The sequence below is a fragment of the Streptomyces sp. NPDC048600 genome, assembly GCF_055587025.1.
Genome location: NZ_JBVJGZ010000002.1, coordinates 124,609 through 351,867, shown reverse-complemented (window position 1 = coordinate 351,867; position 227,259 = coordinate 124,609). Strand labels below are relative to the sequence as shown.

General features: G+C 71.8%; 208 protein-coding genes, 8 tRNA genes and 1 pseudogene (1 of these 217 only partly in view). 147 read left to right on the top strand and 70 right to left on the bottom strand.

The features are described from left to right. Together ACZ6SQ_RS03770 and ACZ6SQ_RS03765 are read right to left on the bottom strand one after the other, a co-directional pair. Positions 1-330, bottom strand: the 5' end (the start) of a protein-coding gene (locus ACZ6SQ_RS03770) for a serine-threonine protein kinase (RefSeq protein ID WP_469556419.1). It extends 975 nt beyond the left edge of the window; the window shows 330 of its 1,305 coding nt (coding positions 1-330); the start codon lies at positions 328-330; its stop codon lies off the left edge, out of view. An 81-nt stretch (positions 331-411) separates the two neighbouring features. Next, positions 412-1,650 (bottom strand): exo-beta-N-acetylmuramidase NamZ family protein, encoded by a 1,239-nt coding sequence (locus tag ACZ6SQ_RS03765; RefSeq protein ID WP_469556417.1) that lies wholly within the window; start codon positions 1,648-1,650, stop codon positions 412-414. Positions 1,651-1,858: 208 nt separating this feature from the next. On the opposite strand from ACZ6SQ_RS03765, the gene ACZ6SQ_RS03760 reads away from it, so the two are divergent. Further along, positions 1,859-2,623: an SDR family oxidoreductase gene (locus ACZ6SQ_RS03760; protein WP_469556414.1), complete on the top strand. Its 765-nt coding sequence runs from the start codon at positions 1,859-1,861 to the stop codon at positions 2,621-2,623. Between the two features lie 86 nt (positions 2,624-2,709). Further along, on the top strand, positions 2,710-3,303 hold the full coding sequence (locus tag ACZ6SQ_RS03755) for a TetR/AcrR family transcriptional regulator (protein WP_386377035.1): 594 nt from the start codon (positions 2,710-2,712) through the stop codon (positions 3,301-3,303). Positions 3,304-3,429: 126 nt separating this feature from the next. Here the strand turns inward: ACZ6SQ_RS03755 and ACZ6SQ_RS03750 are convergent, their stop codons facing one another. The 7 genes from ACZ6SQ_RS03750 to ACZ6SQ_RS03720 form a co-directional block, all read right to left on the bottom strand. Next, on the bottom strand, positions 3,430-4,644 hold the full coding sequence (locus ACZ6SQ_RS03750) for an acyl-CoA dehydrogenase family protein (protein WP_469556411.1): 1,215 nt from the start codon (positions 4,642-4,644) through the stop codon (positions 3,430-3,432). 6 nt (positions 4,645-4,650) lie between these two features. Next, complete coding sequence (locus ACZ6SQ_RS03745) at positions 4,651-5,670, bottom strand: phosphotransferase family protein (RefSeq protein ID WP_469556408.1); 1,020 nt, start codon at positions 5,668-5,670, stop codon at positions 4,651-4,653. Between the two features lie 165 nt (positions 5,671-5,835). Beyond that, positions 5,836-6,132 (bottom strand): hypothetical protein, encoded by a 297-nt coding sequence (locus ACZ6SQ_RS03740; protein ID WP_469556405.1) that lies wholly within the window; start codon positions 6,130-6,132, stop codon positions 5,836-5,838. Positions 6,133-6,370: 238 nt separating this feature from the next. Then, entirely contained in the window at positions 6,371-6,691 is a 321-nt protein-coding gene (locus tag ACZ6SQ_RS03735; RefSeq protein ID WP_469556403.1) for a DUF202 domain-containing protein, read from the bottom strand. After that, positions 6,688-7,080, bottom strand: a complete 393-nt coding sequence (locus ACZ6SQ_RS03730) for a YidH family protein (RefSeq protein WP_389326000.1) — start codon at positions 7,078-7,080, stop codon at positions 6,688-6,690. Before ACZ6SQ_RS03730 ends, ACZ6SQ_RS03735 begins: the two co-directional genes overlap by 4 nt. Positions 7,081-7,192: 112 nt before the next feature. Next, positions 7,193-7,717, bottom strand: coding sequence for an NUDIX domain-containing protein (locus tag ACZ6SQ_RS03725; RefSeq protein WP_469556399.1), 525 nt, complete (start codon positions 7,715-7,717; stop codon positions 7,193-7,195). Between the two features lie 43 nt (positions 7,718-7,760). Further along, on the bottom strand, positions 7,761-8,660 hold the full coding sequence (locus ACZ6SQ_RS03720) for a DMT family transporter (protein ID WP_469556396.1): 900 nt from the start codon (positions 8,658-8,660) through the stop codon (positions 7,761-7,763). Positions 8,661-9,161: 501 nt separating this feature from the next. Between ACZ6SQ_RS03720 and ACZ6SQ_RS03715 the strand changes: the two genes are divergently transcribed. From ACZ6SQ_RS03715 to ACZ6SQ_RS03700, 4 genes are all read left to right on the top strand, one after another. Then, positions 9,162-10,112 carry a hypothetical protein gene (locus tag ACZ6SQ_RS03715; protein ID WP_469556393.1) on the top strand — a complete coding sequence of 317 codons (951 nt, stop codon included), beginning with the start codon at positions 9,162-9,164 and terminating at the stop codon, positions 10,110-10,112. Between the two features lie 79 nt (positions 10,113-10,191). Beyond that, positions 10,192-11,736: an APC family permease gene (locus ACZ6SQ_RS03710; RefSeq protein WP_469556390.1), complete on the top strand. Its 1,545-nt coding sequence runs from the start codon at positions 10,192-10,194 to the stop codon at positions 11,734-11,736. Between the two features lie 77 nt (positions 11,737-11,813). Then, positions 11,814-12,674, top strand: a complete 861-nt coding sequence (locus ACZ6SQ_RS03705; protein ID WP_469556388.1) for a molybdopterin-dependent oxidoreductase — start codon at positions 11,814-11,816, stop codon at positions 12,672-12,674. Then, on the top strand, positions 12,658-13,272 hold the full coding sequence (locus ACZ6SQ_RS03700) for a cytochrome b/b6 domain-containing protein (protein ID WP_469556385.1): 615 nt from the start codon (positions 12,658-12,660) through the stop codon (positions 13,270-13,272). Before ACZ6SQ_RS03705 ends, ACZ6SQ_RS03700 begins: the two co-directional genes overlap by 17 nt. A gap of 161 nt (positions 13,273-13,433) precedes the next feature. On the opposite strand, the gene ACZ6SQ_RS03695 is transcribed toward ACZ6SQ_RS03700, so the two are convergent. Then, the gene (locus ACZ6SQ_RS03695; protein WP_469556382.1) at positions 13,434-14,831 is read right to left on the bottom strand and encodes a GntP family permease; all 1,398 of its coding nucleotides are present in this window, start codon (positions 14,829-14,831) and stop codon (positions 13,434-13,436) included. A gap of 117 nt (positions 14,832-14,948) precedes the next feature. Beyond that, positions 14,949-15,467, bottom strand: a complete 519-nt coding sequence (locus tag ACZ6SQ_RS03690; protein ID WP_469556380.1) for a gluconokinase — start codon at positions 15,465-15,467, stop codon at positions 14,949-14,951. A gap of 139 nt (positions 15,468-15,606) precedes the next feature. Between ACZ6SQ_RS03690 and ACZ6SQ_RS03685 the strand changes: the two genes are divergently transcribed. Further along, a complete protein-coding gene (locus tag ACZ6SQ_RS03685) occupies positions 15,607-16,308 on the top strand; it encodes a FadR/GntR family transcriptional regulator (RefSeq protein WP_469556376.1) in 702 nt (233 codons plus the stop codon). Between the two features lie 65 nt (positions 16,309-16,373). Here ACZ6SQ_RS03685 and ACZ6SQ_RS03680 read toward each other — a convergent pair whose 3' ends face one another. The 4 genes from ACZ6SQ_RS03680 to ACZ6SQ_RS03665 form a co-directional block, all read right to left on the bottom strand. Then, positions 16,374-16,787: a YchJ family protein gene (locus ACZ6SQ_RS03680; RefSeq protein ID WP_469556374.1), complete on the bottom strand. Its 414-nt coding sequence runs from the start codon at positions 16,785-16,787 to the stop codon at positions 16,374-16,376. A 2-nt stretch (positions 16,788-16,789) separates the two neighbouring features. Further along, positions 16,790-18,163, bottom strand: a complete 1,374-nt coding sequence (locus ACZ6SQ_RS03675) for a M1 family metallopeptidase (RefSeq protein ID WP_469556372.1) — start codon at positions 18,161-18,163, stop codon at positions 16,790-16,792. A gap of 68 nt (positions 18,164-18,231) precedes the next feature. Further along, on the bottom strand, positions 18,232-22,089 hold the full coding sequence (locus ACZ6SQ_RS03670; RefSeq protein WP_469556369.1) for a Pls/PosA family non-ribosomal peptide synthetase: 3,858 nt from the start codon (positions 22,087-22,089) through the stop codon (positions 18,232-18,234). Between the two features lie 269 nt (positions 22,090-22,358). Beyond that, positions 22,359-22,443: transfer RNA gene (locus ACZ6SQ_RS03665), tRNA-Leu, on the bottom strand. A gap of 253 nt (positions 22,444-22,696) precedes the next feature. Here ACZ6SQ_RS03665 and ACZ6SQ_RS03660 point away from each other — a divergent pair. The 3 genes from ACZ6SQ_RS03660 (at position 22,697) to ACZ6SQ_RS03650 (ending at position 25,307) form a co-directional block, all read left to right on the top strand. After that, complete coding sequence (locus ACZ6SQ_RS03660; protein ID WP_469556366.1) at positions 22,697-24,022, top strand: M20/M25/M40 family metallo-hydrolase; 1,326 nt, start codon at positions 22,697-22,699, stop codon at positions 24,020-24,022. A gap of 157 nt (positions 24,023-24,179) precedes the next feature. Next, the gene (gene chpH / locus ACZ6SQ_RS03655) at positions 24,180-24,413 is read left to right on the top strand and encodes a chaplin ChpH (protein WP_469556363.1); all 234 of its coding nucleotides are present in this window, start codon (positions 24,180-24,182) and stop codon (positions 24,411-24,413) included. A 111-nt stretch (positions 24,414-24,524) separates the two neighbouring features. Next, positions 24,525-25,307 (top strand): chaplin, encoded by a 783-nt coding sequence (locus ACZ6SQ_RS03650; protein WP_469556360.1) that lies wholly within the window; start codon positions 24,525-24,527, stop codon positions 25,305-25,307. Between the two features lie 62 nt (positions 25,308-25,369). Here ACZ6SQ_RS03650 and ACZ6SQ_RS03645 read toward each other — a convergent pair whose 3' ends face one another. Continuing rightward, positions 25,370-25,558 (bottom strand): DUF5703 family protein, encoded by a 189-nt coding sequence (locus tag ACZ6SQ_RS03645; protein ID WP_386377056.1) that lies wholly within the window; start codon positions 25,556-25,558, stop codon positions 25,370-25,372. 47 nt (positions 25,559-25,605) lie between these two features. Between ACZ6SQ_RS03645 and ACZ6SQ_RS03640 the strand changes: the two genes are divergently transcribed. Next, complete coding sequence (locus ACZ6SQ_RS03640) at positions 25,606-26,394, top strand: hypothetical protein (RefSeq protein WP_469556356.1); 789 nt, start codon at positions 25,606-25,608, stop codon at positions 26,392-26,394. A gap of 161 nt (positions 26,395-26,555) precedes the next feature. Here ACZ6SQ_RS03640 and ACZ6SQ_RS03635 read toward each other — a convergent pair whose 3' ends face one another. Both ACZ6SQ_RS03635 and ACZ6SQ_RS03630 read right to left on the bottom strand, forming a co-directional pair. Next, on the bottom strand, positions 26,556-28,913 hold the full coding sequence (locus ACZ6SQ_RS03635; protein WP_469556353.1) for a helix-hairpin-helix domain-containing protein: 2,358 nt from the start codon (positions 28,911-28,913) through the stop codon (positions 26,556-26,558). Then, positions 28,910-29,896: an aldo/keto reductase gene (locus ACZ6SQ_RS03630; protein ID WP_386377060.1), complete on the bottom strand. Its 987-nt coding sequence runs from the start codon at positions 29,894-29,896 to the stop codon at positions 28,910-28,912. Before ACZ6SQ_RS03630 ends, ACZ6SQ_RS03635 begins: the two co-directional genes overlap by 4 nt. A gap of 185 nt (positions 29,897-30,081) precedes the next feature. On the opposite strand from ACZ6SQ_RS03630, the gene ACZ6SQ_RS03625 reads away from it, so the two are divergent. Both ACZ6SQ_RS03625 and ACZ6SQ_RS03620 read left to right on the top strand, forming a co-directional pair. After that, on the top strand, positions 30,082-31,137 hold the full coding sequence (locus ACZ6SQ_RS03625; RefSeq protein ID WP_469556350.1) for an LLM class F420-dependent oxidoreductase: 1,056 nt from the start codon (positions 30,082-30,084) through the stop codon (positions 31,135-31,137). A gap of 215 nt (positions 31,138-31,352) precedes the next feature. Then, positions 31,353-32,141 (top strand): ferritin-like domain-containing protein, encoded by a 789-nt coding sequence (locus ACZ6SQ_RS03620; RefSeq protein WP_469556349.1) that lies wholly within the window; start codon positions 31,353-31,355, stop codon positions 32,139-32,141. Between the two features lie 7 nt (positions 32,142-32,148). Here the strand turns inward: ACZ6SQ_RS03620 and corA are convergent, their stop codons facing one another. Further along, on the bottom strand, positions 32,149-33,144 hold the full coding sequence (gene corA / locus ACZ6SQ_RS03615) for a magnesium/cobalt transporter CorA (RefSeq protein WP_469556345.1): 996 nt from the start codon (positions 33,142-33,144) through the stop codon (positions 32,149-32,151). Between the two features lie 62 nt (positions 33,145-33,206). Here corA and ACZ6SQ_RS03610 point away from each other — a divergent pair, with 62 nt between their 5' ends. The 5 genes from ACZ6SQ_RS03610 to ACZ6SQ_RS03590 all read left to right on the top strand — a co-directional run bounded on the left by ACZ6SQ_RS03610 (position 33,207) and on the right by ACZ6SQ_RS03590 (position 37,836). Then, positions 33,207-33,893: a histidine phosphatase family protein gene (locus tag ACZ6SQ_RS03610; protein ID WP_469556342.1), complete on the top strand. Its 687-nt coding sequence runs from the start codon at positions 33,207-33,209 to the stop codon at positions 33,891-33,893. A 71-nt stretch (positions 33,894-33,964) separates the two neighbouring features. Then, on the top strand, positions 33,965-34,555 hold the full coding sequence (locus ACZ6SQ_RS03605; protein WP_469556340.1) for a DUF3090 domain-containing protein: 591 nt from the start codon (positions 33,965-33,967) through the stop codon (positions 34,553-34,555). Beyond that, positions 34,519-35,346, top strand: coding sequence for an SCO1664 family protein (locus ACZ6SQ_RS03600; RefSeq protein ID WP_469556338.1), 828 nt, complete (start codon positions 34,519-34,521; stop codon positions 35,344-35,346). Before ACZ6SQ_RS03605 ends, ACZ6SQ_RS03600 begins: the two co-directional genes overlap by 37 nt. A 93-nt stretch (positions 35,347-35,439) precedes the next feature. Next, complete coding sequence (gene mshC, locus ACZ6SQ_RS03595) at positions 35,440-36,669, top strand: cysteine--1-D-myo-inosityl 2-amino-2-deoxy-alpha-D-glucopyranoside ligase (RefSeq protein WP_469556335.1); 1,230 nt, start codon at positions 35,440-35,442, stop codon at positions 36,667-36,669. 207 nt (positions 36,670-36,876) lie between these two features. Next, positions 36,877-37,836: a twin-arginine translocation signal domain-containing protein gene (locus ACZ6SQ_RS03590; protein WP_469556333.1), complete on the top strand. Its 960-nt coding sequence runs from the start codon at positions 36,877-36,879 to the stop codon at positions 37,834-37,836. A 45-nt stretch (positions 37,837-37,881) separates the two neighbouring features. Here ACZ6SQ_RS03590 and ACZ6SQ_RS03585 read toward each other — a convergent pair whose 3' ends face one another. From ACZ6SQ_RS03585 to ACZ6SQ_RS03565, 5 genes are all read right to left on the bottom strand, one after another. Further along, positions 37,882-38,853 carry a PAC2 family protein gene (locus ACZ6SQ_RS03585; protein WP_469556330.1) on the bottom strand — a complete coding sequence of 324 codons (972 nt, stop codon included), beginning with the start codon at positions 38,851-38,853 and terminating at the stop codon, positions 37,882-37,884. 262 nt (positions 38,854-39,115) lie between these two features. Further along, a complete protein-coding gene (locus tag ACZ6SQ_RS03580; protein WP_469556327.1) occupies positions 39,116-40,732 on the bottom strand; it encodes a glycerol-3-phosphate dehydrogenase/oxidase in 1,617 nt (538 codons plus the stop codon). An 8-nt stretch (positions 40,733-40,740) separates the two neighbouring features. Continuing rightward, positions 40,741-42,276, bottom strand: coding sequence for a glycerol kinase GlpK (glpK, locus tag ACZ6SQ_RS03575; protein ID WP_469556325.1), 1,536 nt, complete (start codon positions 42,274-42,276; stop codon positions 40,741-40,743). Positions 42,277-42,393: 117 nt separating this feature from the next. Continuing rightward, positions 42,394-43,188, bottom strand: coding sequence for an MIP/aquaporin family protein (locus ACZ6SQ_RS03570; RefSeq protein ID WP_469556321.1), 795 nt, complete (start codon positions 43,186-43,188; stop codon positions 42,394-42,396). A 597-nt stretch (positions 43,189-43,785) separates the two neighbouring features. Next, the gene (locus tag ACZ6SQ_RS03565; protein ID WP_469556616.1) at positions 43,786-44,550 is read right to left on the bottom strand and encodes an IclR family transcriptional regulator; all 765 of its coding nucleotides are present in this window, start codon (positions 44,548-44,550) and stop codon (positions 43,786-43,788) included. A gap of 460 nt (positions 44,551-45,010) precedes the next feature. Between ACZ6SQ_RS03565 and metH the strand changes: the two genes are divergently transcribed. The 4 genes from metH (at position 45,011) to ACZ6SQ_RS03545 (ending at position 53,313) form a co-directional block, all read left to right on the top strand. Continuing rightward, on the top strand, positions 45,011-48,526 hold the full coding sequence (gene metH / locus ACZ6SQ_RS03560) for a methionine synthase (RefSeq protein ID WP_469556319.1): 3,516 nt from the start codon (positions 45,011-45,013) through the stop codon (positions 48,524-48,526). Between the two features lie 324 nt (positions 48,527-48,850). Then, on the top strand, positions 48,851-49,552 hold the full coding sequence (locus ACZ6SQ_RS03555; RefSeq protein WP_386377077.1) for an HAD family hydrolase: 702 nt from the start codon (positions 48,851-48,853) through the stop codon (positions 49,550-49,552). 472 nt (positions 49,553-50,024) lie between these two features. Continuing rightward, on the top strand, positions 50,025-51,629 hold the full coding sequence (locus ACZ6SQ_RS03550; protein ID WP_469556316.1) for an ABC transporter substrate-binding protein: 1,605 nt from the start codon (positions 50,025-50,027) through the stop codon (positions 51,627-51,629). Positions 51,630-51,726: 97 nt separating this feature from the next. Next, positions 51,727-53,313 carry an ABC transporter substrate-binding protein gene (locus ACZ6SQ_RS03545; protein ID WP_469556314.1) on the top strand — a complete coding sequence of 529 codons (1,587 nt, stop codon included), beginning with the start codon at positions 51,727-51,729 and terminating at the stop codon, positions 53,311-53,313. A 246-nt stretch (positions 53,314-53,559) separates the two neighbouring features. On the opposite strand, the gene ACZ6SQ_RS03540 is transcribed toward ACZ6SQ_RS03545, so the two are convergent. Both ACZ6SQ_RS03540 and ACZ6SQ_RS03535 read right to left on the bottom strand, forming a co-directional pair. Further along, a complete protein-coding gene (locus tag ACZ6SQ_RS03540; RefSeq protein WP_356689794.1) occupies positions 53,560-54,234 on the bottom strand; it encodes a response regulator transcription factor in 675 nt (224 codons plus the stop codon). A gap of 14 nt (positions 54,235-54,248) precedes the next feature. Further along, complete coding sequence (locus ACZ6SQ_RS03535) at positions 54,249-55,055, bottom strand: RecB family exonuclease (protein ID WP_469556310.1); 807 nt, start codon at positions 55,053-55,055, stop codon at positions 54,249-54,251. Between ACZ6SQ_RS03535 and ACZ6SQ_RS03530 the strand changes: the two genes are divergently transcribed. The 4 genes from ACZ6SQ_RS03530 to ACZ6SQ_RS03515 all read left to right on the top strand — a co-directional run bounded on the left by ACZ6SQ_RS03530 (position 55,054) and on the right by ACZ6SQ_RS03515 (position 58,833). Continuing rightward, a complete protein-coding gene (locus ACZ6SQ_RS03530; protein WP_469556307.1) occupies positions 55,054-55,209 on the top strand; it encodes a hypothetical protein in 156 nt (51 codons plus the stop codon). The two genes, ACZ6SQ_RS03535 and ACZ6SQ_RS03530, sit on opposite strands and share 2 nt — an antisense overlap. A 203-nt stretch (positions 55,210-55,412) precedes the next feature. Continuing rightward, the gene (locus ACZ6SQ_RS03525) at positions 55,413-57,077 is read left to right on the top strand and encodes a site-2 protease family protein (protein ID WP_469556304.1); all 1,665 of its coding nucleotides are present in this window, start codon (positions 55,413-55,415) and stop codon (positions 57,075-57,077) included. Between the two features lie 61 nt (positions 57,078-57,138). Next, positions 57,139-58,044 carry a tRNA (adenine-N1)-methyltransferase gene (locus ACZ6SQ_RS03520; protein WP_469556303.1) on the top strand — a complete coding sequence of 302 codons (906 nt, stop codon included), beginning with the start codon at positions 57,139-57,141 and terminating at the stop codon, positions 58,042-58,044. 213 nt (positions 58,045-58,257) lie between these two features. Continuing rightward, positions 58,258-58,833 (top strand): hypothetical protein, encoded by a 576-nt coding sequence (locus ACZ6SQ_RS03515; RefSeq protein WP_469556301.1) that lies wholly within the window; start codon positions 58,258-58,260, stop codon positions 58,831-58,833. A gap of 58 nt (positions 58,834-58,891) precedes the next feature. Here the strand turns inward: ACZ6SQ_RS03515 and ACZ6SQ_RS03510 are convergent, their stop codons facing one another. Next, entirely contained in the window at positions 58,892-59,197 is a 306-nt protein-coding gene (locus ACZ6SQ_RS03510) for a ferredoxin (protein ID WP_389325904.1), read from the bottom strand. 246 nt (positions 59,198-59,443) lie between these two features. Between ACZ6SQ_RS03510 and arc the strand changes: the two genes are divergently transcribed. The 6 genes from arc to prcA all read left to right on the top strand — a co-directional run bounded on the left by arc (position 59,444) and on the right by prcA (position 65,624). After that, positions 59,444-61,210 carry a proteasome ATPase gene (arc, locus tag ACZ6SQ_RS03505; RefSeq protein WP_386377086.1) on the top strand — a complete coding sequence of 589 codons (1,767 nt, stop codon included), beginning with the start codon at positions 59,444-59,446 and terminating at the stop codon, positions 61,208-61,210. Positions 61,211-61,442: 232 nt separating this feature from the next. Then, a complete protein-coding gene (gene dop / locus ACZ6SQ_RS03500; protein WP_469556297.1) occupies positions 61,443-62,954 on the top strand; it encodes a depupylase/deamidase Dop in 1,512 nt (503 codons plus the stop codon). 197 nt (positions 62,955-63,151) lie between these two features. After that, entirely contained in the window at positions 63,152-63,370 is a 219-nt protein-coding gene (locus tag ACZ6SQ_RS03495) for a ubiquitin-like protein Pup (RefSeq protein WP_031486664.1), read from the top strand. 43 nt (positions 63,371-63,413) lie between these two features. After that, a complete protein-coding gene (locus ACZ6SQ_RS03490; protein WP_469556294.1) occupies positions 63,414-64,019 on the top strand; it encodes an endonuclease VII domain-containing protein in 606 nt (201 codons plus the stop codon). Further along, positions 63,971-64,816: a proteasome subunit beta gene (gene prcB / locus ACZ6SQ_RS03485; protein ID WP_469556290.1), complete on the top strand. Its 846-nt coding sequence runs from the start codon at positions 63,971-63,973 to the stop codon at positions 64,814-64,816. The genes ACZ6SQ_RS03490 and prcB overlap by 49 nt, the downstream gene beginning before the upstream one ends. Positions 64,817-64,874: 58 nt before the next feature. Further along, the gene (gene prcA, locus ACZ6SQ_RS03480; RefSeq protein WP_469556289.1) at positions 64,875-65,624 is read left to right on the top strand and encodes a proteasome subunit alpha; all 750 of its coding nucleotides are present in this window, start codon (positions 64,875-64,877) and stop codon (positions 65,622-65,624) included. Between the two features lie 143 nt (positions 65,625-65,767). Here prcA and ACZ6SQ_RS03475 read toward each other — a convergent pair whose 3' ends face one another. Continuing rightward, on the bottom strand, positions 65,768-66,784 hold the full coding sequence (locus ACZ6SQ_RS03475) for a LacI family DNA-binding transcriptional regulator (RefSeq protein ID WP_469556286.1): 1,017 nt from the start codon (positions 66,782-66,784) through the stop codon (positions 65,768-65,770). Between the two features lie 140 nt (positions 66,785-66,924). Here ACZ6SQ_RS03475 and ACZ6SQ_RS03470 point away from each other — a divergent pair, with 140 nt between their 5' ends. The 11 genes from ACZ6SQ_RS03470 (at position 66,925) to ACZ6SQ_RS03420 (ending at position 78,751) form a co-directional block, all read left to right on the top strand. Further along, the gene (locus ACZ6SQ_RS03470; protein WP_469556283.1) at positions 66,925-68,184 is read left to right on the top strand and encodes an MFS transporter; all 1,260 of its coding nucleotides are present in this window, start codon (positions 66,925-66,927) and stop codon (positions 68,182-68,184) included. Positions 68,185-68,193: 9 nt separating this feature from the next. After that, positions 68,194-69,555 (top strand): Pup--protein ligase, encoded by a 1,362-nt coding sequence (gene pafA, locus ACZ6SQ_RS03465; protein ID WP_386377093.1) that lies wholly within the window; start codon positions 68,194-68,196, stop codon positions 69,553-69,555. Between the two features lie 128 nt (positions 69,556-69,683). Then, a complete protein-coding gene (locus tag ACZ6SQ_RS03460; RefSeq protein ID WP_469556282.1) occupies positions 69,684-70,688 on the top strand; it encodes an FKBP-type peptidyl-prolyl cis-trans isomerase in 1,005 nt (334 codons plus the stop codon). An 88-nt stretch (positions 70,689-70,776) separates the two neighbouring features. Next, the gene (locus ACZ6SQ_RS03455) at positions 70,777-71,148 is read left to right on the top strand and encodes an FKBP-type peptidyl-prolyl cis-trans isomerase (protein ID WP_386377095.1); all 372 of its coding nucleotides are present in this window, start codon (positions 70,777-70,779) and stop codon (positions 71,146-71,148) included. A 188-nt stretch (positions 71,149-71,336) separates the two neighbouring features. Further along, entirely contained in the window at positions 71,337-72,314 is a 978-nt protein-coding gene (locus ACZ6SQ_RS03450) for a helix-turn-helix transcriptional regulator (RefSeq protein ID WP_469556279.1), read from the top strand. Positions 72,315-72,332: 18 nt separating this feature from the next. Further along, positions 72,333-73,430, top strand: coding sequence for a helix-turn-helix transcriptional regulator (locus ACZ6SQ_RS03445; protein WP_469556278.1), 1,098 nt, complete (start codon positions 72,333-72,335; stop codon positions 73,428-73,430). After that, a complete protein-coding gene (locus ACZ6SQ_RS03440; RefSeq protein WP_469556277.1) occupies positions 73,427-73,717 on the top strand; it encodes a hypothetical protein in 291 nt (96 codons plus the stop codon). The genes ACZ6SQ_RS03445 and ACZ6SQ_RS03440 overlap by 4 nt, the downstream gene beginning before the upstream one ends. Positions 73,718-73,877: 160 nt before the next feature. Continuing rightward, positions 73,878-74,072 (top strand): hypothetical protein, encoded by a 195-nt coding sequence (locus ACZ6SQ_RS03435; protein WP_469556275.1) that lies wholly within the window; start codon positions 73,878-73,880, stop codon positions 74,070-74,072. Between the two features lie 258 nt (positions 74,073-74,330). Beyond that, the gene (gene tatA / locus ACZ6SQ_RS03430; protein WP_389325872.1) at positions 74,331-74,618 is read left to right on the top strand and encodes a Sec-independent protein translocase subunit TatA; all 288 of its coding nucleotides are present in this window, start codon (positions 74,331-74,333) and stop codon (positions 74,616-74,618) included. A gap of 47 nt (positions 74,619-74,665) precedes the next feature. Beyond that, positions 74,666-75,610: a twin-arginine translocase subunit TatC gene (gene tatC / locus ACZ6SQ_RS03425; protein WP_469556271.1), complete on the top strand. Its 945-nt coding sequence runs from the start codon at positions 74,666-74,668 to the stop codon at positions 75,608-75,610. 291 nt (positions 75,611-75,901) lie between these two features. Then, positions 75,902-78,751 (top strand): DEAD/DEAH box helicase, encoded by a 2,850-nt coding sequence (locus tag ACZ6SQ_RS03420; RefSeq protein WP_469556269.1) that lies wholly within the window; start codon positions 75,902-75,904, stop codon positions 78,749-78,751. A gap of 57 nt (positions 78,752-78,808) precedes the next feature. Here the strand turns inward: ACZ6SQ_RS03420 and atzF are convergent. The 4 genes and pseudogenes from atzF to ACZ6SQ_RS03400 form a co-directional block, all read right to left on the bottom strand. Beyond that, positions 78,809-80,062 (bottom strand): annotated as a pseudogene (gene atzF, locus ACZ6SQ_RS03415) (allophanate hydrolase); the annotation flags it as partial. A 13-nt stretch (positions 80,063-80,075) separates the two neighbouring features. Further along, positions 80,076-83,591 carry a 5-oxoprolinase/urea amidolyase family protein gene (locus ACZ6SQ_RS03410; protein ID WP_469556265.1) on the bottom strand — a complete coding sequence of 1,172 codons (3,516 nt, stop codon included), beginning with the start codon at positions 83,589-83,591 and terminating at the stop codon, positions 80,076-80,078. After that, positions 83,588-84,256 carry an urea amidolyase associated protein UAAP2 gene (locus ACZ6SQ_RS03405; protein WP_469556263.1) on the bottom strand — a complete coding sequence of 223 codons (669 nt, stop codon included), beginning with the start codon at positions 84,254-84,256 and terminating at the stop codon, positions 83,588-83,590. Before ACZ6SQ_RS03405 ends, ACZ6SQ_RS03410 begins: the two co-directional genes overlap by 4 nt. After that, positions 84,253-85,077 (bottom strand): urea amidolyase associated protein UAAP1, encoded by an 825-nt coding sequence (locus ACZ6SQ_RS03400; RefSeq protein WP_469556261.1) that lies wholly within the window; start codon positions 85,075-85,077, stop codon positions 84,253-84,255. Before ACZ6SQ_RS03400 ends, ACZ6SQ_RS03405 begins: the two co-directional genes overlap by 4 nt. Before the next feature lie 244 nt (positions 85,078-85,321). Between ACZ6SQ_RS03400 and ACZ6SQ_RS03395 the strand changes: the two genes are divergently transcribed. The 6 genes from ACZ6SQ_RS03395 to ACZ6SQ_RS03370 all read left to right on the top strand — a co-directional run bounded on the left by ACZ6SQ_RS03395 (position 85,322) and on the right by ACZ6SQ_RS03370 (position 91,198). Continuing rightward, a complete protein-coding gene (locus tag ACZ6SQ_RS03395; protein WP_469556258.1) occupies positions 85,322-85,948 on the top strand; it encodes a TetR/AcrR family transcriptional regulator in 627 nt (208 codons plus the stop codon). A gap of 492 nt (positions 85,949-86,440) precedes the next feature. Then, positions 86,441-88,069 carry a sensor histidine kinase gene (locus ACZ6SQ_RS03390; protein ID WP_469556256.1) on the top strand — a complete coding sequence of 543 codons (1,629 nt, stop codon included), beginning with the start codon at positions 86,441-86,443 and terminating at the stop codon, positions 88,067-88,069. Further along, positions 88,066-88,473, top strand: a complete 408-nt coding sequence (locus ACZ6SQ_RS03385; protein WP_469556255.1) for a roadblock/LC7 domain-containing protein — start codon at positions 88,066-88,068, stop codon at positions 88,471-88,473. The genes ACZ6SQ_RS03390 and ACZ6SQ_RS03385 overlap by 4 nt, the downstream gene beginning before the upstream one ends. After that, positions 88,470-88,877 carry a DUF742 domain-containing protein gene (locus ACZ6SQ_RS03380; RefSeq protein ID WP_469556252.1) on the top strand — a complete coding sequence of 136 codons (408 nt, stop codon included), beginning with the start codon at positions 88,470-88,472 and terminating at the stop codon, positions 88,875-88,877. Before ACZ6SQ_RS03385 ends, ACZ6SQ_RS03380 begins: the two co-directional genes overlap by 4 nt. Further along, positions 88,858-89,478, top strand: coding sequence for a GTP-binding protein (locus ACZ6SQ_RS03375; RefSeq protein WP_469556250.1), 621 nt, complete (start codon positions 88,858-88,860; stop codon positions 89,476-89,478). Before ACZ6SQ_RS03380 ends, ACZ6SQ_RS03375 begins: the two co-directional genes overlap by 20 nt. Before the next feature lie 175 nt (positions 89,479-89,653). After that, positions 89,654-91,198: a cytochrome P450 gene (locus tag ACZ6SQ_RS03370; protein WP_469556249.1), complete on the top strand. Its 1,545-nt coding sequence runs from the start codon at positions 89,654-89,656 to the stop codon at positions 91,196-91,198. Positions 91,199-91,270: 72 nt separating this feature from the next. Here ACZ6SQ_RS03370 and ACZ6SQ_RS03365 read toward each other — a convergent pair whose 3' ends face one another. Next, positions 91,271-92,221 (bottom strand): pseudouridine synthase, encoded by a 951-nt coding sequence (locus tag ACZ6SQ_RS03365; RefSeq protein ID WP_469556247.1) that lies wholly within the window; start codon positions 92,219-92,221, stop codon positions 91,271-91,273. A 125-nt stretch (positions 92,222-92,346) separates the two neighbouring features. Here ACZ6SQ_RS03365 and ACZ6SQ_RS03360 point away from each other — a divergent pair, with 125 nt between their 5' ends. Then, a complete protein-coding gene (locus ACZ6SQ_RS03360; protein ID WP_469556243.1) occupies positions 92,347-92,928 on the top strand; it encodes a GNAT family N-acetyltransferase in 582 nt (193 codons plus the stop codon). A 26-nt stretch (positions 92,929-92,954) separates the two neighbouring features. On the opposite strand, the gene ACZ6SQ_RS03355 is transcribed toward ACZ6SQ_RS03360, so the two are convergent. The 3 genes from ACZ6SQ_RS03355 to ACZ6SQ_RS03345 form a co-directional block, all read right to left on the bottom strand. Continuing rightward, positions 92,955-94,526 (bottom strand): amino acid permease, encoded by a 1,572-nt coding sequence (locus ACZ6SQ_RS03355; protein WP_469556240.1) that lies wholly within the window; start codon positions 94,524-94,526, stop codon positions 92,955-92,957. Between the two features lie 436 nt (positions 94,527-94,962). Continuing rightward, on the bottom strand, positions 94,963-95,808 hold the full coding sequence (locus ACZ6SQ_RS03350; protein WP_469556237.1) for a siderophore-interacting protein: 846 nt from the start codon (positions 95,806-95,808) through the stop codon (positions 94,963-94,965). A gap of 98 nt (positions 95,809-95,906) precedes the next feature. Further along, the gene (locus ACZ6SQ_RS03345; protein WP_469556615.1) at positions 95,907-96,836 is read right to left on the bottom strand and encodes a 5'-3' exonuclease; all 930 of its coding nucleotides are present in this window, start codon (positions 96,834-96,836) and stop codon (positions 95,907-95,909) included. Between the two features lie 425 nt (positions 96,837-97,261). Here ACZ6SQ_RS03345 and ACZ6SQ_RS03340 point away from each other — a divergent pair, with 425 nt between their 5' ends. Continuing rightward, on the top strand, positions 97,262-97,828 hold the full coding sequence (locus ACZ6SQ_RS03340) for a helix-turn-helix domain-containing protein (protein ID WP_469556234.1): 567 nt from the start codon (positions 97,262-97,264) through the stop codon (positions 97,826-97,828). Next, a complete protein-coding gene (locus tag ACZ6SQ_RS03335) occupies positions 97,828-98,547 on the top strand; it encodes a helical backbone metal receptor (RefSeq protein WP_469556232.1) in 720 nt (239 codons plus the stop codon). The genes ACZ6SQ_RS03340 and ACZ6SQ_RS03335 overlap by 1 nt, the downstream gene beginning before the upstream one ends. Here the strand turns inward: ACZ6SQ_RS03335 and ACZ6SQ_RS03330 are convergent. Beyond that, positions 98,474-99,649, bottom strand: a complete 1,176-nt coding sequence (locus ACZ6SQ_RS03330; RefSeq protein ID WP_469556229.1) for a TDT family transporter — start codon at positions 99,647-99,649, stop codon at positions 98,474-98,476. The two genes, ACZ6SQ_RS03335 and ACZ6SQ_RS03330, sit on opposite strands and share 74 nt — an antisense overlap. 71 nt (positions 99,650-99,720) lie before the next feature. On the opposite strand from ACZ6SQ_RS03330, the gene ACZ6SQ_RS03325 reads away from it, so the two are divergent. Then, a complete protein-coding gene (locus ACZ6SQ_RS03325) occupies positions 99,721-100,656 on the top strand; it encodes a LysR family transcriptional regulator (RefSeq protein WP_386377120.1) in 936 nt (311 codons plus the stop codon). A 411-nt stretch (positions 100,657-101,067) separates the two neighbouring features. On the opposite strand, the gene ACZ6SQ_RS03320 is transcribed toward ACZ6SQ_RS03325, so the two are convergent. Together ACZ6SQ_RS03320 and ACZ6SQ_RS03315 are read right to left on the bottom strand one after the other, a co-directional pair. Continuing rightward, a complete protein-coding gene (locus ACZ6SQ_RS03320) occupies positions 101,068-101,754 on the bottom strand; it encodes a gamma-glutamyl-gamma-aminobutyrate hydrolase family protein (protein WP_469556227.1) in 687 nt (228 codons plus the stop codon). 55 nt (positions 101,755-101,809) lie between these two features. Beyond that, entirely contained in the window at positions 101,810-102,541 is a 732-nt protein-coding gene (locus tag ACZ6SQ_RS03315) for a FadR/GntR family transcriptional regulator (protein WP_469556225.1), read from the bottom strand. An 84-nt stretch (positions 102,542-102,625) separates the two neighbouring features. On the opposite strand from ACZ6SQ_RS03315, the gene ACZ6SQ_RS03310 reads away from it, so the two are divergent. Genes ACZ6SQ_RS03310 through ACZ6SQ_RS03295 form a run of 4 tightly spaced genes read left to right on the top strand, consistent with a single transcriptional unit; the run spans position 102,626 to position 107,081 of the window. After that, entirely contained in the window at positions 102,626-103,984 is a 1,359-nt protein-coding gene (locus ACZ6SQ_RS03310) for a glutamine synthetase family protein (protein ID WP_469556223.1), read from the top strand. Positions 103,985-104,001: 17 nt separating this feature from the next. Further along, on the top strand, positions 104,002-105,369 hold the full coding sequence (locus ACZ6SQ_RS03305) for an aldehyde dehydrogenase family protein (protein ID WP_469556220.1): 1,368 nt from the start codon (positions 104,002-104,004) through the stop codon (positions 105,367-105,369). Then, a complete protein-coding gene (locus tag ACZ6SQ_RS03300) occupies positions 105,366-106,157 on the top strand; it encodes a 3-oxoacyl-ACP reductase (RefSeq protein ID WP_386377127.1) in 792 nt (263 codons plus the stop codon). Before ACZ6SQ_RS03305 ends, ACZ6SQ_RS03300 begins: the two co-directional genes overlap by 4 nt. A gap of 27 nt (positions 106,158-106,184) precedes the next feature. Then, positions 106,185-107,081, top strand: a complete 897-nt coding sequence (locus ACZ6SQ_RS03295) for a DUF2510 domain-containing protein (RefSeq protein WP_469556613.1) — start codon at positions 106,185-106,187, stop codon at positions 107,079-107,081. 16 nt (positions 107,082-107,097) lie between these two features. Here ACZ6SQ_RS03295 and ACZ6SQ_RS03290 read toward each other — a convergent pair whose 3' ends face one another. Continuing rightward, the gene (locus ACZ6SQ_RS03290; protein ID WP_469556217.1) at positions 107,098-108,300 is read right to left on the bottom strand and encodes an amino acid deaminase/aldolase; all 1,203 of its coding nucleotides are present in this window, start codon (positions 108,298-108,300) and stop codon (positions 107,098-107,100) included. Between the two features lie 269 nt (positions 108,301-108,569). Here ACZ6SQ_RS03290 and ACZ6SQ_RS03285 point away from each other — a divergent pair, with 269 nt between their 5' ends. Beyond that, entirely contained in the window at positions 108,570-109,829 is a 1,260-nt protein-coding gene (locus tag ACZ6SQ_RS03285) for a hypothetical protein (protein WP_469556215.1), read from the top strand. Further along, on the top strand, positions 109,826-110,995 hold the full coding sequence (gene mycP / locus ACZ6SQ_RS03280; RefSeq protein WP_469556211.1) for a type VII secretion-associated serine protease mycosin: 1,170 nt from the start codon (positions 109,826-109,828) through the stop codon (positions 110,993-110,995). Before ACZ6SQ_RS03285 ends, mycP begins: the two co-directional genes overlap by 4 nt. Positions 110,996-111,208: 213 nt before the next feature. Here the strand turns inward: mycP and ACZ6SQ_RS03275 are convergent, their stop codons facing one another. Then, on the bottom strand, positions 111,209-112,150 hold the full coding sequence (locus tag ACZ6SQ_RS03275; RefSeq protein ID WP_469556209.1) for a serine hydrolase: 942 nt from the start codon (positions 112,148-112,150) through the stop codon (positions 111,209-111,211). Positions 112,151-112,260: 110 nt separating this feature from the next. On the opposite strand from ACZ6SQ_RS03275, the gene ACZ6SQ_RS03270 reads away from it, so the two are divergent. Then, positions 112,261-112,992: an SseB family protein gene (locus tag ACZ6SQ_RS03270; RefSeq protein WP_469556206.1), complete on the top strand. Its 732-nt coding sequence runs from the start codon at positions 112,261-112,263 to the stop codon at positions 112,990-112,992. A gap of 61 nt (positions 112,993-113,053) precedes the next feature. Here ACZ6SQ_RS03270 and ACZ6SQ_RS03265 read toward each other — a convergent pair whose 3' ends face one another. Further along, positions 113,054-113,410: a DUF1844 domain-containing protein gene (locus tag ACZ6SQ_RS03265; RefSeq protein ID WP_386377133.1), complete on the bottom strand. Its 357-nt coding sequence runs from the start codon at positions 113,408-113,410 to the stop codon at positions 113,054-113,056. 364 nt (positions 113,411-113,774) lie between these two features. On the opposite strand from ACZ6SQ_RS03265, the gene infC reads away from it, so the two are divergent. The 10 genes from infC (at position 113,775) to ACZ6SQ_RS03215 (ending at position 124,754) form a co-directional block, all read left to right on the top strand. After that, positions 113,775-114,440, top strand: coding sequence for a translation initiation factor IF-3 (gene infC / locus ACZ6SQ_RS03260; protein WP_389326266.1), 666 nt, complete (start codon positions 113,775-113,777; stop codon positions 114,438-114,440). Positions 114,441-114,551: 111 nt separating this feature from the next. Continuing rightward, on the top strand, positions 114,552-114,746 hold the full coding sequence (rpmI, locus tag ACZ6SQ_RS03255; RefSeq protein ID WP_004933563.1) for a 50S ribosomal protein L35: 195 nt from the start codon (positions 114,552-114,554) through the stop codon (positions 114,744-114,746). 101 nt (positions 114,747-114,847) lie between these two features. Further along, positions 114,848-115,231, top strand: coding sequence for a 50S ribosomal protein L20 (rplT, locus tag ACZ6SQ_RS03250; RefSeq protein WP_363120294.1), 384 nt, complete (start codon positions 114,848-114,850; stop codon positions 115,229-115,231). Between the two features lie 191 nt (positions 115,232-115,422). Beyond that, the gene (locus ACZ6SQ_RS03245) at positions 115,423-116,271 is read left to right on the top strand and encodes a TrmH family RNA methyltransferase (RefSeq protein WP_469556202.1); all 849 of its coding nucleotides are present in this window, start codon (positions 115,423-115,425) and stop codon (positions 116,269-116,271) included. A 94-nt stretch (positions 116,272-116,365) separates the two neighbouring features. Then, positions 116,366-117,517, top strand: a complete 1,152-nt coding sequence (locus tag ACZ6SQ_RS03240) for a sensor histidine kinase (protein ID WP_469556201.1) — start codon at positions 116,366-116,368, stop codon at positions 117,515-117,517. A 137-nt stretch (positions 117,518-117,654) separates the two neighbouring features. Beyond that, positions 117,655-118,776, top strand: a complete 1,122-nt coding sequence (gene pheS / locus ACZ6SQ_RS03235) for a phenylalanine--tRNA ligase subunit alpha (protein ID WP_469556199.1) — start codon at positions 117,655-117,657, stop codon at positions 118,774-118,776. Next, the gene (gene pheT, locus ACZ6SQ_RS03230) at positions 118,776-121,289 is read left to right on the top strand and encodes a phenylalanine--tRNA ligase subunit beta (protein WP_469556197.1); all 2,514 of its coding nucleotides are present in this window, start codon (positions 118,776-118,778) and stop codon (positions 121,287-121,289) included. The genes pheS and pheT overlap by 1 nt, the downstream gene beginning before the upstream one ends. Positions 121,290-121,439: 150 nt before the next feature. Further along, positions 121,440-122,471 (top strand): PP2C family protein-serine/threonine phosphatase, encoded by a 1,032-nt coding sequence (locus ACZ6SQ_RS03225; RefSeq protein ID WP_469556194.1) that lies wholly within the window; start codon positions 121,440-121,442, stop codon positions 122,469-122,471. Positions 122,472-122,738: 267 nt separating this feature from the next. Next, positions 122,739-124,079 carry a transcriptional regulator gene (locus ACZ6SQ_RS03220; RefSeq protein ID WP_469556192.1) on the top strand — a complete coding sequence of 447 codons (1,341 nt, stop codon included), beginning with the start codon at positions 122,739-122,741 and terminating at the stop codon, positions 124,077-124,079. Between the two features lie 129 nt (positions 124,080-124,208). Then, positions 124,209-124,754 carry an NUDIX hydrolase gene (locus ACZ6SQ_RS03215; RefSeq protein ID WP_469556191.1) on the top strand — a complete coding sequence of 182 codons (546 nt, stop codon included), beginning with the start codon at positions 124,209-124,211 and terminating at the stop codon, positions 124,752-124,754. A gap of 113 nt (positions 124,755-124,867) precedes the next feature. Here the strand turns inward: ACZ6SQ_RS03215 and ACZ6SQ_RS03210 are convergent, their stop codons facing one another. Beyond that, positions 124,868-125,728: a 3-hydroxybutyryl-CoA dehydrogenase gene (locus ACZ6SQ_RS03210; protein WP_469556189.1), complete on the bottom strand. Its 861-nt coding sequence runs from the start codon at positions 125,726-125,728 to the stop codon at positions 124,868-124,870. 169 nt (positions 125,729-125,897) lie between these two features. Here ACZ6SQ_RS03210 and ACZ6SQ_RS03205 point away from each other — a divergent pair, with 169 nt between their 5' ends. Further along, entirely contained in the window at positions 125,898-127,136 is a 1,239-nt protein-coding gene (locus ACZ6SQ_RS03205) for a glycoside hydrolase family 10-like protein (protein ID WP_469556188.1), read from the top strand. Positions 127,137-127,146: 10 nt separating this feature from the next. Here ACZ6SQ_RS03205 and ACZ6SQ_RS03200 read toward each other — a convergent pair whose 3' ends face one another. Both ACZ6SQ_RS03200 and ACZ6SQ_RS03195 read right to left on the bottom strand, forming a co-directional pair. Next, a complete protein-coding gene (locus tag ACZ6SQ_RS03200; RefSeq protein ID WP_469556186.1) occupies positions 127,147-127,347 on the bottom strand; it encodes a DUF1918 domain-containing protein in 201 nt (66 codons plus the stop codon). A gap of 87 nt (positions 127,348-127,434) precedes the next feature. Continuing rightward, positions 127,435-128,349 carry a DMT family transporter gene (locus tag ACZ6SQ_RS03195; RefSeq protein WP_469556184.1) on the bottom strand — a complete coding sequence of 305 codons (915 nt, stop codon included), beginning with the start codon at positions 128,347-128,349 and terminating at the stop codon, positions 127,435-127,437. Here ACZ6SQ_RS03195 and ACZ6SQ_RS03190 point away from each other — a divergent pair. The 3 genes from ACZ6SQ_RS03190 to ACZ6SQ_RS03180 all read left to right on the top strand — a co-directional run bounded on the left by ACZ6SQ_RS03190 (position 128,348) and on the right by ACZ6SQ_RS03180 (position 130,976). Further along, entirely contained in the window at positions 128,348-129,808 is a 1,461-nt protein-coding gene (locus ACZ6SQ_RS03190; RefSeq protein ID WP_469556183.1) for an aminotransferase-like domain-containing protein, read from the top strand. The genes ACZ6SQ_RS03195 and ACZ6SQ_RS03190 overlap by 2 nt on opposite strands. Positions 129,809-129,874: 66 nt before the next feature. Then, positions 129,875-130,315 carry a GNAT family N-acetyltransferase gene (locus tag ACZ6SQ_RS03185; RefSeq protein WP_469556181.1) on the top strand — a complete coding sequence of 147 codons (441 nt, stop codon included), beginning with the start codon at positions 129,875-129,877 and terminating at the stop codon, positions 130,313-130,315. A 73-nt stretch (positions 130,316-130,388) separates the two neighbouring features. Then, positions 130,389-130,976 carry a histidine phosphatase family protein gene (locus ACZ6SQ_RS03180; RefSeq protein ID WP_386377146.1) on the top strand — a complete coding sequence of 196 codons (588 nt, stop codon included), beginning with the start codon at positions 130,389-130,391 and terminating at the stop codon, positions 130,974-130,976. On the opposite strand, the gene ACZ6SQ_RS03175 is transcribed toward ACZ6SQ_RS03180, so the two are convergent. Then, entirely contained in the window at positions 130,958-131,401 is a 444-nt protein-coding gene (locus ACZ6SQ_RS03175) for a DUF6314 family protein (protein ID WP_469556178.1), read from the bottom strand. The two genes, ACZ6SQ_RS03180 and ACZ6SQ_RS03175, sit on opposite strands and share 19 nt — an antisense overlap. A gap of 316 nt (positions 131,402-131,717) precedes the next feature. Here ACZ6SQ_RS03175 and argC point away from each other — a divergent pair, with 316 nt between their 5' ends. The 5 genes from argC (at position 131,718) to ACZ6SQ_RS03150 (ending at position 136,625) form a co-directional block, all read left to right on the top strand. Next, the gene (argC, locus tag ACZ6SQ_RS03170) at positions 131,718-132,746 is read left to right on the top strand and encodes an N-acetyl-gamma-glutamyl-phosphate reductase (RefSeq protein ID WP_469556177.1); all 1,029 of its coding nucleotides are present in this window, start codon (positions 131,718-131,720) and stop codon (positions 132,744-132,746) included. A gap of 88 nt (positions 132,747-132,834) precedes the next feature. Beyond that, positions 132,835-133,986, top strand: coding sequence for a bifunctional glutamate N-acetyltransferase/amino-acid acetyltransferase ArgJ (argJ, locus tag ACZ6SQ_RS03165; protein WP_469556175.1), 1,152 nt, complete (start codon positions 132,835-132,837; stop codon positions 133,984-133,986). Continuing rightward, positions 133,983-134,888, top strand: coding sequence for an acetylglutamate kinase (argB, locus tag ACZ6SQ_RS03160; RefSeq protein ID WP_386377150.1), 906 nt, complete (start codon positions 133,983-133,985; stop codon positions 134,886-134,888). Before argJ ends, argB begins: the two co-directional genes overlap by 4 nt. Continuing rightward, entirely contained in the window at positions 134,885-136,078 is a 1,194-nt protein-coding gene (locus tag ACZ6SQ_RS03155; RefSeq protein WP_469556174.1) for an acetylornithine transaminase, read from the top strand. The genes argB and ACZ6SQ_RS03155 overlap by 4 nt, the downstream gene beginning before the upstream one ends. Positions 136,079-136,085: 7 nt before the next feature. Beyond that, positions 136,086-136,625 carry an arginine repressor gene (locus tag ACZ6SQ_RS03150; RefSeq protein ID WP_469556172.1) on the top strand — a complete coding sequence of 180 codons (540 nt, stop codon included), beginning with the start codon at positions 136,086-136,088 and terminating at the stop codon, positions 136,623-136,625. A gap of 46 nt (positions 136,626-136,671) precedes the next feature. Here ACZ6SQ_RS03150 and ACZ6SQ_RS03145 read toward each other — a convergent pair whose 3' ends face one another. The 4 genes from ACZ6SQ_RS03145 to ACZ6SQ_RS03130 form a co-directional block, all read right to left on the bottom strand. Further along, a complete protein-coding gene (locus ACZ6SQ_RS03145) occupies positions 136,672-137,409 on the bottom strand; it encodes an FAD:protein FMN transferase (protein WP_469556169.1) in 738 nt (245 codons plus the stop codon). Between the two features lie 49 nt (positions 137,410-137,458). Continuing rightward, positions 137,459-137,947, bottom strand: a complete 489-nt coding sequence (locus ACZ6SQ_RS03140; protein WP_469556166.1) for an FMN-binding protein — start codon at positions 137,945-137,947, stop codon at positions 137,459-137,461. A 28-nt stretch (positions 137,948-137,975) separates the two neighbouring features. Continuing rightward, a complete protein-coding gene (locus ACZ6SQ_RS03135) occupies positions 137,976-139,358 on the bottom strand; it encodes a ferredoxin reductase family protein (RefSeq protein ID WP_386377157.1) in 1,383 nt (460 codons plus the stop codon). Positions 139,359-139,477: 119 nt separating this feature from the next. After that, complete coding sequence (locus ACZ6SQ_RS03130) at positions 139,478-140,065, bottom strand: pyridoxamine 5'-phosphate oxidase family protein (protein ID WP_469556162.1); 588 nt, start codon at positions 140,063-140,065, stop codon at positions 139,478-139,480. Between the two features lie 149 nt (positions 140,066-140,214). Between ACZ6SQ_RS03130 and argH the strand changes: the two genes are divergently transcribed. From argH to ACZ6SQ_RS03110, 4 genes are all read left to right on the top strand, one after another. After that, entirely contained in the window at positions 140,215-141,651 is a 1,437-nt protein-coding gene (gene argH, locus ACZ6SQ_RS03125) for an argininosuccinate lyase (RefSeq protein WP_469556160.1), read from the top strand. 417 nt (positions 141,652-142,068) lie between these two features. After that, complete coding sequence (locus ACZ6SQ_RS03120) at positions 142,069-143,040, top strand: aldo/keto reductase (RefSeq protein ID WP_469556157.1); 972 nt, start codon at positions 142,069-142,071, stop codon at positions 143,038-143,040. Between the two features lie 118 nt (positions 143,041-143,158). Continuing rightward, positions 143,159-143,710, top strand: a complete 552-nt coding sequence (locus ACZ6SQ_RS03115; protein WP_469556155.1) for a TetR/AcrR family transcriptional regulator — start codon at positions 143,159-143,161, stop codon at positions 143,708-143,710. Further along, a complete protein-coding gene (locus ACZ6SQ_RS03110) occupies positions 143,707-145,230 on the top strand; it encodes an MFS transporter (RefSeq protein ID WP_469556152.1) in 1,524 nt (507 codons plus the stop codon). The genes ACZ6SQ_RS03115 and ACZ6SQ_RS03110 overlap by 4 nt, the downstream gene beginning before the upstream one ends. A 331-nt stretch (positions 145,231-145,561) precedes the next feature. Here ACZ6SQ_RS03110 and ACZ6SQ_RS03105 read toward each other — a convergent pair whose 3' ends face one another. Beyond that, positions 145,562-146,233, bottom strand: coding sequence for a lysophospholipid acyltransferase family protein (locus ACZ6SQ_RS03105; protein ID WP_386377164.1), 672 nt, complete (start codon positions 146,231-146,233; stop codon positions 145,562-145,564). Positions 146,234-146,609: 376 nt separating this feature from the next. On the opposite strand from ACZ6SQ_RS03105, the gene ACZ6SQ_RS03100 reads away from it, so the two are divergent. The 3 genes from ACZ6SQ_RS03100 to ACZ6SQ_RS03090 all read left to right on the top strand — a co-directional run bounded on the left by ACZ6SQ_RS03100 (position 146,610) and on the right by ACZ6SQ_RS03090 (position 148,906). Next, a complete protein-coding gene (locus ACZ6SQ_RS03100) occupies positions 146,610-147,782 on the top strand; it encodes a glycerophosphodiester phosphodiesterase (protein WP_469556148.1) in 1,173 nt (390 codons plus the stop codon). 76 nt (positions 147,783-147,858) lie between these two features. After that, positions 147,859-148,365, top strand: coding sequence for an RNA polymerase sigma factor (locus ACZ6SQ_RS03095; protein WP_469556145.1), 507 nt, complete (start codon positions 147,859-147,861; stop codon positions 148,363-148,365). 43 nt (positions 148,366-148,408) lie between these two features. Further along, positions 148,409-148,906, top strand: coding sequence for a GNAT family N-acetyltransferase (locus ACZ6SQ_RS03090; protein WP_469556144.1), 498 nt, complete (start codon positions 148,409-148,411; stop codon positions 148,904-148,906). A gap of 66 nt (positions 148,907-148,972) precedes the next feature. Here the strand turns inward: ACZ6SQ_RS03090 and ACZ6SQ_RS03085 are convergent, their stop codons facing one another. After that, positions 148,973-149,413, bottom strand: a complete 441-nt coding sequence (locus ACZ6SQ_RS03085; protein WP_469556141.1) for a hypothetical protein — start codon at positions 149,411-149,413, stop codon at positions 148,973-148,975. 1 nt (position 149,414) lies between these two features. Further along, positions 149,415-149,774 (bottom strand): hypothetical protein, encoded by a 360-nt coding sequence (locus ACZ6SQ_RS03080; RefSeq protein ID WP_386377169.1) that lies wholly within the window; start codon positions 149,772-149,774, stop codon positions 149,415-149,417. Between the two features lie 93 nt (positions 149,775-149,867). Here ACZ6SQ_RS03080 and ACZ6SQ_RS03075 point away from each other — a divergent pair, with 93 nt between their 5' ends. The 9 genes from ACZ6SQ_RS03075 (at position 149,868) to ACZ6SQ_RS03035 (ending at position 162,166) form a co-directional block, all read left to right on the top strand. Then, entirely contained in the window at positions 149,868-150,515 is a 648-nt protein-coding gene (locus ACZ6SQ_RS03075) for an HAD-IA family hydrolase (RefSeq protein WP_469556138.1), read from the top strand. 419 nt (positions 150,516-150,934) lie between these two features. Beyond that, entirely contained in the window at positions 150,935-151,978 is a 1,044-nt protein-coding gene (locus ACZ6SQ_RS03070) for a methionine ABC transporter ATP-binding protein (protein WP_469556137.1), read from the top strand. Then, positions 151,975-152,712 carry a methionine ABC transporter permease gene (locus ACZ6SQ_RS03065; RefSeq protein WP_469556134.1) on the top strand — a complete coding sequence of 246 codons (738 nt, stop codon included), beginning with the start codon at positions 151,975-151,977 and terminating at the stop codon, positions 152,710-152,712. The genes ACZ6SQ_RS03070 and ACZ6SQ_RS03065 overlap by 4 nt, the downstream gene beginning before the upstream one ends. A gap of 89 nt (positions 152,713-152,801) precedes the next feature. Further along, positions 152,802-153,632, top strand: coding sequence for a MetQ/NlpA family ABC transporter substrate-binding protein (locus ACZ6SQ_RS03060; protein WP_469556131.1), 831 nt, complete (start codon positions 152,802-152,804; stop codon positions 153,630-153,632). Positions 153,633-153,802: 170 nt separating this feature from the next. Then, positions 153,803-154,441: a GNAT family N-acetyltransferase gene (locus ACZ6SQ_RS03055; protein ID WP_469556130.1), complete on the top strand. Its 639-nt coding sequence runs from the start codon at positions 153,803-153,805 to the stop codon at positions 154,439-154,441. 131 nt (positions 154,442-154,572) lie between these two features. Beyond that, positions 154,573-155,793 carry a precorrin-6y C5,15-methyltransferase (decarboxylating) subunit CbiE gene (cbiE, locus tag ACZ6SQ_RS03050; protein WP_469556128.1) on the top strand — a complete coding sequence of 407 codons (1,221 nt, stop codon included), beginning with the start codon at positions 154,573-154,575 and terminating at the stop codon, positions 155,791-155,793. A gap of 347 nt (positions 155,794-156,140) precedes the next feature. Next, positions 156,141-159,806, top strand: a complete 3,666-nt coding sequence (cobT, locus tag ACZ6SQ_RS03045; protein ID WP_469556123.1) for a nicotinate-nucleotide--dimethylbenzimidazole phosphoribosyltransferase — start codon at positions 156,141-156,143, stop codon at positions 159,804-159,806. Positions 159,807-160,050: 244 nt separating this feature from the next. Continuing rightward, a complete protein-coding gene (gene cobA, locus ACZ6SQ_RS03040; protein WP_469556121.1) occupies positions 160,051-161,277 on the top strand; it encodes a uroporphyrinogen-III C-methyltransferase in 1,227 nt (408 codons plus the stop codon). Positions 161,278-161,347: 70 nt separating this feature from the next. Further along, entirely contained in the window at positions 161,348-162,166 is an 819-nt protein-coding gene (locus ACZ6SQ_RS03035) for a TrmH family RNA methyltransferase (protein ID WP_386377179.1), read from the top strand. A gap of 103 nt (positions 162,167-162,269) precedes the next feature. Here ACZ6SQ_RS03035 and ACZ6SQ_RS03030 read toward each other — a convergent pair whose 3' ends face one another. Continuing rightward, the gene (locus ACZ6SQ_RS03030; RefSeq protein ID WP_469556118.1) at positions 162,270-163,718 is read right to left on the bottom strand and encodes a serine/threonine-protein kinase; all 1,449 of its coding nucleotides are present in this window, start codon (positions 163,716-163,718) and stop codon (positions 162,270-162,272) included. A 196-nt stretch (positions 163,719-163,914) separates the two neighbouring features. Here ACZ6SQ_RS03030 and ACZ6SQ_RS03025 point away from each other — a divergent pair, with 196 nt between their 5' ends. The 4 genes from ACZ6SQ_RS03025 (at position 163,915) to ACZ6SQ_RS03010 (ending at position 166,081) form a co-directional block, all read left to right on the top strand. Then, on the top strand, positions 163,915-164,190 hold the full coding sequence (locus ACZ6SQ_RS03025) for a hypothetical protein (protein WP_386377181.1): 276 nt from the start codon (positions 163,915-163,917) through the stop codon (positions 164,188-164,190). Between the two features lie 197 nt (positions 164,191-164,387). Further along, positions 164,388-164,594 (top strand): hypothetical protein, encoded by a 207-nt coding sequence (locus ACZ6SQ_RS03020; RefSeq protein ID WP_386377182.1) that lies wholly within the window; start codon positions 164,388-164,390, stop codon positions 164,592-164,594. A 183-nt stretch (positions 164,595-164,777) separates the two neighbouring features. Further along, entirely contained in the window at positions 164,778-165,713 is a 936-nt protein-coding gene (locus ACZ6SQ_RS03015; RefSeq protein ID WP_469556115.1) for a phosphotransferase family protein, read from the top strand. An 80-nt stretch (positions 165,714-165,793) separates the two neighbouring features. Then, positions 165,794-166,081, top strand: coding sequence for a TFIIB-type zinc ribbon-containing protein (locus ACZ6SQ_RS03010; protein WP_469556113.1), 288 nt, complete (start codon positions 165,794-165,796; stop codon positions 166,079-166,081). A 61-nt stretch (positions 166,082-166,142) separates the two neighbouring features. On the opposite strand, the gene ACZ6SQ_RS03005 is transcribed toward ACZ6SQ_RS03010, so the two are convergent. The 5 genes from ACZ6SQ_RS03005 to ACZ6SQ_RS02985 all read right to left on the bottom strand — a co-directional run bounded on the left by ACZ6SQ_RS03005 (position 166,143) and on the right by ACZ6SQ_RS02985 (position 166,613). Next, positions 166,143-166,214: transfer RNA gene (locus ACZ6SQ_RS03005), tRNA-Val, on the bottom strand. Between the two features lie 35 nt (positions 166,215-166,249). Next, a tRNA-Val gene (locus tag ACZ6SQ_RS03000) sits at positions 166,250-166,321 on the bottom strand. Between the two features lie 34 nt (positions 166,322-166,355). Further along, positions 166,356-166,427: transfer RNA gene (locus ACZ6SQ_RS02995), tRNA-Val, on the bottom strand. A gap of 1 nt (position 166,428) precedes the next feature. Next, positions 166,429-166,502 (bottom strand) — tRNA-Cys (locus ACZ6SQ_RS02990). A 38-nt stretch (positions 166,503-166,540) separates the two neighbouring features. Beyond that, a tRNA-Gly gene (locus ACZ6SQ_RS02985) sits at positions 166,541-166,613 on the bottom strand. Positions 166,614-166,791: 178 nt separating this feature from the next. Between ACZ6SQ_RS02985 and ACZ6SQ_RS02980 the strand changes: the two genes are divergently transcribed. The 3 genes from ACZ6SQ_RS02980 (at position 166,792) to ACZ6SQ_RS02970 (ending at position 169,754) form a co-directional block, all read left to right on the top strand. Further along, positions 166,792-167,832 (top strand): chorismate-binding protein, encoded by a 1,041-nt coding sequence (locus ACZ6SQ_RS02980; RefSeq protein ID WP_469556111.1) that lies wholly within the window; start codon positions 166,792-166,794, stop codon positions 167,830-167,832. Between the two features lie 3 nt (positions 167,833-167,835). After that, positions 167,836-168,657 carry an aminotransferase class IV gene (locus tag ACZ6SQ_RS02975; protein WP_469556109.1) on the top strand — a complete coding sequence of 274 codons (822 nt, stop codon included), beginning with the start codon at positions 167,836-167,838 and terminating at the stop codon, positions 168,655-168,657. Between the two features lie 272 nt (positions 168,658-168,929). Further along, positions 168,930-169,754: a GNAT family N-acetyltransferase gene (locus tag ACZ6SQ_RS02970; protein ID WP_469556108.1), complete on the top strand. Its 825-nt coding sequence runs from the start codon at positions 168,930-168,932 to the stop codon at positions 169,752-169,754. A gap of 61 nt (positions 169,755-169,815) precedes the next feature. Here the strand turns inward: ACZ6SQ_RS02970 and ACZ6SQ_RS02965 are convergent, their stop codons facing one another. Then, complete coding sequence (locus ACZ6SQ_RS02965) at positions 169,816-170,343, bottom strand: DsbA family protein (protein ID WP_469556106.1); 528 nt, start codon at positions 170,341-170,343, stop codon at positions 169,816-169,818. A 251-nt stretch (positions 170,344-170,594) separates the two neighbouring features. On the opposite strand from ACZ6SQ_RS02965, the gene ACZ6SQ_RS02960 reads away from it, so the two are divergent. Both ACZ6SQ_RS02960 and ACZ6SQ_RS02955 read left to right on the top strand, forming a co-directional pair. Further along, positions 170,595-171,032 (top strand): hypothetical protein, encoded by a 438-nt coding sequence (locus ACZ6SQ_RS02960; protein ID WP_386377259.1) that lies wholly within the window; start codon positions 170,595-170,597, stop codon positions 171,030-171,032. A 167-nt stretch (positions 171,033-171,199) separates the two neighbouring features. Beyond that, on the top strand, positions 171,200-171,352 hold the full coding sequence (locus ACZ6SQ_RS02955) for a hypothetical protein (RefSeq protein ID WP_356689695.1): 153 nt from the start codon (positions 171,200-171,202) through the stop codon (positions 171,350-171,352). A 138-nt stretch (positions 171,353-171,490) separates the two neighbouring features. On the opposite strand, the gene ACZ6SQ_RS02950 is transcribed toward ACZ6SQ_RS02955, so the two are convergent. Together ACZ6SQ_RS02950 and ACZ6SQ_RS02945 are read right to left on the bottom strand one after the other, a co-directional pair. Next, positions 171,491-172,051 carry a CGNR zinc finger domain-containing protein gene (locus tag ACZ6SQ_RS02950; RefSeq protein ID WP_469556102.1) on the bottom strand — a complete coding sequence of 187 codons (561 nt, stop codon included), beginning with the start codon at positions 172,049-172,051 and terminating at the stop codon, positions 171,491-171,493. A 299-nt stretch (positions 172,052-172,350) separates the two neighbouring features. Then, complete coding sequence (locus ACZ6SQ_RS02945; protein ID WP_004002642.1) at positions 172,351-172,764, bottom strand: SsgA family sporulation/cell division regulator; 414 nt, start codon at positions 172,762-172,764, stop codon at positions 172,351-172,353. A gap of 191 nt (positions 172,765-172,955) precedes the next feature. Here ACZ6SQ_RS02945 and ACZ6SQ_RS02940 point away from each other — a divergent pair, with 191 nt between their 5' ends. From ACZ6SQ_RS02940 to ACZ6SQ_RS02930, 3 genes are all read left to right on the top strand, one after another. Continuing rightward, positions 172,956-173,411: a TIGR02611 family protein gene (locus tag ACZ6SQ_RS02940; protein WP_469556099.1), complete on the top strand. Its 456-nt coding sequence runs from the start codon at positions 172,956-172,958 to the stop codon at positions 173,409-173,411. A 75-nt stretch (positions 173,412-173,486) separates the two neighbouring features. Further along, positions 173,487-173,558, top strand: a tRNA-Val gene (locus ACZ6SQ_RS02935). A 584-nt stretch (positions 173,559-174,142) separates the two neighbouring features. Then, a complete protein-coding gene (locus tag ACZ6SQ_RS02930; protein WP_469556098.1) occupies positions 174,143-174,502 on the top strand; it encodes an extracellular solute-binding protein in 360 nt (119 codons plus the stop codon). A 93-nt stretch (positions 174,503-174,595) separates the two neighbouring features. On the opposite strand, the gene ACZ6SQ_RS02925 is transcribed toward ACZ6SQ_RS02930, so the two are convergent. Then, the gene (locus ACZ6SQ_RS02925) at positions 174,596-176,926 is read right to left on the bottom strand and encodes an SCO7613 C-terminal domain-containing membrane protein (protein WP_469556094.1); all 2,331 of its coding nucleotides are present in this window, start codon (positions 176,924-176,926) and stop codon (positions 174,596-174,598) included. Positions 176,927-177,022: 96 nt separating this feature from the next. Between ACZ6SQ_RS02925 and ACZ6SQ_RS02920 the strand changes: the two genes are divergently transcribed. Next, positions 177,023-177,469, top strand: coding sequence for an SRPBCC family protein (locus ACZ6SQ_RS02920; RefSeq protein ID WP_469556092.1), 447 nt, complete (start codon positions 177,023-177,025; stop codon positions 177,467-177,469). Positions 177,470-177,508: 39 nt separating this feature from the next. After that, a tRNA-Val gene (locus tag ACZ6SQ_RS02915) sits at positions 177,509-177,580 on the top strand. A gap of 87 nt (positions 177,581-177,667) precedes the next feature. Here ACZ6SQ_RS02915 and ACZ6SQ_RS02910 read toward each other — a convergent pair. Beyond that, entirely contained in the window at positions 177,668-178,393 is a 726-nt protein-coding gene (locus ACZ6SQ_RS02910) for an exonuclease domain-containing protein (protein ID WP_469556089.1), read from the bottom strand. Positions 178,394-178,561: 168 nt separating this feature from the next. Between ACZ6SQ_RS02910 and ACZ6SQ_RS02905 the strand changes: the two genes are divergently transcribed. The 3 genes from ACZ6SQ_RS02905 to thrS all read left to right on the top strand — a co-directional run bounded on the left by ACZ6SQ_RS02905 (position 178,562) and on the right by thrS (position 182,405). After that, positions 178,562-179,128 (top strand): DUF4365 domain-containing protein, encoded by a 567-nt coding sequence (locus ACZ6SQ_RS02905; protein ID WP_469556086.1) that lies wholly within the window; start codon positions 178,562-178,564, stop codon positions 179,126-179,128. After that, the gene (locus ACZ6SQ_RS02900) at positions 179,125-180,336 is read left to right on the top strand and encodes a hypothetical protein (RefSeq protein WP_469556083.1); all 1,212 of its coding nucleotides are present in this window, start codon (positions 179,125-179,127) and stop codon (positions 180,334-180,336) included. The genes ACZ6SQ_RS02905 and ACZ6SQ_RS02900 overlap by 4 nt, the downstream gene beginning before the upstream one ends. A 92-nt stretch (positions 180,337-180,428) precedes the next feature. After that, entirely contained in the window at positions 180,429-182,405 is a 1,977-nt protein-coding gene (thrS, locus tag ACZ6SQ_RS02895; RefSeq protein WP_469556080.1) for a threonine--tRNA ligase, read from the top strand. A gap of 100 nt (positions 182,406-182,505) precedes the next feature. Here the strand turns inward: thrS and ACZ6SQ_RS02890 are convergent, their stop codons facing one another. Beyond that, entirely contained in the window at positions 182,506-183,162 is a 657-nt protein-coding gene (locus tag ACZ6SQ_RS02890; RefSeq protein WP_469556077.1) for a potassium channel family protein, read from the bottom strand. Between the two features lie 67 nt (positions 183,163-183,229). Here ACZ6SQ_RS02890 and ACZ6SQ_RS02885 point away from each other — a divergent pair, with 67 nt between their 5' ends. Continuing rightward, positions 183,230-183,787: an HIT family protein gene (locus ACZ6SQ_RS02885; protein WP_469556075.1), complete on the top strand. Its 558-nt coding sequence runs from the start codon at positions 183,230-183,232 to the stop codon at positions 183,785-183,787. Positions 183,788-183,849: 62 nt separating this feature from the next. Here ACZ6SQ_RS02885 and ACZ6SQ_RS02880 read toward each other — a convergent pair whose 3' ends face one another. Next, positions 183,850-185,511 (bottom strand): hypothetical protein, encoded by a 1,662-nt coding sequence (locus tag ACZ6SQ_RS02880; protein ID WP_469556073.1) that lies wholly within the window; start codon positions 185,509-185,511, stop codon positions 183,850-183,852. 188 nt (positions 185,512-185,699) lie between these two features. Further along, the gene (locus ACZ6SQ_RS02875) at positions 185,700-187,898 is read right to left on the bottom strand and encodes an elongation factor G-like protein EF-G2 (protein ID WP_469556070.1); all 2,199 of its coding nucleotides are present in this window, start codon (positions 187,896-187,898) and stop codon (positions 185,700-185,702) included. A 291-nt stretch (positions 187,899-188,189) separates the two neighbouring features. On the opposite strand from ACZ6SQ_RS02875, the gene pgsA reads away from it, so the two are divergent. The 15 genes from pgsA (at position 188,190) to ACZ6SQ_RS02800 (ending at position 203,835) form a co-directional block, all read left to right on the top strand. Next, positions 188,190-188,876, top strand: coding sequence for a phosphatidylinositol phosphate synthase (pgsA, locus tag ACZ6SQ_RS02870; RefSeq protein ID WP_469556067.1), 687 nt, complete (start codon positions 188,190-188,192; stop codon positions 188,874-188,876). Next, positions 188,873-189,814 (top strand): phosphatidylinositol mannoside acyltransferase, encoded by a 942-nt coding sequence (locus tag ACZ6SQ_RS02865; protein ID WP_469556064.1) that lies wholly within the window; start codon positions 188,873-188,875, stop codon positions 189,812-189,814. The genes pgsA and ACZ6SQ_RS02865 overlap by 4 nt, the downstream gene beginning before the upstream one ends. Next, positions 189,811-190,983, top strand: coding sequence for a glycosyltransferase family 4 protein (locus ACZ6SQ_RS02860; protein WP_469556062.1), 1,173 nt, complete (start codon positions 189,811-189,813; stop codon positions 190,981-190,983). The genes ACZ6SQ_RS02865 and ACZ6SQ_RS02860 overlap by 4 nt, the downstream gene beginning before the upstream one ends. A gap of 325 nt (positions 190,984-191,308) precedes the next feature. Continuing rightward, the gene (locus ACZ6SQ_RS02855) at positions 191,309-191,851 is read left to right on the top strand and encodes a LemA family protein (protein ID WP_389325614.1); all 543 of its coding nucleotides are present in this window, start codon (positions 191,309-191,311) and stop codon (positions 191,849-191,851) included. Positions 191,852-191,993: 142 nt separating this feature from the next. Continuing rightward, positions 191,994-192,899, top strand: coding sequence for a pyridoxal 5'-phosphate synthase lyase subunit PdxS (gene pdxS, locus ACZ6SQ_RS02850; protein WP_386377207.1), 906 nt, complete (start codon positions 191,994-191,996; stop codon positions 192,897-192,899). Positions 192,900-192,912: 13 nt separating this feature from the next. After that, complete coding sequence (gene pdxT, locus ACZ6SQ_RS02845; protein WP_469556060.1) at positions 192,913-193,518, top strand: pyridoxal 5'-phosphate synthase glutaminase subunit PdxT; 606 nt, start codon at positions 192,913-192,915, stop codon at positions 193,516-193,518. A gap of 48 nt (positions 193,519-193,566) precedes the next feature. Further along, complete coding sequence (locus ACZ6SQ_RS02840; protein WP_386377209.1) at positions 193,567-194,319, top strand: YebC/PmpR family DNA-binding transcriptional regulator; 753 nt, start codon at positions 193,567-193,569, stop codon at positions 194,317-194,319. Positions 194,320-194,520: 201 nt separating this feature from the next. Continuing rightward, on the top strand, positions 194,521-195,060 hold the full coding sequence (gene ruvC / locus ACZ6SQ_RS02835) for a crossover junction endodeoxyribonuclease RuvC (protein ID WP_469556057.1): 540 nt from the start codon (positions 194,521-194,523) through the stop codon (positions 195,058-195,060). After that, positions 195,057-195,662: a Holliday junction branch migration protein RuvA gene (gene ruvA, locus ACZ6SQ_RS02830; RefSeq protein WP_469556055.1), complete on the top strand. Its 606-nt coding sequence runs from the start codon at positions 195,057-195,059 to the stop codon at positions 195,660-195,662. The genes ruvC and ruvA overlap by 4 nt, the downstream gene beginning before the upstream one ends. Positions 195,663-195,775: 113 nt before the next feature. Next, positions 195,776-196,846, top strand: coding sequence for a Holliday junction branch migration DNA helicase RuvB (ruvB, locus tag ACZ6SQ_RS02825; RefSeq protein ID WP_469556052.1), 1,071 nt, complete (start codon positions 195,776-195,778; stop codon positions 196,844-196,846). A gap of 219 nt (positions 196,847-197,065) precedes the next feature. Next, positions 197,066-197,554 carry a preprotein translocase subunit YajC gene (gene yajC / locus ACZ6SQ_RS02820; RefSeq protein WP_389325595.1) on the top strand — a complete coding sequence of 163 codons (489 nt, stop codon included), beginning with the start codon at positions 197,066-197,068 and terminating at the stop codon, positions 197,552-197,554. Positions 197,555-197,682: 128 nt separating this feature from the next. Further along, positions 197,683-199,419 carry a protein translocase subunit SecD gene (gene secD / locus ACZ6SQ_RS02815; protein WP_469556048.1) on the top strand — a complete coding sequence of 579 codons (1,737 nt, stop codon included), beginning with the start codon at positions 197,683-197,685 and terminating at the stop codon, positions 199,417-199,419. 1 nt (position 199,420) lies between these two features. Next, positions 199,421-200,527 carry a protein translocase subunit SecF gene (secF, locus tag ACZ6SQ_RS02810; protein ID WP_469556045.1) on the top strand — a complete coding sequence of 369 codons (1,107 nt, stop codon included), beginning with the start codon at positions 199,421-199,423 and terminating at the stop codon, positions 200,525-200,527. Continuing rightward, positions 200,524-201,063 (top strand): adenine phosphoribosyltransferase, encoded by a 540-nt coding sequence (locus ACZ6SQ_RS02805; RefSeq protein WP_469556042.1) that lies wholly within the window; start codon positions 200,524-200,526, stop codon positions 201,061-201,063. Before secF ends, ACZ6SQ_RS02805 begins: the two co-directional genes overlap by 4 nt. A gap of 240 nt (positions 201,064-201,303) precedes the next feature. Further along, a complete protein-coding gene (locus tag ACZ6SQ_RS02800) occupies positions 201,304-203,835 on the top strand; it encodes a RelA/SpoT family protein (RefSeq protein WP_469556041.1) in 2,532 nt (843 codons plus the stop codon). A gap of 85 nt (positions 203,836-203,920) precedes the next feature. Here ACZ6SQ_RS02800 and ACZ6SQ_RS02795 read toward each other — a convergent pair whose 3' ends face one another. Together ACZ6SQ_RS02795 and ACZ6SQ_RS02790 are read right to left on the bottom strand one after the other, a co-directional pair. Continuing rightward, positions 203,921-205,150 (bottom strand): DUF349 domain-containing protein, encoded by a 1,230-nt coding sequence (locus tag ACZ6SQ_RS02795; protein WP_469556038.1) that lies wholly within the window; start codon positions 205,148-205,150, stop codon positions 203,921-203,923. Between the two features lie 134 nt (positions 205,151-205,284). Then, positions 205,285-206,100, bottom strand: coding sequence for a peptidylprolyl isomerase (locus ACZ6SQ_RS02790; RefSeq protein ID WP_469556035.1), 816 nt, complete (start codon positions 206,098-206,100; stop codon positions 205,285-205,287). A gap of 139 nt (positions 206,101-206,239) precedes the next feature. Between ACZ6SQ_RS02790 and ACZ6SQ_RS02785 the strand changes: the two genes are divergently transcribed. The 5 genes from ACZ6SQ_RS02785 (at position 206,240) to rpsD (ending at position 211,429) form a co-directional block, all read left to right on the top strand. Next, complete coding sequence (locus ACZ6SQ_RS02785; RefSeq protein ID WP_469556032.1) at positions 206,240-206,947, top strand: MBL fold metallo-hydrolase; 708 nt, start codon at positions 206,240-206,242, stop codon at positions 206,945-206,947. A 13-nt stretch (positions 206,948-206,960) separates the two neighbouring features. Beyond that, positions 206,961-208,223 (top strand): histidine--tRNA ligase, encoded by a 1,263-nt coding sequence (gene hisS, locus ACZ6SQ_RS02780; RefSeq protein WP_469556029.1) that lies wholly within the window; start codon positions 206,961-206,963, stop codon positions 208,221-208,223. 242 nt (positions 208,224-208,465) lie between these two features. Further along, positions 208,466-209,122 carry a vitamin K epoxide reductase family protein gene (locus ACZ6SQ_RS02775; protein WP_469556027.1) on the top strand — a complete coding sequence of 219 codons (657 nt, stop codon included), beginning with the start codon at positions 208,466-208,468 and terminating at the stop codon, positions 209,120-209,122. Between the two features lie 44 nt (positions 209,123-209,166). Beyond that, positions 209,167-210,522 carry a replication-associated recombination protein A gene (locus ACZ6SQ_RS02770; protein WP_469556024.1) on the top strand — a complete coding sequence of 452 codons (1,356 nt, stop codon included), beginning with the start codon at positions 209,167-209,169 and terminating at the stop codon, positions 210,520-210,522. 292 nt (positions 210,523-210,814) lie between these two features. Beyond that, entirely contained in the window at positions 210,815-211,429 is a 615-nt protein-coding gene (gene rpsD / locus ACZ6SQ_RS02765) for a 30S ribosomal protein S4 (protein ID WP_015661793.1), read from the top strand. A gap of 33 nt (positions 211,430-211,462) precedes the next feature. On the opposite strand, the gene ACZ6SQ_RS02760 is transcribed toward rpsD, so the two are convergent. After that, entirely contained in the window at positions 211,463-213,649 is a 2,187-nt protein-coding gene (locus tag ACZ6SQ_RS02760) for an ATP-binding protein (RefSeq protein WP_469556020.1), read from the bottom strand. 172 nt (positions 213,650-213,821) lie between these two features. Here ACZ6SQ_RS02760 and ACZ6SQ_RS02755 point away from each other — a divergent pair, with 172 nt between their 5' ends. The 14 genes from ACZ6SQ_RS02755 (at position 213,822) to nusB (ending at position 227,065) form a co-directional block, all read left to right on the top strand. Continuing rightward, complete coding sequence (locus tag ACZ6SQ_RS02755) at positions 213,822-214,268, top strand: DUF948 domain-containing protein (protein WP_386377225.1); 447 nt, start codon at positions 213,822-213,824, stop codon at positions 214,266-214,268. Positions 214,269-214,277: 9 nt separating this feature from the next. Further along, on the top strand, positions 214,278-214,631 hold the full coding sequence (locus ACZ6SQ_RS02750) for a hypothetical protein (RefSeq protein WP_469556018.1): 354 nt from the start codon (positions 214,278-214,280) through the stop codon (positions 214,629-214,631). Next, positions 214,631-217,303, top strand: coding sequence for an alanine--tRNA ligase (gene alaS, locus ACZ6SQ_RS02745; protein ID WP_469556016.1), 2,673 nt, complete (start codon positions 214,631-214,633; stop codon positions 217,301-217,303). Before ACZ6SQ_RS02750 ends, alaS begins: the two co-directional genes overlap by 1 nt. Then, positions 217,303-217,767 (top strand): Holliday junction resolvase RuvX, encoded by a 465-nt coding sequence (gene ruvX / locus ACZ6SQ_RS02740; RefSeq protein ID WP_386377228.1) that lies wholly within the window; start codon positions 217,303-217,305, stop codon positions 217,765-217,767. Before alaS ends, ruvX begins: the two co-directional genes overlap by 1 nt. Positions 217,768-217,889: 122 nt before the next feature. Beyond that, complete coding sequence (gene mltG / locus ACZ6SQ_RS02735; RefSeq protein ID WP_469556013.1) at positions 217,890-219,539, top strand: endolytic transglycosylase MltG; 1,650 nt, start codon at positions 217,890-217,892, stop codon at positions 219,537-219,539. Then, positions 219,539-220,375: a shikimate dehydrogenase gene (locus tag ACZ6SQ_RS02730; protein ID WP_469556011.1), complete on the top strand. Its 837-nt coding sequence runs from the start codon at positions 219,539-219,541 to the stop codon at positions 220,373-220,375. Before mltG ends, ACZ6SQ_RS02730 begins: the two co-directional genes overlap by 1 nt. A gap of 49 nt (positions 220,376-220,424) precedes the next feature. Further along, complete coding sequence (locus tag ACZ6SQ_RS02725; protein ID WP_469556007.1) at positions 220,425-220,823, top strand: hypothetical protein; 399 nt, start codon at positions 220,425-220,427, stop codon at positions 220,821-220,823. Between the two features lie 184 nt (positions 220,824-221,007). Further along, the gene (gene aroC / locus ACZ6SQ_RS02720) at positions 221,008-222,192 is read left to right on the top strand and encodes a chorismate synthase (RefSeq protein WP_469556006.1); all 1,185 of its coding nucleotides are present in this window, start codon (positions 221,008-221,010) and stop codon (positions 222,190-222,192) included. Continuing rightward, the gene (locus tag ACZ6SQ_RS02715; protein WP_469556003.1) at positions 222,189-222,704 is read left to right on the top strand and encodes a shikimate kinase; all 516 of its coding nucleotides are present in this window, start codon (positions 222,189-222,191) and stop codon (positions 222,702-222,704) included. The genes aroC and ACZ6SQ_RS02715 overlap by 4 nt, the downstream gene beginning before the upstream one ends. Continuing rightward, entirely contained in the window at positions 222,701-223,783 is a 1,083-nt protein-coding gene (aroB, locus tag ACZ6SQ_RS02710) for a 3-dehydroquinate synthase (RefSeq protein ID WP_469556000.1), read from the top strand. Before ACZ6SQ_RS02715 ends, aroB begins: the two co-directional genes overlap by 4 nt. Before the next feature lie 151 nt (positions 223,784-223,934). Continuing rightward, on the top strand, positions 223,935-224,741 hold the full coding sequence (locus ACZ6SQ_RS02705; RefSeq protein ID WP_469555998.1) for a Pro-rich N-terminal domain-containing protein: 807 nt from the start codon (positions 223,935-223,937) through the stop codon (positions 224,739-224,741). 170 nt (positions 224,742-224,911) lie between these two features. Then, on the top strand, positions 224,912-226,018 hold the full coding sequence (locus tag ACZ6SQ_RS02700; RefSeq protein ID WP_469555997.1) for an aminopeptidase P family protein: 1,107 nt from the start codon (positions 224,912-224,914) through the stop codon (positions 226,016-226,018). Positions 226,019-226,067: 49 nt separating this feature from the next. Next, the gene (efp, locus tag ACZ6SQ_RS02695) at positions 226,068-226,634 is read left to right on the top strand and encodes an elongation factor P (protein ID WP_330456698.1); all 567 of its coding nucleotides are present in this window, start codon (positions 226,068-226,070) and stop codon (positions 226,632-226,634) included. 2 nt (positions 226,635-226,636) lie between these two features. After that, positions 226,637-227,065, top strand: a complete 429-nt coding sequence (gene nusB / locus ACZ6SQ_RS02690; protein WP_386377243.1) for a transcription antitermination factor NusB — start codon at positions 226,637-226,639, stop codon at positions 227,063-227,065. Positions 227,066-227,259 lie beyond the last annotated feature (194 nt).

Below are 227,259 nucleotides of genomic sequence, written 5' to 3'. Positions count from 1 at the left end.
GTCGAGTCCGCCGGCCGCGGCCGGGGAGGCGAGCGCGCGCGGGAAGTCCGGGATCGGCTCGTCCGAGAACCGCATCGACGGCCACACCACGCCCGCGTACCCGAGCACCGCCCCCGGGGCGAGGGCGGGAAACGGCTCCAGGAAACGGCTGTAGAGCCCGGTCGCCGTCGAACGGTCGTTGTTCCAGCCGTGCGCGACGAGCACCAGGTCGGTGACGCCGCGCCGCGCCACCTCGGCGAGGAACCGCTCCCGGCGGCGCGGGTCGGCGTCACCGTCCGCGTCGAAGGTGAGCTCCCAGTAGGGAGCCACACTCATTTCCACAGCTGCCATGACAAGCCCCTTCGTGCCCCGGACCACGCGCGGTGTGGCGCATCGTCCTGCCGGCAGGGGCGCTTGGCCATACGCCGGGGCTCACCGGTACAGCAGATACTCCCGCCGCACCCGCCGGAAGGCCGCCAGTTCCTCCTGCCAGCCCGCCACCACCTCGTCGGTGTCGGCCCCCGCGTCGATCGCGGTGCGCACCCAGGTGGAGCCGGTGAGCTTGTCGATCCAGTTGTCGGGGCGCCAGGCGAATCCGCTCCAGGCCCGCCTGGCCGTCACCAGCAGCGCGATCCCGGTGCGGACGGGGTCGTAGGCGGCCCGGTCGTGGACGTGGAGCTGCACCCCGCCGACCGTCCTGCCCTGGAACTTGGAGAAGGTCGGCGCGAAGTAGGCCTCCCGGAACCGTACGCCGGGCAGCTCCAGTTCGTTCGCGGCGGCGGCCCAGCGCCCGTCCAGGCCCTCCGCGCCGAGGAGTTCGAACGGCCGGGTGGTGCCGCGCCCCTCGGAGAGGTTGGTGCCCTCGAACAGGCAGGTTCCCGAGTACACCAGCGCGGTGTCCGGGGTCGGCATGTTCGGGCTCGGCGGCACCCAGGGCAGCCCGGAGGCGTCGTGGAACTCCGACCGCCGCCAGCCGGTCATCTCCACGGTGTCCAGCGGCACCGGCTCGGCGAGGAACTCCCCGTTGAACAGCAGTGCCAGCTCGGCGACGGTCATCCCGTGGGCCTGCGCGATCGGCTCGCGTCCGACGAAGGTGGCGAACTCCCTGTGCAGCACCGGGCCTTCGGCGGACCGCCCGGTGACCGGGTTGGGCCGGTCCAGCACGACGAACCGTTTCCCCGCGAGGCGGGCCGCCTCCATGCAGTCGTAGAGCGTCCAGATGTAGGTGTAGAAGCGCGCGCCCACGTCCTGGATGTCGAAGACGACCGTGTCCACGCCGGAGGCGGTGAAGACGTCGGCCAGCGGGCGGCCGCTCTTGAGGTAGGTGTCGTAGACCGGCAGTCCGGTCGCGGGGTCGTCGTAGCGGCCCTCGGAGCCGCCCGCCTGCGCGGTGCCGCGGAAGCCGTGCTCCGGGCCGAAGACGGCGGTGAGGTCCACCCGGTCGTCGGTGTGCATGACGTCGACGATGTGCGTCGCGTCCCGGGTGATGCCGGTGGGGTTGGTGACGACCCCGACTTTCTGGCCCGCCACTGCGGCGTACCCGTCGGCGGCCAGGCGCTCGAACCCGGTGCGCAGCCGGCGCCCGCCGCCCGCGGGGGCGGCCGCGGCGGGGGCCGTCGACGCCGCCAGCGCGGCGGTGGTGGCGAGCAGGCTTCGTCGGGACAGCTTCATGCGGTGACCTCCGTGATCCCAGCGGGTGTCATGCCCACGCACGCTAGCGCGGGGCCCGGCCGCACGGAACGAGGCCGACCGGGGACGTCCCCCGAAAGCCGCCTCTTCCTCTCGACATACCGACTGGTTAGTCTGGCGCTGCGCAGTGCCGCGCGCCCCGCAGTCGCGCGCCGCCGTCCCCGGTGGCGCGGTGTGCCGAAGGAGACCGATGGTGGAAGCCGTGCAGGATGCCCGAGTGGTCGTCACCGGGGCGGGAGGAGGCATCGGAGCCGCCCTCGCGCGCCGCTTCGCGGCCGAGGGGGCCCGCGTCGTCGTCAACGACCTCGACGCGGACAAGGCCGCGGCCGTGGCCGCCGAGATCGGCGGCGTCGCCGTCCCCGGCGACGCCTCGCTGATCATCGAGGAGGCCCGGTCCGCGCTCGGCGGCGCCGTGGACATCTACTGCGCCAACGCCGGCGTCGCCTCGGGCGGCACCGAGACGGCCGAGGACGCGGTGTGGGACCTCGCCTGGGACGTCAACGTCATGGCCCATGTCCGCGCGGCCCGCGCCCTGCTCCCGCAGTGGCTGGAGCGCGGCGAGGGCCGTTTCGTCTCCACCGTCTCCGCCGCCGGACTGCTCACCATGATCGGCGCCGCCCCCTACAGCGTCACCAAGCACGGCGCCTACGCCTTCGCCGAGTGGCTCTCGCTCACCTACCGCCACCGCGGCCTGAAGGTCCACGCCATCTGCCCGCAGGGCGTGCGCACCGACATGCTCGACGCCAGCGGCAGCGCGGGCGACCTGGTGCTCGTGCCCACCGCCATCGAGCCGGACGACGTCGCCGAGGCCCTCTTCAAGGGCATCGCGGACGACCGCTTCCTCATCCTGCCGCACCCCGAGGTGGCCGCTTTCTACGAGGCCCGCGCCACCGATCCCGACCGCTGGCTGGGCGGCATGAACCGGGTCCAGCGGGCATGGGAGTCCGGCGCCTGACGCGTCCGTGGGAAGATCTCCCGTCAGGAAGCACTTCCCGCGGCGGTCACCGCCCCGGGGCATGAACGGAAAGGCAGGTGGCGGCAGTGGCCAGGACGACGGACGGGGACGGTACGCCCGTCCCGCAGCGGCTCCTGGCCGCCGCCACCCGCCTCTTCGCCGACCAGGGGTACGACCGCACCTCCGTGCAGGAGATCGTGGAGGCGGCCGGCGTCACCAAGGGCGCGCTCTACCACTACTTCGGCTCCAAGGACGACCTCCTGCACGAGGTGTACGCGCGCCTGCTGCGCGTCCAGCAGGAGCGCCTGGACGCCTTCGCGAACGCCGACGAGCCGATCGAGAAGCGGGTGCGCGACGCGGCCGCCGACGTGGTGGTCACCACCATCGAGAACCTCGACGACGCGATGATCTTCTTCCGGTCCATGCACCAGCTCAGCCCGGAGAAGAACAAGCAGGTCCGCGCCGAGCGGCGGCGCTACCACGAACGCTTCCGCGCCCTGATCGAGGAGGGCCAGGAGGCGGGCGTCTTCACCACGGCCAACCCGGCCGACCTGGTGGTCGACTACCACTTCGGCTCGATCCACCACCTGTCGACCTGGTACCGCCCCGACGGCCCGATGAGCCCCCAGCAGGTCGCCGACCACCTGGCCGACCTGCTGCTGAGGGCACTGCGGCCGTAACAGGCCACCACGAGGCGTACGGGCGGCTGTCCACCCCGCGAGGCGCACGAGGAAGGGGCGACCGCCACCCGCGGTCGCCCCTTCCGCTGCCCCCGCCCGCCCCCGGACGGGGGAGTCCCGGTACGCCTACAGGTACTTCTTCAGCTCCCGCCGCGCCAGCGACCGCTGGTGCACCTCGTCCGGCCCGTCGGCGAGCATCAGCGTGCGGGCCGCCGCGTACAGCTCCGCCAGCGGGAAGTCCTGGCTCACCCCGCCCGCGCCGTGCAGCTGGATCGCCCGGTCGACGATGTCCACCACCGCGCGCGGCGTGGCGATCTTGATGGACTGGATCTCCGTGTGCGCGCCCTTGTTGCCCACGGTGTCCATCAGCCAGGCCGTCTTCAGCACCAGCAGCCGCAGCTGCTCGACCGCCACCCGCGCGTCGGCGATCCAGTTGTGCACCACGCCCTGCTGCGCCAGCGCCTTGCCGAACGCCGTACGCGACACGGCCCGTCGGCACATCAGCTCGATCGCCCGCTCCGCCATGCCGATCAGCCGCATGCAGTGGTGGATGCGGCCCGGGCCGAGCCGGGCCTGGGCGATGGCGAAACCGCCGCCCTCCTCGCCGATCAGGTTGGACACCGGCACGCGCGCGTGGTCGAAGACCACCTCGGCGTGACCGCCGTGGTAGTGGTCCTCGTAGCCGAACACCTTCATGGCCCGGGTGATCGTGACACCTGGCGTGTCGCGCGGCACGAGCACCATCGACTGCTGGCGGCGGATGTCCGGCCCGTCCGGGTCGGTCTTGCCCATCACGATGAAGATCTGGCAGTCCGGGTTCATCGCCCCGGAGATGTACCACTTGCGGCCCGTGACGACATACTCGTCGCCGTCCCGCTCTATGTGCGTGGTGATGTTGGTGGCGTCCGAGGAGGCCACCTCCGGCTCGGTCATCGCGAACGCCGAGCGGATCTCACCGGCCAGCAGCGGCTCCAGCCACTGCTTCTTCTGCTCCTCGCTGCCGAACTGGGCCAGCACCTCCATGTTGCCGGTGTCCGGCGCCGCGCAGTTCAGCGCGGTCGGCGCCAGGTGCGGGGAGCGGCCGGTGATCTCGGCGAGCGGCGCGTACTGGAGGTTCGTCAGCCCCGCGCCGTGCTCGGCGTCCGGCAGGAACAGGTTCCACAGCCCCTGGCGGCGCGCCTCGGCCTTCAGCTCCTCCACGACCGGCGGGTTGTCCCACGGCGAGGCGAGCGCGGCGCGCTGCTCCTCGGCCACCGCCTCGGCCGGGTGGACGTGCTCGTCCATGAAAGCCAGCAACCTGGCGCGCAGCTCCTCGGTGCGCGCGTCGAACGCGAAGTCCATGTCCCGTCAGCCTTCCTGGAGAGTGGTCAGACCGTGCTGGATGAAGACCGGCACCAGCTCGCCGATGCGGTCGAAGCCACGCCCGACCGTCTGGCCGAGCGTGTAGCGGTAGTGGATGCCCTCGAGGATCACGGCGAGCTTGAACCAGGCGAAGGCGGTGTACCAGGCGACCGAGGAGACGTCCCGGCCGGAGCGGGCGGCGTACCGCTCGATCAGCTCGGCGGGGGAGGGGTGCCCGGGGGCCGTGGCGGTGGTGCTGACCGGCGAGTCCGGCACCTCCAGCGGCGCGCTGTACATCACCAGCAGACCGAGGTCGGTGAGCGGGTCGCCGAGCGTCGACATCTCCCAGTCGAGGATCGCCTCGATCCTGTCGCCGGCGCCGATCAGGACGTTGTCCAGCCGGTAGTCGCCGTGCACGACGGTCGGCGCGGGGGAGGAGGGCAGCGAGCGGCCGAGGGCGGCGTGCAGCTCGTCGATGCCGGGCAGGTCGCGGTTGCGGGAGGCGTCCAGCTGCTTGCCCCAGCGGCGCAGCTGCCGGTCCAGGAAGCCCTCGGGCCGCCCGAAGTCGGCCAGGCCCACCTCGGCCGGGTCCACGGCGTGCAGCTCGACGAGGGTGTCCACCAGCGACAGCACCGCGTCACGGGTGCGCTCCGGGCCGAGCGGCGCCAGCTGGTCGGCGGTGCGGTACGGGGTCCCGGCCACGAAGTCCATGACGTAGAACGGCGCCCCGAGCACGTCCTCGTCCTCGCACAGCAGCACGGGGGCCGGCACCGGCACATCGGTCGGGTGCAGCGCGCTGATCACCCGGAACTCGCGCTTCATGTCGTGCGCGGTGGCCAGGACATGGCCGAGCGGGGGCCGCCGGACGACCCACTGCGAGGTGCCGTCCGCCACCTTGTACGTCAGGTTCGACCGTCCACCCTCGATCAGCCGGCCGGTGAGGGCGCCCTGCACGAGGCCGGGCCGCTCGCGGTCGAGCAGGCCGCGCAGCCGGTCGAGGTCGAGCCCGGGCGGATGGTCGGTCATCGTCGCTCCTACATGCCTGTCAACGGGTTGCGATTCATGATGCCGACTGGTCGGTATGCCGTCCAGAGCGGAGAGCCAACGTGATCGGTGCCACGACGGGCCGACGGCTCCCCGCGCGCCCGCGCGAGGAGCCGTCGACGGTGTGTCCGGGCCGGCCGGGGCCGGTCAGTGGTCGTCCCAGTGGCCGTCGTGGGCCGCGTGGCGATGGCCGTCGTGCAGATAGTCGAGGTGGTCGCCGTGCGTGACCGCGGTGTGCCCGCAGTTCTCGCCGTGCTGGTGGTCGTGCCCGTTGTGGGCCCTGTGCCCGGCGGGCTCGCACTCGTCCCAGTGGCCGCCGTGCTCCCGGTGCAGATGCCCGTCGTGGGCGTAGTCGACGTGGTCGCCGTGCGGCACCTCGGTGTGCCCGCAGTCGGGGCCGTGGGTGTGGCTGTGGGTGCTGTGTTCCTGATGCAGGGTGGTCATCTCGCCAGCCTTCGAATGTCGGATGCGCGAAATGGAACATATCGGACAGGCTGTCTGCGTGCCTCCCGCGTGGCCCGGAGTGTCGGAGCCGTGAAGGTCATCGGCCACAGCCGCTTCGGCGGACCCGAGGTCCTGGAGTACACCGCCGTCCGCGACCCCAGGGCCGGACCGACTCGGTGCTCGTGAAGGTGCGGGCCGCCGCCCCGTCTCGGGGCGGGCGAGACTTCCGAAACCCGCCCTAGAAGACCAGGGCCGTGGCGCAGGCCGCCAGGGCCACCGTGCACAGTGTCGCCGCGGTGGCCTGGCGGGCGGTGAGGGCACGCGGCCGGCCGGGCGCCGACAGGGCCCGGATCCGGTCGTGGGCGACCAGCAGGAAGCCCAGCCAGAGCAGACAGCACAGCGCGCACGCGAGGGCGGAGACCACCGTGACACCGCCGTGCAGGGTCGTGCGCACCGCGAGCACGGCCGCCACCGTGGAGGACAGCGTCGTACGCCGCCACGCGAGCCGGGTCCGCTCGGGCTGGAGCCCGGGGTCGCGCTCCGGGGCGGCCCCGCTCATCCTTCCCACCCGAGCAGCACCACGACGACCATGACCAGGGCCACGAACGCGACGACCAGGCTCAGCAGTGCCGGGAAGCGCGACGAGGGCAGGTCCTCGCCCTGCCGCATGGCCCGCTCGCAGCGCACCCAGTGGTTCACCGCGCGCAGCGAGCACAGCACGCCCGCCGCCAGCAGCGCGAGCGCGAGGCCGACCCGCCACCCCCACCGCAGGTCGGGCAGGAACTGGTCCACCGCGAACCCGCCGCCGATCAGCGCGAGCGCCGTGCGAAGCCAGGCCAGAAAGGTGCGCTCGTTGGCCAGCGAGAACCGGTAGTCGGGGGTGTCGCCCTCCGCGCGGATCCGCTCGGGCGCGAACCACATCCGGACGTTTCGCACGAGTTCGATCACGCGACGGACCCTATCCGGTACAGGGCCGGTCGGTGTCGCCCGTGGTGCCCGGCCGCGCGCGCCCGGCACAGGGGGCGTGCCTCGGGGGTCCCGACCGCCCGCGAGGGGCGCCCTAGCCCGCGGCCCGCCCCGTCGCCCGGAACTCCGCCAGCCGCTCGTACGCCGTGAGCCCGTCCGGCACCCACTCCCACTCGCCGAGCCGTGCCCGCAGCTCCTCCTCGGTGAGGAACTCGTGCCAGGCGACCTCCTCGGTCTGCGGCCGCACCGGCAGCTCGCACCGGACCTCGTACACGGCCGACCACCAGCTCTGCCCGGCCCCGTTGTCGTAGAGGAACTTGAACAGGAACGCGGGCCGCGGCAGGCCGCTCACGCCGAGCTCCTCCTCGGCCTCGCGCAGGGCGGCCTCGTCGTAGGGCTCGCCGGTGCCGACGACACCGCCGACGAACATGTCGTACAGGGAGGGGAAGACCAGCTTGGTCGCGGTGCGGCGGTGGACGAAGATCCGGCCCTCGGCGTCCCGTGCCTGGATGAACACGCACCGGTGGCGCAGCCCCTGCGCGTAGACCTCCCCGCGCGGGAGCCGGCCGATGACCCGGTCGTGTTCGTCGACGACGTCGAGGATCTCGTCAGCGCTCATGGGAGCCATCCAACCAGCAGTCGGCGCCGGTGACGCGAGGTGCCTACCGCGTCTGGAGGGCCACCCGTCCCGGCACCGCGGCCGCCGCCATGCCCCGGGGCATCGCGGGGTGCATGCCGAGCAGCACGATCCCCGCGACCACGGCGGTGAGACCGGCCGCCTCCCAGGCCAGCGCGCCCGCGTCGGCGCGCAGCCGGTCGCCGAGGAAGCCCACGCCGCAGATGATGCCGGCCAGCGGCTGGGCCGCGGTCAGCGCGGGCAGGGAGGCCCGCAGCGAAGCCGTCTCGAAGGCGCTCTGGACGAGCAGCAGTCCGGTGAAGCCCAGCAGCAGCACGGCGTAGGGCTGCCAGCCGGTGAGCAGCTCGGCGAAGCCGCCGGCGGAGAAGCGTTCGCCGCTGACGCGGGTGAGCGCGTCCTGGACGCCGTAGAGCAGTCCGGCGGCCAGGGCCAGCAGCGTGGGGGCGGAGCCGGCGCGGGAGCGCTTGGCGTACGCCGTGAGCAGCAGGGCCAGGCCCACCATGGGACCGATGATCAGCCAGGGGCGCAGCGGGTCGGCGACGGCGCTGCCGCCGGTCGGCTCGCCCGCCACGATGAACGCGCTCACCCCGCCCGCGAGGAGGGCCAGCCCCGCCCAGCCCTGGCGGCCGAGAGGCTGCTTGGTCTGGCGGCGGGACAGGGCGAGGGCGAATAGGAGGTTGGTGGCCAGCAGCGGTTCGACGAAGGAGATCTCGCCCTGGCCGAGCGCCGCCGCGCCGAGCGCCATGCCCACGACCATCAGGGCGATGCCGCCGAGCCAGCGCGGCACCCGCATCAGGTCGAGCAGCAGCCGGGGGGAGAGGAAGTCGCCGCGCGGGGCGTGCTGGGCGGCGTTCTGCTGGAGGACGAACCCGAATCCCAGGCAGCAGGCGGCACCGACGGCGAGAAGCAGAACCAGAAGCGACACGCTGGGAGTACCTCGGGATCTTCCGGCCGGACCGGGGGAGGGCGCGGACGGATAGGGGCCCGGAAGCCGGGACCGGCTCCGGCGGCGCCGGGGAGCGGCCCGGGTCAGTGCCCGGGACGGGCGCCTCGCGCACGGTCGCGGCGGGCGCCCTGCGCACGGAAGCGACGCACCCGGGGGCTCCGGTGGCGGCGCGTCCGTACGACCCATGGTCAGGGGAGGAAGCGGACCGCGCTATGACGTACGTCACACCAGCACCCTGCGAAATGCGCCGGAATCGCACCCTCCATGCGGTCCCAAGCGTCACAACTGCCCCACTGGTCACGCCAGTTGAACCGTGTCACATGGAGTCGCCACTTGACGATGACCGTGGCTCCGGGTTGGCTGTGCGTGATCGGCTGATGACGGGGCTGACCACCGCGCCGTCAGCGGTCTCCGGCATACCTGGCTCTGCCCCACCCGGCTCTGCGCATCATCGTCATCACCGTCTGAGGATGTCCCTCGGTGTCACCACCCCCGCCTCCCCTGGGCCGCGCCCGCAAGCGCTCGCCCCAGACCTTCGACGCGGCGCTCGACGACACCGACCTCGCGGCCGCGCGCGCCGCCCTCTCCCAGGGCCGCTGGCAGGTCGCCCGCAGCCTGCTCGCCCACACGGGTGACGACTGGGACCGCCGCGGCCATCGCGTCGCCGTCCTCGCCGCCGACAAGTACAGCGCCGCCTGGGCCCGCGAGTGGCGGCTCGCCGAGCCCGAGTCCGCCGACGCCCGTGTGCTGCTCGCCGTGTCGCTGGTGCAGCGCGCCCTGGCCGGCAAGGAGAAGCCGGACAGCGCCCGCGAGGCCTGCCGGACCGCGGCGGGGCTGCTGCCCGGCGACCCCACCCCGTGGCTCGGGCTGCTCATGCTGGAGCGCGAACGCGGCGGCGACCAGGACGCGGCCCGGGCCTTCGACGAGGTCCGCCACCGGCACGCCGAGCACCATCACGCCCACCACCTGATGGTCGCCCGGCTCGCCGAGGCCCGTGCCGGGGCCGGACCCGACCCGCTGCACGAGGTCTACGACTTCGCCAACTGGGCCGCCGAGCAGGCCCCCGCCGACTCGCCGCTCGCCATCCTCCCGGTCGTCGCGCACGCCGAGCGCTACCGCGTGCTCGCCGCCGCCGGCCACGAGAGCGCCGACCCGGCCGCCTCCGGCCACTGGGTCGGCCGCCGGGCCCGGCAGGTGATGAAGGCCGCCTTCGACTGGTGGCTGGAGTGGGAGCACGAGGACCACCCGCGCCGCCTGGTCGACCTCAACTTCCTCGCCCACGCCAAGTCCTGCGAGGGCCGCGGCGCCGAGGCTGCCGCCCTGTTCCACCGCATCGGGGAGTACATGACCCCGCAGCCCTGGTCCTACCCGGACCGCGACCCGCACGCCGCCTTCCGCGCCGCGCGCGCCCTCGCGCTCGGCACGGGCTGAATCACCCCGCACGCCCCGGAACCCCCATGCACCGGTCCCCCCGAACGGTCCCACCGGTCCCCGAAAGGACACACCCCCGATGACAACGGGCAGTTCGAGAACCAACGCCCCCGGCAGCGCCGAGGGCATCAGCACGTTCAAGGGCCAGGAGCGCGCCCTGCGCGCCGACCGCCTCGGCACGGGCGGCCTGCTGCTGTCCGTCCTCGCGGCCACCGCCCCGCTCATGGTGGTCGCGGGTGTCATGCCCACGGCATTCGCGGTGATGGGCGTCGTCGGACAGCCGCTGCTCTTCGTCGTCCTCGGCGTCACCCTGGTGCTGTTCAGCGTCGGATACGCCGAGATGAGCCGGCACGTCCACAACGCCGGCGCCTTCTACGCCTACATCTCCCGCGGCCTCGGCCCCACCACCGGAGCGGCCGCCTCCTTCCTCGCCCTCGTCGCCTACAGCACCCTCCAGGTCGGCATCTTCGGCATCTTCGGCTTCGAGGTCTCCGGCCTGCTCGCCACCTACGCCGACGCCGAGGTCGCCTGGTGGATACCGGCACTGCTGGCCGCCGCCGCGGTCGGCGCGCTCGGCTGGCTGAAGATCGACGTCAACGCGCGGCTGCTGGGTGTGCTGCTGCTGATCGAGGTGGCCCTCGTCGTCATCTTCGACATCGCCGTGGTCGCCGACCCCGGCCCGCAGGGCCTGTCGCTGCACGCCTTCGACCCGGACACCCTCACCGGCGCCGGGCTGGGCACCGCGCTGTGCTTCTGCATCGCCGCCTTCCTCGGGTTCGAGCAGGCCCCCGTGTACGCCGAGGAGACCAGCCGCCCGCACGTGCTCGTGCCGCGCGTGATGTTCCTCGCCGTCGGCTTCGTCGCGGTGTTCTTCGCGCTCAGCTCCTGGGCGCTGACCGTCGCCACCGGGCCCGACCGGATCGTGCCGGCCTCGCAGGAGCAGAGCGCCGGCCTGATGTTCTTCCTCAGCGAGTCCCGGCTCGGCGGCACCTTCACCGACGTCATGCACGTGCTGTTCGTGACCGGGATGTTCGCCGCCATGCTCAGCTTCCACAACGTCGTCGCCCGCTACGCCTTCGCCATGGGCCGCGAGGGCCTCCTCCCGGCCGCCTTCGGCCGTACCACCGGCAGCCACGGCGCGCCCGGCACCGGCTCCCTGCTCCAGACGGTCGTCTCGCTGCTCGTCGTCGCGGGCTTCGCCGTCGCCGACGACGGTCCGGTCGGCGACCCCACCGCGCCCGTCCTCCACCTCTTCACCTGGGCCGGCAACACCGGCGCGCTCGGCGTGATCCTGCTGATGGCCACGGCGTCCTTCTCCGTGGTCGCGTTCTTCGTCCGCCGCGGTGCCGCGGGCGCCCAGGGCTGGCGGCTGGCCGCCTCCGCGGTGGCCGGTGTCGCCCTGCTGGTGATCGCCGGTTACACGGTCAAGGACATCGACGTCCTGATCGGCGCGGGCCCCGGCTCCTCGGTGAGCTGGATCCTGCCCGGCATCGTCGTCCTCGCCGTCGTCGTGGGCCTGGCGCACGGCCTGTACCTGCGCTCCCGCGACCCCGAGGCCCACGCCCGCATCGGACTCGGCAACGAGGCGTTCCAGCTGGACAAGGCGGCGGAGTCGGCGAACTGACACCGGACACCTTTCAGAACTCTGACGAGCACCCGCGCACCCTGGCCCCAGGGGGTCGCGGGTGCTCGAATGAGAAGGTGAACCCCGAACGACCCGAGCCGGAGGAACGACCCGAGCCCGCGCCGGACGACCGGCCCGGAACGGAGTCCCGCCGGCCCCCCGCGCCCGAAGCCCTCCCCGGCCCCGAAGCCGTCCCGGGCGCTGAAGCCGCCCCCGGCCCCGCCCCGGAGGACCCGCCCGGCAAGCCCGTCGGCCGCAGGGTCTTCCTCGGCACCCTCGGCCTGGGCGTCCTCGGCGTCGTCGCCGCGCCCCCGCTGCAACGCGCGCTGGAGTCCTTCCTCGGCAGCGCGGCCGACCGGGACCCCACCGGACTGACCGGACTCCTCCCCAACGGCGGCGGCTTCCGCTACTACTCGGTCGCCTCCTCCGTCCCCCGCAAGGACGCCACCGACTACCGCCTCACCGTCGACGGCCTGGTCGACCGCCCCGCCACCTACACCCTGTCCGACCTCCGGGCCATGCCGCAGACCAGGCTCGTCCGCGACGTCCAGTGCGTCACCGGCTGGCGGGTCCCGCACACGCCCTTCGAAGGCGTACGGCTGTCCGCGCTGCTGGACGCGGCCGGGGTGCGCCCGACGGCCCGCGCGATCCGCTTCACCTGTTTCGACGGCACCTACTCGGAGAGCCTCACCCTCTCCCAGGCCCGCCGCGCCGACGTGCTCGTCGCCCTGCGCATGCAGGACGAGGACCTCGGCCACGCCCACGGCGGCCCGGCCCGCCTCTACGTGGCGCCGATGTACTTCTACAAGTCCGCCAAGTGGCTCTCCGGCATCACCGTCACCGACCGGGTACGCCCCGGCTACTGGGAGGAACGCGGCTACGACGTGGACGCCTGGGTCGGCCGTTCGAACGGACGTGACGATGCCCCCACGACCTGACGCGCCGGCCCGGCTGCCGCGCTTCACCCCGGCCGAACGCTGGGTCCACCGCACCACGGCCGTCCTGATGGGCGTCTGTGTGGCCACGGCCGCCTGCCTCTACATCCCCGAGCTCGCCCAGCTGGTGGGCCGCCGCGCCCTGGTGGTCCGGCTGCACGAGTTCTCGGGCCTCGCCCTGCCGGTCCCGCTGCTCGCCGGGCTCGCCTCCCGCGCCCTGCGGGCCGATCTCGGCCGCATGAACCGCTTCGGCCCGCACGACCGGCTCTGGCTGCGCGCGGTGCTGCGCCGCGACAGGCGTCCCTCGGCCCGCCCCTCGGCGAAGTTCAACGCGGGGCAGAAGATCTACGCCGCCTGGATCGCGGGCGCCACCCTGGTGATGCTGGGGACCGGCCTGCTGATGTGGTTCACCCACCTCACCCCGCTGCGCTGGCGGACCAGCGCGACCTTCGTCCACGACTGGCTCGCGCTCACCGTCGGCGTCGTTCTCGCCGGTCACATCGGCATGGCCCTGGCCGACCCGGAGGCCCGCCGCGGTCTGCGCACCGGGCGCGTCAGCCGCGAGTGGGCCGAGCGCGAACACCCGCTGTGGCGCCCCTGATCCGGAGGGCCCGAAGCCGCCCTCGCCTGGCCCGGAGCACCCGGAGGGCCCGAAGCCGCCCCCCGCCCCCGCCCGCGGACCCGGTCCGCCCGGACACGCCGAAGCCGTCGTACTCCACACCTGGAGTACGACGGCTTCCTCTCGGTTCGTCCCGGGCGCCGCTAGATGATCAGCGACAACAGCAGCACCATCGCTCCGGCCACGACCGAGATGATCGTCTCCATCACCGACCACGTCTTGATCGTCTGCCCGACGTTCAGGCCGAAGTACTCCTTCACCAGCCAGAAGCCGGCGTCGTTGACATGGCTGAAGAACAGCGAGCCCGCGCCGATCGCGAGGACCAGCAGAGCGGTGTGGGCGGTGGACATGTCGGCCGCGAGCGGGGCGACGAGACCGGCCGCGGAGACGGTCGCCACGGTCGCCGAGCCCGTCGCGAGACGGATGGCGACGGCGATGAGCCAGGCCAGCAGCAGGGCCGGGACGGACCAGTCCTCGGAGATCTCCAGGATCATCTGGCCGACACCGGAGTCGATCAGGGTCTGCTTGAAACCACCGCCCGCGCCGACGATCAGCAGGATGCCCGCGATCGGGACGAGGCCCTTCTCGACCGTCTGCGACAGCCGCTCCTTGCTGAAGCCGGCCGCCCGGCCCAGCGTGAAGAAGCCGAGCAGCACCGAGGCGAGCAGCGCGATCAGCGGGGAGCCGACCACGTCGAAGACGCGCTGCACACCGTGCTCGGGGTCGTCCACCACGATGTCGACCAGCGCCTTGGACAGCATCAGCACGACGGGCAGCAGGATCGTCGCCAGCGTGACACCGAAGCCGGGGCGGCGCTCCAGCTCCTCGGAGGCGCGCTGCGGGATCATCCGGTCGGGCGCCGGGACGTCGACCCAGCGCGCGGCGAACCGGGAGAACACCGGACCGGCGATGATCACGGTCGGGATCGCCACCAGCACACCGAGCGCGAGGGTCACACCGAGGTTGGCGCCCACCGCGTCGATCGCGATCAGCGGACCGGGGTGCGGCGGGACCAGGCCGTGCATGACCGACAGACCGGCCAGCGCAGGGATGCCGATGCGCATCAGGGAGTAGTTGCCGCGCTTGGCGACCATCAGCACGACCGGGATCAGCAGCACGACGCCGACCTCGAAGAACAGCGGCAGTCCGATCACCGAGGCGATGAGCACCATCGCCCACGGCATCGACCGGCCGCCCGCCCTGGCGAGGATCGTGTCGACGATCTGGTCCGCGCCGCCGGAGTCGGCCAGCAGCTTGCCGAGGATCGCGCCCAGGGCGATCAGCACCCCCACACCGGCGACGGTGGTGCCGAGGCCGGTGGTGAAACTGACGATCACCTTGTCCAGCGGTGCCCCGGCGAACGCGCCCAGCGCGAGCGAGCCGACGGTCAGGGCCAGGAAGGCGTGGAGCTTGTACTTGGTGATGAGCAGGACGATGACGGCGATGCCCGCCAGCACGGCGATGCCCAGCTGGACATGTCCGGCCGAGGTGATCGGCTCGACGGTGTCCGCTGCCAGCATCTCGACGCTGAGTCTGGTCACGGGGTTCCCTTGCAGATACGGGGACAGGGAAGGGGTATGTGGAGAAGGTCCGAAAAACGGTGACGCCGAGGTCACCGGGAGGTGCGGGCGCCGCGGGGACCACGGCACCGGACGGGGCTACGGCAGGGGACTGGGCAGACCGTCCAGGGCCCGGGCGGCCCGCTCGGCGATCTCCTCCGGGCCGCCGGTCACGTCCACGGCCACTCCCGCCTCGTCGGCCTGGAGCGGCTGGAGCGTGGCGAACTGGGAGTCCAGCAGCGCGGTCGGCATGAAGTGGCCGCGGCGGTGCGCCATACGGTCCTCGATCAGCGCCCGGTCGCCCGTGAGGTGCACGAACACGACCCCGGGCGCGGCCGCCCGGAGCCGGTCACGGTAGGACCGCTTGAGCGCGGAACTGCTGACCACGCCGCCGAGCCCGGCCCGGTCGTGGGCCCAGGCACCGATGGCGTCCAGCCACGGCCGGCGGTCCGTGTCGTCCAGCGGGACACCGGCCGACATCTTGTCGATGTTGGCCTGCGGGTGGAAGTCGTCGCCCTCGGCGTAGGGGACACCGAGCCGGGCGGCGAGCAGGGGACCGATGGTGGTCTTGCCCGTTCCGGCTACGCCCATGACCACGACTACATGGGGGGTACGCATGGCTGTCTCCCTCGACACGAGATGCCGACCTCCGGCGTCGGCGTCGCCCTATGAAACCCATTAGGTACGACGAATTCAAGAAGGTGTGACAAATAAGTCTGACTTTTTGTTCCCCTGGGGACCCCCGTACCCTGTGTCCATGACCACACCGGGCCGCGGACTGCACGGCCGTGTACTGGACACCCTCGGCCCCGAGATCACCGCCGGCGTCTATCCGGCGGGCAGTGTGCTGCGCACCGACGAACTCGCCCAGCGCTTCGACGTCTCCCGTTCCGTGATGCGCGAGGCGGTCCGGGTCCTGGAGTCGATGCACCTGGTGGAGTCCCGCCGCCGCGTCGGCGTCACCGTGCAGGCCGAGTGCGAGTGGAACGTCTACGACCCCGAGGTCATCCGCTGGCGGCTGGCCGGCGCCGACCGCCCGCGCCAGCTGCGCTCGCTCACCGTGCTGCGCTGCGCCGTGGAACCCGTCGCGGCGCGCCTAGCCGCCCTCCAGGCCACCGCCGAACAGTGCGCGGAGCTCACCGAGTGCGCCCTCGGCATGGTCGCCACCTCACGCGGCCACCAGCTGGAGGGCTATCTCCTCCACGACATCGCCTTCCACCGGGTCGTCCTCACGGCCTCCGGCAACGAGATGTTCGCCCGCCTCGGCGACGTGGTCGCCGAGGTCCTCACCGGCCGGACCCAGCACGACGTCATGTTCGAGGACCCCGACCCCGCGGCCGTCACCCTGCACGTCCAGGTCGCCGAGGCCGTCCGCGCCCGCGAGGCCGACCGCGCGGAGGAACTCACCCGGGAGATCACCGTCGGCGCCCTGCGGGAACTGGACGTACTCGCTCCCTGAACGCGGCAGCCGGGCACGCACATCCAGGACCGCGTGCCCCCGCGCCGGGGGCCCGCCCGGCCCGCTCAGTCCAGGAACTCCCCGTCCACGTACACCCACGCCCCCTCGACCCGCTCGAACCGGCTGCGCTCGTGCAGCGACCCGCCCTCGAACGACGCCCGGAACGTCACCGTCCCCGTGCTGTGGAACGCCGACCCGTTCTCCGCCCCCAGGATCTCCAGCCCCGTCCAGCGCATCCCCGGATCCAGGCCGAGCGCCGCGGGCCGCGTCCGCGGATGCCAGGTCCGCAGCAGATACCCCTCGTCCAGCCGCACGAACGCGCAGTAGCGCGAACGCATCAGCGCCTCGGCACTCGGCGCCGCGGCGAGCCCGGAGTGGAAGCGGCCGCAGCAGGCCTCGTACGCCTCCGGCAGCCCGCACGGACACGAGACGGTCCGCGCGGACGTGGAACGGCCCCTGCGACGGGCGGACTTGCTCATGCTCAGGCTCCAGCGCTCGGCGGGTACGACGGCATCGACGGCACCCCGGGACCCGGGGCGGGCAGCGGCGGCAGAGCCGTACCGTGCACCCACGCGTCGAACAGGTCGTCCAGCGGCTCCACCGCGTACCGGGCCACATGCGCCCGCAGCGTCGCGCTCGTCACCGCCCCGCCCCGGTGCAGGGACACCCAGCCGCGCAGCATCCGGAAGAACGCGTCGTCGCCCAGCGCGCAGCGCAGAGCGTGCACCACCAGCCCGCCGCGCTCGTAGAGCCGGTCGTCGAACATCAGCTTGCGGCCCGGGTCGGCCAGCCTCAGATCCTGCGGCAGCCCCGACAGCAACCGGTGCGCGACGGAGGCCAGTTGCTGCGCCGTGCGGCCGCCGGAGCGCTCCGACCACAGCCACTCCGCGTACTTGGCGAAGCCCTCGTTCAGCCAGATGTGCCGCCAGTCCGCGATCGACACGCTGTTGCCGAACCACTGATGCGCCAGCTCGTGCGCGATCAGCCGCTCCGAACCCCGCGCCCCGTCCACATGGTTGGCGCCGAACAAGGACAACCCCTGCGCCTCCACGGGCACATCGAGCTCCTCCTCCGTCACCACGACCGCGTACTCGTCGAACGGGTAGGGCCCGAACAGCTCCTGGAACAGCTCCATCATCAGCGGCTGCCGCGCGAAGTCCCGGGAGAACTCCGGCAGCAGCTGCGCCGGGATGTGCCCGTGCTGCGGCACCCCGCCGGGCCCCGGATCACCCAGGATCACCGTCTGGTACTTGCCGATCGACAGCCCCACCAGATAGCTCGACGTCGCCGCCGCCTGCTCGTACACCCAGGTCGTCGTCGACGCCCTCGCCGTACGCGTCAGCAGCCGGCCGCCCGCCACCACCGAGTACGCCGACGGCGTGGTGATCGAGATCTGGTACGAGGCCTTGTCCGCGGGCCGGTCGTTGCACGGGTACCAGGACGGCGCCCCGACCGGCTGGCTCGCCACCAGCGCCCCGTCCGCCAGCTCCTCCCAGCCGAGGCCGCCCCACGGGCTGGCCACCGGCTTCGGGTTGCCCGACCAGTGCACCTCCACCGTGAACGCCGCCCCGGCCCGCACCGGCTTCGACGGCCGCACCCGCAGCCGCCCGCCACGATGCGTGTAGTGCGGCTGACGGCCGTCCACCCGCACCCGGCCGATCTTGAAGTCCGCCAGATTCAGCTGGAACTCGGCGAGCTGCGCACGCCCCGCTATGGCGTTGATCCGGGCCGTGCCGGACAGACGGTTGGGGCCGGGCCGGTAGTCCACCGCGAGTTCATAGCGATGCACCCGGTACCGGGGATCACCGTTGCCCGGGAAGTACGGGTCCTGGCCCGCCGTCTGCTGAACTGCCACTGCCGCGTCTGCTCCCTGCGCCTTGCTCGTACGAGGTCCATCGTCCCCGTGCGCGGCGCAGGCCGCACCTACCGACGCCATGACTCGATCGGATTGCCCAGCCAGCGGGTGTCGTCGGGAACCGACTCCGCCGCCATCATCAGCGACGCCGGGCCCAGCGTGGCACGGGCGCCGACCGTGGAGCCGGGCAGGACGATCCCGCCAGGACCCAGCGTCGCGCCCGCACGGAGGACCACAGTATCCGTCCGCAAGATCCGGTCGTGGAAGAGGTGCGTCTGGAGCACACAGCCCCGATTGACCGTGGCACCGTCGCCCAGGGTCACCAGATCCGTCTCGGGCAGCCAGTAGCTCTCCAGCCACACACCCCGCCCGATCCGCGCGCCCAGCCCCCGCAGCCACACTGTCAGCACCGGCGTCCCCGGCACCGCCCCGGCCAGCCACGGCACCGCCAGCACCTCGACGAACGTGTCCGCCAGCTCGTTGCGCCACACGAACCCGCACCACAGCGGATGCTCACCCGCGCGGTGCCGGCCCACCAGCAGCCACTTGGCCACCACCGACCCCAGCCCCGCCGCCGCACCCGCGCCCAGCAGCACCGGACCCGACAGCAGCGGCGCCCACGGCCCCAGCGCGCACAGCGCGGCCACCGTCAGCACGGCCAGCCCCGCCGAGCAGAACACCGGCAGCAGCCGGCACAGCTCCACCAGCCCCCGCGCCCAGCGCAGCCGCGCCGGCGGCTCGTACGTCCGGCTCTGGTCACCCGCGTCCGCGCTGCGCGGCAGCTTCACCGGCGGCAGACCCAGATACGACGTGCCCCGCTTCGCCTTCTTCGGCGTCGCCGACAGCACGCCCACCAGACCGCCCTCCGGCACACTGCGGCCCGGCGCGGTCATCCCCGAGTTGCCCAGGAACGCCCGCCGCCCGATCTCCGCCCGCCCGATCCGCATCCAGCCGCGCCCCAGCTCGTACGGCGCGGTCAGTGTGTCGTCCGCCAGGAACGCGCCCTCGCCGACCGTGGTCAGGCTCGGCAGCGCCAGCACGGTCGACACCTCCGCGCCCCGCCCGATCCGCATCCCCAGCAGCCGCAGCCACACCGGCGTGACCAGCCCGGCGTACAGCGGGAACAGCGTCTCGCGCGCCCGGTCCATCAGCTGCGTGACCGTCCAGGCCTGCCAGCCGACCTTGCTGTGCGTCGGATGCACGCCCTCGCGCAGCCCCAGACTCAGCAGCCGCACCCCCACCAGGATCAGCAGCGCGTACGTCACCCCGTACGCCAGCGTCGCCGGAACCAGCGCCAGGGCGGCGCCCCGCAGCGGCTCCCCGGACGTCACGAACAGGCTCGCCACCGCCAGCGCCACCGCACCCGACAGCACCGGCAGCAGCCCCAGCACCAGCCCCGACACCCCGTACACGGCCCGCCAGACCGGGCCACGCGCCGGACGCTCCTTCGGCCAGTTCCGCTTGGCCTTGCCCAGCTTCACCGCGGGCGCGCCCGCCCAGCGCTGCCCGGTCGGGATCGCCCCGTCGACCGCGGAACCCGGCGCCACCTCGGCCCGCTTGCCCACCCGGGCGCCCGGGAACAGCAGACTGCGCGTACCGACCGTGGCGTGCGCGCCCACCTTCACCGCGCCGATCACCAGCCGGTCCCCGTCCAGCCAGTGACCGGACAGGTCCACCTCCGACTCCACCGCCGCGCCCCGGCCCAGTTTGAGCAGCCCGGTGACCGGCGGCAGCGAGTGCAGATCCACGTCCTGCCCGATCCGCGCGCCCAGCGCCCGCGCGTACCGCAGCAGCCACGCCCCGGTCAGCGAGGTCGCCCCGCTGAACTCGGCCAGCCGCTCCGCCGCCCACAGCCGCAGATGCACCGAGCCGCCGCGCCGGTAGCGGCCCGGCCGCACCCCGCGCAGCAGCAGCCGCGCCCCGCCCGCGGCGATCGCCAGCCGCCCGGGCGGGCTGAACAGCACGACAGCCAGAGGCCCCAGCAGCCACCACGACGCCGTCGGCAGGAACCCGTAGGCGGGCATCAGGTTCCCCGCCACCGCCAGCGGCACCCACCAGCGCAGCCCGAGCAGCGTGAACAGCGGCAGCAGCACCAGCAGCTGCACGGCCTGCGCACGCCGGGCCACCGGCGCCACCTCACGGCCCTCACGGTCGTCCTGCGCCGACTCCTCCAGTCGCCGCGCCAGCTTGCGCAGCACCGGCTGCTGATAGATGTCCAGCACGGCCGCGCCCGGGAAACGGGTACGCAGCCGCGTCACCAGCTGAGCCGCGCCCAGGCTGCTGCCGCCCAGCGCGAAGAAGTCGTCCCGGGCACTGCCCACCGGGATGCCGAGGACCTCGGTCCACTGCCCGGCCAGCCACGCCTCGGTGCCGTACAGCTCCTCGGCGGCCCGGCCACCGGTCTCCAGGCCCTCCAGCGGCCACGGCAGCGCGGCCCGGTCCACCTTGCCCGACGTCCGGGTCGGCAGATCCTCCACCGGCGCCAGCAGCGGCACCAGCGCGGCCGGCAGCGCCGCCCGCAGCCGCTCCACGGCCGCCGCGTGGTCCCAGCCGTCCTGCGTCACGACATACCCGACGAGCAGCTGGTTGCCGCCGCCCGCGGTCCGCACCGCCGCCGCGGCCCCGGCCACGCCCGGCAGCGCCTGGAGCGCCGCGTCCACCTCGCCCAGCTCGATCCGCCGGCCGCCCAGCTTGATCTGCTCGTCCGCGCGCCCGAGGAAGACCAGCCCCTGCGGCTCGGCCCTGACCAGGTCACCGCTGCGGTACGCCCGCTCCCAGCCCAGCGAGGCGAGCGGCGCGTACTTCTCCGCGTCCTTCCCGGCGTCCAGATACCGGGCGAGCCCGACCCCGCCGATCACCAGCTGACCGCTGTCGCCCATCGCCACCGGCTGCCCGGCCTCGTCGACGACCGCCAGCTCGTAGCCGTTCAGCGGCAGCCCGATCCGTACCGGACCCACGCCGCTCATCAGCGACGCGCACGCCACCACGGTCGCCTCGGTCGGCCCGTAGGTGTTCCAGACCTCACGGCCCTCCGTCACCAGCCGCTGCGCCAGCTCGGGCGGGCACGCCTCCCCGCCGAAGATCAGCAGCCGTACGTCGTCCAGCGTCTCCGGCTCCCACAGCGCGGCCAGGGTCGGCACCGTGGAGACGACGGTGATGTCCTGCTCGGCGAGCCAGGGCCCGAGGTCGGCGCCGCTGCGCACCCGCGAGCGCGGCACCGGAACCAGGCACGCCCCGTACCGCCAGGCCAGCCACATCTCCTCGCAGGAGGCGTCGAAGGCCACGGACAGCCCGGCCATCACCCGGTCGCCGGGTCCGATCGGCTCGTCGGCCAGGAACAGGGCGGCCTCGGCGTCGACGAACGCGGCCGCGTTCTCGTGCGTGACGGCGACGCCCTTGGGCTTGCCGGTGGAGCCGGAGGTGAAGATGATCCACGCGTCGTGCGCGACGGTGGGCCGCGCGGCGGGCACCTCGGAGCGGCCGTGCACGGTCAGCTCGTGCCCGGCCCCGATCACGGCCCGGACCTCCGCCTCCCCGAACACCAGCTCGGCCCGCTCGTCCGGGTCCTCGGCGTCCACCGGGACATAGGCGGCACCGGCGGCCAGCACGGCCAGGATCGCCACGTACAGATCGTTCGTCCCGGACGGCACCCGCACGCCCACCCGGTCGCCGAGACCGACACCCGCCGCGCCGAGGGAACGCCGCAGCCGCTCGACCTCCGCGGCCAGCGCCCGGTACGTCAGCCGTGTCCGGCCGTCGTCCAGCGCGAACTCGTCGGGAAAGGAGCGCACAGAGGCGTCGAGGATGTCGACGAGGGTGCGGGGAGAGGCCGCCGGGCCTCCGGAGAAGCGTGCCGTGTCACCGAAGCGTTCGCGGATCTCTACGTCGAGCAGATCGAGAGCGCTGCTCTCGTGAGTGGCTGCCATCGGTCCTCGCGTCTCGTTCCCGGAGACCTCCGGGGCGCTGGCGGGCCCGCAGGTCTGCCTGGGGTTGTCCGGCTCCAGCAACGTAACAAGCCGGAAATTTTAGTACGAAGCTAAGTTGAACGAGGGGTGAAGACCACTGGGCGGGACCGTTCGGGCGACGAGGGCGTGCGATCGTCAGGGCCCTGACCTGCTGCTCCGTCACACAACGAGAGATGCCCCACACAACGCGTGAGGGCCGTGACCAAAGGTCACGGCCCTCATCGCCGAAGTGTCCGAGGGGGGACTTGAACCCCCACGCCCGATAAAGGGCACTAGCACCTCAAGCTAGCGCGTCTGCCATTCCGCCACCCGGACAAGGTGTGTGTCGTGCGGGGTTTCCCCCGCGGCGACGTCGTAAACATTACCAGGCTTTCCGGGGTGGCCGATCACGGGTGCGGGTGCGCGCACCCACGGCCCGTCCGCCGCCTTCCCGCCCGCCGGACGCCGTCTCCCGCGAGGGCCCCCACGGCGTGAACGGAGTGTGTCGGGCCGGCACCGGTCTTGGGGCAAGGGCGGCGGAGAGGGAGGATGAGGGGGACCACCAGCAGCGACAGCGAGAGGATCCAGCGTGAGCCAGACGGGCAAGGCCGGCGGCGTCACAGGCGAGGACGAGGTCGTCGACCTCTGCCGCGAGCTGATCCGGATCGACACCAGCAACTACGGCGACCACTCCGGCCCCGGCGAGCGCAAGGCGGCCGAGTACGTCGCGGAGAAACTCGCGGAGGTGGGCCTCGAACCGCGCATCATCGAGTCGCACCCGGGCCGCGCCTCCACGGTCGCCCGTATCGAGGGCGAGGACCCCTCCCGGCCGGCCCTGCTCATCCACGGCCACACCGACGTCGTCCCGGCCAACGCCGCCGACTGGACCCACCACCCCTTCTCCGGCGAGATCGCCGACGGCTGCGTCTGGGGCCGCGGCGCCGTCGACATGAAGGACATGGACGCGATGACCCTCGCGGTCGTCCGCGACCGGCTGCGCAGCGGCCGCAGGCCCCCGCGCGACATCGTCCTCGCCTTCCTCGCCGACGAGGAGGCCGGCGGCACCTACGGCGCCCGCCACCTCGTCGACAAGCACCCCGACCTGTTCGAGGGCGTCACCGAGGCGATCGGCGAGGTCGGCGGCTTCTCCTTCACCGTCAACGAGAAGCTGCGCCTCTACCTCGTCGAGACCGCCCAGAAGGGCATGCACTGGATGCGGCTCACCGTGGACGGCACCGCCGGACACGGCTCGATGACCAACGACGACAACGCCATCACCGAACTCTGCGAGGCCGTCGGCCGGCTCGGCCGGCACAAGTGGCCCGTTCGCGTCACCAAGACCGTGCGGTCCTTCCTCGACGAGCTCTCCGACGCCCTCGGCACCGAACTCGACCCCGAGAACATGGACGAGACCCTCGCCAAGCTCGGCGGCATCGCCAAGATGGTCGGCGCCACCCTGCGCAACTCGGCCGCCCCCACCATGCTCGGCGCCGGCTACAAGGTCAACGTCATCCCCGGCCAGGCCACCGCCCATGTCGACGGCCGCTTCCTGCCCGGCTACGAGGAGGAGTTCCTCGCCGACCTCGACCGCATCCTCGGCCCGCGCGTCAGGCGCGAGGACGTGCACGGCGACAAGGCCCTGGAGACCGACTTCGACGGCCGGCTCGTCGACGCCATGCAGACCGCCCTGAGCGCCGAGGACCCCATCGCCCGCGCCGTGCCCTACATGCTGTCCGGCGGCACCGACGCCAAGTCCTTCGACGACCTCGGCATCCGCTGCTTCGGCTTCGCGCCGCTCCAGCTGCCGCCGGAGCTGGACTTCGCCGGAATGTTCCACGGCGTGGACGAGCGGGTGCCCGTGGAGGGCCTGAAGTTCGGCGTACGTGTGCTCGACCGCTTCCTCGACGCGTCCTGATCAACCCCTCGGAAAACGGCACTTGAGAATTCGGCCGCATGTGCAGAGATGACCAGGAAGGGTGAATGCGCTCATAGGGTCGTAGCCCTAATCACGCCCCCTCGTTACTGGTGATGCGATCCGCATTTTGGTATCGCTTTGCCAACAAGGAGGAATAATGATCAAGAAGGTCGTCGCTGCTGCGGCTGCCACTGGTGGGCTGGTTCTCGCGGGTGCGGGCCTCGCCGTCGCCGACTCGGGAGCCCAGGGTGTCGCCGCGCACTCCCCGGGTGTCGCGTCCGGCAACGTCGTTCAGGTCCCGGTCCACATCCCCGTGAACGTCTGCGGCAACACGATCTCGGTGATCGGGCTGCTGAACCCCGCCTTCGGCAACACCTGCGTCAACCAGTGACGTCCACCCGCTGAGGGGCGTCCACCCCGTCGGCCCCGGAGCGCCCTTCCCGCGCTCCGGGGCCGTCCGGTCTTTTCCGCGGCTTTTGCATGAAAGGCAGGGAATCAGTACATGCGACAGGTCACCCGCAAGGGCCTCATGACCATGGCGGCGGCGACCGGTGTGATCGCCGCCGCCGGCGCACCCGCCGCGCACGCCGGCTCCGGCGCGAGCGGCACGGCGTCCAATTCGCCGGGCGTGCTGTCCGGCAACTCCGTCCAGGCGCCGGTGCACGTCCCGGTGAACGTCTGCGGCAACACCGTCGACGTCGTCGGAGCGCTCAACCCGGCGATGGGCAACTCGTGCGCGAACCACAGCGGTTCGCAGGGCGGCCAGGGCAGCGGCACCCACGGCGGCAGCCACGCGGGCGGCGGTCACCAGGGCGGCCACGGCCACTCCGGCGGCTCGGGCGCGCACGGCGGCACCAGCCACTCGCCCGGCGTGGGCTCCGGCAACAACGTCCAGGCACCCGTCGACGCCCCCGTGAACCTCTGCGGCAACAGCGTCGACATCATCGGCATCGCCAACCCCGCCATGGGCAACGAGTGCGCCTCCGACGGCGGTTACGGCACCCCGCCCGACGACGGCTACGGCACGCCGCCCTCTCCGCCCGAGGACCGCAACATCCCGCCGTCCCCCGGCCACCCCCCGACGACCCCGGGTGAGCACCCGCCCACCCCCGGTCACCGCACCCCGGAGGCCGCACCGCCCCCGGGTCACTCGGTACCGCAGCCGCACGGCGGCCAGCTCGCCGCCACCGGCGCCGAACTGCCCATGGGTGCCGCCGCGGCCATCGGGTTCTCGGCCGTACTCGGCGGCGCCGTCCTCTACCGCAGGAAGCGCGTAGCGGCGTAACACACCTCACAGACGGATCGGGCCCCGCAGCTGCGGGGCCCGATCCGTTTCCGCCGATTTTCTCACCAGGTGGCGCGCACCTGGCGGATGATCCGCCGCCGCAACCGCACCCTGCGGCTGCCGTCACGCATCAGGCTCAGGCGGTCCAACTCCCAGTGTCCGTACTCCGCATGGTCGGTCAGCAGACGTGCCGCGTCCTTGCGGGAGACCCCGCGCGGTACGTACACGTCGACAAATTCGTATTCCGGCATCGCATCTATTGTGCGGGCTGGGGTCCGGTACGGATAGCGTCTGCACTATGTCTGATGCTGCGCAGCCCACCGCTGCCGAGGTACGCGCCGCCGCCGAGGCGGTCAAGACCGCGCTCGACCGCCACCTGGCCGCGGTCGAACGCCGGTCGGGGGACGAAGACCCGGCCGTCTACGAGGCGTTCAACCAGCTGGCCGCGGCCGCCGAGGCCTACGACGAGCTGCTCTACGACCGCTACGACGAGGTCACGCCCTTCGAGATCCCCGGTGCCGACTCCGCGCAGTCCTACACGGGCCCCGAGGAGCCGAACGCGATCAGCGTGCTCATCCGCCGCGACTACGCCGTGGTGGAGCCGCAGCGGCTGCTGGCCCAGGCCGAGCGGGTCGAGGCCGCGGACTACGACGACGGCGCGGATGCCGCCGCCACCGTCCCGGGCGCGCTCACCGTCCTCTTCGGCGAGTACGAGCCGGACGAGATCGCCAGCCGCCACAAGGAGTTCGGCCTGGAGGAGGGCGACTCCACGCTGTGGCTGACCGCCTCCGACGAGCCGGCCGACCCGGGCGAGTGGCTGGAGACACCGTTCGACCACGTCGACCCCGAGCAGGTGATCTGCCGCTTCGACGTCAGCGCGGTCTTCGACGAGGAGGACGACGAAGACGGCGAGGGCGGGGAGCTCGGCGAGGACGGCGAGCTCGACGACGAGCTGGACGACGAGGAAGACGTCACGGACGGCGAGGACGGGGAGGACCCCGAGGAGGACGAGATCGACGAGGCCGAGGACTACGAGTTCGATGCCCGCGGCGCGGACGAGCTGGAGCGACTGGAAGCGGACCGCTGAGGCAGGGCCGGACCGGCGGTGACGCCTGACGGCGTGGTGATGTGACGGCGGCGGCCGCGGGGCGTGGACACCCCGCGACCGCCGCCGTCGTCGTCCTGAAGAGGCCGGGTGAATCTCCGGAGTCCCGTTGACGGCCCTCCCGGACGCCTCTCCCGGGCGTCTCAGTCCCGGTCCGCCGCCCGGGGCGTGAGCAGAGCCGTCAGACGGGTCGTGCGGGGCTTCGCGGGGAGTTCCGCGACCGCGCGCGGCAGGGCCTGCTCCACGCCCTGGACCACGGACAGATGGCGGTCGGCCCGGCCGAACGCCGTGTACACCCAGGGCCGGCTGAGGGCCTGGACCGCGTCGCCCGGCAGCACCACGACGGCCGCGGGCCAGCGGCCTCCGACGGCCTGGTGCGCGGTGAGCGCCCACCCGTGCCGCACAGCTCCCTCGACCCGGTCCCTGGGGACGACGACGGCCTCGCCCGCGCAGGACAGATGCAGCCCGTCCGCGTCGGCGTTCACCACATGCCCGGGCAGGGTGCGGCCGGGGGCGGGGGAGTAGGCGATCCGGTCACCGGGGTCGAAGCCGCCGAACCGTCCGGGGCCGGGGTTGAGCCGCTCCTTGAGGGCCGCGTTGAGCGCGCGGGTGCCCGCCGCGCCGCCGTGGCCCGGGGTGATCACGACCGTCTGCTCGACGGGCACGCCGAACGCCCGGGGCACGGAGTCGGCGACCAGCTGCACGGTGCGGTGCACGGCCTCGCCGGCGTTCCGCACGGGCACGATGACGATCTCCTTGCCGGGTGCCTCGACCTGGTTCAGCTCGCCGATGCCGATGCCGGACACCAGCTCGCCGAGCGGACCCGGGTCGGGCCGGCGCGAGGCGACCTGGGGGCAGACCCGCGCGCCGAGCAGATCGGCGAAGACCCGCCCGGGGCCCGCGGACCACAGCACACCGGGGTCACCGCTCAGCACCAGCCGCGCCCCGTCGGGCAGGGACTCGGCGATCAGGGCCGCGGTCTCGACGTCCAGCTGAGGAGCGTCGAGCACGACGAGGAGGTCGAGGTCCAGCGCTCCGTCCGTGTCGCGGCCCGGGCCCTCGGCGCCGGACAGCAGCCCGGCCAGGGTGGCGACACCGGATCCGGCCGTGTCGAGGGCGCCGGGCAGCGCGCCGAAACGACCGCGCCCGACCGGGCTGTGGGCCGCCGCCCAGGCGCGCAGGCCGAGGCCCCGGACCGCGCCGAGCAGAGCCGCCGGTTCGGCGAGGGAGGCGTCGCCGCCGGTGTGCAGGACCAGTCCGTGGCCGCCGGCCGCGCGGATCAGCTCGGCGGCGGAACCCTGGGCGGAGGCCGCGGCCCGCTCCCACTCCTCGGCCGAACCGTCCTGCTTGGGAGCGGAGTTGATCAGCCGGGACAGACCGTCGGCGAGGCTCTCCTCCGCGAGCGCGTACCGCTCGAGGCCGACCAGCACCCGGACCGGGCGGCTGTCCTCGCCGTCCTCGTCGCTGTCCTCGTTGCCGTCGTCGTCGGCGGCCTCTGCCCGGCGGTCGGCGGCCGGGCCGGCCCCGGGTTCGTCGAGGGCGTCCTGGAAGGCCAGGGCGTCGCCCTCCGTCAGGGCGTTCTGCACGGCCCCGTCCGGGTCGGGGACACCTCGCTGGGCCAGGGCTGCGGTGAGCGCGGGGAGCTCCAGGGCGGTGTGCCCGGCCAGGGCGGCCTGTTCGAGCAGCCAGCCGGTGACGGCCCGGCCGCGCCGCTCGTCGTCCGGCCCGCACTCGGCGCCGAGCAGGGCACGCGCGAACCCGTCTGCCTGCTCGGGCCGCACCCCGGCCACCCGCAGCAACTGCCAGGGGTCCTCGCCCAGCTGCTCCGCGGCGGACTCCCCGAGCGCGGCCGCGACCTGGGCGGCGAGGGCCTCGGGTGCCCCGCCGCGGCTCAGCACGGCCCGTACGGCCTCGACCGTCTCCGGCGCCGGGGCGCCCGACGCGGGGCCGGGGGAGACCGGGACCGGCTGCGGCCGTCGCACCGGCTCGGGTGCCGCCGGGCGGCGGGGCGGTTCGGGCGTGGCGAACACGGTGGCCGTCGGCGCGGCACCGCCCTCGACCGCACGCACGGCGGCGAGCAGATCGGCGGCCCTGCCGCTCAGCTTGGCCCCACTGTCGATGGGACCCTGCCGCTCGGCCCTGCGCCGTTCGATCCGCTCCCGCTCCACCCGCTGTGCGGCCAGCTCGGCCTGCGCCTCGGACACATCGGAGGCCGCGCCTTCGCCGGACGCGCCGTCACCGCCCTCGGCAGCCGCACCGCCCTCGTCCGCCCCGGCCCCCTCGCCGGCCCCCTCCGATTCCTCAGCGCCCTCCGAGTCCCCAGGGCCTTCCGCGCCCTCGGCACCCCCGGCACCCTCCGCACCCTCGGCGCTCACGGAATCCTCCGCGCCTTCGGCCGGCACCCCGGAGCCCTCCACCGCCCCGTCCGTCTCCGCCGCCGCGGCGGACGGTGTGTCCGGCGCGGCGGTGTCCCCGGTGGTGGTCTCCGGCTCCGTGCTCACAGCGTGCTCCAGTCGTGATCGGGATAGCGGTGCACGGGCGCCGACACATCGTCGAGCGCCCGGCAGATCTCGTCAGGAAGACTAAGGGCCTCCACTGACAATGCCGCCGTGAGCTGCTGCGCGTTGCGCGCGCCGACGATCGGGGCCGCCACCCCGGGCCGGTCGCGCACCCAGGCGAGGGCCACCTGCAGAGGCGTCACGGCGAGCCCGTCCGCCGCGGTCGTCACGGCGTCCACGATCCGGCTCGCGGTGTCGTCGAGATACGGCTCGACGAACGGGGCCAGATGCTCCGAGGCGCCCCGCGAGTCCGGCGGCAGCGCGTCCCCCCGGTACTTCCCGGTCAGCACCCCGCGCCCGAGCGGCGAGGAGGGCAGCAGCCCGATGCCCAGGTCCAGCGCGGCCGGCAGCACCTCGCGCTCGATGCCGCGCTGAAGGAGGGAGTACTCCATCTGCGTACTGGCGAGCCGGGTCCGGGTGCCGGGAGCGGCCAGCTGCCAGGTCGCGGCCTTGGCCAGCTGCCACCCGCAGAAGTTGGACACCCCGGCGTACCGCGCGCGGCCGCTGCTGACGGCGAGGTCGAGCGCCTGGAGGGTCTCCTCCAGCGGGGTGGAGGAGTCGAAGGCGTGGACGTGCCAGACGTCGACGAAGTCGGTGCCCAGCCGGGTCAGCGAGGCGTCGAGCGCGGCGAGCAGATGACCGCGCGAGCCGTCGAACCGGCGGTACGGGTCCGGCACGCTGCCTGCCTTGGTGGAGATCACCAGGTCCCGGCGCGGCACCAGCCCTTCCATCAGGCGCCCGAGCAGATATTCGGCCTCCCCGTCGCCGTAGACGTCCGCCGTGTCGACCAGGGTCCCGCCGGCCTCCCAGAAGGTCTTCAAGAGGTCAGCCGCGTCGTGCTCGTCGGTGTCCCTGCCCCAGGTCAGGGTGCCGAGACCGATACGGGACACACGCAGGCCGGTGCGGCCGAGATGCCTCTGCTCCATGGACGCCGAGAGTACTGGCCAGAGCCTTCCACGTGGGGGCCTGTGGACAACGGGTTTCGATGATCGTCACGGCACCCGCCCGCGGGGCCCCGGCATGCCGCCGCGCGTGCCCCTGCCCCCGCCTGCGCGGGTGGGCTACTGTCTCCGGAACAGGGACGTTACTGATCAGTAAAAGGGGATCTGGCATGCAGCTCGGGATCAACCTCGGCTACTGGGGTGCCGGAATGGACTCCGACAATCTCGCCGTCGCCAAGGAGGCCGACAAGCTCGGCTACGCCGTCTGCTGGGCCGCCGAGGCCTACGGCTCCGACGCCGCCACCGTGCTCACCTGGGTCGCCGCCCAGACCGAGCGGATCGACGTCGGCTCGGCCATCTTCCAGATCCCCGCCCGGCAGCCCGCGATGACCGCGATGACCGCCGCCACCCTCGACTCCCTCTCCGGCGGTCGCTTCCGCCTCGGCCTCGGCGTCTCCGGCCCCCAGGTCTCCGAGGGCTGGTACGGCGTCAAGTTCGACAAGCCGCTCTCCCGCACCCGCGAGTACGTCGAGATCGTCCGCAAGGCCATGACCCGCGAGCGCCTCTCCTTCGAGGGCGAGCATTGGACGCTGCCGCTGCCCGGCGGCCCCGGCAAGCCGATCAAGCTGACCGTGCACCCCGAGCGCGAGCACATCCCGCTGTACATCGCCGCGATCGGCCCGAAGAACCTGGAGCAGACCGGCGAGATCGCCGACGGCGCCCTGCTGATCTTCCCCTCCGCCGACCACATCGAGGACACCGCGATCCGCCACCTGCGCGCCGGACGCGAGAAGGCCGGCAAGACCCTCGAAGGCTTCGACGTCTGCCCGACCCTGCCCCTCGCCGTCGGCGAGGACAAGGACGTCCCGCTGCTCGCCGACTTCTTCCGCCCCTACACCGCCCTCTACGTCGGCGGCATGGGCAGCCGCAAGCAGAACTTCTACAACCACCTCGCCCAGCGCATGGGATACGAGCAGGCGGCCGCCGAGATCCAGGACAAGTACCTGTCCGGCGACAAGCAGGGCGCCGCGGCCGCCGTACCGCACGACCTGATCGACCGCACCACGCTGCTCGGCTCCGTCGACCGCATCGCCGACCGCATGAAGGCCTACGCCGCCGCCGGGGTCACCACCCTCACCGTCACGCCCGCCGGCTTCACCCTCGACGACCGGCTCACCGCCCTGCGGGCCGGCGTCGAGGCCATGGAGCGCGCGGGACTCGCGTAGGGAGAGATTTCAGCGGCCGTGGTGGGGGCTCGGGGGTCTTCCCCGCCACGGCCGTCACGCAGCACAACGCGCCGGACCACGCCCGGGTTACGCCCTCGGCGCGTCCTCCTTTTGGCGCAGTTGTCCTACACACCTGTTGCGACCACCCTGACGGCGCATTTGACTCGTTCTTCGCGGGCTTCGCGGAACCCGCGGAGAGCAGAGAGGTGCCTCAGATGCTTTCGGCCAAGAGTCTTTTCCAGGAGATCCTCGACAACGACGAATCGTTCCGGCTGTTCTGCTCCATCGCCGCCAGCGGCGAGTCGCAGGGCGGCTGGGAGAACGCCCGCATCGCCGCCCTCGTCCCGGCGAGCGAACGCGGCCTGGCCCCCAAGATCACCCGGCACGGCGCCGACGAGGACAAGCACGGCCGGATCTTCAACGCCCTGCTGAAGAAGCGCGGCCTCCAGCCCGTCGCCGTACCCCCGGAGACCGACTACACGATGCTGCTGGAACGCAACGGCATCGGTCTCGCCCACGACAAGCTCAAGCGCGACGAACCGCTCACCGTCCAGGACATCGTCACCTACCTCTCCCACAGCCGCGTCACCGAACAGCGCGCCGCCGAGCAGATGGACCTGCTGCGCAAGCACTTCGCCGACCACCCCGACATCGGCCGCGCCGTCAAGATGATCTCCGGCGACGAGGACAACCACCTCGCCTACTGCCACGAGGAACTCCTGCGCTACGCCCACGCCGGCCACGGCCGCGCCATCCAGCGCACCCTGCGCGAGTGCGCCCTCGCCGAGATCCGCGTCTACCGCGACGTCAGCCTCGCCGTCATGGACCACATGGGCCGCATCCTCGGCTGGCCGAGGGCCAAGTCGGCCGTCCTCGCCGCCGGCATCCACGCCGACTACGCCTGGGAACGGTTCGCCGGCTGGCGCCGCATGGTCTCCCTGACGATGCCCGAACGCCGCGACGCCCTCGGCGGACCAGCCACCACCGCCCCCGAGTTCGCCTGACCGGCCCCTACAGCCAGCCCCGCCGCTTGAACAGCCGGTACAGACCCACCTCCAGGGCGGCCATCAGCGCGATCAGCGCCGGATACGACCACACCCAGTGCAGCTCCGGCATGTGATCGAAGTTCATGCCGTAGATCCCCGCGATCATCGTCGGGACCGCAGCCATGGCCGCCCACGCGGAGATCTTCCGCATGTCGTCGTTCTGCCGCACGCTCGTCTGCGCCAGATGCGCCGACAGGATGTCCGACACCAGCCGGTCCAGGCTCTCCACCGACTCGTTCACCCGCGTCAGATGGTCCCCCACGTCCCGGAAGTACGGCTGCGCCTTCTGATTGACGAACGGCACCGCCAGCCCGAACGGACCCGTCCCCGCCAGCTTGACCAGCGGCAGCGCCAGCGGACCCGTCGCCCGCCGGAACTCCAGCACCTGCCGCTTGAAGGTGTAGATCCGCGACGCCGTGTGCCGCGTCCCGCCCCGCTCCGGCGAGAACACCTCCGCCTCCAGCCCGCCCAGGTCCGTCTGCAACTCGTCCGCGACCTCCAGATAGTGGTCGACGGTCGCGTCGGTGATCGCGTACAGCACCGCCGTAGGACCCTTCGCCAGCATCTCCGGCTCCTCCTCCAGCCGGTGCCGGACCGCAGCCAGCGGTGAACCCTCGCCGTGCCGCACGGTGACCACGAAGCAGTCGCCGAGGAAGACCATGACCTCGCCGGAGGTGACCGTGTCGCTGTCCGGCTCGTACACGACCGGCTTCAGCACCAGGAACAGCGAGTCGTCGTACACCTCCAGCTTCGGCCGCTGATGCGCCGACAGGGCGTCCTCGACCGCCAGCGGATGCAGCGCGAACTCCTCCGTGACCAGGTCGAACTCCCGCTCGGTCGGCTCGTGCAGCCCGATCCAGATGAAACCGCCCGCCGCCCGCGCCTCGTCCAGCGCGTCGGACAGGTCCTCGGGGGCCTTCGTCCGCCTCCCGTGCCGGTAAATCGCGCAGTCCACGATCACGGAGCGAATTCTCCTCCCCGGCGCCCGCCGCCGCACCCCCCGCTGCGCCTACGCTGGGCCGCATGCCCACGCTGCTCCTGGTCCGGCACGGACGCTCCACCGCCAACACCGCGGGACTCCTCGCCGGCTGGACGCCCGGCGTCGCCCTCGACGAACGCGGACTCGCCCAGGCCGCCGCCCTGCCCGCCCGCCTCGCCGAACTCCCCCTCCACGAGATCGTCACCAGCCCCCTGCAACGCTGCCAGGAGACGATCCAGCCCCTCCTCACCGCCCGCGGCGGCCGCACCGCCCACACCGACGACCGCATCGGCGAATGCCACTACGGCGACTGGTCCGGCCGCAAACTCGCCGAACTCAAGGACGAACCCCTCATGGAGGTCGTCCAGGCCCACCCCACCGCGGCCGCCTTCCCCGGCGGCGAGTCGATGCGCGCCATGCAGCACCGCGCCGCCGAAGCCGTACGCGAGTGGAACGCGCGCGTGGAGCGCGACCACGGCCCCGACGCCGTCTATCTCATGTGCTCGCACGGCGACATCATCAAGTCGCTCGTCGCCGACGCACTCGGACTTCATCTCGACCTCTTCCAACGGATCTCTGTCGAACCGTGTTCCATCACCGCGATCCGTTACACCCGGCTCAGGCCGTTTCTCGTGCGCCTCGGCGACACCGGCGACTTCGCCTCCCTCGCGCCGCGCGAGGAACCCCCGAGCGACCAGGCCACCGTCGGGGGCGGCGCGGGCGCACCGTGATCGTCGGCCGCAGTAGGGTGAAGCGGTCGCAGTAGCACCCCGCCCGCCCACCACGATCCTTGGAGCTGGACGTGTCCCGTCAGGTGTTCCTCTACGACCCCCCGGACCGCTTCGTGGCCGGCACGGTCGGACTGCCAGGGCGCCGTACGTTCTTCCTCCAGGCCACCGCCGGCTCCCGGGTGACCAGCGTGGCCCTGGAGAAGACCCAGGTCGCCGCGCTCGCCGAACGCATGGACGAACTGCTCGACGAGGTCGTACGCCGCAGCGGGGGCAGCGCCTCCGTCCCCGCCATGGCCCCCACCGAGATCTCCGACACCGGGCCGCTGGACACCCCCATCGAGGAGGAGTTCCGCGTCGGCACCATGGCCCTCGCCTGGGACGGCGAGGAACAGCGCATGATCGTCGAGGCGCAGGCCCTCGTCGAGCTCGAGGCCGACACCGACGAGGACCTCGCCGAGGCCGAGGAGAGACTCCTCCAGGACGAGGAGAACGGCCCCCCGATGCTCCGGGTACGCCTCACCGGAACACAGGCCCGAGCCTTCGCCAAGCGCGCCCTCGACGTCGTCAACGCCGGCCGGCCGCCCTGCCCGCTGTGCAGCCTGCCGCTCGACCCGGAAGGACACGTATGTCCGCGCCAGAACGGATACCGCCGCGGAGCATGACACCGGCGGACCTGCTCGCCGAGGGCGAGCTGACCGTGCGCGGACGCCTGCGCGAGGCCTCCAACGCGGCCCTGTACTGCACCGTCACCCACGACGGCGGGGAAGCCGCCTGCGTCTACAAACCCGTCGCCGGGGAACGCCCCCTGTGGGACTTCCCCGACGGCACCCTGGCCCAGCGCGAGCTCGCCGCCTACGAGGTCTCCGAGGCCACCGGCTGGCACCTGGTCCCGCCCACCGTCCTGCGCGACGGCCCCTACGGCCGGGGCATGGTCCAGCTCTGGATCGAGGCACCCGAAGGCGGCACGGCCCCCGAACTGCTCGCCCTGGTCGACGGCGAGGAACCGGGACCCGGCTGGAAGGCCATCGGCCTCGCCGACGTCGGCGAGGACCGCACCGCCCTGCTCGTGCACGCCGACGACGAACGGCTGCGCCGCCTCGCCGTCCTCGACGCCGTGATCAACAACGCCGACCGCAAGGGCGGCCACCTCCTCCCCACCGGCGACGGCCACCTCTACGGCATCGACCACGGCGTCTCCTTCCACGCCGAGAACAAGCTGCGCACCCTGCTGTGGGGCTGGGCCGGCGAACCCCTCACCGAGGAGGCCGTCACCGTCCTGAAAGGGCTCGAGAAGGCCCTCACGCCCGACGGACCCCTCACCCTGCGCCTCACCCCGTTGATCACCCCCGCCGAGATCGACGCCACCCGCGCACGGGTCGACGCCCTCCTGGCCTCCGGAAGGCACCCCGAGCCCACGGGGGAGTGGCCGGCCATACCGTGGCCGCCGGTGTGAGCACACGGCGCGGCCCGGGACAAGACCGCCTTCTCGGCCAACCTGGCGTCATCCGGTTCGTATCCGGAACTCCAGTCCGGTTAGTCTCAAGGCATGCATGCCTGGCCCGCTTCCGAGGTCCCCGCCCTGCCTGGTCAGGGCCGCGACCTGAGGATCCACGACACCGCGACCGGTGAGCTCGTCACCCTGGAGCCCGGTCCCGTCGCCCGCATCTACGTCTGCGGCATCACGCCGTACGACGCCACCCACATGGGGCACGCGGCGACCTACAACGCGTTCGACCTCGTCCAGCGGGTCTGGCTGGACACCAAGCGGCAGGTTCACTACGTCCAGAACGTCACCGACGTCGACGACCCGCTCCTGGAGCGGGCCCTGCGCGACGACGTCGACTGGGTCGCCCTCGCCGAGAAGGAGACGGCCCTCTTCCGCGAGGACATGACCGCCCTGCGGATGCTGCCGCCGCGGCACTACATAGGCGCGGTCGAGGCCATACCCGGCATCGTCCCGCTGGTCGAACGCCTGCGTGACATGGGCGCCACCTACGAGCTCGACGGCGACTTCTACTTCTCCGTCGAGGCCGACCCCCACTTCGGGCAGGTCTCGAACCTCGACGCCGCCGCCATGCGGCTGCTGTCCGCAGAGCGCGGCGGCGACCCCGACCGTCCCGGAAAGAAGAACCCGCTCGACCCGATGCTGTGGATGACCGCCCGCGAGGGCGAGCCCAGCTGGGACGGCGCCTCTCTCGGCCGCGGCCGCCCCGGCTGGCACATCGAGTGCGTCGCCATCGCCCTCGACCACCTCGGCATGGGCTTCGACGTCCAGGGCGGCGGCTCCGACCTCGCCTTCCCGCACCACGAGATGGGCGCCTCCCACGCCCAGGTGCTCACCGGCGAGTTCCCCATGGCCAAGGCCTACGTCCACGCCGGCATGGTCGCCCTGCACGGCGAGAAGATGTCCAAGTCCAAGGGCAACCTCGTCTTCGTCTCGGCCCTGCGCCGCGAGGGCGTCGACCCGGCCGCCATCCGGCTCAGCCTCCTCGCCCACCACTACCGCGCCGACTGGGAGTGGACCGACCAGGTCCTCCAGGACGCCGTCGACCGCCTCGGCCGCTGGCGCGCCGCCGTCTCCCGGCCCGACGGCCCGGCCGCCGACGCCCTCGTCGAGGAGATCCGCGAGGCCCTCGCGAACGACCTCGACGCCCCGGCCGCGCTCGCCGCCGTCGACCGCTGGGTCGCCCTCCAGGAGGAGCGCGGCGGCACCGACATCGGTGCGCCCGGCGTCGTCTCCCGCGCGGTGGACGCCCTGCTGGGCGTGGCCCTGTAGGCACCCCGGTACCGAGAACGAGAATAGGGGCGCTTCCTCCCGTCCGGGGGAAGCGCCCCTCATCTTTTCCCCTGCTCCCCTCCCCTTCCCCCGAATGCTGTCGGAACGCTGTCGGGGGCGGCGGCCCGGCGGCCGCTGTGATGGAGTGGGCGGGTAGTTGACCGTCGGACCGGACAACTGCCGGTCCCTCTCGCGGAAGGACGACCCGTGGCCCTCACGCACGGTTCCTTCGCACAACGTCACCTCACCCGCCGCGGACTCCTCACCGCCGGCGCCGCCGCGGCGGGAGCCGCCGTCGTCGGCACCCCCGCCCACGCGGCCCCCTGGCCGACCGTCGTCCCCCTGCCCGACGGATTCCGCCCCGAAGGCATCACCATCGCCGGCCGCCACGCCTACCTCGGCTCCCTCGGCGACGGCTCCATCTACAGGGCCGACCTGCGCACCGGCCGGGGCGGGATCATCGCGCCCGGCCCCGGCACGTCGGCGGTCGGCCTGAAGATCGACGGCAGGGGCCGGCTCTTCGTCTGCGGCCGCGGCCAGGGCGCCCGGGTCGTCGCCACACGCACCGGCGAGACCATCGCGACCTACGCACTGGCCGACCGGACACCGAGCTTCGTCAACGACGTGTACCTCACCCGGCGCGCCGCCTGGTTCAGCGACTCCTACCAGCCCACCCTGTACGTCCTGCCGCTCGGCCCGGCGGGCGCGCTGCCGGACGCGGACGACGTCGTCCGGCTCCCCCTGGGCGGCGACTGGCGCCAGACACCCGGCGAGGTCGTCAACGCCAACGGCATCACCAGCACCCCGGACGGTTCCGCACTGCTGGTCGTACAGGCCGGGGTGGGCGTCCTGCACCGCGTCGACCCACGCACCGGCGTCACCCGGCTGGTGGACCTCGGGAACGCGGCCCCCCTCACCAACGGCGACGGCCTGCTGCGCATCGGCCGCACCCTCTACGTCGTGCAGAACCGGCAGAACGCCATCGACGTGTTCACCCTCGCCCCCGACGGCGGCAGCGGCGTCTTCCGGCGCCGCATCACCGACCCCCGCTTCGACGTGCCGTCCACCGTGGCCGCGCACGGGGGCCGCCTCTATCTGCCCAACGCCCGCTTCACGACCCCGCCGACGCCCGGGACGACGTACGACGTGATCGCCGTGCCCGACTGACACGCACGAGGGGGCGGTGCTCAGCGCACCGCCCCCTGCTGGATGTCACTCCTCCGCCGTGTCCCCGTCGTCCGCACCGGGCTTCGGTGGCTTCGGCGGCCGGGTCCGCTCACCGGAGCTGTCCCGGCGGTAGGGCGAGCCCTCACCGTCCGTGGCGTGACCGCCCGGCGAGCCACCGCCGTCCCGGCGCCGCAGATACCGCTCGAACTCCCGGGCGATCGCCTCGCCCGACGCCTCCGGCAGATCCGCGGTGTCCCGCGCCTCCTCCAGCGTCTGCACGTACTCGGCGACCTCGCTGTCCTCGGCGGCCAGCTGGTCCACCCCCGTCTGCCAGGCGCGCGCGTCCTCGGGCAGCTCGCCCAGCGGGATACGCACGTCGATCAGGTCCTCCAGACGGTTCAGCAGCGCCAGCGTCGCCTTCGGGTTCGGCGGCTGCGACACGTAGTGCGGCACCGCCGCCCACAGCGACACCGCGGGCACCCCCGCGTGCGTGCACGCCTCCTGGAGCACACCCACGATGCCCGTCGGGCCCTCGTACTTGGTCTCCTCGAGATCCATCCGGCGGGCCAGGTCCGGGTCGGACGTGGTGCCGCTGATCGGGACGGGACGGGTGTGCGGGGTGTCGCCCAGCAGGGCGCCCAGGATCACCACCAGCTCCACGCCGAGTTCGTGCGCGAAGCCGAGCAGTTCGTTGCAGAACGAGCGCCACCGCATGGACGGTTCGATACCGCGCACCAGCACCAGGTCACGCGGTTTGTCACCGCCGACCCGCACGACCGACAACCTTGTCGTCGGCCAAGTGATCTTGCGCACACCGGCGTCCATGAACACCGTGGGGCGGTTCACCTGGAAGTCGTAGTAGTCCTCGGCGTCCAGCGCCGCGAACACCTCGCCCTTCCACTCCCGTTCCAGATGCGCGACCGCGGTGGAGGCCGCGTCGCCGGCGTCGTTCCAGCCCTCGAACGCTGCCACCATGACTGGGTCGATCAGCTCGGGAACTCCCTCCAGCTCGATCACCCAGCGCCTCCTTCCGACGTGCCCTCGCTTGACGTCCCAACCTTACGGCGTTCGGCAGGGGCGCCCGCAGCCCCCTTGCACGGGGGAGTGAACGGATCACTGCCCCGATCACCACTCCCGGACACCCCGGAACGATCACAGGATCCCCATCGCGCCCCACCCCGCGCACACCGCCGCAAACGGCGAGGAGGCGGCTCCGTGCGGGGAGCCGCCTCCTTCCTTGCGTAGGACCGTCCAGCCGTCGGACCCTCTTCGTCCGGCCCTACTTCTTGTCGAGCAGGTCCTGGACCCCGCCACGCACCTCGTCCGTGGCCAGGCCACGGATGGTCAGCGTGGTGCGGCGACGCAGCACGTCGTCCGCGGTCTCGGCCCACTCGTGGTCACGAGCCCAGACGACCTGCGCCCAGATCTCCGGCGCGTCCGGGTGGACACGCGCGGCCAGCTCGGGATTCTCGTTCGCGATACGGGCGATGTCGAAGGCCAGCGAACCGTAGTGCGTGGCCAGATGACGGGCGGTGTCCGCCCCCATCCGCGGGCCCGGCGCCGGACGGTCCGTCAGCAGCCGGTGGGCCACCGCCCGCGGGTTGGCGACACCCGGCAGCGGCAGCTTCTTCGGCAGCGAGGAGATCGGCTCGAAGTCCTCGCCCAGCGGACGGCCCGGCAGCGACTCCAGCTTCTGCATGACCGTACGGCCGATGTGACGGAACGTCGTCCACTTGCCGCCCGCGATGGACAGCATCCCGCCCCGGCCCTCGGTCACCACCGTCTCGCGCTTGGCCTTCGCGGTGTCACCGGGACCGCCAGGAAGCACCCGGAGACCCGCGAAGGAGTAGGTGATCAGATCGCGGTCGAGCTGCTGGTCGCGGATGGAGAACGCGGCCTCGTCCAGGATCTGGGCTATGTCCTTGTCGTTGACCGCGACCTCGCCCGGGTCGCCCTCGTACTCCTCGTCGGTCGTGCCGAGCAGCAGCATGTCCTCCCAGGGAAGGGCGAAGGTGATGCGGTACTTGTCGATCGGCGTGGCCAGCGCGGCCTTCCACGGCGCGGTGCGCTTCAGGACCAGATGCGCGCCCTTCGACAGTCGGATCGACGGCGCGGCATTCGGGTCCTCCATGCGACGCAGGTGATCGACCCACGGGCCGGTCGCGTTCAGCACCAGCCGCGCGCCGACACCGAACTCGTCGCCGGACAGCCGGTCCCTGAGCTCCGCGCCGGTCACCCGGCCCTTGGTGAAGCGCAGGCCGGTGACCTCGGCGTGGTTGAGCACGACCGCGCCCGCGTCGACGGCCGCGCGGACCGTCATCAGCGCCATGCGCGAGTCGTTCATCTGGTCGTCGCCGTACACCGCGACGGCCTTGAGGTTCTCGGTACGCAGCTCCGGCACGTCCTGCGCCGCCTTCGCGGGGGACAGGAGGTGGCCGACGCCGTCACCGAACGCGGAGAGCGCGGAGTAGGCGAAGACGCCCGCCCCGAGCTTCGCGGCGCCGTGCGGCCCGCCCTTGTACACGGGGAGGTAGAACGTGAGCGGGTTCGCCAGGTGAGGGGCCACCTGACGGGAGACCGCACGGCGCTCGAAGTGGTTCTCCGCCACCAGCTTCACCGCGCCGGTCTGCAGGTAGCGCAGACCGCCGTGGAGAAGCTTGGAGGAGGCGGAGGAGGTGGCGCCGGCGAAGTCGCCGGCGTCGACCAGAGCCACCCTGAGGCCGGACTGCGCGGCGTGCCAGGCGGTGGAGATGCCCAGGATGCCGCCGCCGATGACGAGAAGGTCGTACGACGCCTTGGAGAGTTGCTCCCGGGTCTCGGCGCGGCTCGGGCGGGAGCCGGAGGCCGGGCGCGTTCCCAGGGCAGGCACGGACTGCAGGGTGGACTGCGTGGTCATGGGGTTTCTTACTCCTCGTCCTCGATCCAGCCCATGGTCCGCTCGACGGCCTTGAGCCAGGTCTTGTACTCACGGTCGCGGGAATCCGCGTCCATGCGGGGGGTCCACTCGGCGGCCCGGCGCCAGTTGGCGCGCAGGTCGTCGGTGCTGGTCCAGAAGCCGACGGCGAGACCGGCGGCGTAGGCGGCGCCGAGGCAGGTGGTCTCGGCGACCATGGGGCGCACCACGGGTGCGTCCAGGAAGTCCGAGAGCGTCTGCATCAGCAGGTTGTTGGAGGTCATGCCGCCGTCGACCTTGAGGGCGGCAAGTTCGACGCCGGAGTCCTTCGTCATGGCGTCGGTGATCTCACGGGTCTGCCAGGCGGTGGCCTCCAGGACGGCACGCGCCAGGTGCGCCTTGGTGACGTACCGGGTCAGACCGGCGATGACACCGCGGGCGTCGGAGCGCCAGTGCGGGGCGAACAGGCCGGAGAAGGCCGGCACGAAGTACGCGCCGCCGTTGTCCTCCACCGAGAGCGCGAGCGTCTCGATCTCGGCGGCCGTGGAGATCAGGCCCATCTGGTCGCGCATCCACTGCACCAGCGAACCGGTGACGGCGATCGAGCCCTCCAGGGCGTAGACCGGAGCCTGGTCGCCGATCCGGTAGCCGACGGTGGTCAGCAGGCCGGAGTAGGAGTTGATGATCTTCTCGCCGGTGTTCATCAGCATGAACGTGCCGGTGCCGTACGTGGACTTGGCCTCGCCCTCGGCGAAACAGGTCTGGCCGAACAGGGCCGCCTGCTGGTCGCCCAGCGCGGAGGCGACCGGGATGCCGCCGAGCAGGTCGCCCAGCTTGCCGCCGGTGATCTCGCCGTAGATCTCGGCGGAGGAGCGGATCTCCGGCAGCATCGCCAGCGGCACGCCGATCGACTCGGCGATCTTCTCGTCCCACTCCAGCGTGTGCAGGTTCATCAGCATGGTGCGGGAGGCGTTGGTGACGTCGGTGTAGTGCTTGCCGCCGTCGACACCACCGGTCAGGTTCCAGATGACCCAGGTGTCCATGGTGCCGAAGAGGATGTCTCCGGCCTCGGCGCGCTCGCGCAGGCCCTCGACGTTGTCCAGCAGCCAGCGGGCCTTCGGACCGGCGAAGTAGGAGGCCAGCGGCAGACCGGTCTCGCGGCGGAAGCGGTCCTGGCCGACGTTGCGGCCCAGATCCTTGCAGAGTGCGTCGGTGCGGGTGTCCTGCCAGACGATGGCGTTGTGGACGGGCTCACCGGTGTTCTTGTCCCACAGCACGGTGGTCTCGCGCTGGTTGGTGATACCGATGGCCTTGATGTCGTCGCGGGTGATGCCGGCCTTCTCGACGGCTCCGGCGACGACCTCCTGGACGTTCGTCCAGATCTCGTTGGCGTCGTGCTCGACCCAGCCCGGCTTCGGGAAGATCTGCTCGTGCTCCTTCTGGTCGACGGAGACGATACGGCCGTCCCGGTCGAAGACGATGCAGCGGCTGGAGGTCGTGCCCTGGTCGATGGCGGCGATGAAGGGGCCGGCGTGTGCGTCGGTCACTGTGTACTCCTGGGAGTCCTTGGATACGGGGCTGTACGTACGGCGCGTGCTGTCGAGCTCGAAGTGCTTGTTCTCGAATGTGCTTGTCGAAGAAGCCTGGCTCTTGCAGCGGCCCTTTTAGGCGAAGGCGACGTTGTAGATGCCTGCGGCGATCGCCGCGCCGATCAGCGGACCGACGACGGGGATCCAGGCGTAGCCCCAGTCCGAGCCGCCCTTGTTGGGCAGGGGAAGCAGGGCGTGCACGATGCGCGGACCGAGGTCACGGGCCGGGTTGATGGCGTAGCCGGTCGGGCCGCCCAGCGACAGACCGATACCGACGACCACCAGGGCGACGATCAGAGCGCCGAGGACGCCGAGGCCGTTGCCGTTGTCGTTCAGGCCCTGCGTGAGGATGGCGAGCACCAGCACGACCGTGCCGATGATCTCGGTGGCGAGGTTCTGCACCACGTTCCGGATCTCGGGACCGGTGGAGAACACGCCCAGGACCGGGCCCGCGCCCTTCTCCTGGGCCTCGACGGCCTTGGTGGCCGTGGCCTGAGCACCCGGACCGCCGACGATCTCCTTGTCGGTCAGGTGCGCCTGGAACTGGCCGTAGTAGGCGACCCAGACCAGGGTGGCGCCGATCATGGCGCCGAGGAGCTGGCCGCCGATGTAGAGGGCGACGTTGTCCCAGACGTTGTCCTTGATCGCGAGTGCGAGCGTGACCGCCGGGTTGAGGTGCGCTCCGGAGAGCGGCGCCGAGGTGTAGACCGCCGTCAGGACGGCGAAGCCCCACCCGAAGGTGATGGCCAGCCAGCCGGCGTTACGGGCCTTGGAGGCCTTCAGCGTCACGGCGGCGCACACGCCACCGCCGAGCAGGATGAGTATGGCGGTACCGATGGTCTCGCCGATGAAGATGTCGGAGCTGGACACCCGCGACTCCTTTGTCCTTCGTCCAGGGAAGCAGCACCCCGAGTCCCTTCGGGAGTTGCTGCGCCCTCGGGGGTGAGAGCTGTGCAGTGCCGGTCCCTTGGCGTTGTCACACCTTAGCGCGTATTGCCGGTAGGTGTTCGACAATGCCGACCGATGGACGGGAGTCTTGTCCGGCGCCACACCTGCGTCAAGGGTTCCGTTATCGAAAACTCGATCGTTATTGATCGACTGGACTTATCGATCTTGTGTTGGTGTCTGGGTAGGTTCGGGCTCAATGCCTGATTTGAGCCGGATTTCAGGGTAGGCCGAAGGCCGGTATCCCGTATCGGGGTACCGGTGGCAGGGGTTGTCGCAAAGGGTGTTCCGGAGGGGGCCGCAGGGGCCGCGGCGGGGGCCGTGACCGGCCCTGTGTGCGGCTCGGGCGGCCACGGGTGGGGCCGCGCGTCCGCGCGCTGCTCAAGAGCCGCCCACGGCGTTCGGCACCTCGCTCAAGGGCAGGCCGCGCCGCTCAGTGGCGACCGACGCCGGCCGGCGCACCGGCCGGGCAGGGCAGGGCGGCCCGCGCCGCCCCGCCCGGGCGCACCGCGGGCGCGCGGCTCAGAAGCGGCCCGCGCCCAGGTCCCGCGACACCGCGCGGGCACAGTCCCGTACCGCCGCGATCAGCTCGGGGCGCAGCTCACCGTCGCGCGCCAGGCGCTCCACCGCGCCCGTGATGCCCACCGCGCCCACCGGCATCCGCCGCCGGTCGTGGATGGGCGCGGCCACGGACGCCACGCCCTCCCAGGTCTCCTCCACGTCCGCCGCGTAGCCACGCGCGCGTGAGATGTCGAGGATCTGCTCGAAGGCGTCCAGCTCGCACACCGTGCGGTCCGTGAAGGCCTTGCGGTCCGCCTCGATCGCCTCGCTGTGGGCCACCGGGTCGTACGCCGACAGCACCTTGCCCAGAGCCGTGGAGTGCAGCGGCTGCATGGCCCCGATCTCCAGCACTTGACGGCTGTCGTCCGGACGGAAGACGTGGTGCACGATCAGCACGCCCTGCTGGTGCAGGACCCCCAGATAGACGCTCTCGCCGCTGGAACGGGCCAGGTCGTCCGTCCACACCAGCGCCCGCGCCCGCAACTCGTGCACATCCAGATAGGTCGTGCCCAGGCGCAGCAGTTCCGCGCCCAGCTGATAGCGGCCCGACGCCTCGTCCTGCTCCACGAAGCCCTCCAGCTGGAGGGTGCGCAGGATGCCGTGCGCGGTCCCCTTGGCGAGGCCCAGCGAGGAGGCGATGTCCGACAGGCCCAGCCGTCGCTCGCCGCCCGCGAGCAGACGCAGCATCGCCGCAGCCCGCTCGAGCGACTGGATGTTCCGTGCCATCGCCGTCCTGCCTCCGTCCCCTTCGACCGCCGAGCGGTCACGCTCCCGGTCGTTCACCGGCGCCACCGTCGTGGTCCGGCGTCCTCGCCGCTCGACACTGTCCATCGTTCGGCAATGTCGAACACTACCGGTCGATGCCAACCCACCGCTAATGTTCGGCAGCAACTCGCTCGCCGCTCGTATGCCACTCGCGCGCCACTCGGATGCCGCATGGCGCGCGGTTCGGGCTCCGCTCGGTCGCCACATGGTGAGCCACACCCACCCCGCCCGTCACCTGCGGGGTCCGCATCAACCGGAGCGAACCCCGGCGCGCGCCCACTCGTCCGGGTGGTGGACGCCCCTGACCACGCCCGTCCGGTCCCGGCTACCCTGGCGGCGTGCGCCTTCCTCGGGAAGCTCCCCATGGGCTTCACCACAAGGGGCGCAAAGCCGACAGCCGTCGCACCCGAGGGAGCCCTTCATGGCCTCTGTGCCGCCGACCCCTTCCGCCGACAGCCGGACCCGCGCGTCCGCGCTCCGCCAGGCACTCGCCACCCGTGTGGTGGTCGCCGACGGAGCCATGGGCACGATGCTCCAGGCCCAGGACCCGACCCTGGAGGACTTCCAGAACCTCGAGGGCTGCAACGAGGTCCTCAACGTCACCCGCCCCGACATCGTGCGCTCCGTCCACGAGGCGTACTTCGGGGCCGGCGTCGACTGCGTCGAGACCAACACCTTCGGCGCCAACCTCAGCGCGCTGGGCGAGTACGACATCGCCGACCGCATCGAGGAACTCTCCGAGGCCGGAGCGCGCATCGCCCGCGAGACCGCCGACGACTTCACCGCGCGCACCGGACAGCAGCGCTGGGTCCTCGGCTCCATCGGCCCCGGCACCAAGCTGCCCACGCTCGGCCACACCACCTTCACCGCGATCCGCGACGCCTACCAGAAGAACGCCGAGGGACTCCTCGCCGGCGGCGCGGACGCCCTGCTCGTCGAGACCACGCAGGACCTCCTGCAGACCAAGGCCTCCGTCGTCGCCGCCCGCCGCGCCATGGCCACCGCCGGCTACGACGTGCCGCTGATCGTCTCCGTCACCGTCGAGACCACCGGCACCATGCTGCTCGGCTCCGAGATCGGCGCCGCCCTGACGGCCCTGGAGCCGCTCGGCATCGACATGATCGGCCTGAACTGCGCCACCGGCCCCGCCGAGATGAGCGAGCACCTGCGCTATCTCGCCCGCAACGCCCGCATCCCGCTGTCCTGCATGCCCAACGCCGGCCTGCCCGTGCTCACCTCCGACGGCGCCCACTACCCGCTCACCGCGCCCGAGCTCGCCGACGCGCAGGAGAACTTCGTCCGCGACTACGGCCTCTCCCTGATCGGCGGCTGCTGCGGCACCACCCCCGAGCACCTGCGCCAGGTCGTCGAACGCGTCCGCGACCTCACCCCCGCCGAGCGCAGCCCCCGCCCCGAGGCCGGCGCCGCCTCCCTCTACCAGACCGTGCCCTTCCGCCAGGACACCTCCTACCTGGCCATCGGCGAGCGCACCAACGCCAACGGCTCCAAGAAGTTCCGCGAGGCCATGCTGGAGGCCCGCTGGGACGACTGTGTCGAGATGGCCCGCGAACAGATCCGCGAAGGCGCGCACATGCTCGACCTGTGTGTCGACTACGTGGGCCGCGACGGCGTCGCCGACATGGAGGAACTCGCCGGCCGCTTCGCCACCGCCTCCACCCTGCCCATCGTGCTCGACTCCACCGAGGTCGACGTCATCGAGGCCGGCCTGCAGAAGCTCGGCGGCCGCGCCGTGATCAACTCGGTGAACTACGAGGACGGCGACGGCCCCGAGTCCCGCTTCGCCAAGGTCACCGCGCTGGCGCGGGAGCACGGCGCCGCGCTGATCGCCCTCACCATCGACGAGGAGGGCCAGGCCCGCACCCCCGAGAAGAAGGTCGAGATCGCCGAACGGCTCATCGACGACCTCACCGGGAACTGGGGCATCCGCGAGGAAGACATCCTCATCGACACCCTGACCTTCACGATCTGCACCGGTCAGGAGGAGTCCCGCCGCGACGGCATCGCCACCATCGACGCGATCCGCGAGCTCAAGCGCCGCCACCCCGACGTGCAGACCACCCTCGGCCTGTCCAACATCTCCTTCGGCCTCAACCCGGCCGCCCGCATCCTGCTGAACTCCGTCTTCCTCGACGAGTGCGTCAAGGCGGGCCTGGACTCCGCGATCGTCCACGCCTCCAAGATCCTGCCGATCGCCCGCTTCAGCGAGGAAGAGGTCCGCACCGCCCTCGACCTGATCCACGACCGCCGCAGCGAGGGCTACGACCCGCTCCAGAAGCTGATGGCCCTCTTCGATGGCGCCACCGCCAAGTCCCTCAAGGCCGGCAAGGCCGAGGAACTCGCCGCGCTCCCGCTCGAGGAGCGCCTCAAGCGGCGCATCATCGACGGCGAGAAGAACGGCCTGGAAGCCGACCTCGACACGGCCCTGCAGACCCGCCCGGCGCTCGACATCGTCAACGAGACCCTCCTGGACGGCATGAAGGTCGTCGGCGAACTCTTCGGCTCCGGCCAGATGCAGCTGCCCTTCGTCCTGCAGTCCGCCGAGGTCATGAAGACCGCCGTCGCCCACCTCGAACCGCACATGGAGAAGACCGACGAGGCCGGCAAGGGCACCATCGTCCTCGCCACCGTCCGCGGCGACGTCCACGACATCGGCAAGAACCTCGTCGACATCATCCTGTCCAACAACGGCTACAACGTCGTCAACCTGGGCATCAAGCAGCCGGTCTCCGCGATCCTGGACGCCGCCGAGGAACACCGCGCCGACGTCATCGGCATGAGCGGCCTCCTGGTCAAGTCCACCGTGATCATGAAGGAGAACCTGGAGGAGCTCAACGCCCGCGGCCTCGCCGCCGACTACCCCGTCATCCTCGGCGGCGCCGCCCTCACCCGGGCCTACGTCGAGCAGGACCTGCACGAGATCTACGAGGGCGAGGTCCGCTACGCCCGCGACGCCTTCGAGGGCCTGCGCCTGATGGACGCCCTCATCGGCGTCAAGCGCGGCCTGCCGGGCGCCAAGCTGCCCGAGCTCAAGCAGCGCCGGGTCCGCGCCACCGCCGCCGCGGCCGTCGAGGAGCGCCCCGAGGAGGGCCACGTCCGCTCCGACGTCGCCGTCGACAACCCCGTCCCCACCCCGCCCTTCTGGGGCACTCGCGTCGTCAAGGGCATCCAGCTCAAGGAGTACGCCTCCTGGCTCGACGAGGGCGCCCTGTTCAAGGGCCAGTGGGGCCTGAAGCAGGCCCGCACCGGCGAGGGACCCACCTACGAGGAGCTCGTCGAGACCGAGGGCCGCCCGCGGCTGCGCGGCCTCCTGGACCGGCTCCAGACCGAGAACCTGCTGGAGGCGGCCGTCGTCCACGGCTACTTCCCGTGCGTCTCAAAGGACGACGACCTGATCATCCTGGACGAGCAGGGCAACGAGCGCACCCGCTTCACGTTCCCCCGCCAGCGCCGCGGCCGCCGGCTGTGTCTGGCCGACTTCTTCCGCCCGGAGGAGTCCGGCGAGACGGACGTCGTCGGCCTCCAGGTGGTCACCGTCGGCTCCCGCATCGGCGAGGAGACCGCCAGGCTCTTCGAGTCCAACTCCTACCGCGACTACCTCGAACTGCACGGCCTGTCCGTCCAGCTCGCCGAGGCGCTCGCCGAGTACTGGCACGCCCGCGTGCGCTCGGAGCTCGGCTTCGCGGGGGAGGACCCGACCGAGATCGAGGGCATGTTCGAGCTGAAGTACCGGGGCGCCCGCTTCTCCCTCGGCTACGGCGCCTGCCCCGACCTGGAGGACCGCGCCAAGATCGCCGACCTGCTCCAGCCCGAGCGCATCGGCGTCCAGCTGTCCGAGGAGTTCCAGCTGCACCCCGAGCAGTCCACCGATGCGATCGTCATCCACCACCCGGAGGCGAAGTACTTCAACGCCCGCTGAGGCCGTCCGGGGCCTGCCTCCGGCTGCTGAGCCTGTCCGGCGCCCGCCTCCGGCCGGTGAGGCCGTCCCGGCGCCCGCCGCCGGCCGGTGAGGCCGTCCCGGCGCCTGCCTCCGGCCGGTGAGCCCGTCCCGGCACCCGCCTCCGGCCGCCCCACAGGGCGGCCGGAGGCGCGCCACAGCGCCCCCAGGCGTACCGGCGGAGTGCCCTCCACACACGCCGATTAAACGAGGCACTCGCCGCATACGAGACGTACACTGGTCGGTCCGAGCAGGCCGGTTCCCGCAGGGGAACCGGCCTGCTGCTCCCTCAAGGAGGTACGCCGGATGACCACCACGGTCCCCGCACTCGGCACCCGCACGGCGGAAGGCTCTGCCCTCCAGGCCGTGCTCCTCGACATGGACGGCACCCTGGTGGACACCGAGGGGTTCTGGTGGGACGTCGAGGTCGAGGTGTTCGCCGGCCTCGGCCACACCCTCGACGACTCCTGGCGCCATGTCGTGGTCGGCGGACCGATGACCCGCAGCGCCGGGTTCCTCATCGAGGCGACCGGCGCGGACATCACCCTCGCCGAGCTGAGCGTCCGGCTCAACGAGGGCTTCGAGGACCGCATCTCCCGCGCCCTGCCGCTGATGCCCGGCGCCGCCCGGCTGCTCGCCGAGCTCGCCGCGCACGAGATCCCCACCGCCCTGGTGTCCGCCTCCCACCGGCGCATCATCGACCGGGTGCTGGCCTCGCTCGGCCCCCAGCACTTCCACCTCAGCATCGCCGGGGACGAGGTCCCGCGGACCAAGCCGCACCCCGAGCCGTATCTGTTCGCCGCCGCCGGCCTCGGTGCGGACCCGGCCAGATGCGCCGTCGTCGAGGACACCGCGACCGGCGTCGCCGCCGCCGAGGCGGCCGGCTGCCATGTCGTGGCCGTACCCTCCGTGGCCCCCATCGCCCCGGCCGCCCGCCGCACGGTCGTCGGCTCTCTCGAAGAGGTCGACCTGGCCTTCCTGCGCGGACTGCTCACCCCGGCGGCCTGACCGCCCGGGCAGGGCCCCGCGACCCGCCGCACACACCCGGTCGCACCCCGTCGCGAACGGTCGCAAAGGCGAATTCGCCGGACCCCGCAAACCCGCTCCCACCTGGGGGTCGACTCCGGCCGGATGGCCGAAATCCAGCTGATGTGAACGCCGTTGTCGATGTGAGGTTCGCCACCCCGGAGCCCCTCGACAGTGTGTTTGTCGTGTGCCGTCCGCCCCGATTTCCGCCCCAGTGACGGGCCCTTGTGTCCGGATTGGGGAGGCCTTGTGTGAAACCTTCCACTGTCGGGTTTTCGGTGTGTCCACTCCCGGTTTCGCAGCGTGATGGACAGCCCTCTCCGGCGACCGCGAACCCCCGCGCGGGCGCGCATTAATCTCGTCGCGAGAACATCACCCCCTTTTCCCGTGATCCCCGCGACACCACCCCTTGCTCGCGCGCAGCACGGAACTACAGCAGTGGAGTACCACCAGCATGAACCGCAAGACTTTGGTGCTGCCGGCCGTCATCGGCCTGCTCGCGCCGGTCCTCGCCGCCTGCGGCGGGACCGACGGTGCGGGTGACGGCGGCGGCTCGATCGCCGTCGGCACCACCGACCGGTTCATCGCGACCGACGACGCCCCCGCCCCCCTGGACCCCGCCTACGCCTACGACGTCGGCAGCTGGAACATCCTGCGCCAGACCGTGCAGACCCTGATGATCCAGCCCCGCGGCGAGGGCGAGCCCGTCCCGGAGGCCGCCGAGAGCTGCTCCTTCACCGACACCGGCAACGAGCGCTACGTCTGCACGCTCCGCGAGGACCTCAGCTTCGCCGACGGCAGCCCCGTCACCGCCAAGGACGTCAAGTACTCCATCGACCGGGCCCGGTCCATCAAGGCCGACTCCGGTGTCTTCGCCCTCCTCTCCGCGATCGACACCGTCGAGACCCAGGGCGACCGCGAGGTGATCTTCCACCTCAACAGCGCCGACGCCACCTTCCCGTACAAGCTGTCCACCCCCGTCGCCGGCATCGTCAACCCCGCCGACTACGACAAGGGCAAGCTCCGCGACGGCTTCGACGTGAACGGCTCCGGCCCCTACACGCTCAAGGCCGAGGTCGAGAACGGCGAGATGGTCAAGGCCGTGTTCAGCAAGAACGCCCACTACAAGGGCGCTCTCACCCTGAACAACGACAAGATCGAGATGAACTCCTTCAAGGACGCCTCCGCCATGGACGGCGCACTGAAGGGCGGTGACATCGACGTCATGACCCGCAGCATGACCCCCGAGCAGATCCAGCAGCTCAGCGTCGACCCGGGCGAGAACACCGAGCTGTTCGACATGCCCGGCCTGGAGATCCGCTACCTCGCCTTCAACACCGACGCCCCCAGCGTCCGCGACAAGGCCGTGCGCCAGGCCATGGCCCAGGTCATCAACCGCAGCGAACTGGTCTCCAAGGTCTACGGCGTCCAGGCCGAGCCCCTCTACTCGCTCGTCCCGGCCACCATCACCGGCCACTCCAACTCGTTCTTCAACAAGTACGGAGACCCCAGCGTCAGCAAGGCGGAGAACCTCCTCGCCGACGCCGACGTCAGCACCCCGGTGAAGCTGACCATGCACTACACCACCGACCACTACGGCGCCGCCACCAAGCGGGAGTTCGAAGTCCTGAGCAAGCAGCTGAACGACAGCGGCCTGTTCGACGTCTCCATCAAGGGGACCCCTTGGGACAGCTTCGTCCCCGCCCAGCGCAAGGGCTCCTACGACGTCTACGGCATGGGCTGGTTCCCCGACTTCCCCGACGCCGACAACTACATCGCGCCGTTCCTCGACGCCGACAACTTCCTCAAGTCCCCCTACACCAACAGCATCATCCGCAAGACCCTCATCCCGGAGAGCCGCCGCGAGGCCGACCGGGGCTCCGCCGCGACGAGCCTGACCGAGATCCAGGACATCGTCGCCGAGGACGTCCCCGTGCTGCCGCTGTGGCAGGGCAAGCAGTACCTCGCCACCAGCGACGACATCTCCGGCACCGCGTACGTACTCAACTCCTCCTCGACCCTTCAGCTGTGGGAGCTCAGCCGCGGTATGAGCGGCTGACGCACTCGCGAACCCCGGGGCCGGGACGGCGGCCCCGGGGATCCGGACCGGGACGCCGGTCCGGAACAATCCGCGAACGACGACAAGGCACAAGCACGTGAACATGCGCAACCACTGGCCGGTCCTGCCCATCGTGGCGGGTCTGGCCTCCGGCCTGCTGACCGGCTGCGGCTCGGACTCCGGTGACTCCGGCGACTCCGGCTCCACCGTGGTCATGGGGATGTCCGACGACGTCGTCGCCACCGACCCGGCCTCCGGCTACGACCCCGGCTCGTGGCTGCTGTTCAACAACGTCTTCCAGTCCCTGCTCAGCTTCCCCAACGGCGGCACCACGCCCGAGCCGGAACTCGCGGACACCTGCGACTTCTCCGACAACCAGGCCACCGTCTACAAGTGCACCCTCAAGGACGGCCTGAAGTTCAGCAACGGCGACAGCCTCACCTCCGAGGACGTCAAGTTCTCCTTCGACCGCCTGCTGAAGATCAACGACGACGCCGGCCCCGCGGTCATGTTCCCCGGCCTCGACACCATCGAGACCCCGGACGACAAGACCGTCGTCTTCCACCTCAAGGCCCCCGACGCCACCTTCCCCAGCAAGATCGCCTCCGGCGCCGGCTCCGTCGTCAACCACCGCGAGTACGACGACGGCAAACTCCGCGAGGACGGCAAGGCCAGCGGCTCCGGCCCCTACAAGCTCGAGTCCTACGGCGACGACGAAGCCGTCTTCACCGTCAACGAGAACTACAAGGGCACCGCCGACGTCCAGAACTCCGGCATCACCCTCAAGTTCTTCCACAGCGACCAGAAGGCCCTCAAGGCCGCCCTCCAGAAGGGCGAGATCGACATCGCCTACCGAGGCCTCAGCGCCGGCGACATCGCCGACATCGAAGCCTCCTCCGACGGCACCGGCATCGAGGTCGTCGAGGGCAGCAGCGCCGAGGTCCAGCACCTGGTCTTCAACATGGACGACCCGGTCGCCGGACAGCTCCCCGTCCGCAAGGCCATCGCCCTGCTCATCGACCGCGACGCCCTCATCAGCGACGTCTACGAGGGCACCGCCACCCCGCTCTACTCGATCATCCCCGCGGGCATCGACGGCCACAACACCGCCTTCTTCGACACCTACGGCGCCCGCCCCTCCCGCGACCGCGCCGAGGCGGTACTGCGCGAGGGCGGCATCACCGACAAGGTCAAGCTGACCCTGTGGTCCACCCCGTCGCGCTACGGCCCCGCCACGGACCAGGAGTTCAAGGCGATCGCCGAACAGCTCAACAGCAGCGGCCTGTTCGACGCCGAGGTCAAGTCCGTCGACTTCGAGCAGTACGAGAAGGACATAGCCGCGGGCAAGTACGGCGTCTACGTCAAGGGCTGGGTGCCCGACTACCCCGACGCCGACAACTTCACCTCGCTGTTCTTCGGTGAGGGCAACGTCCTCGACAACAACTACACCAACAAGACCATCACCGGCACGCTCATCCCGCGCACCTCCGGCGAGAGCAACCGCGCCGCCACCGAGAACGACTTCGACGAGCTCCAGCGGATCGTCGCCGACGAGATCCCCCTGCTGCCCGTCTGGCAGGCCAAGCAGTACGCCGTCGTCGCCGACGGTGTCTACGGCCTCGAGTACTGCCTCGACGCCTCCACGGTCTTCCGCTTCTGGGAACTCAACAAGTCCAAGTCCTGAAAAACCTCGAAGGGCGCCCCTCTCACACAAGAGGGGCGCCCTTCGCGTTTCCAGGGCAACGTGACTGCAACGCCCGAGCGCCGCCGACCTGCAACGTCCTAGGGGCGTGGGGCTGCACCACTCAGGGCCGCCGAACTGCAACGCCCCAGGGGCGCGGGGAACCGCGCGACAAGCCGAACACAACCCGCACCGGCCCCCTCACAGAACGCCCCTCACAGAACAGCTGCCAAACCGCCGGAGGCACCGTCACTGCTGGGCACCAGGCCGCACCAGCCCGCTCTCGTACGCGTACACCGCCGCCTGCACCCGGTCACGCAGCCCCAGCTTGGTCAGCACATGCCCGACATGCGTCTTCACCGTCGTCTCGCTGACGAACAGATCCGCCGCGATCTCCGCGTTCGACAGCCCCCGCGCCACCAGCTTCAGCACCTCCACCTCACGCTCGGTCAGCGTGTGCAGCGTGTCCGGCACCGGCTCGTCACCGGACGGCAGATGCGTGGCGTACTTGTCCAGCAGCCGCCGCGTGATGCTCGGCGCCAGCATCGCCTCGCCCGCGGCCACCACCCGGATCGCCTGCACCAGCTCATTCGCCGGGGCGTCCTTCAGCAGGAACCCACTGGCCCCCGCCCGCAGCGCCTCCACCACGTACTCGTCGAGATCGAAGGTCGTCAGCACCAGCACCTTCGCCGGGCCGTCCCGCCCCGGCCCGGTGATCTGCCGGGTCGCCTCCACACCGTCCATCCGCGGCATGCGGATGTCCATCAGAACCACATCGGGCTGAAGGGCCCGCACCTGATCGAGGGCTTGGAGCCCGTCTCCGGCCTCGCCGACGACCGCGATGTCCTGCTCCGCCTCCAGGATCATCCGGAAGCCCGTACGCAGCAGAGGCTGGTCGTCGACCAGTAGGACGCGGATGGCCACGTAAGTCTCCTTCGCTAGTCCGGCCCCATTCTGCCCTGCTCCACCACGGCCGACTCGGCCGCCCTCACCGGCAGCGGATACGGCGGGGGAGTACCCCCGAACTCCGGACAACGCGCCTGGTGATCGCACCAGCCGCACAACTTCGTCGGCCGCGGCCGCCAGTCCCCCGACTCCGTCGCCAGCCGGATCGCCTCCCACAGCGCCAGCAGCTTGCGCTCCACCCGCTCCAGATCCGCGAGCACCGGGTCGTACGTCAGCACGTCACCGCTGCCGAGATACACCAGCTGCAACCGCCGCGGCACCACGTTCTTCAGCCGCCACACCACCAGCGCGTAGAACTTCATCTGGAACAGCGCGCCCTCCGCGTACTCCGGCCGCGGCGCCTTGCCCGTCTTGTAGTCGACGATCCGCACGTCACCCGTGGGCGCCACGTCGACCCGGTCGATGATCCCGCGCAGCCTGAGCCCCGACTCCAGCTCCGCCTCGACGAACAGCTCCCGCTCCGCCGGCTCCAGCCGCGTCGGATCCTCCAGCGTGAACCACCGCTCCACCAGCTGCTCGGCCTCGCCCAGCCACCGCGCGAGCCGTTCGCCCTCCGGATCGTCGGAGAACAGCTCCACCACCTCCGGCCGCGACTCCCGCAGCCGGTCCCACTGCCCCGGGATCAGCGACTTGGCGCGCGGCGCCGTCCGCTCCGCCGCAGGCGCGTCGAACAGCCGCTCCAGCACGGCATGCACCAGCGTCCCCCTGGTCGCCGCCTCGCTCGGCTTCTCCGGCAGCCGGTCGATCACCCGGAACCGGTACAGCAGCGGACACTGCATGAAATCGCTCGCCCGTGAAGGAGACAGGGAAGCGGGCGCCGACACCGAGGCAGCCGGAACCGAGGCAACCGGCATGGGGCCGGCCACCGGCTCCCCGCCGCCCACCGTCGACCCGGCCTGTTCCGCACTCTCGCTGCTGCTCTCCATGCCGTAGAACTTTACGGCCCGCCACTGACAGTCACCCAGCCCCGGGAGCGGGCGGCCGAGTGCGCCGGTTGTGAAGGCCCCGCGGGCCGGCTGTGACGGGGGAGGGCGACTGGGGGTGCCGGGGCGGAACGTCCCGGGCGAGCCGCATACCATCGACCCCAGACCCTTCCGCCCGGCAGGCGCGGAAGACGCTTCGAACGAGGGGACAGCGTGGACGAGAGCGGCGGGAGCGGCCGGCCGCGGCCGGACGACACCGAGACGGCCGAGCACCAGCCGAACCACACGACCCCGCCTTCCACCCCCACGGACCCCGTCGACCCCGAGCCGACGGAGCCCGCGCCCCCGCCTGCCACGAACGCCCCCGACGGCGAGACGACGGAGCCGCCGGAGCCGACGGAGCCGACGTCACAGAGGCCCCGCCAGGAACCGGCCGGCCAGGAACCCGCCCCGCGTCCCGAGGCCCCCGAACCGACGACCGAGCCCGAGCCCCGGCCGGAGACCCCCGCAGCCGCGAGCGCGAGGCCCGAGCCCGAGACCCCGGCCACCCGGCACGACCCCAAGCCCGACCTCGAGAAGCCGGCCCCCCGCCCCGACACGGCCCCCGAGCCCGCCCCCCACACCCACCGCACCCTGGCCCACACCGAACCCGGCGCCCCCGCACACGCGCACAGCACCGAACCCCCGGCCGGCCTCGGCAAGGCCCAGCCCCCGAAGCGGCAGCGCGAACCCGGAGGCGGCATCCTCATGGGCCGCCCCTTCGGCGTCCCCGTCTACGTCGCCCCCAGCTGGTTCCTCGTCGCCGCACTGATCACCTGGGTCTTCGGCGGACAGCTCGACCGCGTCCTGCCCGAACTCGGCGGCGCCCGCTACCTCGTCTCTCTCTTCTTCGCCGTCGTCTTCTACGCCTCCGTCCTCATCCACGAACTCGCCCACACCGTGGCCGCCCTCCGCTTCAAACTCCCCGTCCGCCGCATCCAGCTCCAGTTCTTCGGCGGCGTCTCCGAGATCGAGAAGGAAGCCGAGACCCCCGGTCGCGAGTTCTGGCTCGCCTTCGTCGGCCCCCTCCTCTCCCTCGCCCTCGCCGGCGTCTTCTACGCCGCCATGCAGACCGTCGAACCCGGCACCGTCCCCGGCGTCCTCCTGGCCGGCCTGATGATCTCCAACCTCATCGTCGCCGCCTTCAACCTCCTGCCCGGCCTCCCCCTCGACGGCGGCCGCATGCTCCGCGCCGTCGTCTGGAAGATCACCGGCAAACCCATGAGCGGCACCGTCGCCGCCGCCTGGGTCGGCCGCGCCCTCGCCGTCGCCGTCCTCATCGGCCTCCCCCTGCTCACCCAGTCCGGCCTCCTCGGCAGCGACGCCGTCGACAACGTCGGCATGGACACCGTCATGGACGCCCTGCTCGCCGCGATCCTCGCCGCGATCATCTGGACCGGCGCCGGCAACAGCCTGCGCGTAGCCCGCCTGCGCGAGCACCTCCCCGAACTGCGCGCCCGCACCCTCACCAGACGAGCCGTCCCCGTCCAGTCCGACACCCCCCTCTCCGAAGCCCTCCGCCGCGCCAACGCCGCCGGAGCCCGCGCCCTCGTCGTCGTCGACCCCGACGGCCACCCCGTCTCCCTCGTCCGCGAAGCCGCCATCGTCGGAGTCCCCGAACACCGCCGCCCCTGGGTCGCCGTCAGCGGCCTCGCCCAGGACCTCACCGACGGCATGCGCGTCTCCGCCGAACTCGCCGGCGAAGACCTCCTCGACACCCTGCGCGCCACCCCCGCCACCGAATACCTCGTCGTCGAGGACACCGGCGAGATCTACGGCGTCCTGTCCGCCGCCGACGTCGAGCGCGCCTTCGTCAAAGCCATGGCCCGCCCCTCCTGACCGCCCCCACCACCCCGGCCACGTGGTCAGCCACCCCCACAAACCCCGGTAGGCTGGTCACATGTCCGAACCGACCGGTGCCGCCCGCAGGCGCGGGCCCTTCAAGGTCGGGGACCAGGTACAGCTGACCGACCCCAAGGGCCGCCACTACACGTTCACGCTCGAAGCCGGGAAGAACTTCCACACGCACAAAGGAAGCTTCCCGCACGACGAACTGATCGGCGCACCCGAGGGCAGCGTTGTCCGCACCACCGGAAACGTCGCCTACCTCGCGCTGCGCCCCCTGCTCCCCGACTACGTCCTGTCCATGCCCCGAGGGGCAGCCGTCGTCTACCCGAAGGACGCGGGGCAGATCCTCGCCTTCGCCGACATCTTCACCGGCGCCCGAGTCGTCGAGGCCGGCGTCGGCTCCGGCTCGCTCAGCAGCTTCCTGCTGCGCGCCATCGGCGACCAGGGCATGCTGCACTCCTACGAGCGCCGCCAGGACTTCGCCGACATCGCCCAGCAGAACGTGGAACGCTACTTCGGCGGCCCCCACCCCGCCTGGCAGCTCACCGTCGGCGACCTCCAGGACAACCTCACCGACACCGACGTCGACCGCGTCATCCTCGACATGCTCGCCCCCTGGGAATGCCTGGAAGCCGTCTCCAAGGCCCTCGTCCCCGGCGGCATCCTCTGCTGCTACGTCGCCACCACCACCCAGCTCGCCCGGACTGTCGAGTCCATCCGCGAGATCGGCTGCTTCAACGAGCCGACCGCCTGGGAGACGATGATCCGCAACTGGCACATCGAGGGCCTCGCCGTCCGCCCCGACCACCGCATGATCGGCCACACCGGCTTCCTCCTCACCGCCCGCCGCCTCGCCGACGGCGTCGAGCCGCCCATGCGCCGCCGCCGCCCCGCCAAGGGCGCCTACGGCGAGGACTACTCCGGCCCCAACGCCGACGGAGGCATCGGCGGCCGCTGACCCGGCCCGCCACCCCTCCAACGCCACAGCGCCGTGACGGAGTTCCCGCTACCCAGCCGGAACTCCGCCACGGCGCTTCCTCGTTGACCCCGGCCCCAGCGCCCCACAGGCCCGTCGGCACAACTCCCACCCCCGCCGTTCCCCCACGCTGTGACGTGTGGCACCATGCAGGCCACCCCCCCACCGGCACAGCCCTCACGGGAGACACTCCTAGTGCAGCACTCCGCCGTCCCGGAACTGGCACACACGCACACCCGACCCATCCACTGGCTCGCCACCGCGACCGCACTCGCCGGAGTCGTCGCGCTCTCCTCGGTCGTGCAGCCCGACTCGGCGACCGCCGCACAGACCCCCGGCAGCGACCCCCGCACCGCCCCGGCCGCCGCGCCCCCGGCCACCACCGGAGTCGACTTCCCCCTGGACTGTGGTCCCGTGAAACTCGTGATCGCCAGGAAAGCCGCCGGAGACCTGGACGGCGACGGCCGGCCCGAGACCGTCGCCGTCGTGCACTGCGACGCCGGCATGAGCACCCCGCCCGACGCCCTCTACGTCCTCACCCAGGGCGCCGACGACACACGCGCGCGCGTGGTCGCCACCCTCGTCGACCCCAAGGACCGCCAGAAGGTCACCAAACTCGCCGTCCACCAGGGCGCCGTACACGCCGACCTGCTCGGCTACAGCTCACCCAAGGTGCCCACCTGCTGCCCCGACGTCACCGACACCGTGAAATGGCAGTGGAAGAACGGCGCGTTCGAGCGCTCGACACCCGCCCAAGCACGCAGCGTGTGACACCGGTTACCGGACGGTGTGAGAAATCAGACACCCGCCACAGAACGCGCAGGAACCCTCACTGAGCGTCCGGGCCGTACACCTCGACCCCGTCCGCGACCCGGCGGACATGGATGCACTCACCCGGACACTCCCGCGCCGAGTCCACCACGTCCGTCAGCAACGGCAACGGCACCGGAGTCGTCGCACCCTGCTCCTGCAACAGCTCGTCCCCAGGGCTCTTCACATACGCCAGACCGTCGATGTCCAGCTCGAACACCTCAGGCGCGTACTGCACACAGATCCCGTCGCCCGTGCACAGATCCTGATCGATCCAGACCTCCAGCGCCTCACCGGCGCCGACGACGTCCTGCTGCACGGTCATCTCTCCTGCCATCTTCCTTCGCCGGACCTTTCGGGAACCTTCCAGGCCCTGACGGGTGTTGAACACCTTGACCCTACCTCCGCCCGCTTCCCCACCGTGTTCGGTGGGTATTCCCCTGGCGTGAGGGAGAGCGCAAGGGTGAAGATCGGACACACCCCTACAGTCTTTGTGATCTAGGGGTTTCAATCGACACCCACCCAGGTAGGGTCTGGAAGCGTCCAGCTCCCCTTGGAGGAGGTGAGGACCGTGGCAGCCCACGACGACGACATGAACCGCGGCATCCGCCCGGGACGAGGGTCCGACGACCCCGCCGGGCAGATTGCCTACCTTGAGCAGGAGATCGCCGTCCTGCGACGTAAGCTCGCCGACTCTCCGCGACACACGAGGATTCTCGAAGAGCGGATCGTCGAGCTGCAGACCAACCTGGCCGGCGTGTCCGCCCAGAACGAGCGACTCGCCAACACCCTCCGTGAGGCCCGCGACCAGATCGTGGCCCTCAAGGAAGAAGTCGACCGGCTCGCACAGCCACCGGCCGGCTTCGGAGTGTTCCTGGAAGCCAACGAGGACGGCACCGCCGACATCTTCACCGGCGGCCGCAAACTCCGGGTCAACGTCAGCCCGAGCGTCGAACTCGACGACCTCAGGCGCGGCCAGGAAGTCATGCTCAACGAAGCGCTCAACGTGGTCGAAGCCATGGCGTACGAGCGCGTCGGAGACATCGTCACCCTCAAGGAGATCCTCGAGGACGGCGAACGAGCCCTCGTGCTCGGGCACACCGACGAGGAACGGGTGGTACGGCTCGCCGAGCCGCTGCTGGACGTCACCATCCGCCCCGGCGACGCCCTCCTGCTCGAACCCCGCTCCGGCTACGTCTACGAGATCGTCCCCAAGAGCGAGGTCGAAGAACTCGTTCTCGAAGAAGTCCCCGACATCGGCTACGAGCAGATCGGCGGCCTCGGCGGCCAGATCGAAGCCATCCGCGACGCGGTCGAGCTGCCGTACCTCTACCCGGACCTCTTCAAGGAGCACGAACTGCGCCCGCCCAAGGGCGTCCTGCTCTACGGACCCCCCGGATGCGGAAAGACGCTCATCGCCAAGGCCGTCGCCAACTCACTGGCCAAAAAGGTCGCCGAGGTCACCGGCCAGGCCGCCGGCAAGAGCTTCTTCCTCAACATCAAGGGCCCCGAGCTCCTCAACAAATACGTCGGCGAGACCGAGCGCCAGATCCGGCTCGTCTTCCAGCGAGCCCGTGAGAAGGCCAGCGAGGGCACCCCCGTCATCGTCTTCTTCGACGAGATGGAATCCCTCTTCCGCACTCGCGGCTCCGGAGTCAGCTCGGACGTGGAGAACACCATCGTCCCCCAGCTGCTCGCCGAGATCGACGGTGTCGAAGGCCTGCAGAACGTGGTCGTGATCGGCGCCTCCAACCGCGAGGACATGATCGACCCCGCCATCCTGCGCCCCGGCCGGCTCGACGTGAAGATCAAGATCGAGCGCCCCGACGCCGAAGCCGCCAAGGACATCTTCGGCAAGTACCTCACCGAACGCCTCCCCCTGCACGCCGACGACGTCGGCGAGCACGGCGGCAGCAAGACGACCACCGTCGAAAGCATGATCCAGACGGCCGTCGAGCACATGTACGCGGAATCCGAGGAGAACCGCTTCCTGGAGGTCACCTACGCCAACGGCGACAAGGAAGTCCTCTACTTCAAGGACTTCAACTCCGGCGCCATGATCGAGAACATCGTGGGCCGCGCCAAGAAGATGGCGATCAAGGACTTCCTCGACCACAACGCAAAGGGCCTCCGCGTCTCCCACCTCCTCCAGGCATGCGTGGACGAGTTCAAGGAGAACGAAGACCTGCCCAACACCACCAACCCCGACGACTGGGCCAGGATCTCCGGAAAGAAGGGCGAGCGGATCGTCTACATCCGTACCCTCATCACCGGAAAGCAGGGCGCGGACACCGGACGCTCCATCGACACGGTGGCCAACACCGGACAGTACCTGTAAGAACAGGGCGGCTGCGGGTGCCCACCACCGGGTACCCGCAGCCGACTGCTTTCCGGGCACAGCCGGACAGGCCAAAGACGCAAATGATCTCCACACCAGCGCAGAGCCGTTCTAGGCTCTTCGGTACCGCCGAGTCGCGCAGTGCGGGGACGGGCACCGCACACGCAACCCAGCGCCAGCGGTACGTGAGCGGCGCCCACGACCGAGGACGCCGCCGGGCAAGGAGGGCCGCATGACCGTACGGCGAGTAATGGGCATCGAGACGGAGTACGGCATCTCCGTCCCCGGCCACCCCAACGCCAATGCCATGCTCACCTCGTCCCAGATCGTCAACGCCTACGCCGCGGCGATGCACCGGGCCCGCCGGGCCCGCTGGGACTTCGAGGAGGAGAACCCGCTCCGTGACGCGCGAGGCTTCGACCTCGCCCGCGAAGCCGCCGACTCCAGCCAGCTCACCGACGAGGACATCGGCCTGGCCAACGTCATCCTCACCAACGGCGCCCGGCTCTACGTCGACCACGCCCACCCCGAATACAGCGCCCCCGAGGTCACCAACCCCCGCGACGCCGTCCTCTGGGACAAGGCCGGCGAACGCATCATGGCCGAAGCCGCCGAACGCGCCGCAGCGCTCCCCGGCGCCCAGCCCATCCACCTCTACAAGAACAACACCGACAACAAGGGCGCCTCCTACGGCACGCACGAGAACTACCTGATGAAGCGGGAAACCGCCTTCTCCGACATCGTGCGCCACCTCACGCCCTTCTTCGTCAGCCGCCAGGTCTTCGCCGGAGCCGGCCGCGTCGGCATCGGCCAGGACGGCCACGAACACGGCTTCCAGCTCAGCCAGCGCGCCGACTACTTCGAGGTCGAGGTCGGACTGGAGACCACCCTCAAACGCCCCATCATCAACACCCGCGACGAACCCCACGCCGACGCCGAGAAGTACCGCCGCCTGCACGTGATCATCGGCGACGCCAACCTCTCCGAGATCTCGACCTACCTCAAGCTGGGCACCACCGCCCTCGTCCTGTCGATGATCGAGGACGGCTTCATCGCCGTCGACCTCGCCGTGGACCAGCCCGTCCGCACCCTCCACCAGGTCAGCCACGACCCCTCGCTCAAGCGGCTCGTCACCCTCCGCAGCGGCCGCACACTCACCGCCGTACAACTCCAGATGGAGTACTTCGAACTCTCCCGCAAGTACGTCGAGGAACGCTTCGGCGCCGACGCCGACGACCAGACCAAGGACGTCCTCGCCCGCTGGGAGGACACCCTCACCCGGCTCGAGAACGACCCCATGAGCCTCGCCGGCGAACTCGACTGGGTCGCCAAACGCGAACTCATGGAGGGCTACCGCCGCCGCGACGGCCTCGACTGGGACGCCGCCCGCCTCCACCTCGTCGACCTCCAGTACGCCGACGTACGGGCCGAGAAGGGCCTCTACAACCGCCTCGTCGCCCGCGGCCGCATGAAACGCCTCCTGGACGAGACGGAGGTCGAGCGGGCCAAGTCCTCGCCTCCCGAGGACACCCGCGCCTACTTCCGAGGCCGCTGCCTCGACCAGTACGCCGACGACGTGGCCGCGGCCTCCTGGGACTCGGTCATCTTCGACCTCCCCGGCCGCGACTCCCTCCAGCGCGTCCCAACCCTGGAACCGCTACGCGGAACGCGAAATCACGTCAAGGAGCTCCTCGACCGCTGCCGCACCGCGGAAGAGCTGGTCAGGGTGCTCTCGGGCAACTGAAACACCGGTCGAGCACCACTGGACCGGACCCCGCGACCGGGGTGGAAATCCCGGCGCGAGGGAATCATCGAGATGGCCCCGGAACGTTGAACAAACGCGGGGCCGATGTCGGACCCGGCTTGTAGGGTCTGATCATCACCGATCGGCAGCAAAGCCGAACTGCCGACCATGTCGGGCAACAGAGCGGGGTGAGGGTTATGGCGACCAAGGACACCGGCGGCGGCCAGCAGAAGGCCACGCGCTCTACTGAAGAGGTCGAGGAGCAGGCGGCGGAGGCACAGGCTTCCGAGGACCTCAAGGAGCGCCACGAGAAGCTGAGCGACGACGTGGACTCCGTTCTCGACGAAATCGATGACGTACTCGAGGAAAATGCCGAGGATTTCGTTCGAAGCTTCGTGCAAAAAGGCGGCGAGTAAAGGCTATCGGGTCGCATTGCCTTCGAAGTGAAGGTGGCGGGGGATGGCTGACGAAACGCCCGACAAGCCGTGCAGCGGATGCGGGCGGAGAGTGCCGCTCAGCGCGTTCGCGCGCGACAGGAATCGGCGCGATGGCCTTCAGACGCGGTGCCGGGAGTGCGTGGCGGAGTACAGCGCCCAGCACTACCGGCGCCGCCGGGAGGCCATCGGCAAGCCCGTGCGGGAAAGGGTGGACGTCCCGCCCGGGCACAAGCTCTGCCGGACGTGCGGTGAGGTGAAGCCGCACAGTGAGTGGCATCGCAATGCGAGTGCGTCCGACGGTCTGTCCACGCGCTGCAAGACGTGCCGCGCCGTCCAGGGACGGCAAGGCCATCTGAAGCGTCAGTACGGCATGACGGAAGCCGAGCGGGACGAGCTGCTCGCCTCTCAAGGGGGCGTCTGCTGCATCTGTCTGGCGGCTCTCCCGGAACATGTGGATCACTGCCACAAGACGGGTAGGGTCCGAGGCGTACTGTGCTTCAGCTGTAATGCCGCGCTGGGGCAGTTCAAGGATCGGCCCGACGTCATGAGGCGGGCTGCAGCATATGTGGAAGGAATCGCGTGGAAGCCAACACTCGTAGCACCGGGCGTCTACCAGCTGCCTTCCTGACGCCTGGGTCCTCCTCGTTCATGGACTTCCTCTCCGAGCACCAGCCGGAGCTGCTGCCGGGGAAGAGGCAGCTGCCGCCCGTGAAGGGCGTGGTCGAGGCGCCGCACGGGACCACGATCGTCGGGGTCACGTTCCCCGGCGGGGTGGTGCTCGCCGGTGACCGGCGAGCGACCATGGGGAACATGATCGCTCAGCGGGACATCGAGAAGGTGTTCCCGGCGGACGAGTACTCGGCGGTGGGTATCGCCGGCACGGCCGGTCTGGCCGTGGAGATGGTGAAGCTGTTCCAGCTGGAACTGGAGCACTTCGAGAAGGTCGAGGGCGCGCAGCTGTCGCTGGAAGGCAAGGCGAACCGGCTGTCGACGATGATCCGGTCGAATCTGGGCATGGCGATGCAGGGTCTGGCCGTGGTGCCGCTGTTTGCCGGGTTCGATGTGGACCGGGGCAAGGGGCGGATCTTCTCGTACGACGTGACGGGTGGGCGTTCCGAGGAGCAGGGTTACGCCTCCACGGGTTCGGGTTCGATCTTCGCTCGTGGGGCGATGAAGAAGCTGTTCCGGGACGACCTGAGTGAGGAGCAGGCGACGACGCTGGTCGTGCAGGCGCTGTACGACGCGGCCGACGACGACTCGGCGACGGGTGGTCCCGATGTCGCTCGCCGGATCTATCCGATCATCACCGTGATCACGGAGGACGGTTTCCGTCGGCTGACGGAGGACGAGGCCTCGCAGATCGCGCGTTCGGTGCTGGAGCGTCGGCTTCAGGAGCCGGACGGTCCGCGGGCCGCGCTGCTGTAGCGGGCCGTCGGTTGTGCAAGGTGATCGAGTGATTTCGACAGAAAGGGACGGATAACCGGTGTCGACGCCGTTCTATGTCTCACCTCAGCAGGCGATGGCGGACCGGGCGGAGTATGCCCGTAAGGGCATTGCCCGGGGCCGCAGCCTGGTCGTGCTGCAGTTTGCCGACGGCATCGTGTTCGTCGGTGAGAACCCGTCCCGTGCGCTGCACAAGTTCAGCGAGATCTATGACCGGATCGGTTTCGCGGCCGCCGGTAAGTACAACGAGTACGAGAATCTGCGGATCGGTGGTGTGCGGTATGCCGATCTGCGGGGTTACACCTATGACCGTGACGACGTGACGGCGCGTGGTCTGGCGAATGTGTACGCGCAGACGCTGGGCACGATCTTCTCGAGTGTGGGGGAGAAGCCGTACGAGGTGGAGCTGGTGGTGGCCGAGGTCGGCGAGACGCCGGAGTCGGACCAGATCTACCGGTTGCCGCACGACGGGTCGATCGTGGACGAGCACGGTTCGGTGGCGGTCGGTGGCAATGCGGAGCTGATCAGCAACTATCTGGATCAGCGGCATGAGGACGGGATGAGTCTGGCGTCGGCGTTGAAGCTGGCGGTGCAGGCGTTGTCGCGGGAGTCGAACGGTACGCAGCGGGAGATTCCGGCCGAGCGGCTGGAGGTGGCGGTTCTGGACCGTACGCGGCCGCAGAAGCGGAAGTTCCGGCGGATCCAGGGTGGTCAGCTGGAGCGGTTGCTGGAGCAGGAGGGTGCGGCGGTGGAGGAGTCCGAGGAGGAGGGTTCCTCGGAGGAGAGCTGACCGCCTGCCGTACAGACCGTCGGCCGTACTGACCGCTGGCTGTACCGGTCATCGGCCGCACTGACCGTCGGCCGTACCGATGCCGGCCTCGGATGTGTTTCGGGATGCCCCGCGCCTTTGTCAGGCGTGGGGCTTCCGGCGTCTCAGGGGCGTGGTGGGGGCGCTGTGGAGGCGCGGACGACGAGTTGGACGGGGATGTCGCCGCGGTCGGCCTGGTGGCCTTCGAGGACGGCGAGGAGGGCGCGCATGCCGTGTTCGCCGAAGAGTTCGGCGTCGAGGCGGACGGTGGTGAGCTCGGGGTCGATGGCGGTGGCGAGGCCGAGGTCGTCGATGCCGGTGACGGAGAGGTCGTCGGGGATGCGCAGGCCGAGGCGGCGGGCGGCTTTGTAGGTGCCGGCGGCGAGGAGGTCGTCGTCGCAGATGACGGCGGTGGGGCGGGGGCCGGGGGCGGTGAGGGCGGTCTCGGCGGCGGTGCGGGCGGCGTCGATGGTGAGGGGGGTGCGGGTGGTGCGCAGGGTGGTGCCGGGGTGGCGGGTGAGGAGGTCGGCGAGTTCTCGGGCGCGGATCTCGAAGGTCCAGGAGGGGATGTCGGCGGCGAGGTGCAGGATGTGGCGGTGGCCGAGGCCGACGAGGTGGTCGGTGATCTGGCGGATGCCGTCGGTGATGTCGAGGTTGACGGTGGTGGCGCCGTGGCTGCCCTGGGGGTCGCTGTCGAGCATGACGAGGGGGAGCTGGTCGCCGCGCAGGGCGGTGAGGGCGTCGGCGGCCATGGAGGAGGCGATGATGCCGTCGAGGGCGGCCTGGGCGGAGGCGAAGGGGTCGCGGGCGGGGCCGATGCCTTCGGGGGAGGGGTAGAGGACGAGGCCGAAGCCGTGGGCGGCGGCGACGCGGGCGGCGCCGGTGTAGACGCCGGCGAAGAATTCGGTGGTGAGGGCGGGGACGACGAGGAGGACGGTGCGGGTGCGGCCCAGGCGGAGGTTGCGGGCGGCGAGGTTGGGGCGGTAGCCGAGGTCCTGGGCGGCCTGGCGGACGCGGGCGGCGGTGGCTTCGGAGACGCGGCCGCGCCATTTGTCGCCGAGGACGAGGGAGACGGCGGCCTGGGAGACGCCGGCGGCCTGGGCGACGTCGCGGCTGGTGGGGCGTGGGGTGCCGGTTGCCACCGTCCGGGTGCTCCGTTTCTGGGGGTCGTGCGCCGTGTGGCGGGTGGGTGGGGACCTTCGTCGTATGGACGGGTGAACAGCGCACATGGTACGTATGACGGAGGACGTTATACGTAAAACTTCAGCCGGAGAGGCGGATCATGGCCGCGGGGTACCTGGAGATCCTCAGGGCGCGACACGCCGCCCGGCTGCTGGTGGGGACGCTGGTGGGGCGGCTGCCGAACGCCACGGCGGCGATCGCGATCGTGCTGTTCGTGCGGGCCGAGGGCGGCTCGTACAGCCTGGCGGGCGGCCTCGCGGCGGCGTACGGCGTGGCGAACGCGGTGGGCCAGCCGGTGCTGGGGCGGCTGGTGGATCTGCACGGGCAGCCGCGGGTGCAGCTGCCCTCGGCGGTGCTGTCGGCGCTGGCGATGGCGGCCTTCGTGCTGACGGGGCTGGATCCGCTGGCGCTCGCCTACGTGGCGGTGGCGCTGTCGGGTCTGTTCACGCCGCCGCTGGAGGGCGGTCTGCGGGCCCTGTGGCCTTCCGTGCTGCGCCGTGAGGACCAGGTGCACACGGCGTACGCGATGGACGCGGTGGCGCAGGAGGTGATGTTCACGGTCGGCCCGCTGCTGCTGACGCTGGGTGTGTCGGTGTGGTCGGCGCAGGCGGCGGTGCTGGTGCTGAACCTGGTCGGGGTGCTGGGGGCGCTGTCGGTGGTGCTGTCGGGGCCTTCGCGGGCGTGGCGCTCGGCGCCGCGGGAGGCGCACTGGCTGGGCGCGCTGCGTTCGCCGGGGCTGCTGGCGCTGCTGGGGGCGTTCCTGTTCGTGGGGGTGGCGCTGGGGTCCATCACGGTGGCGGCGATGTCGTACGCGGACGGGCACGGTGGTGACGCGGTGTACGGCTGGCTGATGGCGGCGCTGGGGCTGGGCGCTCTGCTGGGCGGTGCGGTGTACGGGGCGCGGCGGTGGGCGGGTGCGCCGGAGCGGCGACTGCGGGTGCTGGTGGGGCTTCTGGCGGTGTGTTATCTGCCGTTGATGCTGATGCCGGGTGCGGTGGCGATGACGGGGCTGGCGGCGGTGTCGGGTGTGTTTCTGGCGCCGGCGATCGCGTGTGCGTTCGTGATCGTGGACCGGCATGCGCCGCGGGGGACGGTGACGGAGGCGTTCTCGTGGCTGGTGACGACGTTCACGGTGGGTGCGTCGGTGGGTACGGGGCTCGCGGGGCCGGTCGTGGAGTGGGGCGGGACGGTGTGGGGGTTCGCGGTTCCGGGGGTCGCGGGGGCGGTGTCGTTGCTGGTCCTGGTGGCGACGGGGCGGGTCCTCGCAGCTCCGGCGCGGGGTGGGGTCGTTGCGGCTTCATCGGAAAATGATCCAGATCGTGCTGCCGAACCCCGTTTCAGTTCAGGGGATCGGGCGTAATGTTCAGTCATGGACCGCCGCATTTTCGGGCTGGAGAACGAGTACGGCGTCACGTGCACGTTCAGGGGACAGCGCCGTCTGTCGCCTGACGAGGTGGCTCGGTACCTCTTCCGCCGTGTCGTGTCATGGGGCCGCAGTAGCAATGTGTTTCTGCGGAACGGCGCTCGTCTCTATCTGGACGTGGGGTCACACCCGGAATACGCGACACCCGAGTGTGACAATGTGACCGAACTGGTCACTCACGACAAGGCCGGGGAGCGCATTCTCGAAGGACTTCTGGTGGACGCGGAACGACGCCTGCACGAGGAAGGAATCGCGGGCGACGTCTACCTGTTCAAGAACAACACCGACTCGGCGGGTAACTCCTACGGGTGCCACGAGAACTATCTGGTGGCCCGGCACGGGGAGTTCTCCCGGCTGGCGGACATTCTCATTCCGTTCCTGGTGACGCGCCAGTTGTTGTGCGGCGCGGGCAAGGTGCTCCAGACGCCGCGTGGTGCGGTGTACTGCGTGAGCCAGCGGGCGGAGCACATCTGGGAGGGCGTGTCGTCGGCGACGACGCGTTCCCGGCCGATCATCAACACCCGTGACGAGCCGCACGCGGACGCGGAGCGGTACCGCCGGCTGCATGTCATCGTGGGCGACTCGAACATGTCCGAGACGACGATGCTGCTGAAGGTCGGTGCGACCGATCTGGTGCTGCGCATGATCGAGGCGGGCACGGTGATGCGGGATCTGACGCTGGAGAATCCGATCCGGGCGATCCGTGAGGTCAGTCATGACATCACGGGCCGGCGCAAGGTGCGTCTGGCGAGCGGCCGGGAGGCGTCGGCGCTGGAGGTGCAGCGCGAGTACTTCGAGAAGGCCGTGGACTTCTGCGAGCGGCGTGGCATCCGTACCGGCACGGTGGAGCAGGTGCTGGAGCTGTGGGGCCGCACGCTGGACTCGATCGAGAGTGAGGATCTGGACCGGATCGGCACCGAGATCGACTGGGTGATGAAGTACAAGCTCATCGAGCGGTACCGGGCGAAGAACAACATGACGATGTCGCATCCGCGGGTGGCGCAGATAGACCTCGCGTACCACGACATCCACCGTCGTCGTGGGCTGTACTACCTGCTGGAGCGCAAGGGTCAAGCGGCGCGGATCTGCAACGACTTGAAGATCTTCGAGGGCAAGTCGGTTCCGCCGCAGACGACTCGGGCGCGGCTGCGGGGCGACTTCATCCGCCGGGCTCAGGAGCAGCGCCGTGACTTCACGGTGGACTGGGTGCACCTGAAGCTGAACGACCAGGCGCAGCGCACGGTGTTGTGCAAGGACCCGTTCCGTTCGGTGGACGACCGGGTGGAGAAGCTGATCGCCGGAATGTGAGCAGGGGGTTCCGGTTCGTGCCGGAACGCCACACGGGCGCCGTACGTTCCTCGTACGGCGCCCTTCTCACGCCGTAGAGTTGCGCGCACGCCCATCCGGAAGATCGATTCGATTACGAGGCCCCCACCGTGCGCCGACGCTCTCTCATCCTTGCCGCTGTTCCCGCGGGACTGGTCACAATCGCCGGTTGTGGTGACGACAAGCCCGATTCGAGCAAGGAGAGCCCCAGCGCGTCGCCGTCCGATCCGGGGGCGCCGAACACCTCGGCGCCGAAGATCGTGGACGGTCCGCTGCCGGCGATCACGGCGGGTGTGAAGTTCGACGAGAAGCCGACGGTGGCGAAGGGTCCGGGTGAGCCGTCGGACCAGCTGGCGGTGAAGACGGTGATCGCGGGCGGTGGCCAGACGGTCGCGGAGAACGACTACATCCAGGCGAACTACCTGGGTCAGATCTGGTCCACGGCGAAGGTCTTCGACAACTCCTACGACCGTGGGACGCCGCTGGTGATCCAGCTGGCGCAGGGCAGCATCATCGACGGCTGGCGGTATGCGCTGCCGGGCAAGAAGGCCGGCAGCCGGGTGCTGATGGCGGTGCCGCCGACCTGGGGTTACGGCAAGCAGGGCAATGCGCAGGCGGGTATCAAGGGCACGGACACGCTGGTGTTCGTGGTGGACATCCAGGCGACGTTCAACGCGAAGAGCTCCGCCAAGGGCGAGGACGTGGCGCAGGACGACGCGGCGCTGCCGAAGGTGGGGACGAACACGGACGGCAAGGCGCCGTCGATCGAGGTGCCCGAGGCGGACGCGCCGAAGAAGCTGGTGGCGAATTATGTCATCGAGGGTGACGGCGCGGAGGTCGGTGCCGAGGACGCCGTGCTGGTGCAGTACAAGGGTGTGCAGTGGTCGAACGGCAAGGAGTTCGACTCCACGTACAGCCGTCAGGCTCTGACGTCGTTCTCGCTGCAGCAGGTGGTGAAGGGCTGGTCGCAGGGGCTGACGGGCAAGAAGGTGGGCAGCCGGGTGCTGATCGTGATCCCGCCGGAGCTGGGGTACGGCGACAACCCGCCGCAGGGCAGTGGGATCGAGAAGGGTGCGACGCTGGTGTTCTCGGTCGACATCCTCGCCAAGATGTGATGTCGCGGCCCCCGTCGCGGGCGTCCTGCCTCGCGGGATGAAAGACTGGGCGGGTTGCTGTGTTCGTAGACAAGCAGGAGCTTTTGACGTGAGCATCGACAAGCCCGAGGTCGACTTCCCGGGCGGCGAGCCCCCGAAGGACCTTGAGATCAAGGACCTGTGGGAGGGCGACGGCCCGGAGGCGAAGGCGGGCGACAGTGTCGCCGTGCACTACGTGGGCGTGGCCTTCTCCACGGGTGAGGAGTTCGACGCGTCCTGGAACCGTGGCACTCCGCTGCGTTTCCAGCTCGGTGTCGGCCAGGTCATCCCCGGCTGGGACAAGGGTGTGCAGGGCATGAAGGTCGGCGGCCGCCGTCAGCTGATCATCCCGCCGCACCTGGCGTACGGCGACCGTGGTGCCGGTGGCAAGATCGGGCCCGGCGAGACGCTGATCTTCGTCTGCGACCTGGTCTCGGTCTGATCGTCGTACCGGAGTTCTGATGAGTCCGGTCGTGGTGCGGTCGTCGTACGACGAGTGCGCCCGGTCCGACCGGAGTCGATCACCTGGGGTCCATGCCTGTCCGGGCATGGGCCCTCGGCTTTTGCCGGGGGACCGCGGGGCGGTACGGTCATCGGTCGGAAGCACCAAAAAGAAGGCGAAGGGCATCGATGGCCATTGCCAAGGCCGAGCGGCTGATGAACCTGGCGCTGTGTCTGCTCGGGACGCGGCGGCCGCTCAGCAAGCGTGAGCTGCGGGACTCCATCGAGGCCTATGTCGAGGCCTTCCGGCCGGACACGGGCGCGGCGGGCAGCGAAGACTCCTTCAACCGCATGTTCGAGCGGGACAAGGACGATCTGCGCGAGCTGGGCCTGGTCATCGAGACCGTGGAGAACCTCGACGGCGAGGTCGGCTATCTCGCCCGCCGCGACTCCAACCGGCTGCCGCCCATCACCCTGGACGCCGAGGAGGCCGCGGCCCTCGGGCTCGCGGCCAAGGTGTGGCAGCAGGCGCGCCTCGCCGGCGCGGCCAGCGGCGCACTGCAGAAGCTGCGCGCGGCGGGCCTGCCCGAGGACGTCGACCCCTATGAGGCGCACGGCGCGCTGGAACCGCGCATCCCCGTGCACGAGGCGGCCTTCGAGCCGCTGATGCTGGCCTGCCGCGACCGCCGCCCGGTCGTCTTCGACTACCGCAAGGCCAACGCCGCCCAGCCCGAGACCCGTCAGGTGGAGCCGTGGGCGCTGGAGTGCTGGCGCGGCCACTGGTACCTGGCCGGCTTCGACCGGGACCGTGGCGCCGAGCGGGTCTTCAGGCTGTCGCGGATCACCGGCCGGGTCCGCAGCCGTGCCGCCCGCTTCACCGCGCCCGTGCCGGACGTGGTCACCGTCCGGGAGACCGTCGCGAGCTGGGCGGGGGAGACCGCCGACCGCAGTGCGCTGATCCGGCTGCGTCAGGGGGCCGGGTACCCCCTTCGGGCGAAGGCCACGGCCGTGCGGGAACTCGGGGACGGCTGGGACGAGTTGGAGATTCCGTACGGACACGGGCTCGATGCCTGGCTGGTGGAGTTCGGTCCGGACGTGGTGGTGCTGGAGCCCGCCGAGCTGCGGGGCGATGTCGTGGACCGGCTGCGTGCCGTGGCCAAGGGCTGAGGGGGAGCGGGCAAGAACGTGGCAGGTAAACCGGTCAGGCCCACGAACGCCATCGACCAGACACGGCGGATGCTGTCGCTGGTGACGTATCTGCGGGAGCGTCCGGGCGCACGCGTGGAGGACGTCGCGCGCGCCTTCGGCATCACCGAGGACGAACTGGTCTCCGACCTCGACGTGCTGCCGATGTGCGGCACGAGTTTCCGCGGCGGCGACCTGCTCGACATCGACACCGACGGCGAGCGCATCTGGTGGCACAACCCGGCCGCGCTCGGCGCGGACGCCGCCGAGCCGCTGCGGCTGGCCGCCGACGAGGCGACCGCGCTGCTGGTCGCCGCGCGCGCGGTGGCCACGCTGCCGGGGCTGCGCGAGAGCGACCGGCAGGCGCTGCTGCGGGCGACCGCCAAGGTGGAGGCCGCGGCCGGCGAGGTGGCGGGCGCCAGTTCCCGGCTGTCGGTGACCTTCGAGTCCGAGGGCGGTGTCTTCGCCGATGTCGACCGGGCCATCTCCGAGCGGCGCCGGCTGTGGATCCGCTACTACTCCCCGGCGCGCGACGAGGTCACCGAGCGCGAGATCGACCCGATCCGTCTGGTCAGCGTCGGTCACACCTATGTGGAGGCGTGGTGCCGCCGCTCGGAGGCGCGCCGCACCTTCCGCCTGGACCGGGTCGCGGAGATCCGCATCCTCGACGAGCCGTCGGCGCCGCCGGAGATCGAGCTGCGCGACCTGTCCGAGGCGCTGGTGCAGCCCGCCGCCGAGGACCCGGAGGTCGTGGTCGAGGTCGGTCCTGGCGGGCGCTGGGTCGCCGAGTACTACCCGCACGACAGCGCCGAGGAACTGCCCGACGGCGGTCTGCGCATCAGCCTGCGCACCCCTGACCCGGCCTCCCTCAAGCGGCTGGCCCTGCGCCTGGGCGCCGACGGCCGCATCCTCGCGCCGGCCGACCTCGCCGACAGCGCCCGCCGCGCGGCCGCCGAGGCCCTCGCGGCCTACGACGGTCTGGAGACGCGGGACGGTCTCGGCACGGCCGACGCACCGCGCCCGGCGGCCGGGCGCGGCTCCGGCGACGGTGAGCATGCCTCCGGCGAGCCCCTCGACAGGCAGGAGCAGCAGCTTTGAGCGAGTCGATGTCCTCCGGAGTCATGGGCATGTCGGTGGCGGCCGCGTTCGCCGGGATGAGAAACGTGGCGCCGGTGATGTTCCGGGCCGGCTGCCCCGACTGCCGGGGCCTCTTCGAGCTCGGAGCCGGTGCTCTGCGCCTGGCCATCGGCGCCTCCAGCCGCACCACCTTCTACTCCTTCACCTGCCCGGACTGCGGGGCGGCGGTGCGCAAACCCGCGGGCGAGCGGATCGTGGAGCTGCTGACCGGCGGCGGCGTGCGGACGCTGCGGCTGCACGCGCCCTAGGGGCCTGTCGGGGGCGGACGACTCCGTCGAAGCGCTGCCGGGGAGCCATGGGCACGGGCGGCCCTGGCCGACGGGGAGACCCCCGGGTCCTCCGGTCTCGACGTCCGGCGGGAAGGCCCTGGCTGACGGGGAGGCCCCGGGACCCTCTAATCTCGACGTCATGTTCTGGCCGATGTTCGCGGTTGTGGTGGGTTTCCTCGGTGTCGTCGTCCTCGGGGTGCTCGCGGTGCGGGTGTTCCTGGAGGCGCAGCGTCTGGGCAGACAGGTCACCGAGTCCGCGCGGCGTATCGGACAGGCCACCGAGGACCTGGAGCAGGTGGCGGTGCGCACGGCGCGCGCTGTCGACTCGCTGTGAGGAACGCCGCGCGAGGCTGTGAGTCGCGGCGCTGTACGCGTTTTGGGTGGTATCGCCCTGTCGAGGCTTGAGGCGCGGACGGTACGCTGCTGGTCGCGGCCCGAAGAACGAGGCCCGGACCGCGAACCGGGAGTACGCACGGGGATTGCCTGAGGTTCACCCCCGAGCGTTACGATCGCTGACAAGGCGATCGTTCGGACATTTGTCCGATCGGTCGGACAAGCGCCTACCCATACGCCTCGGTGAGAAGGTAAAGATATGTTCGGCGGCAAGATCGGCCCCCTTGAGATCACCCTGATCCTCGTCATCATCCTGCTGCTGTTCGGCGCCAAGAAGCTTCCGGACATGGCCCGCTCCCTCGGCAAGTCCGCCCGCATCCTCAAGAGCGAGGCGAAGGCGATGAAGGAGGACGGCAAGGCCAGCGCGCCGGCCGACCCGCCGCACCCCGACGAGCAGGCCCCCGCGCAGCGTGTCATCCAGGCCTCTCCCGGCGACGTGAGCAGCTCCCGCCCGGTCAACGAGCCGACGGACTCCACCAAGCGCTGACGCGGGGCCGGTGACCTCCGGCCCGCCGTACGAGATGGGAACGTGGGTTGCTGAAGCCTGCCTTCAAAACGGAGAAGGACCCCGAGGGGCGGATGCCCCTCGCGGAGCACTTGCGTGAGCTTCGCAACCGGCTCGCCAAGGCAGTGCTGGCCATCGTCGTCATCACCGTCGTGGCCGCCTTCTTCTACAACGACATCATCGACTTCTTCACCAAGCCGGTCCTGGACTCGGTCGGGTGTCCCGACTCGTTCAGCGAGCTCGCGAAGGAGAAGGACAGCCCCTGCGCGCAGATCACGATCAACGGTCTGCTGGCGCCCTTCACCCTGGCGCTGAAGGTGTCCCTGATGGCCGGCGTCGTGCTCGCCTCTCCGGTGTGGCTGTACCAGCTGTGGGCGTTCGTCGCCCCGGGACTGCACCGCCACGAGAAGAAGTACGCGTACGCGTTCGTGGCCACCGGTGTCCCGCTGTTCTTCGCGGGCGCCTACTTCGCCTACTCGGTGCTGCCCACCACCGCGAACGTGCTGATCGAGTTCACGCCGTTCGGTGTGGACAACCTGCTGCCGCTGGACGACCTGCTGGACCTCGTCACCCGCATGGTCATCGTCTTCGGACTCTCCTTCGAGCTGCCGCTGCTGCTGGTGATGCTGAACCTCACCGGAGCGATCACCGGCAAGCGCATGCTCGGCTGGTGGCGCGGCATGATCCTGGGCATCACGATCTTCGCCGCCGTCGCCACCCCGAGCACCGAGCCGCTGACGATGCTCGCCCTGGCCGCCCCGATCTGGGTGCTCTACTTCGCCGCCACCGCCATCGCGCTCCTCAACGACCGGCGCAAGCGTCTGCGCGAGGCCATGGGCCCCGGCGACGACGAGGCCTCCGACCTCGATCTCACCCCCGAGGACGTCGGCGGGGTCGAGTCGGTCAACGCCGGCCGTGCGCTGCCCGAGCAGACCACCACGGAACGCGCCAACGGCTACGACGACGTCACCTGATCCCGTGCGGGCCGCGAACGCGGCCCCCTGGATCCGGCCCACCGCGGCACGCGGCCGGGGCGCCCGCGCGGCGCCACCGGCCGCGTTCGCGTTTCCGGCCCTCCTCACCCCCGCGCCCGAGCCCGGGGCCGATCCCCTTCCCGCGGCCCTCTCCGCTGCCGCGTCGCGCGTTTCCGGCCGGTGAACATCTCCGGCCGTCGGCCCGCAGTCGATGCGCGCCTCGGGTCGGCGCACCGGTCGCACGGTCCTGAGCTGCGAAGATCGCCGGGGGCCGGTCATCGGATCCGGTTAATGATCGTCCTGTTGTCAGTGCGGACCGGTACGCTCGAAAGCACGATGACAGAGGACCTCTCACCGGCCCAGCGGTACGCGGAAGCCCGCAAGCGTGCTGCCGAGCAGGCCACCGCGCTCGCCTCGTTCCGCGAGATGTACGACTTCGGCCTCGACCCCTTCCAGATAGAGGCCTGCCAGGCGCTCGAAGCGGGCAAGGGCGTCCTGGTGGCCGCTCCCACCGGCTCCGGCAAGACGATCGTGGGCGAGTTCGCCGTCCACCTCGCCCTCCAGCAGGGCAAGAAGTGCTTCTACACGACACCCATCAAGGCGCTGTCGAACCAGAAGTACTCCGACCTGTGCCGCCGCTACGGCGCGGACCGGGTCGGCCTGCTCACCGGCGACAACAGCGTCAACTCCGAGGCCCCGGTGGTCGTCATGACCACCGAGGTCCTGCGGAACATGCTGTACGCCGGATCGCAGACCCTGCTCGGCCTCGGCTATGTGGTCATGGACGAGGTGCACTACCTCTCCGACCGCTTCCGCGGCGCCGTGTGGGAAGAGGTGATCATCCACCTGCCCGAGTCGGTGACGCTGGTGTCCCTGTCGGCGACCGTGTCCAACGCCGAGGAGTTCGGCGACTGGCTGGACACCGTCCGCGGCGACACCGAGGTCATCGTCTCCGAGCACCGGCCCGTCCCGCTGTTCCAGCACGTCCTCGCCGGACGCCGGATGTACGACCTGTTCGAGGAGGGCGAGGGCCACCGCAAGGCCGTCAACCCCGACCTGACCCGCATGGCCCGTATGGAGGCCAGCCGGCCCTCCTACCAGGACCGCAGACGGGGCCGGGCCATGCGCGAGGCCGACCGTGAACGTGAGCGCCGTCAGCGTTCCCGCGTGTGGACGCCGGGCCGGCCGGAGGTCATCGAGCGCCTCGACGCCGAGGGCCTGCTGCCCGCCATCACCTTCATCTTCAGCCGCGCCGCCTGCGAGGCCGCCGTGCAGCAGTGCCTGTACGCGGGCCTGCGGCTCAACGACGACGAGGCCCGGGAGAAGGTGCGCGTGCTGGTGGAGGAGCGCACCGCCTCCATCCCCACCGAGGACCTGCACGTCCTCGGCTACTACGAGTGGCTGGAGGGCCTGGAGCGCGGTATCGCCGCCCACCACGCGGGCATGCTGCCGACCTTCAAGGAGGTCGTGGAGGAGCTGTTCGTGCGCGGCCTGGTCAAGGCCGTGTTCGCCACCGAGACGCTCGCGCTGGGCATCAACATGCCCGCCCGGTCCGTGGTGCTGGAGAAGCTCGTCAAGTGGAACGGCGAGCAGCACGCCGACATCACCCCCGGCGAGTACACCCAGCTCACCGGGCGTGCGGGCCGGCGCGGCATCGACGTCGAGGGCCACGCGGTCGTGCTCTGGCAGCGCGGCATGAACCCCGACCATCTGGCGGGCCTCGCGGGCACCCGTACGTATCCGCTGCGCTCCAGCTTCAAGCCGTCGTACAACATGGCGGTCAACCTGGTCGAGCAGTTCGGACGGCACCGTTCGCGCGAGCTGCTGGAGACGTCGTTCGCGCAGTTCCAGGCCGACAAGTCGGTCGTCGGGATCTCCCGGCAGGTGCAGCGCAACGAGGAGGGGCTGGCCGGCTACAAGGAGTCGATGACCTGCCACCTCGGCGACTTCGACGTCTATATGGGGCTGCGGCGTGAGCTGAAGGACCGCGAGACGGAACTGGCCAGGCAGGGCGCGGCGGAGCGGCGCGCGGAGGCCGCGGTCGCCCTGGAGCGGCTCAAGCCCGGTGACGTCATCCATGTCCCGACCGGCAAGTACGCCGGGCTGGCCCTGGTGCTGGACCCCGGGCTGCCCGCGGGGCGGTCCAACGGCCATCGCGGCTTCGACCATCATGACGGCCCGCGCCCCCTGGTGCTGACCGCCGAGCGGCAGGTCAAGCGGCTGGCCTCCATCGACTTCCCGGTCCCCGTGGAGGCGCTGGAGCGGATGCGCATCCCCAAGTCGTTCAACCCGCGCTCCCCGCAGTCCCGTCGTGACCTCGCCACCGCGCTGCGCACCAAGGCCGGGCACATCGTCCCCGACCGGCACCGCAAGCGGCGCTCCCAGGCCGCGGACGACCGTGAGATCGCCCGGCTGCGGACCGCTCTGCGGGCGCACCCCTGCCACGGGTGCAACGACCGTGAGGACCACGCCCGCTGGGCCGAGCGCTACCACCGGCTCCAGCGCGACACCTCGCAGCTGGAGCGGCGCATCGAGGGCCGTACCAACACCATCGCCCGTACCTTCGACCGGATCGTCGCGCTGCTGACCGAGCTGGACTATCTGCGCGAGGACGAGGTCACCGAGCACGGCCGGCGGCTGGCCCGGCTGTACGGCGAGCTGGATCTGCTCGCCAGCGAGTGTCTGCGCGCCGGGGTCTGGGAGGGCCTGGACCCGGCGGAGCTCGCCGCCTGTGTCTCCGCGCTGGTGTACGAGGCGCGGGTCGGGGACGACGCGCTCGCGCCGAAGCTGCCCTCCGGCAAGGCCAAGGCCGCGCTCGGCGAGATGGTGCGGATCTGGGGCCGCCTCGACGCGATGGAGGAGGAGTTCCGGATCACCCAGACCGAGGGTGTCGGGCAGCGTGAGCCGGATCTCGGGTTCGCCTGGGCGGCGTACATGTGGGCCTCCGGCAGCGGCCTCGACGAGGTGCTGCGGGAGGCGGAGATGCCCGCGGGCGACTTCGTGCGCTGGTGCAAGCAGGTGATCGACGTGCTGGGGCAGGTCCAGGCGGCGGCGCCGCAGGGTTCGAGCGTGGTGAAGGCCTCCCGCAAGGCCGTGGAGGGACTGCTGCGGGGCGTCGTCGCCTACTCGTCCGTGGGCTGACCTCCGGCGACGGCGGGGGCGGGGGTGCCGGTGGTTCCCCCCGCCCCCGCCGTCTCACAGCAGTGCGGCGATCTCCAGCAGCCGTCGGTCGGTGCCCGCCGGGCCCACCAGCATCACCCCGAAGGGCAGGCCCCCCACCGTGCCCGCCGGGGCGGCCACCGCCGCCATGCCGAACAGGTTGGTGGAGTTGGTGAAGCGGCCCAGGCGGGCGTTGGCCCCCAGGGGGTCCGCCGCCACCTCGGCAAGGGTCGGATGGCCCGGCGTGGTCGGCAGCAGCAGCGCGTCCGCGTCCGCCAGCCCGGTCCGGGCGCGTGTGTGCAGGACGGCCAGGTGGGCCTGGTCGGCGAAGAGACGGTGGGCCGGGATCTCACGGGCCCGGGAGATGATCCCCGCGACCGTGGGGTCGAGCCCCTCGCCTCCCGCGGCGGTCACCTTGTCGACGAACGCACCGACCGCGGTGTACCGCTCGGCGACGAACGCGCCCTCGTAGAGCATCGCGGCCGCCTCTGTGAAGGGGGCGAGGTCGATCGTGCGCAGCAGGGCGCCCGCGTCCTCCAGCCGCTGTACGGCAGCCTCGTAGGCCTCGGCCCAGCCCTCGTCGAGTTCGCCGAGCTGTGCGCGGCCGGGGACGGCGACGCGCCACGGTCCGGAGGCGCGCGCAGGCGGCGGGGGCGGGTCGGCCAGCAGGGTGAGCGCCTCGTCCGCCTCCCGCAGGGTGCGGGTGAAGACGGAGACGCAGTCCAGCGAGGCGCAGGCCGGGACCACACCGGTGGTGGGGACCAGCCCACGGGTCGGCTTCAGGCCGACGACGCCGTTGAATGCGGCCGGCACCCGGCCGGAGCCCGCGGTGTCCGTGCCGAGCGCGAGATCGACCAGGCCCAGGGCCACCGCCACGGCCGAGCCGGAGCTGGAGCCGCCGCTGATCCGCTCCGGGTCGTGGGCGTTTCGGACCGGGCCGTACGGGGAGCGGGTGCCGACCAGGCCCGTCGCGAACTGGTCCAGGTTGGTGGTGCCCAGCACCAGCGCGCCGGCCGCCCGCAGCCGGGCCACCGCGGGGGCGTCCGCCGCGGGCTCGTAGGCGTAGGCCGGGCAGCCCGCGGTCGTGGGCAGGCCCGCCACGTCGATGTTGCCCTTCACCGCCAGCAGGCGTCCGGCCAGCGGGAGGTGTTCGCCCGCGGCCGTGCGGGCGTCCAGGGCGCGTGCCTCGGCCTCCACCTCCGTACGGTCGCGCAGGTCGATCCAGATCTCCGGGCGGTCGACGGCCTCGATGGTTGCGAAGGCGGCGTGGACGCGGGAGAGAGTGGTGGACATCGGCTGTTCCTCCTCAGTCTGCCGCGGGCGCGAGCACCAGCAGGGCCGTGCCCGCCTCCACCTGGTCGCCGGGGCGCGCCAGGATCTCGGTCACCACGCCGGCCACGGGGGCGTGCACCCTCGACTCCATCTTCATCGCCTCCAGCGCGATCAGGGGCTGTCCGACGGTCACCGTGTCGCCCGGGGCCACGTTCAGCTGCCAGACGGAGGCGGCGAACTCGGCCTCCAGCAGCCGTCCGCCCTCGGGTACGTCGATGTCGCCGGGCGGGGCGGGGGGCGCCGAGGCGGCTTCGGCGCGGGCGAACTCGCCCGCCAGCTCCCAGGCGTCGCGCTCGGCCGCGAAGGCGGTCTGCTGGCGGGCCCTGAACTCGGCGATGGACTCGGCGTGTTCGGCCAGGAACGCCTGGTGGCCGGCGAGCGAGAAGGTGCCCTCCTCGATGCGGGGCACGAACCGGCCGGAGACGATGTCGGCGCGCAGGTCCAGCAGTTCGTCGGCGCTCACCGGGTACCAGCGGATGCGGTCGAAGAAGCGCAGCAGCCAGGGCGAGCCCGGCTCGAACGCGCCGCGCTGCTGCCAGGCGGACCACACCTGGGTGGTGCGGCCGACGAACTGGTAGCCGCCGGGACCCTCCATGCCGTAGACGCACAGGTAGGCGCCGCCGATGCCGACGGAGTTCTCGGCGGTCCAGGTGCGGGCCGGGTTGTACTTGGTGGTCACCAGGCGGTGGCGCGGGTCCAGCGGGGTGGCGACGGGGGCGCCGAGGTAGACGTCGCCGAGGCCCAGGACGAGGTACTCGGCGTCGAAGACGGTGCGGTGCACGTCCGCGACGGAGTCCAGGCCGTTGACGCGGCGGATGAACTCGATGTTCCACGGGCACCAGGGGGCGTCGTCGCGTACGCCCGCCATGTAGCGGGCGATGGCCTCGCGGGTGGCCGGGTCGTCCCAGGACAGGGGGAGGTGGACCGTGCGGGAGGGCACGGTGAGCGCGTCGGTGGGCGGCAGCTCCGCCGCGATCTCCCGTACGGCCGCCAGGAGCCGGTCCTGGTCGAGGCGGCGGGGGTCGGCCTGGATCTGGAGGGAGCGGATGCCCGGGGTGAGGTCGGTGACGCCGTCGATCTCCGCCGCCCCGACCGCCTCCATCAGGGCGTGCACGCGCATCCGCAGGGCCAGGTCCAGCTGCATCGGGCCGAACTCGACGAGGAGGTTGTCGTCGCCGCTGCGGCGGTAGGTGATGTCCCCGTCGCGGGCCAGTACGCCGCCGTCGACGATGGCGGGCCGGGGTGTTCCGTCGGCCAGGACGGGCGTGAACCGCACGGTGTCGCCGGGCCGCAGCTGGCCCAGTTTCCAGCGTTCGCCGCTGAGGACCGTCGCCGGGCACACGAAGCCGCCCAGCGAGGGGCCGTCGGGGCCGAGCAGCACCGGCATGTCGCCGGTGTAGTCGACGGCGCCGACACAGTAGGGGGTGTCGTGGATGTTGGACGGGTGCAGGCCCGCCTCGCCGCCGTCGGGGCGGGCCCAGCGCGGCTTCGGGCCGACCAGGCGCACGCCGGTGCGGGCCGAGTTGAAGTGGACCTTCCAGTCGGCGGCGTAGAACTCGCGGATGTCGTCCTCGGTGAAGAACTCCGGTGCGGCGTGCGGGCCTTCGACCGCGCCGATCCGCCAGCTTCCGGTGAAGGAGGGCCTTTCGGCCTCGGGCACCGGTGTGCCCCGCCCGTCCGTGCCGCCGTGCAGGACGTCGCCGGTGCGCAGGGCGCGACCGCCGTGTCCGCCGAACCGGCCGAGGGTGAAGGTTGACGCGCTGCCCAGGAACGGGGGCGCGTCGAGGCCACCGCCGGCGAGCAGGACGTAGGTGCGCAGGCCCGGACCGTCGGGGGTGCCGATCTCCAGCAGGGCTCCCGCCGGGACGGTCACCGGTTCCCACTGGGGGACGGCCGTGCCGTCGACCGTGACCGGTGCCGGGGCGCCCGTCACGCACACCGTCGTGGCGTGACTGAACCTCAGTGCGGGCCCCTGCAGGGTGCATTCGAGGCCCGGCGCGCCCTCGGGGTTGCCCAGCGCGCGGTTGCCCAGGCGGAAGGAGCGGTCGTCCATCGGGCCGGACGGGGGTACGCCGACCTGCCAGTAGCCGGTACGGCCGGGCCAGTCCTGGACGGTGGTGAGGGTGCCGGCGGAGACGACCTCGATACGGGGGGTGGGGTCGGTGACCGAGGCGAGGGTGGCCGTGTTGTGCTCGGCCCGCAGGAAGGCGTCGTGGGCGAGCGCGGCGCGCACCAGGCCGAGGTTCGTCTCGATGCCGTCGACCCGGGTGCGGGCGAGGGCGGCGTCGAGGCGGGCCAGCGCCGCGGCGCGGTCGGGGCCGTGGGCGATCACCTTGGCGAGCATCGGGTCGTACGAGGTGGTCACCTCGGTGCCGGTCTCCACCCAGGCATCGACGCGCACACCCGCCGGGAACTCGACGCGGGTGAGCAGTCCGGCGCCGGGCCGGTGGTCGCGGGAGGGGTCCTCGGCGTACAGCCGGGCCTCGACGGCGTGGCCGCGGGGCGGGCCCGGGTCGCGGACGACGTCCTTCTCGCCGCGGGCGAGGCGGAGCATCCAGGCGACCAGGTCGACGCCGTAGATCTCCTCGGTGACGGGGTGCTCCACCTGGAGCCGGGTGTTGACCTCCAGGAACCAGGCCTCCTCGCGGGCGGCGTCGTACACGAACTCGACGGTTCCGGCGGAGCGGTAGCCGACCGAGGCGCACAGGTCGCGCGCGTACCCGGCGATCCGGTCGCGGACGTGGCCGGGCAGGCCCGGGGCGGGGGTCTCCTCCAGCACCTTCTGGTTGCGGCGCTGGAGGGTGCAGTCGCGGTCGCCGAAGGTGACGACCCGGCCGTCGCCGTCCCCGAAGACCTGCACCTCCACATGGCGGGCGTGTTCCACGAGGCGTTCCAGGAAGACGCCCGCGGAGGAGAAGGAGGCGGCGGCCACGCGCTGCACCCGCTCCCAGGCTCCGGCGAGTTCGCCCTCGGAACGACATGCCGACATACCGATACCACCGCCCCCGCCGGTGGCCTTCAGCATCACGGGGTAGCCGATGCGGGACGCCTCGGTCAGGGCCTCGTCGAGGGATGCCAGCAGCCCGGTGCCGGCCGCGAGCGGCACGCCCGCGGCCGTCGCCGCGGCGCGCGCGGTGTGCTTGGCGCCGAACAGTTCCAGCTGCTCGGGCGTCGGGCCCGCGAACACGATCCCGGCGTCCTCGCAGCGCCGCGCGAACGCCGCGTCCTCGGACAGGAAGCCGTAGCCGGGGTGGATCGCGCCCGCCCCGGTGTCCTTGGCGGCGCGCAGCACGAGATCGGGGTCGAGGTACGACTCCTTCGCCGGGGCCGGGCCCAGGCGTACGGCGGTGTCGGCGAGGCGGACGTGCGGGGCGCCGCGGTCGGCGTCGGAGTACACGGCGACCGTGCGCAGGCCGAGTTCGCGGGCGCTGCGCAGGACGCGGACGGCGATCTCGCCGCGGTTGGCGATCAGCAGGGTGTCGAAGGTCATGCGGCGCCGCCCTCGGTCGTCGTGGGCGTGGCGGTCTCGGCGGTCGTCGCGGCGGTGCCGGGTGCCGTGGGTTCCGGGTCCTCGATCGTCATCTGTACGGCCGTCGGCTCGAAGCCGTTGCAGGGGTTGTTGATCTGCGGGCAGTTGGAGACCAGGACCAGCACGTCGCGCTCGGCCCGCAGGGTGAGGGACAGGCCCGGTGCGGAGAGGCCGTCGACGATGCCGAGGGTGCCGTCGGGCTCGACGGGCACGTTCATGTACCAGTTGATGTTGGAGACGAGGTCGCGCTTGCCGAGGCCGTACCGGGCGCCCTCGGCGAGGAAGTTGTCCACGCAGGCGTGCTGGGCCCAGGTGTGGTGGCCGTAGCGCAGGGTGTTGGACTCCTTGGAGCAGGCGCCGCCGACCGTGTCGTGGCGGCCCACGTCGTCGGAGACGACCGTCATCAGCGGGGTGTGCTCGCCGGAGAGCAGCACGCTGCCGGTGGTGAGGAAGATGTTGCCCTGCGCGTGGACGGTGTCGGGCGCGCTGTAGCGGACCGAGGTGTCGTGGGCGTCGTAGAGGAGGAAGTCGACGGCCTGGTTGCCGTGCAGGTCGGTGACGGTGAGGGTCTGGCCGGTGCGCACGACGGCGGACCAGGCGGCGCGGGCCGGGACGACGGTCTTCATGCGAGCCCCCTCGCGGCGAGGAATTCGGTGGTGTTGAGGAAGGCGCGGTGGCCCTCCGGGGTGGCGTCCCACAGGGGGTCGCCGGGTGCGGTGGGTGCCGCGCGCCAGGCCAGGACCTCCAGTGGTGTGCTGCGGTAGTCGGGGCGCGGGTCGGCCGGGTGCGGCACATTGGCGATCAGGACCGTGACGTCCTGTTCGGCGCGCAGGGTGACGCTGGTGCCTGGGCCGGCGGAGCCGGTGAAGTCCAGGGAGCCGTCGTCGGTGACGCGTACGCCCTGGAAGAAGGAGAGCGAGGGTGGCAGGTCGCGCGGCTCCAGGCCGTTCTTGGCGGCGGCCAGTTTCAGCAGTTCGCGTCCGGCGGGGGAGGCGGACTGCGGGGTGCCGTCGCCGTAGCGGGCGGTGTTGCGGGCGAGCGTCGAGGTGCCGCACAGGGCGTCGTGCCGGCCGGAGGTGTCGGCGACGACCGAGGCCAGCACGCGGCCCTGGTCGGACAGCAGCAGCACTCCCTCGCCCAGGTAGGCGTTCCACTGCACCTTGACCGTGTCGGCGACGTTGAGCCGTTCGAAGGGGCGGTCGGCGGCGTACAGCAGGAGATGCGCGCAGGCGTCTGCGTGCGGGTCGGTCAGCCGCAGTTCGGTGCCGCGGGCGAGGACGCGGTGGGTGTAGTTGCCGCCGGCCACGGTCTCGGCCCAGACCAGGTGGCCCGCCGCGCAGGGCGGGGCCGGCCAGTCGCGGGCCGGGACGACGGGCATGGCCTCGGCGTGTGTGCCGTCCTGGGCGCGGGCGTGGGCGCGGGCTCCGTGCGGGGTGGCTGTCGCCATGGATGGACCTCCGGCTCCGGTGCGGTTTCTGTCGCGCGACAGAAATTAGGAGGGGGGTGGGTCGGCGGCGTTGCCCCGCGGTTGCCGCGCCGTTACCGGGCGCTCACTGCGGGGGCAGGGAAGGGGGTGTGGGTGAGCGGCTGTGGGCACTGGCCAGGGGTCGTCGTGGTGGCGCCTGCGGATGACGGGCTCCGGCTGCGGCGGCCGGGGAGCGCGGGCCGGGCCGTGTGCGAGGATCGAACGCATGGGGACGACAGGTGGCCGGCGCGTCGGCCGGCCGCGCGCCGCGCAGCGGCCGGAGAGCGGACTTCCGCCGCGTGAGGAACTGCTCGCGGCCGCGGCGGAGTTGTTCACGGTGAACGGCTACGCGGCCACCACCACCCGGGCCGTGGCGGAGCGCGCCGGAATGCGGCAGGCGTCCATGTACCACTACGTCTCCGGCAAGGAGGAACTCCTCGCCGCGCTGCTGGAGTCGACGGTCACGCCGTCGCTGGCGTACGCGCGTGAGCTCCTGGCCGACGACGGCAGCCCGGCGGCGCGACGGCTGTGGGAACTGTGCCGGGCCGACGTGCAGCTGCTGTGCGACGGCCCGCACAACCTCGGCGTGCTGTACCTGCTGCCCGAGGTGCGCACCGAGCGGTTCGCCGGGTTCCATGCCGTGCGCGCCGAACTGAAGGACGCCTACCGGCAGTTGCTCGTGGGGACCGAGGCGGGCGGGGCGCTCGCCAAGAGCGAGCTGGAGCTGCGCACGGATCTGGTCTTCGGGCTGATCGAGGGCGTCATCCTGGTGCACCGCTCCGACCCCGAGCGGCCGGTGTCGGCCTTCGCGGCGGCGACGGCGGACGCGGCGCTGCGGGTCGCGGGGGTCTGAGGGCGGCGTCGACGCTTGCGCCGCTGAGGAGCGCCGGGGGTCGGCGAAGGTGTGCCGCCGAGGGGTGGCGGGCCCGCAAAGGTGTGCCGCTGAGCGGCGCGGGGCAGTGTTCCGGCGGGTCGTGGGGGGCGGCCCGGGGGTGTGGGGTCGTGTCCCGGGGGCCCTGGCGGGCGGGCTTCCGGTGGGTCCCAGGGGCCTGTTCGCTCGTTACGGTGAGTCATCTTCGCATGTCTGTGCCCCACTACGGAGCGTGTGCGACCGTAGTCTCAGCGTGCAAATGGGGCCGAGCGTACTCCTGTCCCAGGCGTCATTTCAGGCGCTTGTGGAATATGACACGGCGATGATCCGGTCGGACTAAGCTCGCCCGCAGCGCGCCGAGTTGAGGCGTATTCGTGCGCTTGTTCCCAAAACTCCCTCAGATCCCGACAGTTCCCTGACGTACCCCGCTGCCAGCACCCCCGCGTACCAGCCGATTCGTTTCAGAGGGCCCACATGGTGAGTGTCCAGACCCCACCCGTACGCCGCGAACTGCCCTTCGCCCGCGTGCTGTTGCTCCCCGCGATAGTGATGGCCGTGGCAACCGGCGCCGCCGTCGCACTCGTCGCGCGGCCGGCGCAGAACGCGGTCGCCGTGTGCGGTGGCATCGCGACCCTGCTGGTGATCCTGACCGGGGCCGAGGCGGTGCGCCGCGGCCGTACGCTGCGCGAGCAGCGCGCCGAGCACGCCCGTCACACCGCGTATCTGGAACAGCGCCTGGCCGCCCACGACGACCGGATGATCCGGCTCGGCCGGGAGGTCGTGCCCGCGGCCATCCACCGGCTGCGCGTCGGCAATTCCCCCGGAGAGGTGATGCGCGACCTCGGCGACATCGACCCCTCCTACCTGGACCTGAGCGAAGCCGAGCGCCACCTCGTCCTGTACATGGTGCGGATCGTGGACCACGAGGAAGCCCTGCGCGACTCCGCCCAGCGCTCCTTCGTCAACGTCGCCCGGCGCGTGCAGGCGATCATCCACCAGCAGGCCGCGGAACTGCGGGAGATGGAGGAGGACCACGGCCGCAACCCCGAGGTCTTCGACGACCTGCTGCGCATCGACCACGGCAACGCGCTGATCGGCCGCCTCGCCGACTCCGTCGGTGTCCTCGGCGGCGGCCGCCCCAGCCGCCAGTGGCCCCTGCCGGTCGCCCTCTACAGCGTGCTGCGCGGCGCCATGTCCCGGATCCTGGAGTTCCGCCGCATCTCGCTCGACAACATCGCCAAGGTCAACATCAAGGGCACCGCCGTCGAGCCCGTCATCCACGCGTGCGCCGAGCTGCTCGACAACGCCACCCGCTACTCCCCGCCGCAGACCAAGGTCCATGTCACCGCGTTCGAGGTGCAGACCGGCGTCGCCATCGAGATCGAGGACGGCGGTGTCAGCCTCAGCGAGGAGGCCCGCGCCCGGGCCGAGGGCATGCTGGAGCGCGCCAAGGCCGGTGTCGACCTCCAGGAGCTCGGCGACAGCCCTCGCCTCGGCCTCGCCGTCGTCGGCCGGCTCTGCTCGACGTACAACATGCAGGTGTCGCTGCGCAGTTCCGCCTACGGCGGGGTCCGCGCGGTGCTCATCGTGCCCAGCGACATGATGACCACCGAACCCGGCGTCGGTCTCGCCCACGGCATCGGGGCCACCGCCCTGCCCCAGGCGATGGACGCGCTCGAGGGGCCCAAGCGGCCGCTCAAGAAGCGCCGCCCCACCAGCCCCCGCATGCCCGAGACGGTCTCGATGGAGGACGAGGTCCCCGAGGTCACGGAGTGGACCGCGGGCGGCCTGCCGCAGCGCCGCAGCCGGGTCAGGACCCCGCTCAGCCAGCGCCTGGCCGAACAGGCCGCCGCCGAGCGCGCCCTGAGCGAGGGACGCGACCCCGGACCCCAGTGGGCGGAGCTCAAGGCCGCCGAACCGGCCCGCGAGAAGGACGACCAGCCCGCACCCGGCATGGCCTTCGAGGCCTTCTGGGAGGGGCTGAAGAAGGTCGCCGCGCCCGGCGAACACCCCACCGCGTTCACCCGCAACCCCACCGCATACACCCATCTGATCGATGACTCGGCCCGCAGCGAGGCCGACGACGAGGGGGACCTCAAGTGATCCAGCAGCGAGCGAACTTCGACTGGATGCTCAAGGAGCTCGCCGACGGCGTACCGGGCGTCGCCATGATCGTGGTGCTCTCCGCCGACGGACTGCGCATCGCCCGGCACGGCGGTGACCCCGACACCGCGGACCGGGTCGCCGCGGCCTGCGCGGGACTCCAGAGCCTCGCGAACGCGGTCGCCCAGGAGATCCCCACCAGCGAGGGGGAGATGAACATGGTGCTCATCGAGGTCGACCGCGGCTACTTCTACATGATGGCGGCCGGCGCCAACGCCTACCTCGCCGTCCTCGCCGACATGATCTGCGACCCCAGCATGATGAGCGCCCGGATGCGTGACCTCGTCGTCCGGATCGGCGCCCATCTGACAAGTCCGCCCCGACACAACGGGCAAACCGTATGACTCCTCCGCAACGCCGACGACGAGAACCCGATTCCGAGCCCGCGTCCGTCCCGTCCCCGCCCGCCGGCAAGGAGGGCGAACGGCCCAACCCCGAAAGGCTGTTCGTCATCGGCGGCGCGGACAGCGGGCGGGCGGAGCTCGACCTGGTCACGTTAATCGTGGCGCACGCCGAGCCGTCTCCCTCGACCACTCCGGAACAGGCGGCGGTGCTCCGGCTGTGCGCCGCCCCCCTGTCCGTGGCCGAGCTGTCGGCCTATCTCAGCCTGCCGTTCAGTGTGGTGACCGTGCTGCTCACCGAGATGCTGACGGCCGAACTGGTCCAGGCGCGCGTCCCCGTCGTCCGCAAGTCGCTCGCCGACCGTTCCCTCCTCGAAGCGGTGATGCATGGACTTCAAAAGCTCTGACACCATCCCCGGCCCACGCACCGAGGACCATCTGCCGCACACGGCCCAGGCCGCGGTGAAGATCGTGATCGTGGGCGGCTTCGGAGTCGGCAAGACCACCATGGTCGGCTCGGTCAGTGAGATCAGACCGCTGACCACCGAGGAGACCATGACGCAGGCGGGCGTCGGCGTCGACGACAACTACGGCTCGGAGAGCAAGACCGCCACCACAGTGGCCATGGACTTCGGCCGCATCAGCATCAGCGACCAACTGGTCCTCTACCTCTTCGGCACCCCCGGCCAGGAACGCTTCTGGTTCCTGTGGAACGGCCTGTTCGAGGGGGCGCTCGGCGCGGTCGTCCTGGTCGACACCCGGCGTCTCCAGGTCAGCTTCGACGTCATCGGGCGGCTGGAGGAGCGCGGCGTGCCGTTCGTGGTCGCCGTCAACTCCTTCCCGGACGCCCCCCGTTACCCCATCGACGAGCTGCGCACCGCCCTGGACCTGCCGGACGAGATCCCGATCATGGAGATCGACGCGCGCCGCCGCGCCTCCAGCCGGGACGCCCTGATGACGCTGATGCGCTTCCTGCACGCCCTCGCCCTGACCGGCGCGCCCATCTGACCCGTGGGCCGCCCCGCGACCGGCCCCGCCCGCACCTCGCCCCCCGGCACCCGCCCCCGGGTGCACCCGGGGACGCCCGCACCGCGCCGGACCCGCCCGCATCCCCCGCACACGTACGGCCCCCACCCGTCCCGAATCCCCCGACATCTGATCCACCAGCTTCGGAGCCTCCACAGTGACGCCTGAACCCCAAGCACCGACCGGAACGGACGACCCCACCGCCACCGCCCCGCCCCCCGGCTGCCCCGCCCACGGCACGGGCCCCGGCGGCCTGCACCGGCTCTACGGCCCCGGCGCGGCGGACCTCGGCGAGCTGTACGAGAAGCTGCGGGAGGACCACGGGCCCGTCGCCCCCGCGCTGCTCCACGAGGACGTGCCGATCTGGGTGGTGCTCGGCCACGCCGAGAACCTGCACATGGTGCGCACGCCCTCGCAGTACACCCGCGACAGCCGCGTCTGGACCCCGCTGCTGGAGGGCATGGTCAAGCCCGACCACCCCCTCATGCCGCACATCGCCTGGCAGCCCATCTGCTCGCACGCCGAGGGCGACGAGCATCTGCGGTTGCGCGGCGCGGTCACCGGCGCCATGTCCACCATCGACCACCGCGGCCTGCGCCGGCACATCAACCGCCACACCCAGCGGCTGGTCAACCGGTTCTGCGAGGAGGGCAGCGCCGACCTCGTCAGCCAGTTCGCCGAGCATCTGCCGATGGCCGTCATGTGCGAGGTCCTCGGCATGCCCGAGGAGTTCAACGACCGGCTCGTGCAATCGGCCCGCGACGCGCTCAAGGGCACCGAGACCGCCATCGCCAGCAACGCCTACGTCATGGACGCCCTCGGCCGGCTCACCACCCGCCGCCGCGCCCAGCCCGAGGACGACTTCACCAGCTTCCTCGTCATGCACCCGGCCCGGCTGACCGACGACGAGGTCCGCGAACACCTCCGGGTCGTCCTCTACGCGGCCTACGAGGCCACCGTCAATCTGCTGTCCAACGCGATCCGCATGGTGCTGACCGACCCGCGCTTCCGCGCGCAGCTCAACGGCGGTCAGATGACCGTGCCCGAGGCGGTCGAGCAGTCCCTGTGGGACGAACCGCCGTTCAGCACCGTCTTCGCCTACTTCGCCAAGGCGGACACCGAGCTGGGCGGCCAGCGCATCCGGCGCGGCGACGGCCTGCTGTTCGCGCCCGCCCCGGGCAATGTCGACCCGCGGGTGCGGCCCGACCTGGCGGTCAACATGCAGGGCAACCGCTCGCATCTGTCCTTCGGCGGCGGGCCGCACGAATGCCCCGGCCAGGACATCGGCCGTGCCATCGCCGACGTGGGCGTGGACGCGCTGCTGATGCGGCTGCCGGACGTCGAACTCGAGATCCCCGAGGAGGAGTTGCGCTGGACCGAGTCCATCGCCTCCCGGCATCTCGTGTCGCTGCCGACGCAGTTCGCGCCGAAGGCGCAGCAGGACATCATGGAGAAGCCGTCGATCCGGCCGCTGCCGCCGCAGCGGCCCGCCTGGCAGGTCGGCACCCCGGGGCAGCCGCAGCAGGCCGCGGCTCCCCAGCAGGCCCCCGCGGCCCCGCCCCCGTCTCAGCCCCCGTCTCAGTCCCTGCCTCAGCCGCAGGCCCAGCCCGCGACGCCCACGCCCGTCCAGGAGCCGGCGCCCGCACCGGCCGGCCGGCCCGGGGTGTGGCAGCGGATCCTGCGGTGGTGGAGAGGCGACTGACCCCGGACTCCCGGACACCGGCGGGCGCCGAAGGGTACGGGTGCCTCGAAGGCCGCCGCCTCGCCCCGGCCGCTACCGGCCGGCCCAGTCGGCGTACGAGGTCCACGCGGCGAGCTGTCGGCCGCTGACGAAGCGATGGGGCACGCCCGTGACCGGGTCGGTGAACTCCAGGACGCGCGCGAGCAGTTGCAGCGGGCGCCGGAAGTCACCCTCCGGCACGGGCGGGCCGGGCTCGGGATACAGAGGGTCGCCGAGGATCGGCAGACCGAGCGCGCTCATGTGCACCCGCAGCTGATGGGTCTGTCCGGTGGCGGGGAGCAGCCGGTAGCGGGCCGGACCCTCGCCGCGCCACTCGCCGGGCTCGATCCGGCTGACCGCGTTCGGTTCGCCCTCCACCTCGCGGGCGCTGAGCACGCCGCGCTCCTTCACGATGCGGCTGCGCAGCGTGCGCGGGAGGTCGAGCCCCGGGTCGTAGGGCGCGACCGCCTCGTACTCCTTGTGCACCAGCCGGTCGCGGAACAGCGTCTGGTACGCGCCGCGTTCCTCGGGCCGCACGGTGAACAGCACCAGGCCGGCCGTGAGCCGGTCGAGGCGGTGCGCGGCGCTCAGCGCGGGGATGTCCAGGTCGTGCCTGAGCCGGGCCAGCACGGTCTGGGAGACGTGGGAGCCGCGCGGAGTGGTGGCCAGGAAGTGCGGCTTGTCGGCGACGACGATGTGCTCGTCGCGGTACACGACCTCCACCGGGAACGGCACCGGGACCTCGGGTGCGAGCTCGCGGTGGAACCACACGTACATGCCGGGCACATAGGCCGCGTCCGCCGCCACCGGGCGCCCGTCCGCGCCCACGATCAGCCCGTCGTCCAGCATCCCGCGCACCACCCCGGCGCCCGCGCCGGACAGCCGGTCCACCAGGTGCTCGCCGACCGTGGCCCACGCGCCCTCGCCGGGCAGGCGCACCCGCACCGGGTCCACGCCGTCGCGCTGCGGCAGCGGGGAGGGCGGGGGAGTGCGACGACGGCTCATGGTCAGGCAAGCCTACGTCGCCCCGGTCCTGCCCCGAGGCGCCGGAACCCGGCGGAGCTCCGCCCGGCGGAGTGGGGCCGTAAAACCCGTTGGGCCGGCCGCGGCGCCTTGGCAGGATGGCGATCATGCCCTATCTCACGGCCCCGGTCGTGCCCGCCGGCACCCTCGCAGGCATGCCGCAGCCCACGCTCGACCCCGGCGACGGCCTGCTGCTGCGCCCGTGGCTGGACTCGGACGCGCCCGCGCTGCACGAGGCCTTCCAGGACCCGCTGATCCACCGCTGGCATCTGCGGGCCGCCGAGTCGGTGGCGGAGGTGCGGGAGTGGATCGGGGAGTGGACCAGCGACTGGGTGGAGGAGGACTCCGCGCAGTGGGCCGTCGTCGCGGCGGACGGCGGCCGGCTGCTGGGCCGGGTCGCCCTGCGGGAGCTGCGCCTCGACGAAGGGGTCGCCGAGGTCGCGTACTGGACGACGGCGGCGGCCCGCGGACAGGGCGTCGCCGCACGGGCCACCACCGCCCTGTCCCGCTGGGCGCTGGACGACATAGGCCTCCAGCGCCTGGAACTGCTGCACTCCGTGGCGAACGAGGGCTCCTGCCGCGTCGCCGCCAAGTCGGGCTTCCGTCCGGAAGGCACCAAGCGCCGCTCGGGCCTGCACACCGACGGCTGGCACGACATGCACCTGCACGCCCGCGTGCGCGGAGACTGACCCGAAGCCGGGGCCGGGCAGGTGCGCTACACCGCCACCTCGTCGTCGAGGCTCCGGTCCTGGACCGGCACCGTGTCCGCGAGCGGCGCGGACGCCGCCTTCCGTCCGCGGTACGCGCGGAAGGCCACGCCCACGGCGACGGTGACGCCCAGGAACAGCAGGGTGAACCACTGGAAGTACCAGTGCCCGCCCGCCGGGTCGTACACCTCGGCGCGGGGCCAGGCCAGGTTGACCGTCATGAACAGGCCGTAGAGCACGGCGAGGGCGGTGACCGGGACGCCCCAGCGGCCGAGGGAGAACAGCGGGGCGCCGCGTTCGTCCGTGCCGCCCGAGGGGAGGCGGCCGCGCAGACGGGTCAGCAGCAGCGGGCCGGTGACCATCGCGTAGGCCAGGTACAGCAGGGCGATGCAGGTGGTGCCGATGGCCAGGAACGCCTCGGGGGAGGCGAAGTTGAGCAGGAGCAGCGACGCGGCGAGCACGCCGACGACCGTCGCGGGGGCACCGGGCATGCCGGTGCGCGGGTTGACGTGGGCGAGGCGGCCGGCGAACGGCAGCTGTCCGTCGCGGGCCATGGAGAACAGCATGCGGGAGGCCGAGGTCTGGATCGCCAGGGTGGCCACCGCGATGGCGATCACCACGTCGGCCAGCAGCAGCCGGCCCACGCCGTCGCCCAGGCTGCTGGTGAGGACGTAGGACAGCCCGTCCACGGCCAGTCGGCCGTCGGTGAGGCTGGGCGCGGCCAGCAGTCCGCCCAGCACGATCAGTCCGCCGAGCAGGCCGGCCGCGCCGAGGGCGGTGAGGATCGTGCGGGGCGCGGTGCGCCGGGGGTCGCGGGTCTCCTCGCTCATCTCGCCCGCGCTGTCGAACCCGATGAGCACGTACGCCGCCGCGAACGAGCCCACCAGCAGCGCCCCCGTCAGGTCGCCGCCGCCGGTGTGGAAGGTGATGCCGGGGTCGCGCTCGGAGTGGGTGAGCAGCAGCACGACGATCAGGACGGCCCCGACGATCTCGGCGGTGACGCCGACGCGGTTGACCAGGGACAGCACGCGGTTGTCGAGGACGTTGACCAGGGTGGTCAGGGCCAGCAGGACGACACCGAGGACGGCCGCGTTCGCCGCGCCGTCGGGGGAGGTGGGTGCCGGGTCGTCGCCGATCAGCTGGAAGCCGGACCAGAGGGCGGGCAGCACCATCTGGAGTGCGAGGGCGGCCGCCGCGACCACCACGATCTGGCCGATCACCATGATCCAGCCGGCGAACCAGCCGAAGGTGGCGTTCGACAGCCGCGTCGACCACTGGTAGATCGCGCCCGAGATCGGGTAGCGCGCGGCCAGTTCCGCGAAGCAGGCCGCCACCAGCAACTGTCCGGCGAGCACGGCCGGCCAGGCCCAGAAGAAGACCGGGCCGCCGAAGGCGAATCCGAACGCGAAGAACTGGAAGACGGTCGTCAGGACCGAGATGAAGGAGAACCCGGCCGCGAAGGAGGCGTACCGGCCGAGGCTGCGGTGCAGCTCCTGGCGGTAGCCGAACTCGGCGAGGGAGCGGTCGGAGCCGGGCTCGGGTGGGTCGGGGCGCAGGTCGGAGGGGGCGGTGGTGGTCACGGCGGCACCTGCCTTCGGCGGGAGGGTGAGGGCGTCGTACGGGGTGTCGTACGGGGACGAGGTGCGGGGCGAACCCATTTCCTGTCGGGCGACAGAAATTAGGGACGCCCTGTTTCACCCGCATGACGCGTCCGTGTCACCCGCGCGCCCAAGTCCTCACCGCGCCGAGGGGGTTGCCCCGCCGGGGGCTGCGCGAGCCTGACGGACGTCTCCCGGGTGACCGTGCACGCCTCCGGGCGTGGCCGCGAAGCCCGGCGCCCGCCCGCATCCCTCTGGGCGCCCGTGCCCTCGGCTTCGTCCAACGCCCTTGCTCCGAACGCTCCTTCACGGCCGTGCCCTCCCCCGGAAACACCGAAGCGGCGCCACCCGCCCCGGGTGTCGCCGCTTCCCTTCACGCACACGCGGCTGGTGCCGCCGCGTCCCCGCGTCTCCGCGTTCACGCCGCCGGTGCGGCGCCCTCCTGCTCCAGTTCGATCCGTGCGTTCCAGTCCCGCTTGGACGCCTGCCAGCCGTCCTCGTCGTGACCGAGGCGCCAGTAGCCGGAGATGGACAGGTCCTCGCGGGGGATGCCGCGCTCGACCCGCAGCAGGTGCCGCAGCTGCTTCACCCAGCTCGCCTCGCCGTGCACGAAGGCGTGCACCCGGCCCTCGGGCCAGTCCAGCGTGTGCACCGCCTCCACCAGCGCCTCGCCGATGCGCCGGCCGCCGCGGTGCAGCCATACGACCTCCGCGGCGGTGTCGATCTTCAGTTCCTCCCCGGGCCCGGCGATCTCCACGAAGGCGCGCACCTCGGCGTCGTCGGGGAGGGCCTCCAGGGCGGCCGCGATGGCGGGCAGGGCGCTCTCGTCACCGACGAGAAGATGCCAGTCGGCCGTCGGGTCCGGGGCGTAGGCGCCGCCGGGGCCGAGGAAGCGCACGGTCGCGCCGGGCCGCACCCGGATCGCCCAGGGGCCGGCCAGGCCCTCGTCGCCGTGGACCACGAAGTCCAGGGTCAGCTCGTGCGCCTCGGGGTCCCAGGCGCGCACGGTGTACGTCCGGGTCACCGGCCACTGCTCGCGCGGGAACTCCTCGCGGATGCGCTGGAGGTCGTACGGCTCGGGATAGGTCACGCCCTCGGCCGGGAACAGCAGTTTCACGTAGTGGTCGGTGTGGGTGCCGACCGAGAACTCGGCGAGGCCGTCGCCGCCGAGCACCACGCGTTGCAGGTGCGGGGTCAGCCGCTCGGTGCGGACGACCTGCGCGGAGTGGGGCTTCCGTGCCCCGCGGGCCGGACGTAGTGCCATGGCGGCCTCCCTGCGTTCCCTTGCTTAGGTATACCTAAGTTAGCACTACACCCCCTGACATGTGTCCGACCGGTGGCCCGCATGAGCACCGGCGAGTCTCAGGCGCCGAGCGTGAGCAGCAGCCGGTGCAGCGAGTTCCCGAGGCCCCAGCGAGTACCCAGTTCCGCGACCGCCACCGGGTCGCGCGGGGTGCGCGGCAGCGTGGGGTCGACGTCCGGCAGGGGCACGTCGTCCGCGACCCGCACCACCTTCGGGGCGACCGCGAGATAGGGCCCCGCCTCGGTGAGCCGCTTGCGCTGCGTAGGCGTCAGCCTCGCCTTCGGGTCGTCCACCGCGGCCATGATCCCGGCCAGGTCACCGAACTCCGCGAGCAGCTTCGCGGCCGTCTTCTCCCCGATGCCGGGCACGCCGGGCAGCCCGTCGCTCGGGTCGCCGCGCAGCAGGGCCAGGTCGGCGTATCCGGGGCCGTCGACGCCGTACTTCTCGCGCAGCCACGCCTCGTCGGTGAGCTGGAGCATGCCGACGCCCTTGAGCGGATACAGCACCCGCACCCCACGCGTGTCGTCGACCAGCTGGTACAGGTCGCGGTCGCCGGTGACGATGTCGACCGGGCCCTTCGCGCGCGCGGTGAACGTGCCGATGACGTCGTCGGCCTCGTAGCGCGCGACGCCGACGCGGGCGATGCCGATCGCGTCCAGGACCTCCTCGATCACCGGCACCTGGGGGGAGAGGGTGTCCGGCACCTCCTCCTCGTCCGGCCCCGCCTCGCGCTCCTCGGCGACGCGGTGCGCCTTGTACGAGGGGATCAGGTCGACCCGCCACTGCGGCCGCCAGTCGGCGTCCATACAGGCCACCAGCTGGTCCGGGCGGTGGTCCTTCACCAGGCGGTCGATGAACTCCAGCAACCCGCGCACGGCGTTCACGGGAGTGCCGTCCGGGGCCTTCACGGACTCCGGTACGCCGAAGTAGGCGCGAAAGTAGAGGGAGGCGGTGTCGAGGAGCATCAGTCGTCCGGTCACGTCTCGCATCATGCCGTAAGGCACCGACAACGGCCCTTCGGCGCAGCGGCCGTGTGCCGCCCCGGGAATGCCCTGTTTTCCCGCCGTCGGCCACCATACGGATTTGGACAACCACGCAGAGCCACGCATGGGCCTGTGAACCGGCCGGACGGGCCCCCGAGTTGGGGTCCGGGTCACCTGAAGAGCCCGGAATACGCACGGAACGGCGTCACGCGGATGCGGAGCGCGGCTGTCCGCTGGCGCGAACTGAGGGGTCGCGCCTCGGACAATGTGTCGGCGATGTGACGCCCGCATGAAACGGTTTGCCGAACATGCGTAGGGTGCAGAGAAGCCATCAGGAGAATCCACCGGGAGCTCAGCGGGAGAATCAACCGGGAGCGGTGCTGCGGTGAGCGGCCGGTGAGCGAGGACGAGCGAAGGAGGGAGCCGGAGCGATGGGCGACCACAAAGAACAGCACCTGCGCGTGGGTGCGGCCGTGCGACGACGTCGCCGGGCGCTGGAACTCACCCTCGCCGTCGTGTCCGAACGCAGCGGCCTGTCGGTGCCCTTCCTGAGCCAGATCGAGAACGACCGGGCCCGGCCGAGCACCGCCTCCCTGGAGAAGCTCGCCGACGCCCTGCGCACCACGGCCGTCGAACTCCTCGCGGCGGCCGACCCGGCGTGCAGCGTCGACGTCGTGCGAGCCGAGGACGTCGAGCGACCCCTCGCGCCGCAGGCGCGATCGCTGGTGCGCGGACATCACCAGATGCACGCCTCGGAGTTCACCGGCGACCATGACGCGGGCCGTGAATTCCAGTACCGCAACGACCGGTTGATGTACGTCGCCGACGGCGGGGTGGAGATCGAGGCGGAGGGCCGCGCCTACCGGCTGGGCCGTGGCGACACCCTCTATCTGACCGGCGGGGTGCGGCATCGCTGGCGGGCCACGGGGCCGGAGACCCGGGTGATCGTGGTCGCCGTCGCCGAGCACATCGAGGCCGTCGAGGACCGGCCCCGCTGATGCGCGTCGTCTCCCTCGTACCGTCCCTGACCGAGGCCGTGGCCGTGTCCCTGCCCGGCGTGCTGGTCGGCGCCACCGACTGGTGCAGTCGTCCGGCGGACCTGGACGTCACCCGGATCGGCGGCACCAAGAACCCCGCGCTGGAGCGGATCGTCGGCCTGCGCCCCGACCTCGTCCTCGCCAACGAGGAGGAGAACCGCGCGCCCGACCTGGCCGCCCTGCGCGCCGCGGGCGTCGAGGTGCTGCTCACCGAGGTGCGTGACGTGCCGCAGGCCTTCGTCGAGCTGGAGCGGGTGCTGCGCGCCTGTGGGGCGGCCGGCCGGCCGCGCTGGCTGGACGAGGCCAGGGCCGCCTGGGCCGCGCCGCTCGCCCTGCCCGCCGGGACCAGTGCCGTGGTGCCGATCTGGCGGCGGCCCTGGATGGTGCTGGGCCGGGACACCTTCGCGGGCGACGTGCTCGCCCGCCTCGGCGTCGGCCATCTCTACGCGGGGCACGCCGAGCGGTATCCGCGCGTCCCCCTGGAGGAGCTGCGGGCCGCGGCCCCGGACGTGGTGGTCCTGCCGGACGAGCCCTACCGCTTCACCGCCGAGGACGGCCCCGAGGCGTTCCCCGGACTGCCCTGCGCGCTCGTCGACGGCCGGCACCTCACCTGGTACGGGCCGTCGCTGGCGACGGCGCCCCGGGTGCTGGGCGAGGCCCTGCGAGCAGCTCTCCGCTGAGCAGTCCCCGTACCGTCCCAGTGGCCGCGGCCGCCCAGGCGGCGAGCAGGACGGCGTAGAGGGCCAGGGCGAGGGCGTCGTAGGCGAGGAGTCCGGTGTGCCGGGCCAGGGACGCGGCGCCCGTGACGCAGGTGCCCACCGGGAAGGTGAACGCCCACCAGGTCATCGCGAAGCCCATCCCGTGCCGCCCGGCCCGTACCACGAGCACGGTGGCAAGGCCCAGCCACAGCAGCGCGAAGCCCATGACGGGGACGCCGTACAGGACCGCGAGCAGCGCGAAGCCGTCGGCGTACGGGGCGGGCACCACGCCCGGAGCCACGTCGGTGAAGTGGCCCACGGCGGTGGTCGACTGGCCCAGCGGGCCGAGCACCAGGAACAGTGTCGGCGTCAGGGCGAGCGGCAGCGGGCCGCCCGTGACCAGACGGGCGAACACCAGCGGCAGCATCAGCAGCGTGGCCAGCAGGCTCAGCCCGAACAGCGCGAAGCAGCCCAGCAGCAGCGTCTCGCGGGCCTGCCCCGGCGGCAGATACGGCACCAGCAGGGGGCCCAGCGCCGCCGACACCATGGGCGCCACCAGCGGCAGCAGCCACACCGGCGTGGCCTGCTCCACGCCCACCCGGTGGCGTACGGCCATCAGGTACGGGACGGCGACGGCCGCGGCCAGCCCCACGGCGGTACCGGCGGTGAACAGCACCACGTCCAGCGCGAGGGCCGCGTTGGGACCTATCCAGTACCGCCCGGCCGTCATCGCACCGCCGCCGACGGCCAGCAGGGCCATCGAGAGGCAGCCGTAGAACGGCACGACGGCCGGGTCGAGGAGGTGGGCGCGGGCCTGGTCACGGTGGTGGCGCCAGTGCAGGGCGCGGGCGGCCAGCAGCACGACGAGCAGCAGGAGGGCGAGCGCCCAGACGGCGGCGCGCAACGGGCGCAGGGCGGGGAGGTCCCCCGGCAGCGCGGTCGCGACGACGGCCGTGCCCATGACGGTGGCGTACCAGTTCGGGCCGAGGTGGCGCAGGGCGGTGGCCGTTCCCGTGCGAGGGGTGGCGGGCTTCCCGGTGCGCGAGGTGGGCGCGGGGGAGAGGGGCTGGGCGGCGGTGACCATGACATCCAGCCTCCGGTCCCCGTGCCGCCTCGACCAGGGGCTATGCCTCTATCACGACATAAGGTGGGGTTATGAGCAGCAGCAAGGGGCGGGACGCGGACGTACGACCGGGCGGGGGGTCGCTGGCGCACCGGGTCCCCGACCTGGGCGCGCTGGAGCTGCTGCTGGCCGTCGCCCGGCTGGGCAGTCTCGGCGCGGCGGCGCGCGAGGTCGGCATCACCCAGCCCGCCGCGAGCAGCCGAATCCGTTCCATGGAACGCCAGCTCGGCGTGGCCCTGGTGGACCGTTCGCCGCGCGGCTCCCGGCTCACGGACGCGGGGGCGCTGGTGACCGACTGGGCGCGGCGGGTGGTGGAGGCGGCCGAGGCCTTCGACGTGGGCGCGCAGGCGCTGCGGGACCGGCGCGACTCCCGGCTCCGGGTCGCCGCGAGCATGACGATCGCTGAGTATCTGCTGCCGGGGTGGCTGCTGGCGCTGCGCGCGCAGCGGCCGGACACCGCGGTGTCGCTGCACGCCGGGAACTCGACGGCCGTGGCGGAGCTGCTGCTGTCCGACGAGGCGGACCTGGGCTTCGTGGAGGGGCTCACGGTGCCGTCGGGACTGGACTCCGTGGTCATCGCCCACGACCAGCTGATCGTGGTGACGTCCCCGAGCCATCCCTGGGCCCGTCGCAGGCGCCCGCTGGAGGCGTCCGAGCTGGCGGCGACGCCGTTGATCCTGCGGGAGAAGGGCTCCGGCACGCGGCAGGTGCTGGACACCGCGCTGGGTGGCCTGGCCCGGCCGCTCATCGAGCTGTCGTCCACCACGGCGGTGAAGGCGTCGGCGGTCAGCGGTGCGGGGCCCGCGGTGCTCAGCGAGCTGGCCGTGCGCGAGGAGCTGGCCATGCGGCGCCTGGTGAGCGTGCCGGTCGACGGCGTCGCCCTGGCCCGCGACCTCCGAGCGGTATGGCCGACAGGCCACCGCCCGGTGGGCCCGGCAAGGGAACTGCTGTCCCTGACGCGGGGGTAGGTGGCGTGGCGGCCGGCTGTCGTGTGTCCGTACGCCGTGGCCGTTCGCGCAGTTCCCCGCGCCCCTGAGAAGGGCGTTGGCCATCCGCCGCTCTGAAGGGGGGCGAGCAGCCGCGTGCGGCGGGGCTTGAGTGGCCTGCGGCCACCCGGTGTCGCGTCGGTTGTCGTGTGTCCGTTCGTCGTGGCCGTTCGCGCAGTTCCCCGCGCCCCTAAGAAGGGCGTTGGCCATCCGCCGCTCTGAAGGGGGGGCGAGCAGCCGCGTGCGGCGTCAGCGCCCTGCCCCCAGCCGTCGGCCGTTGCGTCCCTGAGGGGGCGTTGGCCCACCGCTCCTGAAGGGGCGCGGGGAACTGCGCGAGCGACCACGTACGGCCGCAGCCCGACGACACACCGAGGCACCCCGTTCAACCGCCGGTCAGGCACCCGCGGCCGCGACCAGCGCCCGCATCACCCGAAGGTCCTCGCCCATCTCCGGGTGCCACTGGACGCCGAGGGCCCAGTGCGGGGCGGGCAGCTCGACGGCCTCCACCGTGCCGTCGGGGGCGTGGGCGGAGGGGATCAGGCCGATGCCCAGACGGTCGACGGCCTGGTGGTGGTGGGTCGGGACGTCGGTCTCCTCCGGGACGGTCGCGGCGTACAGCGTGTCCGGGACCGGCTTCACCCGGTGCGTGCCGAAGACGCCCGGCGCCTCGGCATGGCCGTCGATGTGCTGGGTCAGCGTGCCCCCGAGGGCGACATTGAGCAGCTGCATGCCCCGGCAGACGCCGAGCAGGGGCAGGCGCGCGCTCAGCGCGGCGTCGATCAGGGCCAGTTCCCAGGCGTCGCGGGCGTGCGCGGGCGGGCCGGTGCGGGGGTCGCGGCCGGCGCCGTAGCGGGCCGGGTCGACATCGGGGCCGCCCGCGACGACGAGTCCGTCGAGACGGGCGACGGTGGCGGCGGCCAGGTCCGGCTCGTCCGGCGGCAGCATCGCCGCGAGGCCGCCCGCGTGCTGGACGAGACCGGCGTAGCCGGCCGGCAGCAGGGCCGCCGGCAGCTCCCAGACGCCCCAGCGCACGCCGGACTCCAGGTAGGTACTGATCCCGATCAGCGGTCTGTCCGCCATACGCCCTCCCAGGCCGTCAATGGACCGTCCGTGTACCTTTCCGGCGCGGAGCGGGTCAGGTGAGGAATCCTCGCAGCAGTGCCGCCGTCCCCGCGCAGTGCTCGCGCATGATCTCCCGAGCCGCGTCCGCGTCCCCGTCGAGCACCGCCTCGACCAGCGCGGTGTGCTGGCGCTGGGAGTGCTCCAGGTTGCGCACCAGCAGCGGGATGCAGTCGAGCAGGTCGTTCACCGAGGCCCGCACGGCCGCGTACTGGGCCGCCAGCGAGGGGGAGCCGGACAGCTCGGCGAGCGTGAGGTGGAGCAGGGTGTCCAGCCGCCGGTAGCCGCCGAGGGGCGCGTCATGGGTGCGGGCCAGGGCCTCGCGCAGCCGGGCGGCCCGCTCCTCGGTCAGGCCGTGCGTCGCGCACAGTTCGACCGCGCCCGTCTCCAGCACCTCGCGGAAGCGCAGCACGTCCTCGACGTCCACCCCGGCGACCCGGCGCCGCAGCTCGTCCTCGCCGCCGCCGTCGGCGCGGGCCAGCACGAACGTTCCGCCGTAGCGCCCGCGCCGCGACTCCACCAGGCCCTGGTCCTGCAGCACCTTGAGCACCTCGCGCAGGGTCACCCGGCTGATGCCGAGCCGCTCGGCCAGCTCCCGCTCGGCGGGCAGCCGTTCCCCGGCCGGCACCAGGCCCAGCCGCACGACCTGGAGGATCTGCTCCAGGGCCTCCTCGAAGCCGTTGCCCGCGCGCACGGGCCGCAGCACCGGGGTCAGCCCGTCCGCCCCGTCGTCCGTCCGTCCCGGCATCGCCGCGCCCCCTTCCCAAGCAATGGTTCTCCGCAATACCTTATGGCTTCCGGCTGGCCCAAGAAGCCTTAAGGAGGCTTTCCCGTGGCAGACCGCACACCGCCGCTCGGCGTCGAGGAACTGCACGCCCTCGTCGCCGCCGGTGAGATCGACACCGTCGTCCTGGCCTTCCCGGACATGCAGGGGCGGCTCCAGGGCAAGCGGTTCGCCGCGAGATTCTTCCTCGACGAGGTGCTCGCGCACGGCACCGAGGGCTGCAACTACCTCCTCGCCGTCGACGCCGACATGAACACCGTCGACGGCTACGCCATGTCCTCCTGGGACCGCGGCTACGGCGACTTCGCCATGCACCCCGACCTCGCCACCCTGCGCCGCGTGCCCTGGAACCCCGGCACCGCCATGCTCGTCGCCGACCTCGCCTGGGAGGACGGCAGCCCCGTCGCCGCCGCGCCCCGGCAGATCCTGCGCCGCCAGCTCGACCGCCTCGCCGGACACGGCCTCACCGCCCAGGCGGGCACCGAGCTGGAGTTCATCGTCTTCAAGCACACCTACGAACAGGCCTGGGACGCGAACTACCGCGGGCTGACCCCCGCCAACCAGTACAACATCGACTACTCCATCCTCGGCACCGGCCGCATCGAGCCCCTGCTGCGCCGCCTGCGCAACGACATGGCGGGCGCCGGGCTCACCGTCGAGTCCGCCAAGGGCGAGTGCAACCCCGGCCAGCACGAGATCGCCTTCCGCTACGACGAGGCCCTCGTCACGTGCGACCAGCACGCCGTCTACAAGACCGGCGCCAAGGAGATCGCCGCGCAGGAGGGCGTGTCGATCACCTTCATGGCCAAGTACAACGAGCGCGAGGGCAACTCCTGCCACATCCACCTGTCGCTGACGGACGCGGACGGCGACAACGTCTTCGCCTCCCCGGCCGGCATGTCCGAGGTGATGCGCCACTTCCTCGCCGGACAGCTCGCCGCGCTGCGCGACTTCTCGCTGCTGTACGCGCCGAACATCAACTCCTACAAGCGGTTCCAGCCCGGCTCCTTCGCGCCGACCGCCGTCGCCTGGGGCCACGACAACCGCACCTGCGCCCTGCGCGTCGTCGGCCACGGCCGCTCGCTGCGCTTCGAGAACCGCCTCCCCGGCGGCGACGTCAACCCGCACCTCGCGGTCGCAGGCATGGTGGCGGCGGGTCTGTACGGCATCGAGCACAAGCTCCAGCTGCCCGAGCCCTGCCCCGGCAACGCCTACACCGCCGACTACGAGCACGTCCCCACGACCCTGCGCGAGGCAGCCGAGCTCTGGGAGAACAGCCCCCTGGCCAAGGCCGCGTTCGGCGACGAGGTCGTCGCGCACTACCGCAACATGGCGCGCGTCGAGGTGGAGGCCTTCGACGCGGCGGTCACCGACTGGGAGCTGAGGCGCTCCTTCGAACGCATGTGAGGCCCTTCTTGTCAGACTTGTCCGATCAACTTCAGGTGCTCAACCCGGCCACCGAGGACGTCGTCGCCACCGTCGGCGCCGCGAGCCCCGCCGACGTGGACGCCGCCGTCACCCGGGCCGCCGCCGCGCAGGTGAGGTGGGCCGCCCTCGCCCCCGCCGACCGCGCCCGGCTGCTGCGCCGCTTCGCCGTCGTCGTCGACGAACACCGCGAGGAACTCGCCCGGCTGGAGGTCCGCGAGGCCGGGCACACCATCGGCAACGCCCGCTGGGAGGCGGGCAACGTCCGTGACCTGCTGGACTACGCGGCCGGGGGAGTGGAGCGGCTGACCGGCCGGCAGATCCCGGTGGCCGGGGGCCTGGACGTCACCTTCCTCGAACCGCTCGGCGTGGTGGGCGTCATCGCCCCCTGGAACTTCCCCCTGCCGATCGCCGCCTGGGGCACCGCCCCCGCCCTCGCCGCCGGCAACGCGGTCCTGCTCAAGCCCGCCGAGACGACCCCGCTGACCGCCCTGCGCCTCGCCGAACTGGCCCTCGCGGCCGGACTCCCCGAAGGCCTCTTCCAGGTGCTGCCCGGCCACGGCCCGGTCACCGGGAACGCCCTCGTCGAGCACCCCGGCGTCGCGAAGATCGTCTTCACCGGATCGACCGCCGTGGGACAGCGGGTGCTGGCGAAGGGCTCCGCCCTGCTCAAGCGCGTCACCCTCGAACTCGGCGGCAAGAGCCCCAACATCGTCTTCGCCGACGCCGACCTCGAGGCCGCCGTCGACCCGTTGTCCTTCGTCGACAACTCCGGCCAGGACTGCTGCGCCCGCACCCGCATCCTCGTCCAGGAACCCGTCCACGACGAGGTCCGCGCCCTGCTCGCGGACGCCCTCGCCGCCGTGGTCGTCGGGGACCCGGCCGACGAGAAGACCCAGATGGGCCCGCTGATCTCGCGCCGCCAGCTGGACCGCGTCCGCTCCTACGTCCCCGACGACGCTCCCGCTCTGCGCGGCAGCGCGCCCGACGGGCCCGGCTTCTGGTTCCCGCCGACCGTGCTCACCGGCGAGCGGCCAGACTCCGCCGCGGTCCGCGAAGAGATCTTCGGTCCGGTCGCCGTCCTGCTGCCGTTCACCGACGAGGAGGACGCGATCCGTCTCGCCAACGACACCTCCTACGGACTGTCGGGCTCGCTGTGGACCCGGGACCTCGGCCGAGCCCTGCGCGTCGCGCGCGCCGTCCGCGCGGGCAACCTGTCCGTCAACTCCCACTCCAGCGTCCGCTACTCGACCCCGTTCGGCGGGTTCAAGCAGTCCGGCATCGGACGCGAACTGGGCCCGGACGCCCTGACCGCCTTCACCGAGACCAAGAACGTCTTCATCAGCACGGAGGGCCCCGCACAGTGACCGAAGACACCCAGGACGCCGTCTGCCGCCGCCTCGTCGGCCGTACCGCCGTCGTCACCGGAGCCGGCAGCGGCATCGGCCTCGCCACCGCCCGCCGCCTCGCCTCCGAGGGCGCCCACGTCGTCTGCGCGGACGTCGACGAACCCCGCGGCAAGGCGGCCGCCGAGGAGACCGGCGGACTGTTCGTCAAGGTCGACGTCACCGACCCCGAGCAGGTCGAGGCGCTGTTCAGAACGGCGTACGACACCTACGGCAGCGTGGACATCGCCTTCAACAACGCCGGTATCTCCCCGCCCGACGACGACTCCATCCTGGAGACCGGCCTGGAGGCCTGGAAGCGCGTCCAGGAGGTCAACCTCACCTCCGTCTACCTGTGCTGCAAGGCCGCCCTGCCCTATATGCGCCGCCAGGGCAAGGGCTCCATCATCAACACCGCGTCCTTCGTCGCCAGGATGGGCGCCGCCACCTCCCAGATCTCCTACACCGCCTCCAAGGGCGGCGTCCTCGCCATGTCCCGCGAACTGGGCGTGCAGTTCGCCCGCGAGGGCATCCGGGTCAACGCCCTGTGCCCGGGGCCGGTCAACACCCCGCTGCTCCAGGAACTGTTCGCCAAGGACCCCGAGCGGGCCGCGCGCCGCCTGGTGCACATCCCGCTCGGCCGGTTCGCCGAGGCCGAGGAGATCGCCGCCGCCGTCGCCTTCCTCGCCAGCGACGACTCCTCCTTCGTCAACGCCACCGACTTCCTGGTCGACGGCGGGATCTCGGGGGCGTATGTCACACCGCTGTAGGCCACGTCCTACAGTGCCGGGGTGAGCATGTCACCTCCGCCCGGCTGGTACCCCGACCCGCACGCCCCGCACCTGGAGCGATGGTGGGACGGGGCCGCCTGGACCGAACACCGGCGCGGCCCCGAGGCCTCGGGGCCGCCGGTGCCCGTCGCCCCGCCCGCCGGACCGGGGCGGGCCAAGGCCGTGGCGCTGACGGTGGCGGGCGCGGTCCTGGTCGCCGCGATCACCACCGGCGCGATCCTCCTCCGCGGCGACGACGAGCCCGACACCCCGGCCGACCCGGTGCCCACCACGTACTTCACGGCCGCGCCGACGACGAGCGCGCCGCCGTCCCCCACCGCCGAGGACTCCACCGACCCGTCCGTCGTCGTCGACCAGCTGAGCGGCATCACCTTCCCCCTGCCCGAGGGCTGGGTGCGGCCCGAGCACATCACCGACAACACCGTCGTGATGACCACCGACGGCATCTACGACTGCCCCGGCGACTACGGCCTGTGCCGCCGCGGACTGGTCAGCTCCCGCACGGTCGCCTCCGACGGCGAGACCTCCGAGGAACTGGCCCTGGCCGACATCGCGGAGGCCGCCGACACCGCCTACGACCGCAACGCGATCGGCCAGCGGCCCTTCGGCGGCATGGAGTCCCACCGCCAGGTCGCGGCCGGCCCGGTCGCCGTGGCCGGACGGGCCGGGTACTTCGTGCGCTGGCGCGTGACGACGGCGAAGGGTCCCGGCGGATACGTGCAGTCGCTGGCCTTCCCCGCCGGTGTCGGCGTGGAGTCACCGGTCGTCGTCCGCTTCGTCTTCGACGCCGGCGAGGAGGGCCCGCCGCTCACCGACATGGACCTGATCACCGACGGCATCCGCCCGGTCGGCGACGCGGACACCGGCGGCGGAGTGGGCTCCGGCGTGGGCCCGAGCGACTGACCGACCGACTGACCGACTAGAGGAACGTACGGCCCTCGCCCCGGTACGTCGGCACGGTCGCCGTCACCCGGTCGCCCTCCACCAGGTGCAGCGTCTCGAACCGCTCGCACAGCTCACCGGCCTTCGCGTGCCGGAACCACACCTTGTCGCCGATCAGCAGATCGTCCGCCGGGGCCCCGAGCAGCGGGGTCTGCACCTCGCCCGCACCCTCCTGCGGGTCGTAGCGCAGCCCCTCGGGCAGATACGGCACCGGCGACCGGTCAGGGCCCGCCGCGCCCGAGGCCGGATACCCGCCCCCGAGGACGGTCACGATCCCCACGCCCGGCCTGCGGACGACCGGCTGGGCGAACAGCGCGGCCGGACGCCCGCTGAACGACGTGTAGTTGTCGAACAGCCGCGGCACGTACAGCCCCGACCCCGCCGCGATCTCGGTGACCGCGTCCTCGGCGGCCGTGTGCTGCACACTGCCCGTGCCACCGCCGTTGACGAACTCCAGCTCCGGCGCGACCTCACGCACCGCGCGCACCGCCACGGCCCTGCGCTCGGCCAGCTCACGGCGGGCCGCGGCCTGCATCAGCCGGATCGCCCGCGACCGCAGCGGCCGCCCGGTCACCGCGTCCCCGACGCCCGCGACATGACCCTCGTACGCCATGATCCCGACGAGCCGGAAACCCGGACGCCGGGTCACCGACCGTGCCAGTTCGGCGAGTTGGGCGGGGGAGTGGCGCGGGGAGCGCAGCGCGCCGACCCGCACCCGGCCGCCCAGCAGCTTCAGGGACGTGTCCAACTCGATGCAGACCCGCACCACTTCACGTCCGCCCGCCCGCGCGGCGTCGATCAGATCGAGCTGCGCCGGATCGTCCACCATCACCGTCACCGCGGCGGCCAGCTTCGGATCGGCCGCCAGCTCCGCGAAACCGGCCCGGTCGGCCGACGGATAGGCCAGCAGCACGTCCTCGAAACCGGAACGGGCCAGCCACAGCGACTCGGCGAGGGTGTACGACATGATCCCCGCGAAGCCGTCCCGGGCCAGCACCCGTTCCAGCAGGGCCCGGCAGCGGACGGACTTGCTCGCGACCCTGACCGGTTTCCCGCCCGCCCGGCGGACCAGATCGTCCGCGTTGGCGTCGAAGGCTTCCAGATCCACGATCGCGACGGGGGCGTCGAGGTGGGCGGTGGCCCGGTCGTAACGGGCCCGGTCAGCGGCACGCGCAGTCATGAGCGCAGCCTGCCAGACAGGATTACCGCGGGGTAGGGGGACGATCCGGGCAGATGTCTCCGGCTGGCGGGACCGGTTCCCCCAAGGCGCCGGTCAACCCGTAGAGTGACGCGCACGCACGCAGCGACGACACCGTCCGGACCGCCCGCGAGGGACCGCCAGCAGGGGCCGGCACGGCACGACGAAACGGGGGGTGCATGAGCACGGAAGCGCGACGCGCCCCCGTCCCCCCACGCCCCGCCACCCCACCGATGCCGACCTCACCCCCCATGCCCACGGACCCCCCACCGCGCCCCGCCGCGCAGCCCGACCGCACCTCCGCCGAGCCCGCCGCCGACCCGTCGGCCCCCGCCGCCCGCGGCGGTGCCGCTCCGGCGCCGCGTCCGTCCGCCGGGCCCCGCGACCAGGGCGGTGACGGCCCCGGCGCCGTTCGGCCGCGTTTCCCGAGCCTGCACTCCCGGCCCCGCCCGGACGCCGCCGTGACGTCCCGGCCCGGCCCGCCGCCGCCCGCCGCCTCGGCCCGCTTCCCGGACATCCCGCCGCGGCCCGGCGCCGCGACCGGCGAGACGCGCGAGGAGACCACCACCCGGCTGCGCCCGGTCCCGGCCCAGCCCCCCGCGGCCCAGGTCCCCGCCCCGCCCCGGCCCTGGAGCGCCCCCTCGGCCCCGGTCCCCGAACCGGCACCCGCCCCGTCCCCCGCCTGGGCCGCCCCCGCCCCACGGCCCGTGGTCACCTTCGGCCTGCCCGAGATGGTCGACGACCGCCCGCGCGCCCCCCGGGGCCCGGCGCGCACCGTCGCCGCGGCGGCCTGCGTCGTCCTGGGACTCGGCCTCATCGGCGGTGCCGTGGCCGGCAGCTGGCTGGTCGGCAGCTCTGCCGAGGAGCGCGAGCGCAGCACCTTCACGGCCGCGGGCGACCTCTGGCACAACGTGCCCGTCGACCGCCTCTTCCCGGCCACCGTCCAGGGCACCGGTGCCGGCCCCGGCGGGGCCGACCGCACCTGGATCCGGATCGCCGTCGCCCCCGACTCCGGATGCGCCGAGGCCTTCGACCCGCTGCTGCGCAAGGCGCTCGCGCCCGTGGGCTGCGAACGGCTGCTGCGCGCCACCTACACCGACGCCACACAGAGCCATGTCACCACCGTCGGCCTGCTGTTCACCGACGCCGACGCGAGCGCCATGCGCTCCCTGGACCGCCGCTTCGACAACGAGGACCTGGACGAGCGCACCGATCTGATGCCCCGCCCCTACGCCGCCGAGGGCACGGTCGCCGCGCGCTTCGGCGTCCGCCAGCGTGCCTCCTGGACCGTCTCGGTGCTCACCGACGCCCCGGTCGTCGTCTACGCCGTCTCCGGCTGGGCCGACGCCCGTACGGTCGACGACCCCGAGCCGGCCGGCGACGCCATCCGCGCCGACGCGGCCGAGGCCCCCGCCCAGGCCGGACTCGGCCACGAGGCGCAGGGCCTGGCCGACCGCATCGAGCGAGGCCTGCGCAAGGACGTCGCCCGCGCCACGGAGCAGCCGTCATGACCGCGCGCGGGACCGTCAGGGCCGCGCTGCTCGGCGGCCTCCTCGCCGCCTCCCTCGCGCTGGTGCCCCCCACGGCCGCGCACGCGGACGTCATACGTGCCTCGCAGTGGGCCCTCGAGGCCATGCACACCGAGGAGGCCTGGCGGACCACCAAGGGCGAGGGCATCACCGTCGCCGTGCTGGACACGGGCGTGGACTCCAGCCACCCCGACCTCGTCGGCAGTGTGCTGCCCACCAAGGACATGGTCGGCTTCGGCGCGGGCAAGGGCGACCGCGCCTGGGCCCGGCACGGCACCGCCATGGCCGGCATCATCGCGGGCCACGGACACGGCCCCGACGGCGGTGACGGCGTCCTGGGCATCGCCCCTGGCGCCAAGATCCTTCCGGTGCGCGTGATCCTGGAGGACGGCGACGCCTCCCGCGGCAAGGCCCGCAAGACCCGCGGCAACGCCCTCGCCGACGGCATCCGCTGGGCCGCCGACCACGGCGCCGACGTCATCAACCTCTCCCTCGGCGACGACTCCAAGTCCGCCCACCCCGAACCCGCCGAGGACGAGGCCGTCCAGTACGCCCTGAAGAAGGGCTCCGTCGTGGTCGCCTCCGCGGGCAACGGCGGCGAGAAGGGCGACCACATCTCCTACCCGGCCGCCTACCCGGGTGTCATCGCCGCGACCGCCGTCGACAAGTTCGGCACCCGCGCCTCCTTCTCCACCCGCCGCTGGTACGCCACCGTCAGCGCCCCCGGGGTCGACGTGATCATCGCCGACCCCGACCGCAAGTACTACGAGGGCTGGGGCACCAGCGCCGCAGCCGCCTTCGTCTCCGGCGCGGCCGCTCTGGTCAAGTCCGCCCACCCCGGCCTGACCCCGGCCCAGATCAAGAAGCTCCTCCAGGACACCGCCCGCAACGCCCCGGAGGGCGGCCGCGACGACTCCCGCGGCTTCGGCTTCGTCGACCCGGCCGCAGCCATCGAACAGGCGGCCCGCCTGAAGCCGGAAGGCCTCAGCTCGGCGGCCTACGCCAAGAAGTACTTCGGCGACGGCCCCGACACCCCCGGCCCCACCACCTCCACCGCCACCTGGGCAGCCCCCCTCGCAGCCACCACAGGCGCCCTCCTCCTCACCACAGCAGTACTCCTCTGGCGAACCCGCAGAAGAACCCCCTAGAAAAAGGGCCGCGGAGAACGACGCCCCAGCTTCAAGGGGCGCGGGAAACCGCGCAGTCTCAAGGGGCGCGGGGAACTGCGCAGTCTTTAGGGGCGCGGGGAACTGCGCAGTCTTTAGGGGCGCGGGGAACTGCGCAAACAGAAGCGCAACGCCCTTGCTTCTGGGGGCGCGGGGAACTGCGCGAAAAGCCCAGCCCGCCCCCCCGCACCTGCCCTACCCGGCGCCCCCGAACACCCCCACCGCCCCCACCGCCGCCCCCTCCACAACCGCCACCCCGTCCGCCTGCCCCACATGCCCGTCGGACAACACAACCACCAGAAACTCCCGCCCGGAAACAACCACCCGCCCCACACTGTTGACATCCCACCGCCCCGTGGCGGAACGAGGCAGCCACCCGTTCTTGAGCGCAAACCCCACCCCGCCCCCCACCGCGGACACCCCCCACCGCTGCCCCTCGACCACCCGCCCCATCAGCCCCCGCACATACGCCCGAGAGGCCGCGTTCAACGCCGACTCCTCCCCGAAGACCTGCCCGAGCAGCGCCAGCTGATCCGCGGCGGTCGTCTGCGTGAGCCCCCACAGCATCCCGGCACCCCCCTCCGTCCCGGTCAGCCCGAACCGCGCGTTCGCCGCCGCCAGCCCCGGAGCCCTGCCGATGGACTCCCACAGCGCGGACGCGGAGTCGTTGTCACTGCGCTCGATCATGGCCACGGCGTACGTCTTCTCCGCCGGCGTCAGCGACCGCCCCGCGTCCTGCGCCCGGAGCAGCAGCGCGGCCAGGATGTCGACCTTGACGACGCTCGCCGTGTCGAAGGAGCCGTCGCCGTACACCGCGCGGTCCCCGGACGCCACGTCCAGCACGGCGACGGACAGCCGTACCCCGTCCGGCACGGACAGCGCGTCCACGGCCTCGGCCAGCAGCGCGTCATGATCCACCACGGGCTCCACCACAGGTTCCACGGACGCCTCCCCGTTGACCACGACGGACCCCGTCGAGGACCCGGTGGGCGACGATACGGCCCGCGGATGCGCCTGCACACGGGCCACCCCCGCCGCCGCACCGGCGATCATCACGGCACAGGCGAGGGCCGACCACAGGAACCACAGGAACCACAGAAGGGGACGGCGGCTGGGACGCGCTGCGGACGACGGCATGCCCGAGATCGTGGGGGCCGTGTATGTGCGGGCCGTTAGACGGACGTTAGATCCGCGTACGGGAACCCTGAGAAGCGGATGAGTGCCCGGCCCCCGATAGGGTCGGACCCGTGGTGAACAAGAACATCCCCGACCCCGGCTTCGGCGACGACGACGGCTCCGCCGACCCCCGGCTGGCCGCCGCCCTCGCCGCCTGGGCCGAGGACCGTACCGCCGTAGGACCCGTGCTGGAGGCGCTCAAGGGCACCCGGCTCCTCGTCCCCGTCGTCGCCGTGCTCGGCGAGGTCGAGGAGGACGAGAACGGGCTGCGCCGGGAGAAGACCAGCGACATGGCCGTGCCGACCCTGAAGGCGGGGAACCGCACCGCGCTGCCCGCCTTCACCTCGACCGAGTCGCTGGCGCGCTGGGACCCCGAGGCCCGCCCCGTGGCCGTGCCCCTGCACCAGGCGCTCCAGGCGGCCGCGCACGAGAAGGCCGACACGGTGGTGCTGGACATGTCGGGCCCGGTGGCGTTCGAGCTGACCGGTCCCGCGCTGCTGGCGCTCGCGGAGGGCCGTACGAGCACGGACCCGCTGGCCGACCCGGCCGTCGTGGCGGCGGTGCGCGCCGCGGTGGAGGCCGAACCCGCGGTGCGCGGCGCCCATCTCGGCCCGGGACAGGCGGACGGCACGCTCGCGCTGGTCCTGGACCCGGCGACGCCCCCGGCCGAGGCCGTCCGCGCGGTCGCCCGGCGGCTCGCCGCCGACGAGACACTGAGGGCCCGCCTGGTGCGCGGTCTCGACCTGGCAGTACTGCCGGCCGGGACGACGCCTCCGGGCGAGCCCTTGTTCGTACGCGACTGAGGCCTGGGCCTCGTAGAGGTACGCGGGCAGGTCGACGGCCTCACCCGCGTACCCGCGCGGTCTAGCCGTAGACCGGGCCGGTGTACTTCTCGCCCGGGCCCTGGCCCGGCTCGTCCGGGACGACGGAGGCCTCACGGAAGGCGAGCTGGAGGGACTTCAGACCGTCGCGCAGCGGGGCGGCGTGGAAGGAGCTGATCTCGGTCGTGCTCGCGTCCAGCAGACCGGCGAGGGCGGTGACCAGCTTGCGGGCCTCGTCCAGGTCCTTGTACTCGTCGCCCTCCTCGGTGAGGCCGAGCTTCACGGCGGCGGCGCTCATCAGGTTGACGGCGACGGTCACGATCACCTCGACCGCAGGCACCTCGGCGATGTCGCGGGCCATATCGTCGAAGGGGCGCGGTTCTGGGGAGGTCTCACTCATGCCCCACACGATAGGCCCCGGTGCACGCCGGTTAGCACCACCCCCGGGATGCTGCTAACCTTGTGTGACGACCGGCTGGACGCTCGCGTGTCCGGCCCACAAGTGGAGGCTCCGATCTCCCACCCGACCGCCCTCCGGGACGGCGGGTCACCCCGGTCAGGCGGCCACCATCGTTCCGTACGGACGATGGAGTCGCCCGAAAGTGCGCCCCGCGATGTCGCGGCGGTGCTCCGGTAGTGTTTTTGGAGCCCCGCCTGTGATCGTCCGGGGCATTTTTTGTGCTTCGGCGCGGTTAGGTCTCACACAAATACACACACCGCGGCGCTCAAGCCAGACCGTCGCGTGGTGCTACCGAGGAGGATCCATCAGCGCCGAGCCCCGCATCAACGACCGGATTCGCGTTCCCGAGGTGCGACTTGTCGGTCCCAGTGGCGAGCAGGTGGGCATCGTCCCGCTGGCCAAGGCACTGGAGCTTGCGCAGGAGTACGACCTGGACCTGGTCGAGGTCGCGGCGAACGCCCGTCCGCCCGTGTGCAAGCTCATGGACTACGGGAAGTTCAAGTACGAGTCGGCCATGAAGGCCCGTGAGGCGCGCAAGAACCAGGCGCACACGGTCATCAAGGAGATGAAGCTCCGGCCGAAGATCGACCCGCACGACTATGACACCAAGAAGGGTCACGTCGTCCGGTTCCTCAAGCAGGGCGACAAGGTCAAGATCACGATCATGTTCCGTGGTCGCGAGCAGTCCCGGCCCGAGCTGGGCTACCGACTGCTGCAGCGTCTCGCGGAGGACGTCCAGGACCTCGGTTTCGTCGAGTCGAACCCGAAGCAGGACGGCCGGAACATGATCATGGTTCTCGGTCCGCACAAGAAGAAGACCGAGGCGATGGCCGAGGCCCGTCAGGCGCAGGAAGCCCGCAAGGCGGACGCGAAGGCCAACCCCGGCCGCTCGCAGAACGCCGCGGACATCGACACCGCCGCGGAGCCCGAGGCCGCCGAGGCCCCTGCCGAGGCTTCCGCCGAGGCGTGATCCCCAGGGACGCGAGTCCCCGAGGACGTAACCGATACAAGAGCGACGCTCCACCGTGCCCGGTTTCACGACCGGGCACAGGAGCGCCACCGACGAGGAGATAACGGCGCTATGCCGAAGAACAAGTCGCACAGCGGTGCCAGCAAGCGCTTCAAGGTCACCGGCTCCGGCAAGGTGCTCCGTGAGCGCGCCGGCAAGCGCCACCTGCTCGAGCACAAGTCGTCCCGCGTGACGCGTCGCCTCACCGGCAACGCCGAGATGGCCCCGGGCGACGCCGCGAAGATCAAGAAGCTTCTCGGCAAGTGACGTCAGCGGTGCCCCCACCGGGCGCCGTACGTCAGGACCGGGACCCCATCGATTTCGGGCCGTGTGAGGACACCCACGGCCCCGCTACAAGGAGTTAACAAGTGGCACGCGTCAAGCGGGCAGTCAACGCCCACAAGAAGCGCCGGGCGATCCTCGAGGCGGCCTCCGGCTACCGCGGTCAGCGTTCGCGCCTGTACCGCAAGGCCAAGGAGCAGGTCACCCACTCGCTGGTCTACAACTACAACGACCGCAAGAAGCGCAAGGGCGACTTCCGTCAGCTGTGGATCCAGCGCATCAACGCCGCTGCCCGCGCCAACGGCATGACCTACAACCGCTTCATCCAGGGTCTGAAGGCCGCCAACGTCGAGGTCGACCGCAAGATCCTCGCGGAGCTGGCCGTCAACGACGCCGGTGCGTTCGCCGCGCTGGTCGAGGTGGCCCAGAAGGCGCTGCCGAGCGACGTCAACGCGCCGAAGGCCGCGTGACGCTGCGCTGGGCTTGAGCCGAAGTGCTCGTGCGGACCCGTGGGTTGTTGCCCGCGGGTCCGTTGCGTTGAGTGGTGCAAGTGAGTGTTGAGTGGTGCAGGTGAGTTCGGCACCGCCGGAATCCGCCGACGTGGCCGATCGTCGACGTGGCTGATCGCCGTCGCGGCGGAAATGAGTTAGGTGATCTGTATATGCCTCCCGTGACCCCAGAACCGATCTCTCCCCGCTCCCCCCGTGTGTCCGCCGCGCGGCGGCTCGCCAAGCGGAACTTCCGGGGCAAGGAGCGCCTGTTCCTCGCGGAGGGGCCGCAGGCGGTGCGGGAGGCGGCGGCGCACGGGGACAACCTCGTGGAGCTGTTCGCCACCCCGGAGGCCGCCGAGCGGTACGCCGACATCGTGGGGGAGGCGCGTGATGCGGGGGCCAAGGTGCACCTCGCCTCCGAGCAGGTCATCGAGGACATCTCCACGACCGTGACGCCGCAGGGGCTGGTCGGGGTGTGCCGGTTCCTGGACACGCCGTTCGAGGAGATCCTGCGGGCGCGGCCCAGGCTGGTCGCCGTACTTGCGCATGTGCGCGACCCCGGCAACGCCGGCACCGTGCTGCGCTGCGCCGACGCCGCCGGCGCCGAGGCGGTCGTCCTCACCGACGCCTCCGTCGACCTGTACAACCCCAAGGCCGTACGGGCCTCCGTGGGCTCCCTGTTCCATCTGCCGGTCGCCGTGGGCGTCCCGGTGGAGCGGGCCGTGGCCGGGCTCCAGGAGGCCGGTGTGCGCATCCTGGCCGCCGACGGGGCGGGCGACCGGGACCTCGACGAGGAACTGGACAAGGGGACCATGGGCGGGCCCACCGCCTGGGTGTTCGGCAACGAGGCCTGGGGGCTGCCGGAGGAGACCCGCGCCCTCGCCGACGCGGTCGTGCGGGTGCCCATCCACGGCCGGGCCGAGAGCCTGAACCTCGCGACCGCGGCGGCGGTATGCCTGTACGCGTCGGCCCGTGCACAGCGCGCCGCCGGAGGCTGCCGCTCTGTCACCGAGAGCTAGTAGGGTGACCTGCCCGGGGGCCCCTCCCCCAAGCTCTCGGCTGCGCTGAGCGGGGAGGCACCTCCATGCCGTCTGAGAGGTGGGGTACGGGGATATGACCGTGGGCACGGGCAGCGCACCGGGGGCGAACGAGTCAGGCCGCCCGCCCGAGCCACGCTCCGAAGCCCCCGGGTGTCACGACCCCCGCGACCTCGGCGTCCACCCGGACGACCTGCCCGACGGGCTCGTCGTCGCGGCCGCGGACGGGCGGGTGATCTGCTTCAACGCCGCCGCCGAGCGCATCACCGCGATCGCCGCCGCCGACGCGCTCGGGCAGCCCCTGGACAAGGCGCTGCCGCTGGAGGACCTGGAGGGCCGCCGGTGGTGGCAGCTCACCGACCCCTACGGCGGGCTCGCGATCCGGACCGGGCAGCCGGAGCGCAACCTGCTGCTGCCGGGCGGCCGCGAGGTGCTCGTCACCGCCCGCTATGTGCGTACCGGACCCACCGGGCCCGTCCACCGTGTCGTCGTCTGTCTGCGGGACACCGAGGCCCGCCGCCGCACCGAGCGCAGCCACGCCGAACTCATCGCCACGGTCGCACACGAACTGCGCTCGCCGCTCACCTCGGTCAAGGGCTTCACCGCGACCCTCCTCGCCAAGTGGGCCCGCTTCACCGACGACCAGAAGCGGCTGATGCTGGAGACCGTCGACGCCGACGCCGACCGCGTCACCCGGCTGATCGCCGAACTGCTCGACATCTCCCGGATCGACTCCGGCCGCCTGGAGGTGCGCCGGCAGCCCGTCGACATCGGCGCCGCCGTCGGCCGCCACATCCAGGCGTACGTCGCCGCCGGACAGCCCGCCGACCGGTTCCTGCTCCGGCTCGAACAGCCGCTGCCCGACCTGTGGGCCGACCCCGACAAGATCGACCAGGTGCTCGGCAACCTGCTCGAAAATGCCGTGCGGCACGGCGAGGGAACTGTCACGATCGAGGTCAGGCCCGCCCCGTCCCCCCGCGAGGGAGAGGACACCGGCACGTCGGTCACGGTGAGCGACGAGGGCACCGGCATCCCGGAGGAGTCCATGAACCGCGTCTTCACCCGCTTCTGGCGGGGCAGCAAGCGCGGTGGCACCGGGCTCGGGCTGTACATCGTCAAGGGCATCGTCGAAGCCCACGGCGGCACCATCACGGTCGGCCGCGCCCCCGTCGGCGGCGCCGAGTTCCGATTTACCCTGCCCGTGGCAGCCCCGGCGTATCTCGCCTAGTGGCCCACGGGCGCATCCGCGTACCTCCACCCCGTTAGACTCGGCCTTTGGCACCTTTGTGTCCTGCACACGGCCCTGCCGAGCTCACCGGCCGGTCACGGGGACCATCCGCCAGCCAATCGGAAGCACGGGAAGAGATGTCGGCACCGAATAAGTCGTACGACCCTGTCGAGGTCGAGGCGTTGAAACCGGAAGAGATCGAGCGCATGCGGGACGAGGCGCTCGCCGCCTTCGCCGCAGCGGGCTCCCTCGACGCGCTCCAGGAGGCGAAGACCGCACACGCCGGCGGCACCTCCCCGCTGTCCCTCGCCAACCGCGAGATCGGCGCCCTGCCCCCGCACGCCAAGGCCGCCGCCGGAAAGCTGGTCGGCCAGGCCCGCGGCGCGGTGAACAAGGCGCTCGCGGCCCGCCAGGTGGAGCTGGAGGCCGAGCGCGACGCGCGCGTACTGGTCGAGGAGGACGTGGACGTCACGCTGCCCCACGACCGCGTACCGGCCGGCGCCCGCCACCCGCTGACCACCCTGTCGGAGCGCATCGAGGACGTCTTCGTCGCCATGGGCTACGAGGTCGCCGAGGGCCCCCAGGTCGAGGCCGAGTGGTTCAACTTCGACGCCCTCAACATCGGCCCGGACCACCCGGCCCGCGGCGAGGCCGACACCTTCTTCGTCGAGGGCCCCGACGGCGGCTCCGAGTCCGGTGTCGTGCTGCGCACCCACACCTCCCCGGTGCAGATCCGCTCGCTGCTCGACCGCGAGCTGCCGGTCTACGTCATCTGCCCCGGCCGTGTGTACCGCACCGACGAGCTGGACGCGACCCACACCCCGGTCTTCCACCAGGTCGAACTGCTCGCCGTGGACGAGGGCCTGACCATGGCCGACCTCAAGGGCACCCTGGACCACATGGTCCAGGCCCTGTTCGGCGAGGGCATGAAGACCCGGCTGCGCCCGAACTTCTTCCCCTTCACCGAGCCGTCCGCCGAGATGGACATGGTGTGCTACGTCTGCCGCGGCGAGTCCGTCGGCAACCCCGACCGGCCCTGCCGCACCTGCTCCAGCGAGGGCTGGATCGAGCTCGGCGGCTGCGGCATGGTCAACCCGAAGGTGCTGGCCGCCTGCGGAGTCGACCCGGAGAAGTACAGCGGCTTCGCCTTCGGGTTCGGCATCGAGCGGATGCTGATGTTCCGCCACAACGTCGAAGACATGCGAGACATGGTCGAGGGTGACATCCGGTTCACCCGGCCCTTCGGGATGGAGATCTGATGCGGATCCCGCTTTCTTGGCTGCGGGAGTACGTCGACCTGCCGGCGAGCGAGACCGGCCGTGACGTCCAGGCCAAGCTCATTTCGGCCGGTCTGGAGGTCGAGACGGTCGAACAGCTCGGCCACGACCTCAAGGGCCCCCTCGCCGTCGGCCAGGTGCTGACCATCGAGGAGCTGACGGAGTTCAAGAAGCCCATCCGCTTCTGCACCGTCGACGTCGGCCAGGCAAACGGCACCGGCGAGCCCCAGGAGATCGTCTGCGGCGCCCGTAACTTCCAGGTCGGCGACAAGGTCGTCGTGGCGCTCCCCGGCGCCGTGCTGCCCGGCGACTTCCAGATCGCCGAGCGCAAGACGTACGGCCGGATGTCCCGCGGCATGATCTGCTCCAGCGACGAACTGAGCATGGGCGACGACGGCACCAAGGGCATCATCGTCCTGCCGCCGGAGACCGAGATCGGCCGTGACGCGGTCGAACTGCTGGAACTGGTCGACGAGGTCCTGGACATCGCCGTCACCGCCAACCGCGGCGACTGCCTGTCCATCCGCGGTGTCGCCCGCGAGGCCGCCATCTCCTACGGTCTGCCGCTGCGCGACCCGGCCCTGCTCGACGTGCCCGCGCCCAACGCCTACGGCTACCCCGTCCAGGTCTCCGACCCGGCCGGCTGCGACCGCTTCACCGCGCGGACCGTCTCCGGTCTGGCCCCCGAGGCGCGCTCCCCGATCTGGCTCCAGCGCCGGCTCCAGAAGGTCGGCATGCGCCCGATCTCCCTCGCCGTCGACGTCACCAACTACGTGATGATGGAGCTCGGCCAGCCGCTGCACGCCTACGACCGCACGCTGGTCCAGGGCACCATCGGCGTGCGCCGCGCGGGGGAGGGCGAGAAGCTCAAGACCCTCGACGGCGTCGAGCGCAAGCTGCACGCCGAGGACCTGGTCATCGTCGACGAGCGCGGCCCCATCGGCCTCGCCGGTGTCATGGGCGGCGCCAACACCGAGATCGCCGACCACGACGACCTGGAGAACGCCACGGGTGACGTGGTGATCGAGGCCGCGCACTTCGACGCCGTCTCCATCGCCCGTACGGCCCGGCGCCACAAGCTGTCCTCCGAGGCCTCGCGCCGCTTCGAGCGGGGCGTGGACCCGGCCGCGGCCGCGGCCGCCGCCCAGCGGACCGTGGACCTGCTGGTCCTCCTCGCCGGCGGCACCGCCGACGCGGGCGTCACCGAGGTCGTCGCACCCTCCGCGCCGCACAGCATCACCGTGCCGGCCGACCACCCCGACAAGGTCGCGGGCGTCACCTACGGCCGCGAGACCGTGGTGCGCCGCCTCCAGGAGATCGGCTGCGACGTCTACGGCCAGGACGAGCTGATCGTCACCGTCCCGTCGTGGCGTCCCGACCTCATGGAGGCCAACGACCTCGCGGAGGAGGTCATCCGCCTGGAAGGCTACGAGAACCTGCCCTCCACGCTGCCCAAGCCGCCGTCCGGCCGTGGCCTGACCCACCGCCAGCGGCTGCACCGCCGCGTCGGCCGGGCCCTGGCCGGCGCCGGCTACGTCGAGGCGCCCAACTACCCCTTCATCGGCGAGCAGGTCTTCGACCAGCTCGCGCTGGATGCCGACGACCCGGCCCGCCGCGTCGTGAAGCTGGTCAACCCGCTCAACGACGAGGAGCCCGCGCTCCGTACGTCGCTGCTGCCGGGTCTGCTCGGCGCGCTGCGCCGCAACGACGGCCGCGGTTCGCACGACCTCGCTCTGTTCGAGACGGGGCTGGTCTTCCGGCCGAGCGAGCGGCGGCGTGCCGCCACGCATCTGTCCGTCGACCGGCGTCCCACCGACCAGGAGATCGCCGAGCTCGACGCCGCGCTGCCCGAGCAGCCGCGCCATGTCGCCGCGGTGCTCGCGGGCGCCCGCGAGCAGGCCGGCTGGTGGGGCAGGGGCCGTCCGGCCGACTGGGCCGACGCGATCGAGGCCGGCCGTCTGGTGGCGCGCGAGGCCGGGGCCGAGCTGGTCGTCCGCAAGGGCGCCTACGGGCCGTGGCACCCGGGCCGCTGCGCCGAGTTCGTGGTCGTCGCCGACGGCGCGGAGACGGTCGTCGGGTACGCCGGTGAGCTGCACCCGCGGGTCGTGAAGGCCTTCGGTCTGCCCGACCGTGCCTGCGCGATGGAGCTGGACCTGGACGCGCTGGAGCGGGTCTCGGACGGTGTGCCCCAGGCGCCGGGCATCTCCGCGTTCCCCGTGGCCACTCAGGACGTCGCGCTCGTCGTGGACAAGCCGGTGCCGGCCGCGGAGGTCGAGGCGGCGCTGCGCGACGGGGCCGGTGAACTGCTGGAAGCCATCCGGCTGTTCGACGTGTACGAGAACGAGGAGCAGCTTGGTGAGGGGCGCAAGTCCCTCGCGTACGCGCTGCGGTTCCGTGCCGTCGACCGCACGCTGACCGTGGACGAGGCGTCCGCCGCGCGCGATGCCGCGGTGGCCCTCGCCGGTGAGCGGACCGGGGCGGTTCTTCGCGGATGAGTTTCAGGGGGATCGTGGTCACGTCACTCGTATGAGTGGCAGAAAAGGGTGAAGTGGCCCTTCTGAGCCACGACCCCGACAGAATCGGACCGGCCTTTCGGGGCCGGTCCGATTCTGTGTTGTCAGGGCCTGGACGGGGGGCCGACGGACATGATCCGCATCAGGCGGCCGCTGCGCGGAGCCCGGGTGCTGGGGCCGCCCGCGGTATGGGGCGCGATGGCGATCACGTACAAACTGGCCTGGCCGGGCGGGACACCGTCCGGGCTCGCCGAGCGGATCGTCACCTGTGCCGTGTTCTTCGCCGTCGGCACCGGGCTGATACTCCACGTCCGGCGGCTGCTGCTGAGGGAGTTGGGACAGGCACGCCGGGTCGCGCGGGCCGCCCAGAGCGTGCTGCTGCGGCCGCCGCCGCCGTGGATCGACGGGCTGAGCACCGCCGCCGCACAGCTCTCCGCCGACCGTGGCGCGTGCGTCGGGGGCGATCTGTACGAGGTCGTCGCCACCGAGCACAGCGTGCGCGTGGTGATGGGCGACGTACGCGGGCACGGCATCGGCGCGTTCGGCACCGTGGCCGCACTGCTCGGCAGTTTCCGGGAGGCCGCGCACGACGAACCCGACCTGGGGCGGGTGCTGCGCCGGATGGACCGGGCGCTGGCCCGGCATCTGCGGGGACGGGTCCAGGAGACGCCGGTGGCGGAGGAGTTCGTCACCGTGCTGCTCCTTGAGATCCACCGGGACGGCGGGCTCGCCGCCCTCAACTGCGGTCATCCCTGGCCGTACCGGATCGCGGGCGCGGCCGTCGACCCACTGGCCCGCGCCGACCCTCTCCCGCCGCTGGGTCTCTTCCCGCTGCCCTCCGAACTGCCCGTCCTGCCGTGCGGCCGGCTTCGACCGGGCCAGTCCCTGGTCCTCTACACGGACGGAGCGGAGGACGCCCGGGACAGCAGGGGCCACTACTTCGATCTACGCCTGGCGTTGACGAGGGCAGCCGCCGACTGCCCTCGGGTGATGACCCGTTCGGTCCTGCGCTCCTTGCTGGAGCACACAGGAGGCAGACCGGCGGACGACATCGCTCTGCTGATACTCCGGAACGACCGGAGCGCGGCCCGGTGCCGGTCATCGACGGCGCGGGGAACCGCGCGAGAGGCGATCACCCACCCGCCGCCGACGGATCACCTGTAGCCCGGCGGCGGTTCGCACGGGCCGGCGTCGCCGTCCGCCCCGCCACGGAGTGTCGGGCAGGCAGCGGGGCGGACGGCGCGAAAGCGGGCCGCCGTACTTTACGAGGGGGAGCCGGCGGCCCGGCCGGCCTCTTGCGAGGCAACCCAGTCAACCGGCCGCAAACTCTCCGCAACAGTGCGCACACGGTACGGATTCGCGTACTCCGTTCACACCCCGTGTGAAGCCCGAACCACTACGCTGTCCGGCACCGAGCCTTCGGGGGCACCCATGCAGCCCAACACACTCCTCGACGCGATCCTGGACGAGGCCGGGGTCTCGCACGCAGGGCTGGCCGCGCACGTCAACCAGGCCGGACGGGCCCGAGGTCTGACGCTGCGTTACGAACACACGGCCGTGACCCGCTGGCTGAAGGGCCAGCGCCCGCGCGGCCAGGTCCCCGATCTGATCTGCGAGGTGCTCGCGGCCCGGCTGCACCGCCCGGTCACCCTCGACGACATCGGCCTGGGCGTACCGGGCGAGCCGACCGTCGCCCACTCCGGCTCGCTGTCCGGGTTCGTCGAGCGGGCCACCGCCCTGTGGCGCTCCGACGAGCAGCAGCGCCCGCACATCCTGGGCGCGCCCGCGGTCACCGGCACTCCCGCGGTGATGCCGGTGTGGGAGTGGGAGAACCCGCCCGAGGACGTGGACGTCTCGCGCGGCGGCCGGCACCGGGTCACCCCGGCCGACCTGGACATGCTGCGGGCGGCGCGTACGCACTACGAGCAGCTGTACCGCAAGGCGGGCGGCATCGCGACGCGCAGCCGGATAGTGGGCTTCCTCAACGCCGAGGCCGCGCCGCTGCTGCGCGGCAGCTACACCGATGCCACGGGCCGTCAACTGCACCGTGCGACGGGCGGGTTGGTGGCCATCGCCGGGATCTGCGCCTACGACTCCGACGCGCACGGTCTCGCCCAGCGCTACTTCCACCAGGCGCTGCGGCTGGCGAAGGCCAGCGGTGACATGGGGCTCGGCGCGTATGTGATCGCGCTGCTGGTCAACCAGTCGCTGTACATGCGCGAGCACCGCCAGGCGGTCGCCTTCGCGGAGGCGGCGCTGCGGGCGGCCGGCAAGCACATCACACCCGCACTCGCCTCCGATCTGTACGCGATGCAGGCGAAGGCGTACGCGCACCTGGGCGACGGCACGAGCGCGCTGTCCTGCATCCGGCGGGCCGAGACCGCCGCCGAACGCATCCGCCGGGGGCACGAACCCGATGAGACCGGCTATGTCCAGCCGGGCCTGGTCAACGTCCAGGTGGCGGAGGCACTGCTCAGCCTCGGGGAGCTGCGGGCCGCGGCCGAGCACGCGGCGGCCGCGGTGGACACCCCGGCCCACGACCGCGGGCGGGTGCACCGGCTGGCCATGCTCACCACGATCGAGCTGCGTCAGGGGAATGCCGACAAAGCAGTGGTGACCGCCGTGGAGATGGCCGAGCAGGCCCGGGGAATGGAGTCGCAGCGCCTGCGGGACAGACTCCGGGCGGTGCGCCGGCATCTGGCGAGCAGCGGCTGCGCGGGCACGGCCGAGGCGGCGGAACTCATCGACGGGGCCCTGCGCGTACCGCTGTGACGGACCGAGGGCTCCGGCTCCTGTGTGACCGCTGTGCGCCCAGCGCGCTGCGATGGCTAGTCCCTGCGCCTGCTGCCGGACCGCTCCTGCTGCGATATTGCCACTTACTCGACGGAAGGTGGCAGAACCGTGCAGTGGACGAAACAGAACGAACAAACTGTGTACTCAAACCGCTGGTTCAGCGTCAATCTGGCGGATGTCGAGCTGCCCGACGGCAGGCATCTCGACCACTTCCTGATCCGGCTGCGGCCCGTCGCCGTGGCCACGGTGGTGAACGAGGCCAACGAGGTCCTGTTGCTGTGGCGCCATCGTTTCATCACCGACAGCTGGGGCTGGGAACTCGCGGCGGGAGTGGTCGAGGACGGCGAGGACATAGCCCGCGCGGCCGCCAGGGAGATGGAGGAGGAGACCGGCTGGCGGCCGGGACCCCTGCGCCACCTGATGAGCGTGGAGCCGTGCAACGGGCTCACCGACGCCCGGCACCACATCTACTGGTCCGACGAGGGCGACTATGTAGGGCACCCCGTGGACGACTTCGAGTCCGACCGCCGGGAGTGGATTCCGCTCAAGCTCGTTCCCGACATGGTCGCCCGCGGCGAGGTCCCGGCCGCCAACATGGCGGCCGCACTGCTGTTACTGCACCATCTCAGGCTGGGCCAGGACGTCCCGACCTAGGTCCCGTCCGATGGATCTCCGCGGCGTCCCCAGAAGCTGCCGTCATGGTGTGCGAAACGCGGCGGGCCCGGCGCTCCGAAGAGTGCCGGGCCCGCGACGACGACCGTGTGTGATCAGCTGTAGGTGTAGAAGCCCGAACCGGACTTCCGGCCCAGCCGGCCCGCGTCCACCATGCGCTGGAGCAGCGGGGGAGCGGCGTACAGCGGCTCCTTGTACTCCGCGTACATCGAGTCGGCGATCGAGACGATGGTGTCCAGACCGATCAGGTCGGAGAGCTTCAGCGGGCCCATCGGGTGGGCGCAGCCGTACTCCATGCCGTTGTCGATGTCCTCGCGGCTGGCGATGCCGGACTCGAACATCCGGATCGCCGAGAGCAGGTAGGGCACCAGCAGCGCGTTGACCACGAAGCCCGAGCGGTCCTGGGCGCGGATCGCGTGCTTGCCGAGCAGCTTCTCCGCGAAGCCCTGGGCACGGCTGATCGTGCCCTCGGAGGTGGTCAGCGCCGGGATCAGCTCGACGAGCTTCTGCACGGGGGCCGGGTTGAAGAAGTGGATGCCGATCACATGGTCGGGGCGGGAGGTCGCCACGGCCAGCTTCACCAGCGGGATGGAGGAGGTGTTGGAGGCCAGGATCGCGTCCGGGCGGGTCATGACCTGGTCCAGGACCTGGAAGATCTCGGTCTTGACCTGCTCGTTCTCCACGACCGCCTCGATCACCAGATCGCGGTCGGCGAACTCGCCGAGGTCGGTGGTGAAGCTCAGGAGCGCCAGTGTGGCGTCCCGCTCCTCCTCCGAGAGCTTGCCTCGCTCGGCGGCCTTGGCCAGGGAGTTGAACAGCCGGGTGCGGCCGATCTCCAGGGCCTCGCCGGTGGTTTCGGCGACCTTGACGTCCAGTCCGGCGCGGGCGCACACCTCGGCGATGCCCGCGCCCATCTGACCGCAGCCCACCACTCCGACGCGCTCGATGTCTGTCACATCGTCCCTTTCGCTGCTTGTGTACGGCTGTGGCAGTCGGCGGTGGTTCCGCCGTGCTCCGTTCGTGCACGTTACCCCCAGGAATCGATGATCGATCGCCGGGGTCGGGGCATGCTGGGCGCGTAATCGAACCGTGGTGGAGCCGATACGGAGAGTCAGAGGTGCCCGCATGGGACGGATGTCACGGCGAGCGTTCGCGGTGGCGGCACTGTCCAGCCTGGTCACGGCAGGTGAGGCCGGGGCGAGAGACGTCGGCGCGGACCCGGGCGGGCGCCCGCGCGCGCTGGTGGAGATGCGGGGGATGTGGCTCGCGACGGTCGCCAACCGTGACTGGCCCTCGCGCCCCGGGCTGTCCGCCGCCGCGCAGCGCGCGGAGCTGATCACCCACCTCGACCGGGCCGTCGCGTGCGGTCTGAACACGGTGATCTTCCAGGTGCGGGCGACGGCCGACGCGCTGTGGCCCTCGCCGTACGAGCCGTGGGCGCAGAGTCTGACCGGCGTGCAGGGCCGCGACCCGGGCTGGGACCCGCTGGGCACCGCCGTGACCGAGGCGCACGCGCGCGGACTGCAGCTGCACGCCTGGTTCAACCCGCTGCGGATCGCGCTGCACGCCGACCCGGGGCGGCTGGTGGCCGGCCATCCGGCCCGCCGCCGCCCGGACTGGGTCGTGGCCCACGGCGGCCGGCTCTACTACAACCCGGGCCTGCCCGAGGTCCGTACCTTCGTGCAGGACGCGATGCTCGACGCCGTCCGCCGGTACCCGGTCGACGCCGTGCACTTCGACGACTACTTCTACCCCTATCCCGTCCCCGGCCAGACCTTCGACGACGCCCGCGCCTACGACCTGCACGGCGGCGCGTTCACCAGCCGCGCCGCCTGGCGGCGGGACAACATCGACCGGCTCGTGCGCGACACCGCGGCCGGGATCACGAAGGCGCGGCCCGGCACCCGCTTCGGCATCAGCCCGTTCGGGGTGTGGCGCAACAAGGGCAGCGACTCGCGCGGTTCGGACACCCGGGCCCTCCAGGCGTACGACGACCTCTACGCCGACACCCGCAAGTGGGTGCGCGAGAACTGGATCGACTACGTCTGCCCGCAGCTCTACTGGCACATCGGCCACACCGCCGCCGACTACGCCGAGCTGGTCCCCTGGTGGGCCCAGGTCGCCAAGGGCACCGGCACCCAGCTGTACATCGGCGAGGCCCTGTACAGGGCGGGCGACCCGGCGCAGCCGACGGCCTGGCAGAAGCCGGCGGAGCTCTCCCGGCACCTCACGCTGGCCCGGAGCCACGCCGAGGTGCGCGGGCACGTCTTCTTCGCGGCGACGGACGTGGCCGTCGACCGCGTCGGGGCGATGCAGCGGGTGATCGCCGACCATTACAGCGGGCCGGCGATGCCCCCGAGCTGACCGTGCCGGCTCACTTTCCGGACATCGGCCTCATGTGCCGGATCTCGGTGTCCGGTCCGGGCGAGCAGATGCCCTCGTGCCCGTCCTCGAAGCGGACGCGGTACGGGGGATTGCCCTGCTGGCCCATCACTTCGACGATCTCGCCGACCTTGTCGTGTTGGCCGACCACCCTTCCGTGCTGGACAAGCTGGTCGCCCACGGTTGCACGCATCTGGGCCTCCTCACGGGTGCGGAGCAGCGGTCCGTGGCCTTGAGTCTACGGCGGGAGGGGTGCGGGAGAGCGGTCCGCGCGGTCCCCTCAGCCGCGGGCCCGCTGCGTGACGGCGATGCACACCAGCACCGCCGCGGCCGTCAGCGGGGCGGCCACTGTCAGGTGCTCGCCCAGCAGCAGCACCGACCACACCAGTGTGAGCAGCGGCTGGGCCAACTGCAACTGGCTGGCCTTCGGGATGCCGATGGAGGCCATGCCCCGGTACCAGACCACGAGCCCCAGGAACTGCGAGCCCGCTGCGACCCACAGCAGCCCCGCCACGCTGTGCGCGGTGAGCTCGGCGGGCTCGTGGGTCAGCGCCACCGCCGAGGCGGCCACGGCGAGCGGCAGGCAGAGCACCAGGGCCCAGCCGATGACCTGCCAGCCGGGCATCACCCGGGCCAGCCGTCCGCCCTCCGTGTAGCCCGCCGCGCACACCAGCAGCGCCCCGAACAGATACAGGTCGGCGCCGCCGAGGGCGCCCCCGCTCTGCTGCACGGTGAACACGGCGACCGCGGCGGCCCCGGCCAGCGCCGCCAGCCAGAAGGTCCGCGAGGGTCGGGTGCCCATCCGCAGCGCGGAGAACAGGGCGGTCGTCAGGGGCAGCAGCCCGACCACCACGGCCGCGTGCGCGGTGGTGGAGGTCTGCAGCGCGAGCGTGGTGAGCAGCGGGAAGCCGACGACGACTCCCGCGGCCACGACCGCGAGCCCCGGCCAGTGCGCCCGTGCGGGCAGCGGTATCCGCAGCGCGAGCAGACAGCCGCCCGCGATCAGCGCGGCGAGGACGGCGCGCACCGCCACCAGCGACCAGGGGCCGAACCCCTCGAGGCCCCAGGCGGTCGCGGGAAAGGTGAGCGAGAAGGCGGTGACGCCGAGGGCGGCCTGGAGGACACCGAAGGCGGGCTGCTGCGGGGCGTCCACCGCTATCCGGCTCGGGGCGATAGCGCTACTCTGTGCTCTCATGCAAGAGCGTAGCAGTGTCGGTGAACTGGCCAACAGCCTGCGCGGTGAACTCAACCGCTACTCTACAGGTGAGAAGCTGCCGTCGAGCCGTGCCCTTGTCGAGCGGTTCCGGGTCAGCCCGGTGACCGTGTCGCGGGCCCTGGCGCAGCTCGCCGCCGAGGGGCTGGTGGTGACCCGGCCCGGAGCGGGTGCCTTCCGGGCGCGGCCCCGCGAGACGCCCGCGGCGGCCGGGGACACCTCCTGGCAGGAGGTCGCCCTCAGCGCCGACGGCGCCGCCGATGTCGTACCGCGCACCGTGGACGCCTCCGGGGTGACGGTGTCGCTCGCGGCCCCGCCGCCCGGGGTGACCGAGTTCAACGGCGGCTATCTGCACCCCTCCCTCCAGCCGGAGAAGGCGATGGCCGCGGCCCTGTCCCGGGCCGGACGCCGGCCCGGCGCGTGGGGGCGGCCGCCGCTGGACGGGCTGCCCGAACTGCGCGAGTGGTTCGCGCGCGGCATCGGGGACACCGTCGGCGCCGCCGACGTGCTGATCGCGGCCGGCGGACAGTCCGCGCTCACCACCGCCTTCCGCGCCCTGGCCCCGCCCGGCGCCCCCGTCCTCGTCGAATCGCCCACCTACCCGGGCATGCTGGCCATCGCCCGCGCGGCGGGACTGCGCCCGGTGCCGGTGCCGATGGACGCCGACGGCGTACGCCCCGAGCTGCTGGCCGACGCGTTCAGGGCGACCGGGGCCCGGGTGTTCGTCTGCCAGCCGCTGTTCCAGAACCCCACCGGCGCGGTGCTCGCCCCCGAGCGGCGCGGCGAGGTGCTGCGCATCGCGCGCGAGGCCGGGGCGTTCGTCGTCGAGGACGACTTCGTGCGGCGCCTCGCACACGAGGACGCGGGCGAACTGCCGCGCCCGCTGGCCGCCGACGACCCCGACGGCGTCGTCGTGCACGTCGGCTCGCTCACCAAGGCGACCTCGCCGAGCTTCCGGGTGAGCGCGCTGGCCGCCCGCGGGCCGGTGCTGGAACGGCTGCGCGCCATCCAGGTCGTCGACACCTTCTTCGTGCCCCGGCCCCTTCAGGAGGCGGCCCTGGAACTGGTCGGCTCCCCGGCCTGGCCCCGCCATCTGCGCTCCCTCGGGGCACAGTTGCGCGCCCGGCGCGACGCCATGGTCTCGGCACTGCGGCTGACCCTGCCCGAGCTCGACCTGCCGCATGTGCCCTGCGGCGGCTACCAGCTCTGGGCGCGGCTGCCCGAGGGCCTCGAGGAGTCCGCCCTCCCGGCGGCCGGTGCGCGCGCGGGCGTCGCCCTCACCCCCGGCCGGCCGTACTTCTGCGCCGAACCGCCCGCGGGGCATCTGCGCCTGAGCTTCGCCGCGGTCGCCGGCACGAGCGAGATCACGGAGGGCGTACGCCGGCTGCGGGCGGCCTGCGACGAGGTGCTCCGGGCGAAGGCGCCGGGCCCCCGCCGGTGACGGCCGCGCGGCGCTCCGGGCGAAAACCCGTGGCCCCGGCCGGCGACGGCCTGCGAGCCTCCCGCCATGACAGACACCTTCGCGCTGCCCGACGGCTACGAGATCTCCACCGACCCCGAGCGCATCGACGCGGCGCGGGTGCACCACTGGCTGTCCACCGACGCGTACTGGGCGCTCGGCCGGCCGCGCGAGAAGCAGGACCGGGCCATCGCCGCCTCGCTCAACCTCGGGGTCTACGACAGCGCCTCGGGCGAGCAGGTGGCGTACGCGCGGGTGGTGACCGACCGGGCCACGTTCGCCTGGCTCTGCGACGTGTACGTGGACCCCTCGGCGCGCGGCAAGGGCATCGGCACCGCCCTGGCGGCGGCGGTACGCGACGAGCTGAGCCCCCTCGGGCTGCGGCGGGTCCTGCTGGCCACCCATGACGCTCACGACGTGTACGCCAGGGCGGGTTTCGCGCCGCTGGAGCGGCCCGACCGGTTCATGGCGCTCGTTTTCGGCCAGTGAATCCGGGGCCACCCTGGGTAACCCAGAGGTAACAGCTCTTGACCTGCCCGGTTTCTCGGCTCACCATCCCCGCATGGCACTTCGGGTCACTTTCGTCGCGGCCGCGCGCAGCTCCCCGCTGCTCGCGGAGCGCTTCCAGGACGAACGGCCGCTGGACCAGGCGGGCTGGGACGAGATCCAGCACGAGGCCTTCGGGCTGTACCCGCTGGCGCACGCCGATCTGCGCTACTGCTCGCCCACCGCGCGCTGCCGCGCGACCGGCGACGCCCTGGGCTACGCGCCGCTCGTGCAGCTCGCCCTGCGCGACTGCGACATGGGCCGCTGGCGCGGGCTCACCCTCGGCGAGGCGATGGCGCGCGAGCCCGGCGCGGTCGACGCCTGGCTCGCCGACCCGCGCTCGATGCCGCACGGCGGCGAGTCGCTGATCGGGTTCATCTCCCGGGTCGGCGGCTGGCTGGACACCCGGCCGCCCGAGGACGGCTGCCGGATCGTCGCCGTCGCCGAGCCCTCCGTCATCCGGGCCGCGCTGGTCTACGCCCTGAAGGCGCCGCCCGCGACCTACTGGAACCTCGATGTGCGGCCGCTGTCCATCACCACCCTGGCGGGCCACCACGGCCGCTGGAACCTGCGCTTCGACGGGTCCTACGCCCGCGCCTCGTAGTCGGTCGTCAGCAGCAGGTTCTTGGCCGGGCCGCCGACCCGCCACACCGTGCGCCAGCGGTCCGCGCCGGTGACCGTGAACTCGCCCCGGTAGAGGTCGGCCGCGCACGGGTGGCCGACGGTGTGCTGTCCCGTGGTCAGGTCCAGGTCGTGGAACGCCCGCCCGTCGGCGAACCGTACGTCCGCCGTCCCCGGCCGCGGCCCCGGCAGGAACCGCAGGGTGCGCTCGGCGGGCCGCTCCGTGCCGCGCCAGGTGAAGGTGCCCGACTCGTGGTGCAGCAGACCCCCGCCGTCCAGGGGCGTGAAGGCGGTGGTCCCGGCGAACGTGCCCTCGGTGCCGTCCGTGAGATCCCGGACCACCCGCGCCACCCGCCAGCTCCCCGCCAGGTAGGCGAACACATCCGGCACTGGCCAGAACTCGCCCATCGCCCTTCGCCCTCCGTCCCGTACGCCGTCACGCGGTGTGCCCGGTGTGCCCGGTGTGCCCGGTGTGCGCGGTGTGCCGACCACCCATCCTGCCGTTCGCGTCACCGGGGCTCCGCCCGGGGGTGCGTGGACAACTTCCCGCCGGACTCTGTCACCTTCCCGCGTATCCGACGGCCCTGACCGGGAAGTCTGGCCAGCGGGTCGCCGCCCTCGGGTGGCGGCCCGCAGCGCTGGGCATCACCGGACCGGCCCCCGGTCCGTGATTGCATAAACGTGCATCGATACGTATAGTCATGCCATCCAGGAGGAGGGTTCCATGACGGTGCGAGCGGCAGTGGCCGGAGCGAGCGGGTACGCGGGCGGGGAGGTGCTGCGCCTGCTCCTGGGGCACCCCGAGGTCGAGATCGGTGCCCTGACCGCCAACTCCAACGCCGGACAGCGGCTCGGGGCGCTCCAGCCCCACCTGCTGCCCCTGGCCGACCGGGTGCTCCAGGAGACAACCCCCGAGGTGCTCGCCGGGCACGACGTCGTGTTCCTCGCCCTGCCGCACGGCCAGTCCGCCGCCGTCGCCGAGCAGCTCGGACCGGACGTCCTGGTCGTCGACATGGGCGCCGACTTCCGGCTGAAGGACGCCGCCGACTGGGAGAGCTTCTACGGCTCCCCGCACGCCGGCACCTGGCCCTACGGCCTTCCCGAACTTCCGGGTGCCCGCGCCGCGCTGGAGGGGTCCAAGCGCATCGCGGTACCCGGTTGCTACCCCACCGCGGTCTCCCTCGCCCTGTTCCCGGCGTACGCCGCGGGACTCGTCGAGCACGAGGCCGTGATCGTCGCCGCCTCCGGCACCTCCGGCGCCGGCAAGGCCCCCAAGGCGCATCTGCTGGGCAGCGAGGTCATGGGCTCCATGACCCCGTACGGCGTCGGCGGCGGCCACCGGCACACCCCCGAGATGATCCAGAACCTCAGCGGGGTCGCCGGGGACAGGGTGAGCGTCTCCTTCACCCCGACCCTCGCCCCGATGCCCCGCGGCATCCTCGCCACGTGCAGCGCGAAGGCCCGGGACGCGGTCACCGCGGAAGCCGTCCGCACCGCCTACGAGAAGGCCTTCGCGGACGAGCCCTTCGTCCACCTCCTCCCCGAGGGACAGTGGCCCGCCACCGCCTCCGTGTACGGCTCCAACGCCGTACAGGTGCAGGTGGCGTACGACGAGGCGGCCGGCCGTGTCATCGCGGTCAGCGCCATCGACAACCTGACCAAGGGCACCGCGGGCGGTGCCGTCCAGAGCATGAACATCGCCCTCGGTCTCGACCAGACCACCGGGCTTTCCACGATCGGAGTCGCACCGTGAGCGACGTGCGTGCAGCCGCCGGTCCGCAGACAACGACGAAAGCCGCACCGCTGCGCTGCACGGGCGGAGAAGCGAACGAGGAGACCCAGTGAGTGTCACCGCTGCCAAGGGCTTCACGGCCTCCGGCATCGCCGCAGGCATCAAGCAGAACGGCAACCCGGACCTGGCCCTCGTGGTCAACACCGGTCCGCGCCGCGCCGCCGCGGGCGTCTTCACCTCCAACCGCGTCAAGGCCGCGCCCGTCCAGTGGTCGCAGCAGGTCCTCACAGCCGGTGAACTCGCCGCCGTCGTCCTCAACTCCGGCGGGGCCAACGCCTGCACCGGCCCCAAGGGCTTCCAGGACACCCACGCCACCGCCGAGAAGGTGGCCGACGTCCTCGGTGTCGGCGCCGGCGAGGTCGCCGTCTGCTCGACCGGCCTGATCGGTGTGCTGCTCCCGATGGACAAGCTGCTGCCCGGCGTCGAGACCGCCGCCGCCCAGCTCTCGGAACACGGCGGCGAGAAGGCCGCCATCGCCATCAAGACCACCGACACCGTCCACAAGACGTCCGTCGTCACCAAGGACGGCTGGACCGTGGGCGGCATGGCCAAGGGTGCGGGCATGCTGGCCCCCGGCCTCGCCACCATGCTGGTCGTCGTCACCACCGACGCCGACGTCGACAGCGCCGTCCTGGACCGGGCCCTGCGCGGCGCCACCAAGGTCACCTTCGACCGCGTCGACTCCGACGGCTGCATGTCCACCAACGACACCGTGCTGCTGCTCGCCTCCGGCGCCGCGGGCGTCACCCCGGCCGAGGACGAGTTCGCCGCGGCCGTCCGCCAGGTCTGCGACGACCTGGGCCAGCAGCTGATCCGGGACGCCGAGGGCGCCAGCAAGGACATCAAGGTCGAGGTGATCAACGCCGCGACCGAGGACGACGCCGTGGAGGTGGGCCGCTCCATCGCCCGCAACAACCTCCTCAAGTGCGCCATCCACGGCGAGGACCCCAACTGGGGCCGGGTGCTCTCCGCGATCGGCACCACGGGCGCCGCCTTCGAACCGGACCGGCTCAACGTCGCCATCAACGGCGTCTGGGTCTGCAAGAACGGCGGCGTCGGCGAGGACCGCGAGAAGGTCGACATGCGCTACCGCGAGGTGCACATCGTCGCCGACCTCGCCGCGGGCTCCGAGACCGCCACGATCTGGACCAACGACCTGACCGCCGAGTACGTCCACGAGAACAGCGCCTACTCGTCATGAGCACCCGTAAGCACACCGCGCTGCCGAAGGCACAGATCCTCATCGAGGCGCTGCCCTGGCTGACCCGTCACCACGGCCGGACCGTCGTCATCAAGTTCGGCGGCAACGCCATGGTGAACGAGGAGCTGAAGGCCGCCTTCGCCCAGGACGTCGTCTTCCTGCGGCACGCCGGCCTGAGGCCCGTCGTCGTGCACGGCGGCGGCCCCCAGATCAGCGCCGCCCTCGACCGGCACGGCATCGTCAGCGAGTTCAAGGCCGGCCTGCGCGTCACCACCGAGGACGCGATGGACGTCGTCCGCATGGTGCTCGCCGGGCAGGTGCAGCGCGAACTCGTCGGTCTGCTCAACCAGCACGGCCCGCTGGCCGTCGGCCTGACCGGCGAGGACGCGCACACCATCACCGCCACCAAGCACCTGCCCCGGATCGACGGCGAGAGCGTCGACATCGGGCGGGTCGGCGAGATCACCGCCATCGACAGCGGCGCGATCGAGGCCCTGCTCGCGGACGGCCGTATCCCGGTCGTGTCGTCCATCGCCCGCAGCCAGGACGACGGACACGTCTACAACGTCAACGCCGACACCGCGGCCGCCGCCCTCGCCGCCGCCCTGGGCGCCGAGACCCTCATGGTCCTCACCGACGTCGAGGGCCTCTACGAGGACTGGCCGAACAGCGACGAGGTGATCAGCCGCCTCACCGCCTCACAGCTGGAGAAGCTGCTGCCCGACCTGTCCGCCGGCATGGTCCCGAAGATGGAGGGCTGTCTGCACGCCGTACGCAACGGCGTGCGAACCGCCCGCGTCATCGACGGCCGGGTCCAGCACTCGATCCTGCTGGAGATCTTCACGGACGAAGGCATCGGCACGATGGTCGTGCCCGACGGAGCCGATCAGGGGGAGTCATGAGCAACCAGGAACTGACCGCGCGCTGGCAGGGCGCCCTGATGAACAACTACGGCACCCCGCGCCTGCCCCTCGTGCGCGGTGAGGGCCTGAAGGTCTGGGACGCCGACGGCCGGGAGTACCTCGACTTCGTCGGCGGCATCGCCACCAACGCCCTCGGCCACGCCCACCCGGCCGTGGTCGAGGCCGTCGGCCGCCAGATCGCCTCCCTCGGCCACATCTCCAACTTCTTCATGGCCGAGCCGACCGTCGCCCTCGCCGAGCGGCTCCTGACCCTGTTCGGCCGGGACGGCAAGGTCTTCTTCTGCAACTCCGGCGCCGAGGCCAACGAGGCCGCGTTCAAGATCGGCCGGCTCACCGGGCGCACCCACATGGTCGCCACCCAGGGCGGCTTCCACGGCCGCACCATGGGTGCCCTGGCCCTCACCGGCCAGCCCGCCAAGCAGGACCCCTTCCTGCCGCTGCCCGGCGAGGTCACCCACGTCCCCTACGGCGACGCCCAGGCCCTGGCCGCGGCCGTCACCGAGGACACCGCGCTGGTGATCATCGAGCCGGTCCAGGGCGAGAACGGCGTCGTCGTGCCGCCCCCCGGCTACCTCAAGGCCGCCCGCGCCATCACCGCCGCCACCGGCGCGCTCCTCGTCCTGGACGAGGTGCAGACCGGCATCGGCCGCACCGGCCACTGGTTCGAGTACCAGGCCCACGAGGGCGTCCTGCCCGACGTGGTCACCCTCGCCAAGCAGCTCGGCGGCGGCCTCCCGCTCGGCGCCACCGTCGCCTTCGGCCGCGCCGCGGAGCTGCTCCGGCCGGGCCACCACGGCACCACGTTCGGCGGCAACCCGGTCGCCTGCGCCGCGGGCCTCGCCGTCCTCGACACCATCGCGAGCGAGGGGCTGCTGGCCGCCGTCAAGCGGCAGAGCGAGACCCTGCGCGCCGGAATCGAGGCCCTCGGCCATCCGCTGGTCTCCCATGTCCGGGGCGCCGGCCTGCTCCTGGGTATCGTGCTCACCGAGCCACTCGCGCCCCAGGCGCAGCAGGCGGCTCAGGACGCCGGTTTCCTGGTGAACGCGCCCGCTCCCGATGTCGTACGGCTCATGCCGCCGCTGATCATCGGCGACGAGGAAGTGGAAGCGCTGCTTCAGGCACTGCCCGGCATTCTTGACGCGATCGGGGACGGACGAGCCGGAGAATGAGACGACGATGAGTCACGCGCAGGACCACGAATCGACCTCCGGGCCGGCCGTGCCGCAGACCCGCACCGCCCGTCACCGGCGGATCGTGGACATCCTCAACCGGCAGCCCGTGCGGTCCCAGAGCCAGCTGGCCAAGCTGCTCGCGGACGACGGACTGACCGTCACGCAGGCCACGCTCTCCCGGGACCTGGACGAACTGAACGCGGTGAAGATCCGCAACACCGACGGCGAGCTGATCTACGCCGTGCCGAGCGAGGGCGGGTTCCGCACCCCGCGTGCCCCGCTGGGGGAGTCGGCCAAGGAGGAGCGGATGCGGCGGCTCTCCCAGGAGCTGCTGATCTCCGCGGAGGCGTCCGCGAACCTCGTGGTGCTGCGGACGCCGCCGGGGGCCGCGCAGTTCCTGGCCTCGGCGATCGACCAGGCCGAACTGCACGACATCCTCGGGACGATCGCCGGGGACGACACGCTGATGCTGATCAGCCGGAACCCTACGGGTGGGCAGGCGCTGGCCGACCATCTGCTGAGGCTGGCCCAGAACGGTCACTGAGGGGCGGGCCAGGACGGCCGGTCCGCCCCGCAGGGCCGCGCGTCGCTCAGCCGAGCCAGGCCGCGAGGCCCTGGGTGCAGCGGACCTCGTCGCCCGCCGTGATGAGGAGGCCTTCGGCGTCGGGGAGGGACTCCAGCCAGGCCAGGCCTTCGCGTGAGCCCATCGCGAAAGCCGCCGTGGCCCAGCAGTCGGCCCAGGTCAGAGACGGCGCCACGACGGTCACCGCCAGCAGGTCGGTCACCGCGGAGCGGCCCGTGCTCGGGTCCGTGATGTGGCTGCCGCGTTCGGCGGTGCCGGAGGTGGCGACCGCCAGTTCGGGGGCCGTGCCGGCCGAGATCACCGCCGCCAGGCCGCCGGGCCGCAGCGGGTCCGACACCCCCACCCGCCAAGGGCGTTCGGCACCGGGAGCGCCCAGCAGCTGCACATCCCCGCCGCCGTTGACACTGACCCCGGTCGCCCCGGCGGCCGTCAGCCGCCGGGCGGCCCGTTCCGTCGCCCAGCCCTTGACGATGCCGGTCGGGTCCAGCCGGCCCGCGTAGGACGTGCTGAACCAGCCGTTGCTGACCCGCTCGGCCCGCGCGCCCAGCGCGAGCACCTCGGCGACCTCCGGGGCGCACTCGGCCAGGGAGACCTCGCCACGGGCCAGCCGGGAGAGCTGACTGTCCTCGCGATAGGTGCTGAACACCTCGTCGGCCCGGTGCAGTTCGGCCACGGCGTCGGCCAGGGCCGCCCGGACCGCATCGGGGTCCCCGCCGCGGACGTCGAAGGAGAAGACCGTCCCCATGACCTCTTCCGTCCGACGTACCGCGGCGGGAGCCGGTGACCGGTCGCCCTCAGGCACCGGAGACCTGGTCGAGAGCCGACTGGAGGGACTGCCGGTAGCCCTCGCTGGTGTACGTCGCTCCCGAGACCGTGTCGATCTGCGCGTTCTGCGCCGCCACCGCCGCCTGGTTGAGGCGCGGCACGGCGTTGTTGCTGATCTCCGAACTGCGGCCGCCGCTGGGCGCCTGCACCGCCGCGGCCTGCGTGATCTTCCCGCCGACGACGGTGACCCGGACCTGGACGGGCCCGTACTGGGTGCGGGCGGCCGTGCCGGTGACGGTGGTGCCGGCGGGGACCTGGGCGCCGCCCGCGCCGCCGCCCGCCGCACCGCCCGCCGCACCGCCCGCCGCGCCGCCCTGGGCGACGGGCGGCGGGGCCGGGACCTGCGCCGCCGCGCTGGCCGGGTCCGTCCCCGGCTTCAGCGACAGCAGCAGCACGATCCCGGACACGGTCGCGGCGGTGGCCAGCACGAAACGGCGGACGGGGTGGTTCTTCTTCATCGAAACTCCTGGCGCGCCCCCGACGGGGTCACATCTCGAAGGACTCGTGGTGGATTCGCCGGGCCGGGACACCCGCGTCCCGCAGTGCCTGGTACACCGACCGCGCGAACCCGGTCGGCCCGCACATGAACACGTCGTGGCGTTCGACGTCGGGGATCTTGCGCTGGAGGGTCTCCGCGGAGATGTCCGGCCGTTCCCCGTCCGGGCTGTTCACCGCGTACATCAGCCGCGCTCCGCGCTCGTCGGCGATCGCCGCCAGCTCGCTCCACAGCGCCAGGTCCTGGGTGCTGTTGGCCCGGTACAGCAGGGTGATGTCCCCGGCGGCGCCGGGCAGCGTCTCGAACAGGGCCCGCATCGGCGTGATGCCCACCCCGCCCGCGACCAGCAGCACCTTGCCACGGCTGCGCCGCTGGGCGGTCAGCGCCCCGTACGGCCCCTCGGCCCACACCCGGGTGCCCGGGGTGAGGTCGCGCAGCCGGGAGCTGTGGTCGCCGATCGCCTTGACGGTGATCCGCAGCAGACCCGGCCGGGGCGCCGCCGACAGCGAGTACGGGTGGGAGCTGAACCGCATGCCCGGCGCGAGGAACCGCCAGCGGAAGAACTGGCCCGCCTCCGCGCCCATCCGGTGCAGCTTGCGCCCGCTGATCAGCACGGACACGATGCCCGGGGTCTCCTCGATCACCGCCTCGACCCGCATCCGGTGCCGCAGGTTCAGCCGGACCGGCGTCAGTACCCGGTACCAGATCATCAGCGCGGTGACCCCGGCGTACAGCCCGGTCCAGACGGTCTTCGCGATCGGCTGCACGGCGAAGTCGTTGCCGGTGGCGATCTGGTGCCAGAACGTCAGGAACACCGCCGCGTACGTCAGCAGATGCACGTGGTACCAGGCGTCGTACGGCAGCCTGCGCCGCACCCCGCCGACCGAGACCAGTCCGATGAGCAGCAGCAGACCGGTACCGATGGCGGCCTTGCCCATGTCGGGCAGCTCGGTCACCGACTCGACCGTCTGCGCGACGATGTCGCCGAAGCCGCGGCCGGACTGGAGGGCGTAGCCCCACATGGTGAGCACGACATGGGCGATGACGAGGCAGAGGGTGTACCGCCCGCTCATGGCGTGCCAGCGCGCGACCCGGTCGGACCCGACCCGTCGCTCGAGAGCGGGCACCCGGGCCATCTGGAGCACCACCAGCGCCATCAGATAACCGGCGATCAGCCCGGTGATCCGGCCCGCGTTCAGGATCCAGCCGGCCCTGTCGGCCACGGCGGGAGTGTTGTCCCACCACAGCCAGAGCACGGCGGCCGCGCCCGCCCACAGGCCGAACAGCAACGGCACCGCGGGCGAGCGGCGGGGCCGAATCCGACGCATGGTCTGCCGCCTGGCGGCCCGACCGCTTGCGAGGGTCGTGGTCACGGTTCCTCCGGGAGCGGGGACTTGTGTCTTCCCTGGGCCCTGAGATACGCAAGGGAACGCCGAGCCGTTCAGCGACCACCGCGGGACGTGGCTGCCCGGACGTGGCTACGCGGGTGTGGCTACCCGGGCATGGGCGGCAGCGGCAGGGGCAGCCCCGGGAGGCCGTCGAGGCTCGTGGCGATGTGCTCCTTCTTCTCGAAGTACGCGCTCAGCGAGGCGTCGTCCTCCCGCTCGAACCGCCGCCCGTGCAGATCACGGTCCTGCTCGTAGGACATGAACGGCACCGCGTACCCGCAGCTGTCCCGGATCACCTCCGCGGTGACCACGACGATCGCCCGCAGCCCGTGGTGCGCCGGATCGATCCCGTCGAAGCGCGCCAGCAGCTCCCCGAAGCGGGGGTCGTCCCGCAGTACGGCCTCCCCGTGCCCGTGCACCCGCACGATGTTCGGCGGCCCCTGGAAGGCGCACCACATCAGCGTGATCCGTCCGTTCTCCCGCAGATGCGCGACCGTCTCTGCGGTGGAACCGGCGAAGTCCAGGTACGCCACGGTGAGTTCGTCGAGCACGACGAAGGAACCCCTGAGACCCTTGGGGGAGAGGTTGACGGTGCCGTCCGCCGCCAGCGGGGCGGTCGCGGTGAAGAAGAGCGGCTGCTGCTCGATGAAGGTCCGGAGCCTGCCGTCTATGCGTTCGTAGGTTTTTCCCATGATCAAGGATTCTCCGGGGGCGGGGAACCTCTGTCCCTCGAATATCGCCACCGGCGGACAGCACCCCCGCCACGACCACCGACTTTGACGAATCATGCAAAGGTCTGCATACTCATGCATACCAACGACGACATCCTAGGAGCAGTGCAGTGAGCAGCAGCAGCGGTGACGTACGGCTCTGGGGCGGTCGTTTCGCCGACGGTCCCGCCGAGGCCCTGGCGAAACTGTCCGCGTCCGTCCACTTCGACTGGCGGCTCGCCCCCTACGACATCGCCGGTTCCCGCGCCCACGCGCGCGTGCTGCACAAGGCGGGCCTGCTCACCGAGGACGAGCTGACCCGGATGATCGCGGGCCTGGACCAGCTGGAGGCGGACGTCGCCGACGGCTCGTTCACCGGCACGATCGCCGACGAGGACGTCCACACCGCCCTGGAGCGGGGCCTGCTGGAGCGGCTCGGCCCCGACCTCGGCGGCAAGCTGCGCGCCGGCCGCTCCCGCAACGACCAGGTCGCCACGCTGTTCCGGATGTACCTGCGCGACCACGCGCGCGTCGTCGCGGGCCTGATCGCCGAGCTCCAGGACGCGCTGATCGGTCTCGCCGAGGCGCACCCGGACGTGGCGATGCCCGGCCGCACCCACCTTCAGCACGCCCAGCCGGTGCTGTTCGCCCACCATGTCCTGGCCCATGTCCAGGCCCTGTCCCGGGACGCCGAGCGGCTGCGTCAGTGGGACGAGCGCACGGCGGTCTCGCCGTACGGCTCCGGCGCCCTCGCGGGTTCCTCGCTCGGCCTGGATCCGGAGGCGGTCGCCGCGGACCTCGGCTTCGAGCACGGCAGCGTCGGCAACTCCATCGACGGCACGGCCTCGCGGGACTTCGTCGCCGAGTTCGCCTTCATCACAGCGATGATCGGGGTGAACCTCTCCCGGATCGCCGAGGAGGTCATCATCTGGAACACGAAGGAGTTCTCCTTCGTGACCCTGCACGACGCGTTCTCGACGGGCTCGTCGATCATGCCGCAGAAGAAGAACCCGGACATCGCCGAGCTGGCCCGGGGCAAGTCCGGCCGCCTCATCGGCAACCTCACGGGCCTGATGGCCACGCTCAAGGCGCTCCCGCTCGCCTACAACCGTGACCTCCAGGAGGACAAGGAGCCGGTCTTCGACTCCATCGACCAGCTCGAGGTCCTCCTCCCCGCCTTCACCGGCATGATGGCCACCCTCACCGTGCACCGCGAGCGCATGGAGGAACTGGCCCCGGCCGGCTTCTCCCTGGCCACCGACATCGCCGAGTGGCTGGTCAAGCAGGGCGTGCCCTTCCGGGTGGCCCACGAGGTGGCGGGCGAGTGCGTCAAGGCCGCCGAGGCCGAGAACAAGGAACTGGACGAGCTGACGGACGAGCAGTTCGCCAAGATCAGCGCCCATCTGACCCCCGAGGTCCGCACGGTCCTCAACGTCCCCGGCGCCCTCGCCTCCCGAAACGGCCGCGGCGGCACGGCCCCCACCGCGGTGGCGACGCAACTCGCAGAACTCAAAACCGACGTCAGGACCCAACACGCCTGGTCCACCGCCAAAACCCCCACCCAGTAACCCACCCCTCCCCGCCTTGCCCCCGCGCCCTGAAGGGGGCGCGGGGACAACGCCCCAAAGGGGCGCGGGGAACTGCGCAATCCCACGGCCAACGGCCAGCCACAGACTCACGGAAGCCCCCACCCCCCCAAGGGGCGCGGGGAACTGCGCAATCCCACGGTCAAGGGTCAGCCACAGACCCACGGAAGCCCTCACCCCCCAAGGGGCGCGGGGAACTGCGCAAACACCCCCCACCACCCGGCAGCCGCAAACCACCCCCCACAACCACCCCGCGGCCGCGAAACTGCCAAGCCGTCACAACAGAACATCGCGGGTTACGTTGGTCGAGGCCCCACCGGAGCCAAGCCGGAGCCAAGCCGGAGCCCAACCGGGGCCAACCGCAGAGCGAACCGCAGAGCCAAACGAACGGAGCCCGCGATGCCCTTCGCCCGCCTCGCCCAGGCCACCACCCCCACCTGCCACCTAGGCCTGGGCCTCGCCGCGGTGGGCCGACCGGGCTACATCAACCTCGGCCGCGACACCGACCTCCCAGAGGACCGCACGGTCGAAGCCCTGAGGACCCGCACCCACGAACTCCTCGACGCGGCCTACGCCCAGGGCGTCCGCTACTTCGACGCGGCCCGCTCCTACGGCCGCTCGGAGGAGTTCCTCGCCGACTGGCTGAACACCCACCCCAACGCCGACGACATCGTCATCGGCAGCAAATGGGGCTACACCTACACCGCGGACTGGACCACGGACGCCGAGCACCACGAGGTCAAGGACCACAGCCTCGCCACGTACGAACGGCAGCGCGCCGAGACCGACGCCCTGCTCGGCGACCACCTCGACCTGTACCAGATCCACTCGGTCACCCCGGACAGCCCGGCGCTCACCGACAAGACCCTGCACGCCGAACTCGCGGAGGCGGCCGCGCGAGGCGTCTCGGTCGGCTTCTCCACCAGCGGCCCGGCCCAGGCGGACGCGATCCGCGCCGCGCTCGCCGTGACGGTCGACGGCGAACCCCTCTTCCGTACGGTCCAGTCCACGTACAACGTCCTGGAGACCTCCGCCGCCCCCGCCCTCGAAGAGGCGCACGACGCCGGACTCACCGTGATCGTCAAGGAGGGCATGGCGAACGGCCGCCTTGCGGACCCGCACGCCCCGGCCGCGCTGAAGGCGGTCGCCGCGGAGAACTCCCTGGGCTGCGACGCCGTCGCCCTCGCCATGGTGCTGCGCCAGCCCTGGGCCGGGGTGGTCCTCTCCGGCGCCGCGACCACCCTCCAGCTCGCCTCCAACCTGCACGCCCCCGTAGTGGACCTCGACGACGAGCAGCTCGCCCGGCTGACCGCGCTCGCCGAGGACCCGCACACGTACTGGGAGCAGCGCAGCCGACTGCCCTGGCACTGAAGCACCACGAAACACCTGCATCCCCACACCTCACACCCACACCCACGACCACCGACAGCCATGAGACGCGCCCGCCCGCAATGAGACATCAATGTCTCACATGGGCTATGCTCGTCTCATGGCTGTCGACCGTGACCTCGTGCTGCGCACCGCCGCCGCGCTGCTGACCCGCAAAGCGACCGCGACCATGGACGAGGTCGCCAAGGCCGCCGGCATCAGCCGCGCGACCCTGCACCGGCACTTCGCGGGCCGTGACGCGCTCGTCCGAGCCCTGGAGTCCCAGGGGATCGCCGAGTGCGAGGCCGCCCTGGACGCGGCCCGTCTGGACGAGGGCAGCGCGAGCGACGCCCTGCGCAGGCTGGCCCGCGAGATAGAGCCCGCGACCGGACTGCTGTCGTTCCTCTACAGCGAGAACCAGTTGTTCGAGGGCGAGGGCCAGAACGAGGGCTGGGCCCGGCTCGACGCCCGCGTCGCGGCCCTGTTCCGCCGCGGCCAGGGCAGCGGAGAGTTCCGCATCGACCTCAGCCCGACCTGGCTCACCGAGGCGCTCTACGGCCTGTTCGCGGCCGGTGCCTGGGCCGTACACGACGGCAAGGTCGCCCGCAACGACTTTCAATTCATGATCGTCGAGCTGCTGCTCGGCGGTGCGCTACGGAGAGAGGAATCATGACCAGCACCCTGCGGCCGGCGTCCACGACCGAGGCGGTGAAGCGCCCGGGCCGCTGGCTGGCGCTGTCCGTGCTCGTGCTCGCCGTGCTGCTGGTGGCCGTCGATGCGACGGTCCTCGGTCTCGCGACTCCCTTCATCAGCGAGGATCTCAACCCCACCGGCACCCAGCTGCTGTGGATCGGTGACGTCTACTCCTTCGTGATCGCCGGTCTGCTCGTCACCATGGGCAGCCTCGGCGACCGCGTCGGCCGCAAGCGCATCCTGCTGGTCGGCGCCACGGCGTTCGGCGCGATATCCGTGCTCAACGCCTACGCGACGACCCCCGAGATGATGATCGCGGCCCGCGCGCTGCTCGGTGTCGCCGGTGCCACCCTGATGCCGGCCACGCTCGCGCTGATCCGCAACCTCTTCCACGACCCGCGCGAGCGCAGCCTCGCCATCGGCATCTGGGGCGCGACGGCGTCGGCCGGTACGGCCGTCGGCCCGATCGTGGGCGGCTTCCTGCTGGAGCACTTCTGGTGGGGCTCGGTCTTCCTGATCAACCTGCCGGTCATGATCGTCCTGGTCCTCGTCGGCATCAGGACCCTGCCCGAGTCGCGCAACCCCCGGCCCGGCCCCTGGGACCTGGCCAGCGTGCTGCTGTCCCTGGTCGGCATGATCGCCGTGGTGTACGCGGTCAAGGAGGCCGCTTCGCACGGCCCGAGCGGGGAGGCGCTCGCCGTGGGCGCCCTGGGCGCGGCCGCGCTGTACGGCTTCGTACGCCGACAGCTCACCCTGCCGACCCCGCTGCTGGACATGCGGCTGTTCGCCCGCCGCGGCTTCAGCGGCGCGGTGCTGGCCGACCTGCTGACCGTGCTCGGTATGTCCGGCCTGGTGTTCTTCCTCTCCCAGTATCTGCAACTCGTGCAGGGCAGGCGCCCCTTCGAGGCCGGTCTCGCGGAACTGCCCGCCGCGGTGGGCGCGGTGGCGGCCGGTCTGGTCGCGGGCCAGGTGGCCCGTCGCCACTCGGTGCGCGCGGTCGTCTCCGGCGGTCTCGCCGCGGTCGGCCTGGCCCTGGGTGCCCTGGCGTTCATCGACCAGTCCACCGGCTACCCGATCCTCGGTGCGGCCCTGCTGATCGTCGGCGTCGGCGCGGGCTTCTCGTTCACCGTCACCGCCGACGTGATCCTCGGGTCCGTGCCCAAGGACCAGGCGGGCGCCGCGTCCGCGGTCTCGGAGACGGCGTACGAACTGGGCGCCGCTCTCGGCATCGCCCTGCTGGGCTCGATCGTGACGGGCATCTACAAGGGCTTCGCAGCCCCGGCCGGCACCCCTGCCGAGGCCCACGAGTCCCTGGGCGGCGCGGTCGAGTCCGCCGCGCACCTTCCCGCCACCACGGCCGAGCCCCTCCTCGACGCCGCCCGCCAGAGCTTCGTCGACGGCCTCACCTTCGCCTCGGCGGCCGGCGCGACAGTCCTCCTGGCCGCCGCGGCAGCAGCCTGGTTCATGCTCAAGAACCAGACCCTGGACCCCACCGACTAGAACAACGCCCCTCCTGAAGGGGCGCGAGGAACGGCGCGACCAGCCACTACGAGCCCGCACCCAAACACAACGCCCGACCGCCCCTCAGGGACCCGGCCGGGCGCACATCTCAAAACACCCTCTTCAAGGGGCGCGGGGAACGGCGCGACAAGCCACAACCAGCCCGCACCCAAACACAACGCCCGACCGCCCCTCAGGGACCCGGCCGGGCGCACCTCTCAGCTCAACAGCAGGCCAACACCCTGTTAGGGGCGCGGGGAACTGCGCGAACAGCCACAGCCAACCCGCACACACTCCCCGCCAGCAGCGAACCCCGCCCCACCGCGAACCGCTACGCGGCCTTCGCCTTGGTCGCGTACATGTCCACGTACTCCTGCCCCGACAACCGCATGACCTCGGTCATCACCGAGTCCGTCACGGCCCGCAGCACATACCGGTCCCGGTCCATCCCCTCGTACCGGGAGAACTCCAGCGCCTCACCGAACCGCACGGTGACCCGGCTCGGCCGGGGCATCCCCGCCCCACCCGGCTGGATCTTGTCCGTGCCGATCATCGCGAAGGGCACGACCGGCGCCCCGGTCATCAGGGTCAGGCGGGCGATACCCGTGCGACCTCGGTACAGCCGCCCGTCGGGCGACCGCGTCCCCTCGGGGTAGATCCCGAACACCCGCCCCTCCTCCAGCACCCGGCGCCCGGTCATCAGCGCGGCCACCCCGCCCTTGCCGCCGTCGCGGTCCACGGGGATCATGCCGACGCCGGTGAAGAACCAGGCCATGAGCCGGCCCTTGAGCCCCTTGCCGGTGACGTACTCGTCCTTGCCGATGAAGAACACCTGCCGGTCGCAGACCAGCGGCAGGATCATCGAGTCGATGAAGGTCACGTGGTTGCCCGCGAGGATGACGGGACCCTCGCCCGGGATGTTCTCCACTCCCTCCACCCGGGGGCGGAACATCAGGCGCATGATCGGACCGAGCACTGCCTTGATGAGGGCGAAGCGGGACAACGGGTCCTCCGGTGTCGAGGTGGACGACGGTGAATTCTGTATGAGTCTGTGCAGGTGAGGACGATACTCGCGGCCACGGGGGTTGCGCACATCGGGTTCACACACGTCTTACGCGAAATTGACCGCTGTTTACCTGCGGCGGCGTCGCGCAGGACGCCCGTAACCCGGTGGCGACGATGTGACGGACATCGCGCGGGACCGTGACCTCCGGGTGCCCCGCCCCCGCGGGGCCAAGCCGAAGGCCCGTCATTCTCGTCCTCCGGTACGACATTCAGCGTCATCCATGCGTTCCAGCCGGAGTATCCCTCTGGTCATGTCCACGCCCCTACCATCGGCGCGCACACAAGCGACAGGAACGACGGCAAGGAGGCCGCCCATGGGAACGCACGAGTCGAACGAGCCGCAGCCGGCCGGTACCGGACGGCGGGCGCTGCTGGGCGCGGCCGTCCTCGGCGCGGGTGTCCTCGGCCTGTCCGGCACGGCGCGGGCCGCCGGAGCGCCGGGTCCGTCCGGGCAGGGCGGCGGGATCAGGAGTCTGCCGAAGCCGACGATCATCGGCCATCGCGGCGCGAGCGGCTACCGCCCCGAGCACACGCTCGGCTCCTACCAGCTCGCGCTCGACCTGGGCGCCGACATCGTCGAGGCCGGCGACCTCGTGCCCACTGAGGACGGCCACCTGGTCTGCCGCCACGAGCCGGAGATCGGCGGCACCACGGACGTCGCGAGCCGGCCCGAGTTCGCCGACCGCAAGGTCACCAAGATCCTGGACGGCGTCTCCGTCACCGGCTGGTTCACCGAGGACTTCACCCTCGCCGAGCTGAAGACCCTGCGTGCCGTCGAGCGCATCCCGGCCAACCGCCCGCACAACACCCTCTACAACGGCGTCTGGGAGATCCCCACCTTCGAAGAGGTGCTGCTCTGGCAGGACGAGCAGACGCGCAGGCGGGGCAGGCAGGTCTGGATCTACCCCGAGCTCAAGCACCCCAGCTACTTCCGCAAGCTGGGCCTCGGCCTGGAGGAGCGCGTCGCCAAGGTGCTGCACAAGCACCGCAAGGACCGCCGCAACTCGCCGGTGATCCTCCAGTCCTTCGAGCCGACCAGCATCCAGCGGCTGAACAAGCTGGTCGACAACAACCTCGTCGTCCTGCTCTCCGGCGCGGCCACCCGCCCCTGGGACTTCGTCGAGACCGGCGACCCGCGCACCGTCGCCGACCTGGTCAAGCCGGCCGGCCTGAGGGAGATCGCCTCCTACGCCCAGGGCATCGGCCCGACCCTGGACCTGGTCATCCCCAGGGACGCGGGCGGCAACCTCACCACGCCGACCACGCTGGTGTCCGACGCGCACAAGGTCGGGCTGATCCTGCACCCCTGGACCCTGCGCAACGAGAACCCGTTCCTGCCCGCGAACTTCCGCAGGGGCACCGACGCCGACGCCTACGGCGATGTCTTCGGCGCCTACCGCACCTACTTCGCCACCGGCATCGACGGCGTCTTCACCGACCAGCCCGACACCGGCCTGCTCGCCCGCGAGGCCTTCGTCAACGGCTGAGCACGCCGCCCCTCCTGAAGGTGAACCACCGGCCGTCCGGGCAACTGCCTGCCCGGACGGCCGCGTCGTGCCGCATATGACGCACGACATGCTCACCGCCCTGCGCCCGCTGCTCGCCGCCGAGGCCTCGGCCGAGGCCCATGCCACCGGCACCGAGCCCGGCGACCTGGAACAGGCGGTCTGGCTGCGCCTGCTGGAGCGCCTCGACGCGGACGCCCCGCCGCACCACCCCGAGCGCTGGCTGCGCGCCGCCGTCCGCGCCGAGGCCCGCCGTAGCCGCCGTACGGCCCGCTTCGAGCTGCCGTACGGGACCGAGCCGGCCGACCCGGCCGACCGCGACCCCGAGCAGCAGGTCATCGGCACCGCGCGGGGACGGGCCCTGCGCGAGGCGGTCGGCCGGCTCCCCGGCCGCTGCCCCCGGCTCCTCGCGGCGCTGCTGTCCCCGGGGGACCTCACCTACCGGGAGATCGCGGGCGAGTTGGGTATCTCACAAGGCAGTCTTGGCCCGGAACGCTCCAAATGCCTGGGTTGTCTGCGGCGTTTGCTCACCCAGGAGGTTGCGGCCGGGGGAGCACGGGGATAGGAGTGAGGACTAAAGGCAACAGGTGAGCGGGAGGCGTGCACACATGGGCATGAGCGTGACCATCTCCGAGGCGACCGACCAGGACGTCGAGCAGATCTTCCGGTTGCAGTACCTGTGCTTCCAGAGCGAAGCCGCGCTGTACGGCAACTACCGCATCGACCCGCTCGTGCAGAGCCTGGACTCCGTGCGCCAGGAGGTCGCCGCCGACTGCGTGTTCGTCGCCCGGCTGGGCGACGAAGTGGTCGGCTCGGTACGCGGCCGGGTCGCCGAGGACGGCTCCGCCGCCATCGGCAAGCTCTGCGTCCACCCCCGCCTCCAGGGCCACGGCATCGGCGCCCGCCTGCTGCGCGCCGCCGAGTCCGCCCTCGCCGCGCAGCGCGGCGCCACCCGCTTCCGGCTCAGTGCCGCCCACCGCAGCGAAGGGGGCCTGCGCCTGTACCGCCGCGTGGGCTACGTCGCCGTGGGCACGGACAAGGGCACGGACGGCGTGCCGATGATCATTCTGGAGAAGGCCGTGGGCGACTACGCGGCCACCGCCTGACGCCGTCGAGCGCGCGGGGCCGGGCCACGGGCCGCGCCCCGCGCCTCCCCCTGGCGCCGGGACGGCTCAGGCGGTGTCCTGCGACCGCGCCCTGCGCAGCCAGTACATCGCGGTCAGCGGCAGCAGGACGGGAATGAACAGATAACCCATGCCGTAGTCCGACCACACGGTCGCGTCGGGGAACGCCGAGGAGTCGGCCAGGGTCCACGTACCGACGGTCAGCACGCCCAGCAGCTCCGCCGCGCAGCACACGAACGCCGCCCTGCGAGCCGTCTCCCCGCCCCGCACCAGCGAGTACGTGATGAATCCGTAGACGAGCCCGGCCACCGCCGAGAGCGAGTACGCAAGCGGCGCCCTGTCGAAGTCCGTCGAGATCTGCACGGCCGAGCGCGACACGGCGCCCACCACCATCACGCCGTACAGCCAGACCAGCAGCATGCCGGGTCCACCGATCAGCCGGGCGGGCCCGTCCTGGCCGGTGTTCGCCTCGGCCTCGCCGGTCGTCATCTCAGCCTCCCCAGATGTCGTAGAGCCGCACTTCGAGCACCGCGAGGACGACACCGCCGGCGGTGACCGTGAGCGAGCCCCAGCGGGTGCGCTCGGCCAGCGACATGAACCCCGTCACCGGCACGCACGCGAACGCGCCCAGCAGATACGCCACGAAGATCGTCGTGCCCTGCTCCGGCTTCTCGCCCCGCGCCAGCTGCACGATGCCGATCACCAGCTGGATCAGTCCCAGCACCGACACCACGGCCATCCCGATGAAGTGCCAGTCCTTCGTCGGCTGGTCACGGTAGGCCGCCCAGCCGCACCAGGCGGCGAGCAACAGCGCGGCGACGCCGGTCACCAGCGTCAGGACATCAGACATGCGGCGACCCTATTACGCGGCGGACGGCCCGCCGCAGCCGGGCCCTGACCTCCGGACACGGGCTCGAGCCGAGCTCGGCATAGGGTCTAGACCATGTTGATCCACGCACGTGCCCTGCTCTTCGACAACGACGGCACCCTGGTGTCCAGCCTCGCCTCGGTGGACCGCTGCTGGGGCCGGTGGGCGGCGGAGTTCGGGATCACCGCAGAGGAACTGGCGCGGGTCGCGCTGCACGGCCGAACCGCCGTCGAGACGGCCTCCGACCTGCTGCCCGCGGACGTCGTGCCCCGGGCCGTCGCGAGGATCGAACAGCTGGAGGTCGACGACGTGCCCGGCGGCGTGGAACTGCTGCCCGGCACCCGGGCCTTCCTGGACGCGCTCCCCGCCGACCGCTGGGCCGTCGTCACCTCCGCCACCCGCCGCCTGGCCGAGGCCCGCCTGGACGCCGTCGGCATCCGGCCCAAGACCCTGATCACCGCCGACGAGGTCACCCGCGGCAAGCCCGACCCGGAGCCCTATCTGCTCGCCGCACGGCACCTCGGCGTCGACCCCGCCGACTGCGTCGTCCTCGAGGACGCCCCGGCCGGGCTCGCAGCGGGCCGGGCGGCCGGAATGCGGACCGTGGCGTTGGCCACAACCCACCGGCCCGGACAGCTCTCCGCGGACCTCGTCGTGAGGGACCTGTCGGCCTTGTCCGCACTGGTCACCGCCGCCGGCGTGGAGATCGCCGTACGCAACTGAGAACGTTTCCGCGGCTGTCCACGGCTGTCCAGTATGCGGACGGCCGTGTCCGGTCAGGAGCGTCCGTCTGGTTTACTGATCGCATGGCCACGACGAGCGACCGCATCTCTGCGACCGGGGCGACCATGACGCCCGGTGCTCGTTGTCTGTGTCTCCACGCGCACATGTGTTGCCACATGTGCCGAATGTGCGCCTTCTAGAGGGCCCCCGCACCACCTGAGCCTCGCGCCCCGAAGCGAGCGCCCGCTCGTGTCCCACGCACCTGAAATGCCTGGACCGAGCACGCCCCGCGCACAGTTTCTCCCCCGGTTCCACCGCGCCCGCGAGAACCGTGCCGCGATCCGGCTGTTCCCGACCATGCATGCCACGTGCACGGTGCCCACCAGCGCGCCGCGCACTCGACAGTGACGGAAACCCCAGTGATCACCACAACGGGCCTGACCAAGGTCTACCGCTCCCGCGGCCGCGAGGTCACCGCCCTCGACGGCGTCGATCTTCACGTCCGCGAAGGCGAGGTGTACGGCGTCATCGGCCAGTCCGGCGCCGGAAAGTCCTCGCTCATCCGCTGCGTCAACCTCCTCGAACGCCCCACCTCCGGCACGGTCACCGTGGCCGGGCGGGACCTCACCGCGCTCGCCGGCCGGGGCCCGCGCGCGGGCCGGGAGCTGCGGCAGGCGCGCAGCCGCATCGGCATGGTGTTCCAGCACTTCAACCTGCTGTCCTCACGCACCGTCCAGGACAACGTCGAGCTGCCCCTGGAGATCCTCGGCCACTCCGGCAGGGACCGCTCCCGCAAGGCGCTCGAACTGCTCGACCTGGTCGGCCTCGGCGACAAGGCCAAGGCCTACCCCGCCCAGCTCTCCGGCGGCCAGAAGCAGCGCGTCGGCATCGCCCGCGCCCTGGCCGGCGACCCCAAGGTGCTGCTCTCCGACGAGGCCACCAGCGCGCTGGACCCGGAGACCACCCGCTCCATCCTCCAGCTGCTGCGCGACCTGAACCGGCAGCTCGGCCTGACCGTTCTGCTCATCACGCACGAGATGGACGTGGTCAAGTCGATCTGCGACTCGGCCGCCCTGATGGAGAACGGCCGCATCGTCGAGTCCGGCACCGTCAGCGAACTGCTCGCCACCCCCGGCTCCGAACTGGCCGCCGCGCTCTTCCCGGTGGGCGGCGAGGCCACCGGCGAGGACCGCACCGTCGTCGACGTCACCTTCCACGGCGAGGCCGCGACCCAGCCGGTCATCTCCCAGCTGGCCCGCACCTACAACATCGACATCTCCATCCTCGGCGCCGCCATCGACACGGTCGGCGGCCTCCAGGTCGGCCGGATGCGGATCGAACTCCCCGGCCGCTACGAGGACAACGTGGTGCCGATCGGCTTCCTGCGCGAACAGGGCCTCCAGATCGACGTATTGGACACGCTGGGCGACGCGCCCCTGCTGGTGAAGGACGGTGCCCGGTGACCTGGTCGGAGATGCAGCCCCTGCTGGAACAGGCCTGTACCGAGACACTCGTCATGGTCGGCTGGTCCACCCTGATCGCCGTGCTCGCGGGCCTGCCCATCGGCATCCTGCTGGTCCTCACGGACAAGGGCGGACTGCTCCAGAACACCGTGGTGAACAAGGTCATCGGGCAGATCGTGAACGTCGGCCGCTCGATGCCGTTCATCATCCTGATGGTCGCGCTGATGGACTTCACCCGCTGGATCACCGGCACCACCATCGGCAGCGCGGCCGCGATCGTGCCCCTCGCCATCGGCGGCATTCCGTTCTTCGCGCGGCTCGTCGAGACGGCTGTCCGGGAAGTGGACGGCGGTCTCGTGGAAGCCGTGCAGTCGATGGGCGGCAACACCTGGACGATCGTCCGCAAGGTCCTCGTCCCCGAGTCCCTGCCCTCGCTGATCGCCAGCACCACCACGACGGTCATCGCCCTCATCGGCTACTCCGCCATGGCCGGCACGGTCGGCGGCGGCGGCCTCGGCGACCTCGCCGTCCGCTACGGCTACCAGCGCTTCGAGACCGGCCTGATGTGGACCACCGTGGCGATCCTCGCGGTCGCCATCTCCCTCATCCAGTTCGCCGGCGACTACGCCGCCCGCTCCCTGCACCGCCGCGGCGCCCGCTCCGGACCCGGGCCCAAGCTCCGCCTGCTCAAGGCGAAGGAGCCGGCCACGGCCGAGGTCGGCAGGGCCGCGTAGGCGCGCCCCGCGCCCGCCCCACCCCACCCCACAGACTCCCCGTCCCACCCACGACGGGGTCGCACCACCCATAAGGAAAGGCACTTTTCGTGCGTAACACCGCCAAGATCACCACCGCCGTCCTCGCCGCCGGAGCCCTCACCCTCGGACTCTCCGCCTGCGGCTCCGACAACTCCGGCTCCGGTGCCGACGCCGACGGTCCGCTGATCGTCGCCGCCAGCCCGACCCCGCACGCCGAGATCCTCGACTTCGTCAAGGACAACCTGGCGGAGAAGGCGGGCCTCGACCTCGAGGTCAGGGAGTTCACCGACTACGTGACCCCGAACACGGCCACGGAGGACGGCTCCGTCGGCGCCAACTACTTCCAGAACCAGCCGTACCTCGACGACTTCAACAAGAAGAACGGCACCCACGTCGCGCCCGTCGTCACGGTCCACCTGGAGCCGCTCGGCCTGTACTCCGAGAAGGTCAAGAGCGCCGACGCCCTCAAGAGCGGTGCCACCATCGCCGTCCCCAACGACACCGTGAACGAGGCGCGCGCCCTGAAGCTGCTCGCCGACAACGGCCTGATCACCCTCAAGGACGGCGTGGGCAACGAGGCGACCCCCGCGGACATCACCGAGAACCCCAGGAACTTCAAGTTCAAGGAGCTGGAGGCGGCCCAGACCCCGCGCTCCCTCAAGGACGTGGACGCGGCCGTCGTCAACGGCAACTACGCCATCGAGGCCGACTTCAAGCCCGCCCAGGACGCCCTCGTCCTGGAGTCCGCCAAGGACAACCCCTACGGCAACTTCCTCGCCGTCAAGGAGGGCAACGAGAACGACCCGCGCGTCAAGAAGCTCGCCGAGCTGCTGACCTCGCCCGAGGTCAAGAAGTTCATCGAGGACGAGTACGCCGGCTCGGTCATCGCCTCCTTCTGAACCCACTGACGCCCTTTCAGCGGGCGTTCACCGCACCCGGTGTCCCCTCTGCGCGAACGCGTGCGCGAACGGAGGGGCCCCCGGGTGCGGTTCGGTGCTTTCATGCTGCATGCTGGGCAGTTCAGCGGACCTCACGGTTGCGAAGACGTCCCGAGGCTACGGAGCGGCGCATGACGAGCACCTTCCCCAACATCTCCATCAGCACGGAGCGGTTGGTGCTGCGTCCCCTCGACGAGGACGACGTCCCCGCCCTCGCCGAGATGATGAACGACGAACAGATCGCGGCCTGGACCGACGTACCGCAGCCCTTCGGCGAGGACGGCGCCCGCACCTGGATCACCGAGTACGCCCCTGCCGAGCGCGCCGCCGGCCGCGGACTCGACCTCGCCGTCACGGAGTTCCTCACCCAGCGCCTGGTCGGTGTCATCCAACTCGGCAGGACCGACTGGCACATCCGGTCCACCGAGCTGTCGTACATCGTCGCCTCCTGGGCCCGCGGCGAGGGCTACGCCTCCGAGGCCGCCCTCGCCACCGCCCAATGGCTGTTCGGCGACCAGAAGTTCGAACGCATCGAGATCCGCACCGCCGCCGACAACACCGCCTCCCAGCAGGTGGCCCAGAAGATCGGCTGCATCAGCGAGGGCGTGCTGCGCAACGCCTGCATAGTCCACGTCCGCGCCGACGACGGCACCTGGACCGACGTCCGCACGGACTTCATCGTCTGGAGCCTTCTCCCGGAGGACCTGGAAGGCGCCGCCGAGCAGCTCGCCGACACCGCGGGTTTCACCGCTTACGCCGACTGGAACTGATCGCCCGCGGCCAGCGGCGACAGCCCCGGCCGCACAGCACGAGCAGGTAGGCTCACCAGGTCCGCCCCGCCGCGGGCCGCCTCCGACGACGACCCGCGACGACCTGCGAAGACCCCAGGAGACTGACGACGATGGCCGACCGGGTCACGGTGATCGGCTGGGACGGCTCGCCGCTGACCGCGGCGGCACGCGCCGCCCTGGGCGCGGCCACGCTGGTGGCCGGCGCGGCACACCATCTGGCCCTGCCCGAAGTGCCTCCCGCCGCGGAACGCATCAGGCTCGGCAGCGTCGCCCTCGCCGCCCGCCGGATCGCCGGTCACCGGGGCAGCGCGGTCGTGCTGGCCGACGGCGACCCCGGCTTCTTCGGCGTCGTACGCACCCTGCGCTCGCCCGAGTTCGGCCTGGAGATCGAGGTCGTCCCCGCGGTCTCCTCGGTCGCCGCCGCCTTCGCGCGCGCGGGCATGCCCTGGGACGACGCCCAAGTGGTCGTCGCACACCGGCGCACCCTGCGACGCGCGGTGAACGTATGCCGCGCCCACACCAAGGTCGCCGTCCTCACCTCGCCCGGCGCCGGCCCCGCCGAGCTCGGCCTGCTCCTCGCCGGTGTCCACCGCACCTTCGTCATCTGCGAGGAACTGGGCACCGAACGCGAACAGGTCACCGTCCTCACCTCCGACAAGGCGCCCGACCACACCTGGCGCGACCCCAACATCGTCATCGTCATCGGCGGCCGCTCCGGCCCCGGACCCGCCGCCGAGGACACCGGCTGGCTCGCGGGCCGCGACCCCGCCGCCGGCCCGCGCGGCTGGACCCAGCCCGCCGGCGCCTACGTCGGCACCCTCGGCGAGGGCGAGTCCGACCTGCTGCGCGCCGCGCAACTGGCCCGGCTGGGCCCGCGGACCGGCGACCTCGTCTGGGACATCGGCTGCGGATCCGGCGCGTTCGCCACCGAGGCCGCCCGCGCGGGCGCCGCCGTCCTCGCCGTCGACCACGACATCGACGCCTGCGCCCGCACCGACGCCGCCGCGCGCCGCTTCGGAGTCCAGCTCCAGATCGTCCGCGGCACCGCCCCGCACGTGCTGGAGGACCTGCCCGAGCCGGACGTCGTCCGGGTCGGCGGCGGGGGAGCGGCCGTCGTCTCGGCGGTCGCCGACCGCCGCCCCCGGCGCATCGTCGCCGACGCCGCCACACGCGACGCCGCCGAACGCATCGGCCGCGATCTGACGGAGCACGGGTACGACGTCGAGTGCGCCCTCATCCAGTCCGTGGAGCTCGACACCCGCGCCTGGACGGAGAAGGAGCGGAGCGTCGCATTCCTGCTGTGTGGAGTGCTGCCGGATCGCTCCCCGTGATCCTGTTGTCGTACCGCGCGCGGTAGGCTGGCCGATCGTTGTACCGCATCTCGGTCGACCGGCACTTCGTCGGTCAATGTCCGGAAAGCGCACCCCTTTTGGGGTGAGTGTGGTACGGCAGAACCGGAGGACGCGCAACGTGGCGCAGTCCACAGCGGACTGTTGCGGATCAAGCTGTCGTGACGGCGGCACGCCAGCGACAATGCCACCGAATGGCTTTGTCGCCTTTTTTGGGCGGGTCGTTCGTGCCGCTGGACACGCACGCTCGTTCTTCACTGTGGGGCGGTCGGTGCGCCGTCCCGGGTGAGCTGGTCGTAGAGGCACTAACCGATGGGCGAGGGGTTCGCATGACCGACACCGGCCAGGTCCCGGGCGAGGGACTGCCGGAGAACGCAGGCACGGTGGAACAGCCGGGCGTTCCCGGGCACGGCGCGTACACCTACCTCGCCGAGTCTCCCGCGGAGGACGAGGACCTGCTGCTGCCCGGCGCCCAGAGCGCCTGGGGCAACGAGGTCGCCCCGCCCGCGCCCGAGCCGGTCGTCGAGACCGTGCACGAGCCGGACCCGCACGAGACGGGCGGCCGCGACACCGGCTCCGTCGACCTGAGCGGCGTCCGTCTCCCCAACCCCGCGCCGATGGCCGGCCGCCGCCCGCTGCATCTGGGCCCGCCCCTGCCCGACACCTCCGCCAGCCCGGTGCGCTCCCTCGCCGACCGCGGCCCCGCGGGTGCTCCGGCGCGCCAGCCCGGCCCGGAGTACCTCGACGCGTCGCGCGCCCGCGAGACGCCCGCCCAGGGCGTGCCGGTGCCGTCGCAGCCCGGCGCGGTCCCGCAGGCCGCGCCCCAGGCCATGCCGCAGGGCGCGGTGCCGTGGGGTGCCCCGGCCCAGGTGGCCCCCGAGACCGTTCAGGCCCCGGCGCCCGTCCCGGCTCCGGCTCCCGCCCCGGTGACCGAGTCGGCCGTGGCCGACGCGACGGCCCCGGCTGCGGAAACGGTTGCCCCGGCCACGCTCCCCGAGCCCGAGCCGGTGGGCGCGGCCCAGGCCACGCTGGCCCGCCTCACGACCGAGGCGACGGCCGCCGCGCAGGAGCCGGTGGCGTACGAGGCGGAGGCGCCGCAGGCAGCGACCCCCGAGCCCGCTCCGGCCGAGGCCGAGCAGGTGGCGGAGCAGGTCGTGGAGCCCGTCCAGGAAGCCGTCCCCGGGCCGGCCGAGACGCCGGAAGGCGCCGAGCAGGCCATCGAGGAGCCCGCTGTCCTGGAGGAGGCCCCGCAGCCCGAGGACACCCCGGCCCCCGAGCCCGTCCAGGAAGCCGCCGCCGCGGAGCCCGTCCAGCAGCCCACGACCCCTGAGTCCACGGCACCCACCGAGGCCCAGCCAGAGGCCCAGCCCTTCGAGGCCCAGACCCTCGAGCTCCCGCCCACGGAGCCCACCCCGGCCGCCCAGCAGGAGCCGGAGCTCCAGCAGCCCGCCCCGGCCGCCGACCCCGCCCAGGAGCTCCAGCAGCCCGTCCCGGCGGCCGAGCCCGAGCTCCAGCAGCCCATCGCGGCGACCGAGCCCGGGCCCGAGTTCCAGCAGCCCGCTCCGCTCGTCGAGCCCGTGCCGGAGCCTCAGCAGCTCACCCCGGTCGCGGAGTCCCCGCAGCCCACCCCCGAACCCGCGGCCGCCGACGGCGAGATCGCGCCACAGGGGCCACCCGCACCGGTCGACGCAACCCGCCCGGGTGGTGCGGGTGGGAACGAAACGGCCGAAGGCGAAGCCGAGGCCGCAGCGCCCCCACACCCGCTGCCCCCCACCCCCGAAGCCCTCACGGGCCCCCAGGCGATCCCCCAGGACCTCCAGGCCCCGCAGGAGCCCGAAGCGCCGCAGCAACTCCTCGCCCCGCTGGAAGCGGACGCGCCGCAGCAACTCCCCGCCCCCGAGGCGGCCCCGGCCCCCACCGTCCAGGAGCCGACCCCGGCACAGATCCACCCCGGCACGCTCCCTCCGCACCCCACCCCCACCCCGCTGGGCGAGTTCGTCCCGGTGGAGGGCGCCCCCGTTCCGACGACGCCTCACCTCGCCCCCACCCCGCCGCACCCCATCCAGGTACCGGCACAGCGCGACACGGCCCCCGAGTCCGAGCAGCCCGTCACGGACCTCGTCCAGCAGGCGGACGACCTCCGGACCCGGGTCGCCGAGCAGGAGGACGCGCAGGAGGAGCAGGCCGCGCAGGCCCTGGAGGTCCCGCACGCCCAGGAGGTCCAGGAGACCGAAGCCCCCGCCGAGGCAGGACAGTCCGCCGGCCCCGCCGCCCCCGCGTACGACGACGCCGAGCGCGAGGCCGTACTGAAGGTCATGCGCGAACGCCGCGACATCCGCAACGGCTTCCGCAGCGACCCCATCCCGCACGAGGTCCTGCTCCGCGTCCTGGAGGCGGCCCACACCGCGCCGTCGGTGGGCCACTCGCAGCCCTGGGACTTCGTGGTGATCCGGTCCGCCGACACCCGCCGCACCATGCACGAACTGGCCATGCGCCAGCGCGAGGCGTACGCGAAGTCGCTGCCCAAGGGCCGGGCCAAGCAGTTCAAGGAACTGAAGATCGAGGCCATCCTCGACACCCCGGTGAACATCGTCGTCACCGCCGACCCGACCCGCGGCGGCCGGCATACCCTGGGCCGCCACACCCAGCCGCAGATGGCGCCGTACTCGGCCGCCCTCGCGGTGGAGAACCTCTGGCTCGCCGCCCGCGCCGAGGGCCTCGGCGTCGGCTGGGTCAGCTTCTTCGACGAGCGCGAGATGGTCCGCTCCCTCGGCCTGCCCGAGCACCTGGAGGTCATCGCGTACCTGTGCGTCGGGTACGTCGACGAGTTCCCGGCCGAGCCCGAGCTGCTGCAGGCGGGCTGGTCCAAGCGCCGCCCGCTGTCCTGGGTGGTGCACGAGGAGACCTACGGCCGCCGCGCCCTGCCCGGTGAGGAGCCGCACGACCTGCTCGCGGAGACCGTCGCCCAGATCCGCCCGCTGGACGCCAAGGCCCTCGGTGAGGCCTGGGAGCGGCAGAAGCGGATGACCAAGCCGGCCGGGGCGCTGGGCATGCTGGAGATCATCTCCGCGCAGCTGTCCGGCCTGTCCCGGCAGTGCCCGCCGCCGATCCCGGAACCCGCGGCCGTCGCCATCTTCGCGGGCGACCACGGGGTGCACGCCCAGGGCGTCACCCCCTGGCCGCAGGAGGTCACCGCGCAGATGGTGGCCAACTTCCTCGGCGGGGGAGCGGTCTGCAACGCGTTCGCCAACCAGGTCGGCGCCGAGGTCTGCGTCATCGACGTGGGCGTGGCCGGCGACCTGCCCGCGACCCCGGGCCTGCTGCCCCGCAAGGTCCGCGCGGGCACCTCCGACATGACCACGGGCCCCGCGATGACCCGCGAGGAGGCCAAGCAGGCCATCGAGGTCGGCATCGAGACGGCCCGCGATCTGGTGGCCGCCGGCAACAAGGCACTGCTGACCGGCGAGATGGGCATCGCGAACACCACCGCGTCCGCCGCCCTGATCTCCGTCTACACGGAAACCGACCCGGCCGAGGTGACCGGCCGCGGCACCGGCATCAACGACGAGACCCTCGCCCGCAAGACCGAGGTCGTCCGCCGGGCCATCGAGGTCCACCAGCCCGACCCGGCCGACCCCATCGGTGTCCTGGCCGCCATCGGCGGGTTCGAGCACGCGGCCATCGTCGGCCTCCTCCTCGGCGGCGCGTCCCTGCGTACGCCGGTGATCCTCGACGGGGTGAGCGCGGGCGCCGCCGCCCTGGTCGCCCGGGCCATCGCCCCCGAGGTGCTGGCCGCCTGCATCGCCGGTCACCGCAGCGCGGAGCCGGGCCATGTGGCCGCCCTCAACAAGCTCGGCCTGCGTCCTCTGGTCGACCTCGACCTCCGCCTCGGCGAGGGCACCGGCGCCCTCCTGGCCCTGCCACTGGTCCAGAGCACGGCGAGAGCCATGCACGAGGTGGCGACGTTCGACTCGGCAGGGGTCACAGAAAAGTAGGCCGCACGCGGCGGCTGTGGGCAGGCGTTCTGCAGGGCGGAACGGGTGGGCACAGCCGCCCACGGACCCGCACGTCCGGGGGTCCGGGGGCAGAGCCCTCGGTTTCGGGAAGGGGCGGACTGGGGGAAGGAAACCCCACCCGCCCGAGCCACCCACCGGGCGCGCGCCGTAAAATCCGCACGTCAGGGCCGCTTCAACGCCGCAGCACGCCCCCGCACCGCCGCCTGTTCGAGGAGCGCACCCCATGGCCGAAAACCCCGCCTACCCGGTAGGCCTCCGCCTCACCGGCCGCAAGGTCGTCGTCCTCGGCGGCGGCCAGGTCGCCCAGCGCCGCCTGCCCGCGCTGATCGCCGCGGGCGCGGAAATCCACCTCGTGTCCCCCGAGGCGACCCCCTCCGTGGAGGCCATGGCGGACGCCGGCGAGATCACCTGGCACCGCCGGCCGTACGCCGACGGAGACCTGGCCGACGCCTGGTACGCCCTGATCGCCACCAGCGACGCGGACGCCAACACCCGGGCCTCCGCCGAGGCGGAGCTCCACCGCGTCTGGTGCGTCCGCTCGGACGACGCCGACGCGGCCACCGCCTGGACCCCGGCGACCGGCCACAGCGAGGGTGTGACGGTCGCGATCCTGACCACCGACACCAAGTCCCGCGACCCCCGCCACACGGCCGCCGTCCGTGACGCGGTCGTCGAGGGCCTGCGCGACGGCACGCTCGTCGCTCCGCACCACCGCACCCGCACCGCCGGTGTCGCCCTGGTCGGCGGCGGTCCCGGCGACCCGGACCTGATCACCGTGCGCGGCCGCCGGCTGCTCGCCGAGGCCGACGTCGTCATCGCCGACCGTCTCGGCCCGCGCGACCTCCTCGCCGAACTCCCGCCGCACGTCGAGGTGATCGACGCGGCGAAGATCCCCTACGGCCGTTTCATGGCCCAGGAGGCCATCAACAACGCGCTGATCGAGCACGCCAAGCAGGGCAAGTCCGTCGTCCGCCTCAAGGGCGGCGACCCGTACGTCTTCGGTCGCGGCATGGAGGAGCTCCAGGCCCTCGCCGAGGCGGGCATCCCCTGCACGGTGGTGCCCGGCATCTCCAGCTCGATCTCCGTCCCGGGCGCGGCGGGCATCCCGGTCACGCACCGGGGCGTGGCCCACGAGTTCACCGTCGTCAGCGGTCATGTGGCCCCCGACGACGAGCGCTCCCTGGTCGACTGGCCGTCCCTCGCCAAGCTGACCGGCACCCTGGTGATCCTCATGGGCGTCGACAAGATCGGGAAGATCGCCGAGACGCTCGTCGCGCACGGCAAGTCCGCGGACACCCCGGTCGCCCTGGTCCAGGAGGGCACGACGGCCGCGCAGCGCCGGGTCGACGCGACCCTCGCGACGGTCGCCGAGACCGTACGCGCCGAGGAGGTCAAGCCCCCGGCCGTCGTCGTCATCGGCGAGGTCGTCCGGGTCGGGCCCGCGGCCTAGGCGTAACCCGAGGTAACTCACCCGCTCCCGGGCCGTTGGCACCGCACGCACGACAAGGCAGTATCACCCTGTGGCCGATCTCATCACCGTTGACGACCCCGCCGACCCGCGCCTGAGCGACTACACGGGCCTGACCGACGTGGAGCTGCGCCGCAGGCGCGAACCCGCCGAGGGCCTGTTCATCGCCGAGGGCGAGAAGGTCATCCGCCGGGCCAAGGACGCCGGGTACGAGATGCGCTCGATGCTTCTGTCCGCGAAGTGGGTCGACGTCATGCGCGACGTCATCGACGAGCTCCCGGCACCCGTGTACGCGGTCAGCCCGGAGCTCGCCGAGCGCGTCACCGGCTACCACGTGCACCGCGGCGCGCTCGCCTCCATGCAGCGCAAGCCGCTGCCCGAGGCGACCGAACTCCTGCGCTCCGCACGGCGCGTGGTCGTCATGGAGTCGGTCAACGACCACACCAACATCGGGGCGATCTTCCGCTCGGCGGCGGCCCTCGGCATGGACGCCGTGCTGCTCTCCCCGGACTGCGCCGACCCGCTGTACCGCCGCAGCGTCAAGGTCTCCATGGGCGCGGTGTTCTCCGTGCCGTACGCCCGGCTCGACAGCTGGCCCAAGGACCTGGACTCGGTCCGCGAGGCGGGCTTCACCCTGCTCGCGCTCACCCCGGACGAGAAGGCGAGGAGCCTCGACGAGGCGGCCCCGCACCGGATGGACCGGGTGGCCCTGATGCTCGGCGCGGAGGGCGACGGCCTGTCCACCCAGGCCCTGGTCGCGGCGGACGAATGGGTGCGCATCCCGATGTCCCACGGAGTCGACTCGCTCAACGTCGGCGCGGCTGCGGCCGTCGCCTTCTACGCGGTCGCCACGGGCCGCCCGGAGGCCTAGCCAGGCCCTGTCCGGTCAGATCCCCGCCCGCCGGGCGGTCGACGGGTTCTGTCGGACGGGCCTGAGCCCCACGCCTCACCGGACGGGCCCCAGCCCCTTCGCCTCACCGGGCGGTCGACAGCTCCATCGTCGACCGGTACTGCTGTTTCATCGTGGCGCCCTGGTCCAGGGGCGTGTACGACGGCACGGCCTTCTCCTGCCGCTCGCGGCCACCCGTGCCGCCCAGCCCGCTCGCCGAGCTCTGGCAGCCCTGCACCAGCGCGATGCCGACCGCCACGAGCAGCGTGACCACGACGAACACGAACAGCCGCTGCCGCAGCAGCCGCGGGTTGGCCGGACGCAGCTTGGTCCCGGTGCCGCGGGGCGCCGGACGGCCCCCGCGCGGCACCGGCCGGCTGCCGCTGCCGCCACGCGTCGAGCTGCGGCCGGCGGGAGTGTTCCGGGGTGCCGGAGTGGGCCGGGCCTGCCCGGAGCGCGAGGCCGTACCGCCCCGGGAGGCGCTGCCGCCGCGCGACGGGGTCGCCCCGCGCTGTGCGGCCGGACCCCGCGAGGGCGTCGCGCCCCGGGGCGGGGGAGTGCCCTGCGGCCGGGGCCTGCGCTGCTGCTGGAGCCGCTGCTGTTCGGGATGGACGCGCTGCTGCTCGGGGTAGGTGTCCGTGAGCCGCCCGGTGGGCCGGTCGGACTCCGCGGCGCGGGGCGCGGGCGGACGGCCCTCCAGCAGGATCTGGGCCTCGCGGGCCGCGATCTCCTTCAGCCGCAGGGACAGTTCGAGCGTGCTGGGCCGTTCCTCCGGGTCCTTCGCGAGGCAGGCCCGCACCAGCGGGGCGAGCGCGTCGGGAACGCCGTGCAGCTGGGGCTCCTCGTGCACCACGCGGTACAGCATCACCTCCGAACTCCCGTGTCCGAAGGGGGAGTCGCCGGTGCAGGCGTAGGCGAGCGTGGCGCCCAGCGAGAAGACGTCGGTGGCGGGTGTGACCGCCGCGCCGCGCACCTGCTCGGGGGCGAGGAAACCGGGGGAGCCGACGGCGGTGCCGACGTGCGTGAGGGTGGAGGCGCCCGTCGCCCAGGCGATGCCGAAGTCGATGATCCTGGGGCCCTTGGGCGACAGCAGGATGTTCGACGGCTTCAGGTCCCGGTGCACCACCCCGGCCTCGTGGACCGCGACGAGCCCCTCCGACAGGGCGGCCCCGACCGCGGCGACGTCCGCCGCGACCAGCGAGCCCTCCTCGGCGACCTTGTCGTGCAGCGAGGGGCCGGGCACGTACTGCGTGGCGAACCAGGGCCGGTCGGCCTCCAGGTCCGCGGCGACCAGCCGGGCCGTGCACCCGCCCCGGATGCGCCGGGCGGCGGACACCTCACGCGCGAACCGGGAGCGGAACTCCTGGTCCTCCGCCAGATCGGGCCGGATCACCTTCAGCGCGACCCGCTGCCCCTTCTTGTCGGAGCCCAGATAGACCACACCCATGCCGCCGGCGCCGAGACGCCGGTGCAGTTTGAACGAGCCGACGACGCGCGGGTCCTCGCGCCTCAGGCGCATCATCGCCATGTTCATCCCCGCTGCCCGGTCCGTGTGACGTGGCACAGCTTACGTTTCCGCGGCCGTGTGCGCGCAGAGGCCGCGCCCTCTCGGTCCGATCGATTGTCAGTGCCCGGTGGGAGACTTGAAAGACGGTCAGGCAAGGTGCGAACGGGGCGGCTCCGGGCTGCCCAAGATCCCAACGGCCAGACTCAGAAGGGGGATTGAACCCGTGAAGGGTGATCGCGTGGAGATAGTCGTGGACGCCGGTGACACGACCCGTACGTACGAGGTGGTGGCGAGCAGAGCGGGCCGCAGAGTGGAGACGGCGGTGCGCCGGGGGGTGGTGGAAGTGAGCGAAGTCACCCGGACCGGGACGGTGGTGCGGACCGCCCGTTTCATGGCGACCCGGGTTCTCGCCCTCGTGGAGCAGCCCGTGCCCCGCGAGGACAGCTCGGAAATGACCGGACAGACCGGGCGCCCCCTCCGGGAAGACCCCGAGACCTAGGACCGCGTCTCCACCCAGGGGAGTACGCGCGGGCGAAGGGCTCATCCTCCGGGAGGCCCGGCATTCGGTACGAGGGCATGACGTCCCGGACCCGCCACGAGCCTAGATTTGAGGTCAAGCGGCGGGTGCAGCACTCGTCCCCCGAGGTCAGACGCCCGCCGCTGCCAACGACAACTGAAGCGGTCAGGAGAGGGACCATGGCCCACACGGCACCGCGGACAGCGCTCCGCACGCGCCAGGACAAGGCGCACACAGCCTTCCGCGCACGCCGTACGGGGCGTCGCCACCCACTGGTGGCGACTGCCATGGCCCTGCCCCTGGCGGTCCTGCTCCTCGTCGTCTTCGACGGCTGGGAGACAGTGGCCACACAGGCGTCGTCCGTGGGCGTGATGCTGGGGCGCTGAGCGGCGACCCCAGGCCCGGAAGAGCGGTCCGGGCGGGGACATCCACCCATAACCCCGTGGGGACGGGGGTGCGGCGGACGGCAAAAATGCCGGCGCAGCTGGGGAGCTGCGCCGGCATTGCTTTTCCCCTCTCCGGGCGACCCGGTTCCCGTACCCTCACGGCCAGAGCGACCTGGGGGGAAAGTGACCGCAGACCTGTTGTCCGAGCTCACCGTACGGGCCCGCCGCGCGGCACACCCGCGCGGCGACGACTGCGCCTGCGCGGCCGCCCCGCTCGCACAGCGCCCGGACGCCACCGTCGTACGGCACGGCCCGACGGTCGTGAAGGCGCACGCTCCCGGCAGCACCGCCGGGGATCTCGCGCCCCGTCTCGCCCTGGCGGCCGCGCTGCCCGCCGTCCTGCTGCCGCCCCTGTCGCCCACGCCCGTCGCCCTGCACGGCCGCCCGGTGACGTTCTGGCCGTACGGCACCCCCGTGGACCCCGAGGACCCCGACGCGGCCCCCTGGGAGGCCGCGGGCGCCCTCCTCGCGGCTCTGCACCGCACGCCCGCGCCCGACGGGCTGCCCCCGATGCGAGGCCCGGCCAAGGCGGCCCGCGCCATCGCGAGGCTGCGCGAGGGGGCCCCGGGCCACCCGGCCGCCGGGCCCGTCCTGCGCGCCTGGGAGACGCTCCCGCCCTGGGCCCGCGACGAGCGGCCGATGCCGGACACCACGACCGTGTGCCACGGCGACCTGCACCTCGGACAACTGGTCCGGCACCCCGCGCCCGACGGGACCTGGCGGCTGATCGACGTCGACGACCTCGGCACCGGCGTCCCCGCCTGGGACCTGGCCCGCCCGGCTGCCTGGTACGCCTGCGGCCTCCTCCCGCCCGGGGAGTGGACCCGCTTCCTGGACGCCTACCGCGGCGCGGACGGCCCGGCCGTGCCCCCGGACGGCGACCCCTGGTCCGCCCTGGACGTCCCCGCCCGCGCCCTGACGGCCCAGACGGCGGCCCTGGCGATCACCAAGGCCGTCGCCGCGGACCGCGCGCTCGACGAGGTGGAACAGGCGCTGATCGACGCCTGTGCGCGCATGTGTCCCGTATCACCGCAGTTGACGACGAGTTTCGCGAAGTAGCGTGCAACCGGGCGCGAGGCGACGGAGTCTGTCCTGGAGACACCCGAAGCAGGACCGAACGGCGAGGAGTTGAGCCGATCATGCAGTGTCCGAAGTGCCACGGCGCGATGCACACGTACAACCGCAACGGCGTCCAGATCGAGCAGTGCTCCAACTGCCGGGGCATCTTCCTCGACTACGGCGAGCTGGAGGCGCTGACCCGTCTGGAGTCCCAGTGGTCGCAGCCCGCCCCGCCCGTGCCCCCGGCCCCGGCCGCCTACCCGGCCGCGCCCGTCCCGCCCGCCCCCGCCTGGGGAGCCCCGCACGGCGGGCACCACGGCGGTCACCACCGGCACAAGAGCTTCGGCCGCATGCTCTTCTCCAGCTGATCCGCCGAGCCGCACCGCACACGAAGAAGCCCCCGGTCGAGGACCGGGGGCTTTCGGCGTGTGGACGATACTGGGATTGAACCAGTGACCTCTTCCGTGTCAGGGAAGCGCTCTCCCGCTGAGCTAATCGTCCTCGGGACCCTGAACCCGCAGGTCAGGGGCACTACGTGCGCGATACTGGGATTGAACCAGTGACCTCTTCCGTGTCAGGGAAGCGCTCTCCCGCTGAGCTAATCGCGCGGGGATCCTCGCGGATCAGGTCCTTGCGGACCAGTGGACGATACTGGGATTGAACCAGTGACCTCTTCCGTGTCAGGGAAGCGCTCTCCCGCTGAGCTAATCGTCCTTGGAGGTGGAGACGGGATTTGAACCCGTGTAGACGGCTTTGCAGGCCGTTGCCTCGCCTCTCGGCCACTCCACCAGGAGTGTAGGGGATCGGGAAACCCCCCTCTTCCTTCGAGCGGACGACGAGGCTCGAACTCGCGACCTCAACCTTGGCAAGGTTGCGCTCTACCAACTGAGCTACGTCCGCTTGTCGTTTCCGGTCGGCTTGCGCGTCCCGGCGACGTGTTGAACTCTAGCGGATTCCTGGGCCAGCACAAAAACGCGTTTGTGCAGCGTGCTGCGCCCCACCTGGTCGGTGACCCGGCCGGGCTCCCACGACGACATGCCCAGGTCACCCGCGGGACACCCGCCATAGACTCGACAACGTGCTCGACCTAGTTCCTCTGGCCCGCTTCGGCGACCGCGTCGCCACCGGCCTTCTCGACGTCACCGACGACCCCGCGGCCCTCGACTCCACCGGCTTCTGGGCCGTCTGCGCCGACTTCGAGGGCCGTCTGACCTGTGCCCGCTTCGCGGACGTCCGCGAGCAGCCGGTGCCCGCGCCCGTCCCGGACGCCTGGCGCGGCCCGACGCCCGACGAGTGGACCTCGTCGCTCGACCGCGCCGCCTACACCGCGGGTGTGCGCCGCATCCGCGAGCACATCGCGGCCGGCGAGGTCTACCAGGCCAACCTCTGCCGAGTGCTGTCCGCGCCCGTCGCCCCCGACGCCGACGTGGACGCGCTCACCGCGCTGCTGGCCCGCGGCAATCCCGCGCCGTACGCCGGAACGATCCGGTTGCCGGAGCACGGCGTGGAGATCGCCACCGCGTCCCCCGAACTGTTCCTGCGACGCGCCGGACGGGTCGTCGAGTCGGGCCCCATCAAGGGCACCGGCCGCACCGAGGCGGACCTCCTGGACAAGGACTACGCCGAGAACGTGATGATCGTGGACCTGGTCCGCAACGACATCGGCCGGGTCTGCGCCACCGGCACCGTGACCGTCCCCGACCTGTGCGCCGTCGAGAAGCACCCGGGCCTGGTCCACCTCGTCTCGACCGTCCGCGGCGCACTGCGCGACGACGCCGGCTGGCCCGAACTGCTCGACGCCGCCTTCCCGCCCGGCTCGGTCACCGGCGCCCCCAAGTCGAGCGCCCTGCGGATCATCGAGGCGCTGGAGACCGCGCCGCGCGGACCGTACTGCGGAGCCGTGGGCTGGGTCGACGCCGACCGCGGCACCGCCGAGCTGGCCGTCGGCATACGCACCTTCTGGATCGACCGCGCCGAGGGCGTGCTGCGCTTCGGCACCGGCGCCGGCATCACCTGGGGCTCGGACCCCGAGGGGGAGTGGCGCGAGACCGAGCTGAAGGCGTCCCGCCTGCTCGCGGTAGCGTCGGGAGCGTACGAGGTGAGTGGAGAGGGGCTCTAGAAAGTGAAGATCTGGCTCGACGGCGGGCTCCAGGACACCGAGTCCGCCCGCGTCTCCGTCTTCGACCACGGCCTGACCGTGGGCGACGGCGTCTTCGAGACCTTGAAAGCGGTGGACGGCAGGCCCTTCGCCCTCACCCGGCACCTGGACCGGCTGACCCGCTCCGCCCGCGGCCTCGGCCTGCCCGACCCCGACCTCGACGAGGTCCGCCGCGCCTGCGCGGCCGTCATCGAGGCCAACCCGATGCCGCTCGGCCGGCTGCGCATCACCTACACCGGCGGCCACGGCCCCCTCGGCTCCGACCGCGGCGAGCACGGCCCGACCCTCGTCGTCGCCCTCGGCGAGACCGGCCGCCGCCCCGACTCCACCGCCGTCATCACCGTCCCCTGGACCCGCAACGAGCGCGGCGCCCTGACCGGTCTGAAGACCACGTCGTACGCCGAGAACGTCGTGGCTCTCTCGCGCGCCCATCAGCACGGCGCCTCCGAGGCGCTGTTCGCCAACACGGTCGGACAGCTCTGCGAGGGCACCGGCTCCAACGTCTTCGTCGTCCTGGACGGTGAGATCCACACCCCGCCGGTGGCCTCCGGCTGCCTGGCCGGCATCACCCGGGCTCTCGCCGTGGAGTGGACCGGCGCCAGGGAGACCGACCTCCCGCTGGACGTCCTCGAGCGCGCCGACGAGGTGTTCCTCACCTCCACGCTGCGCGACATCCAGGCCGTCCACCGGATCGACACCCGCCAACTGCCGGGCACGCCGGGGCCGGTGACGGCAAAGGCGATGCAGGTCTTCGACGAGCGCGCCGGCGACGACCTCGACCCCTAGGCCCTGTCGTCAGACTCCCGCCTGCCCCGCGACGCCATGCACCTCCCCCACTTCGTGGGAGGTGCCCCCGCTCGCCGCACCGGGCACAAGCCCGAGTACGTCCGGTACGAGGGCTTGCACCCGGCACTCCCCCAGAGGGGAACCCCCAGAGCACGCACCTGACGCCGCAGGGCCGCCCTCCGGGCGACGACGGGAGTTCGACGACAGGACCCAGGGCCCTGGACGCGTATTCGGGCTGCCGCAAGGCCCCTTCGGCGGGTAGAACTCCGTTGATGACCACGACCCTGCGGCCGACCGAGCCGCTTCAGCGCGCCGCCGACGGGGCGCTGTCGCGCCACTTCTCGGTGTGCGTGAACAGCCGTCCCGTCGGCGCGGTGCACCTGGCCACGCATCCCGTGTTCGGGCCGTCCGTCGCCCAGATCCGCGACCTGCGCGTCGAGGAGCCCGACCGCCGGCGCGGCCGCGGCACGGTCGCCGCACTCGCCGCCGAGGAGGTGGCCCGCGCCTGGGGCTGCGCCCGCATCGAGGTCACTGTCCCCGCCGACGCCGGACCCGCCCTGCGGCTCGTCACCGCCCTCGGCTACGTCCAGCGCAACCGGGGCATGGAGAAGCGACTCGGCACGATCCCGCCCGCCCTGCCCGAGGGCAGCCGGGCCCGTCCGATGACCCCGGCCGAGTTCGGCCCCTGGAACGACAAGGGCATGGCCGACTACGCCCTCAACTGGATCGACCGCGGCGTCCCCGAGAACGAGGCCCGGGAGAAGGCGCGCAGCGACAACGAGGCCCTGCTCCCGCAGGGGCTGGACACCCCCGACGTGCTGCTGAGCGTCCTGGAGCACGAGGGCGCGCGCGTCGGCACGCTGTGGCTCGCCCTCGCCCCGGGGCGCGCGTACGTCTACGACGTCGAGACAGACGCCCGCTTCCGGGGCCGGGGCCACGGTCGTTCCCTGATGCTGCTCGCCGAGTCCCAGGCCGTCGCCGCGGGCCGGCGGACCATCGGGCTCAACGTCTTCGTGGGCAACACCCCGGCGGAGCGGCTCTACGAGTCCCTGGGCTACCGGCCGGTGGGCTACTCGATGTACAAGCAGCTGCTCTGACCGCGCCGGGGTGGGCGCGGGCGGCTCGTGGTCGTGCAGGGCGAGTGGGCCCGCCCTGCGCTCAGCCCTGTCCGGCGAGGAGCCGGTCCGCGATCTCCTCGACGCGCTCGCGCAGACCCTCCTGGCTCTTGCCGCCGTCGAGACGCTCGCCGTCGATGACATAGGTCGGCGTGCCGGTCACGCCGATCGCCTTGCCCTCGGCCTGGTCGGCGTCGACGATCAGGATATGCCGGCCGTCGATCAGCGCCGTGTCGAACTCCTCGGCGTCCAGGCCGAGTTCACGTGCTACGTCGACGAGGAAGGCCTCCCCGCGGCTCGCCAGCTCCTCCACGCGGCCCAGCACCGCCTCGACGTACGCCCAGCCCTGCCCCTGCTCGACCGCCTCCTCGGCGGCCTGCGCGGCGGCGAAGGCGTGCTTGTTCTTCTCCAGCGGGAAGTGCCGCAGCCGCACCTCCAGCCGGTCGCCGTAGCGGGCCCGCAGGGCGCGGAGGTCGTCCAGGGCGGTACGGCAGTCGGGGCACTGCAGGTCGCACCAGACGTCGAGAACGGGGGCCGTGGGGCGCGCGGGGGCGGGGGAGGTGTCGCTCATGGGCACAGTCTTCCAGCCCAGGTCGGGACGGCCCAATCCGGTGGGCGCGGGCCCGACGCGGTCGTCGCCCAGGCCATGAACGGTACGGCCGCCGTCCCCGGTGGCGTGACCCGGAGCCGACCCCGACTCGGGGAGGAGGCGACCCGGAGATGTCCCTGATGTCCCGCTGGACCATGGCCGGGCGGGGTCCGACAGGTGCACGATGGAGGGGACGAACCACTATGTCCGACCGAGTGTGCCTGGAGGACCGGATGATTGCCGAGACGGTGTGTTCCGCCGTCGCCGTGGCCGGGCTCGGAATCGCCGCGGTCAACGCGTACCGCAAGCGCTTCCTGACGGCGGCCAGGATCGCGGCCTACTCCCTCGTGCCGCTCGGCCTGGTGATGACGGGCGTGATCGACTGGCTCGCCGACACGGCCTTCAGTCCCACGGCGTGGGCCGGCTTCGGCGTGCTCGGCCTGGCCTGGGCGCTGTTCGCGACGACCCGGGCGGTCGAGCGCCGCCGCGGCGGCACCCGTAAGGAGCGCCGGGCGGCCGCCGCCGCACAGCGCGACGCCGTCGCCCCGCAGGCCGCCGCCCCCTCTCTCGGCCCGAGCACACGCGGCGCGTCGAAGCCGCGGAGCGCGCCCCGCGGTGACGGGGAGGACTTCAGCGACATCGAGGCGATCCTGAAGAAGCACGGCATATGACCGCCGGGTGAGCCCGGCACACCACCGGACCGCCACCGCGCCCGCTGCCCGCGGAGGGGGGCCTATCCCAAGCCACCGGCCTTCGTCACAGTTTCCGGCGAACTACCGCCTGATCCGGGCGTGTTGAGCGTGTCAAGGGTGCCGTTTGCGTCATCATCACCCGCGAGATGCTGGACACGACACAGAGCGATGCCGCGCCGCCGAAGGATGAGCCCCGCGGATGCCTCTTCGCCCTTTCCCAGCCACCGCTGATGATCTTCCTTGCGGTGATCGGGAGCCTTCTGCTCATGGCCGCGCTGCACGACCTGCTGCTGCTGTGATCCGTACCCGCGCTCCCCGGCGCCACCCGCCGGGGACCGCGTCACCCTCCGCTGGCCGTGCAGCCGACCCGGAAACCTCCGGGACGGGACCGGCAGCCCTCGGGACGACGTACGGTCCGTGTCCGAAAAGCGACGGGCTCAGCCCGCGGCCTCCTTGCGGCGGGCCCGGTAGGCGGCCACGTGCAGGCGGTTGCCGCAGGTGCGGCTGTCGCAGTAGCGCCGCGAGCGGTTGCGGGAGAGATCCACGAAGGCACGCCGGCAGTCCGGGGCCTCGCAGCGCCGCAGCCGCTCCTGCTCCCCGGCCACGACGAAGAAGGCCAGTGCCATGCCGCAGTCGGCGGCGAGATGATCGGAGAGGGAGGCGCCGGGGGCGAAGTAGTGCACATGCCAGTCATAGCCGTCGTGGTCGGTCAGCCGGGGCGTGGTGCCCGCGGCGGCGACCAGCTCGTTGATCAGTACGGCGGCCGAGCGGGCGTCGGGAGCCGAGAAGATCGACGCGAACCGCCCGCGGATCTTGCGTACGGCGGCGAGGTCGAAGGCGGAGAGCGTCCCGATGTCACTGACCTTGTGGCCGCGCACGAAATCCTCGAGGGCCGCCACGTCGGAGAGCCCCTCGGGGGTCGACTCGTCCTCCGGTGCGGTGTTCACCAGATCCACCACAGTGTCGAGGGCGCACCGGGTGTCGTGGGTGATCAGCACGTTTCGCTCTCCCTGGCCTGGGGTCGGGCGGGCGCCCGCCGATGCTGGCCGATGGTAGTGGCTCCCGGCCGCATCGAAAGGGGCACCGCCCCCGCTCGCGATGTCCTTACAACGCGTGACGCCCCTCGGTCGTTCCCGGAACCCCGGCACGGCTCCGGCGACGGGCCGTGGGAAAGCAGGACCGGCGCCGTCCCCGCGGTGGTTCCGCGGCGACGACGCCGGTGTGTGCCGTATGCGGTTGTCCTGGCCCGAGCCGTCTCCCCGAGTGGACGGCGCCGGGCGGTCTGTGAGGTGCTCGCTCAGCTCTCCGCCAGGATGTGTGACAACTCCTGATCCAGATCGAAGTGCCGATGTTCCGTGCCGGGCGGCACGGCCGCATCCGTTCGCTTCAGGAAGGACTCCAGGGCCCGCGCCGGGGCCTCGAGCAGCGCCTCGCCCTCCGGAGAGCTCAGGGCGATGCACACGACGCCCTGACCATGACTGCGCGACGGCCAGACTCGGACGTCGCCGGTTCCCGTGGGCCGGTGCAGGCCCTCGGCGAGGAGGTCGCGGGCGAACACCCACTCGACGGTCTCCTCGGCTCCGGTGTGGAAGGTGGCGTGCACGGCGTAGGGGTCGGCCGTGTCGTACCGCAGGCCTGCGGGGACAGGCAGGGAGGACTCGCTCGACACAACGAGGCGCAGGTGCAGCTCGCAGCTGACCGTGGTGTTCATAAGCGCCAGGGCCTTTCGCTCAGTGTGCGCTCGGGGATTCGCACGTCGGCGAAATCGACATGCCACCTACGGTGCCGTTGTAAACCCCTCTGCGTGTTTTGCATGTCTTTACGTAACTCTTCCGGCCGAGGGTGGCATCAGCGGGTACGACCATTACGGTGACCGGATTCGGTCCGGTAGGGTTTGGCTGTATGAATACGGGGAGTGACAAGCCGGGCGAGGCAGTGGCCATGGCGACGGACGGCGCGAAGACGGACGGGGCACACGGTGAGCGCGCGCTCGGATCGAGGGCGCCGGCGTTCATCAAGGCGCGCCGTGCGCTGCACGTGAGCTGGCAGGTCGGCGTCTTCATCGTCGGTCTGGCGGTCGTCGGGGCCGGCATCATCATGCTGCCGCTGCCGGGTCCCGGCTGGGTGGTGATCTTCGGCGGTATGGCGATCTGGGCGACCGAGTTCGTCTGGGCCCAGCTGGTGCTCCGCTGGACCAAGCGCAAGGTGACCGAAGCGGCCCAGCGCGCCCTCGACCCCAAGGTCCGCCGCCGCAACATCATCATCACGTCCATCGGCCTGGTGATCGTGATCGCCCTCGTCGGCTTCTACCTGTGGAAGTTCGGCATCGTCATGCCCTGGAAGATCAAGGACCAGTGATCCCCGGCGGGCGCGGGACCGCCTCCGGCTGGTCACAGCCACCCCCTGACATGGGGTAATGTTCTTCCTGCGCCCGGGCGATTAGCTCAGTGGGAGAGCGCTTCGTTCACACCGAAGAGGTCACTGGTTCGAACCCAGTATCGCCCACCCGGAACATCGGCCCGTCTGCTTCGGCAGACGGGCCGATGTCGTTCCCGGCGCCCCGGAGAGCCTCGACGTGCCTGGCCCGGCGACCTGCCTCGACAGAACGCCGTGCGCCTGGAGGGTTGCGGCGATCCACGGGGGAGTCCCGCCCCCGCCTCGACCGTTCCCGCGGCAGCCACGACCGCCCCTGCCCTCCGGCTGCGGCGCGTGACGCCCCGGGTTCTTCCGGCTTCCCGGTCGCGGTACGGGCCGCTCTCGGTCCGCACAGCAGCGATGGGGCTGCCCCAGGCCCCTGCGGGCGGCATGTAGGCCACTCCGGCCTCTCGCGGGCGGGATGAGCGCCCGGCCCGGTTCCTCCGACCGGGATGCACCGCCCCAGACTTCCCGAAAGACCGGGGTGGGCCCCCCTTGAGGGGGCGGAGAACTGCGCGAACAACCCCACGAGACCCGCAGGGAACTCACACGCAAGCCACCCCCTCCCCAAAGGGCGCGGGGAACTGCGCGAACAACCACACACAGCCCGCACCCGAACGACACCCCCACGACGAAGCCCCCGCGGACGGCTCGGTGACGATCCGTTACTCCTGGTGAGGTGCCGAGGAACGGGCCAAGGGATCAACGAATCCATCAGACTCTTCGAGAAGAAGTACCCGGAGATCAAGGCCGAGCCGGACTTCCAGGACTACCTCTGTTACCGGGAGAAGTTCCTGACCCGGGCCGACGGCGGAAATCCCCCGGACGTTTTGGAGAAAGCCGACGGATTTCTTGGGAAGTACGACAAGCGCGGCATCCCGAAGGTCTATCAGAAGGCGCACGTGACACCGGAGTCGGGCTGGACCCGGGACGAGTATTTCAAGGTCCTGTACTCCGTCCTGTACCACGCGATCACGTACCTCTACGACCTGTACCTCCGTCAGAACGGCGAGGCCTTCTTCACCGAGGAGTGACTCGGCTTCGGCCAGGCCGATCTGACGGAGTGGTGGACGGACGCGTACAACCGCATCGAGGCAGGGATCGTCACGGACCCGAAGGTCGTGGGGCTACTGCATGCTCTGGAGGCGGTTGCGGAGGGCGTTGAGGTTGCGGAGGCGCTGTTCGTAGGTGGCGCCCAGGGTGAGCAGGAGGAGGCCGGCGAGGGCGGGCGGGGCCCAGCGCGGGAGGGTGTCGGCGAGCTGGACGAGATAGGGGGACAACTCGTGGAGGGCGTCCAGGGCGAGGACCGCGCCGCCGAGGAGCAGCGGGGCCTGGAGGTTGTGGCCGGCGCCCAGCAGCGTCACGGCCAGGGCGCCCAGGCCCAGCAACAGAGGTCGCTCCCAGTGCGGATCGGCCCACGCGGCCACCAGACTCGGCAGCAGAGTGACGGTGAGGCCCGGGCCGTACGCCGTCCAGGAGGAGACCTCGGGGTCCCGGCGCCGGCGCAGGTGCCCGACCAGCAGGGCGGGGATCGTCACCGGCAGCGTGTACGCCTCCGGGTCGGTGACCTCCCAGGCAGCCAGCCGCACCCAGGAGGCCAGCACGAACAGGGCCATGGCCGCGTAGCCCGCCTCGCGCCGCTCCGGACGTACGGCCGTGCCCGCGGTGATGACACCGGCAAAAGCAAGTACCAGCGACAGCATCGCGGGGTCCGCCAGTGCCAGGCCGACGGCGACCAGGCCGGACGCGGCACCGGTCACCTCCACCGCGACACGGGCCGCGCCCTCGGCGCGCGGCGCGTACAGGGCCGCCGCCGCGGGCACCGCCAGCACCAGCAGGGCCGTGTGCTCCGGAGCCCAGCCCAGTGAGGCGCCCACCGCGCAGGCCAGCGCGGTCGCGTACACCGTCGCCGCCACCGCGGGCAGCAGTCGCCGGGCCAGTGCCGCGCAGCCCGCGGTCAGCAGGGCCAGCACCGTCAGCGTGGCCGCCTCGGAGGCCAGCGACAGCAGCGCCAGGTCCATCGAGGTGACCAGGGCCAGGATCGTCGGCACCAGGCGGCGCGGGAACATCAGCCCGGCCGTGAGCAGCCCGAGCAGCACCAGGCCCGCGGCATACGGCAGTTGCAGCGTCGCGGGCAGCACCAGCGCCGCCGCCCAGCCCAGACCGAGGGTCGCGTCGAGCGCCCTCGGCCGCCACACACCGTCCTTGACGGCGAGGGCCAGCACCCCGGCGACCACGCCCAGCACCACCGGGACCAGGGCGGAGTCCGGCGGCCACGGCACCGTACCCGCCACCGCCGAGCGCGCGTCCCCGGGCACCCCGGACCACACCCGCGTCACCCAGCTCACCGGGCCCAGCGCCGCCAACACCACGGCGGGCAGCGTCCACACCAGCGCCAGCGCCTGCACGGACCCCGACGCCCAGAGCGCGCCGTCACGCACCGCCCGCGGCGCACGGGAGACTCGCACGACCGCCAACAGGGCGACACCCAGGGCGAGATGGGCCGGCACCGTCCACATGCCCGGCAGCACCGCACGCGGCACAGCGCCCAGCGCGGCCACCGTCAGCAGACCCGCCGCCACGGCCGTACCCAGCGCCACAGCCCGCAGCGGGGCCCGCCAGGCCGCGCCCAGCGCGATCAGCGCGGCAAGAAGGAGAAGGCCCGACGCCCGCGCGGCGGCATCCGGACCGGACGCCGTCAGCGACAGCCAGCCAGCCCCCAGAACACCCCAGGCACCCATCCCGAACGCACCGGCCGCCGCAACCTGCCGCACGGCTCCGGCCCCCAGGCGCAGCGCCGGCAGCGTGTCGCAGGCCGCCGTCACCAGCAGGGCCGCCGAGATGCCGTACGGACCCATGTCCAGCGCCACCGCGCCCAGCAGCAGCGGGAGTTGAGCCACCGCCAGCGCGGCCGGGACCGGCAGCCGCAGCGCCGGGCCGGACCGGCGGGCGACCCCCAGGCCGTACCCCGCCCAGACCACCGCCAGGACCGCCGACGCCACCGCCGCGTATCCCGTGCCGTCCCGGTCCGCCAGCGCCACGCGGTGCAGCGCGTACGCGTCCAGGACCGTCAGCGCAAGGCCCAGGCCCGCCACCGACTCCGCCGTGGCGCCCAGAGCACGCCGCAGCAGCGGCAGCGGCGCCGCCAGCGCGGCCGCCGTCAGCACACCCAGCACCAGCGCGCGCCCGCCGATCCCGAGATGCCCCCAGCTCACCACCGTGAACGCGGTCGCGGCGATGGTCAGCAGCACACCACCCAGCACCAGCAGCACGTTCTGCACCCCCGGCGCGGAGGTCTCCGGGCGCGGCGGCGCGACGCCGGGCAGCGGGCGTACGGGCGTCAGCTGGGAGACCAGCCAGGCACGGCGGGCCAGCAACTGGGAGCGGCGGGCGTCCAGCCGGAACAACTCGGCGTCCAGGAGCCGCAACTCCTCGGACGGCGGCGGAAGGTGCGTCATACCGGGCAGTGTGGTCCGCGTCACCGCGCACGGCATGAGCACGCGTACTCAGAGAACGTACTCAGAACCGCGCCCGCCGACCGGCAGACTGCTCCCATGGACTGGAACCGGTACCGCTTCCTGAGTCTGTGGTCCCTGCCCGCGCCCCCGGCCGCCGTGTACGCGGCACTGGAACGCGCCGACGACTATCCCCGCTGGTGGCCCCAGGTCCGCGCGGTCGAACGCCTGGACGAGGTGACCGGCGTGATCCGCGCCCGCTCCCTGCTGCCCTACGACCTCACCTTCACCGCGCGCGAGGTGCGCCGCGACCCGGCCGCCGGAGTGCTGGAGATCGCCATGACCGGCGACCTGGAGGGCTGGGCCCGCTGGACGATCAGCCCCCGCGGCACCGGCACCCTCGCCCGCTACGACCAGGAGGTCGAGGTCACCAAGCCGATGCTGCGCAGACTCGCCGTGCCGGGACGGCCCTTCTTCCGCGTCAACCACGCCCTGATGATGCGCTCCGGCCGACGCGGACTGCGGGCCTACCTCGAAGCGGTTTGAAGGAGACGCGCTGGAACCTGTATTGTTCAGTGCGTTCCCGGGCGATTAGCTCAGTGGGAGAGCGCTTCGTTCACACCGAAGAGGTCACTGGTTCGAACCCAGTATCGCCCACCGGGAAAAGGCCGGTCCGCCAGCGCGGACCGGCCTTTCGCGTACCTCCGCCGTTCAGCCCGCCGCACGCATCTCAGGACGCACCCTTCAGGCCGCCGCGCGCATCTCCGGACGCAACGGCCACGCCGGATCCACCTGCTCCTCACTGCCGCTGCGCGCGAACCACGCCTGCAGCCCACGCGCCTGTGCCGCGTGCCACACCGCCTGGAGCGTGTGCAACTCCGCGGGGGAGAGACGCTCCAGCCGCGCCGCGAACCTGCGCCCCACCGCACGCACCACCTCCAGCGCGGCCAGCGCGTCCGCGGCCGCGTCGTGCGCCTCGTCCAGCGCCACCTCGTAGTGCGCGCACAGATCGGTCAGCGTGCGCCGGCCCTTGCGATAGCGGTCCAGATGCTTGTCCAGCACCCTCGGGTCCAGCACCAGCAGCGGCGCCGACTCGAACCAGCGGCCCAGCGACGACGCCCGGTGCCTGCGCAGCTCACGGTCCAGCAGCGTCAGATCGAACGGCGCGTTCATCACCACCAGCGGGCGCCCCACCACCGCCTGATCGTGCAGCCCGGCGGCTATCTCGTGCATCACCGGCGCGGGCCAGCGGCCGTTGCGCACCAGGTGATCCTCCGTCAGTCCGTGCACCGCGGTCGCCGCCTCCGGCACCGGCACACCCGGATTCACCAGCCACCGGATCACCCTCGGCCGGCTGCCCGGCGCGTCCTGGACGACGAGGGCGGCCGACACGATCCGGTCGGTCTCGACGTCCACACCCGTAGTCTCCGTGTCGAATGCCGCCAGCGGCCCCTCGTACCAGGTTTTCATGGCCCCACAACTCCTCGTTCACCCACGGCAGCTGACGTACCGTCTTCTGCCTGTTTGGTGATACCCGGGCTGTTTGCGCACTACGCCGCCAGGAGACAACAGGAGTACGGGTCTTTGCAGTTCAGCGGCCCGGCACGGGAAAAGCACCTGCCTGGAAGGCTGTTGGACATGGTGATAGCGCAGCCCGAGCGGGGCGGGCTGCTGCCCGAGCGCACGGGCGCTCACCGCGGCACACTCGCCACCACCGCCTGCATGGAGACCTTGCAGGTGGGATATCTGCACGCCGTCGCGGCCGCGGCCGGCTGCTCGCTGTCCCAGCCCTTCCCGGACAACGGCATCGACTGGCACGTCAGCCACAGCGCGCCCGGCCACACCGTCGACGACGAGGTCACCATCAAGGTCCAGCTCAAGGCGACCTACCAGATCCCGCCCAGCCCTCCCGGCCCCTCCTTCTCCTTCACCCTCGACAACGAGCACCTCAGGAAGCTCGCCCGCACCCCGGTCTCGGTCCACAAGATCCTCGTCGTGATGCTCGTGCCGCGCTCCCAGGACGACTGGCTGCGCGCCGGCCACGACCGTCTCGACCTGCGGCACTGCTGCTACTGGGTCAACCTCGCCGGCCACGCCGTCACCGGCCGGCACCGCACCACCGTGCGCATCCCGACCGCACGGATCTTCGACGACCGGGCCCTGTGCGAGATCATGACGCGGGTCGGGACGGGAGGCAGACCATGACCCACCGCCCCTACGACGAACCCCTCAGGCCGGTGCGCCCCCATCCCGAGGACACCCCGTGGAACCGTCCCCCCGAGCCCGGCGACGTCGACCCCGCCGTGCTCGGCGCCCTGCTGCACCGGCACGGCTGGCAGCGGCGCGGCGGCGCCCCCGGCCGCTACGGCCGCTGGACCCCGCCCGGACCGGCCGCCGCGGGCACCAGCCTGCTCGTGCCCGAGAGCCGCGCCTTCCCCGACAGCGACGACCTGCTCGGCGAGGCCCTCGACGCCCTCGCCCGCAGCGCCACGCCCTCCGCCCGCGAGGTGCTCGTCAGCCTCAGCGTGCCCAGCGACGAGATCCGCTGGTCGCGCGACATCCCCGCGGGGCCCGCCGGAGCCGCCCCCTGGACCGTCGAGGAACAGCTGCGCGCCGCAGCCCGCCAGACGCTGCTCGCCGGGGCCCTCGCCACCCGGGCCCGCGCCGGGTACCACGGCGCCCGCCACCGCAGACCCGCCGCCGCCCTGCTGGAGACCGTCCTCGTCGGACCAGCCGGCGGCGGCGACAGCCTCACCGCCTTCGTGCCCGTCACCGGCTGCCGCCCCCTCGCCGTACGCCTGCACCAGGCGCTGTACGCCGCCCGCGAGGCCATCGACTACCAGCGCGCCACCGGCGGCATGGACGCCTTCGACGGCGCGATCGAGGCGGGCGTGAGCCGCGAACTCACCGAAGCGCTGATCAACCTCGTCCGCGGCAGCGAGGGCGCCCGGATCGCCGTCGACTGGGCACCCGCCGCCGGAGTGCCCGACGGCTGCGGTGCCGAGCCCGTGGAGTTCTCGCCCGGCGACCTGGCCGTACTGCGCGAGGCGGGCGCCCGCTATCTGCGCGGCGAACCCTCCGTGCCCGTGCGCCTCACCGGCGCCGTGGTAAGGATGCGCAGGTCCGGACCGCGCGGCGAGGGCAGCGTCCGGCTGCGCGTGCTCGCGGGCGCCGAGATCCCGCATGTCCGGGTCGTCCTCGACGAGGAGGACTACCGCATAGCCGGCCAGGCCCACCTCGTCGGACTGCCCGTGCGCGTGCAGGGCCGCCTGGAGAGCCGGGGCGGCTTCCGGCGGCTCACCGGCGCCTGCGGCGTGACCCCCGTACAGGTCGACGAGGCGGAGCGGGACCGGCTGATGAAGTCCCTCCAGGAGAACCTCGACTTCTTCGAGGAGGCCTGCGGCGGGGATTGATTTCGCGGAGAGGGGGGCCGGGTCGGTACGATCCAGAGTCAATGCGTGCGCTCCGGTATGGCGCCGCGCCCCCCTTCAGTCAGGAGAGACCGGTGTCAGACGTCCGTGTGATCATCCAACGCGATTCCGAGCGGGAAGAGCGCACGGTGACGACGGGCACTACGGCGGCCGACCTCTTCGCCGGCGAGCGCTCGATCATCGCCGCGCGGGTGGGCGGTGAGCTGAAGGACCTCACCTACGTGCTGCTCGACGGCGAGACCGTCGAGGGCGTCGAGATCACCTCCGAGGACGGCCTCGGCATCCTGCGCCACTCCACCGCGCATGTGCTGGCCCAGGCCGTGCAGCAGCTGTTCCCCGAGGCCAAGCTGGGCATCGGCCCGCCGGTCAAGGACGGCTTCTACTACGACTTCGACGTCGAGAAGCCGTTCACGCCCGAGGATCTCAAGGCCATCGAGAAGAAGATGCAGGAGATCCAGAAGCGCGGGCAGAAGTTCGCCCGCCGTGTCGTCACCGACGAGGCCGCCCGCGAGGAGCTCGCGGACGAGCCCTACAAGCTGGAGCTGATCGGCCTCAAGGGCTCCGCCTCGAGCGACGACGGCGCGGACGTCGAGGTCGGCGCCGGCGAGCTGACGATCTACGACAACCTGGACGCCAAGACCGGCGAGCTGTGCTGGCGAGACCTCTGCCGCGGTCCCCACCTGCCCTCCACCCGCCTCATCCCGGCGTTCAAGCTGATGCGCAACGCGGCCGCCTACTGGCGCGGCAGCGAGAAGAACCCCATGCTCCAGCGCATCTACGGCACCGCCTGGCCGTCCAAGGACGAGCTGAAGGCGTACCTCGACTTCCTCGCCGAGGCCGAGAAGCGCGACCACCGCAAGCTGGGCAACGAGCTGGACCTGTTCTCCATCCCGGAGCAGATCGGCTCCGGCCTCGCCGTCTTCCACCCCAAGGGCGGCATCGTCCGCCGGGTGATGGAGGACTACTCGCGCCGCCGGCACGAGGAGGAGGGCTACGAGTTCGTCTACACCCCGCACGCCACGAAGGGGAAGCTCTTCGAGACGTCCGGGCACCTCGACTGGTATGCCGAGGGCATGTACCCGCCCATGCAGCTCGACGAGGGCGTGGACTACTACCTCAAGCCCATGAACTGCCCGATGCACAACCTGATCTTCGACGCGCGCGGCCGGTCGTACCGTGAACTGCCGCTGCGGCTGTTCGAGTTCGGCACGGTGTACCGCTACGAGAAGTCGGGCGTCGTGCACGGCCTGACCCGCGCGCGGGGCTTCACGCAGGACGACGCGCACATCTACTGCACCAAGGAGCAGATGGCGGACGAGCTCGACAAGACGCTCACCTTCGTCCTGAACCTGCTGCGCGACTACGGCCTCACCGACTTCTACCTGGAGCTGTCCACCAAGGACCCGGAGAAGTTCGTCGGCTCGGACGAGATCTGGGAGGAGGCCACCGAGACGCTGCGCCAGGTCGCCGAGAAGCAGGGCCTCCCGCTGGTCCCGGACCCGGGCGGCGCCGCCTTCTACGGTCCGAAGATCTCCGTGCAGGCTCGCGACGCCATCGGCCGCACCTGGCAGATGTCGACCGTGCAGCTCGACTTCAACCTGCCCGAGCGCTTCGACCTGGAGTACACCTCCGCCGACGGCACCAAGCAGCGTCCGGTCATGATCCACCGCGCGCTGTTCGGCTCCATCGAGCGGTTCTTCGCGGTCCTGCTGGAGCACTACGCGGGCGCCTTCCCGGCGTGGCTGGCGCCCGTCCAGGCGATCGGCATCCCGATCGGCGACGCGCACGTGGAGTACCTCCAGCAGTTCGCCGCCGACGCGAAGAAGAAGGGCCTGCGGGTCGAGGTGGACTCCTCCTCCGACCGGATGCAGAAGAAGATCAGGAACGCGCAGAAGCAGAAGACGCCGTTCATGATCATCGTTGGTGACGAGGACATGAACGCGGGCACGGTGTCGTTCCGCTACCGCGACGGCTCGCAGGAGAACGGCATCCCGCGTGACGAGGCGCTGGCGAAGCTCGTCGATGTGGTGGAGCGTCGCGTCCAGGTGTGATGTGGTCCCCGCGTGAGCGGGGGTGTTCCCGACGCCATCGGCCGTACATGGCAGATGACGACGTGCTCCCCGCACACGCGGGGTTTCAGGCCCCCGGGGTTTACCCCGGGGGCCTCCTGTCGCTCTCGCGGGAGAAGATCTGCAGCAGCCACGACGAGAACGATCCCGTCACCGCGCCGAGCAGGGCGAGCCCGCCCGCCATCATCGCCATCGCGATAGCCCGCCCGCCCGTGGTCACCGGCACGATGTCGCCGTAGCCGACCGTGCTGAGGGTCTCGGCGGCCCACCACAGCGCGTCCCCGAACGATTTCATGGTCGTCCCGGGCGCACCGCGTTCCAGCTGGAAGACGGCGAGGGCGCCGGCGAAGCCGAGGAGCAGCGTCGACAGACTGGCGTAGGAGATCACGCGTGCGTGCAGGGAGAGCCGGGGCTCGCCCTGCCGGCGCTGGATGACGTCGTAGAGCGGCACGATCCGCAGGGGTCGCAGCAGTGGCAGGAGAACCACGACCGTGTGCAGGAAGTGCGTTCTGACGAAGCGGGGGAAGCGTTGCCCGCTGAGGCGCCAGCGCATCACGTAGTCGAGGGCGAACAGCACCCAGAGCGCGAGCATCGTGTACGCGCACACGTCCTTCCAGAACGACGGCATGCCGACCGCGAGAACGCGAGCGGCATAGGCGGCCAGGAAGAGCAGTGAGGCCAGGAACAGCGGGATCTCGGTGCGCTGCTCCCAGCGGGTGTAGGGGCTGTCGTCGTCCACCGGCCAAGCTTGGCCGCTGCAGGCCCTGACGTCGCCCCGGCGACACGCCCCGAACGGGCGAAGCCATATGCTGCATGGCATGACGAGTGAGCCGGAACAGCAGATCGGAGTGGGGACCCAGGATGCCTTCCAGCGCCTGTGGACGCCCCATCGGATGGCCTACATCCAGGGTGAGAACAAGCCGACCGGTCCCGGGGCCGACGACGGCTGTCCCTTCTGCTCCATACCGGCCAAGTCGGACGAGGACGGGCTGATCGTCAGGCGGGGTGAGCATGTGTACGCGGTGCTGAACCTGTACCCGTACAACGGCGGTCATCTGATGACGGTGCCCTACCGGCATGTCGCCGACTACACCGATCTCACCGACGCGGAGACCGTGGAGCTCGCGGCGCTGACCAAGCAGGCGATGGTGGCTCTGCGGGTGGCTTCGGGTGCGCACGGTTTCAACATCGGCATGAACCAGGGGACGGTGGCGGGCGCCGGTATCGCCGCCCATCTGCACCAGCACATCGTGCCGCGGTGGGGCGGTGACACCAATTTCATGCCGGTCGTCGGTCACACCAAGGTGCTGCCGCAGCTGCTGGCGGACACCCGCAAGATGCTGGCGGACGCCTGGCCCGTCTGAGCGGCGGGCCGGCGTGGCCCTGGGGGCTCCTCTTCGGAGGGGCCCCCTTTCTCATGCGTCTCTCACGCGTCGTAGAGGTCGGCCTTGCGCGGTGAGGCGTCCTGGACGGCGGTGCTGAGGAAGGACGAGCGCGTGCCGAACTTCTCGGTGTCCACGCCGTTCTCCGCGAGGACCTTGATGGCCGCCGAGTGGACGACGCGCAGTACGGGGGTGGCGGCGCGCAGGGCGTCGTCGGCCATGAAGCGGTGCCGCCAGGGCTGGTCGGCCCAGGCGTGGCGCAGGCCGAAGGGCTCGGGGAGGCCGATGGAGCCGCCGAGCCAGTTCAGCAGCGGCGGGTACCAGGTGAGCGGGGCGCGGACGGCGAGGCGTACGACCTCGTTGGTGGTGACGAGCGGCAGGTTGACCGTGCGGCTCTCCCAGGGCTTGAAGGACTTGGTGACCTGCTTGGTGGGGGCTTCCGGCTTGGCGGTGAACAGGGGGTTCACGGGGCCGAGGGCGTGTCCGGTGACCTCGATGCGCAGGGTGGCGTGCAGCACGGTGACGGTGATCAGCATGGTGATGACGAGCTGGCCGTCCCAGAGGGTCCACTGGACGCCGAGGTAGTGGCGGTCGCCGGCGCCGAACTGCTGCTTGTTGCAGATGTCCTGTATGGCGTGCGACTTGACCTGGTAGGCCTCGACGTCGGTGCCCTCGGGGCGGGAGACGGCCTTGGCGTTCTCGCCGACGGGGCTGACGATCCAGTGCTTTATGGAGGGGGCGGGGAAGCCGCCGGTGTTCAGCGGGCCGCGTTCCAGCATGCGCAGCTGGTCGTGGATGGAGCGCACGACGTCCCAGCTGCGGAACGGGTGGATCTCGCGGTCGGCGTCGGCGGGGACGAGTTCCTCGGCGAGCTGCCAGGCGCCCCAGCGGGTGCCCATGCCGAGGACGCCCTTGGGGCCGGCGTAGAAGACGGAGTTGGACTGCTGTTCGGCGCTGAGCCGGGCGAGGGACTGGCGGAGTTCCTCGGCGGCGGTCTCGCGGGGGCTGCTGGGGACGGCTTCGGGGACCTTGGCGCCGACGCTGCTGCCGGAGAGCAGGCTGTCCCAGCGTCCGCGCAGGTCGCGGGCGGTGGACTCGCAGATCCGGCGGGCGAAGAACCAGCCGAGTACCGGCATGATCACGGCGGCGCGGGCGTACCAGGCCCAGAATCCGTCGAAGGGCAGGCGGAGCACGGCGATCACGGCGACGGCGCCGACGCCGACGAGGAGGGCGGTGGCGAGTGCGGAGGCGCGCTTGTCGTCGCGTTTGTCGATGGTGGCGCGCAGTTGGAAGACCAGCAGCCACATCAGGAAGCCGGGCAGGAAGAGGAGTCCGCACACGACGCTGAGCGTGGTGAGGCGGTTGTCGCGCTCGCGGCGGATGCGGTTGGCGGCCAGGCAGTGCTCGACGACCACTTGGGGCTCGGTGCCGAAGGACTGGATCAACGGTGCCCTGCCGCTGCCGAGCATGCGGGCGACGACCGCGCCCGAGAAGGCCTCGCCGAGGTTGGGCCGGAAGATCGCGGCCCAGGAGCGGCCGTCCTTGACGGCGGACTGGTGCCAGTCGTTGTCGGCTTTCTTGATCTCCTCCATCGGGCTGTCGCGGTAGGCCGCGGAGGCCAGTGCGAAGGTCGCCGTCTGGCCCTCGTCGCCCGTGCGCGGCACCTGTGGTCCGAAGAAGTCCGCGTAACCGCTGTCAACGGTCATTCCCGCCCCCCAATGCCGCCCATGCTTCGCTTCTGCGGCCTTCCCGACTTCTGTGCCGCGCACACCTGTTGATCAGGTGATCAGCGTATCCGCAGGTGGTGGCATCGTGTCGGCGGACGGCCGAAAGCCGGCCACCGACACGGCGCAAAGCCTCCCGGCCGGGGTCACTTGGCGGTGCGGCGCTCCAACTACGAGGCTTCCTTCTCGAGTTGGCGCAGGCGTTCGGCGACCTGCGGGGGCATGGGTTCGTGGCGGGCGTAGACGCGGTCGAAGCGGGCGGTGCCGTGGGAGAGGGAGCGCAGGTCGACGGAGTAGCGGCCGATCTCGATCTCGGGCACCTCGGCGCGGACGACGGTGCGGCCGCCGCTGGTCTGTTCGGTGCCGAGGACGCGGCCGCGGCGGCCGGACAGGTCGCTCATGACGGCGCCCACGTACTCGTCGCCGACGAGGACGCTCACCTCGGCGACCGGTTCCAGCAGGTGGATCCTGGCCTCGGCCGCGGCCTCGCGCAGGGCGAGCGCGCCGGCGGTCTGGAACGCGGCGTCGGAGGAGTCCACCGAGTGGGCCTTGCCGTCGAGCAGGGTGATCCGCACGTCGACCAGGGGGTGGCCGGAGGCGAGGCCGCGGGCGGCCTGGGCGCGCACGCCCTTCTCCACGGAGGGGATGAACTGCCGGGGCACGGCGCCGCCGACGACCTTGTCGACGAACTCGATGCCGGAGCCGCCGGGCAGGGGTTCGACCTCGATCTCGCAGATGGCGTACTGGCCGTGGCCGCCGGACTGTTTGACGTGCCGGCCGCGGCCGCCGGACTTGGTGGCGAAGGTCTCGCGCAGCGGTACCCGGTGGGTGACGACGTCGACCTGGACGCCGTAGCGGCTGCGCAGCCGTTCCAGGGCGACGTCGGCGTGGGCCTCGCCGAGGCACCACAGGACGACCTGGTGGGTGTCCTGGTTCTGTTCGAGGCGCATGGTGGGGTCCTCGGCGGCGAGCCGGGACAGGCCCTGGGACAGCTTGTCCTCGTCGGGTTTGCTGTGTGCCTGGATGGCGACGGGCAGCAGCGGGTCGGGCATCTGCCAGGGTTCCATCAGCAGCGGGTCGTCCTTGGCGGAGAGGGTGTCGCCGGTCTCCGCGCGGTTGAGCTTGGCGACGCAGGCGAGGTCGCCGGCGACGGCGTGGCCGACGGGGCGCTGCTGTTTGCCGAAGGGGGTGGTGAGGGCGCCGACGCGTTCGTCGACGTCGTGGTCCTCGTGTCCTCGGTCGGCGAGGCCGTGGCCGGAGACGTGCACGGTCTCGTCGGGGCGCAGGGTGCCGGAGAAGATGCGGACCAGGGAGACGCGGCCGACGTAGGGGTCGGAGGCGGTCTTGACGACCTCGGCGACGAGGGGGCCGGAGGGGTCGCAGGCGGTGAGGTCGCGGGGCGTGCCGTCGGGCGTGGTGACGGAGGGCGCCTGGCGTTCCAGGGGGGTCGGGAAGCCGCGGGTGATCAGTTCCAGCAGTTCGACCGTGCCGAGGCCCTGGCGGGAGCCGTCCGTGGCGGGGGCGGCGGCCAGGACGGGGAAGAAGGTGCCGCGGGCGACGGCCCGTTCGAGGTCCTCGATCAGTGTCTTGACGTCGATGGTCTCGCCGCCGACGTAACGGTCCATGAGGGTCTCGTCCTCGCTCTCGGCGATGATGCCCTCGATGAGCCGGTTGCGGGCCTCCTCGATCAGCGGCAGTTCGTCCTCGCCGGGTTCGGACTCGGCCCGTTCGCCGCCGGAGTAGTCGAAGAGCTTCTGCGACAGCAGTCCGATCAGTCCGGTGACGGGCGCGTGTCCGTCCGGGGCCTGCGGTCCGTGCAGCGGCAGGTAGAGCGGCAGTACGGCGTCGGGGTCGTCGCCGCCGAAGGCCTCGGCGCACACCCGGGTCATCTCCTCCAGGTCCGCGCGGGCGGCTTCCAGGTGGGTGACGACGATGGCGCGGGGCATGCCGACGGCCGCGCACTCCTCCCACACCATGCGGGTCGAGCCGTCCACCCCGTCGGAGGCCGAGACGACGAAAAGGGCCGCGTCCGCCGCTCGCAGACCGGCCCGCAGTTCTCCGACGAAGTCGGCGTATCCGGGGGTGTCCAGTAGGTTGATCTTGATGCCGTCCCATTCGACGGGCACCAGGGAGAGCTGTACCGAGCGTTGTTGCCGGTGTTCGATGTCGTCGTAGTCGGAGACGGTGCCGCCGTCCTCCACGCGGCCCGCCCGGTTCACCGCCCCGGCGGTCAGTGCGAGGGCTTCGACCAGTGTGGTCTTGCCCGAGCCGGAGTGGCCGACCAGCACCACATTCCGTACGGACGCGGGGTGGTCGGCCGCCACTGCCCTGCCGGCGGCCCCGGGGTGTGTGTGCGCTTTGTCGCCCATGGACTTGCCTCCCGTGCACGGTGAGGTCGTCGGGGGTCGTCGAGGGCACCGACACGCGGACCGCGTGCACTGGCGGCTCCGGCGACGCCCGCGGTCCTTCGAGCTTTCCACTCCCGTCACGGTGCGTCCATACGAACGACGCGAACCGGCGGCCTCCGGTAGGTTGCGGGCCATCCGCCGGATCCGGCGCAGGGCCGAGGGTGCCCGTGGGTCGTCCGCGCGGGCGCGTGACTACGATGGGCCAGCCGGTGGCCAGCAGGGGCCGCGGCGACAGCGACCCTCGGGAAGGCCATGCTGAACAAGTACGCGCGTGCATTCTTCACGCGTGTCCTCACACCGTTCGCCGCGTTTCTGATCCGCAGGGGCGTCAGCCCCGACGCGGTCACGCTGATCGGCACCGCCGGCGTGGTCGTGGGCGCGCTGGTCTTCTTCCCCCGGGGCGAGTTCTTCTGGGGCACGATCGTGATCACCGCGTTCGTGTTCTCCGACCTCGTCGACGGCAACATGGCGCGCCAGCTCGGCCGCTCCAGCCGCTGGGGCGCCTTCCTGGACTCCACCCTGGACCGGGTCGCGGACAGTGCGATCTTCGGCGGGTTCGCCCTCTGGTACGCGGGCGGCGGCGACGACAACGCCCTGTGCGCGGTGTCGATCTTCTGTCTGGCCAGCGGTCAGGTGGTGTCGTACACCAAGGCGCGGGGCGAGTCGATCGGGCTGCCGGTGGCGGTGAACGGGCTGGTCGAGCGCGCCGAGCGACTGGTGATCTCGCTGGTCGCGGCCGGGCTCGCGGGCCTGCACGCGTTCGGTGTGCCGGGTATCGACGTCCTGCTGCCGATCGCCCTGTGGGTGGTCGCGGTGGGCAGCCTGGTCACGCTGATCCAGCGCGTGGTGACCGTACGCCGGGAATCCGCGGAGGCGGAGGCGGCGGCCGCGCGGGAGAACGCCGAGAATGCCTCTCAGGGGAGTGAGGCGGCGAAGTGAGCGCTTCCGAGCGTCTGACCGACGCGCTGTACGGGATCGGCTGGAGCACGGTCAAGAAGCTCCCCGAGCCGGTCGCCGTGCGCCTCGGCAACGCCGTCGCCGACCTGGCCTGGAAGCGCCGCGGCAAGGGTGTGCTGCGGCTGGAGAGCAACTACGCGCGCGTGGTGCCGGACGCGTCCCCCGAGCGGCTGGCCGAGCTGTCCCGCGCGGGCATGCGCTCCTATCTGCGCTACTGGATGGAGTCGTTCCGGCTGCCCGCGTGGAGTGCCGACCGGGTCAGGAACGGCTTCGACCCGAAGGACGTGCATCACCTCACCGACGCTCTCGCCTCCGATCGGGGCGTCATCCTCGCGCTGCCGCACCTCGGCAACTGGGACCTGGCGGGCGCCTGGGTCACCACCAAGCTGGAGACGCCTTTCACAACGGTCGCCGAGCGGCTGAAGCCCGAGTCGCTGTACGACCGCTTCGTCGCCTACCGCGAGGGCCTCGGCATGGAGGTCCTGCCGCACAGCGGCGGCTCCGCCTTCGGCACCCTGGCCCGGCGGCTGCGCGACGGCGGTCTGGTCTGCCTGGTCGCGGACCGTGATCTGTCGGCCTCCGGCGTCGAGGTGGACTTCTTCGGCGAGACCGCCCGGATGCCCGCCGGGCCCGCCCTGCTCGCCCAGCAGACGGGCGCGCTGCTGCTGCCCGTGACGCTCTGGTACGACGACTCGCCGGTGCTGCGGGGCCGGGTGCATCCGCCGGTGGAAGTGCCGGAGTCAGGTACGCGGCCCGAGAAGACGTCTGTCATGACACAGGCCCTGGCCGACGCCTTCGCCACGGGCATCGCGGACCATCCGGAGGACTGGCACATGCTGCAACGGCTGTGGCTCGCCGACCTGGACCCGGCGGCCGGCCCGGGCGCCGACGCGTCGAACCCGGCGAAGGGGTCGCTGTGAGGATCGGCATCGTCTGCCCGTACTCCTGGGACGTCCCCGGCGGAGTCCAGTTCCACATCCGCGACCTCGCCGAGTACTTCATCCGCACGGGCCACGAGGTGTCCGTCCTGGCGCCCGCCGACGACGACACCCCGCTGCCGCCGTACGTCGTGTCCGCGGGCCGCGCGGTCCCGGTGCCCTACAACGGCTCGGTGGCCCGGCTGAACTTCGGCTTCCTGTCGGCCGCCCGGGTCCGCCGCTGGCTGCACGACGGCGCGTTCGACGTGGTGCACATCCACGAGCCGACCTCGCCCTCGCTGGGCCTGCTGACCTGCTGGGCCGCGCAGGGGCCCATGGTGGCCACCTTCCACACCTCCAACCCGCGCTCCAAGGCGATGATCGCCGCGTACTCGATCCTCCAGGCCGCCCTGGAGAAGATCAGCGCCCGGATCGCGGTCAGCGAGTACGCCCGCCGCACCCTGGTCGAGCACCTGGGCGGCGACGCGGTGGTCATCCCCAACGGCGTCGACGTCGACTTCTTCGCCAAGGCCGAGCCCAAGCCGGAGTGGCAGGGGGAGACGATCGGCTTCATGGGCCGTATCGACGAGCCCCGCAAGGGCCTGCCCGTCCTGATGAAGGCCATGCCGCGGATCTTCGCCGAGCACCCGAAGTCCCGGCTGCTGATCGCCGGGCGCGGCGACGAGGAGGCGGCCCTCGCCCAGCTGCCGCCCGAGCTGCACGCGCGCGTGGAGTTCCTCGGCATGATCAGCGACGAGGACAAGGCGCGCTTCCTGCGCAGCGTCGACCTGTACGTCGCGCCCAACACCGGCGGCGAGAGCTTCGGCATCATCCTGGTCGAGGCGATGTCCGCGGGCGCCCCGGTCCTCGCCTCCGACCTGGACGCCTTCGCGCAGGTCCTCGACCAGGGCGCGGCCGGTGAGCTGTTCGCCAACGAGGACGCCGACGCCCTCGCCGAGGCGGCCGTGCGGCTGCTGGCCGACCCGGAGCGCCGGGATGCGCTGCGCAAGCGGGGCAGCGCGCATGTCCGGCGCTTCGACTGGTCGACGGTCGCCGCGGACATCCTGTCCGTCTACGAGACGGTGACGGCAGGCGCGGCAGCGGTGGCAGCAGCGGACGACAAGGACCCCGGCTCAGGCCTGAGAGCAAGATTCGGCCTGGCCAGAGACTGACACCCCCCAAGGGCGCCCCCAAGGGGCGCGAGGAACGCCGCGCCCAGCCACGCACAGCCCGCAGCCGAGAGTCGCACGCCGACCACCCCTAGGGGCGCGGGGAACTGCGCGACGAGCCACACACGGCCCGCAGCCGAGAACCGCACGCCGACCACCCCTAGGGGCGCGAGGAACTGCGCGACGAGCCACACACGGCCCGCAGCCGAGAACCGCACGCCGACCACCCCTAGGGGCGCGAGGAACTGCGCGAACAGCCACGCAAGGCCCGCACGCAACACCGCCCGCACCCCCCAGCGGCCAGAGCGCCACGCTAGCCTTGCGGCCCGTGACACCAACGCTCATCTGGATCCTCGTAGCCCTCGTGGCCATCGGCCTGTACCTGAGCTGGACGGCCGGACGGCTGGACCGCCTGCACTCCCGCATCGACGCCGCCCGCGCCGCGCTGGACGCGCAACTGCTGCGCCGCGCCTCAGTGGCCCAGGAACTGGCCACCGCGGGCGTCCTCGACCCCGCCGCCTCGATGGTGCTGTACGAGGCCGCGCACGGGGCCCGGCAGGCCGAGGAGGAACAGCGGGAGGTCGCCGAGAGCGAGCTGAGCCAGGCGCTGCGGGCGGTGTTCGCGGAGTCGGCGCAGGTGGAGGCCGTACGGGCGGCGCCCGGGGGAGAGGCTGCGGCGCGTGAGCTGACGGAGGCGGTGCGCCGGGTCCCGATGGCCCGCCGTTTCCACAACGACGCCGTCGGCGCGGCCCGCCGGCTGCGCCAGCACCGCAAGGTCCGCTGGTTCCGGCTCGCCGGTCACGCGCCGTTCCCGATGTCCTTCGAGATGGACGACGAGCCACCGACGGCCCTGCTGGAACGGGTGGCCTGACCAGGGCGTTCCCGCTCACCGGCCCCGTTCCGCCGGCGAAAACGATCCACCGGCTTCCCATTGGCCCTTGCTGTGGCCTGCCCGGTTCACGTTTCCTCGGTGCAGCAGAAAACCGCTTTTCCCTTCAGTGAGGTCGAAACCCGTGTCCATCACCGAGAACCAGGCTCCCGCCACCGGCACCGCCCGCGTCAAGCGCGGTATGGCCGAGCAGCTCAAGGGCGGCGTCATCATGGACGTCGTCACGCCGGAGCAGGCGAAGATCGCCGAGGACGCGGGCGCCGTCGCCGTCATGGCGCTGGAGCGGGTCCCGGCCGACATCCGCAAGGACGGCGGCGTGGCCCGGATGTCCGACCCGGACATGATCGAGGGCATCATCGACGCGGTCTCCATCCCGGTGATGGCCAAGTCCCGCATCGGCCACTTCGTCGAGGCCCAGGTCCTGCAGTCCCTCGGCGTGGACTACATCGACGAGTCCGAGGTCCTCACCCCGGCCGACGAGGTCAACCACTCCGACAAGTGGGCCTTCACCACCCCCTTCGTCTGCGGTGCCACCAACCTGGGCGAGGCCCTGCGCCGCATCGCCGAGGGCGCCGCGATGATCCGCTCCAAGGGCGAGGCCGGCACCGGTAACGTCGTCGAGGCCGTGCGCCACCTGCGCCAGATCAAGAACGAGATCGCCAAGCTGCGCGGCTTCGACAACAACGAGCTGTACGCCGCCGCCAAGGAGCTGCGCGCCCCGTACGAGCTGGTCGCCGAGGTCGCCGAGCTGGGCAAGCTCCCGGTCGTGCTGTTCTCCGCCGGTGGTGTGGCCACCCCGGCCGACGCCGCGCTGATGCGTCAGCTCGGTGCCGAGGGCGTCTTCGTCGGCTCCGGCATCTTCAAGTCCGGCGACCCGGCCAAGCGCGCCGCCGCCATCGTGAAGGCCACCACCTTCTACGACGACCCGAAGATCATCGCGGACGCCTCCCGCAACCTGGGCGAGGCCATGGTCGGCATCAACTGCGACACCCTGCCCGAGTCCGAGCGCTACGCCAACCGCGGCTGGTAAGGCGACGTACCCCATGAACACCCCCGTCATCGGAGTCCTGGCCCTCCAGGGCGACGTACGGGAGCACCTCATCGCCCTGGCCGCGGCTGACGCCGTGGCCAGGCCGGTCAGGCGCCCCGAAGAACTCGCCGAGATCGACGGCCTGGTCCTGCCCGGCGGCGAGTCCACCACCATCTCCAAGCTGGCCATCCTCTTCGGGGTGATGGAGCCCCTCCGCGCGCGCGTGCGGGCCGGTATGCCGGTCTACGGCACCTGCGCGGGCATGATCATGCTCGCCGACAAGATCCTCGACCCGCGCTCGGGCCAGGAGACCGTCGGCGGCATCGACATGATCGTGCGCCGCAACGCCTTCGGGCGGCAGAACGAGTCCTTCGAGGCCGCGGTGGCTGTCGCCGGCGTCCCGGGTGACCCCGTCGAGGGCGTCTTCATCCGCGCGCCCTGGGTCGAGTCCGTCGGTGCCTCGGTAGAGGTGCTCGCCGAGCACGACGGCCACATCGTGGCGGTCCGCCAGGGCAACGCGCTGGCCACCTCGTTCCACCCCGAACTCACCGGCGACCACCGTGTTCACTCGCTGTTCGTCGACATGGTGCGCGCCAACGGGACGGCCGAGTCCTTGTAGGATCTCTGGCGTTCGTTATGTGGATGGTTACGCGAAGGAGACAGGCAGATGTCCGGCCACTCTAAATGGGCTACGACGAAGCACAAGAAGGCCGTGATCGATGCCAAGCGCGGCAAGCTCTTCGCGAAGCTGATCAAGAACATCGAGGTCGCGGCCCGCATGGGCGGCGTCGACATCGAGGGCAACCCGACCCTTTACGACGCCATCCAGAAGGCCAAGAAGCAGTCCGTCCCGAACAAGAACATCGACTCCGCGGTCAAGCGCGGCGGCGGTCTCGAGGCCGGCGGCGCCGACTACGAGACGATCATGTACGAGGGCTACGGCCCGAACGGTGTCGCGGTGCTCATCGAGTGCCTCACCGACAACCGCAACCGTGCCGCCTCCGACGTCCGTGTCGCCATGACCCGCAACGGCGGCAACATGGCCGACCCGGGCTCCGTGTCGTACATGTTCAGCCGTAAGGGCGTCATCATCGTCCCCAAGGGCGAGCTGAGCGAGGACGACGTCCTCGGTGCCGTCCTGGACGCGGGTGCCGAGGAGGTCAACGACCTCGGTGAGACCTTCGAGGTCATCAGCGAGGCCACCGACCTGGTCGGGGTCCGTACCGCCCTCCAGGAGGCCGGGATCGACTACGACTCCGCCGAGTCCAGCTTCGTGCCCTCCGTCCAGGTCGAACTGGACGAGGACGGCGCCCGGAAGATCTTCAAGCTGATCGACGCGCTGGAGGACAGCGACGACGTGCAGAACGTCTTCGCCAACTTCGACGTCAGCGACGAGGTCATGGAGAAGGTCGACGCGTAACGCCGCCGCGAGCCGAGCGGATTCCGGCGGGCCGGTGGGACACATCCCACCGGCCCGCCGCCGTTGTCAGTGGCACCGACTAGCCTGGCCCCGTCAATGGATCAACGTCCACGGACCGCAACCGTCGATCGGGGAACCACGACGCCGGTCGGCCAGGTCCGCGAAAGCGGCGGCGGTTCAGCCGTAGAGGAGGGGCGCAGGGTGCGTGTACTCGGGGTGGACCCCGGACTGACCCGGTGCGGGGTGGGTGTGGTCGAAGGCGTCGCCGGGCGCCCGCTGACCATGGTCGGCGTCGGAGTCGTCCGCACGCCCGCGGACGCCGAGCTCAGCCTCCGCCTCCTGGCCGTCGAGCAGGGCATCGAGGCCTGGCTGGACGAGCACCGGCCCGAGGTCGTCGCCGTGGAGCGTGTCTTCAGCCAGCACAACGTCCGTACGGTGATGGGCACCGCCCAGGCCAGCGCCGTCGCCATGCTGTGCGCCGCCCGTCGCGGCATCCCGGTCGCCCTGCACACCCCCAGCGAGGTCAAGGCCGCCGTCACCGGCAGCGGCCGCGCCGACAAGGCACAGGTCGGAGCCATGGTCACCCGGCTCCTGCGGCTGGACGCCCCGCCCAGGCCGGCCGACGCCGCCGACGCCCTCGCGCTCGCCATCTGCCACATCTGGCGCGCCCCCGCCCAGAATCGACTCCAGCAGGCCGTGGCCCTGCACGCAGCCAAAGCACCGAAAGGCCGTACGGCATGATCGCCTTCGTCAGCGGCACAGTGGCCGCACTCGCTCCGGACGCCGCGGTCGTCGAGGTCGGCGGAGTCGGCATGGCCGTCCAGTGCACGCCGAGCACGCTGTCCACCCTGCGCCTCGGTCAGCCCGCCAAGCTGCACACCTCCCTGGTCGTCCGCGAGGACTCGCTCACCCTGTACGGCTTCGGTGACGACGACGAGCGGCAGGTCTTCGTGCTGCTCCAGACCGCGAGCGGCGTCGGACCGCGCCTCGCCCAGGCGATGCTCGCCGTGCACTCGCCCGACGCCCTGCGCAGAGCCGTGGCCACGGGTGACGAGAAGGCCCTCACCGCCGTGCCCGGCATCGGCAAGAGGGGCGCCCAGAAGCTGCTGCTGGAGCTGAAGGACCGCCTCGGCGAGCCGGTCGGCGCCCCCGCGGTCGGCGCCCCGGTCACCCAGGGCTGGCGCGACCAGCTGCACGCCGCCCTGATCGGCCTCGGCTACGCCACCCGGGAGGCCGACGAGGCGGTGACCGCCGTGGCCCCGCAGGCCGAGGCCGCCGACGGCACCCCGCAGGTGGGCCAGCTGCTGAAGGCCGCGCTCCAGACCCTCAACCGCGCACGCTGACCCGACGCGGGCGCCGGCCCTCCCGGCCCGTGCCCGCCCCGCCCCCGGGCCGGCCCGACCGACCCCGCCGACCCGCCCCGCGCCCGCCGACCCACACCCCTTGAGGCACATCGATGAACTGGGACGACACGACCGACACCCCCGCCGAGGAGCGGCTCGTGGGCTCCGTCGCCGACCGCGAGGACCAGGCCGTGGAAGCCGCCCTGCGCCCCAAGGACCTCGGCGAGTTCATCGGCCAGGAGAAGGTCCGCGAGCAGCTCGACCTCGTGCTGCGCGCCGCCCGCGCGCGTGGCGCCACCGCCGACCACGTCCTGCTCTCCGGCGCCCCCGGTCTCGGCAAGACCACCCTGTCGATGATCATCGCGGCCGAGATGGGCGCCCCGATCCGCATCACCTCCGGGCCGGCCATCCAGCACGCCGGTGACCTCGCCGCGATCCTGTCCTCCCTCCAGGAGGGCGAGGTCCTCTTCCTCGACGAGATCCACCGCATGTCCCGGCCCGCCGAGGAGATGCTGTACATGGCGATGGAGGACTTCCGGGTCGACGTCATCGTCGGCAAGGGCCCCGGCGCCACCGCCATCCCCCTGGAACTGCCGCCCTTCACCCTGGTCGGCGCCACCACCCGGGCCGGTCTGCTGCCGCCCCCGCTGCGCGACCGCTTCGGCTTCACCGCGCACATGGAGTTCTACGAGCCCGCCGAGCTCCAGCGAGTCGTCCACCGCTCCGCGCATCTGCTCGACGTCGAGATCGACACAGCGGGCGCCGCCGAGATCGCGGGCCGCTCCCGCGGCACCCCCCGGATCGCCAACCGCCTGCTGCGCCGGGTGCGCGACTACGCCCAGGTCAAGGCCGACGGCGTGATCACCAAGGAGATCTCCGCGGCGGCCCTCGCCGTCTACGAGGTCGACGCGCGCGGCCTCGACCGGCTCGACCGCGCCGTCCTGGAAGCCCTGCTGAAGCTGTTCGGCGGCGGCCCGGTGGGCCTGTCCACGCTCGCCGTCGCCGTGGGGGAGGAGCGCGAGACCGTCGAGGAGGTCGCAGAACCCTTCCTCGTAAGAGAGGGACTGCTCGCCCGCACCCCCCGCGGCCGGGTCGCGACCCCCGCCGCGTGGGCGCATCTCGGCCTCACTCCGCCCCGCTCCGCGGGCACGGGAAACGGACAACAAGACCTGTTCGGGGCGTGACGGCAGGGGTTCGACGCACGATCGACGCGGAATCGGTGGCGCCTCGCCGACCGATTGGCAGGGGATTGGCCACGTCAGGAACCCAGGTGCCATGCTGAGCGTTGTTCCATGCACGCGGACTCGCTTAGACTCCGCCGATGCCGCTCCAGTCGGACGGCATGCATACCCCCATCCATCAGGCCGCACACCATCGCGGTCGTGCGAAGGAAGTTCCGACCCGTGAGTCTCGTGACCCTCCTCCCGTTCATCGTGCTCATCGGGGCCATGATCCTGATGACCCGGTCGGCCAAGAAGAAGCAGCAGGCCGCCGTCGACATGCGGAACCAGATGCAGCCCGGTTCCGGTGTGCGCACCATCGGGGGCATGTACGCGACGGTCAAGGAGGTCAACGAGGACACCGTCCTCCTCGACGCCGGCCCTGGCGTCGACCTCCTGTTCGCGAAGAACGCCATCGGTGCCGTCCTGACGGACGACGAGTACAACCGCATCGTCCACGGCGTCGAGCACGACCTGAAGTCCGACATCGTCCCGGACGACGCCTCCTCCCTCACCGAGACCGACGACGCCGCCGGCTCCGCCGCCGCCTCCGACGAGTCGTCCGTCGACCTCGGCAAGAAGGACGCGGACGAGAAGCCGTCCGACGACGAGGCCGTCGAGGCCAAGGCAGAAGAGCCGAAGAAGACCGACGGCGACTCCGACGCGAAGTAACCCTGTCCCGGGGCGTGCGGGCCCTGCCCGGACGCCCCGGCACACGTGTCTCTCGCAGGGGATCCCGACACCATGTCATGGCCGCCAGCCGACCCGGCGCGAGGCGGCCCGAGAGGGAGTACGAGAAGGTGGCAGCACCTAAAAAGGGCCGTAAGGCGAGCGCCCAGAGCAAGCCGGGGCGCTCGCTGGCCCTGATCCTGATCGCCATCGTGGCGCTGACCGGCGGCATGTTCGCGGCCGGTCACACGACCCCGCGACTCGGTATCGATCTCGCCGGTGGCACCAGCATCACGCTCGAGGCGCAGAGCGGCCAAGAGTCCGCGATCAACAAGACCAATATGAACACCGCGGTCGACATCATGAACCGCCGTGTCAACGGTCTGGGTGTGTCCGAGGCGGAGGTGCAGACCCAGGGCGACCGCAACATCATCGTCAACATCCCCAAGGGCACCAACTCCAAGCAGGCCCGGGATCAGGTCGGCACCACGGCCAAGCTCTACTTCCGCCCCGTGCTCCAGAGCGCGCCCTCCGGCGGCGCGCCCGCCCCGAGCCCGAGCCCCAGCGGCAGTGCGTCGCCCAAGCCCAGCGGCAGCGCCTCCCCGAGCGCGTCGGCCTCCCCCAGCGGCGGCGAGGCCACCCCGTCGGCCTCCGCCACCACGCAGGGCCGTGCCGTCGGCGAGGCCCTGAAGGCCGACCCCTCGCCCTCCGCGAGCACCGCGCCCGCCGCCACCCCGAGCGCCTCCGCCCCGGCGGACGCCGCCACCGACGACAGCAAGCTCCAGGCCCAGTTCGCGGCCCTGGACTGCAGCGACGTCAAGCAGCGCGACGCGGCCGGCAAGAACGCCAAGGCCGGTGTGCCGACCGTCGCCTGCGGCCAGGACGGCGAGCAGTGGATGAAGTTCGTGCTCGGCCCGGTCGCCGTGGACGGCACCGACGTCGACAAGGCGCAGGCCCTCCTCGACACCCAGAGCGGTGCCGGCTGGAAGGTCACGATGGACTTCACCGGTGCCGGCGGCAAGAAGTTCGCGCAGATCACCGGTGACCTCGCCACCAAGCAGTCCCCGCAGAACGAGTTCGCCATCGTCCTGGACGACAAGGTCATCTCGCACCCCTACGTCCGCCAGGCCATCAGCGGCGGCAACGCGGAGATCTCCGGCAACTTCACGCAGCAGGAGGCGCAGGACCTCTCCAACATGCTGTCCTACGGTGCGCTCCCGCTGACCTTCAAGGAAGCCAGCGTCACCACCGTCACGGCCGCGCTGGGCACCGAGCAGCTGCACGCGGGTCTGCTGGCCGGCGCCATCGGCCTCGCCCTGGTCGTGATCTACCTGGTCCTGTACTACCGGGGCCTGTCGCTGATCGCCGTCGCCTCCCTGCTGGTGTCCGCCGCGCTCACCTACGTGCTCATGTCGCTGCTCGGCCCGGCCATCGGCTTCGCGCTGAACCTGCCCGCGGTCTGTGGTGCCATCGTCGCGATCGGTATCACAGCGGACTCGTTCATCGTGTACTTCGAACGCATCCGGGACGAGATCCGTGAGGGCCGCTCGCTGCGCCCCGCCGTCGAGCGTGCCTGGCCGCGGGCCCGGCGAACCATCCTGGTCTCCGACTTCGTGTCGTTCCTGGCCGCCGCGGTGCTGTTCATCGTCACGGTCGGCAAGGTTCAGGGCTTCGCGTTCACGCTCGGTCTGACGACCGTGCTCGACGTCGTCGTGGTCTTCTTCTTCACCAAGCCGCTGATGACGATCCTCGCCCGCACCAAGTTCTTCGGCGGCGGCCACAAGTGGTCCGGCCTCGACCCGAAGAGCCTGGGCGCCCAGCCGCCGCTGCGCCGCACGCGCCGTCCCGTCGACCCGAAGGAGGCGTGAGATGTCGAAGCTCGGCAACCTCGGCGCCCGACTGCACCGCGGTGAGGTCAGTTACGACTTCATCGGCCACCGCAAGCTGTGGTACGGCATCTCGATCCTGATCACCATCACGGCCATCCTCGGCCTGACGGTGCGCGGCCTGAACATGGGCATCGACTTCCAGGGCGGCGCCGTCTTCACCACCCCGAAGACGAGCGTCTCGGTCGCCGAGGCCGAGGACTTCGCCGAGGAGGCGTCCGGCCACACGGCGGTCGTGCAGAAGCTCGGCAACGGCACCCTGCGCATCCAGATCGCCGGCATGGACACCCAGCAGTCCGACCAGATCAAGGACAAGCTGGCGCAGGACTTCAAGGTCGACAGCGAGAAGATCGCCGCCGACCTCGTCGGCCCGAGCTGGGGCGACCAGATCGCCAACAAGGCCTGGCAAGGCCTGGCGATCTTCATGGTCCTCGTCGTGATCTATCTGGCGATCGCGTTCGAATGGCGTATGGCCATCGCCGCGCTCATCGCCCTGATCCACGACATCACCATCACCGTCGGCATCTACGCTCTGGTGGGATTCGAGGTCACGCCGGGCACGGTGATCGGTCTGCTCACGATCCTCGGTTATTCGCTCTACGACACGGTCGTCGTCTTCGACAGCCTCAAGGAGCAGACGAAGGACATCACCAAGCAGACCCGCTTCACCTACAGCGACATCGCCAACCAGTCGATCAACGGCACCCTGGTGCGGTCCATCAACACCACGGTGGTCGCGCTGCTGCCGGTGGCGGGCCTGCTGTTCATCGGTGGCGGTGTCCTCGGCGCGGGCACGCTCAACGACATCTCGCTGTCGCTGTTCGTCGGCCTCGCGGCCGGTGCGTACTCCTCGATCTTCATCGCCACGCCGCTCGTCGCCGACCTCAAGGAGCTCGAGCCGCAGATGAAGGCGCTGCGCAAGCGCGTCCTCGCCAAGCGCGCCCAGGGCGAGCAGGGCGACCCGCTGCCCGCCACCGCCGAGGGGGCGTACGAGGACGAGGACGAGGCCGCCCCCGCGGTCGTCGGCCCGCGTGCCCAGGCCGCCCGCGGCCGCGGCACCCGGGGCCGTCCCTCCGGGAAGCGCCGATGACCGAGATCCGGGAGCTGCTCCTCAGCCGTATCCGTGAGGTGGCCGACTACCCCGAGCCGGGCGTGATGTTCAAGGACATCACCCCGCTGCTCGCGGACCCGGCGGCCTTCACGGCGCTGACCGACGCGTTCGCGGAGATCGCCCGGCGCACCGGGGCCACCAAGGTCGTCGGCCTGGAGGCCCGCGGCTTCATCCTCGGTGCCCCGGTCGCCGTCCGCGCGGGCGTCGGCTTCATCCCCGTGCGCAAGGCGGGCAAGCTCCCCGGAGCGACCCTCAGCCAGGCGTACGACCTGGAGTACGGCTCGGCCGAGATCGAGGTGCACGCCGAGGACCTGTCGGCCGTCGACCGGGTCCTGGTCGTCGACGACGTCCTGGCCACCGGTGGGACGGCGGAGGCGTCCATCCAGCTGATCCAGCGCGCGGGCGCCGAGGTCGCCGGGGTCGCCGTGCTGATGGAGCTCGGTTTCCTCGCGGGCCGCGCCCGTCTGGAGACGGCCCTCGCCGGGGCGCCCCTGGAGGCGCTGCTCACCATCTGAGCGGACCTGCGCAGTACCGGTGTACGGGCGTCCGCGGCTTCGGCCGCGGGCGCCCGTTCCCTTATGAAACAGCAGGTCACACAGCGATGCGGCGGGCCCGGAGGAATCCGGAGCCCGCCCTCGCTGTTTGTCGGTGTACAGGCGACCGCCGGGCCTGAAGGCGATCCTGTGGCCCAGCATCGCTACCATGGGGGCTCCGGAGCCTGACCGGGGGACCCGGAAAGCGCACGAGGAGCCCTCTTGCCAGACGAGGCCCAGCACCTGACCGCCGCCAAGCCCGAGCGCGCCTCGGAGCCCGCGGCCCCGCCCGCGTCGCACGCGAAGGACGACAACCGCGGGACGGTCGAGCACGCCCAGTCCGCGCCCGTCGAACGGCCGGCCGAGGCAGCGCGCCCCAAACCGGCTCCCCCCGAGCGCCCCGCGCCCACGCCTCCGATCCGCCCCGCGGCCGCGCAGCCGCAGGCCCGCTCCGGCTCCTCCAACCGGGTCCGCGCCCGCCTCGCCCGGCTCGGCGTCCAGCGCGCCAACCCCTACAACCCGGTCCTGGAACCGTTGCTGCGGATAGTCCGCAGCAACGACCCCAAGATCGAGACGTCGACGCTGCGCCAGATCGAGAAGGCGTACCAGGTCGCCGAGCGCTGGCACCGGGGCCAGAAGCGCAAGAGCGGCGACCCGTACATCACGCACCCCCTCGCCGTGACCACGATCCTCGCCGAGCTGGGCATGGATCCGGCCACCCTCATGGCGGGCCTGCTGCACGACACCGTCGAGGACACCGAGTACGGCCTGGAGGACCTGCGCCGCGACTTCGGCGACGTCGTCGCCCTGCTCGTCGACGGCGTCACCAAGCTGGACAAGGTCAAGTTCGGCGAGGCCGCACAGGCCGAGACCGTGCGCAAGATGGTCGTGGCGATGGCCAAGGACCCCCGCGTGCTGGTCATCAAGCTCGCCGACCGCCTGCACAACATGCGCACCATGCGCTACCTCAAGCGCGAGAAGCAGGAGAAGAAGGCGCGCGAGACCCTGGAGATCTACGCGCCCCTCGCCCACCGCCTGGGCATGAACACCATCAAGTGGGAGCTGGAGGACCTCGCGTTCGCGATCCTCTACCCCAAGATGTACGACGAGATCGTCCGGCTGGTGGCCGAAAGGGCACCCAAGCGTGACGAGTACCTGGCCATAGTGACCGACGAGGTCCAGCAGGACCTGCGCGCGGCCCGCATCAAGGCCACCGTCACCGGCCGGCCCAAGCACTACTACAGCGTCTACCAGAAGATGATCGTCCGCGGCCGTGACTTCGCGGAGATCTACGACCTGGTCGGCATCCGCGTCCTCGTGGACACCGTCCGCGACTGCTACGCGGCCCTCGGCACCGTGCACGCGCGCTGGAACCCGGTCCCCGGCCGGTTCAAGGACTACATCGCGATGCCGAAGTTCAACATGTACCAGTCGCTGCACACGACGGTCATCGGCCCCAACGGCAAGCCCGTCGAGCTCCAGATCCGCACGTTCGACATGCACCGCCGCGCCGAGTACGGCATCGCCGCGCACTGGAAGTACAAGCAGGAGGCCGTCGCGGGCGCCTCCAAGGTCCGCACCGACGCGCCGAAGTCCTCCGGCAAGGACAAGGACGCCATCAACGACATGGCGTGGCTGCGGCAGCTGCTGGACTGGCAGAAGGAGACCGAGGACCCGGGCGAGTTCCTGGAGTCCCTGCGCTTCGACCTCTCCCGCAACGAGGTCTTCGTCTTCACCCCCAAGGGCGACGTCATAGCGCTCCCCGCGGGCGCCACCCCGGTCGACTTCGCCTACGCCGTCCACACCGAGGTCGGCCATCGCACGATAGGAGCACGGGTCAACGGCCGCCTGGTCCCGCTGGAGTCCACCCTGGACAACGGCGACCTGGTGGAGGTGTTCACCTCCAAGGCCGCGGGCGCCGGGCCCTCCCGGGACTGGCTGGGCTTCGTCAAGTCGCCCCGGGCGCGCAACAAGATCCGCGCCTGGTTCTCCAAGGAGCGCCGCGACGAGGCCATCGAGCAGGGCAAGGACGCCATCGTCCGCGCGATGCGCAAGCAGAACCTGCCGATCCAGCGCATCCTCACCGGCGACTCCCTCGTCACCCTCGCGCACGAGATGCGCTACTCGGACATCTCCGCGCTGTACGCGGCGATCGGCGAGGGCCATGTCTCCGCGCAGCACATCGTGCAGAAGCTCGTCCAGGCCTTCGGCGGCGAGGAGGCGGCCACCGAGGAGATCGACGAGAGCGTGCCGCCCGCCCGCGGGCGCAGCCGCAAGCGCCGCTCCAGCGCCGACCCCGGCGTGGTGGTCAAGGGCGTCGACGACGTGTGGGTCAAGCTGGCCCGCTGCTGTACGCCCGTGCCGGGCGACCCGATCATCGGCTTCGTCACCCGCGGTAGTGGCGTATCGGTTCACCGCACCGACTGCGTCAACGTGGAGTCACTGTCCCGCGAGCCCGAGCGCATCCTCGAGGTCGAGTGGGCGCCGACCCAGTCCTCGGTGTTCCTGGTCGCCATCCAGGTCGAGGCCCTGGACCGGTCCCGGCTGCTGTCGGACGTCACCCGGGTGCTCTCCGACCAGCACGTCAACATCCTCTCCGCGGCCGTCCAGACCTCCCGCGACCGGGTGGCCACCTCCCGCTTCACCTTCGAGATGGGGGACCCCAAGCACCTCGGCCACGTCCTGAAGGCGGTACGCGGCGTCGAGGGCGTCTACGACGTCTACCGGGTGACCTCGGCCCGCAGCCGGTCGTAACGCCTTCCACGGCAACGCCTCCACGGCACGAGAAAGGGGCTCCCCGCGGGGAGCCCCTTCCACGTCGTCCATCCGGAGGACAGCGTCAGCCGCCGAACTCCTGAAGACCCTTCAGAGCCTGGTCCAGCAGTGCCTGACGGCCCTCCAGCTCACGTTCCAGCTTGTCGGCCTTGGCGTTGTTGCCCTGGGCACGCGCCTGGTCGATCTGACCGCGCAGCTTGTCCACGGCGGCCTGGAGCTGCCCGGTCAGACCCGCGGCACGCGCGCGTGCCTCCGGGTTCGTCCGGCGCCACTCGGCCTCCTCGGCCTCCTGGATCGCCCGCTCGACCGCGTGCATCCGGCCCTCGACCTTCGGCCGGGCGTCACGCGGGACATGACCGATGGCCTCCCAGCGCTCGTTGACCGACCGGAACGCGGCACGCGCCGCCTTCAGGTCCGTCACGGGGAGGATCTTCTCGGCCTCCTCGGCCAGCTCCTCCTTGAGCTTGAGGTTCTCCGACTGCTCCGCGTCCCGCTCGGCGAACACCGAGCCACGCGCCGCGAAGAACACGTCCTGGGCGCCGCGGAAGCGGTTCCACAGGTCGTCCTCGTGCTCGCGCTGCGCCCGGCCGGCCGCCTTCCACTCGGTCATCAGATCGCGGTACCGCGCGGCCGTCGGACCCCAGTCAGTGGAGTTCGACAGAGCCTCCGCCTCCGCGACCAGGCGCTCCTTGGTCCGGCGGGCCTCCTCGCGCTGCGCGTCCAGCTGCGCGAAGTGACCCTTGCGCCGCTTGGAGAACGCGGAGCGCGCGTGCGAGAAGCGGTGCCACAGCTCGTCGTCCGACTTGCGGTCGAGACGCGGCAGCCCCTTCCAGGTGTCCACCAGCGCGCGCAGCCGCTCACCGGCCGCCCGCCACTGGTCGGACTGCGCCAGCTCCTCGGCCTCGACGACCAGCGCCTCCTTGGCGTGACGGGCATCGTCCGTCTGCTTGGCCCGCTGCGCCTTGCGCTCCTCGCGACGCGACTCGACCGTGCCCCCGAGCTTGTCCAGCCGGACCCGCAGCGCGTCCAGATCGCCGACCGCGTGGTGCGCCTCAACCTGCTCGCGCAAATGGTCGATGGCGGTCTGGGCGTCCTTCGCCGACAGGTCGGTGGTCTTCACCCGCTTCTCGAGGAGGCCGATCTCGACAACCAAGCCCTCGTACTTGCGCTCGAAGTAGGCCAGCGCCTCCTCAGGAGTGCCGGCCTGCCAGGAACCGACGACCTGCTCGCCCTCGGCCGTACGCACGTACACGGTCCCCGTCTCGTCGACGCGGCCCCACGGGTCGCTGCTCACAGCGCCTCCTCCACATGATGCCTGCGAGGGGCCTCGAGCCCCCGGGCATCGTCCACAGTTTCGTCACGGCCAACATAGGCGACCGGCGGGGCGCCTGTCCGCATCCCGCGCGACCGAAGTTCCGCAGTTGGCGGTCAGGATTTGGCGACCGTCGCCTTGTCGATCACAACGGTCGCGTTCGGTGCGCCGTCCCCGGCGCCCGTGTTCTCGCCCGCCGCGGCGATCTTCTTCAGAACCGTCATGCCCGACTCGGAAACGGTACCGAACGGTGTGTAGCTGGGCGGCAGCTGACTGTCCTGGTAGACGAGGAAGAACTGGCTTCCGCCGCTGTGCGCCTGCCCGGTGTTCGCCATCGCAACCGTGCCGGCCGGGTAGACCCCGCCCTTGAGGCTCTTGTCCTTCAGGTTCTCGTCCGGGATGGTGTAGCCCGGACCGCCGCTGCCGCTGCCCGTCGGGTCGCCGCACTGGAGCACGAAGATGCCGTTGGTGGTGAGCCGGTGGCACTTGGTGTGGTCGAAGTAGCCCTTGCCGGCCAGGAAGTCGAACGAGTTCACGGTGTGCGGGGCCGCCGACGCGTTCAGCGCGATGTCTATGTCACCGCACGTCGTGGCGAGCTTCATCGTGTACTTCGCCGACTTGTCGACGGCGACAGCCGGCTCCTTCTTCCACGTCTGCGTCTTGACCGCGCCCTCGGCGGGCTTCTCGCAGGGGTCCTTCGGCGCGCTCGGCGTCGGCTCCGCGCTCGCGCTCGCGTTGGCCTTGTCGTCCTTGTCGTCCTTCAGCACCCCGGTCGTGTACAGCGCGAGGCTGCCCACCAGGACCACGCCGAGCACCGATGCGACGACCGCGTTGCGGGCCTTCGCCTTGCGCCGTGCGTCGGTGCGCCGCTGCTGCTGCCGCAAGAACTTCTCCCGGGCGAGCTGGCGCCGCCGCTGTTCCTGGGTGACCACGGGGTTGTCTCCTCGTACGTCCGTCTGTGTTGCCCCGTACCGTATATGGGTTCGCTGAGGAATCGGCAGCGCCGGTAGTCTCTGACCTCAGGCGTAGCCCAATCGCAAGCCACCCGAACCGACACAACGAAGGACGATCGTGCTCATTGCCGGGTTCCCCGCCGGGGCCTGGGGGACGAACTGCTACCTCGTCGCCCCCGCCGCCGGTGAGGAGTGCGTGATCATCGACCCGGGCCATCAGGCGGCCCCCGGAGTCGAGGAAGCACTGAAGAAGCATCGGCTCAAGCCCGTCGCCGTCGTCCTCACCCACGGCCACATCGACCATGTGGCCTCGGTCGTCCCGGTCTGCGGAGCGCACGACGTACCGGCCTGGATCCACCCCGAGGACCGGTACATGATGAGCGACCCGGAGAAGGCGCTCGGCCGCTCCATCGGCATGCCGCTGATGGGCGAGCTGACCGTGGGGGAGCCGGACGACGTCAAGGAGCTCACCGACGGCGCCCGGCTGGAGCTGGCCGGCATGGAGCTGACCGTGGCGCACGCGCCCGGCCATACCAAGGGGTCGGTGACCTTCGGCATGCCCGAGGCGGCGGACATCCCGCCGATCCTGTTCTCGGGCGATCTGTTGTTCGCCGGCTCCATCGGACGCACCGACCTGCCCGGCGGTGACATGGCCGAGATGCTCGACTCGCTGGCCCGTGTGTGCCTGGCGCTCGAGGACTCGACCGTGGTGCTGTCCGGCCACGGCCCCCAGACGACCATCGGCCGGGAGCGCGCCACCAACCCGTATCTGCGGCAGGTGGCGGCCGGCCAGGGAGCGACCGAGGCTCCCCGACGAGGAATGTGACGAGAGACTTTCCGTGAGCACCTTCAAGGCCCCCAAGGGCACGTACGACCTGATCCCGCCGGACAGCGCCAAGTACCTCGCCGTCCGCGAGGCCATCGCCGCCCCCCTGCGCAACTCCGGCTACGGCTACATCGAGACGCCCGGCTTCGAGAACGTCGAGCTGTTCGCGCGCGGTGTCGGTGAGTCCACCGACATCGTCACCAAGGAGATGTACACGCTGACGACCAAGGGCGGCGACCAGCTCGCCCTGCGTCCCGAGGGCACCGCGTCCGTGCTGCGCGCCGCCCTGGAGGCCAGTCTGCACAAGGCGGGCAACCTCCCGGTCAAGCTCTGGTACTCCGGCTCGTACTACCGCTACGAGCGCCCCCAGAAGGGCCGTTACCGCCACTTCTCCCAGGTCGGCGCCGAGGCGATCGGAGCCGAGGACCCGGCCCTGGACGCCGAGCTGATCATCCTGGCCGACCAGGCGTATCGCTCGCTGGGCCTCAGCAACTTCCGCATCCTGCTCAACAGCCTCGGCGACAAGGAGTGCCGTCCCGTCTACCGGGCCGCCCTCCAGGACTTCCTGCGCGGTCTCGACCTCGACGAGGACACCCTGCGCCGCGCCGACATCAACCCGCTGCGCGTCCTCGACGACAAGCGCCCGGACGTCCAGAAGCAGCTCACCGACGCGCCCCTGCTGCGCGACTACCTGTGCGACGCCTGCAAGGCCTACCACGAGGAGGTCCGCGAGCTGATCACGGCCGCCGGGGTCGCCTTCGAGGACGACGCCAAGCTGGTGCGCGGCCTGGACTACTACACCCGTACGACCTTCGAGTTCGTCCACGACGGCCTGGGCTCCCAGTCCGCGGTGGGCGGCGGCGGCCGCTACGACGGTCTGTCCGAGATGATCGGCGGCCCCGCGCTGCCCTCCGTCGGCTGGGCCCTCGGCGTCGACCGCACGGTCCTCGCCCTGGAGGCCGAGGGCATCGAGCTCGAACTGCCCGCGTCCACCAGCGTGTTCGCCGTCCCGCTCGGCGAGGAGGCCCGCCGGGTGCTGTTCGCCAAGGTCACCGAGCTGCGCAGGGCCGGGATCGCGGCGGACTTCTCCTACGGCGGGAAGGGCCTGAAGGCGGCCATGAAGGCGGCCAACCGCTCGGGCGCGCGCTACGCCCTGGTGGCCGGAGAGCGCGACCTCGCCGAGGGCGTCGTCCAGCTCAAGGACATGGAATCGGGTGAGCAGGGCCCGATCGGCGTGGGCGAGATCGTGGCGGAACTGGCGGCGCGGCTCGGCTGAGCACGCGCGCGTGACGTGAGAAGGGCGCCCGGGGCCGGACGGCACCGGGCGCCCTTTCGCATGCCTGTCCGGACACGCACCCGCGGGGTGCGCCGGGCGTCCGGACACCAGTCCAGAGCCGAACGCTCCCGGCTGAACGGACGTACTTCCTTATGCGGAGCGAACGGTGCGCACACAGGCGAGTGCGGCACAATGGCCCCTGCCCGAAGATGTTCCACCTCTCCAGTGACGGAATCGGCGTGATGAGCAAGACGACACTCCAGGACGTCTCGACGGAGCCCGAGCCCCGGTCCGCCGTCGTGGAGCCACGCACGGCCGGCGGCAGCCGCGCTTTCGCCCTGCTGCTCGTGATCACGGGCGCGCTGGGCCTGCTGGCCGCCTGGGTCATCACGATCGACAAGTTCAAGCTGCTGGAGGCGAAGGCCGAGGGCAAGACCTTCACGCCCGGGTGCAGTCTCAACCCGGTGGTCTCCTGCGGCAGCGTGATGGAGAGCGACCAGGCCTCCGTCTTCGGCTTCCCCAACCCGATGCTCGGCCTCGTCGCCTACGGCATCGTGATCGGCGTCGGCGTCAGCCTGCTGGCCCGCGCCCGTTTCCCGCGCTGGTACTGGCTCACCTTCAACGCCGGAACCCTCTTCGGCGTCGGCTTCTGCGCCTGGCTGATGTTCCAGTCGCTGTACCGGATCAACGCCCTGTGCCTGTGGTGCTGCCTGGCCTGGGTCGCCACGATCGTCATGTTCTGGTACGTGACCTCGTTCAATATCCGCAACGGCTTCCTGCCCGCCCCGAACTGGCTCAAGAGCTTCTTCGGCGAGTTCACCTGGGTCATGCCCGTGCTGCACATCGGCATCATCGGCATGCTGATCCTGACCCGCTGGTGGGACTTCTGGACCAGCTGACAGCCCGGAGGGGATTGTCAGTGCGGTGATTTAGGGTTTCTCCCGTGGAGCCCGATCTGTTCACCGCCGCAGCCGAAGAACGCCAGGAGAAGGACCCGACGAGCAGTCCCCTGGCCGTCCGTATGCGCCCGCGCGGCCTCGACGAGGTCGTGGGCCAGCAGCACCTGCTCAAGCCGGGCTCCCCCCTGCGCAGACTCGTCGGCGAGGGCGCCGGGGGACCGGCAGGACCCTCCTCGGTGATCCTCTGGGGCCCGCCCGGCACCGGCAAGACCACCCTCGCCTACGTCGTCTCCAAGGCCACCGACAAGCGCTTCGTGGAGCTCTCCGCGATCACCGCGGGCGTCAAGGAGGTCCGCGCGGTCATCGACGGCGCCCGTCGCGCCACCGGTGGCTACGGCAAGGAGACCGTCCTCTTCCTCGACGAGATCCACCGCTTCAGCAAGGCCCAGCAGGACTCCCTCCTCCCGGCCGTCGAGAACCGCTGGGTGACCCTGATCGCGGCGACCACCGAGAACCCGTACTTCTCGGTGATCTCGCCCCTGCTGTCCCGCTCCCTGCTGCTCACCCTGGAACCGCTCACCGACGACGACGTCCGGGACCTGCTCAAGCGCGCCCTGACCGACGAGCGCGGTCTCAGGGACACGGTCGGCCTTCCCGACGAGGCCGCCGACCATCTGCTGCGCATCGCCGGGGGCGACGCCCGCCGCGCCCTGACCGCCCTGGAGGCCGCCGCCGGGGCCGCCCTGGACAAGGGCGAGGGGGAGATCTCCCTCACCACCCTGGAGGAGACCGTCGACCGCGCGGCCGTGAAGTACGACCGCGACGGCGACCAGCACTACGACGTGGCCAGTGCCCTGATCAAGTCGATCCGCGGCTCCGACGTCGACGCAGCCCTGCACTATCTGGCCCGGATGATCGAGGCCGGCGAGGACCCCCGCTTCATCGCCCGCCGCCTGATGATCTCCGCCAGCGAGGACATCGGCCTGGCCGACCCGAACGCGCTGCCCATAGCCGTGGCCGCCGCCCAGGCCGTCGCGATGATCGGCTTCCCCGAGGCCGCCCTCACCCTCAGCCACGCCACGATCGCGCTCGCCCTCGCGCCGAAGTCCAACGCCGCGACGACCGCGATCGGCGCCGCCCTGGACGACGTACGCAAGGGACTCGCCGGGCCCGTGCCGGCGCATCTGCGCGACGGGCACTACAAGGGCGCGGCCAAGCTGGGCCACGCGCAGGGGTACGTGTACCCGCACGACCTGCCCGAGGGCATCGCGGGCCAGCAGTACGCGCCGGACGCCCTGAAGGACCGCGAGTACTACACCCCGACCAGGCACGGCGGCGAGGCCCGGTACGCGGACGCCGTGGAGTGGACCCGTCAGCGCCTCGGTCGCAGGCGGTCGTGACAGGCCTGTAGACTGCTCCGAAGTGCCGAGTCCCGCGCAGTCAGAGCGGGACGACCGGCCGGAACCCCTCAGGGGGTTCCAGGAGCGTCGCGCACCGTCGATCGGTGTCGCGGGCAGCCCACCACCACCCGGAGTCCCGGGAGCGGCCGGTGGGCCACTCGCGTGCTGCACGTATGTGCCCAGACCAGGGGAGCGGCTGCCCACCAGGCCCGGCAACGGGACCGGCGGGTTTCCCCGGCTGCGGATGCGACCTCCCACAACTCTGACGAGCCGAACTAGGAAATGAGAAACAGTGGCGAACCAGTCCCGCCCCAAGGTCAAGAAGTCGCGTGCCCTCGGCATCGCGCTGACCCCGAAGGCCGTCAAGTACTTCGAGGCCCGTCCCTACCCGCCGGGTGAGCACGGCCGCGGCCGCAAGCAGAACTCGGACTACAAGGTCCGTCTGCTCGAGAAGCAGCGTCTGCGCGCGCAGTACGACGTGTCCGAGCGTCAGCTCGTCCGCGCCTACGAGCGTGCCTCCAAGGTCCAGGGCAAGACCGGTGAGGCCCTGATCATCGAGCTCGAGCGCCGTCTCGACGCGCTGGTCCTGCGTTCGGGCATCGCCCGCACGATCTACCAGGCCCGCCAGATGGTCGTCCACGGCCACATCGAGGTCAACGGCCAGAAGGTCGACAAGCCGTCCTTCCGCGTTCGTCCCGACGACGTCGTGATGGTCCGCGAGCGCAGCCGTGAGAAGACCCTCTTCTCCATCGCCCGTGAGGGCGGCTTCGCCCCCGAGGGTGAGACCCCGCGCTACCTCCAGGTGAACCTCAAGGCCCTGGCGTTCCGCCTGGACCGTGAGCCGAACCGCAAGGAGATCCCGGTGATCTGCGACGAGCAGCTCGTCGTCGAGTACTACGCCCGCTGATCCCAGCAGGCCAGGTACCACCACTCGCGGTACTCAGCCCGTCGTCTCCCCGCCCCTGCGGGTGGGGGAGGCGGCGGGCTTCCGCGTGTCCGCGGCGCCCCGGGTCTGCCGAACCGGCCCGGCGGTCCCCGTCTCCTCGGGTGCCTCGGGCGAGCGGGGACCGGAGCGGCCGAGGGCCCGTGCCACCGCCGCGCGCCGGCCGAGCCGCCCGCCGAGCCGTACGCACTCCTCGTAGCGGGCGTCGCCCAACTCCTCGCGGGCCGCGGCCTCGCACAGCTCGTGCGGCCGGTTGTAGTAGGCCGAGCCGAACAGCGGCAGCCCCACCGAGGGCCACATCCCCGCCGCCGCGCCCTGGAGCACCGCCGCCTCGGCCGGGTCACCCTCGGCCACGGTCACCAGCGCCAGCAGCTCCACCACCAGCACCGAGCAGAGCAGGTCGTTGAAGCCGTCCGCTGCGGCCAGGCAGTCCGTGAGCAGCGACCTCGCGCGTCCCGGATCGCCGTCGCCCCAGGCCGCGTACGCCAGCACGAACAGCGCGTAGGAACGGGCCCAGCGCTCTCCGTGGTCCTCGCACACCCGGCGCACGTCCTCGCTCAGCCGCACCGCGCCCGGCAGATCGCCCTGGAAGGCGCGGGCCATGGCCAGCTCCACCTGGCCCATCAGCACATTGCTGTTGAGCTCGCCGATCTCCTGGTAGCGCTCCAGCGCCGAGCGCAGCAGCGTCTCCGCGCGGGCCATGTCGTCGGTGACCAGGGCAAGACAGCCCGTGCGGTGCTCGGCGTAGGCCGCCGCCGTCGCGCTGCCAAGCCGTTCGGCCTCCTCCCGGCACTCGTGCAGTGCCGCCAGCGCGGCCACCGCGTCACCCTGGAGCACGGCGACATAGCCGAGCACCCACAGGGCCTTGAGCCGGGACTGCTCCTGGGCGGGCTCCTCGGGGGAGGGCAGTTCGACGCTGCGCTCCAGCCAGCGCCGTCCCTCCGGCAGCCGGCCGCAGCCGACCCAGCAGAACCAGAGCGCGCCCGCCAGGTACTGGCCCAGATGTGCCTCGTCCGGGTCGGACAGGCTGTTCTCCAGGGCGAGCCGCAGATTCGGCAGTTCCGCCTCGACGCGGGCGGCGACCTCGTCCTGCCGGGGCGAGAACCAGTCGAGCTCGCACAGGGTGGCGAAGCCCAGGTACCAGTCGCGGTGTCTGCGGCGCAGCCGCTCGGCGTCGCCCGTCGCCTCCAGCCACTCGGTGCCGTAGGCGCGCACGGTGTCGAGCATGCGGTAGCGCGGCCCGGCCGGGGTGTCCTCGCGGGCCACCACGGACTGCGCGAGCAGCGCGCCGAGCACGTCGAGGGCGTCGGCGGCGGGCAGTTCGTCGCCGCTGCACACGTACTCCACGGCCTCCAGGTCGAACTGTCCGGCGAACACCGACAGCCGCGACCACAGCAGCCGCTCCTCGGGGGTGCACAGCTCGTGGCTCCAGCCGATCGCGGTGCGCAGCGTCTGGTGGCGGGGCAGGGCGTCGCGGCCGCCCCCGGTGAGCAGCCGGAACCGGTCGTCGAGCCGGTCCAGCATCTGGGCGGGGGAGAGGGCGCGCAGCCTGCCCGCGGCCAGTTCGACGGCGAGGGGGATGCCGTCCAGGCGCCGGCACAGTTCGCGCACCCGCCGGTCCGTGGCGCTCAGGCCGAGTCCTTGGGCGGCGGCGCGTTCCAGCAGGAGTTCCACCGCGTCGTCCGGGTCCAGCGGGGTGAGCGGGAACAGCCGTTCGCCGGCCAGGGCGAGCGGGCGGCGTCCGACGGCCAGCACCCGCAGTCCGGGCAGTCGCCGCAGCAGTTCGCCCACGAGTTCGGCGGAGGACTCCACCAGATGTTCGAACCCGTCGAGGACCAGCAGGAGTTCGCGTCCCTCGAGCTGTTCGAGCAGGGTCTCGCGGGGCTGCCGGGTGGTCTGGTCGGTCAGCCGGAGGGCCTCCATCAGCGTGTACGCGATGAAGTCCGGGTCGCGTAACGCGGCCAGCTCCACCCGCCACACCCCGTGCGGAAGGCGGCGCCGCGCGGCCGCGTGGGCGGCGAGCCGTGACTTGCCGACCCCGCCGCCCCCGGTCACGGTCACCAGACGGGAGGCGTCCAGCGCGGCCGCCAGCCCGCCCAGCTCGGCCGTGCGGCCCACGAACGCGTCCAGCTCCGCGGGCAGATTGCCCCGGCCCGGCTCCCCGGCGCCCTGTTCCCCTCGCATAGGACACGGAGCGTACTGAACCGTAATCACTCCGTACAATCGCGCAGCGGTATTCCGCTTCGGCCCGGGCCCTAATCCGGTACGGTGCGCCATCCATGGCGCGATAGGCTCGGTGCACTGCTTTTTCAGGGTTCCGAAGTTCAGAGCACGTATCAGGGAGCGGGTGCGCAAGGTGTCCGGTGGAGAGGTGGCCGGGATCCTGGTGGCCGTCTTCTGGGCGATCCTGGTGTCCTTCCTCGCGGTGGCACTCGCGAGGCTGGCCCAGACGCTCAGGGCGACCACCAAGTTGGTCGCGGACGTGACGGACCAGGCCGTACCGCTGCTGGCCGACGCCTCGGCGGCGGTGCGTTCCGCACAGACCCAGATCGACCGGGTGGACGCGATCGCCTCCGACGTCCAGGAGGTCACGTCGAACGCCTCCGCGCTCTCCACGACCGTCGCCTCCACCTTCGGCGGCCCCCTGGTCAAGATCGCCGCGTTCGGGTACGGCGTGCGCCGGGCCCTGGGCGGCCGGGGCGACGACGTGCCCGCGCAGGCGCCCCGGCGTACCGTGATCGTGGGCCGTACGGTCGGGGGCACCCGGCGGGAAAAGCGAGAAACCCGCAGGAAGAGGAGCTGACACCGACCGATGTTCCGCCGCAGCTTCTGGTTCACCACGGGCGTCGCCGCCGGTGTGTGGGCCACCACCAAGGTCAACCGCAAGCTCAAGCAGCTGACCCCCGAGCATCTCGCCGTCACCGCCACGAACAAGGCGATCGAGACCGGTCAGCGACTGAAGGACCGCGCGGTGGGCTTCGCCCTGGACGTCCGCGACAACATGGCCCAGCGGGAGGCCGAGCTCGAAGAGGCACTCGGCATCGACGAGCGCCCCGAACTCCCCGCGCCCCGGCGGCACTCCGCCATCGAGAACCGCAGCAACCCCAAGTACATCGAGTCCACGGTGTACCGGAACAGCACGAACAACCGGAATGAGGACCACTGATGGAGTCGGCTGAGATCCGCCGCCGCTGGCTGAGCTTCTTCGAGGAGCGCGGGCACACCGTCGTCCCTTCGGCGTCGCTCATCGCGGACGACCCGACTCTGCTCCTGGTCCCCGCCGGCATGGTGCCCTTCAAGCCCTACTTCCTGGGTGAGGTCAAGCCGCCGTTCGACCGTGCCACCAGCGTGCAGAAGTGCGTGCGCACGCCGGACATCGAAGAGGTCGGCAAGACCACCCGCCACGGCACGTTCTTCCAGATGTGCGGCAACTTCTCCTTCGGCGACTACTTCAAGGAAGGCGCCATCAAGTACGCCTGGGAGCTGCTCACCAGCCCCCAGGACAAGGGCGGTTACGGCCTGGAGCCGGAGAAGCTCTGGATCACCGTCTACAAGGACGACGACGAGGCCGAGCGCATCTGGCACGAGGTCGTCGGCGTGCCCAAGGAGCGCATCCAGCGCCTGGGCATGAAGGACAACTACTGGTCCATGGGCGTGCCCGGCCCGTGCGGCCCCTGTTCCGAGATCAACTACGACCGCGGCCCCGAGTTCGGCGTCGAGGGCGGCCCCGCCGTCAACGACGAGCGGTACGTGGAGATCTGGAACCTCGTCTTCATGCAGTACGAGCGCGGCGAGGGCATCGGCAAGGACAACTTCGAGATCCTCGGCGAGCTTCCGAGCAAGAACATCGACACGGGCCTCGGCCTGGAGCGCCTCGCCATGATTCTGCAGGGCGTGCAGAACATGTACGAGATCGACACCTCCATGGCCGTCATCGGCAAGGCCACCGAGCTGACCGGTGTCCGCTACGGCGCCGCCCACGCCTCGGACGTCTCCCTGCGCGTGGTCACCGACCACATGCGCACCGCCACGATGCTCATCGGCGACGGCGTCACCCCGGGCAACGAGGGCCGTGGCTATGTGCTGCGCCGCATCATGCGCCGCGCCATCCGCAACATGCGGCTGCTCGGCGCCACCGGTCCGGTCGTCAAGGACCTGATCGACACCGTGATCGGCATGATGGGCCAGCAGTACCCGGAGCTGATCACCGACCGCGAGCGCATCGAGAAGGTCGCCCTCGCGGAGGAGAACGCCTTCCTCAAGACGCTGAAGGCCGGCACCAACATCCTCGACACCGCCGTCACCGAGACCAAGGCCGCCGGCAGCGCGGTCCTCGCCGGCGACAAGGCCTTCCTGCTCCACGACACCTGGGGCTTCCCGATCGACCTCACCCTGGAGATGGCCGCCGAGCAGGGGCTGTCCGTGGACGAGGACGGCTTCCGCCGCCTGATGAAGGAGCAGCGGGAGCGCGCCAAGGCGGACGCCCAGGCCAAGAAGACCGGCCACGCCGGCACCGGTGCCTACCGGGAGATCGCCGACAAGGTCGGCGAGACCGAGTTCATCGGCTACGGCGACACCGAGGGCGAGTCGACGATCGTCGGCATCCTCGTCGACGGCGCCTCCTCCCCGGCCGCCACCGAGGGCGACGAGGTCGAGATCGTCCTGGACCGCACGCCGTTCTACGCCGAGGGCGGCGGCCAGATCGGTGACACCGGCCGGATCAAGGTCGACTCCGGTGCCGTCATCGAGATCCGCGACTGCCAGAAGCCGGTGCCCGGGGTGTACGTCCACAAGGGCGTCGTCCAGTTCGGCGAGGTCACCGTCGGTGCCAAGGCCCACGCCTCCATCGACTCCCGCCGCCGTACGGCCATCGCCCGTGCCCACTCGGCCACCCACCTCACCCACCAGGCCCTGCGCGACGCCCTCGGCCCGACGGCCGCCCAGGCCGGTTCCGAGAACCAGCCCGGCCGTTTCCGCTTCGACTTCGGTTCGCCGTCCGCCGTTCCCACGGCCGTGATGACCGACGTCGAGCAGAAGATCAACGAGGTGCTCGCCCGCGACCTGGACGTGCACGCCGAGGTCATGGGCATCGACGAGGCCAGGAAGCAGGGCGCCATCGCCGAGTTCGGCGAGAAGTACGGCGAGCGCGTCCGTGTGGTCACCATCGGCGACTTCTCCAAGGAGCTGTGCGGCGGCACGCACGTCCACAACACCAGCCAGCTCGGCCTGGTCAAGCTGCTCGGCGAGTCGTCGATCGGCTCGGGTGTCCGCCGTATCGAGGCCCTCGTCGGCGTCGACGCCTACAACTTCCTCGCCCGTGAGCACACGGTCGTCGCCCAGCTCCAGGAGCTGATCAAGGGCCGTCCGGAGGAGCTGCCGGAGAAGGTCTCCGCCATGCTCGGCAAGCTGAAGGACGCCGAGAAGGAGATCGAGAAGTTCCGCGCGGAGAAGGTGCTCCAGGCCGCCGCCGGTCTCGCCGGTTCCGCCAAGGACGTCCACGGCGTCGCCCTGGTCACCGGTCAGGTCCCGGACGGCACCACGCCGGACGACCTGCGCAAGCTGGTCCTCGACGTGCGTGGCCGCATCCAGGGCGGCCGGGCCGTGGTGGTGGCCCTGTTCACCGTCAACAACGGCAAGCCGCTGACGGTCATCGCCACCAACGAGGCCGCCCGTGAGCGTGGTCTGAAGGCCGGTGAGCTGGTGCGTACCGCCGCCAAGACCCTCGGCGGCGGCGGTGGCGGCAAGCCGGACGTCGCCCAGGGCGGTGGCCAGAACCCGGCCGCCGTCGGCGAGGCCGTGGACGCCGTCGAGCGCCTGGTCGCGGAGACGGCCAAGTAATGCGCAGAGGACGTCGGCTCGCCATCGACGTCGGGGACGCCCGTATCGGGGTCGCCTCGTGCGACCCCGACGGGATCCTCGCCACCCCGGTGGAGACCGTGCCCGGCCGGGACATCCCCGCGGCGCAGCGTCGGCTGAAGCAACTGGCCGAGGAGTACGAGCCGATCGAGGTCGTCGTCGGTCTCCCTCGCTCCCTCAAGGGGGGCGAGGGCCCCGCCGCCCTGAAGGTCCGCGGCTTCGCCCAGGAATTCGCACGCATGATCGCGCCGATTCCGGTGAGGCTCGTGGACGAGCGGATGACAACCGTCACAGCCAGTCAGGGTCTGCGCGCCTCGGGCGTGAAGTCCAAGAAGGGCCGTTCCGTCATCGACCAGGCAGCCGCCGTGATCATCCTCCAGCAGGCGCTGGAATCCGAACGGGTGTCAGGTAAAGCTCCGGGCGAGGGCGTCGAAGTGGTCATCTGATCGCGATACGGTAACGTTCCGCGCGATGTGGCGGCGTTCGAACAGCCACCGCACAAGAAGAGGCGGAACGGAACCGGGCTCCCCACGGCCCATCGGCTCCGCCTCGCGGCTCTAGGGGATCGATGACTGAGTATGGCCGGGGCCAAGGCTCCGAACCGTGGCATCCGCAGGACCCGTTGTACGGGGACGGCGGATGGGAAGGACAGCAGGCCCAGCAGGGTCATCAGTCTGCCTACGGCGGCCAGCAGCAGTACCCGCAGCAGCCGCAGCAGCAGTACGACCAGTGGGGCAACCCGGTGGACCCCTACGGCCGGCCGCAACAGCAGCAGTACCCCCAGCACTACGGACAGCAGCACCAGCAGCAGTACGACAACAGCGGCTGGGGCACGGGCAGCCACCCGCAGGCCCCCTACCCGGGTGACCCCGTCGACCCCTACGGGCAGCAGGCCCAGGCCTACGGTGACCAGCGGCCCGACTTCTACCAGACCCCCGACGCCTACCCGCCGCCCGAGCCGCCCTCCCGCCGCCGTCCCGAACCCGAGCCCGAGCCCGAGTGGGACCCGGGCCCGGACCAGGGCGAGAGCGACTTCTTCGCGGGTGGGAACGACGACGAGGACGACTTCGACGACGAGCCGGGCGACCGGCGCGGCCGCGGAGACCGCCGGGGCCGTGGCGGCAAAGGCGCCAAGAACAAGAAGAGCCGCAGCGGCTGCGCCTGCCTGGTCGTCGCCCTGGTGTTCGCCGGCGGCGTCGCCGGTGTCGGCTACTTCGGCTACCAGTTCTACCAGGATCGTTTCGGCTCGGCGCCGGACTTCGCGGGCGGCGGCAACGGCGAGCAGGTCACCGTCACCATCCCCAAGGGCGCGACGGGCGCCGTCATCGGTCAGGAGCTGAAGCGGGCCGGTGTGGTCAAGAGCGTCGACGCCTTCGTCGCCGCCCAGCAGCAGAACCCCGACGGCAAGAGCATCCAGGACGGCGTCTACACGCTCCAGCAGGAGATGTCGGCCGAAAGCGCTGTCGAACTGATGCTCAGTGACGAGAGCCGCAGCAACCTGATCATCGCCGAGGGCTGGCGCAACGCCAAGGTCTACGAGGTCATCGACACGCGCCTGGAGCTCGACAAGGGCACCACGGCCAAGATCGCCAAGGAGGACTGGGAGAGCCTCGGCCTGCCCGAGTGGGCGCAGAACCACGAGAACGTCAAGGACCCGCTCGAAGGTTTCCTCTACCCCTCCAGCTACGCGGTCGCCAAGGGCCAGAAGCCCAAGGACGTCCTGAAACAGATGGTGGCCCGGGCCACCGAGACGTACGAGGACATGGGCGTCGAGAAGAAGGCCGAGAGCCTCGGACTCGAGGACCCCTGGCAGCTGATCACCGTCGCGAGCCTGGTCCAGGCCGAGGGCACCAGCCACGACGACTTCCGCAAGATGGCCGAGGTCGTCTACAACCGCAGGAAGTCCGGCAACCCGCAGACGTACGGGAAGCTGGAGTTCGACTCCACGTACAACTACATCAAGAACCAGAGCAAGATCGACCTCACGCTCGAAGAGCTGCGGAACTACGACAACCCGTACAACACGTACTACTACCGGGGTCTGCCGCCCGGACCGATCAGCAACCCGGGCGAGGACGCGCTCAAGGGCGCGCTGAAGCCGACGGACGACGGCTGGTACTACTTCATCTCGCTCGACGGCAAGACCAGTAAGTTCACCAAGACGAACGCCGAGCACCAGAGGCTCGTCGAAGAGTTCAACGCCTCCAGGAACAGCTGATGACCGCCGCCGCGCCTCGCAGGGCAGCCGTGCTCGGCTCCCCGATCGACCACTCCCTCTCCCCGGTGCTGCACCGCGCCGCGTACGAGGAACTGGGGCTCACGCACTGGTCGTACGACCGGTTCGAGGTGGACGAGGCGGCGCTGCCCGGCTTCGTCGAGGGGCTCGGCCCGGAGTGGGCGGGGCTGTCGCTGACCATGCCGCTGAAGCGGGCGGTCATCCCGCTGCTGGACTCCGTCAGCGAGACCGCGGCCTCCGTGGACGCCGTGAACACCGTGGTGTTCGGCGCGGACGGCACCCGCCGCGGGGACAACACCGACATCCCCGGGATCGTCGCGGCCCTGCGCGAGCACGGCATCGACAAGGTCGACGCGGCCGCGATCCTGGGCGCGGGCGCCACCGCCTCCTCCGCGCTGGCCGCCCTCGCCCGCGTCTGCACCGGAGAGATCTCGGTCTACGTCCGCAGCGAGGCCCGGGCCGCCGAGATGCGGCAGTGGGCCGAGCGACTGGAAGTCGAGGTGCGCATCGCCGACTGGGCGGACGCCGAGCAGGCGCTGCGCGCGCCCCTGGTCGTCGCGACCACCCCCGCCGGTGCCACCGACGCCCTCGCCCCCCACCTCCCCGAGCGCCCCGCCGCCCTCTTCGACGTGCTCTACGACCCCTGGCCCACCCAGCTCGCCGCCCGCTGGTCGGCGTACGGCGGCGCCGTCGTGAGCGGCCTGGACCTACTGGTCCACCAGGCCGTCCTCCAGGTCGAGCAGATGACGGGCCGCTCCCCGGCGCCGCTGGACGCGATGCGCAGGGCGGGTGAGCGGGCGCTCACCGAACGGCGCTAAGATCCGGTCGGTCCCGCAGGGGGCGGGGCCGGAAGGGGGACAGCATCTGATGGATTCCGGTGTGCAGCTCGCGTCCGGGAAGAGCGAGATCTTCGAGGCGCTGCTGAAGTTCATGCCCGAGTGGGTGCAGATCACCGTGCTGGCGCTGGTCGTGCTGATCGTCGTCGTCGCGTGGGGCGTCTCGATCAAGGGGAAGATCGACCAGCGCCGGGCCCGGCGCTCCGGGGTGCAGGTCATGGCGCCGTCGCAGGGCAGCGGGGCCGACCATCTGGGCCCGTACGCGCCGCAGGCCGCCCCGGCGCAGCCCAGCGGCGCCGACTTCCTGGGGCCGTACGCGCCGCAGGCGCAGGCCCGGGCGCAGGGGACCGGTGCTCCGGCGCAGTCCAGCGGGGCCGACTTCCTCGGGGCCTACGCGCCCGCTCAGCCGCGCCAGGACGGCTCGGTCTGACGAAGTCCTGTCAGGTTCTGTGTCAGGTTCCGTCCGTCTGATGGACCGACGGCCGGGACAGCGGCACGGACATGGGAGGATCGGTGATGGCGGGCCCAGGGCCGCGCACCTGGTCTCGCCGTCGCCGTACGCGCCGAGACGCGTACGCAGGCAGTGACCGGGGCGCGAGCATTGAGGAGCACCGTTGAGCAGGTTGCGCTGGCTGACCGCGGGGGAGTCGCACGGCCCCGCACTCGTGGCGACGCTGGAGGGCCTTCCGGCCGGCGTGCCGATCACCACGGAGATGGTGGCGGACCACCTGGCCCGGCGCCGGCTCGGTTACGGACGTGGTGCCCGGATGAAGTTCGAGCAGGACGAGGTCACCTTCCTCGGTGGCGTCCGGCACGGCCTCAGCCTCGGTTCTCCCATCGCGGTCATGGTGGGCAACACCGAGTGGCCCAAGTGGGAGCAGGTCATGTCGGCCGACCCGGTGGACCCGGCCGAGCTCGCCCAGATGGCCCGCAACGCACCGCTGACCCGTCCCCGCCCCGGCCACGCCGACCTCGCGGGCATGCAGAAGTACGGCTTCGACGAGGCCCGTCCGATCCTGGAGCGCGCCTCCGCCCGTGAGACCGCGGCCCGGGTCGCACTCGGCGCGGTCGCCCGCTCCTACCTCAAGGAGACGGCCGGCATCGAGATCGTCTCGCACGTCGTGGAGCTGTGCTCCGTGAAGGCCCCGCAGGGCGTGTACCCGACCCCGGCCGACGTCGAGAAGCTGGACGCCGACCCGCTGCGCTGCCTCGACGCCGACGCCTCCAAGGCGATGGTGGCCGAGGTCGACCAGGCCCACAAGGACGGCGACACCCTGGGCGGTGTCGTCGAGGTGCTGGCGTACGGCGTTCCCGTGGGTCTCGGTTCGCATGTGCACTGGGACCGCAAGCTCGACGCCCGGCTGGCCGGCGCCCTCATGGGCATCCAGGCGATCAAGGGCGTCGAGATCGGTGACGGCTTCGAGCTGGCGCGGGTGCCCGGCTCCCAGGCCCACGACGAGATCGTGAACACGCCGGAGGGCATCAAGCGGGCCTCCGGCCGGGCCGGCGGCACCGAGGGCGGCCTGTCCACCGGCGAGCTGCTGCGGGTGCGTGCCGCGATGAAGCCCATCGCGACCGTGCCGCGCGCGCTCCAGACGGTGGACGTCAGCACGGGCGAGGCCGCCCAGGCGCACCACCAGCGCTCCGACGTCTCCGCGGTCCCGGCCGCCGGTATCGTCGCCGAGGCGATGGTCGCGCTGGTGCTGGCCGACGCGGTGGCGGAGAAGTTCGGCGGCGACAGCGTCGTGGAGACCCGGCGCAACGTGACGTCGTACCTCGACAACCTGCACATCCGATGAGCGGACCGCTGGTCGTCCTGGTCGGTCCGATGGGCGTGGGCAAGTCCACCGTCGGACAGCTGCTGGCCGAGCGGCTCGGCGTGGCCTACCGGGACACCGACGCGGACATCGTCGCCGCCGAGGGCCGGGAGATCTCCGACATCTTCGTCGAGGAGGGCGAGCCCGCCTTCCGCGCCCTGGAGAAACGGGCGGTCGCCAGTGCCCTCGCCGAGCACGGGGGCGTCCTCGCGCTCGGCGGCGGCGCCGTGCTCGACGCGGACACCCGCGCACTGCTGGCCGGCCGCCCCGTCGTCTACCTCTCCATGGACGTCGAGGAGGCGGTCCGGCGCACCGGGCTGAACGTGGCCCGGCCGCTGCTCACCGTGAACCCGCGCAAGCAGTGGCGCGAACTGATGGAGGCCCGGCGGCACCTGTACGAGGAGGTCGCCACGGCGGTCGTCGCGACCGACGGCCGTACGCCCGAGGAGGTCACCCGGGCCGCCCTGGACGCACTGGAGTTGAAGGAAGCATGAGCGAGACGGTGACGACGATCCACGTCGGCGGCAACGACCCGTACGACGTGCTGGTGGGCCGTCAGCTCCTGGGCGAGCTGGCCGGTCTGATCGGCCCGAAGGCCAAGCGGGTCGCGGTCATCCACCCCGAGGCGCTGGCCGAGACCGGTGACGCGCTGCGCGCCGATCTGGCCGGGCAGGGCTACGAGGCCGTCGCGATCCAGGTGCCCAACGCCGAGGAGGCCAAGACCGCCGAGGTCGCGGCCTACTGCTGGAAGGCGCTGGGCCAGTCCGGCTTCACCCGCACCGACGTCGTCGTCGGCGTCGGCGGCGGGGCGACCACGGACCTCGCGGGCTTCGTGGCCGCGACCTGGCTGCGGGGCGTGCGCTGGATCGCCGTCCCCACCACGGTCCTGGCCATGGTCGACGCGGCCGTCGGCGGCAAGACCGGCATCAACACCGCCGAGGGCAAGAACCTGGTCGGCGCCTTCCACCCGCCGGCCGGTGTGCTCTGCGACCTGGCCGCGCTGGACTCCCTCCCGGTCAACGACTACGTCTCCGGGCTCGCCGAGATCATCAAGGCCGGCTTCATCGCCGACCCGGTGATCCTGGAGCTCATCGAGTCCGACACCGAGGCGGCCCGTACGCCCGCGGGTCCGCACACCGCGGAGCTGATCGAGCGCTCGATCCGGGTCAAGGCGGAGGTGGTCTCCGCGGACCTGAAGGAGGCGGGCCTGCGGGAGATCCTCAACTACGGTCACACCCTCGGCCACGCCATCGAGAAGAACGAGCGCTACAAGTGGCGCCACGGTGCCGCGGTCGCGGTCGGCATGCACTTCGCCGCCGAACTGGGCCGTGTGGCGGGCCGCCTGGACGACGCCACGGCGGACCGGCACCGCGCCATCCTCGAGGCGGTCGGTCTGCCCCTGCACTACCGGTACGACCAGTGGCCCAAGCTTCTGGAGGCCATGAAGGTCGACAAGAAGTCCCGCGGTGACCTGCTGCGCTTCATCGTGCTGGACGGTCTGGCCAAGCCGACGGTCCTGGAGGGTCCCGATCCGGCCGTGCTGCTCGCGGCGTACGGCGAAGTGGGGCAGTAAGTCCGCTCCGCCCGATTCGCCTGCCCTGCCGGGCACTTGTGGCCGCCCCCCGCCGTTCACCAAAGGACGGCCGGGGGCGGTACCGTTCGGTAGGGAGCGGGTCCGCCCCGCCGCCACCGCCCATTGCCTGTACGAGACGGAGTGGCACCGGATGCAGCACGCAGTGGGGTCTCCGCTGCCGCCGCCCCACCAGCCGGGGCACGGACCGGCCGTGAGCTGGACTCCGGCCGCGCAGCAGCAGGGTCAGCACCACCCGGTTCCGCCACCGCCCCCCGCGCACGGCTTCACCGCGCCGCCGCCGGGGCCGCCCGCCGACACCACCGGGCATGTCCCGCTGCCGCCCGGCGGGCCGGTCGGGGTGCCGAGCGCGCCACCGGCCGTGATGGGGCCCGACCCGCAGACCACCACGCTCGCCGTGCTGCTCATAGGGCCCGCGGGGGCCGGCAAGACCAGTGTCGCGAAGTACTGGGCCGGGCGGCGCCGGGTGCCGACGGCCCACATCAGCCTGGACGACGTCCGCGAGTGGGTGCGCTCGGGGTTCGCCGACCCGCAGTCCGGGTGGAACGACCACTCCGAGGCGCAGTACCGGCTCGCCCGCCGGACCTGCGGCTTCGCCGCGCGCAACTTCCTCGCCAACGGGATCTCCTGCATCCTCGACGACGCGGTGTTCCCCGACCGGCCCGTGGTGGGGCTCGGCGGGTGGAAGCGGCATGTGGGGCCCGGGCTGCTTCCTGTCGTGCTGCTGCCGGGGCTGGAGATCGTCCTGGAGCGGAACGCGGAGCGCTCGGGGAACCGGCGGCTGTCCGACGAGGAGGTCGCCCGTATCCACGGCCGGATGGCCGGGTGGTACGGGTCGGGGCTGCCCATCATCGACAACTCCCAGCTGGATGTTCCGGGGACGGCGCGGGTGCTGGACGAGGTGTTGGCCAGGGCGGTGGCGAGTCCGCCGAAGTGGTGACGGCGCCCGCCGTCTCGCCGCTTCGCGGTGTTCTCCCGCCCATGCACCGCCGGTAGCCGTCTCCCGGGACGCCCGGCTCTCCTTCTGCGGCCGGGCGCCGCTCACGGCATTCGCGCCACGGATGGCTTTCTCGACCGGCGACATCCGGCCACCCCTCGTACGCTCGGTTCATGTCAGAGGTGCACGCATCCCGCCGAACGCGGCTACGAGAGCGCTGCAACGCGGCCGGCAGCGCGGCGGCGCTGATCTCCCGCCCCGCCAATGTGCGGTACCTCGCGGGCGCGGCCCCGCTGGGCGCCGTACTGCTTCTCGGTAAGCACGAGGACCTGCTCGTGTGCACCGGCCCCCCGGACGACCCGGTCGTCGAGGGCCGCGCCGACGAGGCGCTGCGTCTGCACACGCTGCCCCGCGCCGGCGGTGATCCGGCCGTCGCGGCCGCCGATCTCGCGCAGGCCCAGGGCGCGGACTCCCTCGCGGTCGAGGAGCACCACCTCACGGTGGCCCGGCACCGGGCCCTGCGGAACGTCGCCCCGGCCCTGCGCCTCGGTGACGTGGGCGGCGCCGTGGAGCAGCTCCGGGTGGTCAAGGACGAGGAGGAGATCTCCTGTCTGCGCATCGGCGCCGAGATCGCCGACCAGGCGCTGGGGGAACTGCTCGAATCCATCCTGGTCGGCCGCACCGAGCGCCACCTCGCGCTGGAGCTGGAGCGGCGGCTCGTCGACCACGGCGCGGACGGCCCGGCCTTCCCCACCTCCGTCGCCACCGGACCCAACGCCGGACGCCGCGCCCATCGCCCCACCGACCGCCGGGTGGAGGAGGGCGACTTCCTCTCCGTGTGCCTCGGCGCGAACTACCGCGGCTACCGCTGTGAGATCGGGCGCACCTTCGTCATCGGGACCACGCCGGCGGACTGGCAGATCGAGTTGTACGACCTCGTCTTCGCGGCGCAGCGGGCCGGCCGGGAGTCGCTGGTGCCGGGCGCGACGTACCGGGACGTGGACCGCGCCGCACGTCAGGTACTGGACTCCGCGGGCTATGCGGAGGGACTCGCACCGCTCACCGGTCACGGGGTCGGACTCGAAATCGACGAGGACCCTCAGTTGACCCCCGCGGCAATGGGTAAACTGGACGCTTGCGTGCCGGTCACCGTCGAACCGGGGGTTCACCTCCCGGGCCGGGGCGGCGTCCGGATCGATGACACGCTCGTCGTACGCCCCGAGGCGGACGGCGGACCCGAGCTACTCACCATCACGACCAAGGAGCTGCTCGCCCTCTGACGAGGTGCGTGCCCCGGGGTCGTACGTCAGTCCAGGAGATTCCGGAACCGTGGCTTCCACGAACGACCTCAAGAACGGCCTGGTGCTCAAGCTCGAAGGCGGCCAGCTCTGGTCCGTCGTCGAGTTCCAGCACGTCAAGCCCGGCAAGGGCCCTGCCTTCGTGCGCACCAAGCTCAAGAACGTGCTTTCCGGCAAGGTCGTCGACAAGACCTTCAACGCCGGCGTCAAGGTCGAGACGGCCACTGTCGACAAGCGCGACATGCAGTTCTCGTACATGGACGGCGAGTACTTCGTCTTCATGGACATGGACACGTACGACCAGCTGATGATCGACCGCAAGACGGTCGGCGACGCGGCCAACTTCCTCATCGAGGGCTTCTCGGCCACCGTCGCCCAGCACGAGGGCGAGGTGCTCTTCGTCGAGCTGCCGGCCGCCGTCGAGCTGGTCATCGCCGAGACCGAGCCGGGCGTCCAGGGCGACCGCTCCACCGGTGGCACCAAGCCCGCCACCCTGGAGACCGGTCACCAGATCCAGGTTCCGCTCTTCATCACCACCGGTGAGAAGATCAAGGTGGACACCCGTACCAGCGACTACCTCGGCCGGGTGAACAGCTAACCGTGGCTGCTCGCAACACGGCCCGCAAGCGCGCCTTCCAGATCCTCTTCGAGGGCGACCAGCGCGGCGTCGATGTCCTGACGGTCCTCGCGGACTGGATCCGGCTCTCCCGGGCCGACACCCGGCAGCCGCCGGTCAGCGAGTACACGATGCAGCTGGTCGAGGGCTACGCCGAGTACGAGCGGCGGATCGACGAGCTGATCTCGCAGTACTCGGTCGGCTGGACGCTCGACCGGATGCCGGTCGTCGACCGCAACATTCTGCGCCTCGGCGCGTACGAGCTGATCTGGGTCGACGAGACGCCCGACGCGGTCGTGCTGGACGAGATGGTGCAGCTGGCGAAGGAGTTCTCCACGGACGACTCGCCCGCCTTCGTCAACGGCCTGCTGGGGCGTCTGAAGGAGCTCAAGCCGACGCTGCGGCGCGCGTAGCGAGACGGAGCGCCAGGGGCGCGGGGAACCGGGACCGGTGGGCGGCCGCGAGCCGTCCGTGGCCGGTCCCGGTTCCCCGCGCCCCTTTCGTGCGTGTCTGTGCGTCGCGGCCGGCGCATCGCCGCCCGCGCGTCGGACAGCGCTCGGCGGCCACGCAAAACGCCGGGGTGGCGGGAACCGAACGGTTCCCGCCA

Coding starts and splice junctions, on each gene's coding strand:
- ACZ6SQ_RS03450 (WP_469556279.1), top strand. CDS start 71,337: ATGGCCATTGCCAAGGCCGAGCGGCTGATGAACCTGGCGCTGTGTCTG.
- cobA (WP_469556121.1), top strand. CDS start 160,051: ATGGCCGAAAACCCCGCCTACCCGGTAGGCCTCCGCCTCACCGGCCGC.
- ACZ6SQ_RS03645 (WP_386377056.1), bottom strand. CDS start 25,558: ATGCCGGAATACGAATTTGTCGACGTGTACGTACCGCGCGGGGTCTCC.
- ruvB (WP_469556052.1), top strand. CDS start 195,776: ATGAACTGGGACGACACGACCGACACCCCCGCCGAGGAGCGGCTCGTG.
- ACZ6SQ_RS03565 (WP_469556616.1), bottom strand. CDS start 44,550: ATGGCACGGAACATCCAGTCGCTCGAGCGGGCTGCGGCGATGCTGCGT.
- ACZ6SQ_RS03530 (WP_469556307.1), top strand. CDS start 55,054: ATGAAATCGCTCGCCCGTGAAGGAGACAGGGAAGCGGGCGCCGACACC.
- ACZ6SQ_RS03550 (WP_469556316.1), top strand. CDS start 50,025: ATGAACCGCAAGACTTTGGTGCTGCCGGCCGTCATCGGCCTGCTCGCG.
- ruvA (WP_469556055.1), top strand. CDS start 195,057: ATGATCGCCTTCGTCAGCGGCACAGTGGCCGCACTCGCTCCGGACGCC.
- ACZ6SQ_RS03100 (WP_469556148.1), top strand. CDS start 146,610: ATGGGAACGCACGAGTCGAACGAGCCGCAGCCGGCCGGTACCGGACGG.
- ACZ6SQ_RS03180 (WP_386377146.1), top strand. CDS start 130,389: ATGGCACTTCGGGTCACTTTCGTCGCGGCCGCGCGCAGCTCCCCGCTG.
- ACZ6SQ_RS03340 (WP_469556234.1), top strand. CDS start 97,262: ATGGGCGACCACAAAGAACAGCACCTGCGCGTGGGTGCGGCCGTGCGA.
- ACZ6SQ_RS03510 (WP_389325904.1), bottom strand. CDS start 59,197: ATGACCGTGCAGCAGGACGTCGTCGGCGCCGGTGAGGCGCTGGAGGTC.
- ACZ6SQ_RS03420 (WP_469556269.1), top strand. CDS start 75,902: ATGATCGTCCTGTTGTCAGTGCGGACCGGTACGCTCGAAAGCACGATG.
- ACZ6SQ_RS03380 (WP_469556252.1), top strand. CDS start 88,470: ATGACTCCTCCGCAACGCCGACGACGAGAACCCGATTCCGAGCCCGCG.
- ACZ6SQ_RS03395 (WP_469556258.1), top strand. CDS start 85,322: ATGGGGACGACAGGTGGCCGGCGCGTCGGCCGGCCGCGCGCCGCGCAG.
- ACZ6SQ_RS03700 (WP_469556385.1), top strand. CDS start 12,658: ATGCCCCCACGACCTGACGCGCCGGCCCGGCTGCCGCGCTTCACCCCG.
- ACZ6SQ_RS02840 (WP_386377209.1), top strand. CDS start 193,567: ATGTCCGGCCACTCTAAATGGGCTACGACGAAGCACAAGAAGGCCGTG.
- ACZ6SQ_RS03620 (WP_469556349.1), top strand. CDS start 31,353: ATGCTTTCGGCCAAGAGTCTTTTCCAGGAGATCCTCGACAACGACGAA.
- ACZ6SQ_RS03190 (WP_469556183.1), top strand. CDS start 128,348: ATGCAAGAGCGTAGCAGTGTCGGTGAACTGGCCAACAGCCTGCGCGGT.
- ACZ6SQ_RS03535 (WP_469556310.1), bottom strand. CDS start 55,055: ATGCAGTGTCCGCTGCTGTACCGGTTCCGGGTGATCGACCGGCTGCCG.
- ACZ6SQ_RS03610 (WP_469556342.1), top strand. CDS start 33,207: ATGCCCACGCTGCTCCTGGTCCGGCACGGACGCTCCACCGCCAACACC.
- ACZ6SQ_RS03245 (WP_469556202.1), top strand. CDS start 115,423: ATGCCTCCCGTGACCCCAGAACCGATCTCTCCCCGCTCCCCCCGTGTG.
- ACZ6SQ_RS02875 (WP_469556070.1), bottom strand. CDS start 187,898: ATGGGCGACAAAGCGCACACACACCCCGGGGCCGCCGGCAGGGCAGTG.
- ACZ6SQ_RS03110 (WP_469556152.1), top strand. CDS start 143,707: ATGACCAGCACCCTGCGGCCGGCGTCCACGACCGAGGCGGTGAAGCGC.
- ACZ6SQ_RS03760 (WP_469556414.1), top strand. CDS start 1,859: ATGGTGGAAGCCGTGCAGGATGCCCGAGTGGTCGTCACCGGGGCGGGA.
- ACZ6SQ_RS02940 (WP_469556099.1), top strand. CDS start 172,956: ATGAATACGGGGAGTGACAAGCCGGGCGAGGCAGTGGCCATGGCGACG.
- pgsA (WP_469556067.1), top strand. CDS start 188,190: ATGCTGAACAAGTACGCGCGTGCATTCTTCACGCGTGTCCTCACACCG.
- ACZ6SQ_RS03140 (WP_469556166.1), bottom strand. CDS start 137,947: ATGAAGAAGAACCACCCCGTCCGCCGTTTCGTGCTGGCCACCGCCGCG.
- ACZ6SQ_RS02715 (WP_469556003.1), top strand. CDS start 222,189: ATGAGCGGACCGCTGGTCGTCCTGGTCGGTCCGATGGGCGTGGGCAAG.
- ACZ6SQ_RS03290 (WP_469556217.1), bottom strand. CDS start 108,300: ATGACTGCGCGTGCCGCTGACCGGGCCCGTTACGACCGGGCCACCGCC.
- chpH (WP_469556363.1), top strand. CDS start 24,180: ATGATCAAGAAGGTCGTCGCTGCTGCGGCTGCCACTGGTGGGCTGGTT.
- ACZ6SQ_RS03200 (WP_469556186.1), bottom strand. CDS start 127,347: ATGCGTGCAACCGTGGGCGACCAGCTTGTCCAGCACGGAAGGGTGGTC.
- ACZ6SQ_RS03735 (WP_469556403.1), bottom strand. CDS start 6,691: ATGAGCGGGGCCGCCCCGGAGCGCGACCCCGGGCTCCAGCCCGAGCGG.
- ACZ6SQ_RS03325 (WP_386377120.1), top strand. CDS start 99,721: ATGAGCAGCAGCAAGGGGCGGGACGCGGACGTACGACCGGGCGGGGGG.
- ACZ6SQ_RS02960 (WP_386377259.1), top strand. CDS start 170,595: ATGATTGCCGAGACGGTGTGTTCCGCCGTCGCCGTGGCCGGGCTCGGA.
- ACZ6SQ_RS03600 (WP_469556338.1), top strand. CDS start 34,519: ATGTCCGCGCCAGAACGGATACCGCCGCGGAGCATGACACCGGCGGAC.
- ACZ6SQ_RS02955 (WP_356689695.1), top strand. CDS start 171,200: ATGCTGGACACGACACAGAGCGATGCCGCGCCGCCGAAGGATGAGCCC.
- ACZ6SQ_RS02700 (WP_469555997.1), top strand. CDS start 224,912: ATGTCAGAGGTGCACGCATCCCGCCGAACGCGGCTACGAGAGCGCTGC.
- alaS (WP_469556016.1), top strand. CDS start 214,631: ATGGAGTCGGCTGAGATCCGCCGCCGCTGGCTGAGCTTCTTCGAGGAG.
- mshC (WP_469556335.1), top strand. CDS start 35,440: ATGCATGCCTGGCCCGCTTCCGAGGTCCCCGCCCTGCCTGGTCAGGGC.
- cbiE (WP_469556128.1), top strand. CDS start 154,573: ATGGCCGACCGGGTCACGGTGATCGGCTGGGACGGCTCGCCGCTGACC.
- ACZ6SQ_RS03095 (WP_469556145.1), top strand. CDS start 147,859: ATGACGCACGACATGCTCACCGCCCTGCGCCCGCTGCTCGCCGCCGAG.
- ACZ6SQ_RS03580 (WP_469556327.1), bottom strand. CDS start 40,732: ATGACCACGCAGTCCACCCTGCAGTCCGTGCCTGCCCTGGGAACGCGC.
- ACZ6SQ_RS02750 (WP_469556018.1), top strand. CDS start 214,278: ATGTTCCGCCGCAGCTTCTGGTTCACCACGGGCGTCGCCGCCGGTGTG.
- ACZ6SQ_RS03555 (WP_386377077.1), top strand. CDS start 48,851: ATGACCACCACGGTCCCCGCACTCGGCACCCGCACGGCGGAAGGCTCT.
- ACZ6SQ_RS03155 (WP_469556174.1), top strand. CDS start 134,885: ATGAGCAACCAGGAACTGACCGCGCGCTGGCAGGGCGCCCTGATGAAC.
- ACZ6SQ_RS02725 (WP_469556007.1), top strand. CDS start 220,425: ATGGATTCCGGTGTGCAGCTCGCGTCCGGGAAGAGCGAGATCTTCGAG.
- ACZ6SQ_RS03020 (WP_386377182.1), top strand. CDS start 164,388: ATGGCCCACACGGCACCGCGGACAGCGCTCCGCACGCGCCAGGACAAG.
- ACZ6SQ_RS03520 (WP_469556303.1), top strand. CDS start 57,139: ATGTCCGAACCGACCGGTGCCGCCCGCAGGCGCGGGCCCTTCAAGGTC.
- ACZ6SQ_RS03400 (WP_469556261.1), bottom strand. CDS start 85,077: ATGGCGACAGCCACCCCGCACGGAGCCCGCGCCCACGCCCGCGCCCAG.
- ACZ6SQ_RS03690 (WP_469556380.1), bottom strand. CDS start 15,467: ATGCGTACCCCCCATGTAGTCGTGGTCATGGGCGTAGCCGGAACGGGC.
- ACZ6SQ_RS02970 (WP_469556108.1), top strand. CDS start 168,930: ATGACCACGACCCTGCGGCCGACCGAGCCGCTTCAGCGCGCCGCCGAC.
- ACZ6SQ_RS03120 (WP_469556157.1), top strand. CDS start 142,069: ATGCCCTTCGCCCGCCTCGCCCAGGCCACCACCCCCACCTGCCACCTA.
- mltG (WP_469556013.1), top strand. CDS start 217,890: ATGACTGAGTATGGCCGGGGCCAAGGCTCCGAACCGTGGCATCCGCAG.
- pheS (WP_469556199.1), top strand. CDS start 117,655: ATGTCGGCACCGAATAAGTCGTACGACCCTGTCGAGGTCGAGGCGTTG.
- ACZ6SQ_RS03725 (WP_469556399.1), bottom strand. CDS start 7,717: ATGAGCGCTGACGAGATCCTCGACGTCGTCGACGAACACGACCGGGTC.
- pafA (WP_386377093.1), top strand. CDS start 68,194: ATGGACCGCCGCATTTTCGGGCTGGAGAACGAGTACGGCGTCACGTGC.
- ACZ6SQ_RS03090 (WP_469556144.1), top strand. CDS start 148,409: ATGGGCATGAGCGTGACCATCTCCGAGGCGACCGACCAGGACGTCGAG.
- ACZ6SQ_RS03320 (WP_469556227.1), bottom strand. CDS start 101,754: ATGGCGGACAGACCGCTGATCGGGATCAGTACCTACCTGGAGTCCGGC.
- ACZ6SQ_RS02945 (WP_004002642.1), bottom strand. CDS start 172,764: ATGAACACCACGGTCAGCTGCGAGCTGCACCTGCGCCTCGTTGTGTCG.
- ACZ6SQ_RS03150 (WP_469556172.1), top strand. CDS start 136,086: ATGAGTCACGCGCAGGACCACGAATCGACCTCCGGGCCGGCCGTGCCG.
- ACZ6SQ_RS03335 (WP_469556232.1), top strand. CDS start 97,828: ATGCGCGTCGTCTCCCTCGTACCGTCCCTGACCGAGGCCGTGGCCGTG.
- ACZ6SQ_RS03685 (WP_469556376.1), top strand. CDS start 15,607: ATGACCACACCGGGCCGCGGACTGCACGGCCGTGTACTGGACACCCTC.
- ACZ6SQ_RS03185 (WP_469556181.1), top strand. CDS start 129,875: ATGACAGACACCTTCGCGCTGCCCGACGGCTACGAGATCTCCACCGAC.
- ACZ6SQ_RS03630 (WP_386377060.1), bottom strand. CDS start 29,896: ATGGAGCAGAGGCATCTCGGCCGCACCGGCCTGCGTGTGTCCCGTATC.
- ruvX (WP_386377228.1), top strand. CDS start 217,303: ATGCGCAGAGGACGTCGGCTCGCCATCGACGTCGGGGACGCCCGTATC.
- ACZ6SQ_RS03145 (WP_469556169.1), bottom strand. CDS start 137,409: ATGGGGACGGTCTTCTCCTTCGACGTCCGCGGCGGGGACCCCGATGCG.
- ACZ6SQ_RS03350 (WP_469556237.1), bottom strand. CDS start 95,808: ATGGCACTACGTCCGGCCCGCGGGGCACGGAAGCCCCACTCCGCGCAG.
- ACZ6SQ_RS03345 (WP_469556615.1), bottom strand. CDS start 96,836: ATGCGAGACGTGACCGGACGACTGATGCTCCTCGACACCGCCTCCCTC.
- ACZ6SQ_RS03710 (WP_469556390.1), top strand. CDS start 10,192: ATGACAACGGGCAGTTCGAGAACCAACGCCCCCGGCAGCGCCGAGGGC.
- ACZ6SQ_RS03315 (WP_469556225.1), bottom strand. CDS start 102,541: ATGCCGGGACGGACGGACGACGGGGCGGACGGGCTGACCCCGGTGCTG.
- ACZ6SQ_RS03640 (WP_469556356.1), top strand. CDS start 25,606: ATGTCTGATGCTGCGCAGCCCACCGCTGCCGAGGTACGCGCCGCCGCC.
- ACZ6SQ_RS03030 (WP_469556118.1), bottom strand. CDS start 163,718: ATGAACATGGCGATGATGCGCCTGAGGCGCGAGGACCCGCGCGTCGTC.
- argC (WP_469556177.1), top strand. CDS start 131,718: ATGACGGTGCGAGCGGCAGTGGCCGGAGCGAGCGGGTACGCGGGCGGG.
- ACZ6SQ_RS03080 (WP_386377169.1), bottom strand. CDS start 149,774: ATGTCTGATGTCCTGACGCTGGTGACCGGCGTCGCCGCGCTGTTGCTC.
- argB (WP_386377150.1), top strand. CDS start 133,983: ATGAGCACCCGTAAGCACACCGCGCTGCCGAAGGCACAGATCCTCATC.
- cobT (WP_469556123.1), top strand. CDS start 156,141: ATGACCGACACCGGCCAGGTCCCGGGCGAGGGACTGCCGGAGAACGCA.
- ACZ6SQ_RS03650 (WP_469556360.1), top strand. CDS start 24,525: ATGCGACAGGTCACCCGCAAGGGCCTCATGACCATGGCGGCGGCGACC.
- ACZ6SQ_RS02965 (WP_469556106.1), bottom strand. CDS start 170,343: ATGAGCGACACCTCCCCCGCCCCCGCGCGCCCCACGGCCCCCGTTCTC.
- metH (WP_469556319.1), top strand. CDS start 45,011: ATGGCCTCTGTGCCGCCGACCCCTTCCGCCGACAGCCGGACCCGCGCG.
- pheT (WP_469556197.1), top strand. CDS start 118,776: ATGCGGATCCCGCTTTCTTGGCTGCGGGAGTACGTCGACCTGCCGGCG.
- ACZ6SQ_RS03285 (WP_469556215.1), top strand. CDS start 108,570: ATGCCCACGGACCCCCCACCGCGCCCCGCCGCGCAGCCCGACCGCACC.
- ACZ6SQ_RS02925 (WP_469556094.1), bottom strand. CDS start 176,926: ATGACGCACCTTCCGCCGCCGTCCGAGGAGTTGCGGCTCCTGGACGCC.
- ACZ6SQ_RS03075 (WP_469556138.1), top strand. CDS start 149,868: ATGTTGATCCACGCACGTGCCCTGCTCTTCGACAACGACGGCACCCTG.
- ACZ6SQ_RS03130 (WP_469556162.1), bottom strand. CDS start 140,065: ATGGGAAAAACCTACGAACGCATAGACGGCAGGCTCCGGACCTTCATC.
- ACZ6SQ_RS03055 (WP_469556130.1), top strand. CDS start 153,803: ATGACGAGCACCTTCCCCAACATCTCCATCAGCACGGAGCGGTTGGTG.
- ACZ6SQ_RS03360 (WP_469556243.1), top strand. CDS start 92,347: ATGCCCTATCTCACGGCCCCGGTCGTGCCCGCCGGCACCCTCGCAGGC.
- ACZ6SQ_RS02705 (WP_469555998.1), top strand. CDS start 223,935: ATGCAGCACGCAGTGGGGTCTCCGCTGCCGCCGCCCCACCAGCCGGGG.
- ACZ6SQ_RS03765 (WP_469556417.1), bottom strand. CDS start 1,650: ATGAAGCTGTCCCGACGAAGCCTGCTCGCCACCACCGCCGCGCTGGCG.
- ACZ6SQ_RS03375 (WP_469556250.1), top strand. CDS start 88,858: ATGGACTTCAAAAGCTCTGACACCATCCCCGGCCCACGCACCGAGGAC.
- ACZ6SQ_RS03410 (WP_469556265.1), bottom strand. CDS start 83,591: ATGACCTTCGACACCCTGCTGATCGCCAACCGCGGCGAGATCGCCGTC.
- ACZ6SQ_RS02880 (WP_469556073.1), bottom strand. CDS start 185,511: ATGACCGTTGACAGCGGTTACGCGGACTTCTTCGGACCACAGGTGCCG.
- ACZ6SQ_RS03010 (WP_469556113.1), top strand. CDS start 165,794: ATGCAGTGTCCGAAGTGCCACGGCGCGATGCACACGTACAACCGCAAC.
- ACZ6SQ_RS02920 (WP_469556092.1), top strand. CDS start 177,023: ATGGACTGGAACCGGTACCGCTTCCTGAGTCTGTGGTCCCTGCCCGCG.
- rpmI (WP_004933563.1), top strand. CDS start 114,552: ATGCCGAAGAACAAGTCGCACAGCGGTGCCAGCAAGCGCTTCAAGGTC.
- ACZ6SQ_RS03670 (WP_469556369.1), bottom strand. CDS start 22,089: ATGGCAGCCACTCACGAGAGCAGCGCTCTCGATCTGCTCGACGTAGAG.
- ACZ6SQ_RS03225 (WP_469556194.1), top strand. CDS start 121,440: ATGATCCGCATCAGGCGGCCGCTGCGCGGAGCCCGGGTGCTGGGGCCG.
- ACZ6SQ_RS02805 (WP_469556042.1), top strand. CDS start 200,524: ATGACCGAGATCCGGGAGCTGCTCCTCAGCCGTATCCGTGAGGTGGCC.
- ACZ6SQ_RS03750 (WP_469556411.1), bottom strand. CDS start 4,644: ATGGACTTCGCGTTCGACGCGCGCACCGAGGAGCTGCGCGCCAGGTTG.
- ACZ6SQ_RS03275 (WP_469556209.1), bottom strand. CDS start 112,150: ATGCCGTCGTCCGCAGCGCGTCCCAGCCGCCGTCCCCTTCTGTGGTTC.
- ACZ6SQ_RS02775 (WP_469556027.1), top strand. CDS start 208,466: ATGAGCAAGACGACACTCCAGGACGTCTCGACGGAGCCCGAGCCCCGG.
- ACZ6SQ_RS03740 (WP_469556405.1), bottom strand. CDS start 6,132: ATGACCACCCTGCATCAGGAACACAGCACCCACAGCCACACCCACGGC.
- ACZ6SQ_RS03365 (WP_469556247.1), bottom strand. CDS start 92,221: ATGAGCCGTCGTCGCACTCCCCCGCCCTCCCCGCTGCCGCAGCGCGAC.
- ACZ6SQ_RS03625 (WP_469556350.1), top strand. CDS start 30,082: ATGCAGCTCGGGATCAACCTCGGCTACTGGGGTGCCGGAATGGACTCC.
- mycP (WP_469556211.1), top strand. CDS start 109,826: ATGACCGCGCGCGGGACCGTCAGGGCCGCGCTGCTCGGCGGCCTCCTC.
- ACZ6SQ_RS02760 (WP_469556020.1), bottom strand. CDS start 213,649: ATGCGAGGGGAACAGGGCGCCGGGGAGCCGGGCCGGGGCAATCTGCCC.
- dop (WP_469556297.1), top strand. CDS start 61,443: ATGACCGTACGGCGAGTAATGGGCATCGAGACGGAGTACGGCATCTCC.
- ACZ6SQ_RS03680 (WP_469556374.1), bottom strand. CDS start 16,787: ATGAGCAAGTCCGCCCGTCGCAGGGGCCGTTCCACGTCCGCGCGGACC.
- ACZ6SQ_RS03085 (WP_469556141.1), bottom strand. CDS start 149,413: ATGACGACCGGCGAGGCCGAGGCGAACACCGGCCAGGACGGGCCCGCC.
- ACZ6SQ_RS03295 (WP_469556613.1), top strand. CDS start 106,185: ATGTCACCTCCGCCCGGCTGGTACCCCGACCCGCACGCCCCGCACCTG.
- ACZ6SQ_RS03490 (WP_469556294.1), top strand. CDS start 63,414: ATGGCTGACGAAACGCCCGACAAGCCGTGCAGCGGATGCGGGCGGAGA.
- ACZ6SQ_RS03265 (WP_386377133.1), bottom strand. CDS start 113,410: ATGAGTGAGACCTCCCCAGAACCGCGCCCCTTCGACGATATGGCCCGC.
- ACZ6SQ_RS03115 (WP_469556155.1), top strand. CDS start 143,159: ATGGCTGTCGACCGTGACCTCGTGCTGCGCACCGCCGCCGCGCTGCTG.
- secF (WP_469556045.1), top strand. CDS start 199,421: ATGTCGAAGCTCGGCAACCTCGGCGCCCGACTGCACCGCGGTGAGGTC.
- ACZ6SQ_RS03220 (WP_469556192.1), top strand. CDS start 122,739: ATGCAGCCCAACACACTCCTCGACGCGATCCTGGACGAGGCCGGGGTC.
- ACZ6SQ_RS03240 (WP_469556201.1), top strand. CDS start 116,366: ATGACCGTGGGCACGGGCAGCGCACCGGGGGCGAACGAGTCAGGCCGC.
- ACZ6SQ_RS03330 (WP_469556229.1), bottom strand. CDS start 99,649: ATGGTCACCGCCGCCCAGCCCCTCTCCCCCGCGCCCACCTCGCGCACC.
- ACZ6SQ_RS03175 (WP_469556178.1), bottom strand. CDS start 131,401: ATGGGCGAGTTCTGGCCAGTGCCGGATGTGTTCGCCTACCTGGCGGGG.
- ACZ6SQ_RS02910 (WP_469556089.1), bottom strand. CDS start 178,393: ATGAAAACCTGGTACGAGGGGCCGCTGGCGGCATTCGACACGGAGACT.
- tatA (WP_389325872.1), top strand. CDS start 74,331: ATGTTCGGCGGCAAGATCGGCCCCCTTGAGATCACCCTGATCCTCGTC.
- pdxT (WP_469556060.1), top strand. CDS start 192,913: ATGAACACCCCCGTCATCGGAGTCCTGGCCCTCCAGGGCGACGTACGG.
- ACZ6SQ_RS02885 (WP_469556075.1), top strand. CDS start 183,230: ATGCTGCATGGCATGACGAGTGAGCCGGAACAGCAGATCGGAGTGGGG.
- ACZ6SQ_RS03470 (WP_469556283.1), top strand. CDS start 66,925: ATGGCCGCGGGGTACCTGGAGATCCTCAGGGCGCGACACGCCGCCCGG.
- ACZ6SQ_RS03205 (WP_469556188.1), top strand. CDS start 125,898: ATGGGACGGATGTCACGGCGAGCGTTCGCGGTGGCGGCACTGTCCAGC.
- ACZ6SQ_RS03390 (WP_469556256.1), top strand. CDS start 86,441: ATGGTGAGTGTCCAGACCCCACCCGTACGCCGCGAACTGCCCTTCGCC.
- ACZ6SQ_RS03745 (WP_469556408.1), bottom strand. CDS start 5,670: ATGACCGACCATCCGCCCGGGCTCGACCTCGACCGGCTGCGCGGCCTG.
- ACZ6SQ_RS03435 (WP_469556275.1), top strand. CDS start 73,878: ATGTTCTGGCCGATGTTCGCGGTTGTGGTGGGTTTCCTCGGTGTCGTC.
- ACZ6SQ_RS03495 (WP_031486664.1), top strand. CDS start 63,152: ATGGCGACCAAGGACACCGGCGGCGGCCAGCAGAAGGCCACGCGCTCT.
- ACZ6SQ_RS02730 (WP_469556011.1), top strand. CDS start 219,539: ATGACCGCCGCCGCGCCTCGCAGGGCAGCCGTGCTCGGCTCCCCGATC.
- ACZ6SQ_RS03405 (WP_469556263.1), bottom strand. CDS start 84,256: ATGAAGACCGTCGTCCCGGCCCGCGCCGCCTGGTCCGCCGTCGTGCGC.
- ACZ6SQ_RS03195 (WP_469556184.1), bottom strand. CDS start 128,349: ATGAGAGCACAGAGTAGCGCTATCGCCCCGAGCCGGATAGCGGTGGAC.
- ACZ6SQ_RS02905 (WP_469556086.1), top strand. CDS start 178,562: ATGGTGATAGCGCAGCCCGAGCGGGGCGGGCTGCTGCCCGAGCGCACG.
- ACZ6SQ_RS02900 (WP_469556083.1), top strand. CDS start 179,125: ATGACCCACCGCCCCTACGACGAACCCCTCAGGCCGGTGCGCCCCCAT.
- aroB (WP_469556000.1), top strand. CDS start 222,701: ATGAGCGAGACGGTGACGACGATCCACGTCGGCGGCAACGACCCGTAC.